A 230,686-nucleotide genomic window follows, 5' to 3' on the forward strand; every position below is an offset into this window, starting at 1 on the left:
CAGTCCCAATGTGGCTGATCATCCTCTCAGACCAGCTATGGATCGTCGCCTTGGTAGGCCTTTACCCCACCAACTAGCTAATCCAACGCGGGCTCATCCATCCCCGATAAATCTTTCCCCCGTAGGGCGTATGCGGTATTAATTCCAGTTTCCCGGAGCTATTCCGCAGAGATGGGTAGATTCCCACGCGTTACTCACCCGTCTGCCACTCCCCTCCATCAAGAAAGCTTCTTAAAGAAGCATTCTTAGATCTTCTTCCTTTCAAGGAAAATTCCTTCAAGCTTGCTTGAAGGAGGGGCGTTCGACTTGCATGTGTTAAGCCTGCCGCCAGCGTTCGTTCTGAGCCAGGATCAAACTCTCAAGTTGAGAATTCAATCTTGAACAAAATCACGTCATTCTGAATCGACGAGAACTTCACACCAATCTCAAGACCATCAACACGCTTCACAGCGCGCAAAATGGACAGCTTCGGTCCCGCCATTGCAAAGCAATGGCGAAAGGTATCGAAGCCAATCAAGATCAGGTGTATTCTCATTAAAACGTGACCGTCAAAGTCTATTCCAGAAACCAGTATCTCTACCAGTCCCGCAAGCCTCGCCGCCCACGTTTCTCTTTCTTCTCATATTCAATTGTCAAAAAACTGACACATCTAAGCGTCACAAAATCAACCTCACCAAGCCTAAACCCGGCAAAACAACAAGCAACCCGCTCATCATATCGTGATTTCTTTAGAACGAGGAACTTCGTCGCCAGCAGCGCCGCCGCCCTCGTCAGTGAGCGGACTTATAAGGGAAGGCCTTGGACATAGTCAACAGCGCTTTTTCATAAAAATGAGAAAAACAAATATCCATATGTTTTTGCTAGGCTATTTCAAATTTTACCACCAACTCACCTAACGAAAGCACCTCAAACACCTCTTCTGGCCCTTCAAACGGAAACAGCATAGAGACACGCCACTTTTTCGCCGCGAGTTGCCCATATCTGCATCTCTTAACGAATGGTTACATGAAAGCAGGGGACGCAGCCTCATCGAACCCTGCAATGTTTGACTCGCGACTTCGAAAGTTGCACACCTTCCTTAGACGGGTTCAGGAGATCAAATGCAAAACGGGTCGCTAAAGGCATGACGTCGGATCGGGATATGATCCGTTCGCTCGGCACCGAGCCGCCCATATTGGCGGAAGGGCGACGAGCCCCTGATCGTCGAGAAATCTCCCTTCGCTGGCTCAGCGGCACCTTCCTGACAGGCATCACCTCTTCCATTTTGATGGGCGTCGCGTTGTTCGCAGCCCTCGACGGGCGTCAGCAGCTCGCTATTCCAGCTGAGGCCTTTGCCCGTAGCGATATGGAGCAATCCGCTTCCGAGACCGTTCGTCGCGGCATACGCCTTGTGGCTCCCAATATCGCTGCACGGCCTTCCGACCGATCCGTGTTGGAGGTTTCTACTGTCATTCACGATGGTGACAAGGAAGTGGTACGCAAGGTGCCCTTCGCTCATGTGAAGATCGCGCTCGCTGCCAACTACAATTCTCAGGAAGAATACCCACCCTTCGATCCGCTCAATATCTTTGCAACGGATGAAGAGAATGAACCGTCTGCCGCCAGCAGAACCGGCACCATCTACGGCTCCGAAGTGGAATCGGAAGTCAGCCTGAAGACGGTGGCGTTTCCGACGCGAAGCAGCAAATTCGCCTATGCAAGTTCGATGAGTTTCGATGAGGTCGAGGAAGCAGTTCGTTCCAACGGCTCCATATTGACGGATGGTAACGAACAGCTTGCGGCCCTTTATTATATCGATCCGCGTCGCTTCGAGGCCGATGAAGACGTCGATATCACTGCCGGACTGTCCGCACGCGTGGTCGAGCAGAACATGTCCGTTTCCACGCCCCAGGCTGCGACCGTTCAACTACCGGAATATGCAGATGATGTGATTCCCGTGCGCCAGGCAGAAAAGATCGAGGAAGCTCTCTTCGGGGCGGGCTACTCCAAAGAACAGGCAAAGCAGACATCGAAGGCGCTGGCTGCGGAGTACGGATCGTCCGACGCGGAGGCGGGTGACGTCCTGCGGGTGGGCATCATCCAGAACGATGAACAGGCCGACATCGTACGCATCAGCCTTTACCGCAAGTCACGGCACGTCATGACGGTGGCTACGAATGACGACAAGGTTTTCGTGCGCGCAAGTGAACCGCCGCAACTCGATGCAGTTGCAAGCGCTTTTGAGGGCGGCAACACTATACTCAATACGAACCGCGATCTCCCGCGGGTTTATGACGGCGTCTACAAGGCAGCGCTTGCATACGGGATGAACCAGACGATGGTTTCCCAGCTGATCAAGCTTCTGGCAAGCAGCGTCGATTTTCAGGCTCAGCTGAAGCCGACGGATGCACTTGAAGCTTTCTTCTCCGTTGAAGGACCGGACGGCAAGGCGACACCGCAATCCGAGTTGCTCTATGTCAACGCGAAGTTCGGTGACAATGAAACCCGCTTTTATCGCTTCCAGAATTCCGACGATGGAAGCGTCGATTATTTCGATGGTGAAGGCAAGAGTATCCGCCAGTTCCTGATCCGTAACCCGGTTCCGAATGGCCGCATGACATCTGGCTTCGGCATGCGCCGTCACCCTATTTTGCGGTATAGCCGGATGCATACCGGTACCGACTGGGCGGCTCCCCGCGGCACGCCGATCATCGCAACCGGTAACGGGGTCGTGGAAAAGGCTGGCTGGGCTTCCGGCTACGGAAACCAGACGTTGATCCGCCATGCGAATGGCTATGTATCATCTTATAATCACCAGAACGCCATCGCCAAGGGTGTCGTCGATGGCGCGCGTGTCACACAGGGTCAGGTCATTGGTTATGTAGGATCGACAGGTCTATCGACCGGCGCGCATCTTCATTACGAGCTGATCGTCAACGGCACGAAAGTCGACGCAATGAAGGTACGTCTTCCCGGTGGAAAATCACTTTCTGGGGAAGCGCTCGCCCGATTCTCTGATGAGAAGCGGCGAATCGACGCCTTGCTCAACACCGATGGCAAGTCCGATCAGGTCGCGAGCAGATAATAAAAAAGGGCCCTTAACCAGGCCCTTTCCTTTTTGATTTTACGCTGCGCTGGCGGTTTCCACATTCACGTGGGACGGCTTGACCTTGAACAGCAGTCTATCGGTTCCAGACGTTACTTTTACGTGCGCGCCGTCCGGGATTTCCCCGCCCAGAATCATCTCCGCAAGACGATCCTGCACCGACTTCTGAATGACGCGCTTTAGCGGACGAGCGCCATAGGCCGGGTCGTAACCCTTATTCGCCAACCAGATACGAGCGTCCTCATCCAGATCGAGCGTGATCTTACGATCGCTGAGCAGCGTGAGGAGGCGTTGCAACTGGATATCGACGATAGCGCCCATCTCATTCCTATGCAGGCGGTGAAACAGGATGATGTCGTCGACGCGGTTCAGGAACTCGGGGCGGAAATGCGACCGTACCCGTTCCATCACCAACTCACGCACAGAATCCACATCGTCATTATCGCTCATCTGCGTCAGGAATTCCGAACCCAGATTCGATGTCATGATGATGATGGTATTCTTGAAGTCGACGGTGCGACCTTGACCGTCCGTGAGACGTCCGTCATCCAGAACCTGAAGCAGAACGTTGAACACGTCAGGATGCGCCTTCTCGATCTCATCGAACAGCACGACCTGATACGGACGGCGACGAACCGCTTCGGTCAAAGCTCCACCTTCCTCATAGCCGACATAGCCTGGAGGCGCACCGATCAACCGGGCAACGGAGTGTTTCTCCATATATTCCGACATGTCGAGGCGAACCATCGCAGTTTCGTCATCGAACAGGAAGCGTGCCAGCGCCTTCGTCAACTCGGTTTTGCCGACACCGGTCGGGCCGAGGAAGATGAAAGAGCCAATCGGGCGGTTCGGATCCTGCAGGCCCGCACGCGAACGGCGAACCGCTCTTGAGACAGCCTGCACAGCTTCGCCCTGACCGACCACGGACTTGCCGAGCTCGTCTTCCATACGAAGCAGCTTTTCACGCTGACCTTCCAGCATTTTGTCCACTGGGATACCGGTCCAGCGGGAAACGACGTGTGCGATATTATCCGCCGTCACCACTTCCTGGACCATCGACCCGGAACCGCTGCTATCGCGCTCTTCTGCGGCAGCAAGTTCTTTTTCAAGGCCTGGTATGATGCCGTAGGTAAGCTCGCCCGCACGCTGGAACTGGCCGCTGCGCTGAGCCGTCGCCAGCTCGGTGCGTGCCTCGTCCAGTTGCTTTTTCAGGTCTGCGGCATGACCGAGCTTCTGTTTTTCCGCCTGCCAGCGGGCCGTCAGGGCGTCTGCTTTCTCTTCCGTATCGGCCAGCTCATCCTCGAGCTTCTTCAAGCGGTCGGCGGAAGACGAATCCGTTTCCTGCTTGAGAGCTTCCCGCTCGATTTTCAGCTGAATGATACGGCGATCCAGTTCGTCCAGCTCTTCAGGCTTGGAATCCACCTGCATGCGGAGGCGCGAAGCGGCCTCGTCCATCAGGTCGATTGCCTTATCCGGCAGGAAACGGTCGGTTATATAACGGTTCGACAAGGTAGCAGCCGCAACCAGGGCCGAATCCGAAATTCGAACCTTGTGGTGCTGCTCGTACTTTTCCTTCAAGCCACGAAGAATGGAGATCGTATCCTCGACCGTAGGCTCGTCAACCACGACGGGCTGGAAACGACGCGCAAGAGCCGGGTCCTTTTCGACATGCTTGCGATATTCGTCCAGCGTGGTCGCGCCGACGCAGTGGAGTTCGCCACGCGCCAGAGCGGGTTTCAGCAGGTTGGAAGCGTCCATGGCGCCGTCCGCCTTGCCAGCGCCAACAAGCGTGTGCATCTCATCGATAAAGAGAATGATGCCGCCACTTTCTGCCTGAACTTCGTTCAGAACAGCCTTCAGGCGCTCCTCGAACTCTCCACGATATTTCGCGCCAGCAATCAGCGCACCCATATCGAGCGCCATCAGCTTCTTGTCTTTCAGGCTTTCTGGCACATCGCCATTTATGATGCGCAGCGCAAGGCCTTCGGCAATCGCCGTTTTACCGACGCCGGGCTCACCGATCAGAACCGGATTGTTCTTCGTGCGGCGCGACAACACCTGGATCGTGCGGCGAATCTCATCGTCGCGACCAATCACGGGATCGAGCTTGCCGTCTCGCGCCTCGGCCGTCAGATCGCGCGCGAATTTCTTCAGGGCATCGAAGCCCTGTTCGGCATTGGCACTATCGGCCGTGCGGCCTTTGCGAATGTCATTGATAACCTGATTGAGGGCCTGCGCAGTGACGCCAGCCTTCTTCAACGAAGATGAAGTGGAGGCAGAGCTTTCGATGGCAAGCGCCTGCAAAAGCCGCTCGACCGTTACGAAGCTATCGCCAGCTTTTTTGGACAGGTCTTCAGCGGTCGAAAAGACCTTCGCCAACGGTCCGGTGAGTGAAAGCCCACCATTACCGCCGGAAACTTTCGGAAGTTTCGCCAAAGCTGCATCGTTTGCCAGCCGCGCTTCCTTCGCGTTACCGCCAGCGCGCTCGACCAAGGATGCAGCCATGCCCTGGTCATCGTCCAGCAGGACTTTCAATACATGCTCGGCAGCGAATTGCTGGTGGTTTTCCGCAAGCGCATAGGTCTGCGCCGACTGAAGAAATCCACGTACACGCTCGGAATATTTTTCAATATTCATATCATCATCTCCTCTTACCGCCCTGCCCGCTTTCGGCACAGACCGGATTGTTTGGAATGAGGCCCCCTTGAGCGGCAGGCCTTTTCGGAAACTGGAACCATCGTTCGAAGCTCCGGAAGCAGCAGGTTCTTTTCAACCCGCTTCTATCGTCGATGATATGGTATGGAGATTGCGCGCTTTAAAGAGCATGAGATCGTCACGTTGCAAAATTTCGACAGTCCCAAGGTCTTGAGAGAATGCAGGGGTTTCGTCCGTTTCAAGCCTGCTGCATGACCTTCATCAACATATCGGCCTGCAAGCGCGACGATATGGCTTCAAAGCCGCGATTGGCGATGATTGACCGGCCCTCAGCGTCAGCTATCAGTGCCTTGCATCGTTCCACAAGACCATCGTAACGCTCGATGGCGACACCCTCCTTGAAGGATGAAAGGTCTGGATCATGAATATTTCCTTCGCTGAGAACGCAAACCCCGTTGGCCAGCAGATAGGAAATCCTGACGATCTCGAAAACCGCGCTTTCATAATGGTGGATGTTTATGACGACTTTCGCTCTCGCAATCGCCTCGTCTCGCTCTTGTCCGTACACGTTGAATAGCGGCTTTACGTTCAGGCCTTCATCGCGTAGCGCCACCAGAATGTCGCGCCTGCGGTCATTCATCGAACCATAGAACAGGACATCGATGTCTTTTTCGTGATTTTGCGGGATACGTGTCAGACGCTTGCTGTAACCCACCTCCAGCACGCGGGCGTGCGTAATGCCTTTGCCCGCCAGATTTTCCCTGTTGCGCTGGCTGTAATCCAGCACCGGGAGAGTTTTCAGCACGGCTGTATAACGTTCGTTTATCCAGGTACTGTCTGCCGAGACCTGCTCCAGATTCATGATCACGCTGCCTTTCGGCATGCGAGACGCCACCTCGCTCGTGAGCAGATTAGCGCCGTAGATGATCGGCGAACGACCAGCAAACTCACCAACCTGACGAATGATGGGCGCGGAACCGCCAAGTTCTTCGAAGGCTCCCTGAAGCCCCTGCGCGACCTCGTCGAAAGCTTGACTATGCGTGTAACCCGGGGGGGTGACGATCCAGATGCAATGCCGGTTCTTATGCGCCTCCCACCCACCTACAAACGGGATCAAACGGGGATCGACGGGAGCAGGTATGGCGGGAGCGGCAGGCACCGGTGCAACAGGCTGCTTCATTGCCGTCAATGCCGCAGCATAGGGTGGAGGCAAAGATTTGTCTCCACGGCTGCACGCACTGCCGATGCCCTGCGGCGACGCTTCCCGGTGCATACGCGGCATCCAGGTCGGGGGATCATCGCCATGCCATATAAGCTGCGGCTGCTTGACGATCGGCATGCGCGTTTCCTGCCATGCTTCCAGATAGGCCTTGTCCTTGCTTTGCAGAAACTCTTCCTTGCACTCGAAAAGGCTGTGCAGATAACGACCGACGCGTCCGCCGAACCTCCATTCGAAATCTTCCGCAGATGGGACGAACGCGGATACGGTCATTCCGCTTGCCACTGCATGGGGAATGTAAAGGCCCAGAAGACGTTCGATAACGAAGGGCCGCATCGCGGCATCCGCGTCACGGCTGTAGTTTGCGTTTCCGCTATAGGCCTTACCCACCGGTGTTCCCAGTTCCGCTTCCCGTTCAAGCGAATCCAATACGTGTTCACAGAAGGCAAAATAGCCCTGCCAGAATCTTCGGTTTGCAACGAAGTAGTTGCAGAAGAAAAAGGACGTTCGACCCTGCGGAGCAGCAATCGGATAACCCTTGTTTTGCAAATACTGAAAAATGGGATTCATGCCGGGATGACCGCCCATCATCGCATGTTCCCAGACATTGCTGTAAATCGCGGCGTGGCCGATCAGCGGATTGTAGAGATAGGCATCTGCACCGCTCTTTAGCGCGAGCTCCGCTTCCGAAATGAACGACGTCAGCGTCGAAACGGACTTTAGTTCGAACTTGCTGGAGACCAGCCCCCAGAACATGTTTTCAGGCAAATCGACAGCCGCATGGTGCTGGTCGAGAATACGGAAAAGTTCATATTCGCGGGTGCCGGACTGCGTATTGAACGAGATGTCGAAGGCAAGCGCGAGAGGATCAATGCCCTGAAGCTGGCCCGCATCGAGATACGGCTGGTAAACGAGAACTCCACCCGTCTGCTCGGCCCTTTCGTTCAACTGCTGGAGATCCGGCAGGCCGACGGGCATTATCGGGGGGGAAGGCTGGTTTATCGTCAACTTACGTTTCCTCGGCTGTTTTCGAGCAAGGCTCGAGCGCGCTCAATTCCATGGTGCTCTCCCGGCATTATCTCCCCTCAATCTTGCGCCACCCTGTTTGCTGCGGTCTGCACAAACCCGTTCAAACAAGGTAAGGCCCGCTAAAGCTTGATCTGCAAAAACACCGCGTATGTCTAAAGACCGTGGGAGCCAAGACTTTGATCCTGCGACAAACGAGCAGGATTCATCTTCCCATGCGCACAGAACTCCAGAAGCATTATCGTTATGATGAGGCGGCGAACATATGGGCTCGCCCGAATGGCGGTGAAAGCTTCAAGTATTCTGACGGCGACGAAGTTGAAAACCGGGTTTATCGCATCATAAAATCTGCGTCGGACAAGTCTGTGCTATCTGTACCCTTGAAATCCGCGATCACCGACTGGCCATCCCTGTACCACCTCAGCCCATTGAGAGCGAACTTGATGCGCCCCATCGTCAAATCGCTTGAGGGACCAGTTTTGGAAATCGGCTGTGGTTGCGGTGCAATTACACGTTTTCTCGGTGAGGAAGGACTGGAAGTCGTCGCTCTTGAGGGCAGCACACGCCGCGCAATGATCACTGCTGAACGCTGCCGCGATCTTAAGACCGTCGAAGTTCTGGCGGAACCCTTCCAGAATTTCATGACCGATCGGAAATTCAAGACGGTCACCCTGATTGGCGTCCTTGAATATGCCCGCGTTTTCTTTCCGAGCGCCGATGGACGTGATCCCGTGGATCTCATGCTGGAGAGAGCGGCCGAACTCCTTGAGCCAGATGGAGTTTTGATCGTAGCGATCGAAAACCAGCTTGGGCTCAAATACTTTGCTGGTTACAATGAAGATCACCTTGCAAAGCCTATGGTGGGGATCGAAGGCAACTACAATTCATCGACTGTCGTCACATTCGGCAAGAAGGAGCTGGATCAGCGTCTTCGTACTGCTGGATTAGGGGAACAGGAATGGTGGTTCCCCTTCCCGGATTATAAGCTCCCGATAACGGTCATCTCTGAAGATGCTCTCGTGTCCAACGACATGCCGGTGGATATCGCGGCAATGATTGGCGAAGCTTGCCGTGCCGACCGTCAGGCGCCTGAAATCACCACGTTTTCCCTGGATCTCGCCTGGAGTGCCATCACCAGAAACGGTCTTGCCGCAGATCTGGCCAATTCATTCCTCATCGTTGCCGGGCGGCAAAAGCGAAACGCGGGAGATGTCTTCGCATATCACTACGGACATACCCGGTTGCCGCAATATGCCAAAGTCGTTGAATTTAGACATGAAGAAGGCTCCTTCGCCGCTGTGCGAAAGGCGCTGTCGAAGACCCCTGCCTCACCAGTCCCCGGCGCTCCTCAACTCAAGGAAACACATGAGCCGCTCGTTGGTGGCGAAATTTGGCGAGACCGTCTGCGCCTGTTGATGCAACGCCAAGGGTGGAGTCAGAACGATATCGCTCTATGGGCAAAAGTCTGGTGGCTCACGGTCACCGATATCTACAAACAAGACCTGGAAAGCGTTCCCTATAACAAGCACACTCTTCTCCCGCCGAGCGCTATCGATGCTATCCCTCGCAACCTCATTGTTCAGGATAACGTCCATATCACCTTCATCGACCAGGAATGGAGTGCTCCGGGGCCGATAGAATTGGGCTATCTTTTTTACCGCGGCGCGGTGGAAGCCTTGAGCGGCGTAGACTTCTGCGTCAAACCAGCCTCGGAGTTGTCAACGCGCGTGCTTGACCTCCTGATCGTAATGGCCAGAGCGATCGAGATCGAACTCAACGCTGACGACCTCTTGCGCTATGCGAATGACGAATTTGCCCTGCAGGAAAGTGTCAGCGGAAATCCCACTGTCACGAATGCTCAACAGGTCCTCACGCGCGTTATCGCTGAGCGAAAACCCTATTATGACATCATCAAGCGACAACATGCTGCAATCCTACAGCAACAAAAGCAGATCAAAGATCTAACCGCGCATTCTGAATATCTCAAAGCCAGCTCCGGCGCGGTTAAGGGTGCGCTTCAAAGCGGGGAAAACGATGAGTGGAACGCTTTTCTACGCACGCGTTCAGACTCATAAAAAATAGAAGAGACCAATATGTGGACAATACCCAACTGGCTCTTCGACGGTGACTGGTATCAGGGTCGCTATGCGGATGCCATTCCTTCGAACATTACGCCAAAGGATCATTACGACCAGCTTGGAGCACGGTCGGGCTATTCTCCACATCCGCTTTTTGACGCGGCATGGTACTGCAAGAAGCACCCCTGGGCGCTCACCAATGGTATGACCGCCGCCGAGCATTATGTAACGATCGGCAGCGCAAAAGGATATTGGCCGCATCCTCTGTTCGACACCGGTTTCTATAAGAAAAATCATAGAAATGATCTGATCGGAGACACCGATCCGCTCGAACACTTCCTGACCCTCGGTGAAGCGCTAGGCTATGCTCCTCACGAGTTATTCGACACGTCCTACTACCGGCGTAAACATGCCGCCGATCCGGTAGCTTCCGCGAGACCTTTCAGGCATTACCTTGCGCATGGTCATCTGGAGGGGTTCGATCCCAACCCCTATTTTGACACCGGTTGGTACGCCAGAGAGCACGCTATTGGAGAGCGAAATGCGCTGGAGCATTACGTCGACATTGGAGAACGGCTGCGCCTCTCCCCGCATCCACTTTGGGATGAAAAACTTCATCTGGACAGAAACGAAAAGCTCCGCAAGGTCGTTGCCTCCAACCTTGTGGCGAGCGGATATCGTCACTTCGTAATCGAGGGCGCTGCTCTGGCAGAGGCCGATAAGGCCCCCTTCTTATTCACGATGGACGAGCATCTTTACGGCTACAACGCCAAGGCCTACCTTGAGGACAATCCAGAAGCCGCAATCGCTGTCCGCAGCGGGCAGTACCGTACCGGGCTGGCGCATCTTTTTAACGAGGGATTGTCCGCCTTTCGAAAGGAAGGGAAGCCGTTTTACGGCGAAAAGCGTGATGTGACGCTTGTCGATCAACTGGCTGGAAATACTCATGCCAAAGGCAAATATCTCTGCTTGTTCGCCCATTTCGACCGTCACGACATCATCGACCCCTATGTCATCACCTATCTAAAGGCGCTTCAGGACGCCGGAACCGATATCGTTTTCGTCACACCAACCCGAAATGAAGCTGAGCTGAAGAAGGTTCTCCCCTACGTCAGACATGTCTTCGTCAAACTCAACAATGGTCACGACTTCGGATCGTGGTGGCTGGCGTTATCACAACTCGGCGCGGATTGTGGAGAGCACTACGAGCGCGTCTTCTTTGCCAATGACAGCATCTACTTTCCGGTTCGGCCGATGCAGCCATTCTTCGACGCTGTGGAGCGGCAAACAAGCAACATTTACGGGCTGAGCGATAACCACGAGATTGCCCATCACGTTCAGAGCTATTTCCTGTCATTCGACAGCGAAGCACAGAAAAAATTGTTTCCGGTTTTCATGGAGAGCTTCGCCAAAGCGCATATGCTTCCCAAAAGCGAAATCATTCAGCGTTATGAAATCGGCCTATCGCTGATGGCACAGGATCTAGGGCTGACAATCGACGCATATTATTCCTGCCGCGTCGGGTTTTCCCGCAGCATGAACGACCCCAAGCTGGCACGCTGGAAAGACTTTTTGACCGAGCGGGCCGGGGTGTGCAACTCAAGCATCATCCTTTGGGATATGCTCATCGAACATTTTGACTGGCCAGCGCTCAAGGTAGCGTTCCTGACAACCGGCATCCCACTCAGCCGCGAACGATCACGAGAATTGCCTCGACTTATCGCCGATGGCGAACAGAAAATACACGATCTCGTCAACCATCAGCGCCGTATCGCGTCATGAGACATTGGTCGATTTCTTGTCGGTTGGGATATATTGGACGGCTGAAAATATAGGCCGTTCTTGCTAACGCTCTTAGCAGCTGAAAAGAAACCATAAAAAGACTTCGCGTTCAGTGGGAATCGCGATTTTTGGTGCCCCTTGCCGGAATCGAACCAGCACTCCTCTCGGAACCTGATTTTGAGTCAGGCGCGTCTACCAATTCCGCCAAAGGGGCAACTCCGAACCATGTCCGGGTGGTATGCGGCGGACTATACGAACCGCGGGCTTAAGGTCAACCTGATTTTTGCGGAAATCGCGATTTCACGAAACTTTGCTGACGGGCGACGTCCCTCGGAATTGCCAGCCTGCGCAGAGTGGATTAGACCCATGAGGCAACCAATGTCCCGCCTTATTTTGCACCTGTTCGGGTGATTTGAAATTTCCCCCAAGACACGAAGGGCCATCATGGCATACGCAGCCTCTACAGAAAAAAGCCGCACGCTTCCTGCGGTCTTCGTTACAGCCGGAATGGTGGTGACCATAGGCACCGCCCTCGGATTTCAGCATATTGGCGGGTATACGCCTTGTGCCCTTTGCCTTTTGCAACGAGACCCGTATTATTTCGCAATTCCCGTAGGCCTTATTGCCATCGCCACCAGCATTTTCAGGTTGCCGACTTGGCTGACGAGAGCGGCGCTGGTCATCATTGGCATAGCCATGCTGATCGGTGCCGGGATGGGCGTTTATCATTCGGGCGTCGAGTGGGGCTTCTGGCCGGGGCCAACGACTTGCGCCACTGGCGCGCCTTCAATCACCACCAATGCCGGTAATCTCCTGAGCGATCTCAATGCCATCAAGGCACCATCCTGCAACGACGCTGCGTTGCGCGTGCTGGGACTTTCCTTTGCCGGATGGAATGTGATTGCCAGCATCGCACTGGCCGCAATCGCGTTTTGGGGCGCGGCGCGCAAGAGCGCCTGAAGCCATGAGAGCGTTTCCTTGTTAAATGGAAACGCTCTAGCAGCAACCCAGAGAAATCAGGGCTGCAGCTCGGTATCCCAGTAAAGATAGTCCATCCAGCTCTCATGCAGGTAATTGGGCGGGAACGACCGCCCATTATTGTGCAAATCCTGCACCGTCGGCTGGTAAGGCTTCTGATGCGGGAACATGCCCGCCTGCTTCGGCAGCTTGCTTCCCTTTTTCAGATTACAGGGTGAGCAAGCGGCGACGACATTGTGCCAGGTCGTTTCGCCGCCATGGGCGCGGGGGATGACGTGATCGAACGTCAGGTCATCGTCAGCACCACAATACTGGCATTCGAACTTGTCCCGCAAGAACACGTTAAAGCGCGTAAACGCAGGATTCCGCGTCGGCTGGATATAGGTCTTCAAGCTGACGACACTTGGCAGCCGCATGGAAAAGCTGGGGGAACATACCGCCTGATCATATTCAGCGATAATGTTCACACGGTCGAGGAAAACTGCCTTGATCGCGTCCTGCCAGGACCATAACGACAAGGGATAATAACTCAGTGGCCTATAGTCCGCGTTCAGAACGAGCGCCGGCAGGGCCTGTGGTGAAACTGCAATCGTCAAGGGCTTCTCCTGATCGATTCGGCATCTGCACCTGTATATTAGGTCTGTTGTTACAGGATTGTGAAGCAAATAAATGAAGCGCTGAAAGAAAGGCGGATTTCAGGCGATGGGCAAGGCGTCCCGCCTGTTGATTGCCGCATAATAGGCCCAGAAAATGCGCGCAGCGACCGATCTCCAGGGCGACCATGAAAGTGCCAATTCGCCGAGTTGTCTGGCTGTGGGTCTGGCTCCCATTTCCAGCGCGTGCGCCACCGCCGCCTGCAAGGCTACATCGCCTGCCGGAAAGATATCGACATGGCCACCGCAAAACATCAGATAGACTTCCGCGGTCCAAGGCCCTACTCCGCTCAGCGCCGTCAACTCCCGCAATGCCAGTTCACCGTCCATACGGCTCAATTCAACGAGATCGAGGCCACCATTGACGACCGCTTCGGCCACCCCCTGAAGCGTTCTGGTTTTCGCTCTTGAAAGGCCAAACCCGGCAAGCGTCTCGGTATCGACAGCGAGAAAATTCCGCGCCGTCACTTCACCCGTTCCAGCCAGCATTCGGCGCCATATGGCATCTGCGCTGGCACGCGACACCATCTGCGAAACGATGGTGCGCGCAAGCCCGGCAAAACCAGGCTCGCTCAAGCGAAGCGGCACCGGGCCAGCCTTACTTACGATGGTTTCGAGACGCGGGTCGATCAGGCAGAGTGCGGCCACACCTGCCTCGATATCCGCTATGTTGGTGATGATGTTCAAACGGGCCTCACACGCGAGATGGCAAGTCATAACGAAGCATGGCAAAAGAAACCATGGCTTTATCCTTTCGTCAAAAACCGGTTTTCCGTTTCGCCCCCAGCCCCAATGGCCCGTTGCATCTGGGGCATGCGCTTTCGGCTTTCATAAACCACGATATGGCGACGGAAAAAGACGGGCAATTCCTGTTGCGGATCGAAGACATTGATCAGGCGCGCTGCACGCCGGCACTGGAATCGGCGATATACGATGATCTCCATTGGCTTGGAATGACATGGGAAGAGCCCGTTCGTAGACAATCGGAACACTTTGTGGAGTATCGCTCCGCATTGGACAAACTCATTGCCATGGGTCTTGCTTACCCGTCATTTATGAGCCGCGGTGAGATCAAGTCTTTCGTAGCAGGACAGGAGATGACGGCTGGTAATTGGCCGCGAGACCCGGATGGCGCGCCGCTTTATCCGGCGGTCGACAAGGAGCGCTCCCCACAGGATGTCGCAGACCTTCTGGCTTCCGGGATCAAGCACGCCTGGCGGCTGGACATGGACAAAGCCCTTTCTCTCGTCTCCACTCCGTTGACGTGGAAAGAGAACCGTGGAGACGGAGAGGAGATTTTGTCGGCGGATCCCGCCGCTTGGGGCGATGTCGTCCTTTCGCGCTCCGACGCGCCGTCCAGCTATCATCTGTCCGTCGTGCTGGATGATGCTCTTCAGGGCGTTACCCATGTGGTCCGCGGACTGGACCTGTTTCACGCGACCTCCGTCCACCGGCTGTTGCAGCATTTGCTGGGCCTGCCGGTGCCGGATTATTATCATCACCGTCTGATAACAGGACCGGATGGCCGCAAGCTTTCAAAAAGCGAGGGCAGCACTGGTCTCTCTTTGCTTCGAGCACAAGGCCGCAGCCCTTCAGATATCCGCAGCCTCGTCGGCCTCTAGGGCCTGCTTCAGACTGCCATTATGGATACCTGCCTTGACGATGTGGCGAACCCGGTACTTCATCAGCGCCGCATTGACCTCCGCTCCCAGCATGAAGATGACGCCGACCATGTAAAGGAAGACCAGCACGATCATGACCGAGGCGAGACCGGCATAGGTCGCCGAGTAGTTGGCGAAAGTGGCGAGGTAGTAAGCGAAAATCCCGGCACCGATCACCCAGAAAATCAGCGTCAGCACAATGCCAGGAAGAACGTCCCACACTTTGCGACGACCTGCTGGCAGCCACAGATGGGCCGCAACCAGACCTGCGGCAAGCACGATAATGGTGCCGTAAAGGCCGAGGTTCGAGATCGTCTTCAAAACATCCGTGAGCAACGGAAACCGCGTTTCGGCGAAAGACAGCGCGACCGGCACCGCGACCAGAACGATGCTGATTCCGGTAAAGATGACAACGGCGATGATGACGTAAAACAGGCTGAGCAGGCGTGTGACGTACCACCAGCGCGTTTCGCTGACACGATAGGCGCGGTTCAGTGAAATGCGGATCGCTTCTACGCCATTGGAGGCAAAGTATGCCGCCGCCAGAACCGAGATCGTCAGCAATCCGCCGCGCGGTATCGTCAGAACCTGCTGCACCTGAGCCGCGAGTGGCCCTGCGATCGCTTCCGGCCATGTATCGAAGATCAGATGGACCGCCGTTTCTGAAAACTGGTCGGCACCCAGAAAGCTTGCGAGAGCAGTACCGAAGATCAGGAACGGAAACAGCGCAAGCAGAATGGACAGTGCCACATGACTTGCCATCGCCCAACCATCGTCATCGGCAAAATGGAAATATGCATCGAAGGCAACTTTCTGGGCGAGGCGTAGAGCGGCGACCATGTCACCTCCTTGATCGGCATTTCATTTGTAACGCAAGACGAAATATGGGAAATCGATCCTCGCTTGTACAGCGCTTAAGCCTTCTGATCGGTTCCATCCCTTCGGGAAGAATTGCGCGCTATTGAAATAGTGCAGGCGCTGTTTTCGCCTGTCAAAGCCAAGAAAGTCCCTGCATGTCCGAAAAGCCGGTCGTAATCATCACGGGGTGTTCCACCGGCATCGGCGCTTATTGCGCAAACGCCCTGCACGCGGATGGTTGGCGTGTTTTCGCGACGGTTCGCCGGACAGAGGACATGGCGGAGCTGGAAGCTCATGGCATCGAAACCCTGATCATGGATTACACCAAACCCCAAACAATCGCTGCTCTGGTTGATGATGTTGCGGCGAGAACCGGCGGCCGCATCGATGCGCTGTTCAACAACGGCGCTTACGGTCAGCCCGGCGCGGTCGAAGATTTATCGGTCGATGTGCTGCGTCAGCAATTCGAAACCAATGTTTTCGGCTGGCACGATCTCACCTGCCGCGTCATTCCCTTCATGCGCAGGCGCGGTCAAGGCCGCATCGTCCATTGCTCATCCATTCTCGGGCTGGTTCCCTATCGATATCGCGGTGCCTATACGGCCTCAAAATTCGCAATCGAGGGCTTGGGAGTGACGCTGCGCATGGAGCTGCAGGGCAGCGGAATTCATGTCAGCCTCATCGAACCCGGCCCGATTGTCTCGAACTTCACGGCAACTGCCCTGAAGCATATCAAGGGCAATATCGATCTCGAAAATTCGGCCCATGCGCATGAATATCGACGCCAGCTTGCGAGGCTGGACGGCACCGGCCCGGTCAACAAACACAAGCTCGGCCCGGAGGCGGTCTATAAGCAGCTGAAACATGCGCTGACTGCGGTTAATCCGAAGCCCCATTACGTCATCACGACGCCTGCAAAGCAGGGCGTTCTTTTGAAGCGCCTGCTGCCTTCCGCATTGTTCTACCGGCTTCTTCGCAAGTTCGACTAGCCTAATCTCATCGTCATCAGTTAGAACGTTTTCAAACAGCCGAATTATTCAGGGAGGATCATGATGTCCAGCTTCACCACCGTTCTTGCGGTCATCGTCATGGGGCTGGTCGTTCTGGTGCTGATACGAGGGCTGTTCAACATGCTCAAAGGCACCGATGCCAACCGCTCCAACAAGCTTATGCAGCTCCGCCTGCTGCTACAGGCCATCGCCATCATCCTCATCATGTTCACGCTGTGGCTGACGGGCGGAGGGCGCTGAACATGGTGAAACTCAACAAGATTTACACCCGCACGGGCGATGACGGCACGACAGCGCTGGTTTCAGGACCGCGCCGCAACAAGCACGATCTTCGCATTGAAAGCTATGGTGATATCGACGAAACAAATTCGGTTATCGGGATTGCTCGTCTTCATACGACAGAGCTGTCGGAACTGGACGCCATGTTGTTCCGCATCCAGAACGATCTCTTCGATTTAGGGGCTGACCTCGCCACTCCCGATGACGGCAAGCCTCTCTCATACGAACCGCTCAGGATCATCGGCTCACAGGTGACGCGTCTGGAAAGCGAGATCGACGCGCTCAATGAGAACCTCTCTCCATTGAAGTCTTTCGTACTGCCGGGTGGCTCCGCCGCAGCAGCCTATTTGCACCTTGCGCGTACCGTCGCGCGGCGTGCGGAGCGCAGAATGGTCGAGCTTGCACATATGGAAGGCGAAACCGTCAGCGAAGCGGCACTTCAATACGTCAACAGACTGTCGGATTTTCTTTTCGTTGCGGCGCGTTTCGCCAATCATGCCGGGCAATCCGGCATGTCCGACGTATTATGGGTACCGGGCCAAAATCGCTGAAAAGATACGAGGTCGCCATCCATGTTCATCCCGTTGCATGATGCGAACTCGCTCAAGCACATCAAGCTGCAATATGTCACGCTGTCGCTGATCGGCGTCAATGTTCTCGTCTGGCTGCTGGCTGGCGCATTTTCCAGCGAAGAACAGGCCAGCGCCGCCGTTCTGGGTCTGGGCTTCATTCCCGCGGTCGTCTTCGACTATGCGGTGCTGGATGAAGCTTTCCGGATCGTACCGACAGACAGCACCATTTTCACATATGCCTTTCTCCACCTCAGCTTCTGGCACCTGGCTTCGAACATGGTGTTTCTGTGGGTGTTTGGAGACAATGTGGAGGATGCCTTGGGCCATCTGCGTTTCCTGATCTTCTATCTTGCCTGCGCCGCCGCCGGAGCGCTTTTCCACGGTCTGATCGCGCCATCATCCGAAGGGCCGCTGATCGGTGCGTCCGGGGCCGTGTCCGGCATCGTCGCCGCCTACCTGTTGCTGCACCCGAAAGTTCGCGTGTGGGTTCTCGTTTTCATGCGTATTCCGATTCCCCTTCCCGCGTTCATTCCACTGGCGTTGTGGGTCGGTCAGCAGTTTTTCATGCTGCTCTTCTCGGCGGAAGAAAGCGTTTCCTGGGCCGCCCATGTCGGCGGCATATTTGCTGGGGTATTGCTCGTGCTTTTCTTCCGCAGACCCGGCGTCCCGCTGTTTGACCGGTAGATCGTGACGCCGAGGGCGGTTGAGCATAAAAATCAAGGGCCACAGAGCACTCTCGTGTCGCAAACGGAACGACCTTACGACCGCATTCAGTGAAAATTACTCGAAGGGTCAGTATTTACGTTCACGTCCACGTAAGATATCCCCGCCGTGCATGGCATTATGAACATTGCTCCGTTGAAATCGGGGTAAAAATGCGTATCCATGTCGCAACTTGATTTATCAGGAGGACCGTTCGGCGTTCCGCTTACGGTCAGGAGTTGAAAGAAGGCTGTCGATGAAAATTCTCGTGCCCGTTAAGCGTGTGGTGGACTACAACGTGAAGATCCGCGTAAAGGCGGATGGTTCCGGCGTTGAGCTTGCCAACGTCAAGATGTCGATGAACCCGTTCGATGAGATTTCGGTCGAGGAAGCCCTTCGCCTGAAAGAAGCGGGCAAGGCGGAAGAGGTGGTCGTCGTTTCCATCGGCCCTGCCAAGGCGGAAGAAACGCTGCGCACAGCCCTTGCCATGGGTGCCGACCGCGCCATCCTCATCGAAACCGATGAGGCGGTCGAACCGCTCGCCGTTGCCAAGCTGCTGAAGGGCGTCGTCGAGACGGAAGCCCCGGGTCTCGTCATCGTCGGTAAGCAGGCAATCGATGACGATTCGAACCAGACGGGACAGATGCTCGCCGCACTTCTTGGCTGGGGCCAGGGCACATTTGCGTCGAAGGTCGAACCATCCGATAGCAAGGTTGCCGTGACCCGCGAAGTCGATGGCGGTTTGCAGACGGTCGAGCTGAAACTTCCTGCGGTCGTCACCACCGACCTGCGCCTCAACGAGCCGCGCTACGCGTCCTTGCCAAACATCATGAAGGCGAAGAAGAAGCCGCTCGACAAGAAGTCGCCTGCCGACTTCGGCGTCGATATCGCACCACGCCTCAAGGTTCTGAAGACCGAAGAGCCCGCTGGCCGCAAGGCTGGCGTCAAGGTTGGTTCCGTTGCCGAGCTGGTATCGAAGCTCAAGGCCGACGGCATCCTCTAAGGAAAGCGAAAGGGAGATTTCAACATGGCCATTCTTCTTCTGGCAGAACACGACAACGCAACCCTTTCCGACCAGACGGCAAAGACGCTTACTGCGGCCAGCCAAATTGGCGGCGATGTGACTGTTCTGGTCGCAGGCTCCGGTGCCAAGGCTGCTGCGGATGAGGCCGCAAAGCTCTCCGGCGTTTCCAAGGTACTTCTGGCTGACGATGCATCCTACGCCAACCAGCTGGCAGAGCCACTGGCTGCACTTCTGGTTTCGCTTGCGGCATCGCATGACGTCATCATCGCGCCTGCGACCGCATCGGCCAAGAACGTTCTGCCCCGCGTCGCAGCCCTGCTCGATGTCGCGCAGGTTTCGGAAATCACCGAAGTCGTCTCTGCCGACACGTTCAAGCGTCCGATTTACGCCGGCAACGCCATTCAGACCGTTCAGGCAACCGATGCCAAGAAAGTCATTACGGTTCGGACCGCTTCCTTCGCACCGGCCCCGGCTGGCGGTTCTGCTTCTGTCGAAACCGTTTCGGCAGCTGAAAACCCCGGCGTGTCGTCCTTCGTTTCGGATGCGCTGGCTTCGTCCGACCGTCCTGAGCTGACCTCCGCCAAGATCATCATTTCCGGCGGTCGCGCACTCGGCTCTTCCGACAAGTTCAAGGAAGTCATCCTGCCGGTGGCAGACAAGCTCGGTGCTGCCGTTGGCGCATCCCGCGCTGCCGTCGATGCCGGTTACGCTCCGAATGACTGGCAGGTTGGTCAGACCGGTAAGGTCGTTGCGCCGCAGCTTTATATCGCCGCAGGTATTTCCGGCGCTATCCAGCACCTTGCAGGCATGAAAGACTCGAAGGTCATCGTCGCCATCAACAAGGACGAGGAAGCGCCGATTTTCCAGGTTGCCGATTACGGGCTCGTCGCAGACCTTTTCGAAGCCCTGCCGGAACTCGAAAAAGCAATCTGATAACCTCAAACATCAAAGCGGCGCGTTTTTCCAAATGCGCCGCTTTCGTTTTTCGACAATATGCGTAACATCGTGTTCCCGATGCGGCGCGCATCGATAGAGACTTGACAGGAGAACTACGCATGACCGCCCCAATCAAAACAATCGGTGTTATCGGAGCCGGTCAGATGGGCTGCGGCATCGCGCATGTTTCGGCCTTGGCTGGATACAAGGTTCATATTTACGATCTCTCGAAGGATCGGATCGAGGCCGGACTTGCAACCATCAACGGCAATCTTGCGCGTCAGGTCAGCAACGGCAAGCTTGAGGATGACGCCCGCAAGTCAGCGCTTGGTCTCATTGCCGGTTCCTCCGACCTGAACGATCTGGCCGCGATGGACCTCGTGATCGAGGCGGCAACCGAGCACGAAGAAACCAAGCGCAAGATTTACGCGCAGGTCTGCCCCGTCTTAAAGCCGGAAGCCCTGCTTGCAACGAATACGTCCTCACTCTCCATAACCCGCCTTGCCTCGGCAACCGACCGCCCAGAACAGTTCATGGGTATTCACTTCATGAACCCGGTTCCGGTGATGAAGCTTGTCGAATTGGTTCGCGGCATCGCGACAGGCGAAAAAACTTTCGAAGCCGCCAAGGATTATGTCCGCTCGCTCGACAAGGCGATCACGGTTGCGGAAGATTTCCCGGCCTTCATCGTCAACCGCATCCTGCTGCCGATGATCAACGAGGCGATCTACACGCTGTATGAGGGTGTCGGCACCGTCGAAGCCATCGACACCGCCATGAAGCTCGGCGCAAACCACCCGATGGGCCCGCTGCAACTGGCGGACTTCATCGGTCTCGACACCTGTTTGTCGATCATGCAGGTGCTGCATGACGGTCTGGCCGACAGCAAGTACCGCCCCTGCCCACTTCTCGTCAAATATGTCGAAGCCGGATGGCTGGGCCGCAAGTCCGGTCGCGGCTTCTACGATTATCGCGGCGAAGTGCCGGTTCCGACGCGCTGAATTTACTTGGCGGGGGCGGCCGCAGCCACGAGCGCCTTCGCGTCTTCGCTATCCCATGCCGCAGGGCCGTTCATGGAGGCCAGCAGGCAGCCCTTGTCATCGATGAGCAGAGTTGCCGGAAGGCCGAAGGCGAGGCCTTCCTTTTTCAGCGCATTGAATACGCCCATCGAGCTATCGCGATAAAGCTTGAGCGAGTCGATCTTGTACTCGCTCATGAAAGCCTTCGGCTTTTCATCTGCACCCGTATCGATGTTGACGGTGACGACCTCAAAATTGCCGCCGCCCTTTTCCTTTTCAAGCGCGTTCAAGGCGGGCATTTCTTCGCGACAGGGTACGCACCATGTCGCCCACAGGTTCAGAAGCACCGTCTTGCCTTTGAGATCGGCTTGCGTCATCGCCATGCCGTCCGGTCCCTTGAAAGAGAGAGAAATGACGCGCGGCGTGTCGGCAGCGGACATGGCAGCGACCTGCCCTTTCAGGAAGGGCTTGAGCGACGCGATCCGCTCGCCTGCACCTTCACATAAAGCCGCATCGGCCACCGCTACCCCTTGAACCTGACCTTCAGACCCAATATGCCTGAGCAACACCACTCCCCCACCGCTGAAGATGCCGGCGATGGCGGCAATTGCAACAAGTCTGGCGGACGGAAGCCTGAATGGCCTTTTTTCTGTCATCGAATACTCCAGGGCACGCATATTATGGCTGACGGCACCGAACAGAAATCCTCCAACCAGATGTGGGGCGGACGTTTCGCTTCCGGTCCTTCTGCCATCATGGAAGAGATAAATGCCTCCATCGGCTTCGACAAGAAGCTTTACGCTCAGGATATCCGCGGCTCAGTGGCGCATGCGACGATGCTTGCCGCAAAAGGCATTATTTCCGCAGAAGATAAAGACAAAATCATCGAAGGCCTGAACACGATCCTGTCAGAGATCGAGGCTGGCACCTTCGAGTTTTCCCGCAAGCTCGAAGACATTCACATGAATATCGAGGCGCGCCTCGCAAACCTCATCGGACCTGCCGCCGGTCGCCTGCATACGGCCCGCTCGCGCAACGATCAGGTGGCGCTCGATTTCCGTCTCTGGGTGAAGGAAGAGCTTCAGAAGACCGAAGCCATGCTGAGCGCGCTGATCACGGCCTTTCTGGACCGCGCCGAGCAGCATGCCGATACGGTCATGCCTGGTTTCACCCATTTGCAGACGGCCCAGCCCGTCACTTTCGGTCATCACTGCATGGCCTATGTCGAAATGTTCGGTCGTGACCGCGCCCGCGTTCGCCACGCCATCGAGCATCTGGATGAGAGCCCGATCGGTGCTGCTGCACTTGCGGGTACCGGTTACCCGATCGATCGCCACATGACGGCAAGCGCTCTGGGCTTCCGCGAACCGACCCGCAACTCCATCGATACGGTTTCGGATCGCGATTTTGCGCTGGAATTCCTCTCCATCGCCTCTATCTGCGCCACGCATCTGTCGCGTCTGGCGGAAGAAATCGTCATCTGGTCGACACCGCAATTCGGCTTCATCCGCCTGTCGGACGCTTTCTCCACCGGCTCGTCCATCATGCCGCAGAAGAAAAACCCTGATGCCGCCGAACTGGTTCGCGCCAAGACCGGTCGTATCAACGGTTCGCTGATCGCGCTTCTGACGGTGATGAAAGGCCTGCCGCTTGCCTATTCCAAGGATATGCAGGAAGACAAGGAACAGGTCTTCGATGCAGCAGAAAGCCTAGAACTCGCAATCGCCGCGATGACCGGCATGATCAGCGATCTGGAAGTCCGTGTCGACAGGATGCGCGCCGCTGCCGGTTCAGGCTATTCCACCGCAACCGATCTCGCTGACTGGCTTGTGCGTGAAGCAGGTTTGCCCTTCCGCGATGCCCACCACGCCACCGGCCACGCGGTCGCACTTGCGGAGAAAAAGGGCTGCGATCTTGCCGATCTTTCGCTTGAAGAATTGCAGGGCATCAACTCCGCTATCACCGCAGGCGTTTTCGATGTGCTGTCGGTCGAAGCCTCGGTTGCCAGCCGCACCAGTTTCGGTGGCACCGCGCCGTCAGAAGTGCGCAAGCAGATCGCCTGGTGGCGGGCGAAGAACTGATCAATCTCACGATAGATCAGCATCACAAGAAACAGGGTGCACAAGCGCCCTGTTTTTCGTTATCAGAGATGCAAAGAATTCCTTTGGACGGGTCCATGCTTTTGAAAACCTCTCGCAGTTTCATTCTTCCTGTCAGCGTGGCGCTTGCCGCTGGCCTTGCTCTTTCCAGCTGTGGCCGCAAAGGGGATCTCGATCCACCAGGCACTCCGACAGAGCAGCGCAACATCCGCTCGTCGGATGGTAAGGTTGAAAAAACGCCCGAACGCCCTTTCATCCTCGATAAGCTTTTGTAACGGACTGTTGCCGTGAACCATTTTCATTACATCGACAGCGTTCTCCACGCTGAAAACGTCTCCGTGCCTGAAATCGCTAAAGCTGTTGGAACGCCTTTCTATATCTATTCCACCGCCACGCTGGAGCGACATTATCAGGTCTTCTCGCAGGCCTTCAGTGATGTCGACGCCATGATCTGCTACGCCATGAAGGCGAACTCCAACCAGGCCGTTTTGAAGACGCTGGCCAAGCTCGGCGCAGGGATCGACGTGGTGTCCGGCGGCGAGTTGCGCCGTGCGCTCGCGGCAGGCGTACCTGCCAGCCGCATCATGTTCTCGGGTGTCGGCAAAACCGTTGCGGAAATGGATTTCGCGCTGGAGGCAGGCATTTACTGCTTCAACATCGAATCCGAACCGGAACTCGAAGTTCTGAACCTTCGCGCCGTAAAGGCGGACAAAAAAGCCCATGTCTCCTTCCGCATCAACCCGGATGTGGACGCCAAGACCCATGCCAAGATTTCCACGGGCAAGAAGGAAAACAAGTTCGGCATTTCCTATCAGCGTGCCCGCGCCGTCTATGCCCATGCCGCGACCCTGCCCGGCATCGAAGTGTCCGGCATCGACATGCACATCGGCAGCCAGATTACCGAATTGCAGCCCTTCGAGGATGCTTTCCGGCTGCTGCGCGAACTGGTGGAATCCTTGCGTAGTGATGGACACGCCATCAGCCATGTCGATATCGGCGGTGGACTCGGCATTCCCTACAAGGACGACAACAACCCGCCGCCCTTGCCGGATGCCTATGCGCACATCGTCAAGAACGAGCTGAAAAGCCTCAACTGCAAGATCGTCACCGAGCCGGGCCGCCTGATCGTCGGCAATGCCGGAATTCTGGTGACAGAGGTCATCTACGTGAAGGATGGCGGTGAAAAGACGTTCGTGATCGTTGACGGCGCTATGAACGATCTCATTCGCCCGACGCTCTACGAAGCTTACCACGGCATTCGGCCGGTGGTGCTACCTGCCGCCGATGCCCCACGCATCAAGGCCGATGTCGTCGGTCCCGTCTGTGAAACGGGTGACTATCTGGCGCTCGATCGGGAAATGGCAACACCTGAGCCCGGTGATCTGATCGCCGTCAGCTCCGCCGGTGCCTATGGTGCCGTACAGGCCGGAACCTACAATTCCCGCCTGCTGGTGCCGGAAGTGCTGGTCAATGGCGACCAGTTCCACGTCATCCGCCCGCGCGGGACCTATGAGGAATTGATTGCCCTCGATTCCGTCCCTGCCTGGCTGGATTGAACCACTGAGCGATCACAATTAGGCGAAGATGCCTAAAAAATGAGGGCGAGCAGAGGCTTGCCCTCGTCTTCGCCATAAACAATGTTATCGTGCCCATTGCGGCACTGAACGTTTCCGGTTGCGGGAGCTATAAAAACGTGTGGCCAGACCGGGAGAACGGATTGATGACCACATCCAGGCAGGGCGGAAAAGGCGCTTTCGAACAGAAAAACGAGTTGGCACGATGCGTCGCGACCAAGCGCTTTTTTGCGAAGCTTGTTCTGTTTATCGAACGTCTTGCGCCCAAAACGCTGCTGCCGCTTTCCATTGCCGCGCTTTTCGTTTCGATCGGATGGTTTGGCCTCTTCCGGCAGATGCCGGATATTCTCCGCTGGGCAATCGTCTTCGTCCTGATCTTCGGTTTCATCAGCGCCCTTCTGCCCATCGCCCGCCTGAAATGGCCGACGAAGGGTGAGGCGTCCCGCCTGCTGGAAGAACGTAACGGCCTTCCCCACCAGCCCGTTGGCGTTCAGGAAGACGAACCCGCTTTCGAAACACCGATTGCCCGCGCACTCTGGAAAGAACACCAGATCCGGATGGCTGAGCGCATCGCGGTCCTTGATGCTGGCCTGCCGAAGCCGGATATCGCACGCCATGACCAACTGGCGTTGCGTGCCGTTCCAGCACTTCTGATCGTCGCGGCCTTCGGCTTTTCCTTCTCGAATGGCGCTGGCGGCATTGCCGATGCATTTCGCAACCAGCCAACGGGTGGCCCAACCAATCCCGATATCCGCCTCGATGCCTGGGTAACGCCGCCGTCTTACACCGGACGCGCGCCTATCTTTCTGACCGGGCAAAACGGCGAGCCTGCAGAAGCCGTCTCAGTGCCGCAGTCCTCCAAGTTGACCATCCGCATGACGGGTGGTGCCGGCAATGAAGAAGTGACCTTTGAGCCGGATGAAGCCGGGCAGTTGCAGAAACTTGCGCCCGAAGGCGCGGAAAAGGCTGCCGAGCGACAAACCGCCGCTGCGCAACCTGCCACTAAAACCCAAGGCGCGCCGCTGGCACCCCGCACCTTCACCATGGATTTCAAGGAAAGCGGCACGATCGAAGCCAACGGCCAGCAATGGATGTTCAATATCATCCCCGATCAGCCCCCGGTCATCGCCTTCGATAACCTGCCGCGCCGCGCAGTCAATGGTGCATTGGAGATCGGCTTCACGGCAAAGGATGATTACGGCGTGCGTGAAGCCCATGCGGTCATAGAGCCCGTTGGCGTGGCCGAAGGCGCAACTCCGCTCTATCCCAAACCAGAATACAAGCTGGACCTGCCCCGCCAGAACCCGCGCGACATGAAGGGCGTGACAAGCCGCAATCTCACCGAACATCCAATGGCTGGAAAACGCGTTCGCATAACGCTGGTGGCGACGGATGGCGCGGGCCAAACCGGACGGAGCCCCTCTCAGGAAATGATCCTGCCGGGTCGTAATTTCTCGGAGCCGCTTGCCGCCTCCATCGTGGAACAGCGCCAGATTTTCTCGCTCGACACGCGCCAGATGCCGAAGGCTATCGCCTATAACGAAGCCGTGGGCATGCGCCCGGAAGAAACAATCCCGAACACGACGCACTATTTGCTTTTGCAATCCGCGCAGGCGCGCATGAAGCTCGCCTATAACGAGGAGATGCTGAAGGATACTGCTGACTACCTCTGGGAAATCGCTCTCGGCATCGAAGATGGCGATCTTTCGCAGGCAGAGCAAAGGCTGCGTGATGCGCAGAATGCTTTGTCGGACGCGATGGAACGCAAGGCTCCTGACGAGGAAATCGCCAAGCTGATGCAGGAACTTCGTGAAGCGATGAACGAGTTCATGCAGGAACTTGCCCAGCGCATGCAGAACGCGCCGCAGGCAAACATGAACCAACAGGCCCAGAATGTGCTGCGCCAGCGCGATCTGGAAAACATGATGAACCAGATCGAAAACCTGGCTCGCTCCGGCAACCGCGAAGCGGCGCAGGAAATGCTCCAGCAGTTGCAGCGCATGATGAATAATTTGCAGGCTGGCAGGCCACAGCGCGGCCAGCAAGGCCAACAGCAGCAGGAAAACAGCCTGCTTCGTCAGCAGATCGACAAGCTGGGTGAAATCATGCAGCAACAACAGAAACTGATGGATGAAACCTTCAAGCTGGATCAGGCGCTTCGCGACCGGATGCAGCGCGGTGATCCGCAGCAGGGCCAGGATGGCGAACAGCAGATGGGCGAAAACGGCCAGCAGCAGCAGCAAGACCAGAACGGTCAGCAGCAAAATGGCCAGGGCCAGAACCCGGATCAGATGACGGCAGAGCAGCTTCGCGAAGCCTTGAAGAATCTGCGCCAGCAGCAGGAAGGTCTGGGCAAGCAGCTCGGTGAGTTACAGCAGGGTCTACGTGAACTCGGCATGGAGCCCGGCCAGAATTTCGGCAAGGCGGAACAGGAAATGAAGGGTGCCGGACAGGCGCTTGGCCAGGGGCAGGGTGAGCGCGCTGTCGAAGGTCAGGGCAACGCCCTTAACGCTTTGAGACAGGGCGCGCAGGATATGATGGGCCAGATCATGCAGGCCATGCGCCAGCAGGGCCAGCAACCGGGACAGGGACAGCAGGGCATGATGGGCCAAGGCAACCAGAACGGTCGTGACCCGCTCGGACGGCCCCGAGCCAATTCCGGTCCCGATTTCGGAGATTCTCAGGTTCGCGTGCCTGATGAAATCGACGTGCAGCGCGCTCGTGAAATTCTCGATGCGATCCGCGAGAAGCTCGGAAACAATCCGCCCGGCGAAATCGAGCGCCGTTATCTGGAGCGCCTGCTCGATATTCAGTGAGGCAGATCGAAGGCCTATCGCAAAAATATAGGGCGGTAACCGCCCTGATATTTAACTTGCACTTCGCCAGCTGTCTTATGCTGGAACGGATGCCAGCGCACGCGCGACGGCCAGACGGATGTCTGGCAAAGCAAAAGGCTTTGGTACGACATCGATGATCTTTGCCACCAGATCGTCTGCCCGCTCGCGCTGTTCCGCATAGCCGGTCATCAGCAGGATTTTGAGACCGGGAAACTGTGTGGAGGCGCGGTGCGCCAGTTCGATACCATCCATCACGGGCATGCGAATGTCCGATAATAGGAGGTCGAATTCCTGCTCGTTGAGCTTTTCGAAGCCCTGCTCGCCATCGGCGGCTTCGTGTGTTTCGTGCCCATCTAGGCGCAGGGCGCGCGCGACGAAGGTGCGCAATGCGTCTTCGTCTTCGGTAATCAGAATTTTTGCCATCTTCCATTGCTCCTGGTAGTCATTCCAGCGAGCAACAAACTCGGTCATTTCTCTTTGCAAGAGGTAAATAGACCCGGCTGTCCGGCTGGCATGGTTAACAATCCATGCCGATTCCGTTCGGTTCCCGTTTTATAAAGGAACACTGAAAATTTACTCGGCGTCACCCGTGACAACGCCCACGAACGGCAGTTCGCGGAAAGCATAGGCCACGTCCATGCCGTAACCGACAACGAAATAATCGGGGCATTCGAAGCCGACATAATCCGCCTCAAGCTGTTCCTTGCGCTTTACTTTCTTGTCGAGCAACACGGCGATCGTCACGTTGCGCGCACCACGCTCGTAAAGCAGCTCCTTCGCAAACAGCAACGTACGACCGGATTCGAGAATGTCGTCGATCAACAGGACATCGCGATCTTTTACGTCGCTGTCGATATCCTTGACGATGCGAACACCTTGAGAAACGGTACCAGCGCCATAGCTGGAAAGCGTGATGAACTCCACTTCCGGCGCAAGTCCACTATCATGCAGAGCGCGGATAAGGTCTGCAGCGAAGATAAACGAACCTTTTAGGACGGCGATGACCAGCAAATCCTTCGTGGGACCGCCCGCAATATGCTTCGCCATATCACGGTTGCGTTCCGCGATCTGCTCGGCTGTGTAGAGCGGTTCAATGTTTTTTCCACGAACGACTGGCATAAGTTCTCCTGCGTTTTCTGTACTCACAAACCTTATCGAACGGAAATGTGAGTTAAACGAAGGGGCTCCGGTAGCACAGTCAGCGCTCAGAAACACCCGTTTCCGTAAAGGAAAGCTTGATTTCAGGCGTTTTTCCACCAGGATGGCGCAGTTTTGCCGAGAAGCCATGGCTGAGACCGGGCGCGATCTCCGTCACCGGAGGCTCGATCAGCATGCTCGCGACCTTTTCGCCCTTGGCCGCAAAAAGGTCTGCGCGGATCGTCGGGATGGACTGGATACCCGGACCGTTGTTCTCGACGATACCGTTGATGATCAACACTTCCATGCCGCCTGCGTCCTGCGGGGTGATGCTGATGTGAGTAATCGCCAGCGGATCGACCGGTGCCGCCGTCGCAGCGTTATGATCCGGAAGAACCGTAAAACCGCCCGACAGAAAGAAAACGCCCACCACCGCTGCGGCAACGATAGCCGAGTAACCGTCGACGGAAAGACCAGAGAGTTTCCTGTCGATGCGATTGATCATGGAATGGGCCACATCGATAGCCGTCACGGCCCTCGACTTGCGCTGTTGATAAGCCGCACGCCGGTTGTCGTTGCCGTAGTCACGATGAGGCGTTTCCTTTATCGTGACAAACTCGGCATCTACAATATCCCCTTTGTCGCTGTTACGGGTTCGCCATGTCTGGCGAAGTGGCGTCTCCGGCATCAAAAGGTCCAAGTCGAGTGCCGCTTGCCGGCGAGATGAACGGAACATACCCATGAAGTTCCCTCGGTCAGTTTTTCGGCCCGATAAAAGCTGGGCATTGAATGAAATCCTGCATAGTCGTAAATTTAATTGGTTAATGCTTCGCAAACAACACGAGATTCGCCGCCACCCGGTGTTGGCAGAGGCCTGAAACGATGAAGCCAAGTGCACGCCACGAAAGAATGAGACTGGAAGTTCGTTGATCCATTTCGAAAATGTCGGGTTACGATATGGCATGGGCCCGGAAATCCTACGGGACATGACCTTCGATATTCCCAAGGGGTCGTTCCAGTTTCTGACCGGCCCGTCCGGTGCCGGGAAGACGACGCTTCTGCGCCTGTTGCTGATGTCGCTGCAACCAACCCGCGGCAATATCCGAATGTTCAATCGTGATGTGTCGCGCATTCCACGCAGTGAATTGCCAATGCTGCGCCGCCGCGTCGGCATCGTATTCCAGGATTTTCGCCTGCTGGATCACCTGACGACCTATGAGAACGTCGCCCTGCCTTTGCGTGTGCGTGGCAAGGAAGAAAGCGCCTATAGAAGCGACGTCATCGAACTCTTGAAATGGGTGGGTCTCGGTGAACGGGTGAACGTATTGCCCGCCATTCTTTCCGGTGGCGAGAAGCAACGCGCCGCAATCGCCCGTGCACTGATGGACCAGCCGGAAATTCTGCTGGCCGACGAACCGACGGGCAATGTCGACCCGCCAATGGCCAAGCGCCTGCTCAATTTGTTTCTGGAACTCAACAGGCTCGGGACCGCAGTCGTCATCGCCACGCATGATTTCGGTCTCATGGATCAGGTGGATGCACGCCGAATGATCCTGACGGAAGGGCGGCTCGACATCTATGAATGAGATGAACAGCAAGAACCTCAAGCCGCAGCAGGGCGCACAGGCGAAACTTCCGCAGATGCGGATACGACCGATGGCACCCATCCTGCCGCCCTCGAATATTCAGGGCAATGCGCTGATCGTCGTCATCGCCATCATGGCGTTTCTCGCCTGTCTCACGCTGGGAGCCGTCAGTATGGTACGCGCTACGGCAGGCAGCTGGCAGAGCCAGATCTCCCGCGAGATCACCATTCAGATCAAGCCCGAGGAAGGGCTGGACATGAATGGTGCGCTGAACAAGGCGCGCAATCTGGCACTCGACTTCGTTGGCACCCGCGAAGGCACCATCATGGATGACGCAGCGACGAGCCGCCTTCTCGAGCCCTGGCTCGGCTCCGGGCTTGACCTTTCGGAACTCCCTGTGCCGCGTCTCGTCATCATCACCATCGACGAAAATAATCCGCCCGATTTCGAAGCCATGCGCGCCATGCTGAAAACGGAAATCCCGCAGGCCTTTCTGGACGACCACCGCACATGGGTCGACCGGCTGGTGTCCATGGCACATACCACAGTGATGATTGGTCTCGGCGTCTTGATCCTCGTCTTCACCGCCATGGTTCTGACCGTCATCTTCGCAACCCGTGGCGCGCTTTCCGGCAATCGCCATATCGTCGAGGTGTTGCATTTCGTTGGCGCGGAAAGCGGTTTCGTCGCAAGGGAATTCCAGAAGCATTTCCTGAAAATAAGCCTCAAGGGGTCGGGGGCAGGCAGCGCCGCTGCCGCTGCGGTATTTCTCGCCGCCGGATTCTGGCAGTCCCGTTCCCTCGCCACCCCGCAAAGCGATCAGGCCAGCGCGCTGTTCGGCTCATTTTCGGTGGGTATGGACGGCTATGTCGGTATTCTGGCGACCATGATCATCATCGCTCTGCTGACGACGATTACCGCCCGTATGACCGTCATTCGTACCATAGACGAGATCGACCGCGTGCGGTCCGATCCCTCCAAAAGCGAGGGGCTGTAGGACGGTGCGATAGCATTCTGGAACAGCACAACTGCCTGTTCCTTGCCTTAACGAACGCTTATGGGTAACTCATGGCAATGAGTCGAACAGAGCGGCACGATCAGATGACTGATTCGGCGCGAACCCGCTGGTTTTCACGCCACGGTCGCCTGCGCCGTTTCGTGCGAACAACCCTTCTGTTCTGCCTGGTTGTCGCAGGCGCATTTTTTGGCGGTTTCCTGTGGTTTGCCGACTCCGTCGCCAGCATGCGCCCGCCTCGCATCGCCAAGGCTGATGCCATCATCGTTCTGACGGGAGGCTACCAGCGGATCGATCAGGCCGTAGGCTTGCTGAGAGACGGTGTGGGCAAACGTCTTCTCATCTCGGGCGTCAACCCTGCCACCACCCGCGCCCAAATCAGGAAGATGACGCAAAGCTCTTCCGATCTCTTCACCTGCTGCGTGGACATGGGCTATCAGGCCATCGACACCATTGGCAACGCCAACGAGGCTGCGCAATGGATTCGCGACAAGGGCTATGCCTCGGTCGTGGTGGTAACAAACAATTACCATATGCATCGCAGCCTGCATGAATTGCGCAGCGCCAGCCCCGATACCCAATTCATCGCCTATCCCGTTATCAATTCGGACCTGAGCCGCACCAACTGGTTCTCCAACCCGGATGTGCTTCGCACCATGCTCTCCGAGTATGCCAAGTTCGTCGGCGCCGCCGCACGTGATCTTAGCGGCATCGGCAAGGGAAATGGCCTGCGTGACGAAAGCTCCCTCTAAATTCGCCGGCACCACGTTTTCGCCGATAGTTCTTGCCGCATAAGCACGTTTTCGTGTAGGCGTTGGCCATCTGCGCTGGCTCGAAGAAGCACCTTTTTCTCCGGCAATAGCGCCCGGAGAAGCCAGATTTATGCTCAGACTACGTTCCGTTCTCTTCAACACGCTCTTCTATCTCAATCTCATTGTGCGGATGATCGTGCTGACGCCGATCTATTTCATCGTGCCGCGCAAGCTTGCCTTCGAAATTCCGAAGAACTGGGCGCGCTCCAACCACTGGCTGATGGAAAAGATCGTCGGAACCACGTTCGAGATAGAGGGACTGGAAAACATCCCGGAAACGGGCTGCATATTTGCGCCAAAGCATCAATCCTTCTGGGATACCTATGCCCTGCTGCCGAACCTGAAAGATCCGGTCTATATCCTCAAGCGTGAGTTGATGTGGATACCGCTGTTCGGTTGGTATGTCGCCAAGCAACGGATGATCCCGGTCAACCGAGCTGCACGCGGCAAGGTCATGCTGAAGGTTATGGAGCGCGCCCGCGAGGAGATGGCGAAGGGTCGCGAACTCATCATCTATCCCGAAGGCACACGCCGTCCACCGGGAGCAGAGCCGGAATATCGCTACGGCATCGCGCGTCTTTACCGCGATCTCCAGGTGCCGGTCGTGCCCGTCGCGATGCATCCTGGCCTGTTTTGGCCGCGCCGTTCCACCATGCGTTATCCCGGCCATTTCAAGGTGCGCATATTGCCGCCGATCCAGCCGGGGCTCGATCCTGACACGTTTTTCAAGACACTGATCGAGGTTACGGAAAAGGCGAGCGACGAACTGCTCATCGAAGCAGCGCGGGACAATCCAAACCTGCCTTTGCCACCCACTGCTTTGAAGCGTCTGGCTGAACTCAAGGCTGAAGCCAATCCAACCTGAGACGACCTTCAAGTCCTCGAGATTTACTCGAGGATTTTGAATTCCAGCATGATGCTTCGCTGCAGGAACGAATGATTATCGTCAGAGACGACAATGAGATGGGTCGAGCCATCCGGCTGCGGCACGACGTCGATAGCTTCCATATTGTCGATCTGGTTCGATAATCCGGCTTCGACAAGAACGTCACCATCGACAAGAGATCCGGGCTTGATCGCATCTGCATGGATACGGCGAATGCGCATGCCGACCCCTTCGGCAAAATTGAAACGCCGCTCCAGCAGGAGAAGGTCGCCACTGGGCAAGAACGCGCCATCGGTTACAGCAAACGAGCCTTCTCGCTTGACTTCGAAAAGACCCTTGCGAGGCCCTTCGAGGATCGCAGCAAACAGGTTTCCGTTGGCATCCACACTGTCTTCCGCAACGACGACCATAGCCCCGGCGAGTGGCGATTTTGAAGGTGCGGCGACCAGCGTTTCGATTCCACCATTGCGGCGCAGTTCGCGGTTGGGAATGAGATAAGGAAGTAGCGCCTTCGGCTTCGCCGTATCGAAGCCGGTATCTGGAAACACTTCGATGCGGTGGAATTGCTCATAGCTGACATAGGCTTTGCCATCGCGCAGCGCCAGTCCTTCCGCATCCATATCGACCTTACGCTTCGCGCTGTTTCCATCGCGGTCGAGCATCGCGTCGATATGGACGTTCGAAAGTCCGGACAATGCACCAACCCGATCTCGCGCGATTTCACCTGTCATCCAGTGACCGGTATCCAAAACCGCCACGAAGTTGCGTCCATCCAGCCTAAAGCGGATGCTGGAGATAGCACCGAAAAGCGGCTCCGGTGATTTCATGACAAGGCCGCCGACGAACTCCAGCTTGCCGAAGCGTTTTTGCGATGAACCCGCTAGAAAATCTTTGATGGGCAAAGAGGCTACGGGAACATCGACGCTGGAAGCACCGATCCCTATCGGGCTTAAAATGCCGATTAGGAGCGCAACGAGCCGAACCCCGTTTGGCACGGATAAGAAACCACACCCCGCGCGGTGACGAGAATGCCTATCCGGCACGGCGCATCCTGCGGGAACGGCCCGAACCGGCACTCGCGCTCGTGTCTTCAAACAGCGCCGCCAGTTGTTCTGTCATCGCACCGGCCAGTTCATCAGCATCCACAATCGTCACGGCGCGGCGGTAGTAACGCGTAACATCGTGACCGATGCCGATAGCCAGAAGCTCGACTGGGGAACGGGTTTCGATCTGTTCGATGACAGCGCGCAGGTGCCTTTCCAGGTAATTGCCCGGATTGACCGATAGCGTGGAATCGTCCACCGGCGCACCGTCCGAGATCATCATCATGATCTTGCGCTGTTCAGGCCGGTTGATCAGGCGATTATGCGCCCACATCAACGCTTCGCCATCGATGTTTTCCTTCAGCAGACCTTCGCGCATCATCAGGCCGAGATTGCGTCGCGCACGACGCCACGGCGCATCCGCGCTCTTGTAGATGATGTGGCGCAAATCGTTCAAACGGCCTGGCGATGGCGGCTTGCCGCCTGCCAGCCACTGTTCACGCGATTGCCCGCCCTTCCACGCCTTGGTGGTAAAGCCGAGAATTTCCACCTTCACGCCCGAACGCTCCAGCGTTCGAGCCAGAATGTCGGCACAGGTGGCAGCAACGGTAATAGGCCGGCCGCGCATCGAACCGGAGTTGTCGATGACGAGCGAAACCACGGTATCGCGGAATTTCGTATCGTGTTCTTTCTTGAAGGAGAGCGGCTGCATGGGGTCGATGATGAGACGCACCAGACGCGCCGGATCGAGATAGCCCTCTTCCAGATCGAAATCCCAAGAGCGGTTCTGCTGCGCCATCAGGCGGCGTTGAAGCCGGTTGGCAAGCCGTCCGACAGCGCCTTGCAGATGCGCCAGTTGCTTGTCGAGGAACGCGCGCAGGCGGTCCAGTTCGGCCTCGTCGCAGAGTTCTTCCGCGTGGATTTCCTCGTCAAACTCCTCGCTGAAAACGCGGTAATCGACTTTTTCATTAAAATCATCGAACGGGCTATTGGGGCGACGGGTCTCGCCCGGCGTTTCAGAGTCGTCGTCGAGATCGTCGGACATTTCGTCCTCCGACATCTCCGCGCCATCCATCTCGCCGTCTTCCATTTCCTCCTGGGAAGCCTCGCTCTCTTCGGCAGGCGCCGCATCGGCACCGGCTTCTTCTTCGACCTGCTCTTCCTGTTGCTCGTTGCTGCGTGGCTGATCTTCTTCGGATTCCGCTTCCTGAGATTCCGGCTCGTCGTTCTCGTCGCCAAAATCCTCCGCCATCTGCATGGAGGTCAGCATTTTTCGAACGAGCCTCGAAAAGGCTTTCTGATCCGCGATGACGTCAGAAAGATCATTCAGATCGGAGGCTGCCTTGTCTTCGATGAAGGAACGCCAGACGTCCAGCGTCTTTCCCGCACTTTCAGGAGGCTTTTCTCCCGTCAGCTTTTCACGCACCATCAACGCCATCGCTTCGGCAATAGGCGCATCTTCCTGTGTGTTGATGTTACCGAAATTCGCCTTGGCATATTTCTCGGTGTTCATGGCGCGGATATTGGACGCCATGCCCGGCATCCGCAGAGCGCCGATAGATTCGACGCGGGCCTGTTCGACAGCATCGAAGATCGATCGCGCGTCGGCACCTTGCGGGGCCATCGTCGCGTGCATGTCGCTGTCGTGGCAGGCAAGGCGCAATGCCATGGAATCGCCTAACCCACGGGTGACGGCGATTTCATTGGTCGTGGGTTTCTTGGAGATCTCCGGCAGCCGCATACGCTCGCCCGCAAGGCCGGGGCGTTCATTGGCGAAAACCACTTCGACTTCAGACTTGCCAGCAACGGAGCGGACGCAGCCGGTGATTGCCTGACGCAAAGGTTCGGTATCGATGACCGTACCGGATTTGGGTCTCACATTGTCGCCGCGCGCTGCCATTGTCTTTCCTGTCGATTCTGCACGCCCCGCGCTGACTTGATGCCATGCGCGAAAGCGTCTTCGTCTTCAATGCATCGGATGATATCTCCGGCTTTCGCCGGAAAAATCAGGCGCTGAGAACGATGTTCGCAGCACTTTCCTTAAGCTCGACGCCAAATGCCCGCTGGTACTGCTCGGCCACCAGCGTGCGCTCCAGCTCGTCACACTTGTTGAGGAAGGTGACGCGGAAGGCGAAGGCAAGGTCGCCGAAGATTTCCGCATTTTCCGCCCAGGTGATGACGGTGCGCGGGCTCATGACTGTGGACAGGTCACCATTGATGAAGGCGGAGCGGGTAAGGTCGGCAACACGCACCATCTTGGAAGCGGTTTCGCGACCCTTCTCGGTGTCGAGGCTCTTCACCTTGGCAACGATGATGTTCACTTCCTGCTCATGCGGCAGGTAGTTCAGCGTGGTCACGATGGACCAGCGGTCCATCTGCGCCTGGTTGATCTGCTGCGTGCCGTGGTAAAGACCGGTCGTATCGCCAAGACCAACGGTGTTTGCCGTTGCGAAAATGCGGAAAGCCGGGTGAGGACGGATGACACGGCTCTGGTCGAGCAACGTCAGGCGGCCAGACGATTCAAGCACGCGCTGAATAACGAACATCACGTCCGGGCGACCGGCATCGTATTCGTCGAAGACGAGCGCGACATTGTGCTGGTAGGCCCAGGGCAGAATGCCGTCCTTGAATTCGGTAACCTGCTTGCCGTCTTTCAGGACGATGGCGTCCTTGCCGACCAGATCGATACGGCTGACATGGCTGTCGAGGTTGACGCGAACGCAAGGCCAGTTCAGGCGCGCCGCGACCTGTTCGATGTGGGTGGATTTGCCGGTACCGTGGAAGCCGGACACCATGACGCGCCGGTTGTGAGCAAAGCCTGCGAGGATCGCGAGCGTCGTGTCGCGGTCGAACAGATAATCCGGGTCCAGATCCGGCACATAGGCATCACCCTGGCTATAGGCGGGTACGCGCAGATCCGTATCGATACCAAAGACCTCGCGGACAGAAACGGTCGTATCCGGCAGGTTGGTAATATCAAGGTCAATTTTGCTCATCACGTCTCCAAGGCGGGCAGCAACCACCCGGCCGCATTTTCATAAGGCAATTACACCAAAAGGGCTTAGCAGAAACCCGATTGCTTTAACAATTGGTAGGCTTGAATTACAGCACGAAAACGTTCTTCCGAACCGCGATCGCCACCATTAGCATCAGGATGGTGCTTTTTGACAAGCTCCTTGTAGCGTCGTTTGATGTCTTCCTGCGTCGCATTTGCGGCAAGGCCCATCGTATCGAAGGCTTTCGCTTCCAGCGTCTTGAGCTTGCGATCCTGCTGTACCCGTTGGCCGCCGGCCTTGCCTTCCCCGAAACCATTGGTGAAGCCGAATGGATCCCGAATGCGCGCATTTGTAGCACCCGCCGATCCGGAACGCAGCGTGGAATGCAGGGGTGCATCGCGCGCAGTCTTGTTGACTCCGACCGTCCAGGTCGGGCGATGACCGGTGATCGCTTCCTTCTGGTAGCGCGCAATTTCGCTGTCCGAGAGGCCGGAAAAATAATTGTAGCCTTTGTTGTAGTCCTTCACGTGCTCAAAACAGAACATGAAGAATTGCCCCTCGGCATTGCGTCCGACGGGTGCGCGGTGAGCGCCAGGCTTTTCGCATCCATCCCACTGGCAAACCGGGGTCTGAGCCTCCTGAGGCTGCTCCCGTTTACGGCGCGTGCGGATGCGGTCGAAGTATTTCGAATCCAGTTTCATGATATCCTGATTATGGTGCGCAAAACGGTGCACAACAAGAATTGACAAAGCGGAATGTTACAGGCTTTTAGATGGCCCCTTTTTACGACCGCCATTAATGTGGAGACCGACATATGTCCTTGCGCGAACGCATGGAAGACAAGCTCAAAACGGCGTTTGCGCCAGTCCACCTGAATGTGATCGATGAAAGCCACATGCATGCGGGCCATCAGCCGGATATGACCGGCACGGGCGAGACGCATATGCGTGTTCAGATAGTGTCGGAGCAGTTTTCCGGCAAGTCCCGCGTGGACCGGCACCGTGCCATCAACGGCCTGCTGAAGCCCGAACTGGACGCCGGACTTCACGCTCTGGCAATCGAGGCAGCCGCACCCGGCGAGCCGACGCGCTTCTGAATGAAGCTTTGGGAAGCAGCCGGTCAGCCCGGATGCTTTTCCGAAAGGAACGACTGCACTTCGGATGCCGCCACATCATCCGCCACGAAGGACTGGCCGATGCCGTGGGTGAGGATGAAGGTGAGCTTGCCGCCCTTGACCTTCTTGTCCTGCGAAATAGCGGTCATCAGCACGTCGACCGGAGGCAATTCGCCCGGAATGTCCTTCATCGATGTTGGCAGACCAACAGCCTTCAGGTGCGCTTCCACACGCGCCGCATCATCCGGACTTGCAAGGTTCATGCGGGCAGAGAACTGGTGGGCCAGCACCATGCCGATTGCAACACCTTCTCCATGGACGAGACGTGCGCTGTCATACTGCGTCGCCGCTTCCAGAGCGTGACCGAAGGTATGGCCAAGATTGAGCAGAGCGCGAACGCCGTTTTCCTTCTCATCCGCCACAACGACATCGGCCTTCGCCTGGCAGCTGGTTGCGATGGCCTGAATGCGGGCGGGGCCGCCCTTCAGGACTTCAGCCCAGTTCTTTTCCAGCCAAACGAAAAAATCCGGCTTGTCGATCAGGCCGTATTTGACGACTTCGGCATAACCGGCGCGGAATTCACGCGGGCTGAGTGTATCGAGAACGGCGGTATCGGCCAGAACCAGATCGGGCTGGTGGAAGACGCCGAGAAGGTTTTTGCCATGGCGACTATTGATGCCGGTCTTGCCGCCGACCGACGAATCGACCTGTGAAAGCAGCGACGTCGGTATCTGCACGAAGCGAACGCCGCGCCGGACGATGCCCGCGGCAAAACCTGCAAGGTCGCCAATAACCCCACCGCCGAGAGCGATCACGGCATCGTTACGCTCTACGCGGGCTGCAAGCACGGTGTCGCAAACCGTTACCAGATGATCGAAGCTCTTGGTTTTTTCACCAGCCGGAAGCGTCAGCGAAACAGCCTCGATGCCATCGGTCTGCAGACCATCCATCAATGTTTCGAGGTAAAGCGGGGCTACATGCTCATCGGTGATGATCGCAGCGCGCCTGCCCTTCAGCCGCGAGGAAATCTCTCCGCCTGCGCGGCCGATCAGGCCAGGGCCGATCAGGATATCGTAGGCACGTTCGCCAAGCGGAACATGGACAAGGCGTTCATCGGATTGGATGTCGGACGTCGTCATATGCAATCAGGCTCTCTTTTGCGCACCGGCAATGGCTTCCAGCACTTCGGTCACGATAATGTCTTTGCGCACATCACGCGAAGCGATGGTGATGTCGGCTTCCTCGTAGATCGGGTAACGTTTTTCCATCAGCGCAGCCAGTGTCGCCTTGGGATTTTCCGTTTTGAGCAACGGCCGGTGATCGCGCTTGTTGACGCGTTCCCACAACACGTCGAGATCGGCCTTCAGCCATACGGAAAGACCGCCGCGCTTGATGTGTCTGCGTGTATTCTCGTTGATGAAGGCACCGCCGCCGGTAGAGACGACCTTCGGCCCACCTCTTAAGAGCCGCTTGATGACCCGGGTTTCCAATGCCCGAAACTCCGTTTCGCCATAGCTGGCGAAAAGCTCGGTAATCGTCATGCGCGAAACACGCTCGATCTCGTCATCCGTATCGATGAATGGCAGCTTCAATTGTTGCGCGATGGTTCTGCCGATCGCCGATTTTCCCGCGCCCATCAGGCCGACGAAAATGATATTGCGTCTACCGAGCTTCGCCCGCGCTTTGTCACCCAGAGTTTGGGCAATGGTGATGTTGGTTTCGCTCATGAATATGGCCCGTTTGGCATCGGTATCTGCAAATGTTTACCAAGCGTCAAGCTGAATCACGCCTTATAGGACGCAGAATCGACCACGACAGGCATTGCAAATGCTTCATGTTGCGGCGGTTCCGCCTTGTCCCTGCCCAGATGTTTCTACAGGCAGGGCTTGAGAAGCGCACCGGAGTATCCATGCCCACCCTGTTTCGATTCATTTTCATTCTGGCAGCAATTGCGGCCATCATCTATGGAAGCATGGTAACGCTTGTGGCGCTTGTGCAGCCAAGAGAGCGGGAAGTCACGGTGCGCATTCCCTCAGAGCGGCTGAACCCGCCCACTCCGTAAGCAGCGACAATGGCCGGTCAGGACGCCGCAAGGCTTGAAAGTTTTCTGGAAATGATGAGCGCGGAACGCGGTGCCGCTGGCAATACGCTTGAGGCTTACGAGCGCGATCTCAATGATTTGCAGGAATTCATGCAAGGCAGAGGCACGCCCGTTTCAGAAGCGGCGACCGCCGATCTTTCCGCTTATCTTAATCATCTCTCAACACTGGGTTTTGCGACCACCTCGCAGGCACGGCGGCTGTCCACCATGCGGCAGTTTTACAAGTTCCTCTATGCCGAAGGCCTGCGCACCGATGACCCGACCGGCATTCTCGACGCGCCGAAGAGAGGCCGCGCCTTACCGAAAACAATGAGCGTGGCTGAGGTTACCAAGCTTCTGGCGCTGGCTGCGAGTGAGGCACAGAGAGAAGGACCGGGGCAGCTTGCCCGCATCCGCATGCATCTTCTTTTGGAACTCCTCTACGCAACCGGAATGCGCGTCAGCGAACTGGTGTCGCTTCCGGCAAAGGTTTTGCGCCACGAAGGCCGCTTCCTGATGATCCGGGGCAAGGGCAATAAGGACCGCATGGTGCTGCTTTCCCGCGCCGCCATGGAGGCGATGGATATGTATGACCGGGCGCGAAAGGCGCTCACGCCGGAAAAGAAGGCGATAGTCGAGAGCCCGTGGCTCTTCCCCTCCATCAGCAAGGAAGGCCATTTGCCGCGGCAGGTTTTTGCCCGCGACCTGAAAGACATTGCCATTCGCGCCAACATAAGCCCGCCCGCAATATCCCCACACGTCATGCGGCACGCCTTTGCCAGCCATCTTTTACAGAACGGCGCAGACCTGCGTGCGGTGCAGGAACTGCTCGGCCATTCGGACATTTCCACGACACAAATCTATACACATGTGCTGGAAGAACGCCTTCAAGAGCTGGTACAAACGCACCACCCCCTTGCCAAAAGCGGCAAAAAGCTTGATTAGAGCGACCGGAACCGCCGGGAACACCCGGTCAAACCTTGCGCAAAACGATCGGAAACGGATCTCATGCACAACTATCTCGACTTCGAAAAACCGATCTCGGACCTTGAAGGCAAGATTCTCGAGCTGAAGAAGCTTGCTGCCGAAGACGAGAGCATTGACACTTCGGAGGAGATTTCGCGCCTTGAATCCCGCGTCAACGATGCGATGCAGGACATCTATTCGAAGCTGAACGCCTGGCAGAAAACGCAGGTTGCGCGTCATCCGCAGCGCCCGCATTTCATCGACTACGCCAGCGCGTTGTTTACGGATTTCACACCGCTTGCCGGTGACCGCAAGTTTGCCGAAGACGCTGCCATTCAGGCTGGCCTCGGTCGCTTCAACGGTCAGCCTGTCGCCATCATCGGCCAGGAAAAAGGCAACGACACCAAGTCGCGCCTCAAGCACAATTTCGGCAGTCCGCGCCCGGAAGGCTATCGTAAGGCGATCCGCGTTCTGGAACTGGCCGACCGCTTCTCCCTTCCGGTCATTACGCTGATCGATACGGCAGGCGCCTATCCAGGCGTCGGCGCGGAAGAACGTGGGCAGGCGGAAGCCATCGCTCGTTCGACTGAAATGTGCCTCAACGTGAAGGTGCCGATCGTCTCCGTCGTTATCGGTGAAGGCGGCTCCGGCGGGGCAATCGCTATCGCGACTGGCAACCGCGTCTACATGCTGGAACATGCCATCTACTCGGTGATCTCGCCTGAAGGTGCAGCCTCCATCCTCTGGCGCGACTCCACCCGCGCCAAGGAAGCGGCGACCAACATGAAGATCACTTCCGACGACCTGAAGGGTCTCGGCGTCATCGACGGCATCATTGCCGAACCAATGGGTGGCGCGCACCGCGATCCGGCAACCGTTATTGCTGCAACCGGCAAGACGATTGAGGATGCACTGAAGGATCTCGTTCCGCAATCGGGAAGCCAGCTACGCGCCGAGCGTCGCCAGAAATTCCTCGATATCGGCCGCAGCCTTTAAAAGCTGAACGCCTGTTTCGATGATGAAAGCGAGGGTCACCCCCTCGCTTTTTTGTTTTCAAGCCCGCCTTCCGGCAAACGCCATTAATCTATCGACACCATATAGGCCGGTACCTGTTCTTCGAAAAATTTCGAGAAGGTCGCGATGCGTGGCGGAAGGGCTTGATAGGGCGGATAATACAGCGTCAGCCATAGTTCGGGCGGTGCCCAGCCCTTGAAGACATGGACCAAACGTCCCGTCCTTATATGCTCGGCAATGTTGAAGCCGGGAAGCATGGCAACGCCCGCACCATCCGAGGCCATATCCGCCAGCACCTCACCGCTATTGGCACTGAAGGCACGTCCAGCCGTTATCGCTATGCTCGAACCACCATCGGATAGCAGCCAGTTTTCTCGGCGACTTTCGCCGCTATAGGCCAGGCAATCATCCGGCGTCAGCTCGCTAGGGTGCTTCATCTCCGTAAACCGGCTTCCGGGAGCCGCAACGAGAATACGCGGCACCGCCCGGATTTTGCGCCAGATCGTAAACTTGTCCGACGGTGCGGACGAAATGCGGATTGCAAGATCGTAGTCGTCATCGACGATATTGACCAACCCATCGGAGACGGAAATCTCGAAAGCCATTTTGGGGTAGAGATCGCGGAAGGCGGATAGGATAGGCGGAAGCACCGTCTTTCCGAGCCATGTCGGAGCGCTGATCCGCAACCGGCCCTGATCCGCCTTATGCGCGTTTTTCACGTCGCGCCGCGCATCTTCCAGCGCATCCACGGCTGGCTTGATCTGGGCCGCGAAGACGGCCCCGTCCGTGGTCAGTGACACCTGGCGGGTAGTGCGCACGAAGAGCTGAACGCCGAGATCGTCTTCGAGTGCCGCGATGGCGCGGGTTACGGCAGCGGGCGTCATATCGAGTTCACGCGCCACCTGCGCGAAATTGCGCTTCTCGGCCGCCAGCAGGAATGTCTTCAGTGCCTTGTAATCATTCATCTCGATTATTTCAAAATTGATAATTCATTCGACAAAAATATTGCAATTCCGTGCAGCAATCAAGTCGGCTAAAACTCATTTCATCGAAACGAACACAGCCAAACACGAAAGGCACCGACCATGATAAAGGATATCAAGGGACTGCACCACGTCACCTCGATGGCGTCGGATGCGCAAAGCAACAACCGGTTCTTCACGGACACTCTCGGCCTTCGCCGCGTCAAGAAGACCGTCAACTTCGATGAGCCCTCCGTCTACCACCTCTACTACGGTGATGAGCAGGGCACACCCGGCACCGTCATGACCTACTTCCCCTTCGATAACATGGCAACTGGCCGTGCCGGAGTAGGCGAAGTCGGAGAAACCCAGTTCTCGGTGCCGAAAAGCTCGCTGTCCTTCTGGAAGGACCGCCTCATCGCAAAGGGCGTCAACGGCATCGAAAGCGACACCGTGTTCGGCGCAAGCCGCCTCCGCTTCACCGGTCCTGATGGTGATGGGCTGGCCATGATCGAAACGGCAGATGACAGCCGCTCACCCTGGGCGAATGCCGGTATCGACGACGATCATGCGATCCGCGGCTTTGCAGGCGCTCGCTTCAATCTTCACGATACGGCAGCGACCGCCGAACTGCTGGAATTCATGGGATATCAGCGCGCAGACACAGAAGGCGACGTCACCCGCTTCGTCATCCCCGGCGGCAACGGAGCAGACAGTATCGATCTCGCCGCCCTGCCGCAGACGCCCTTCGCCCGCCAAGGCGCAGGCTCCGTCCACCACCTCGCCTTTGCGGTCGAAAACCGTGAAAAGCAGCTCGAAGTTCGCAAGGCGCTGATGGACACGGGATACCAGGTAACGCCGGTCATCGACCGGGATTATTTCTGGGCGATCTATTTCAGGACGCCGGGCGGCATCCTTTTCGAAATCGCCACCAACGAACCCGGCTTCAACCGGGACGAGGATACGGCCCATCTCGGCGAAGCGCTCAAGCTGCCAAGCCGTTATGAACCCTTCCGCAACAGGATCGAAGCGGGACTTGTCCCGCTCGCAGCATAAACCAACTTAACCGCACCTTCACCAACCGCCTTCAAGCGGCTGCCTCTTCCGGGCAGCCGGCCACCGAAGGCTTGTCAATTTCAAACGCCGCACAGCGGCACATCATTCAACGGAGTAATATCATGTCCAAGCTCGAAGTTCTGACCCCTTCCAACAGCCAGCTCATCTTCATCGACCAGCAGCCGCAGATGGCTTTCGGTGTGCAGTCCATCGACCGTCAGGTGCTCAAGAACAACGTCGTCGGTCTTGCCAAGGCCGCCAAAATCTTCAACGTCCCGACCACGATCACCACCGTCGAAACCCAGTCCTTCTCCGGCAACACCTTCCCGGAACTGCTGGCCGTCTATCCGGAGAACGATATCCTAGAGCGCACCTCCATGAACTCCTGGGATGACCAGAATGTCCGCGATGCACTGGCAAAGAATGCCGCCAATGGCCGCAAGAAGATCGTCGTCTCCGGCCTTTGGACGGAAGTCTGCAACACGACCTTCGCCCTATCAGCCCTACACGATGTGCCGGATTATGAAATCTACATGGTTGCCGATGCTTCCGGCGGCACCTCTTCGGATGCGCATAAATACGCGATGGACCGCATGGTTCAGGCTGGCGTCATCCCTGTTACATGGCAGCAGGTTCTTCTGGAATGGCAGCGTGACTGGGCTCGCAAGGAAACCTACGATGCCGTGACCACACTCGTGAAGGAACACTCCGGTGCGTACGGCATGGGCATTGATTACGCCTACACCATGGTTCACGGCGTTGAAGAGCGCGTCAAGCACGGCAAGCGCATCGGCCCTAACCCAGCCAAGTAAGCATATTGTCCAACGCCGCTCTGCAAACGGTGCAGAGCGGCTTCCCAATCACACGGAGGTTCCCATGAAAGTCTATCTTTTCTCACTCGGTGCCGGTTTGCTGGTCGGTATCATTTACAGCCTTCTCAACGTTCGCTCTCCGGCTCCCCCGGTCATTGCCCTCGTAGGTCTTCTCGGCATCCTTGTGGGCGAACAGGTCGTTCCCTTTGCAAAAACGCTCTGGAGCAAGGAGCCCGCTGCAATCTCCTGGATCAACCAGATCAAGCCACACATGTTCGGCCATCTGCCGAAAGGTGAGCGCAGCGCCGATGTCGCAAGCCTGCGCGATAGGCAAGCGAAATCCGATAGTTGATGAGCGATAATGGCTGGTTTCCCGACCGGCCATATATCGCTAAATGCAAAAGAGATTTATTTTCACTTCCTTACAAAGCCCGGAGCAGCCAATGCACGCCGACCTCATTCTTCATCACGGCCTGTTCACCACGCTTGATCGTGCCAATCCCACCGCCAGCGCCGTCGCCATCAAGGACGGAAAGTTCCTTGCTGTGGGCGAGGACAGCGAAATCATGGCGCATGCCGGTCCAGAGACCAAGATCGTCGATCTCAAGGGCAAGCGCGTTCTCCCCGGCCTGATCGACAACCACACTCACGTCGTGCGCGGCGGTCTGAACTTCAACATGGAACTGCGCTGGGATGGCGTTCGCTCGCTGGCCGATGCCATGGACATGCTCAAGCGTCAGGTGGCTATCACGCCTGCCCCGCAATGGGTGCGCGTGGTTGGCGGCTTTACCGAACATCAATTCGTGGAAAAGCGCCTACCGACCATCGAAGAGATCAATGCTATCGCGCCGGACACGCCGGTCTTCCTGCTGCATCTTTACGATCGCGCGCTCTTGAACGGCGCTGCCCTGCGCGCTGTCGGTTACACCCGCGACACGCCGAACCCGCCTGGCGGCGAAATAACCCGGGATGCCAATGGAAACCCCACCGGCATGCTTCTGGCCAAGCCGAATGCGGGCATTCTTTATTCAACGCTGGCCAAGGGACCGAAGCTGCCCTTTGAATATCAGGTCAACTCCACGCGTCACTTCATGCGGGAGCTCAACCGGCTGGGCGTAACCGGCGTCATCGATGCGGGCGGCGGATTCCAGAACTACCCTGACGATTATGAGGTCATCCAGAAGCTGTCGGACGAAAACCAGTTGACGGTGCGCCTTGCCTATAACCTCTTCACCCAGAAGCCGAAGCAGGAAAAGGAAGACTTCCTGAACTGGACGGCCAACGTCAAATATAAGCAGGGCAACGACTATTTCCGCCACAACGGCGCAGGCGAAATGCTGGTCTTCTCGGCAGCGGATTTCGAAGATTTCCGCCAGCCGCGTCCCGAAATGGGGCCAGAAATGGAAGGCGAGCTTGAAGAGGTCGTGCGGGTGCTGGCGGAAAATCGCTGGCCATGGCGCATGCACGCGACTTACGACGAAACGATCAGCCGCTCGCTTGACGTGTTTGAGAAGGTCAACAGAGACATTCCGCTGGAAGGCCTCAACTGGTTCTTCGACCATGCCGAGACCATTTCCGAGCGCTCCATCGATCGCATCGCAGCTCTCGGCGGCGGCATCGCGACACAGCATCGTATGGCCTATCAGGGCGAATATTTCGTCGAGCGATACGGCCACGGCGTCGCCGAAGCCACGCCGCCCATCCGCCGTATGCTGGACAAGGGCGTCAACGTCTCGGCAGGAACGGACGCGACCCGCGTCGCCTCTTACAACCCGTGGGTTTCGCTTTACTGGATGATAACCGGCAAGACCGTGGGCGGCATGCAGCTTTACCCGCGCGCCAATTGCCTGGACCGCGAAACGGCACTTCGCATGTGGACCGAAAAGGTGACATGGTTCTCCAACGAAGAGGGCAAGAAGGGCCGCATCGAGAAAGGCCAGTTTGCAGACCTTCTCATCCCCAGCAAGGACTTCTTCTCCTGCCCGGAGGACGAGATTTCCTTCCTCACATCAGACCTCACCATGGTCGGCGGCAAGATCGTCTATGGCGCGGGAGACTTCAAAACGCTGGACGAGAACGACGTTCCTCCAGCAATGCCGGACTGGTCGCCCGTTCGCAAGTTCGGCGGATATGCGGCATGGGGAGAGCCGGAAGGTGCGGGCGCACGCTCGCTTCGCCGCACGGCGATCACTTCCTGCGGCTGCGCAAGCGATTGCGGTGTCCACGGCCACGACCACGCGGGTGCGTGGACCTCGAAACTGCCGATTGCGGACCTGAAAGGCTTCTTCGGTGCGCTTGGTTGCTCCTGCTGGGCGGTGTGACGAAGATATGGATGGCGGTGGGCCTCAACCCGCCGCCATTCTTTGCCGCGAACAACTATTGCGAAATACGCAATTAAATATCAAAAATTGATACAATTCACTCAATTCAAAGTTTCGCGCATTCTCCTCCCATCGGATCAATAGACGCCGCTTTCGAAGTCGGCGCTGAAAACGGAGCTGACGTGATGAGTGTAGACACCTATGAAAACCAGAACATATTTAGCCGGATAATCGCTTCGCCTGCCACCCATTCGGCAGCGCTTCTGGCGCTATGCGCCGCCTATATTCAAGGCCCGGCCACGAAGATTTACGATTTCAACGGCGCGATTGCCGAGATGAACCATTTCGGGCTGCACCCGGCAGCGGGCCTTGCCGTTATCGTCATTGCCTTTGAACTCGTCACCTCCGCGATGGTCGTTTCCGGCTTCAAACGCTGGTTGGGCGCACTTGCCCTCGCAGGCTTCACGGTTGCAGCAACTTTCATTGCCTTGCGCTTCTGGGAGCTTCCTTCCGGCATGGAGCGCAACATGGCGACCAACGCCTTCTTCGAACATATCGGCCTTGCGGGCGCGTTTGTTTTTGTCGCCGCAATCGATCTAGCAAAAGGAACACGCGCATGACCTCCGCAAACAATTCCGGGGGTAGCTTCGCGCCGCTTCGTCAACCCGTTTTCGCCGTCCTTTGGGCCGCTACCGTTCTTGGCAACACCGGCAGTTTCATGCGCGATGTGGCGAGTTCCTGGTTGATGACCGACCTTTCGGCATCGCCTGCAGCCGTTGCGATGGTTCAGGCTGCGGCCACTCTACCGATCTTTCTGCTCGCCATCCCCGCAGGTGTCCTCACCGATATTCTGGATAGACGCCGTTTTCTCATCGCGATCCAGCTGTTGCTGGCCTCAGTCAGCATCACCTTGATGACGCTTTCCTACACAGGCATGCTGTCCGTCAGCGCGCTGATCGGCCTCACCTTCCTTGGCGGTATTGGTGCAGCCCTGATGGGTCCGACATGGCAAGCCATCGTGCCTGAACTCGTTCCCCGGCAGGATGTCAAAAGTGCTGTGGCGCTGAACTCCCTCGGCATCAATATTGCCCGTTCCATCGGGCCTGCGGTGGGCGGACTTCTGCTTGCTGCCTTGGGCGCAGCCGTTACCTATGGCGCAGATGTGGCAAGCTATATCGTCGTCATCGCCGCCCTGATCTGGTGGCCTCGCGCAAAGAACGCCAACGACGCTCTCCAGGAAAACTTCTTCGGCGCATTCCGTGCCGGTCTGCGTTACACGAAATCGAGCCGCCCGCTACATGTAGTTCTGGTCCGGGCAGCGATCTTCTTTGCCTTTGCAAGTGCGGTATGGGCTTTGCTGCCACTCGTCGCACGCCAGCTGCTTGGTGGAGATGCGAGCTTCTACGGTATACTGCTCGGTGCCGTTGGTGCCGGTGCCATCGGCGGCGCCCTCATCATGCCTAAGCTGCGCGAACATCTCAGTTCCGATGGCCTTCTGCTCGGCTCTGCAATCGTCACCGCTCTCGTCATGACGGCACTTTCCTTCGCACCGCCGCAATGGCTCGCCATCGTCGTGCTTCTGTTCCTTGGCGCTGCCTGGATCACCGCTCTCACCACACTGAACGGAACTGCGCAGGCCGTGTTGCCGAACTGGGTGCGGGGTCGTGGTCTGGCCGTTTATCTGACCGTCTTCAACGGTGCGATGACCGCCGGTAGCCTCGGCTGGGGTGCGATTGGATCGGCAGTTGGCATTCCGGCGACCCTTCTTATCGGCGCGGTCAGCCTTTTGATTGCTGGCTTCATCATGCATCGCCTGAAACTACCCACTGGCGAGGCCGATCTCATTCCCTCCAACCATTGGCCCGAACCGCTCGTCGAAGAACCCGTTGCCCATGATCGCGGTCCTGTGCTGATCCTCATCGAATACCAGGTCGAGAAGCAAAACCGCGCCGAATTCCTGAAGGCAATCAACGATCTGGCCCATGAACGCCGCCGCGATGGTGCCTATGGCTGGGGCGTGACAGAGGATGCAGCAGACGGACAGAAGATCGTGGAATGGTTCATGGTGGAATCCTGGGCCGAGCACCTTCGCCAACACAAACGGGTGTCCAATGCGGATGCCGATCTGCAAGGCAAGGTTCTGGCTTACCACAGCGGCATCGAAAAGCCGGTTGTTCGCCACTTCCTGACGATACACGCTCCTCGTCTCGACTGAGCCAACGATCACGATACAACGCCGCCCGCAGGGGCGGCGTTTTGCTTTAGAGCCCGCCTGTTGGAGAGTTTTGAGGCTGCGCAATATCAGAACTTGTTAAAGTGGCATGATAGCCGTAGACCCATCTTCAACCGTCGTGAGAGGCGGGATTCCAGTGGACGCGGAAATGACAGGCACCAAGGCGATGACATCTGCATCGGTCGAAGCAAGACCACTTTACGGCATTGCGCTCGCCGCCATGGGATATTCCTGTTTCGCCTTGCAGGATGCGCTGGTCAAATGGCTGGTCGCAACATACCAAGTACCTCAAATTCTGTTTATGCGAAGCCTAGTTATCGTCGTGATCACAGGCACGCTCGCCTTCCATTACCGCCATCCTTCGATCCTGAAAAGTCGCTATCGGGGAACTGTCGTGCTGCGCGCCGCACTTATGCTTTGGCGTGGCTGCTCTTCTACAACTCCGCCCGCTATCTCGGCCTTGCCGAATTGACGACGCTATACTTTTCCGCACCGATCATGGTGATGCTGCTGTCCATTGTCGTCCTCAAGGAGGCGATCGGGCTCGGCAGATGGCTTGCCTGTTTCATCGGGTTCGTCGGTGTCGTGGTTGCGGCCAATCCCGCCGGTTCGCCAAACTGGGTGCCAGCGGCACTGTGTATCGTGGCAGGCTTCTGCTGGGCATGGTCCACTATCCTCATCCGTCTCGTCAGCCGCAGCGAAACAACACTGACGCAGATGTATGCGACAAGCCTGTTGTTCGCGCTTGCATGCGCCGCATCGTTTCCCTGGATATGGAAGAGCCCGGATCTTCAGGGGTGGGCCTTGATGATCGGTCTGGGGTTGGTAGCGACGCTCGGTCAGTACCTTTTATACGAGGGATTTCGGCACGCTCCCGCATCTGCACTCGCTCCCGTCGAATACACCGGGCTGATCTGGGCCTTTGCCTACGGCTATGCTATCTGGGCTGAAATTCCTGCCCATAATGTATTTATCGGTGCAGCTCTTATCGTCACCGCCAGCCTGGTTCTGGTAGCTTTCGAGCGTCGCTCCCTCAAATCCACCCCGAAACGGATGCTCTGAGCGTTCCCGCGGTGTTGAGAGCTTAAGGCTCGGATCAGGAAATTTCCCAAGCGGAATGGAACCAAAACTCAAGGCCTGTGTTTTATCATCCCCGCATTCAATGGATCCTTGGTTAGACTACATGACGGCAATAAACCCTGATTGCGGAAAACTCTTCTGCGATACCGACTGGGCAACAACGCCGCTTGGCCCTCGGGAAGACTGGAGCGTGGAACTCAAGACGCTGACGGACGTGATGTTGAACTCCCTCCAGCCCATGCTTATGGTGTGGGGACCATCGCAGACGACGCTCTATAATGACGGCTATGCCCAGATGTGCGGCAAGAGGCATCCACAGGCCTTCGCGAAACCCTTTCGTGACCTTTGGCACGATATCTGGGACCAGGTCGATCCCATCATCAGTGCTGCCTATGCCGGACAGGGCACGGCGATGGACGACATCCAGTTCACCATGCACCGAAACGGCTATCCGGAAGAAACGCACTTCGCGTTTTCCTATACCCCGGTGCGAGACCCGTGGGGCACCGTCCTTGGTATGTTCTGTGCGTGCAATGAAATAACCAATCAAGTGGCGATTTCGCGTCAGGAAAGAACGCAGCGCGAGCGCTTCATGCAGGTGTTCGAACTCAGTCCGGGCGGCATCGCCATGCTGGTCGGCCCCGATCATGTCTTCGATTATGCCAATGAAGAATATTATTCGATGATTGGCGTAGGACGCGAGATCATCGGCAAGACTGTGGCGGAGGCGGTTTCAGAAGTCGTTCGGCAGGGCTTCATAGGATTGCTCGACAATGTTTATCGAACCGGTGAGCCCTTTATCGCGAAAAATATGTCCATCGAGCTCAATCGCGGCCCCGATGGCGAAAAGCAGACACGTCTGATCGATCTCGTCTATCAGCCGATGCGCGGCAAGGATGATGCGGTAACAGGGATTCTGGTTCAGGCACGAGATGTCACGCAACTGCGCGCAGATGAAGAACGTCAGGAGCTGCTTTCCCACGAGCTTGGGCATCGCCTCAAGAACCAGCTGGCGATGGTTCAGGCCATAGCATCGCAAACACTCCGAAATGCACCCGATCTTCCGACCGCCAGAAAACAGCTTTCGGAACGGATCGGCGTTCTCAGCAATGCTCATGACACCATACTCGAAGGCGGGAGAGGCGCGTCAACCGTGCGGCAACTGGTCGATCTGATGACGGATCTTCATGACGACCCGGTGACACCGCGCTTCACGATTTCCGGGCCTAACCTGAAGATCGGCTCCAGACCCTCACTGTCGCTGTCGCTCATTCTCCATGAGCTTGCCACGAATGCGATCAAGCATGGTGCGCTTTCATCGCAGACGGGAATGATCGATCTGAGATGGAAGGTCGGAGGGGAGGCCCGAGACCGCTTCGAAATGATCTGGACGGAGCAAGGAGGCCCGGCAGTGGTTCACCCGGAGACCAACGGCTCTGGAATGCGCCTCATCTCGGCCGGTCTAAACGGCACGCTCGACAGCGATGTCGCCATCGATTTCGCGCGAGACGGTTTCCGCTGCGTCATAACCGCTGACCTTGAAAGCTTTCAGAAGGAACACTGATCGATGCCGAAGTCGCTACTTCTCATCGTCGAAGATGATGGCCTGATCAGAATGGACCTCGTCGACATGCTGACAGATGCCGGTTTTCGGGTGCTGGACGCCGGAAACGCTGATCAGGCACTTGCCATCCTTGAACGTGAACCAGCGATTGCGGCCCTGATGACGGATATCGACATGCCCGGCTCGATGAACGGGCTGCGCCTTGCCCAACACACGGCCAAACATTGGCCTGACTGCAAGATCATCGTCATTTCGGGACGCTACAGTCCAATGCAGGGCAGTATGCCGGAAGGCGCGCTGTTTCTGTCGAAACCAATTTCGGAAATCGATCTGGAGAAAGCGCTGAACAGAATGGAAATCGCTCCATGAATCATGAGAACCCATCGGGTTTTGATCTGGTATAGGTGGGCGATGGATTATTTCAGTGAATTCGACTGGGCGACGACACCCCTGGGCGGAATAGAGACATGGCCACCTACGCTCAAGACCACCTATGACATCATGATGTCGTCTGGCTTTGCCATGTGCGCCATGTGGGGGCCGGAAAAGACATTTCTATACAACCGAGCCTACGCACCCTTTCTCGGAAAGCGTCATCCGGCGGCGTTGGGAATGCCGATGCCGGAGGTCTGGCATGAGATATGGGACGAAATCACGCCCATCATCGAGCGCGCCATGTCCGGTGAAGCTGTCTACATGGAGGGGCTGCACCTTGTCATGACACGCAACGGCTATGAGGAGGATACCTACTGGACCTTCTCATACAGTCCGCTGCGCGACGATGATGGCAGCATCGTCGGCTTTCTGCATGTAGCCCACGACGTGACCGAGACGATCATGCTTCGCGAAGCCATGGAAAAACGTGCGGAAAGCCTGATCGAAAGCGAGGCAAGGCTTTTAAAGCTGGTGACGGCGGGCGCCTATTCCATCTATCGCATGAGCCCGGACTGGACCGAATTGCGGCAGCTCGACGGAAATGGCATCCTTGAAGACACATTGCAGCCAAGCGTGAAATGGCTGGATGCATACATAGACGAAGCGGACAAGCCCCAGATCCTGGAGGCGATCAACGATGCTATCGTGACCAAGTCGACATTCGAACTCGAACATCGGGTGAAACTACAGGATGGCGGTATGGGGTGGGTGTTTTCGCGTGCCGTCCCCATTATCGACGCCCACGGCGATATCGTCGAATGGTTCGGCGCTGCCTCGGATATTACCCCGCGCAAACACGCCGAAGAGCAGCAGAACCTGCTCAATCAGGAGGTTGGACACAGGCTTAAGAACATTCTGTCCATCGTCCAGTCTATCGTATCACAGACATTGCGGAACGCAGTGGATACATCGACGGCCAATCAGGCCTTGACCGAACGGATCGGGGCGCTGGCGCGCGCGCAAAACGCCCTCCTGTCGGGAGAGAGGACAACAAGCGATATCGCGACCATCGTTCAGACCGCGATCTCTCCTGCGAACGCGGAAGAAAGAATTAGCATCGAGGGCCCCTTCGTCAAAATCGGACCCGCTTGTGCGCTCAATCTCACGCTGACGGTCAATGAACTCGTCACCAATGCAATCAAGTACGGCGCGCTTTTTAAAGCGGATGGAAGAGTCTCGGTTCGTTGGGGGATTGACGGGCACGCGTTCTGGCTCAGCTGGGAAGAGGCAGGCGGTCCACCGGTGACCGCTCCGGCACGAAAGGGTTTCGGCTCACGCCTGCTGGAAAACAGCCTCCTCGGGGGCTCAGCCAACCTTCGGTATGAGCCGTCAGGAGTGGTCTACACGCTTGAAGTATCGCTCGTCGATCTACGGATGACATGACCTCTTCCTGAACAAGCCTTCCCGTCATCAAGTCCCTGCAATGCTGGCCCGGTCAGTGGAATGAGCGCGCTGTTGCAGTTGCCACGGGACATGTTTCCGCTGGTCCCTGGGCTCGATGGCAACAACCAATGCTCAGTTAGTGAAACACGACGCCTGCTCCGAGCGCCTAAGAAGCTCTCGGAACACCGGCGTTACCGATGCAGCTTGACTCCACTATAGGAGAAATACATTATCAAATAATGGAATCAGACGCGACCAACATAGAACACGCCATCGCTGAAAAAATAAGCGGGCTTCGGACCTCACGAGGAATGACGCTTGATCAGCTGGCGCAGGCATCCAGTGTCAGTCGCGCCATGATTTCCCGTATCGAAAGGGGAGAAGCCACACCGACTGCGGCGCTCCTTGCACGCATCTGCTCAGCATTTGGCATGACGCTATCACGCTTCTTCACCGATGATGACGAGCAGGCGAAGCCGCTCCTCCGCTACACCGAACAACCCACCTGGAAAGATCCCGAAACCGGTTATGTTCGCCGCGCCGTTTCGCCTCCCGGTGCTGGTTCCCCCGTCGATATCGTCGATGTGATGCTTCCTACTGGCGCACGTGTAAGCTTTCCACCCCACGCGGCCAGTCGCGGCATGAACCAGTATGTCTGGCTGCTGGAAGGTGTCCTCGACATGACGACCGGCGGCGAAACCCACCGACTGGAGGCTGGAGACTGCCTGTTCATGCCTGTTGGCGAAGGACACTCATTTCACAATCCATCCAGCAAAACGGCGCGTTACGCCGTGGTGCTCGATCAACGTACCTCTTGAAACACCGGAGTCTGAATTGACGATTATCCGTCTGCTCAATCAGCAGGAGACACAGGCATCAATGCCGGATCTCTGCGAAGTGCTGTCCGACTGCGTCAATGGCGGCGCGTCGGTCGGGTTCATGCTGCCTTTCACGCCCGCAGATGCGCGTGAATTCTGGGAAGGAGTGGCGATCTCCATAGGCCAGGGACACACCATCCACGCCGTTGCAGAGATGGATGGCAGGATCGTCGGCACAGTCCAGATTGGATTGGCAACGAAGCCGAACCAGCCCCACCGTGCTGATCTGATGAAACTGCTGGTTCATCGTTCGGTGCGTGGAAAGGATATCTCCCGTCAACTCATGACGATGGTGGAGGAAGAGGCTGCCCGTCTCGGGCGCACGCTTCTCGTTCTCGACACGGCGACCGGCAGCGAAGCCGAGGCGATCTATCCACGCTTCGGATGGGAACGTGTCGGTGTCATTCCCGATTATGCGCTTTTCCCGGATGGCAGCTACTGCGGCACGACGCTGTTCTACAAAAGAATCGGCCCCACTGCTTAGCGGAACCGATTCTTGTCTTTATGATCAGGCAGCTACGCGTCTGACACCATGATCGCCGTAAGACGCCGACAGCTTGAACTGCTCCAGCAGTTGTAGCAGCTGATCCGTCTCGTCATTCAACTGCTGGCTGGCGGCGCTCGTTTCTTCCACCATCGCCGCATTTTGCTGCGTCAGCAAATCAACTTCACCGACAGAACTGTTGATCTGCTGCATTGCCACCGACTGGTCCTGCGATGCCTGTGTGATCTGCTGCACATGTTCGCTGACGTGCGAAATCTTCGTGCCGATCTGTTCCAGCGCCTGGCCGGTCTGGTTGACGAGGCTTGATCCGGCAGACACTTCGCTTGTGGAGACAGCAATCAGTTCGCGGATTTCCTTTGCAGCGGAAGCAGAACGCTGGGCAAGCTCACGAACCTCATGCGCCACGACCGCAAAGCCCTTACCCGCCTCGCCCGCACGCGCGGCCTCGACACCGGCGTTCAGTGCCAGAAGATTGGTCTGGAACGAGATGGAATCGATGACCTCAGTAATATTGCCGATGGTCTGCGAGGCATGTTCGATGCGCTGCATGGCGGCAATCGCATTGCGGACGATGACGAGCGAATCTTCGGTATTGCGCCGCGTATCGTCAACGATGCCGTTTGCGGCCCGCGCCCGATCCACGGCGTTGCGCATATTGTTGTTGACGTCGTCCACGGCGGCAGCCGTTTCTTCCAGAGATGCAGCCTGACGTTCCGTGCGACGGGCGAGATCGTTGGCGGATGCCGACATTTGCCTAACGTTTCCGCGAATGGCCCCGACATTCTCCTGAATGCCGCCGATGGTCTGGCGCAGGCGCAGCATCGACTGGTTGAAGTCCACGCGCAACTGTTCCAGCTGCCCATTGAACGGCGTGTCGATGGTGGTCGATATATCGCCAGCCGACAGACGTTCCAGGCCGCCCGCCAGTGCATTGACCGCAAACTGTATCTGGCGATCCAGTTCCTTGCGCTCGGCTTCATTGAGCTGGCGCTGCTCTTCGGCCGCGGCCCGCTGCTCCTGTGTCGCCGCTTCCAGGCGGACGCGCTGCTCGGCATTTTCCTTGAACACTTCAAGCGCACGGGCCATGTCGCCGATTTCATCGTGGCGGCTCTTCGCGTCGAGCGGAATGTCGATATCGCCCTTGGCCAGCCGCTTCATCGCATTGACGATGCCAAGGATCGGACCCTTGAAGGTCATGACGAGACCGATACCAGCGAAGATGGCGATGAGGACGCCGACGATCATAGCCGACAGCGAAATACCATCCGCCTTGCCCCGTTCGCTGTCCGCAGCCGCGCGTTGCGTTTCCGCAAAGGCCGTCAGATCGCTCCAGACGCGACCGATTTCGTCTTCTGCCGATTTGAAGGCAACCGTGCGCTGTTGCGACATTGCCAGAAGCTCGGTCGCGGACTTGTCCAGCGCAGTGGCCAATCCATCGATGACACCAGCACTTGTGCGAGCACTATCCGACACCGTTTTATCTTCGATCATCGCGCCCGCGGACACATTTAGCCGGAAGGCCGCATCGCGGAATTTTTCAAGTGCCTGTTTCGTGGGCGCGGCAACGTAGCCTGCCATTTCCAGCTGAAGATTTTTTGCATCATCGCCGATCTGACGCGCATTCGCGAGGAATGTGGTCGCACTTTCGATCGGCTGATCCAGCTGGCCAAAAACTTCCGTCGCCTGGCGCGATTTGACCGTTGCAAAACCCTGAAGTCGAATGGTGGCGGGACGCATGACATTGACTGCCCGGTCGATGGCGCCCACGGTCGCGTCGTTGACGACGCCAATGTCGAGTTGCTCGCGAATCTGCCGGACACTGTCGGTTATCTGGTCGATCACGACCTTCTGGTCGATTGTGGCCAGCGCAGCAAGGTCCTTGCCGGTCGTCTCCAGATCTGCAATCGCCATCTTCACGACGTTGACCTTCTCATCCGGCGCGGTGACACGGTTGAAATCGGTCACCACCGTGGCAATGAGAGTTGCTCCCCGGTTCAGCTTGTCTGCCTCTCGAAGCATGGCTTTCGCCTTGGTCTCGCCGGTTTGCAGCGTATTCCTGATATTCGTCGCATTGGCGAGAAGACCGGTCAGCTCCGTGTTGATGGTGGCAAGATCGGCAGTCATGCTGCTGCGCAGCGCCTGCTCTTTCTGGTGGCTGGACCACAACTCATCAACCTGTGTCCCGATGACGTCCGTGCCCTGGACAGCATCGCGTATCTGACCCGAGTTATCGCCTCCAATCGATTTCAGAACCGTAACCTGTTCGTCCAGCTGCTTGTGAAGCTCGGTTCTACTTTCCTCATTCGTATTGGCGAGAAAAGACGTCATGCTGGCATAGACGCCCTTGAATCCAGTCAGGGATTGCAGCACGCCATTTGAAATATCCATACGGCTTTGCAAGATATTCGACGTGTACAGCCCTGAAAGCCCAACTGCCAGAATACTTGCGACGAATGGCGCGATGAAGATGATGACTTTCGTCTGTATCTTAAAGCGCGCGAGTAGATTATCGATCATCATTAGTTCCCCAAGGCCCGATTTTCATTCTTATCGTTGACTGTCTAAATGATTGTCTTGACCAAACTTTTTGCAATCGAGGTTTGAAAAAACTGTTAAGAAACCTGACATCGACCGTCATAATCTGAAAAGCTGTCGGACCGGAGGACGCAGCCCCGGTCCACATCTTCGAGATCGCGATTTGAAATGTTAATGCGTCGCTTTCAGACTGCGCTGAAATGCATTGACGATGGTATGGGTAAGTTCGGCATGAATATCCGACCGTTCCCGACCGGTGGGCTCGCAGATTGGATCGATCTCCCCAACCGATTTCAGGAATGCCGAAGCACCTTCCTTGCACACCGGTAGAAAGCTGAAGTGATCGGAGTCATCGACCTGTACATAGGTTGCGCCCGGCACCCTTTTCGACAATTCATCAGAAAGCACCGATACCGGTATCTTGCCGACACTGCCGAGATTGATGAAGCTTAGCGGTATATCGATCCCTGCAAGACTTTCGCCGGTGAAAGCAACCTCCAGACCCGGATCGACCAATACGGCGGTGCGAATGCGCGGATCATGATTGGATTGCTCGAAACGAGGCCTATCGACCGTGCGCAAATCCAGCTTGGGCACATCGACGGGCTTACCATCCTTGTACCCGCGCTCGCCCGCGAACCATCGGCAATCCATCGAGTTTGCATAGTCTATGCAATATTGCACATAGGCGTCGAGGCTGGCGCGCGCGCCAGCAAGCTCCATGGCTGTCGTACCGCCGAGCGAGAAGCCGAGCACGCCGATGCGGCTCTCATCGATGGAACCGCTCCACTCCGCATTCGTGGTCAGCGAGGTAACGATAGTCGAAATGTCATCGGTCCGCTCCCAGATCTTCGGCGTGTCCTGCGGCGTGGAATCGCCGCTGGTGGTGCCGGGATGGTTGGGGGCGATGACCAGAAATCCATTCTCGGCAAGTGCCGTTGCGATCCATGCCATGCTGTTTCCACGCGCACCGGAACCGTGGGAAAGAAGTACCACCGGCAGCGGACCTGGTTCGATGGCGGCGTCTTTGCCGGCACTCGTGCCTTCGAAAATTCTGTTTTCCCCGACCATAATGTCATCTCCACCACCGGAGGATGGATACCACATCGTCACGTCAAGGTTCGCGCCTCGGGCAGTGGACGCTATGGAGATTTCGCGGGTGCCGACACTCTGGCTGGCAAAAGCCGCCTGCGCCGTCAGTAGAAATGCAGTGGTGAAAAGGATGTTACGCATGAAAGCCTCGTTGTGTTGGAGAAAACGAGGTTGAAAGTTGCTCTGGCGATCTTTTTTCTCGTCCTGAAACGCATTTGAGGTCGTCGCGGATAGCGATCCGGTCCAAGAACGCTCATAGCTGTCGCGGTCTCTCGGGTTGAGTGACATGAGAATGCGCATGCCCCAGGCATTTCATCGGGATTGATTTCGTGCTGTTTGTACCCCTGCCCTTCGTCGCCGCGCTACTTCTGTTAATGATGCTCGCATCCATCATCCGGGCCAATGGGCAAGGTAGGGCAAATCGCCCGTTTCTGGCACTGCTTGCGCTGAGCAGCCTGCAATCGACAATCGTTGGCCTGCGGTGGGGTTACGGCATCGACTGGCTGCGATTTGCGCTGCCGGTGATGGCGTCTTTCCTGCCACCACTTACATATTCCAGCTTCCGAAGCCTGATGGGCAATTCGGCGCAGCACGCAACTCTTCGCGTTGTGGCCATCATCGCACCACCGTTCCTGATCTTGGCGCTGCTGGTCACCTATCCCTTCGCCATCGACTTTGCGCTGGTGCTGCTTTTCATCGGCTATGCCATCGCCATCCTGATGCTGGGCCGCCGTGGGCCCGATAGCCTGGAAGACGCGCAGTTTGCCAGCGTCGCCTCCGTTCATCGTGCGCTTTATCTGGCTGCGGCAGCACTTTGCCTCTCGGCCTGTTTCGATGTCCTGGTCCTGCTCGATTTCGAATGGGCGCAGGGCGAAAATGCGGGTGTCATCATCAGCAATGGCAATCTCCTCGGGCTACTGCTGATCGGGCTGACAGCATGGGTCGCGGGCGACAGCAAGCCGGAGATCACGTCCAACGATGCCAGCGACGAACCTGCGGCGGCAACCGCCACCACGGAGGATCGCGAAATCCTTCTCCGCCTGGACGAGATGATGACGACAAAGAAAATCTTCCGCGAGAAGAACCTGAACCTGACACGGCTTGCTCGCAGAATGGGTCTCCCAAGCAGGCAGATTTCCAACGCCATCAATCGGGCGACGGGCGGGAACGTCTCGCAATATGTCAATCAGTTGCGTGTGCGGGAAGCCTGCCGCCTGTTGGACGAGACGGATCAGTCCGTAACCGCAATCATGCTGGAAAGCGGCTTTCAAACGAAGTCGAATTTCAACCGCGAATTTCGCCGCGTTACCGGCATGACTCCGATGGCGTGGCGGGAGCGGGAAGTCTGGAAACTCGTTGCCGCAAACAAGGACGGCCACCCGCAGAACCGGATGGCCGCTGAAGTCCTGCCAAACAGTTGATTACAGCGTGCCGTTTCGCTGCTGGATCATCATGTAGGTGTCATAGGTATATTCGGCGATTTGCGCCCAGAGATAGGCGTCTTTCTTGAATGCCTGCTGGCTTTCGTAAATCTTCTTGAAGTTCTCGTTCACGGAGGAAATTTCCGCATAGGTCTCGACCGCCGCCTTGTGGCAGACGTCGAGAATTTCCTGGCTGAACGGACGAAGGATCGCGCCCTGTGCAACAAGTTCCTTCAGCGCCTTCGGGTTCTGGGCATCGTAACGCTCGAGCATGGAGGCGCTTCCCACCGCGCAGGCGTCTTTCAGAATGCGCTTGTAGTTTTCCGGCAGGCTGTTGAACTTTTCGAGGTTGACGAATGCATGGCAGGCTGGACCGCCTTCCCACCATGCCGGATAGTAGTAATATTTCGCGACTTTGTAGAAGCCGAGCTTCTGGTCGTCATAAGGACCGACGAATTCAGTGGCGTCGATCGTTCCCTTCTCCAGCGCCGCGTAGACATCGCCGCCCGCGATCTGCTGCGGCGTGACGCCCACCTTCTGCATGACCTGTCCGGTCAGGCCCGCGATGCGCATCTTCAGGCCCTTCAGGTCGTCGATGGTGTTGATTTCCTTGCGGAACCAGCCGCCCATCTGGGCACCCGTATTGCCGAGCAGGATGGAGTAGATGTTGTGTTTGGCAAGAAACTCGTTCAGCAAATCGTTGCCGCCAGCCTGATTGAACCATGCGTTGGTCTGGCGCGCGTTGAGACCAAATGGAACGGATGTGCCAAGCGCAAATGTCGGGTCCTTGCCCACATAATAATAGGAGCATGTATGCGCCATCTCGACCGTACCGGCCGTAACGGCATCGGCAGCCTGAAGGGCAGGCACGATCTCGCCGCCAGCGAAATGCTGGATCGTGAAGTTACCGCCGGACGCTTCCTTGACGTGATCCGCGACGATCTGACCGGCACCGAAAAGGATATCGAGACCCTTGGTGAAGGATGAGGTCATGCGCCAGGTGATTTTCGGATTTTCCTGCGCGATGGCGGGTGCAGCCAGCACGGTTGCGGTGACGCCCGCGCCTGCAGCGCCAGCCTTGCGAATAAACGATCTGCGATCCATTTCGATTTGCCTTGAATGTAAGAATCCTAAGGCGAACCGCTTGGTACGCCTCCCCGAGAATTACTAACCACGTCTGATTTCAGCCTTCAAGACAATGTTGGTTATATTTCGTCGACGCTGTTTATTTTCGAAGCCATATACTTAAACGCCGAAGCTATGTCCGTGCAGGACACGGCACAACTCTTCAACGCCCACGGATGTTTCCCGAAAAATCAGTTCGAACTATCAAGCCTTTGCGCCACCCTTGGGTCGTCCAACGCAGGATTATAAAAAAGGGCCAATGTCAGGCTTCTGGCTATTCGTTGCGCTGTTGCCATGAACCAGTCGTACGCTTGCCTGCTCGGCGCAATATCGTCCAGCGTAGCCGAAAACAGTTCGAGCCACTGCGGAAAGAGGTCGTCAGTCATCCCCTGCACACCGACATGGGCCTGAACCGGTTTGCCGCCATAGGCCCCTGTCTTGAAGGCGACGGCAGACCAGAAGCTCTTCATCTTTGTCATATGCTCTGGCCAGCGCACTGAAAGGCGGCTTTCGAACACCGGCCCAAGTGTTCGATGATCGCGAATGCGCTCGTAAAATGTCTCTACCAACAGATCGATGAAAGGCGCATCGATGCCGATAGTCTCCATGTCTGCCAAGGCACGTCGCTGGATATCGGCATTATGGGCAGCTCTGGCCTGAATGTCTTCGGTCACGTTTTTCTCATGCTTAATGCTTCAAGGAGAAAGACACCTGCTGCAACCGGAGCATCCAGGCATCTCCTTCAGGGCTATATCTATGCCTGTTCGGCGACATTGCAGAGCGGCGATGTTGGCGGGTCAGGCAACAGCGAGCAGGATTAGAGCGTTTTCGCGCTGATTGGAACCGCGCAAACCGCGCCATGCCTGCGTCATCATCGCGCCACTCCGGGTATCTCACCTTATCCCGAATGCCTTGGCTTCAAGCTGCTGAAGACAGGCGATCTCCGGCTATGCGATAGGAGATCGCTTCGGCAAGATGAATCCGGCCGACGGTGGACTTCTCCTCAAGATCGGCCAAAGTCCGTGCCACCTTCAGAATGCGATGATAGCCGCGCGCCGAGAACTTCAATTTTTCCGCGGCGTCGCGCAGCAATTGCAAACCGCTTGCATCCGGCTCAGCGAATTTTTCGATCAACGCTGTCGAACAGCGGGCATTGGTGCGAATGGTGTTGAAACCGGCAGCGGCATAACGCTCTTCCTGCCGTGCCCTTGCCAGGGCCACGCGTCTTGCAACATCGGCGCTTGCCTCCGATGCCGAGGGACGAATGAGGTCTGCTGCGGACACCGCCGGAACTTCGATGCGGATGTCGATGCGATCCATCAACGGGCCGGAAATGCGCGCCTGATAATCCGAAACGCAACGCGGGCCTCTGGCACAGGTAAAGCCAGGTTCGCCCGCCATTCCGCATTTGCAGGGGTTCATCGCCGCCACGAGCTGGATTTCGGCGGGATAGCTGACGCGATGATTGGCCCGTGCAATCACGCATTCGCCGGTCTCCAGCGGCTGGCGCAATGCGTCCAGTACCTGGGGCGTAAACTCGGGGAACTCGTCGAGAAACAGGATGCCATGGTGCGCAAGAGATGCCTCGCCGGGTTTTGCACGTAACCCGCCACCGACCAGAGCCGCCATCGTCGCGGAATGATGCGGCGTGCGGAAAGGTCTGCGATCAGAAAGCTTGCCGCCAGAAAGCTGCCCGGCGATGGAATGAACCATGGAAACTTCCAGCAGCTCGGCTGCTGACAGCGGCGGCAGAATGGATGGAAGACGGGAGGCCAGCATCGATTTTCCCGATCCGGGCGGGCCGACCATGATCAGGTTATGCCCTCCTGCTGCGGCAACCTCGAGCGCCCGCTTTGCACTTTCCTGACCCTTGATATCCGCAAGATCGGGAAGGTTGACAGGGTTGGCCCGGATGGCTGGAACCGGACGAGCGAGACGTTGCGTACCACGGAAGTGGTTTGCGAGTGCAATCAGGCTGCGTGGCGCCAGTATGTCTATCTCGGAGCCTGCCCAGGCCGCCTCTGCGCCGCTGTCGAAGGGGCATATCAACCCCTTCTCCTGCGTGTTCGCACTTATGGCCGCGGGAAGCGCGCCGGCAACCGGCCCAATCGTGCCATCCAGATTGAGCTCGCCAAGCACCACATAATTGTCCAGTGCGCCCGCTGGAATGGCACCAAGCGCTGCCATCAGGCCAAGGGCAATCGGAAGATCGAAGTGCGATCCCTCTTTGGGGAGATCGGCAGGCGCGAGATTGACGGTGACCCTTTTTGCAGGAAGCGCAAGACCGGATGCGTGCAACGCCGCCTGCACCCGCTCACGGCTTTCCGCCACCGCCTTGTCCGGCAGGCCGACGATCTGGATACCGACCTTGCCAGGAGCGACCATGACCTGAACTTCGACAGGAACGCCCTCTATGCCCTGAAACGCTATCGTCCTGACGCGCGCCACCATCTCATGCCCTCAATCATCCCATCGCCCAAAGCCGGACTGCTGGTACAACCTTTCATACCGGGCGGAATAAAACAAGAACATTCGGTGTGAAACCGCATCTTATAGCTGTAAAAATATACACCAAGCAAACACTACACACCCAAGACGCAGCGCGAAGCCAGTCCGTGAGCAGAAATTATAGTCTAGTTTAAATATTAAATTTCAATTTAAGCTTAAAAACTAATTAATATCGCAGAAAAAAAGTTCAATTGCGATACAATCCAACATCAATTAGCATGACATCGAGATATTCATTCGAATACCCTTATAAAGTATTGATTGAAGCATGATTTATTCTAATCAGGGATCGATTGCATGGCCGAGCTTTCAAAAACAAATTTTACAACTTCAAATACGATCGACGTTGCGAGCATTCTGGACCAGCGCTCTGGCAAAAACGATGCCAACCCTCAAAAAGGCGGGCAAGAGACTGGCGTAATGGGTCGCCGAGCCATCTCGCCATTTTCAGCAGACGTCGTTGTCGATGGCGCCAAAGGCGAAGAAAAAGCGCCATCCGGCATACTGCTCAGCCTTACGGCAGAACCGGCATCGGATGCGCTTATCGCCAAAATCTCTGCCCCGGACCCTTCCCAGCGAACCACGGGCGAAGTCGAGGGACGTATCATCGGTTATGACGACAAGTTCAATCCGATCACAGAGGATCAGTACAAGGCTTCAATCCCACCAAACAAGCTTCAGCAGCAGCCAGTCGACAATACGGAGGGCTTTGCTGACGTCAGCGATCTGATCAATAAATTCACCAGCGACGCGCGGCTGAGTAATGAGTTCTACCATTACCTTGTCGACAAATATGAAGGTGCTGCACGCCCCTCCGAAGGCACGGACGTCTATGTCAATCCGCAGAACTACACGCCCGAACAGAAGATGGCGCGCTACACCGATCTCCTGAAGCTTCAGGGGCAGTGGGCGCAATACAAGCAATATCGTTCCACGGAAAACTCCTCCGAATATCTTATGATCAGGAACGAGCGGGAGGTGGACAAGGATGTAGACGAGGCCATCACCACACTTCTCGAAGATCCGGAAGTCGCCGCCGCGCTGACCAGCGAATATCTGCGAGGATTCAACGAAATCCTTTCGGGCAAGAGATTTCAGGAGGACGGGGATAAATACGATGCAGCCTACGACTCCTCGCTCAGCGCGATGCGGAGCACGCTCGAGGGCGAATTCGACGCCAAGATCGCCAATGGTGGAATATTTGCCGATGGTCAGAGCAGAGGCCTCAACGAAAACACGATACTGACAAAGTACAACACAGCTCTCAAAGCCTATGCGGCTGTGCTGTCTTCGGACTTTATCGAAAGCCGTCAGGACGCTACCCAGAAAGCCTATGACGAATTCTACAGCGCCAAGGTGTCCCCGCTTCTGCCGGACACCGGTGACGCCTTGAAAGAGCTGACCTATCTCACCAACCGCTCAGCGCTCTCGCCAGAGCAGCTCGACACCATAGGTCTTGTAACGCCAACGGTGGATGGCAAAACCTTTGTCGACCTCGGCTTAGGTCTCAAGGCGGAAAGGTTCGACGAACATCTGGCCATGACGGACGTCGATGACAAGACCCGGGCGGAAATCAAAAGCCTTGGTCTCGAGGGGCGCATCAAAAGCGATACGCTGGATGCCGTATACCTGCCGACCGCCGTTACCATTGCCAATCAGGTCATCGGCACCTCGCCTTCGAAAAAAGCAGAACGTGCGGAATTCATCGAAAAGCTCCTCACGGAAATGCGGGGTTTGTCGGGCAAGCTCGAGGGCGGCTTCGACGAGAACTCCCTTTCAGCGGCGGTCGACAAGATCGGAAGCGACCTGACCGCCGGGAAAGGCCCACTGGCCAAATACGCCGACGAGATCGTCACTGCGCTGGGCGGCATGGTTCGAGGCACAGTCATCGCGGACAATCTTTTGCTGAACGGCCTTGGAAGGGCTGCGGTCGGCGGCGCCCGTTTCGAACTTCAGGATATGCAGGCGATGATTGCCTTGGGAACCGGTTATGCCGGCAAGGGAATGGCCGAAAATTCGCCTGCGGTTTCCACAGCAGGCGGTACGGCCACCGATCAGGCGGGCATTGCGAAGAAGGTTTTCGGTACGGAAAGCCGGATGTGGGATTCCAGCCTGTTACAGCGGTACGGCGCTGAGGGATTGAAAAAATACTCCGACAAGATGGTCGGCGACTTCCAAGAAAAATTGCCGGATAACAACGTTTCGGGCGTCGTGTACGATCTTTTCCAGCTCACGAGCGTGGTCGAGGAACAGCTCATAAAGCCACTGGCAAGATCGATTTCCGAAGGGCTTTTCGCTGGCAATCCAGAAGAGCTGGCGCGCTCCGAAACCAACGTCTTCAATCTGATGCACAATGTCTGGTCCAGCATAAAGCCGGGTGGCAGCGTAGAACGCATTTTCAAACAGGTGCAGGATCTGGTGAGTGCCTCCGGCGGCGCGTTCAATGAAGGAACGGTCAGTATCGATGCACAGCGAAAGGCATTCTCGAAGTGGAGCGCCGCATTCCTGGTGGGTACGCGAACAATCGCCGGGGGCTTCCTGAACGCCGATAACCTCAATCCTTCCACCATCGCCGGGATCACCCTTCATGCAACTCAAGGCGCTGCATACGCACTCGATCTGACGCAGATGACCATCAAGGATCCGGTCGTCGACGCCCGAACGCTATTCAAAATAGGTGAATATGCCGATGCGGCAAAAAAGGTCGGACGGGATGTCGCTGGAACTTTGGGGGGATCTTTAAGCGCGCTTGTCGACATCGCATGGCTGCCGGTCGACATCTACTCCTTCATCCGCGGACTGAGGAGCGGAAGTTTCGATACCACCGAGAAAGTTCTTCAGGGCGTAATGCTGGCATCGGACGTGGGCGTTGCCGTCGATGCCACCTTGTCTCTCGCAAGAACGCTGGTGCCAGCCACGACGCTTCAACTCAGTCGTTTTGCGACACTCTTCACCGGTACAGGCGGCGCACTGATGTCGGCCCTTGGCGGCGCATTCAATCTTCTGAACGCCGGTATTCTTATTGGAATGGGCATCTATCAGAACATTAAGGAAGGCGAACGCGCCGAGAGGCTGACGAGAAGCATGGACGACAACCTGTGGGCACTCACGAGAAACAGCGTCAGCCAGCATCTTGACTACTATCCCGACCCCGGCTTTCCCGAAGCAAACTGGACGACGAGTTCGCGTTTCAAAAAGCTGCTCGAGGAACGGTATTACAAGGAAGACATCACGCCGATGGACTGGGCAGCAGTGCGCGAGGCAAACCGCCAGCGCCACACGCAAGCCGCCTGATCGAAAGCCTCCTTCGTGACATAAGCCAGGCCCACCGTCGGTCCGTTCCAGAAATCGCCATCCGTAGGCCGGGATATTCGCGCCACGGATGGCCGCGCGTTCTTCGTGAGTTCACGGCTCTTTATCTTCGCTCGTCCCTGTGGGAACAGATGGAGTATCGCTGGCGTTGAGCGGCCATGACCAGCGACCAACCGAACCTGATCTTCATTCTTGGAGATCAATTATCACATTCGATATCGAGCCTGGACGGCGCAGTGCCCGGTCGCGACGTCGTGCTGATGTGTGAAGTGGCGGAAGAAACCACCTATGTCCGGCATCATTGCAAGAAGATCATTCTCATCCTTTCTGCCATGCGCCATTTCGCTGACGAACTGCGCGGGCGCGGCTACAAGGTGCGTTACATAAAGCTCGATGCCCCGGAGAATAGCGGTTCTTTCACAGGCGAATTGCAGCGAGCGGTCGCAGAGATAGAGCCTCTGCGTATCCTCGTCACCGAACCTGGCGAATGGCGTGTTCTTCAATCCATCAATCAATGGGCGCGCATTACTCAAACACCCGTCGAGGTCAGAACTGACCATCGTTTCATTTGCGCAAAGGACGAGTTCGAAAGGTGGGCTTCGGGGCGGCAGCAATTGACGATGGAGTTCTTCTATCGGGAAATGCGCCGAAAGACCTTGCTCTTGATGGAAGGCGACAAACCGGTCGGCGGCAAATGGAACTTCGACGCCGAAAACAGGAAGCCCGCCAAACCGGACCTTTTCCGCCCTGCCCATCCCCGCTTCAAGCCGGATGCAGTGACCAAGGACGTCATCGAACTTGTAGACCGCCGATTTCACGATCACATGGGAAGCGGTGCTGGCTTCGGTTTCGCGGTTACGCGGAATGATGCGGAAAAGGCGGCCGATGCATTTCTGACCGATTTTCTTCCAGGTTTCGGCGAAACGCAGGACGCCATGCTGCAAGGCGATCCCTTCCTCAACCACTCGCTGCTATCTTTCTACATCAATCTCGGCCTTCTCGATCCGCTTGATCTGTGCCGTGCGGCGGAACGCGCGTTTCTGGAAGGGCGTGCTCCGCTCAATGCGGTAGAAGGTTTCATCCGCCAGATCATCGGGTGGCGGGAATATATGCGCGGCATCTACTGGCTGTTCATGCCGGATTATGGAGACCGCAATTTCTTTGAGGCTTCACGCCCACTGCCCGACTTCTTTTGGAGTGGAAAAACCCGGATGAACTGTCTCGCCACCGTCATCGGTGAGACTATAGAACACGCCTATGCCCATCATATCCAGCGTCTGATGGTCACCGGTAACTTCGCCCTTCTGGCCGGGCTTGATCCGCGCGCCGTGCATGAATGGTATCTGGAAGTTTATGCGGATGCGTTCGAATGGGTGGAAATGCCGAATGTAATCGGTATGAGCCAGTTTGCCGACGGTGGTCTTCTTGGCTCCAAACCTTATGCCGCAAGCGGCGCCTATATTTCCAGAATGTCGGACTATTGCACCGGTTGCCATTACGACGTGCGAAAGAAGACCGGTGAAGGTGCCTGCCCTTTCAATTCGCTTTACTGGGATTTCCTCGCCCGGCACCAGAAGAAGCTTGGCGGAAACCGACGGCTGGCGCAGGTATATGCCTCATGGCAGCGAATGGACACCGCGCAAAAGCAGGATTACCGCCAAACCGCAAAGACGTTTCTCCAAAAGCTGGATGAAGGAGCGCCTGTCTGATGCCGGATGAAGCCGTTTTCACCATGACTTCTCTGCCTATAGGCTACCGCGCCTTGGTTATCGGTGCCAGCGGCGGCATAGGATCTAGCGTCGCGGATATGATTGGACAAGATCCGCGATGCGGCTCGCTCCAGCGTCTTTCGAGACTAGCAGATGGTCTGGATGTGACCGACGAACAGAGCGTTTCCGATGCAGCTCACAAGATCGAAGGCGATCTGCATCTGATCTTCTGCGCAACGGGAGCCCTCACCATCGACGGTGTCGGACCGGAAAAATCTCTCAAGCAGATTTCCCCGGAAGCAATGATGAAGCAGTTCGCCCTCAATGCGGTTGGCACTGCACTCCTGCTCAAGCATTTTTCTTCGAAACTGTGCCGTCGAGAGCGCAGCCTTCTTGCTGTTCTTTCGGCCCGCGTCGGCTCGATTGGCGATAACCGGCTTGGCGGATGGATGTCCTATCGGGCATCGAAAGCAGCACTGAACCAGATCGTTCGTACGGCTTCCGTGGAAATCGCCCGGACTCACCCCGCCTCTGTTGTAGTATCACTGCATCCCGGCACCGTCGCAACGCCGTTAACACAGGATTATGCGTCCGGGCGGGAGCGCATGCAGCCGGTTGAAAGCACCCGCAGGATGTTATCGGTTCTGAACGCGTTGGAAGCGGCACAAACGGGCCATTTCTTTGCTTACGACGGCACCCCGATCGAGTGGTAGATCGCCGTCTTCACCGCCATGCAATGGTTTCATGTCAGCCCTTACTTGTCCATTTCGGGTACCGTCCCCATCTCCAATGCAACCACATCAACGACAACGTAGCCTTTCACCGTCGCGCGAGCGCGGGATGGGCGCTTGCGGAGGATAAAATGCAGTCAGAGGCAAAATCTCTTTATGACATGGACTTCAATGAGCGGACCGCGATGTTCGACACGGTTTCCGAGGCATTGGACAATGCGGCCGACCATGCCTTCGAACTGGGCGAATTCCGCCTCGTGGATAATTTCAGGTCCGTTTCCAGCATGTTGCAGGGTGAAGCCGGCAAGCTTGCCACGCAGGATCTGCGGTCCATGGAAATGCTTCTGAGACAAGCGGTGACACTGCTGCAGCTTTATATGGAACGACCGGAGCAGCGCCCACTCCTGCACTGAGGCCGTGCGAGCGCATTGTCCGCTCCGCTCAGCCTTGGGCCTCGCGCTTGCGCTCAATGGCATCCCAAAGAAGGCTTGCCACATCGGCACCGCCGAATTTCTTGACTTCGCGAATGCCTGTGGGAGACGTGACGTTGATTTCCGTCATATAGTCGCCGATAACATCTATACCCACGAAGAGGAAGCCACGTTCTCGCAGTGCTGGTCCGATACGGCCGCAAATCTCTCTTTCACGCGCGGTTAGTTCCGTGGGCTCCGGGCGCCCTCCCGCATGCATGTTGGATCGGGCATCGTTTTCAGCCGGGACACGGTTGATTGCGCCCACCGGCTCGCCATCGACCAGCAGAATGCGCTTGTCACCCTTGCGGACATCCGGCAGGTATTGCTGGGCGATATAGGGTTCACGGAACATCTGGCCGAACATTTCGAGAAGCGACGAGAAATTGCGGTCATCGCGCGTCGAATGGAACACACCTGCCCCGCCGTTGCCATAGAGCGGCTTCAGGATGATATCGCCCATTTCCTGCCGGAAACGCGCAATTTCGGACCCATCCTTGGTAATCAGGGTTGCGGGCATCAAATCCGCAAACTCCGTGACGAAGATTTTCTCCGGCGAGTTACGCACCCAGGCCGGGTCGTTCACCACCAGCGTCTTTGGGTGAATACGTTCCAGAAGATGCGTCGAGGTGATGTAGGCCATGTCGAATGGCGGATCCTGGCGCAGATGGATAACGTCCATGGTCGAGAGGTCGACCCGCTCCGGTGCGGACAGGGAATAGTGGTCGCCCTTGATATCGCGCAGCTCCATCTGTTCGACGGTCGCGTAAATCTTTCCATCGCGCATGGAAAGCCGGTCGGGCGTGTAGTGGAACAGGCGGTAACCCCGCGCCTGCGCTTCAAGACTGATCGCAAAGGTGGAGTCCCCGGCAATATTGATGCTGGAGACATGATCCATCTGGATCGCGACATTCTTGATTTTCGCCATGCGAAGTCCCTTTTTAAAAACCTGAATGATGTAGGACAGGCAAACTTCAATGGCAACTGTAGTGAAGTGGCGAACCTATGAGTTTTATTGAACTATTCGATGCCAGAGGCATCCAGCCCGCCACGTCGTCATGTTTCAGGTGGAAAAGTTCAGGCCATCAAGCGCTTGGCATAGTCATGCACGGCGTTGAAGGCGGCTTCTGCTCCAGCGATGACGCGCCCTTCTTCATCGGGCGTGAGTTCGATCTCATCCATCGCAGCGGTGAAGGTTCTCCAGTGCAAACCGCGACCTTCCGGCGCCCCTGCCAGGTGCCGTGCACCGAATGTTTCGCCAAGGCCGAGCTTTGCGGCATCTTTCAGAAGAAACGCGGCTCCAAGGTTTGAGCCTTCAACGACATAGAGCCAGCCCAACGCCTCTGGAAGATCAAAATCAACATTGTTTGCGCTGAAATGTGCGTCAGATACAGCGGGCGTTTCAAGCGAAAGATCCGCAAGATCCTGTTCGATGAAGCCCAGACGGCGGCGGCCCTTCAAATCCGGTAGCAGCTTGTCCAGCGTGTCATTGGAGAAGAAAGCGTCCAAGTCCCTATGAAACAGATACTGTGTCTGTACGAACTTCCCGAAATTTTCCCGGCTTTCGAAAGGCTTCAACGACATGATGAACCCATCGAGCAGCTTATGCGCCTGGCTTGTTGCAGCCCTCAGTCGCTTGGTGCGACTCGGTTCGACTGTGTTGCTGTCGACGGTCAAATTTGCTGTACCCATAAATTATGCCCCTTCAGATATAGTCGCCTGCACATAGAAATCTTTCCTTTCTTAGTCAAATTTAATCGCTCTACGTACGCGTCTATTTCTCGGGGATTGCATAGTCTCAGCTCACGCCCGGGAGATGCCTCGCAGCCATTTTCGATCTCAGAAGCGCCATGAGCATGGGCCGCATCGAAAACTCATTGGTTTTCTGCCGCTGTGTAAGGCTTCTGAGGTATCCGCCAGCCGATTTTATGTCGATGGATCGTTCCAGTATGCAAGCTATGGTTGTTAATGTTCCTTTTGTACCCATTACCTTTTCAGCTTCGTCATAAGCAGACTGGCTGATGGAAAGCATGGTTTTGACCACATTCACCGCAACTTTCATGTCCTGCCAGCTGCGAATAGCGCATTTTGGGCCATAGGCTTCGATTTCAGGGCATGCCTGGAGAACCGTCTGAAGATCATAACCTTCTTCGCTGATGGGTGTAACAGGTGTCTGTGGAGATATTTTCTGCTTTAACCGGTCGTTTACACCTTCTTGAGCATGGTCGTCTTCGGCGGATGCAGAGGTAAAAGTTGTTTCTGCAACATGAGCCGCTTCAAGAATGGATTCGGATTCTGAATTCTGTATAAGCCGCTCATTTTGATAGGCATTGGCGCTTAATTTTTGGATTTCTGCGTGATTTTGCAACTGGTTAGCCAGGGCAGAGCGAATCTCGTCCAATTCTTCCAGAATAAGAGCCAGATGCGGAGCCTTTGTTTTACGATCAAGATGTGAAATGACGGTTCGATATCTACTTTCATGAGTTTGGCAGGATTGTTCGCCATGCTCTGATTGGAGCAGTTCGATGAATTTGAAGATGTCGCGTCGGCAAATGGTGATCTTCTCTCTTAGCCGCTGCAAACGAAGCCGCTCCTCTACAATCACCGCTGCCATTTCCTGAAGTTCTTCGGTGCGGGCAATGAGGGGAGCCAGCGAAAAACCATAGGCGTCGCTGATTCCGCCTGCCCTGTCCTTGCGGGCATAACGCTTACCGTTTGGGCTGTCTTTCCGGATGATCAAACCGGCGTCGACCAAGGCGCAGAGGTGCCGTCTAAGTGTCTGCTCCGCCATGCCATGGGCTCGAAGGGAAAGCTGCTGATTGGACGGAAACACGACAAGCCCGTTTTCTTCCGACAGCTCCGACTTTGGGTAGAAGCTGATCAGTGCGTTGAGAACTGCCAGAGAACGGTCTGATATACCGAGCGATGGCCGTGCTTCGCAGACGGTGCGAAATAGCTTCCACTTGTCGATAGATCGCGCAGGATCGATGGTCTTCGACGCGAACTGACGGGCAAGAAGGCCAAAAGAAACCCCTCGCCGCCCGAAAGGCGTCGTTACAATATCGCTATTCATGTCTCTCACCTTCAAAAAGGCAAAAGAAAATCGCTCACCGAAAAGAATTCGATGCCAAGACTCTTGACTATGATTCGCGGAAATGAGATTCTTCGGGTGCTTAAATCAAAGAAAGGCTTCCGCGCGGCAACGTTCGGGGGCTTTTTTCTTTTGGGCTTCGTGCTCCTGTATTGTTTACATCAAGGGTTCAAACAAAAATCACTGCTTGGAGCGATGCTCTTCGAACAGTGACTGTAGATGTTCCAGAACGAATTCTGCGAATTCCGGTGCTTCCTTACGGTCGATGGAAATATCCACCTTGCGGTCCGACTCCACGATTTTCGCCAGCTTCTGACCACTGGGCGAAGACCAGACGCCGGTACGCTTCGGTTGCGCCTTCGGCTTGAGGAAATCGAGAAGGGCCTTGAAACGCTCTTCAGAAGGAAGGTTGACGACGCTCTGATCGGCCAGATAAGCACGAGCGGCTTCGTTGACCTTGGAGGAGGACAATTGCTCGGCAAGGTCCATCCAGTTGCGACGGCCGACGCCAGGTGCTGGTCCAACCATATCAACGATATCGTCAGGGATGCGTCCGACGACCGAAAGCATGTTCGACAAGTCGCTCTTGTAGAGAGACATGGCAGCCATGATCGTGTCTCGTGAGAACCGCAGCTGAAGCTTCTGGGCAAAGCGTGCTTTCTCGATGTAGCTCAGGTCGCGGCGTTCATTGTTTTCCTGCCCCTGCGCAACGACCAACTGCTCGTCAGTGAGTTCACGAACGACAGCGCGAACAGGGATACCAATTTCCGCGACAGCGCGCAGACGGCGATGACCGAAAGCCACCTGGTAACGGCCTGGATAATCCGGATGGGGGCGAACAAGAATTGGCACCTGCTGGCCCTGCTCGCGGATGGCCTCAACCAGGCCGGTATCGTCCTCTTTGGACGCAGGCATGCGGTCTGGAATGAAGGAAGGATCGATGTCCGACGGGTCGAGGGAGACGATGGACAGGCCTTCCGCCAGCTTCTTTTCGATTTCTTCTGCGCGCTTGCTGCGTTCGGAAACTTCGTTCAGCGACTGGCCAATCATCCCGACGGGAGAATTGACGATATCCGTGACTAACTCTGGTGAGCCGAGAATCGGGCGAATACGCGGACGGGAGCGCTCAACCGGAGCAGCCGCCGGGTCATTCTTGACGTTTTCAGAGTTGCCGCTGCCGAGATTGGCGAAGATCTGTTTCCTGCTCATGCGGTTCTACCCCAAGCTTTTCTGATTAGGCTTTCTATTTCGGCATTGACGTTCGTCATGGATTCCAGCGCCCGGTCATAAGTCGAGCGCGTAAACTGGGTGCGCTCCACTTCGAACAGTGTCTGGTTCGTCAGACCGGCATCGGAGACGGCGGTGCTTTTCAGCATCGGATGAATGAGTACGTTTTCTCCGAAGATGGAACGCAGGAATGCGACCATCTGGTTTTGCGGTCCATCGCTCGGTTCGAAGCGGGTCACGAGATAGCGCATCCAGTGATAATCGGAGCGAGCCCCTGCCCTGCCGATTTCGGCCAGCAGATCGCCGGTCATTGCCAGAAACTGGTTCATCGACATTACATCCAGCATTTGCGGATGGACGGTAACGAGAACGGACGTGGCTGACGTTAGGGCAGACAGCGTCAGATAACCGAGCTGCGGTGGGCAATCGATGACAACGACGTCGTAGAAATTCTGCACTTGGGCAATGGCCTGGCCGATGCGGGCAAAGAACAGAGTGTCGCCCGGCGCACGACGCATCAATGCGCGCGGCGTATCGTGCTCGAACTCCATCAGCTCGAGATTGCCGGGAATGATGTGCAGATCGGGAATATAAGTTCCGCGGACGATTTCGGCGACGGGACGCTGTTCTTCATCGTAGCGGATTGCGCCATATAAAGTCTCGTTTGGCCCAACGTCCAGTTCCGGCTGGTGACCGAACAGGGCAGAGAGACTTGCCTGCGGATCAAGATCGATAGCGAGTACGCGGTAGCCGCGTAGCGCCAGATATTGCGCGAGGTGAGCGGACGTTGTGGTTTTGCCGGAGCCACCCTTGAAGTTCATAACCGCGATGACTTGCAGGTCTTCGCCTTCTCGACGGTGGGGAAGATACCGCCTTCCACCGCGCGCGCCTTGATCAAGGAATTTGCGGATGGCGTGGATGTCCTCGACAGAATAGCTGCGACGCCCGCCGCTTTGAGACGCATTGAGGTCAGGCAGCTCCGATGCGATCTGGCGGAGATAGGCTTCTCCAATCCCGATCAGCTTTGCGGTTTCAGACGGAGAGAAATGACGCATGGTCTTTTCGGCAAGCGGCGCAAAAGTATTCGCGTTATGCGCCTGCAACTGTGCAGACAGCGCGGCTGAATGCTGTAGAATGAGCCCTGTCAAATCAGGTGCTCTTTCAGCAGGGTTTGTCTCGCCGCTTTGTGTCATCTCACTCGTTTCCGTTCGTTTTGTCAGTTGCGTTTTTTACCGTTAAAAACGGTTTTTACCGCAACTGGAATATAAGCGCCGATTCTCTTTTGGGCGCAATAGCCATTCTTCAGACTCAAACATGAATCTTTTCAGCAATCTAAGCCGGCTAATTCGTCGTTAGCCGCGGCTAACCGCCCTATGAAGATGGCAAGTTCGGCTGTCGATTGCGACTCGCATCGGATACCTTGCTATCAATCTCCCGTTTCAAGCTCGAGTGCGAAGCGCAAGCGGAGTGCGACGGTAGTAATCATGGTAACACCCGTCCTACATAGTCGATGAGTATCATTTGATTTTCTGTCCCGCTTGCGCTCTTCTGGGTCGAGGTGAATGAGGAGATAGATCATGTTTTACGACGTGGCCGTCATCGGCTCGGGGTTCTCGGCGATTAGTGCCGCCATCAATCTTCTTCGCCTCCTACCGGAGCAAGCATCAATCGCCATCGTGGGAGATGAATCCGGGTTCGGCAGAGGGACAGCCTATCGGACGGAACTGCATCTGCATCGCCTCAACGTGCCAGCGGCCCGCATGAGCGCATTTGCGGATAGACCGAGCGATTTCCTGGAATGGCTGGAGAAGCGTCAGTCTTCGGTAGACGCAGGTGGGTTTGCGTCTCGGCATGACTATGGGCTTTATCTCAGAGACACGCTCGCTTCACTTATGCGGGCGCAATCGCAACGGGGGAGGGTGGACTTCATCAAGGCCAAAGCCGTGACCTGCAACTCTGTTGGGGAAGAGCTCTCGATATTCTGCCTGAATGATGGTCGCACGCTTGAGGCGTCTAATGTTGTTCTCTGCCTCGGTGTCGGAACTGCAAGTTTGCCGCGGCTAACTTCTGAACCGGATATTGCGCTGCTGCGTCGTGTCGTGCGAAATCCCTGGCGGCTGGGGTGGCTTTCGAAAGTGCGCCCGGACGATACGGTCTGTATTTTGGGGTCCGGACTGACAATGATCGATCAGGTGCTTTCGCTTCGAAATATGGGGCATACCGGGAAGATACATGTACTCTCCCGCAGGGGGCTTGCACCTCACGGCCACAGTCGCACTCCCGTTCATACCGTTGAGCCTGCGTTGGATATAAAGAAGCCGGAGATCAGCCAGATACTGGCCGCCTTGCGAAGGCAGGTGAGGGAAGGGGCTGACTGGCGCGCCGTTATGGATGGTTTGCGGCCAAGAACGCAGAAGCTATGGCAGCAGCTTGGCCCAGAGCAGCGGGGACGGTTTCTTCGACATGCCCTGGCTTGGTGGAACATTCACCGGCACCGCGTGGCTCCACAGGTGCATGATGTGTTCAGTAAACTCCTAGATGATGGCACAGTGACTATTCATGCGGGTTTCGTACATAAGATCGCTCGTGCGACCGATGGCAACGAGTTGACCTACAGAGTGCGCGGTTCGCAGAAGGAGGAAACTCTTTCATTCGATTGGCTGGTAAACTGCACGGGCATGGAGCGAGCTGGCATTGGTCACTCGCCGCTGCTGCAGGATATGAACGCCAAGGGTCTGGTGGAAATGGATCCCCTCGGCCTTGGCATTCAGGTCGATGGGCATTCGGCTATCGTCAACAGCCACGTATCTCGCTGTAACGTGTTTGCGGTTGGCGCCTTGACAGCAGGGCAGTTTTGGGAAATTACTGCTGTACCGGACATAAGAGTACAGACTCTTCAAGTCGCTGAGCGAGTCGCTGAAAATCTCGCTCCAAAAGCTGCCGATAGCGATCCATCCGACCTAAAATTTCTTCATACAAGGTGATGAAAGAGAAGCTTGATTTAGCTTTCTGCGGTTGTGATTTTTATTGTGAAATCAAAGCCGTAGCAACGACGGCAGTTTGAATAAAATACACTGTTTCAAATATGGAGCGGCAAGGTTTGCCGCTCCAGACTTTTGCGAATAGTCTTCATGCCACGCGCTTGAGAGCGTCTGAAATGATGGAAACGATAGTGCCGATCTGCGCTTCTTCCACGATCAGAGGCGGAGAAAGCGCAATGATGTCGCCAGTCACGCGGACGAGCAAACCCTTATTGAAGCAGTCGACGAAGGCGTCGTAGGCGCGGGTTCCCGGCGCTCCCTCTCTCGGTGCAAGTTCTATGGCACCGACCAGGCCGAGATTACGGACATCGACCACATGCGGAGCATCCTTCAGAGAGTGAAGGGCGTTTTGCCACGTCTCTGCAAGATCGGTGGCCCGCGTCAGCAGTCCTTCTTCCTCATAAATCTCCAGTGTGGCGATGCCAGCGGCGCAGGCAACCGGATGGCCGGAATAGGTGTAGCCGTGGAAAAGTTCGATCTGGTTTTCAGGCCCCTGCATCAGCGCGTCGTAGATAAATCGCTTCGCGTAGACCGCACCCATCGGAATGGTTCCGTTGGTGATGCCTTTGGCCGTGGTGACGAGATCCGGCACGACGCCAAAATAATCCGTGCCGAAAGGTTTGCCGAGGCGTCCGAAGCCGGTGATGACCTCATCGAAAATCAGGAGAATGCCGTACTTGTCGGCAATGGCGCGCAGCCGCTCCAGATATCTCTTGGGTGGAAGCACGACCCCTGCCGAGCCCGACATCGGCTCAACGATGACGGCGGCAATGGTTTCAGCGCCGTGCAGCGCGACGAGCCGCTCCAGATCCTCTGCCAGTTCGACGCCATGTTGCGGCAGGCCTTTGCTGAAAGCATTGCGCTCGACATCCAGCGTATGGCGCATGTGGTCTGCCGGGATTTGCGGGAAGACGCGGCGATTATTGACGAGACCGCCGACCGAGATGCCACCGAAGCCGACACCGTGATAACCTTTTTCACGACCGATGATGCGGGTACGGGTGCCCTGACCAATAGCGCGCTGATAGGCGATTGCTATCTTAAGCGCAGTATCGACGGATTCGGAGCCGGAGCCCGTGAAGAAAATGCGATCGAGCTGAGCCGCTGCGCCACCCGGGGCGTTAGCCGCGAGCTTCTCGGCAAACTCGAATGCGATCGGGTGACCCATCTGGAAGGTAGGGGCGAAGTCCATGGTGGAGAGCTGTCGCTCGACGGCCTGTGCAATGCGCTTGCGACCATGACCGGCGTTGACGCACCATAGTCCAGCAGTGCCGTCCAAAACCTTGTTGCCATCGACGTCGGTGTAATACATCCCGTCCGCACTGGCCAATAAACGCGGCGACGCCTTGAACTGCCTGTTTGCCGTGAAGGGCATCCAGAAGTTCCCAAGGTTGGGCATGTTGGTTTTGCTCTGGTGGTCCATGGTATTCCCCTGCTGAAGATTGGGCATCATTCCGCGACTTGTACGTCGAAACAAGCCTTTTTTCGTATGCCTAAGCCCTTGTCTTCATGTGTCGCCCAGCCGTGTCTGCGGCATAGCGAACACCCTGAAAGCAAAATGTGTCACTGACTGCGGTTATCGGTAGCAGGTTGCGTCAATTCCACTCCATTCACAAGCTGTCGCGGCGCGAGCTTGGCGAAAGGGTAGGGGAGACATCTAACTCAATGATTTTATGTCTAATTTGCATCGACAACCTGTCGGTTGGTGCGCTGAGGCGATTTTCGGAGGCTATACCGTTTTGACTGGCAGAGTCTTTCGCGTCTGCACTTCAACAATCGGAAGTGATCACTCCCTACCGACGAAGGTAGGTATCGACACGATCAAATCGGCTTGGCGGCAGCATAACGGTCAGTGGTCAATCTCTGTCCAGCGACAAGACACTGAACCTATCACTGAATTTCGTTGACGTACCGGTGATGGGCTGTCGTTGCCCTGTGTTCGGAATAGAGAACGGGAACGGCGACCTGATCATATGCAATTTCCTCAATCGTCAGGACCGCTGCCGGCCGCTTGAGATTGAGCCATTTCTCGTCCTCCTCGTTTGCGAGGTCGGCTGCTACTTGTTCCCTGATTGCTGAGATCCTGATCCCGTACTTCTCCAGAAGATGCAAATAGAAGAGTGGGGGCATGTCTTCCGGCGTGTCCGGCAAATCGGGCACCCGTTCACGAGGAAGCGTAAGCGTCTCATGCATGATCGGGGAGTCATCCAAATAACGGATGCGATGAAAATAGATCACCGGTGTACCCACAGAAATCTGGAGCTTTTGAGCGTCTGACCTCGATGCGCTCGCATTCGTAATCGATGTCACTTTCGTAACCGATTTGCCGAGCGAACCGTCAATCCCGTGCAGGCGAAAGTACTGGAAAAAAAGGCGCAGGCTGTGCTGGGGTTTTCGCCCTGTGACAACAGTTCCCGTCTTGCGACGCCTGCTCAAGAGACCGTCATTCGTTAAATCCATCAAAGCTCTTCGCACGGTACCCACGGCCACACCGTACATCTGCGACAGAGCAATCTCGCTCGGCAAAACGGCGCCGGGGCCGAACTTACCAATCATGATGGCCTCGGTGATTTCTCGCTTCACAACTTCGTAAAGCGGAAGCGTGATTTCCGAGAGCTTCATGGAGGGTGATGAATTATTGTGCATTTCGTCCACGCGATTGCCTTTTCTTTGGAGTTGACTCTTCGCCACTCTCTGCGCAGTATTACTATATAGTTTATATTAAAGAGCAACCTTCCTGCTCTTCCGCTGTCGTCTTGAAGAGGACTGGATGAAAGTGAAACACGCCGCGTCAAAAAGCGAGACCTTCGCTTCTGCATTAGCGCTTATCGAAAGCGACATTGAAACGGCGGTTTCCAATCTGTCCAGAATGGTTTCAATCGACACCTCTTTCCCTCCGGGGCGCGGCTATGCTGCTTTCGCCGATTTGATGGCTGAACTTCTCAAGCCATTGGGGTTCGATGTTGAACGCATCGAAGTTCCCCGTGAATTGTGGTTTGTGGAAAACGGACCAGCCTATGGCGATCGCGTCAACGTCGTCGCGCGCAAACGAAGCGGACGACCGGTTTGTGGACTTTACTACCATGTCGACACCGTGCCGGTAGCGCCAGGCTGGAAGCGTGATCCCCTGTCACTGACAATCGAAGCCGACAAGCTATTCGGTCTTGGTGCTGCCGACATGAAAGGTACGATCGCTGCGACGCTTCTCGCACTAAGCGCTGCAGAAAAATCCGGATTGCCACTCTTCTACGACCCGATGATGCTTCTGTGCACGGATGAGGAAGGCGGCCTTTATCCTGGAATCCGGTATCTTGCAGAGCAAAAAATGCTGGAAGGGCATATTCTGAACTTTAACGGTTCAGCTGCGCCTCGCATTTGGGCCGGTTGTTTTGGAGTTTTCAATCTTCAGATCACAGTCAGCGGGCATGCCGTCCACGCTGGTGAAGGCAATCGCACCGGAAACGGTGTGAATGCGATTGATGGTTCTCTGCCCATCCTGAACGCGCTGTCAGCCATGAAGGCACAAGTCGCGACGAAGGCTTCAAGCCTTGCGCCGCCGCCGCATGCGACTGGACCGCTGCGGCCATCATTGAATATCGCTGCCATAAACGGCGGCACGGCCGGAGGTCAGGTCCCAGCCGAGGTGAAAATACTCGTGTCTCGCCGTTACGCGCCAGAAGAGTCCTTCGATGAGTTGCGCTCCGAGCTGGAACAACAGGTGCTGGAGTGCGTCGCCGGATCTGATCTGAACGTAGACTTCGACCTCGTCGGCCACCTCATTCCGACCGAAGATCCCGATGGACCTCACTGGCCACGCTGGCAAAAGGCATTGAGCGTCGGGTTCGGGTACAGCCAGGACGACTTCAGCAAGTGGGGAGCGGCCAGTTGTTCCGACTTCGGATATGTCCAGAAGGCGGGCTTTGGACCCGAGGTGCTGCTTGGAGGCCTAGGGCGTCCGGAAAGCTGCATCCATAGCCCCGAAGAACACACCACCCGTCAAGACATCGTGGCACTCGCCAAGAGTATCCTTGCCTATCTTGCGGCGGATTTCGCCGCTGAAGACATTCCAGAAAACGCAACACAATCATAAGGGAACAATGAAATGCTGGAAATTAAACGTCGTGCCTTTCTCGCAGGAACCGCTGCCATTTTTGCAGCTCCCGCGCTCGGATTCGCTCAGTCCGCAGCCCCGCTCAAGGGTGGCATTCTCAGAGTGTCGGTCGATCAGGCGGTCAGCGTAATCCACCCTTTGCTGACCCGTGTTACGCCTGAGTACCTCGTCACCGAACTCCTCTACAGCAACCTTACCCGGCTCAAGGTGGACATGTCCGTAGAAGCGGATCTGGCTGAAAGCTGGAGCCCGAATGAAGGCCTGACCGAGTGGACATTCAAGCTGCGCGAGGGCGTCAGTTTCCATGACGGTTCGCCGCTGACATCGAAAGACGTCGTTGCGACCTTCAAGGCAATCCTTGATCCTGCCACCGCTTCGCCCGGTCGCAACAATGTCGGTCCCATTGCCGATGTGATTGCAGCCGATGACCTGACAGTCGTCTTCAAACTCTCCGGCGCCTATGCCGACCTGCCGGTCGCAATGGCCTACACAAATGCCCGGATCATCCCGGCCTCCATCGCGACGGGTGATCTCAAAAGCCTGTCGACGAAGGCCGTGGGAACGGGTCCGTTCAAGCTTGTTTCCTATGAAGCGGACCGCCTGATCGTCGTCGAGCGCAACGAAAAATACTATGATCCAGCGCGTCCTTATCTGGATCGTGTCGAGATAAAGGTCTTCCCCGATACCTCTGCGGAAAGCTCTGCCCTATTGGCAGGCGATATCGATATCGTCTCCACGATTCAGCCGCCCGAATTCATGCGCGTCGACGGCAGCGATGGCGTAGAGACGCTGAGAACGCCTTCCGGCCAGTTCTGCAACATCAATTTCGGTTGCGATACGGCACCGTTCGATGACCCCCGTGTCCGTAAGGCGATCGCGCTGACGGTCGATCGCGAAGCCATGGTCGGATTCGTGACCGAAGGATTTGGCACTGTTGGCAACGACACGCCGCTCAACCCTTCCTATCGCTTCTTCACGCAGGTCGCACAAAGACAGAAGAATATTGAAGAAGCCAAAAAGCTTCTGGCCGAAGCAGGCCACGCAAATGGCCTGGAAGTGACGTTGATTGCTTCCGACCGGCCAGCAGTCAGAACCCAGCTCGCCGTGGCGATGCGTGAAATGGCAAAGGAAGCCGGCATCACGATCAACGTGCAGACCATGCCACATGCCACCTATCTGGAGCAGGTCTGGAAGAAGGGTAGCTTCTACGTCGGCTTCTACAACATGCAGCCGACACCGGACGGCATCTTCAAGCTGCTTTACACCTCCGATGCCGCCTGGAACGAGACACGCTGGAATAACAAGGACTTCGATGCTCTCGTCACGGAAGCGCGCGGAACGGCGGATGAAGGGAAACGTACCGAGCTTTACACGAAGGCTCAGGAGATCATGAACGACAGCGTTCCCTCCATCATTCCCTGCTTCTTCGATGTTCTTGCGGCGAAACGCTCCTGGGTGCAGAACTTCGAAGCGCATCCACGGGCATCCGTTTTCCGGCTCGACCATGCTTCCCTGACCGACAAGGCTCCAAAACGCGGTTGATGACGCCTGCCTGCCGGGCGTGAAAATCACGTCCGGCTGACTTTGATAGGAACACGCTCTTGTCTCCCAGTTACATCTTCAAGCGGCTGGTGATGATCTTGTACACGCTCGTTGTCGTGTCGCTCATCGTCTTCGCGATAACGCAAATACTTCCAGCCGACGCTGCCGTCATGATGCTGGGCGAAAATGCCACCAAAGACGCTCTCGACGCATTGCGGGCGACAATGGGACTGGATCAGCCCATTTGGCAGCAATATCTGACGTGGCTCACGCATGTGGTGCAAGGGGATCTCGGTACATCGCTTCGAACCGGTCAGCCTATTGGTCCCGTCATGTTTGAGGCGCTTGGCCGCTCGCTGCTTCTGGCATTCCTGTCGATCAGTCTCATGCTCATCATCGCAATTCCGCTCGGGATCATCGCGGCGATCCGGCGCGGCAAATTTGCCGACATGCTGGTGAGCCTGATCTCCTACGCAGGCGTCGCCCTGCCGGAATTCGTGACGGCAACGGTTGCCGTTCTCGTGTTCGCAGACTGGATGAAGTGGTTGCCGCCAACGGGCTATGTTCCACTGACGGAAAATTTCGCCGATGGTATCGCGCATCTGGTGCTGCCGGTCTGCGTCATCTCGATCATTCTGATCGCGCACGTATCGCGCATGGTTCGCTCCGAACTCGTGGACGTGCTGCACACCGACTACATCCGTGCCGCCCGGCTGAAGGGAATGTCGCGGGGCCATGTTCTGCGCCGACACGCGTTGCGCAACGCACTTTTGCCGACCATCACCATCGTTGCGCTTGATGTCGGCTATCTTCTCGGCGGCGTGATCGTCGTGGAAGAGATATTCGCAATTCCCGGCATCGGTCGCCAGTTGATCGTTGCCATTCAGGCGCGCGATCTGCCTGCCATTCAGGCAGGCGTACTGATCATGGCCGCCACCTACTCCATCGTCAACTTTATCGCCGACATCCTCTATGCCTGGCTCGACAAGAGGATCCAGTATGACTGAGTTCTTGAAACGACTGCTCAAGACACCCCAGGGCGCCATTGGCATTACCCTCGTCGTTCTGGTTTTAATCGTCGTCGTGTTCGGGCCGACACTGGCACCCTACGACCCTGAAAAGCTCGCGCCGCTTGCCCGCTACAAAGGGCCGAGCATGGCCTACTGGCTGGGAACCGACCAATATGGCCGCGATATTTTCAGCCGTCTGCTGATCGGAGCGCGTGCAACCGTGGTGATGGCCGTGCTGGCAACCATCGTTGGCACGTTGATCGGAGCACTCATCGGAACGGCGTCCGCTTTTCTTGGCGGTAGAGCCGATGAACTGATCATGCGCACCATAGATGCCGTCATGTCCATACCCAGCCTGCTGTTTGCGCTACTGGTCGTCAATTTGCTCGGCTCCAGCACCATCAATGCGTTGATCGCCGTTGCCATTGCTTTTGCACCCGGCATGGCGCGCATTACCCGCAGTGTGGCGCTCACGGTTCGCAGGCAGGACTATGTCAATGCCGCCGTAGCGCGCGGCGAAAGCTCAGGCTACATCATCGGTCGCGAGATGTTACCCAACGTCATTGCGCCGATCATTGTCGAAATGACGATACGCGTTTCCTTCGCCGTGATGCTGTTTGCAACGCTCAGCTTCCTCGGTCTCGGGGCTCAGCCGCCTGCTGCCGAATGGGGCCTGATGGTCTCCGAAGCGCGCAGGTACATGCACATGTCAGCTGGCATCCTGATCTGGCCAAGTGCGGCGATCGCGATCGTCGCTGTCGGTTTCAACCTTCTGGGCGACGGTCTTCGCGACGCTCTCAATCCGCGAACCTGAGGTGGAACAATGGCTAATGTCGAGAACAAACCGGTCATCTCAATCGAGAACTACTCGCTTGATTACGATACGCCGAATGGTCCTTACCATGCGCTGAAAGATATCAATCTTGCGATCCACCGTGGAGAAATCCTGGGGCTTGTCGGTGAGAGTGGCTCAGGCAAAACCTCGCTTGCCTGGTCCATCATGCGCTACTTGGCTAAGAACGCGCACGAGCCTTCGGGTCGGATTTTGCTGGGCGGTGAAAACTTGCTCGAAACGTCTGAACGGCAAATGGAAGCCATTCGCGGCAGGCGCATCAGCATGGTCTTCCAGGACCCGAGCACCTCGCTTAACCCTACTCTTCCTCTCGGTACCCAGCTGGCGGAAGTTCTTGTGCGGCACGCCGGACTGACACGGCAGCAGGCCTGGAAGGAAGGGGAGGTGAGGCTGGCCCATGTCGGTCTGAAAACGCCTTCACAGATGATGAACCGCATGCCGCATGAAGTCTCGGGCGGCGAAAAACAGCGCGTCGTCATCGCATCCGCCTTTGCCTGCAATCCGGAATGCATCATATTCGACGAGCCGACGACCGCGCTCGACGTAATCACGTCCCGCCAAATTCTCGATTTGTTCGTAGAGTTGCAGTCACAAACGGGCGTGGCCTCCCTCTATATTTCTCACGATCTGGCACTGGTTGCCCGCACCGCTGGCCGCGTGGCCGTTATCAAGCGCGGAGATATTGTTGAGCAGGGAACAGTTCGAGAGATTTTCAGCAATCCCCAGCAGGCCTATACGCGGGAGTTGATCGCTGCGGTACCAGATCCCGCCAGACGTCTGGTCAAGGATGATATTATCGTCACCGAAAAGCCGTTGGTGAAGGTCGAGAATGTCAGCGTGCACTTCGGCCGCAAACCTTTTTTTACAGCCTTGACCGGTAAGAAGGTCAATCGTGTAACGGGCAACAATGCTGTCAGCCTCAGCGTTAGTCCCGGCGAAATTCTGGGTATCGTCGGAGAATCCGGATCGGGTAAATCCACCCTTGCCAAGGCAATGACGGGGCTCAACCGCTTTGAAGGCAAGATCGTCTTCGATGGGCGCGAGATCAAAAATCTCGGCGATATGGATAATGCCTATCGAAAGGATGTGCAGATCATCTTCCAGCATCCTGACGCTTCCCTCAATCCTCGCCAGAAGATTTCCGAAATTCTCTCCAGACCTCTGAAACTGTTTGGCGATCAGGCAAATCTCGAGCAGCGGATCGGGGATATGCTGGAGCAGGTACGTCTGCCGCGCACCCACGCGAACCGCTATCCGCACCAGCTCTCGGGCGGAGAAAAGCAGCGTGTGGCGATTGCCCGCGCCTTTGCCTCGAAGCCGAAACTCGTTATCTGCGACGAGATCACCTCTGCTCTCGATGTATCCGTGCAGGCGTCGGTGGTGGAACTGCTGCTGGAACTGCAGAAAGCAAGCGGTACGGCTTACCTGTTCATTACCCACGATCTCAACCTCATTCGCCAGATCGCTCACCGTATTGCCGTCATGTATCGCGGGGATCTGGTCGAAGTCGTGAAGGCAGAGGAGATCGATAGCACTGAGCGGGCCGAATATACCCGCAACCTGATCGCAGCCGTGCCTCGCGCCGCCGCACAGTACAATTGATTATATCGCAAGGAGCATGACAATGGACCCGAAATCCCTCGTGGAACGGATCGACGAAAAGGCTTGCCTCGATTTCCTCTCGCAGATGGTTCAACACAAGAGCCACTCGGAAACCGAGGGTGAGAAGGATCTCGCCCGCTGGATGGCCGCGGAGCTGGAAAAAATCGGTGTGGAAGCCGAGCTTCAGCCGTTTGATGAGGGGCGTCGCTTCAACACCATCGGTCGCCTGAAAGGCGAGGGTGGTGGCAAAAGCCTGCTGTTCAACGGCCACCTCGATACCAACCCGGTCACCGAAGGCTGGACGGTCGATCCTTACGCAGGTCTGGTCGACGACACGTTCATTTACGGTATCGGCGTGTCGAACATGAAAGCGGGCGATGCTGCCTATTTCTGCGCCGTCAAGACGCTGCTGGAGGCTGGGATCAAGCTGAAAGGCGATGTGATCCTGACCTTCGTTGTCGGCGAGTTGCAGGGTGGCATCGGGACGCTTGCGGCGATTAAAAACGGCGTCAAGGCGGACTATTTCATCAACAGTGAGCCCAGCGACCTCGTGGCTGTGACGATGCACGCCGCAGCGCTCAGCTACGTCATAGAATTGACCGGCGACACCCGCCACCTTTCAAAGCGCGAGGAATCCGTCGACGCGATTGCCGCCGCATGCGATATCATCCCGCGCATCAACGCCATGACATTCAGCGGAGCAAAGAGCGACGTTCACCGCTCGATCAACCGTGGTCACGTTGGTGTCGTGCATGGCGCACTCGGTCGTGATCTTGAAGAATGGCGGCCACCGCAGGTCGCGGATTTCGTGCGTCTGAAGGGCTCGTGCCGCTATGCGCCCGGCCAGACCCAGGAAGGCGTACTCGAAGACCTTGAACGGGAGTTGCGTGCGCTGGAGGAACGGTTCCCCGGCCTGAAAGCAAAACTCGTCCCCGAGCTCATCGAAGGCCGCCCTCTGATGCCTCCATTCGAGGTCTCGCCTGAATCGCGCATCGTAAAATCGATCAATGCGGCCTATGAGGCCGTTCGCGGCGAAAAGCAGCCGACCGGCGCGATCACGCCGACGCGTTTTTACGGCACAGATGCAGGACATCTGTATCACGAACTTGGTATGGAGGGCATCGTTTGCGGGCCGGGCGGGCGGTACAACACCATGCCGGACGAGCGGGTCGACATTGTCGACTTCCTCGACATGATACGCGTCTACATGCTGACCATTTTGGATATCTGCGAAGTCGCGCGATAATTGCTCAGTGAGCGCAGGCCATTGTTGCCCTCGAAAAGAGCTGAATGATGAGTGTGTCTAAGGGCGGCGAAGTGTCAGCGCCGCCCTACGCAGGCTTTATACGCTCGACGGGCAAGTCACTGGCGTATTAAACTCCTGGCTTCCACGACCGATGCAAGAGTGGCTGCGCCCACTGGAATTATGTCATCGTCGAATTTGTAAGCTGGATTATGCAGCGGAGCGCTATTTTCCTGGCCAATGAAAAAATAGGCGCCCGGAACGATTTTCAACATGTCGGCAAAGTCTTCACTCGCCATGAAGGGCGGGCATTCCGCGTTCACATGACCGCTTCCCAGCAGCGAGCTTGTGATATCAATGACCGCCTGTGTCTGAACAGGGTGATTGTTCAGCACCGAAAAAACGTCGCGGATGTCGACCTCAATCTCGACACCATAAAGTTCTTCGCAGCCTCGTGCAGTTTGAAGCATCCTCTCGCGAGCCAGCAAGCGAGTGTCCTCGTCCAGCGCCCGGATCGTTCCACCCAGTTCCACCACGTCTGGTATGACGTTGTAAGCAGATCCGGCTGATATCTTTGTCACCGAAATGACGGCGGACGAAATGGGCGAGATGTTTCGCGAAACTATCGTCTGAAGCGACTGAATCAGCGTGTTCATGACAATGACGGGGTCAATCGTCGTATCGGGCAAAGCCGCGTGACCTCCCTTGCCCTTGATGCGGATATCGAAGAAGTCGGCCCCTGCCATGGCAGGGCCCCTTGAGATTGCAACCGTTCCCTTGGGATGATGAGGTGCGTTGTGAAGCGCATAGATTTCATCACACGGGAAACGTTCGAACAGACCGTCGGATATCATCGCCCGCGAGCCGCCCAGTCCTTCTTCAGCGGGCTGGAACACGAACATTGCAGTCCCTGCAAAATTCCGGGTTTCCGAAAGGTAGCGGGCAGCTCCGAGAAGCATCGTCATGTGTCCATCGTGCCCGCAACCGTGGAACCGATTGTCGTGGCGAGACCGATAGGGGAGATTGGTCAATTCCTGCATCGGCAAAGCATCCATGTCCGATCGCAGCGCAATCGTTGGGCCTTCACCATTTTTCAACAACCCCACCAGGCCGGTCTTGCCGATGCCCCGATGCACTTCGACGCCCATGGCCTGCAAATGCGTTGCCACGACATCTGACGTTCGCTCTTCTTCAAACCCGATTTCCGGGTTCGCGTGGAGATCATGACGGATGGCGATAAGGTCGGGAAGAAACCCCGTAATGTGATCGATGATTGACATGCACTCCGTTCCTTCAAGCTATCCGCGTCGCTCGTGGCAGGCGACATCTGTTCCGCTGGTCGTCGGCTCAAGTCGAGGCCGATCTGTCCAGCATCGTTCCACTTTGATAGGACAGCGGGTGACAAAAGGACAACCGGACGGCGCGGCAAGCGGGCTTGGAATTTCACCCGACAGAACGATCTTCTTGCGTGCTCTTTGCGCCACCGGGTCCGCCAGCGGAATGGCCGATAGCAGCGCCTCGGTGTAAGGGTGGCGTGGTGCGCCATACACGTCATGCGTCTTGCCGCGTTCAACGATCGTGCCGAGATACATGACCACCACCTCGTCGGCGATATGGCGAACGACCGACAAATCGTGAGAGATGAACAAATAGCTCAGGTTCAGCTCTCGTTGCAGTTTCATCAGGATATTGAGAGCCTGCGACCGGATCGAGACATCGAGGGCCGATACGGGCTCGTCACACACGATGAGCTTGGGCGATAGGGCAAGCGCCCTGGCAATCACCACGCGTTGCCTTTGACCACCCGATATCTCGTTGGGGAAACGGCTGGCCTGCGTGGCTGAAAGACCGACCATCTCCATGAGTTCGGCCACGCGCTTGGCGCGATCCGCACGCGACCAGCCACGGATTTTCAGTGGTTCGCCAATGCTGTCGGCAATCGACATTTTGGGATTGAGTGCGGCACTCGGATCCTGAAAAACGATCTGCATCTCGTTTGAGATGAGGTCGTGTCGCGCTTTGGGATGCAGGGAACCCAGAGGCTTGCCATCGAAATGAATTTCGCCGCTGGTGACGGATGCAAGACCCAGAATTCCGTACCCGGTCGTGGACTTGCCGCACCCGCTCTCGCCAACAAGCGCAAGCGTCTTGCCGCGCTCGATGTCCATCGAGACGCCATCCACGGCCTTGAGGACAGCGCGTCCGCCGGATGCTGCGGGCTGGCTGACATTAAAATGTATCTTGAGGTCTTTTACGGAGAGAAGGGGTGAAGTCATGCCAGTTCCACCGTTCTTTCAGCGTGCCAACATTCACGCAGGTGAGTGTCTGCGCCTATGGCGTAGCCATTCGGCGCAGGTTCTGTGGCTGGCTGTGTTTCGCAGATCGCATCGCTCAAGGGACAGCGATTGCGGAAACGACAGCCAGCAGGCCAGTTGCCAACATCGGGAACGGTGCCTTTTATGGTGTTGAGTTCTGTTTTGCGTGTCCCTGAAAGCTTGGGGATCGTCGTCAGTAGAAGTTTTGTGTAGGGATGCGCTGGCGCGGCAAACACGTCGTCCACCAAACCGGTCTCCACAATTCTGCCCGCATACATGACCGCCACGCGGTCAGCCATCTCGGCGACGACGCCCATGTCGTGGGTAATCAGCAGGATGGACATGCCGGTTTCCTGTCGGAGATTTTTCATGAGATCGAGAATGGACGCCTGGATGGTCACATCGAGCGCCGTCGTCGGCTCGTCGGCAATCAGAAGTTTCGGCTTGGAGATCAGCGCCGCCGCAATCGAGACACGCTGGCACATGCCGCCGGAGAGCTCGAATGCGTACTGGCTGTAGCGTCGTTCAGGGTCGGAGATGCCCACGCGACGCATGATCTCGATGGCAATCTCTTTGGCTTCGGCCTTGCCGGTTCCGCGATTGAGAATGAGCGCTTCCGCGATCTGATCACCGACATGCATCAGCGGATTGAGCGCGGCAATCGGCTCCTGAAAGATGGCGGACATGTTGGCGCTGCGAAAGGCTCGCCGGTCTTTTGAACTTAAGTTGCTGACATCCTTATCGGCAATCCGCAGATTTCCCTGCATCTTGGCCGCGTCTGGTAAAAGCCCCAGAATGGACAGTGCCGTCATGCTCTTGCCACAGCCGCTTTCACCGACGATGGCCAGTATCTCGCCTTGCTGTATCGAAAGGTCGATCCCATCGACAATCGCGGCACCATCGATGCTGACGCGCAGCCCTTCCACATTCAACAGCGGCGCCGATTGTCCAACCATCATGTTGCCTCCCTGCCGGTCTCGCCTTCAGCCGCCACATGTGCCCAGGGGCTGTAGGGGTGCGCCTGGCCGACGCGCATGCCGTCGCTTCTGATCATCACGGCCGACGGGATCGCAAAATTGACCGGGTAGAGCGCGTTGTCGACAATCTCCACCGGGTAGTGTTCGGATACGGCAGCGGCGATGTCGTCGGCATCGCGCTGATCGATCTTGATTGTCGGCGTGCTGCTGTCGATGCGGGGGCGATGAAATGCCTCTTCGAGCGTCAACCCGTAATCGACAACGTAGGAGACAAGCTGCGTCAGCGCCGGGAAAATCTGTCGACCACCCGCCGCACCGATGGCCATGAATGGCTGTTTATCCTTGCGCAGTACGAGCGGGCACATATTGGCAAGCGGCTTCACACCTGCGGCGATGGAGTTCGGGTAGCCCGGACGCGGATCGAACCACATCATGCCGTTGTTCATCAAAAAGCCTGTTTCCGGCAGGGCGACCTTCGATCCGAACCGCGACAGAAGCGTGTTTGTCAGCGAGACCATGTTCCCTTTCGCATCGACCACGCTGATATGGCTCGTGCAATCGCCATCCGGGGTCGCCGCCTGTCCCATTGTGGTCAGCCGTTTCTTATAGGACGTGCGTGCGGCCGTGGCATAGGCAACGGCCGAGGTCGCATCCGGCATCTTCTCGGCCGAAAGAGAAGTTGCAAGCAACTCCATCGCGTCGATAAAGCTGGGTCCGCCGCTCAATCCCGGCATCACATTGATTTCGACCCCACGGTAATCCATCGTCCTGGGTTCGACCCAGCGCGGCTGATAGGAGGCGAGATCTTCCAGATCGATCGGCGAGCCACCCGCGTTCAGGTCACGCACCAGACTTTTGGCGATATCGCCTTCGTAGAAGTCACGCGCACCCACCTCCGCCAGTCGCCTTAGAACCTTGGCCTTGGCGTTCATGGGACGATAGACGTCTGCGGCACGGTCCGAAGTGCGGGGCGGTTTTCCGTTCTCCATGAAGAGATCCGAGGTCGTCGGGAACGTCGACAACGTTGCCCACTCGGTCGCGATACAGAAACACGCATACCAGTCCATCAGCAGACCGCGCTCGGCGTGCTCTATGGCAGGTGCCAGTGCCTCGGCCCAGCTTAATGTTCCAAAGCGCCGGAGTGCCTCGGAAAAGCCTGCGATGGTTCCCGGAACGCAGATGGATGAGTAGCCGATGAGGTTGCGGTCGTCTTTCACGCTCGGCCAATTAAACCAGTCGCCGCCTTGGTCGCCGGTGATCGGATAGCTCTCCGGGTCCAGTCTGCGCGATGATTTCACGCCGAAATCCAGACCATGGACCTCGCCCGTTTTCACGTCCGCATGGAGCAGAAACCCACCGCCGCCAATGCCCGAAAGCCAAGGCTCCACGATGCTCAGGACAAGGCCGGTAACGACTGCGGCATCCATGGCGTTTCCGCCTTCTGCCAGAACATTCGCCCCGGCTTCCGCCGCGAAACGGTTTTGGGCCGAAACGATGCCGGCGCGACTTTCGACGGAAGGCTTCTGTATTGTCCAGGTCTGCATAAGGCTATTCCATGTTCGTGCGGGTTTTGAAACCCACCGGTATTTCGGCATCGACGCGATATCTGTCGTGATTGGGCGAATTCAGATGATGTCTGGCGATGTCGCCGACGGTGGCGACCCACACGTCTTTTTCCTGCGTGACGAGATCGAGCAGCTTTTCAAGGAGATGGATGCGATGCGCCCTTCCGGAGATCCAGTCATGGACGGTCAGCATCAGCATGCCACCGTAACGGTGCAGGTTTTGCCACTCGTCACGCCATATTTCAAAAACGGCCTGTGGCGATGCCGGTGGCCAGTGGTCAGCTCCGCCGCCTAAAAATTTGAAATAGATGGCATCATCGATTGCCCATTGCACCGGAACCTCAGCGACATCGCCAATGGTGTATGGATGATCGAAGCCCGACAGCGATGTATCGTAAAGCCCGTGGCGCTTGATCTCTGCAAGCATGTGTGGCGTCAGTTCCCATGCGGGCGAGCGGAAACCGGCCGGTTTTATCCCGGTTTGGCTGCGGAAAATATCGAGCGATTTTTCAAGCGCCTCGGAGAACTCGTCATCGCTCGTCTGCGAGACGATTTCATGAAAGTAACCATGCAGGCCGATTTCATGGCCGCGCTCGACCATGGCTGGCAATAGCTCAGGATAGAACTCGGCGACAGAACCCGGCACAAAGAAACTGCCCTTGATCGCATACCGATCCAAGAGGTCAAGAATCCGCCAGATGCCGACGCGCGGACCGAAGCGCCGTTGCTCAAGTTGACCCAGAAATCGCGGAGATGCGTCGTCCCGGTTCTGCCAGAGCCATGGGGAATCGGCATCGACATCGACCGAAAATGAGAAGGCACTTTTCTTGCCCTCAGGCCATTGATAATCGGGCCATGGGCCTGAAGTCCTTAAAAGCGGTGTCAAAGCGCGCTCCTCTTGTCCTGAAAGACCGTCATTACCCCTGCGGAATTGCCACCATCGACGGTGAGCGTTGCGCCGGTGACATAACCTGCATTGTCGCCTGCGAGGTAGAACAGGGCATCGGTGACATCCTTTGCGGACGATGCCCTGCCCAGCGGGATGGTGTTCGTAACCGTATTGATGTGGTCATCGGTAAGCTTGCTGACAGCGCTGCCTGCCGCAAAGCCGGGCTCGAGCGCATTGACGCGGATGCCATATTCCGCAAGTTCAAGAGAAAACCCTTTGGTCAAGCGATCGAGCGCCGTTTTCGATACGCAATACGGTACGACGGTGCGTCGCATCTTGCGGGCGGCACCGGAGGAGATGTTGACGATATTGCCGCGCACCTGTTCCTTGATCATCAACAGGGCCATGCCGCGGGTAATGGCAAAGGGAGCGCGCAGATTGATGTCGAAGATCTGGTCCCACGCGTCGACATCGATATCCAGAAGGAAGCCGCTTGGGTAGATGCCGGCGTTGTTCACGACAACATCCGGTGCGCCCCAGTTATTTGCGACAGCGTCCACAAGTCCCTGGATAGACTGCGCATCCGTGAGATCGCAGGTGTGAACGAACGACTGTTCCGACAGGCTCAGCCGCGCCGAAAGCGCATCGAGTTCCGCTGTCCGGGCATCGGTGAGGCACAGATGCGCACCTGCTGAATGGAGCGCCTCGACGATCCATTGACCGATGACGCCACACGCACCCGTTACCACGACGCGTTTACCGGAAAAATCGCTACTCATAGAACTACCTCATTTTGGGGTCGAAGCGATCACGAAGCTGGTCGCCGAGCATGTTGACGGAAAGGACGAGGAGAAACAGGCAGATGCCGGGGAAGGTGGCGATCCACCAGGCGGTGGCCACATAATTGCGCCCGACGCTGAGCATCGCGCCCCAGCTGGCGGTGGGTGGCTGGACACCCAGTCCAAGGAAAGAAAGCCCCGCCTCGAACAGCACCATGAGTCCGAACTCCAGCGTTGCGACAACGATCAGCGCGCCCATGATGTTTGGCAGAACATGGCGCAGAAGAACGTGCATCGTACCGGCACCCATGAAGCGCGATAGCCGAACGTAAGGCATATTAGCGACGGACAGCGTCTGTCCGTAGGCAACGCGGGCGTAGCGTGGCCAGCGTGTCAGCGCCAGGACGATCACGACATTGACGAGGCCGGGACCGAGGACCGCGACGGTGATGATGGCAAGTAGGATGGCTGGGATGGAAAGGAAGATGTCGGTCAGGCGCATGATGACCGTTTCGACAACGCCACGGGCGTAACCAGCGATCATTCCAAGCGCGGTGCCGACGATACCGGAGAGAATGACAGACGAGAACGCAACGAAGAGCGACACGCGTGCGCCATAGATCAGACGGCTCAACAGATCGCGGCCAAGCTCGTCGCTGCCCAGTGCGTAAAATACGTTGCGTGCGGTTGTGCCCGGGACTTTCAGGCGCCCCAGAAGATTTTGCGTGTTGGGATCATAGGGCGCAATGAGGGGTGCGAAGATAGCAGCCAGCACGAAGAGCGCCATGATGATGATGAATGGGAGCGCCTTGAGATTGCGACGCAGACGCCTGGAGTTTGTGCGCGGAGATGCCGCCGATACTGCGCCGCTCATCGCTTGATCTCCAGTCTGATGCGCGGATCGACAACGCTATAGAGAATGTCTGCAAGGATGTTCAGCGCGATGGTCACGAAAGCCCCCATGATGACGACGCCCTGCACGACCAGAAAATCTCGCGAAACGATCGACTGAACCGTCAGCTGTCCAAGACCCGGCCATGCAAAGACCGTTTCCACGATCACGGCACCAGCCAGTAGATTTGAGATTTCGAGTGCTGCGACGGTGATGACGGGTATGGATGCGTTTCTCAGAAGATGCTTGACCACCAGCCGCCCCATCGGCACGCCGCGGGCGCGTGCCGTTCTGACGTAATCCTTGGAAAGCTCATCGATCAGGGCCGTGCGCGTGACACGCGCAAACGTCGCCATACTGATCAGCCCCAAGGCGATGGACGGCAAGATCAGGTGTTCAAAGCCGCCCGCCGATGACGGCGGCAGCCAACCGAGCTTCACGGCAAAAAACATGATGAGCAGAATACCGCTCCAAAATGTCGGCAGGCTTTGCGCCGCCAGCACGAAGCCAGCCAGAAACACGCTGACCGGATTGCGGTGGAACAGCGCCAGAAAGATTCCGACCGGAATACCGATGCCACAGGCGACGAAGAGTGCGCCACCGGCGAGCATCAATGTGTAAGGCAGTCTCGAGGCGATGATATCGACGACCGGCACGTTCTGGATGATCGAGCGCCCGAAATCGAACCGCATCAGATCCAGAAGAAAGGAAGCATATTGAACGAGAAGCGGCCGGTCGAAGCCGAGGGAACGCCGCATCGCTTCGATATCCTGAAGCGATGCCGTTTCGGGCACCAGCAGGAAGGTCGGGTCACCAGTCAGACGCTGCAGAAAGAAGATGAGCGTCGTGACACCGAAAACCACAACCAGAGCTTCGCCCAGCCGTTTGATGAGAAAATGTTTCATGATGCTGCCAACATCAGTCGGTCCACGTCATGCGGTTGAGGAACATGCTTTCATTCGGCGTCGGCTTCCATTGGAGCTTGTTCGAAGCACCGTAGATGATCGCGGCCTGATAGAGCGGGATCAGATAATTCTTGTCCGAGTTGATCTGCTGCACGGTTTTATACAGCTCCAGCCGCTTGGCTTCATCGAGCGTTTGCCGCGCGGCGACCAGCGCGTCGTCAATCGACTTGTCGCCTGCCGTGGCCCAGCCACTGGTGGAATTCAGCGTCGGGAAAAGAATGCCATCGGCATCCTGACAGGCGCAGGACCACCGGCTGAACGCCGTTGCCGGGACGGTCGCAGGCCCGCCCTGCATCTGCTTCAACCATGTGGCCATGTCGGTCATCTGGATTTGTGCATTCAGCCCCACATCGGTCAGCATCTGCTGCAATGCCTGCACGACACGCTGGTCATAGACGGGGGATGTCAAAAGCGGGATCGGCTGAGTTGCTGCGGAACCGGCGGCAGCGATGAGCTCCTTGGCCTTTTCCGGGTCGTAAGGCGTGGCGGCTATGCCTTCGACCCAGCCAAAATGCGCAGGGCTCATGAACTGATCGACGGGCTTGTCGTATCCGCCGAGGATACCCTGGGTGATGCCCTCCTTGTCGATCGCATAGGCAACCGCCTTGCGAAGGTTGGCATTGTCCATCGGGGCCTTCTGGGCATTGAAAGCAAAATAGGCGACCCGTTCGGTCAGCACAGACAGCGCCTTACCACTGGTCGAGCCTTCAAGCTGGGCGGCCAGATCGGAATCGAGCGTGACGACCAGATCGGCAGCGCCGGCCTGAATATTGGCAAGGCGCGTCGCCGCATCCGGGACGGCACGGAATGTCACTTCCTTGAACCGCCCCTTGTCACCCCAGTAGTCTGCATTGGCCTCGACGACGACTGCAACGCCGCGATCCCAGCGCTTGAATTTATAGGGTCCGCTGCCAATTGGATTGAGATTGAAAGCGTCCTTGCCGACTTTTTCGACGGTCTCCTTCGGCAGAACCGAAAGCTTCACCAACTGCGCGAGCAGGGCCGGATAGGCACCGTCTGTCGTCAGCGTGACCTTTGACGGGCCTGTCACCTCCGCATTCACGATCTTGTTGAACTGACTCAGCTGTGGGCTTGCGAATGCAGGATCGATGATCCGCTTCACGCTGAAGGCCACATCTTCCGGGGTCAGCTTCTGACCGTTGTGAAAGGTCACATCGTCGCGAATGGTGAACTCGATCTTGGTATCGGACAGATACGTCCACTCGGTCGCCAGTTGCGGAACGATCTTGCCGTCATCGTCGCGTGTTACGATGTTGTCGAAGATGTTTCGATAGACGAAATAGCTGTCTGGGTTCCATTGCAAATGGGGATCCAGTGACGAAGGCTCGTTCACCAGGTTGACCGTAAACATATCCTTCGCCATCGCAAATTGCGGGGTGGCTGTCGAAAGCAACCAACCTGCGGCCACGGCAAGCAATCCGTTCCTCACGTTTTTCATGTTCGTTCCCTTTATACTCGAAGCTTTCTGCTTCTTTGAGCTGGCGCCAGATACGCTCTGGCAAGCGTTTGATACGATGCCTCAATCACTCCATGTCATGCGGTTCAGAAACAGGCTTTCATTCGGGGTCGGCGTCCATTCGAGGTGCTTGGACGCGCCGTAGATTGCGGCCACCTGGTAGAGCGGGATCACAGGGATATCGCTCGCCACCGTTTCATGGACCTTCTGATAGTTTTCCAGACGCTTGCCCTCATCGAGTGTCGAGCGGGCATCAGCCAGTTGCTTGTCGACCTCGGGATTTCGATATGTGGACCAGATGTTCTTGGAATCCAGAAGCGGGAAGAGAACGCCATCGACATCCTGGCACGCGCATGACCAGCGGCCATAGCCCAGCAAGGATGCGGTCTCCGGACCACCCTGAGAGCGCTTCAGATAGGTCGCCATATCCGTCATTTCGATTTCGACGTTGAAGCCGACATCGGTGAGCATCTGCTGTATGGCCTGTACCACACGCTGATCGAAGACCGGTGCCGTTGCGAAATTGATCTTCGCTTTCGCAGACTCTCCCGCATCAGAGACGATTTTTTTAGCCTGATCAGGATCGAACGCCGGCCCCTTGATGCCATCGACCCAGCCGAAGTGAACCGGCGTTGCAAGCTCGTCCACTGCCTTGTCGTGACCACCGAGAATACCCTCGATCAGCCCTTCCTTATCGATTGCGTGAGCGACTGCCTGACGCAGTTTTACATCGTTAAAAGGAGGTTTTTGCGTATTCAGGCGCAGATAGGCGACACGTTCCGTCAGCGCCGATAATGTTTTGGCGGAAGCGGAGCCTTCCAGCTGCGCTGCCAGATCTCCATCGAGAGTGACGCCGAGATCCGACGTTCCAGCCTGAAGATTGGCAAGCCGGGTGGAGGCGTCCGGCACGGCTCTGAATGTTGCCTTCTCAAACTTCCCTTTTTCGCCCCAGTACGCATCGTTGCGCGCAAGGGTGACGGAGACGCCACTCTGCCAGGCCTCGAACTTGTAAGGTCCACTGCCGATTGGCTGGAGGTTGAACGCATCCTTGCCGACCCGCTCGACAATGGCCTTGGGGACGACGGAAAGCTTGACAAGCTGTGCGAGCAATGCCGGATACGGGCCGTCCGTAGTCAACGTGACGGTATCTTGGCCGGTCACTTTCGCGTCCAGAATTTTGTTGAACTGACCAAGCTGCGGACTGCCGAATTTCGGGTCGGTGATGCGCTTGACGCTGAAGGCCACATCGTCGGCCGTCAGTTTCGAGCCATCGTGAAACGTGATGTCGTTGCGTATCTTGAATTCGATTTCAGTATCGGAAAGATACTTCCACTCCGTGGCAACCTGCGGAATGATGGTGCCTTTGTCGTCGCGCGTGACAAGATTGTCGAAAATATTTCTATAGACGTAATAGCTGTCCGGGTTCCATTGCACATGCGGGTCCAGCGAGGAGGGCTCGTTGACGAGATCAATCGTCAGGGCATCTTTTGCCCAGACCGGGCCAACCATGGGGGCGGTCAAGAGAAAGGCCCCGAAGACCGAAACAAGCATTTTCCTGCCAAGTGAAGTTGTCATTGCTCATTTCCCTTATTTTTGGAATTCGACGGGCCTACCAGGATTTGTGATGCAGTGCTGGGATCGATGGAGGACTGTTCGCTCAGTCGAGTGGCCGCAGCGACCTGTGGAAGCGTTGATGTGAACGTCTTCGATCGCAGCATGCGATCGACAATATATTCGCGGAACCGCCGCACATCGTCCAAGAGCAGGTCCTTTGCAGCAGCCCCATCTTCGTTCTCGAGAAGATCAATCAGGGACGTGCGGGACGAAGGGATGTAGTTGGGATGGCTCCCTTCAAAATAGGACAGGAGCCTTGCTGAGTGATCCAGAGCGCTATTAAGCCATTGGACGACGATTTCGCCGCGCGGTTTTGCCAGAAGAGTGAGGAAGGAGCGATCAAGCGCTCTGGATGCCAGAACGGCCTCTGTTTCCGCTCGGGCGATCAAGGCATCAAGTTGCGAAGCGACGCCTCGCAAATTTGCCAACTCTTCCGGCGTGATAACACCGGTCGCCAACTGCGGCTGGACAACGTTCCGGGCCTCTAAAATGTCACCAATCGCCGCGCCCGTGATGGGTGCAACCTGCCAGCCATTTCTCGGTATGGGAGAGATGAATCCCTCCACTTCCAGCCTTGCAAGCGCATTGCGAACCGCGGCTCTGCCCAGGCCAAAACGCTCGGAAATTTCACCTTCAGACACCGCGTCTGCAGGAGCGAGTTCGCAGGCAATTAGGGCACGCTTCAGGCGTTTGAACGCAAAAGCGTTCTTGCCTTCAGGCTGCAGGGACGGATGGGCGAAGGGTGAGGACTGATCTAACATGGCATGACGATACTAAGGAATTGAGATTTCACAAGACTGAAATTGACATCTCACAAATGAATTCTAGAATATTTCTTCTTGCCTGCCCTTTCGTTCTTGCAACAGTCCTGCTTGAGGAGCGAGAATTCGGCAGTCATGGTTGCGTAAAGATGTGTCTGACTGTCCCTGACGGCTTCGTTCGCAGATGATTGCGAAGCGGGCGGCAAACAGGTGCCGTCGTTCATGTTCATTGAAGTTATATCGGTGAGGAAGGGTGCTAACGTCTGGTCGCCCGCAATGGGGGGGCGCTTAAAAAGCACTTCAGGTTGGAAATGGTATCTGGACAAGGGAAACCATGCGATCCAAGCGCCTGAGGCGTGTATTGCTTTTAAGGATCGTTCGACCAGTTAGGATTAGGAGCTGTACCCGCCGGCGTGGTACGTCATCCAGCCGGACGCAACGCGCTCCGGGTTGTCTTTGCATAATGTCGTGACGTTCGACCGCGTGATCGATCAGAGACCATTCGTCATAAAATCTCAGAAGCAAAAGCTAGGGTCACTCCGCACCCTGAAGCTGCGAGACAGAGGCACTCATTTCGCAAAACAGACCTGCTTTGTCATAGACAACGATGACGCCACCCAGGCCGTTTAGCCCTGCGCTAATCAGTTTGGAGCCGAATCCCTTTGTTGAAGGCTGGATTACCTCCGGGCCCTTTGTTTCCCGCCATAAGAGCCTCAGCAAATCGCCATCGACCGATGTGTCCAGGCGCCAGGTAAAGTCGACATATCCGCCACCAACCGATAGGGAGCCATACTTCAGTGCGTTCGTCGTCAGCTCGTGCAAAACCAGGGCCAAACTAAGCGCGGCTTTCGAACCCAGAAACACTGACGGTCCGTCAATTCGGACGCGCCCGGATACACCCGTCCCATTGATTGCAGCGGTCGCGACATCGGCCAGCTGCGATGACTGCCAGTTGGACTGCAGGAGAATGTCGTGAGCAGAACTCAAGGCAATCAGCCGCTGCTGCAATGTTTGAGTTCGAAGATGTTCACTCGAGCCGCGCAATGTCTGTGAAACGACCGCACTGACCATCGCAAAGAGATTTTTGACGCGGTGACCCAGTTCGTTTGCAAGCAGCTTCTGAAGATCTTGGGCCGCCCGAAGTTCGCTGACCTTGTTCTCCAGCTCTTTCTCACGTTCACGCAGCGCCTTTTCCGCGATGGTACGTTCAAGCAGGTCGGCTGCCTGTCTCGCCAGAATATCGAGCATACGAAGATCGCGCTCGGAAGGTTCGTGCGGCTCCGACCAGTGCGTTGAGATCATGCCGAGAAGTGCACCGCTGCGAGAAAACAAGGGGGTTGTCTGCGCGGCGCGTATTCCGGCTCTTCGAAATGCGAGAAGGTCCTCTGTCCCAGCTATGTCTTCCCAGCTTTCATAATCCGGAATTATCGTTCGACGGCTCGTCTTCAAGGCCAGAGTGCAGCTGCTGTATGCTTTTGGACTTACCCATTCCCAGACTGCCCGGTCTTGGTGACTAAGGCCACGTGATATTAAAAGTTGCAGTCCGGATTCTAATCCGTCATCCGCGAGCCGGAACAGCTGCATTGTACCAAACTGCGATTTCGTAATCGCAATGGCAGCATCGACGATCTTTTCGTAAAGGATTTCCACGTCCTGCTCGACAATCAAGTCCAAGCTTATCGCGTGCAGGAAATCAATATCCGATCGCTCTCGTGAAGCTTCGTCAGTCGGCGATTTCTCGTTGGTCGACACGATCTTGAGAACGGTCATGGACTTGCCTTTTGAACTATGTTGCGCGCCGTACGAGTAAAGATGATACTCAACTAAACTTTGAAAATTTACGTCATGTCACCCGCATCTAAGAGATGGAATACTCAAGACATAGATGTTTTGGATGAAGCATTGGGACACGATACCAAATGTCGATTTTCCGTATCTTGAAGTTGCTTCAAGAGGTCGTCAAATGGCTTGTCGCTCTGAACGAGGAATACCGAGGCATTGCGAGACGTGTGTTTAATTGCGTCATTCGCCAAGTACCTAGCCAGACTATATTGATGCTGCGTCAACGGAATTCCCCTGATTGCCCCACGAAATAACAAACCAAGAGAAAATAGGTTCCATTGATATCGGAGGGCGCTCGAACTGAGTTTTTTGAACGAGCTCAGCGGTGTGAGTTTTTTGGGTTGGAAATGAGTTTCTGCGCATAGACGCGCTCGGCAAGCTTGATCAGGTTTAATCCTCTAAAGGCCTCGCCTCTAAGCTATCCAGTCCGCTACAAGGCGGCCAATAAGTGTTTCGGTCAATACATTCCGTATCAAAGACCTAATTCGAAAAAAGAACGTTCGTATAATAGCGCTTCTGTCGCCGCAGCAATCCATGATTACCATCTGATTGCTGGCAATAATTGTATTAATACAATTAAAATTTTCATCAAAGTAAATACAAGCTTGTGAAATTCGTTATTTCAGCGAGAAAATTGTATTAATTATTAAAATTTTTATTATCAAATAAAGTCGGCAATGATTAATTGATGGTTAATTTTTTAAAATTTACTTAGTCTCTATATCGTTCTCTAGTTCTTAATTATTTTTCGGTAATTATCATAAAATAAAACTAAACATCGGGGTACTTATGAAATTCATTGCACTTGTATCCATGGCGCTAGCGATGTCGATCTCTGTTGCAAATGCTCAGACGATCGGGGTCTCGATGTCCGATTTGGATAAATTCAGAACAGCGCTCTTGAACGGAATAGTCGCGCACGGGCAAACGATATCCGGCTTAAAGGTTGTCGTTGAAAACGCCATGAGCGACAATGAGCAGCAGAAGAAGCAGGTCCAGAAACTGATCGCTGACAAAGTCGACGCGATCATTCTAGCGATCTCCGACGGTGATCTGGGGCCTCAGATGACAAAGATGGCGGCAGATGCTGGCGTCCCGCTTATCTATATCAATAACCTTCCTTCTAACGTGCTCGATCTGCCTGAAAATCAGGTTGTGGTCGCTTCCGATGAGAAAGAGTCGGGAACTTTGCAGACCAAACAGGTCTGCACTCTTCTTAAAGGCAAGGGGCGGATCGTCGTGCTGATGGGCGAGCCTTTCCATGCGGCCGCACGCACGCGGACGAACGATATCTCCGATGTTTTGTCGACTTCGGAATGTAAGGGTCTCGAGATCGTCGAAAGACAGGCCGCTTATTGGTCGAGCGAATATGCCGATCAACAAATGCAAGAATGGATTACGGCCGGCGTGAAGTTTGACGCCGTGATCGCGAATAATGACGAGATGGCCGTCGGCGCGATCCGCGCGATGAAGAGGGCTGGTATCTCGATGAAGAATGTCGTTGTTGCCGGAATTGATGCGACCGATGATGCTCTTGCGGCAATGGTGGCAGGTGACCTTGACGTTACCATTTTGCAAAGTGCGGTGGGGCAGGGCGCAACAGCGGTCGACGCTGCGGTGAAGCTCATAAACAAGCAGAAAGTATCGCGGGAAAACAACGTTCCCTTCGAGCTTGTTACCCCTGAAAATGTCGCCCAATACCTGCCGAAAAGCCAGTGAGCGTGAGAGGCCTGTGATGTTAAACTTCTGGAATAGATTCGGCATTCGAGCACAAATCTCTGCGGGCTTCGTGCTCCTGATATTATTGATGAGCGTGCTCACCATCAGCTCTATCTCGGGCATGCGCGGCATTTCTTCAATCTTTGCGTCTTACCGCGGCACTGCGGGACAAAGCATGGCAATCTCGGATTACAGTGATCGATTGCACTCAATCCAGATGTCCGTCGAAGAGTTTCGGACGACTCCGACAGATGCTGTGGTGAGTAGCTTTCGCGAGGGCGTGAAGGCTTTTCAATCCGATGACCCAAGGCTCACGTCAAATATCGATCTTCAGACTGGGCTGGCGACAATAAGGCAGGATATCGCTGGCTACAGCAAGGCATTCGAGCAGATCGTCTCACTTCAGGCCCGACGTGACATGCTGATGTCGAAAGTGACCGAGTTCGGACCATGGACAAGCATTGCATTGAACGACGTCATGCGTAGCGCCTGGCGCCAGAATGACCTGTCACTTTTGAACAGAACCGCTGCCACTCTCGAGGCGCTCAATCGCAGTCTCTACTTCTCGGAGCGTTTCGTACACTCGAATGACGATGCGGCTTATGCGACTGCACAGGCTGCTCTGGTCGAAGCCGTCGCTCTCAACGATACTGCCGCGACATCCGCCTCCAACGAGCTGCAGAAGAAGCGACTTCTGGGCGCCCGCCAGCTTATGCAAAACTATACAGCCCGCCTCTCCGATATGAAGGAAGTTCTTCAGGCATCGGCAAATGTCAGAGACACACAGCTTGGTGTGCTGGCGCCGAAGATCGCGGACGAGTTCAAAAAACTGCAAGCCATGGTAACCGGTTCGCAGAAGACACTCGATAGCTCAGTGGATGATACCGTTAACTCGACGACCCAAACGACGCTCATCATCAGCGGTCTGCTTATCGTCATCGGTTTGGTACTTTCTTATTTCGTCGGACGACTGATTTCCAAGGCGGTGCGCAGAATGGCACTTTCCATGGAACAGCTCGCGCGCGGTGATGACACGATAGCGATTACCGGTCTTGAAAACCGTCATGAACTCGGCGCTATGGCGCGGTCGCTCAAGGTGTTCCAGGAAACAGGACGTGCCAAGCTGGTGGCAGAAGCCAATGCGGAGCGGGCGCGCCTCGCGGCTGAGGATGAACGCTTGCGCCAGGAAGCCGAACGGCTATCCGACGCACACATCATGGAACATGCATTTCAGCAGATTTCGATTGGTCTGGACGCGCTCTCGAAGGGAGATCTGTCCGTTCGAGTTGGTGAGGTCGATACCCGCTACCTCAAAATTCGTGATCACTTCAACAATTCGGTCGCGAGCCTCGAGCAGGCGATCGGTAGCGTCATTCACGCAGTTACAACGATCCGCTCCGGTCTTGCGGAGATATCAACCGCATCCAACGATCTCGCCCGCCGTACAGAGCAGCAGGCCGCATCACTCGAAGAAACGGTTGCCGCGCTCAGCGATGTTACGCGAGGTGTCAACGGGACCGCGGACGGTGCCAGCCGTGCCCAGGCAGTGGTTCTGACAGCTCGTACCAACGCTGAAAAGGGTGGCGAGATCGTCTCCCGTGCCATTGCTGCGATGACTGAAATACAAAACTCGTCATCGAAGATCGGTAATATCATCAGCGTTATCGATGAGATCGCCTTCCAAACAAACCTTCTTGCACTGAATGCTGGCGTTGAAGCTGCGCGTGCTGGAGAGGCGGGTAAGGGCTTTGCTGTCGTCGCCCAAGAGGTACGTGAGCTCGCCCAGCGGTCGGCTGCAGCCGCTCGGGAAATCAAGGAGCTGATCACGACGTCATCGGCGCAAGTCAAAACCGGTGTTGAACTGGTTGGACAATCGGGCGTCTCTCTCGAGCAGATAGTAGAGCAAGTTGCGGCGATGAACGTTACGGTCGCCGAGATAGCTGTCGCTGCGCGCGAACAAGCCGCAAGCCTTCGCGAGGTCTCCGCAGCGGGTGATCATATGGATAAGGTCACCCAGCAAAACGCAGCGATGGTTGAAGAAACCACGGCTGCTGCCCAAAGTCTCAATCAGGAAACAGATATTCTTGCCGACCTCTTAAGCCGGTTCAAGACGACGGTTGCCAGAGGGGATGAGCGGGCTCGATACTTGATGGCCTCCTGATAGGCTAGCGGCACGGATAGAGTAAGGCTAGGCGCACTTCGGTGAACCTCGGGCTCGTGACAAACCCGTCGATTCTTTCGGCGGGTTTCGTTGCTTTATTTCGATTGAAACGTGTCGCTGCTAACCGGATTCCGGATTTCAGTTTAGCTTGATCTGCGATTTGGTCGGCCCATCGAAGGCGATGCACCATGAGCCTGCTGTCGGTTAACGGTGCCGAGATCCAGCCTATAGTCGATAAGCGCGTTTGACGGCGCTACGGCAGCCGGGCGAAATGTTCCTAGGCACGCGGTATGATGTCCTCATCGACGCCCGCTGCCACGGCGCATTCCCGCCTGAGCGCATCCTCACCAATGGCTGGTGCCACTGTGTTGCAGATGCGCTCGGTCACGTTGTGATTGACGGTTCTGAAGGGGCGGGAGATGGTCAGCGAAGACGCTGCGGAGTGGCATCGGCCGGTATCAGCGGTGTGTAGCTTTCTCCTGCCAGTTGCTCTCGATGTTCGTCCTTCGCCTTCGAAATCAGTTCCGGATCGGTCAGCGCACGCATAGCAGAGGCGGCCAGAACCTTGCCGGCCTGCAACATGCCCTTATGGGCGTAACCCGAAGTTCCTTGCGAAACCATCTGCCAGGTATGCGGCGGCGTACCGTATGCCTCGGTTGCAACATAGACCTGACCCGTGGGAACCAGCCAGCTTACATCACCAACATCTGTTGAGCCGTGCAGGAATGTTGGCACCTCTTCGAAAGGGTTCAGATCCTCCGAAAGGACTTTGCCACGTTTCGCAACACGAGCCTGAACCTCACTGGAGAATGTCTTCTGAATGTTTCCGGCAAAGTCTTTCTCGCTGTTGGAAAAGCCCGCAACGCCAAGCTTCTCGAACTCCTCATGCATCATGCGCGCCAAGGTGACATTTGGCACAAGGTCTGCCGAGGCCGCATCGAACGTGATCTCCAGTTCGGTGCCGGTCATAAGGGCTGCACCGCGAGCGACATCCTTCACCCGTTCAGTGATATCGCGGACCTGATCCATCCGTGGCGCGCGTATCTTGTAAAGAACCTGCGCCTGTGACTGAACAACGTTCGGCGCGCGCCCACCTGTATCTGTGATGGCATAGTGAATGCGGCCATCCTGAATAATGTGTTCGCGCAGATAGTTGCAGCCGACATTGGTAAGTTCGACGGCGTCCAGCGCCGAACGCCCCAGGTGAGGCTCAAAACCGGCATGAGAACTGGTTCCCCGAAAAGAGAAGTAAAGCTGGTTGGTCGCCAGCATCCGCGCGTTATAGGCGAGGTTTTCATCCCAGGGATGCCAGGTGAATGCTGCATCGACGTCGGAAAACAGTCCCTCTCGCGCCATATACGCTTTTCCGCCGCCACCTTCTTCGGCCGGGCAGCCGTAATAACGGATCGTTCCCGCAAGCCCCAGTTCGTCCTTGCAGGCCTTGAGGGCTAAAATGGCGGCGAGCGCTCCGGTTCCCAACAGGTTGTGACCGCAGCCATGGCCATTGCCGCCTGCGATGATGGGATCATGATGGATAACGCCGCTCTTCTGGCTGAGGCCCGTCAACGCATCAAATTCACCCAGTATCGCGATGACCGGATGGCCTTCGCCGTAACTGGCTACAAATGCCGTCTCTATTTTGCCGGCATTGCGCGTGACGTCAAAACCTGCCTTTTCCAGCTCGTCCGCGAGAAGCGTTGCGGAACGCGTTTCTTCATAGCGGATTTCCGCAAAAGACCAGATCGCATCGGACACGGACTTCAGTTTGTCGGCTTGGGTAGCGACGGTTCGTTCGATAATATCGAGATAGGTCATTTTCTTCCTTCAGGCGGCCTGTGCGACAGGCTTTTTGCCGTGGACGGCGGGAAAGGTAGTGGCGATGATGCAGACCACGACTGCACAGGCGACGATCACCGAGAACGCGATCCCATAATTCTGATTGGTGGCGGACAGGACGGCACCGATCAGCATCGGGGATGCAAACGATCCAAGTTGAGCGAGCGAATTGATCAGGCCGGTCGCCGTTCCAACGGTATTTTGCGGGAAGTGCTTCATAATGCTGACGAATACGCTGATCGAGATCGCATTGAGAAAGACGTTGGAAACAGACAGATAGGCAAATGCGAGCGGAATGGATTCCTCGTTGGCCATGAGATAAATGAAGATCGCCGACACGGCCGAGCCGATGCAGATCAGATACTTTTCCTTCTGGTGGAAGAAGCGGTCCAGTAACCAGCCGCAGGTCAGGAACGAGATGAAGCCGAGCGCTGGCGGGATCATCGAGTAGGCGCCCATTTCCACCATGCTCATGCCCTTGACCTTCACCCAGTAGGACGGCAGCCAGGATTGCAGGCCCCAGAACACAATATTGGTGAAGAAATAGACCAGTGCGATTTTCCAGGTCAGCGGGTTTTTCAGCAGTGCGCCGATCCGCTTCTTTTCCGAAGTCTTTTCCACCTTCGCTTTGACGACGGGCGCATCATTAGTCGGCTTCATAACGAAGAAAAGCGCCACCGACAGGAGGAGTCCGACGCCACCGAGGACAAAGAACATCATCTGCCAGCTATGCGCGGCGATCAACGCCGTAATGACGATCGAACCGACTGCGAAGCCAACTGACGCTCCTGATTGGAGTACCGACTTGGCACGCGCCATTTGGGACTTTTCGAAGTGTTCCGTGATCGCAACGGAGCCGCCTGCAGGAAAAACGGCTTCCCCAGCGCCGGTCATGGCGCGGGCCGCAGCAAGACCTACGGCGTTGTGGACTGCACCGGACACGGCCGTACCCAGCGACCAGACTGCGACGGCTGAACTAAGCACGCGCCGCGCTCCGAAACGATCCACCAGGTAGCCGCCGACGAGCTGCGTCATCGAATAGGCCAGAAAAAACGCGCTGATGATCATGCCCTGATGATCCGGAGAAAGGCCGAATTCTTCACTGATGGGGATGATCGCAATATTGATGGCGGTCTTGTCTATGAAGCCCACGACCCAGCATATGAACAGCATTCCTATAATGACGTGGCGGCGCTGAATTTTTGAAAACATATCGAAGGTTCCCTTTTTATTGGCTTTCAGCCTTTGTCGCATTGCAAAAGAAAAAATCGATGTTTATTCCTCTATAAAAATCTAGAATAATATGTGCAATTAAACACGAGGCTGCCTTTGGAACTCGGATTGTTTTCTCATCCCTATTTGAGCAGGATGCGGCAAGAAGGCGTTTTGTGTTTCGAAGACTTTCATGTGGGAACCGAGCAGACGGTTGCTCTCCTGTCCCACACGATCGAGCGGGACGAGAACACGCTCCACCTCGTGGTCGATCATTCGCATTTTACCGCGAAACGCACAGTTTTCCGGGTTTCAGCCAAGTACGGCGAAGAGATCGCCAACCGCGTTGTTGCCGCCGTTCAGGAGGCGGTCATTGGCGTACAGAGCAAAACCGTGGAAATGCTGGCATCTGTCAATGCAGCGGTGATCAACTCTCTGGACGATCAGGAAATCGTTCATAGCGTCCTTGCCGAGGTCATGAATGTATTACCGCATGCGGATGCGGGCGTTTTTCGGCTATTCGCCGAGGAAAGTGGTTATCTTATTCCGGTTTCCCATCAGGGATTACCGGATGACTATACGCATTACCGCTTGCAGCCGAATGAATCCGTGTCTGGCGAGGTCTTCGTAACCGGGGTGCCTGCCATTCACAATGGAAGGCAAAACATTATCGATGCTCACCGCGTGATGAGCCCCGAAAGCCAGTCCTTTATGGAACGGTCGGAGATCGCCAACGCGTTGCTTTGCGTGCCGGTTGCCTCGGAAGGCAAGCGTCTCGGCACGTTGACGATATTATGCTTTTCACCGGGTGGCACATTCTCTCAGTTCGACCGGACGGTTTTGGAGTCACTGGCTGCTCAGGTTGCCGTCGCATACCAGCGTTCGCTTGCGTATAAGAACGCTATCGCGACATCAAGCCGCCTTGAAAAAATGCGGAGCGACCTGGCAAGTAAGAACGCCGAGCTCGACCGCGCCGTGGAGCTGCACGACAAGCTTCTACGTATCTTTTCCACCAGTGGAGGCATGGTGGAGCGTCTGGATCTGGTTGCGGGCCTGTTCGGTGTCGAGTTTCGATTTGAGAATGTCTTGGGCGTAGACTATCGATCACGTGGCTGGACAGATCACAGTGACAGTCTTGAACAAATCGTTGAAGTCGCTGAAGCCCCGGTTGGTTTTTTTTATTTTCGCCCAATTGAGGATGCGCTCTTCCAGCGTGCATTTTTCGGGACGCTTTCCGCGTTCGTGGCATTGGACTTCGTCCGCGATATGTCGAAGCTTGATATCCTGAACGCCAGCAAGAGAGCCTATTTCGACGACCTCCTGCAGGGCGTCGAGAGTTTTGGCCGGCTCGACCATTTCGGGTTTCGGCTGGAGCGGTTCTATCAGATCATGGTCGCAAAGGTTCGCGATCCTTCTACACCCGCTGCCCGGCTGTCTCTTCACCGATCTCAAGCCAATCTTCAGAATGCGATCCGACTGTCGAATGCACTCGTCTTTCATCAGGATGTCGAGATCGTCATCGTCTTTTCCGCCTCCACTGCCGCCGCCCTTGCCAGAAATATCAGCGCGATGGCGGGCAGCGTAATGCATCTCGATATCCGGATAGGGGCAAGCGTCGTTTATGATGAGGCTGGATTCCACTCGACAGCTAAAATTCAGGCTGAACGAGCGGCAGAGTGCCTCGTGCGGCGGGGACAGTCAGGGATTTTGCCGCATCAAAATATGGGAATAGAAGCTTTGCTAAGTGGGCGTGACCGGCACGAAATCATTGATTTTGCTCGCGAGGTTCTTCATCCGCTCTACGATCAAAAACACGAATTTCTCTTCGAGACATTGCGCGCTTACGTGCAAGAAGGAAAATCGGCGGGGCGCACCGCCGACCATTTGAAGATACATAACAATACGCTTTATCAGAGACTTAGTAGAATTGAGGCACTGACAGGGCGGAAGATGTCAAACGTAGACGACTTCACGCTTTTGAGCGTCGCGTGCCACCTTCATTCAACTTACTCCGGCTGATCCTTTCCGCTTTCGAACGCATGTCGCAAACTTTGACATGATATGCGAACTGGAGTTTGACTTCATTCCTGCTCGGCCATTCGATAGCCCACGCCCGGTTCAGTACGCACGATCTGAGGCTGGGTTGGAATGCGTTCGATCTTCTGGCGAAGCTGGCCTATGAAGACGCGAAGATAATGCAGGTCGTCACCGTGGGCCGGTCCCCAGATTGATGTAAGCAAGGTGCGGTGGGTGACGACGCGTCCGGCATGGCGGGTCAGCAGCAGGAGAAGGTCATATTCCTTGGGCGTAAGGTGCACGGTCTCGCCGCCGCGTGAGACGATGCGCTTGATCGGGTCGATCGTCAGGCCGTCTATTTCCGTCACGGTCGGGATCGCATCACGCCGACCGCGATGGCGAAGCGCCGTACGGATGCGGGCGGTCAGCTCACCGATGCCAAAGGGCTTTTCCACGTAATCGTCCGCACCCAGATCAAGGGCTGCGATCTTCTCGCTCTCACGGTCGCGGGCTGAAAGGATAAGGATGGGAATGTCCGACCAGCCTCTGAGGTTTGCGATGACGTCCTTGCCGTCCATGTCGGGCAGGCCGAGATCGAGGATGACGAGATCCGGCGCTTGCGTTGCAACGGCCTTCAGCGCTTCGGCGCCTGTCGCAGCTTCGACCACCCCGTAACCGGCAGCCGAAAGCGAGGGTTTCAGGAACCGCTGGATCTGCGGCTCATCATCGACGACCAGAATCCGGGGCTGGATCATTTCATCTCACCTCTCCTATCATTGCCGGGGAAACGCATGACGATACGCGTCCCTCTTTTTTTGAGTGCTGGACTTTCAGCATGGATTCTGCCGCCCATGGCCTCGATGAAGCCGCGGGCAATGGAAAGCCCGAGCCCTGTTCCCGGCGCGCGCCCGTCCGGCTTTCCCCTGCGATAGAATTTTTCGAAGATCCGGTCCAGATCCTCCGGTGGCACGCCTCTACCGTGGTCGGTGACCGAGATCAGCACATCCTTACCGTCGCGCCGGGCATAAACCTTGATCGGCTCGTCACCGCCATATTTCACTGCATTGTCCAGCAGATTGAACAGCACCTGGCCGATCAGAACGCTATCCCCCCGGATCAGCGGGAGGTCGACGGCAAGACCGGTTTCGATAATGTGTCCCGGTGCGTGCTTGCGGGTGCGCTCGACAGCAGACTGCACGATGTCGGCCAGATCAACCCAGTCCTGTTTCGGCTTCAGCATGCCCGCTTCGATCCGTGTCATGTCCAGCAGATTGGCGACGAAGCGGCTCATGCGGCCACCTTCCTCCTCGATGGACTGGAGAAGGTCATCACGGTTTTCAGGTGTCATACGCTCGCCGAACTGACGTAGACCGGTCACTGCACCGTTAATTGTCGCGAGTGGCGTGCGCAGATCGTGGGAAATGGAAGACAACAGTGCTTCCCGATAACGCTCGCCCTCCAGACGTGCCGCATGCTCGACCGTTTCTTCGGCGAGGCGCGCCCGATCAAGCGCGATCGCCGTCTGGTCGAGGATCGCCGTCAGCGCGCGCTCGGCGTTCAGGTCGAGGCGGTCGCCGCTATGCTCTATGCCGCAGACACCGACAATTCCATGAGGTCCGAGCAGCGGACGGAACTCAAAGCGGCTGTTCGGCAGTGTGCCAGTGCCGGAGCCTGCCGGTTCCCGCTTGTCATGTGTCCAGCGGGCAGCGGTCATATCCGTAACATCAAGTTCGGTGTCTGGCGGCCAGGCGGCGGCCATGCCCAAATCGCCCTTGCTCGGGACAAGCAGCACGACCTTGCGCTTGAGGCTCGCCTGCAGTTGCGAAACGGCGAGCCAGATCGCGTCGTCGCCCTTTGCCGTGCTGGCAAGCTTGCGGGAGAAATCATAGAGGGATTGCAGCGCCGTCGCGCGAATTCGCGCAACGTCCGCCTGTTCGCGTATGCGCGAGGCAAGACCGCCTGCAATCATGGCCACGGCCAGAAATACCAAGAGCGCGAAGACCTCGTGCGGCGCGGCGATGGTGAAGGTGTGGCGCGGATCGATGAAGAAAAAGTTGTAGGAGAGCGCCGACAGGATAGCGGCCAGAAATGCCGAAGCGTAACCGCCGACCACTGAGGCTCCGAGGACGGCGAGTAGAAAGAGCAAGGATATGTTCGGCAGCTCTATGAACCCATCGATCCCTTTGCCCAGAACGGTCGTCAGAGCGACGAAACTGAGAGCCCAGAGGGCCGATTGCCTGAGAGCGGAGGTTCCGGGTAGGTTGAGAGCCTTGCGTGTGGGTTCGGCGGCAGCATTATCCGGTGTGACGATATAGATTCCGAGACCCGATGCCCGGCGTGCCAATGCATCGGGCAGTGAGCGGGTGACGAGGTTCTGCCAGCGGCCACGCTTGCGCGCACCGATGACGATCTGGGTGGCGTGCTCACGGCGTGCGAGCTTCAGGATTTCCTCGACGAAGTCATTGCCGATGACCCGGCGCGTTTCGGCGCCGAGCTGTTCGGCGAGCCGGAAGAGGGTTTCAATTCGTTGCAGGCGTTCCGGTGTCTCGACTTCCCGGTCGGCCCGCTCGATCGAGACAATCAGCCAAGGGGCATTGAGACCAGAGGCCAAACGGCTCGCGACGCGCACGACCTTCTCTGATAGAGGGTCCGAGCCAACGCAGACCAGCAGCCGCTCTCCAGTTGCCCACGGACCATCGATCGCATTCTGCTTGAGATATTCGACCATCTGATCGTCGACACGGTCGGCGGTGCGGCGAAGCGCCAGTTCTCGCAAGGCCGTCAGATTTCCGAGGCGGAAGAAGCGGTCAACGGCGCGGTTGGCGCTTTCGGGCAGATAGACCTTGCCGTCCTTCAGCCGCTCGATGAGTTCGGATGGGGCGAGGTCGACCAGCAGCACTTCATCGGCGCGTTTGAGTACAAGATCGGGCACACGCTCGCGCACTGTAACGCCGGTAATCCTGGCCACGAGATCGGCGAGGCTTTCCAAATGCTGGATGTTGAGCGCCGTCCAGACATCGATCCCGGCTGATATCAGTTCTTCGATGTCCTGGTGGCGCTTCGGATGGCGACTGCCTTCGGCGTTCGAATGGGCCAGCTCGTCGACGATGACGATCCGGGGACGCCGTTCGAGCGCTGCATCCAGGTCGAATTCCTCGAGCATCCGGCCGCAATGGTCAGCACGGCGCCTAGGCAGGACCTCGAGACCGTCGAGCAGGGCCGCGGTCTCGCTGCGCCCATGGGTCTCGACGAGCCCGACGACCAGATCCACGCCGTCTGCTTTCAGGCGTTTGGCGCGCGACAGCATTGCGTAGGTCTTGCCGACACCGGGCGCCGCGCCTAGAAAAACAGTCAGCTTGCCCCGGCGGTCTTTCTCCGCCAAGACAAGCAGGGCATCAGGATCGGGACGTTTCTCGTCCCTGCGGTTCGCATCCGCCATCAAGCTCTCACAAATTACAGGGTATCAAGTGCCAGATTGAGCTTTAGCACATTAACCCTTGCTTCGCCGATAATGCCGAGAGCTGGATTTTCGACCTGCCGCGCAACAAGTGCTGCGACGGTCGCTGGTTCCAGTGCCCGCGCCTGTGCAACCCGCGCTACCTGTGCTTCGGCAAAGGCTGGCGAGACGTGAGGGTCGAGGCCAGAACCGGACGTCGTCACCGCATCCGCCGGGACGGGTCGTGCGATTCCGGTTTCGGTCAAACGTTGAACCTCTGCGGTGACGCGCTCCTTCAACTTGACCGAGGTCGTGCCCAGGTTGGAGCCGGAGGATGCAGCCGCGTTGTAAGGATTTGGGCCTGTTGCCGAGGGGCGCGGCCAAAAGTAGCGGTCCGATGTGAAGGTTTGGCCGATGAGGACCGAGCCGATAACCTTGCCATCGCGCTCGATCAGGCTGCCATTGGCCTTCGCGGGCATGACCGCCTGGGCAATGCCGTTAATCGCCAGCGGATAAGCAAGACCGGTAAGTGCGGTCATTGCAACAATAAGGGTGAGTGCGGGTCTGATATGATTGAGCATGATTAAACCAGATGAAGCGAGCTGACGGCGATATCGATGATCTTGATGCCGGCAAAAGGAAGGATCAGGCCGCCGACGCCGTAGACCAGGAGGTTTCGGCGAAGGAGTGCCGCCGCACCGGTCGGACGGTAGGCCACACCTTTCAATGCAAGAGGAATCAGCGCCACGATAATCAGCGCGTTAAAGATGACAGCCGACAGAATAGCCGACTGCGGTGACGCCAGCCCCATGATGTTGAGGGCTTCGAGTGCAGGATAGGTGGCAACGAACAATGCAGGGATGATGGCGAAATATTTGGCGACGTCATTGGCGATCGAAAACGTCGTGAGCGAGCCGCGTGTCATCAGAAGCTGTTTGCCGATTTCGACGATCTCGATGAGCTTGGTCGGGCTGGAATCGAGGTCCACCATATTGGCGGCTTCGCGGGCGGCCTGGGTGCCGGTCTGCATGGCGACACCGACATCGGCTTGGGCGAGCGCCGGCGCGTCGTTGGTGCCGTCGCCGCACATGGCGATCAGGCGGCCGCCCTGCTGCTCGCGGCGAATATAGGCGAGCTTATCCTCCGGGGTTGCCTGAGCGAGGAAGTCGTCGACGCCGGCTTCCGAGGCAATCGCAGCGGCCGTGACTTGATTGTCCCCTGTGACCATGACGGTGCGGATGCCCATCGCTCGCAACGCCGCAAAGCGTTCCTTGATGCCTGGTTTGACCACGTCCTTGAGGTGGATGACGCCGAGCAGGCGGTCGCCATCCGCAACGCCAAGCGGCGTGCCACCGGTGCGGGCGATCTGATCGACGGCCCGGCTGAACTCCGCTGGCGCATCCTGTTCGGTGAGACCGGTGAATTTCAGCACCGCATCGACGGCACCCTTGCGCAGGCGGCGCTGACCGATGTCGACGCCGGAGAGGCGGGTTTCGGCGGTGAAGCCTATGACCGCATCGAACTCTGCCTTCGGCACCGACACACCGAACTCGCCAGTCGCCAATGCGACCACCGAGCGACCTTCCGGCGTCTCGTCGGCCAAGGAGGCGATAAACGCGGCCTCGGCGAGTTCGGTAGGGGGGACGCCCGGCGCGGCAATGAAGTCGCTGGCCATGCGGTTGCCGAAGGTGATGGTTCCCGTCTTGTCGAGGAGCAACGTGTCTACGTCGCCAGCGGCCTCGACTGCGCGGCCGGAGGTGGCGATGACGTTGAAGCGGACAAGACGGTCCATCCCGGCAATGCCGATCGCGGAGAGCAGGCCGCCGATCGTGGTCGGGATCAACGTAACCAGCAGGGCTGCCAGCACCGTGACAGAGAGCACCGTACCGGAATAGCTGGCCAGGCCCCACATGGCGACGCAGACAAACAGGAAGATCAGCGTCAGGCCAGAAAGCAGGATAGACAGCGCTATCTCGTTCGGCGTCTTCTGGCGCTGGGCACCCTCGATCAGCGCGATCATGCGATCGACAAAGGAAGAGCCGGGCTGGACGGTGATCCTGATTTTGATCTCGTCCGAGAGAACCTGCGTGCCGCCAGTCACAGCCGAGCGGTCGCCGCCGGATTCGCGGATGACGGGGGCAGATTCGCCCGTTATCGCACTTTCGTTGACCGAAGAAACGCCCTCGATGACTTCACCATCGCCGGGGATCAACTCACCGGCTGCGACCAGCACGATGTCGCCGACCTTGATGCTGGAAGCCGGTATCGTTTCCGTTTTGCCGTTGCTGCCGAACCGCCGGGCGACGAGTTCGGAATTGGTCTTCTTAAGGCTGTCAGCCTGGGCGCGGCCACGACCTTCCGCCACGGCTTCGGCAAAGGTGGCGAACAGCACGGTAAACCAGAGCCAGGCGGCGATCTGGCCGGAGAATCCAGCGTCGCCCGTATTCGAGGCGAGGTCGCGGATAAACAGGATCGTCACAACAACAGCGACAATCTCGGTCACGAAGATGACGGGGTTGCGCAACAGCTTGCGCGGATCGAGCTTGGCGACTGCATCGCGCATCGCCGGGAACAGGATCGCGGGGTCGAGAAGGCTGGGAGCCTTGTGGTCTTTGGACATGATGTTTCCTTAGAAGGTCTGGCCTGCGAGCATGGCGAAGTGTTCGACGATCGGTCCGAGCACCAGCGCGGGCAGGAATTGCAGGCCGCCGAGAATGAGGATAATGCCAATCAACAAGCCGACGAAGAGGGGGCCATCGGTCGGGAATGTGCCCGCAGAGGTCGGTGATCTGACCTTGGCGGCGAGCGACCCTGCGATCGCCATGACCGGCACGACATATGCGAAGCGGCCGAGCAGCATGGCGATGCCGAGCGTCGTGTTGTACCAGACAGTGTTGCCGCTAAGACCGCCGAACGCCGAGCCGTTGTTGCCTGTAGCCGAGGTATAGGCGTAGAGGATTTCCGACAGACCGTGCGGACCTGCTGTCCCGACGCTTGCCACCGCGAAAGGCAGCATGGCCGAGACGGCGGTAAACCCGAGAATGACCAGCGGCAGGATCAGCACCGCGAGCATGGCGAACTTCATCTCGCGGCCCTCGATCTTCTTGCCAAGGAATTCCGGCGTGCGGCCGACCATCAGACCCGCGACGAAGACGGAAAGCATCGCAAAGACGAGCATCCCGTAGAGACCGGAGCCGACGCCACCGGGCAGCACCTCGCCAAGTTGGATGAGGAACATCGGTACCAAACCGCCGAGCCCGGTGAACGAGCCGTGCATGCCATTGACGCCGCCGTCCGAGAGACCGGTCGTGACCGCAGCATAAAGCGCCGTCATGGCCTGGCCGAAGCGAACTTCTTTGCCTTCCATGTTGCCGAGCGATGGATCAACACCGATTGCCGTCAAGATGGTGTTGCCCTGGGCTTCAGCCCAATAGGTGACAGCAACGCCTGCGACTAACAGGACAGCCATGGCGGCGATCAGAGCCCAGCCCTGGCGGCGGTTTCCGACCATCTGGCCGAAGGTATAGATCAGGGACGCCGAGATCGACAGCATGGCGAAAATGTTGAGGTAGTTCGACCAGACAGTCGGGTTTTCGAGGGGGTGGGCTGCATTGGCGTTGAAGAAGCCTCCGCCATTGGTGCCGAGCTGTTTGATCGCTTCCTGAGAGGCGACGGGTCCAAGCGAGATCACCTGGTTGGCACCTTCCAGCGTCGTAGCGCTCACCGATGCGTCGAGCGTTTGCGGCAGACCCATGGCGACGAAGACCAACGCAACGATAATGGCAAGCGGCAGCAGAACGTAGAGTGTCGCCCGTGTCAGATCGACCCAGAAATTGCCAAGCGTCGTCACCTTGGATCGGGCGAGCGCCCTTGTTACCGCTATCGCGAGTGCCATGCCGGTGGCGGCCGACAGGAAGTTCTGCGCAGAGAGGCCTGCCATCTGGGAGAAATTGCTGAGCGTTGTTTCTCCGGAATAATTCTGCCAGTTGGTATTGGTGACAAAGGAGACCGCCGTATTGAAGGCGAGATCCGATGGCATTCCGGCAAAACCCTGCGGGTTCAGTGGCAGGTAGGCTTGCAGGCGGAGCATGGCATAGAGTGCGACGAAACCAGCGAGCGAGAAGGCGAGCATGGCGAGCGTATAGCCGAGCCAGCTCTGTTCCTTGTCTGGGGTGATGCCGCTTACCCGATAGAGGTCGCGCTCCACGCGGCTGAGCACGGGTGAAAGAAATGTCCGCTCTCCAGAAAACACCCGCGCCATGTAAAGGCCGAGTGGCTTGATGGCGATGAGAACGGCGAGGAAGAGGAGGCTGATTTGCAGCCATCCGATAATAGTCATCGATCTGCTCCCGATCAGAAACGCTCGGGACGCAACAGCGTCACGATGAGGTAGATGCCAAGGGCGATAGCGACGAAGAGGCCGAAAAGGGGTTCGAGCATTTGCGTGCCTCTCACAGCCGGTCGAGCGCGCGGGCGTAGAGGGCAAGTATGAAAAGCGTCCCCCCGCCGAGCATGATGAAGATGAAGTCGGACATGTCCGTTTCTCCTGTTGATACAAACACAGGATTAAATCCGCTTCGGCTCAGGCTTCGATTGGGAAGAGTGGGTACCGGGATAAAGAGAAGATAAAGATGAGGGTGGACGGCAAACTGTTGCCTTGTGGCAGTAGGGCGAACTGCATTGAGCAGCGTCTTGTCCATCCAAGCCAGATGCCTGGCTATTGGAGCCATATTTTTGCCGGGAATGAGGGCGCAGTGCCGTCGCCCCTCATCTCAAGCCCGATGTCAGGTTCGGGGCAATATCCAACTGCGTTGCGCCAATTCCGGTGATTGACAGGCTGCCGCGCCGGACGATCACCGCTCGAACGGTTCGCCGAGCGATGCCACACCATTGAGCTTCAACAATCTGCGATCTGCCGAGATGATGCCAAGCACGATAATCGTGACGACATAGGGCAGGCTGGCCAGAAGCTGTGAGGGAAGATCGACGCCGACAGCCTGTGCTGCGAGACCCGACAGTGATACCGCGCCGAAAAGGCAGGCACCCAGAAATACCCGTCCCGTCAGCCATGTGCCGAACACGACGAGAGCTATCGCTATCCAGCCTCTGCCTGCAATCATTCCATCGGCCCATAGGGGCGTGTAAACGACAGCCGCATAGGCCCCTGCGAAACCCGCCATCAATCCACCGAACAGGATGGCGTAGATACGCACGCTCATAACAGAATAACCGATGGCGTGGGCCGCTTTCGGGTGTTCGCCCACTGCACGAATAACGAGACCGACCTTCGTTTTCGTCAACAAGATCCACACGCCGAGCGTTGCTATGAGCGCAAACCAGACTGCAATGTCCTGTTTGAACATGCCGCCGATGACGGGAAGGTCGGATAGGCCAGGCACCGCAATTCTCGGCAATCCACGCACCGTCAGGCTTTCATAGGTTTTGCCGAACAAGGCGGACAGGCCCTGTCCGAGAATACCGATGGCCAGGCCCGTCGCGACCTGATTGGCCCGCAGGCCGAGTGCGACGAACGCGAAAACGAGAGACAACGCCGCCGCGCCAAGACCGCCTGCGATGAAGGCAAGGAAGTGGCCGCCGCCGTGATAGACGACGATGAAGGCTATGACTGCGCCTAGTGCCATCAGACCCTCGACGCCGAGATTGAGAACGCCGGTCCGTTCCACCACGAGTTCGCCGAGTGCTGCCAGCAGGAAGGGTGTGGCGGCAGCGAACATGCCTGCCAAAACAAATTCCACGCCGCTCATGATGAAGCTCCCTGCATCGTCTTTCGCCATTCCAGGCGGTAACGGACAAAACAAACGGCGATCAGGTAGGCCAGAAGCAATGAACCCTGAAAGACGCGAACCGCCGCCACCGGGAGATTTGCCGAAACCATGGCGTTATCTCCACCGATATAAAGAGCGGCCATAAGCAGTGAGGAAAAGATGATGCCGATAGGGTGCAAGCCGCCCAGATAGGCAACGATGATTGCTGCATAACCGTAACCGGTAGCAATGGAGCGCTGCAACTGCCCGATGGGGCCTGCGACTTCCGCCGCACCTGCCAAGCCAGCAGCGAACCCGCCGATCAGCAGCGAAATCCAGATCGCCGATTTTTCAGAGAAACCAGCATAGCCAGCCGCGCGTGGGGCCAAACCGCTGACCTGCAATTTATAGCCGATGAAGCTTTTCTGCATGAATATCCACGCAGCGAATGAAAAAACCAGAGCCAACAGAAGCGAAACGTTGACCCTTGTGTCTTCGATCAGTACAGGCACCATCGCGTCATACTGAAACATCACCGACTGCGGGAAATTGAAACCGTTCGGGTCTTTCCACGGCCCCAGCAAAAGGTAGTAAAGCAGTTGCGAGGCGACGAGGCTCAGCATCAGTGAAACGAGAATTTCGCTCGCGTTCAGCCGTGCGCGCCAGAATGCCGTGATCGCCGCCCAGAGCGCGCCGCCAATGGCGCCGCACAGGAGCATCGAGGGCCATATCCAGGCGCCCTCTGCCTGCGGATACCAGATCGGGATCGCCGAAGCGAAGATTGCGCCCAATATGAACTGGCCTTCCGCACCGATGTTGAAAATCTTCGCGCGAAAGCCGATGGCGAGGCCCTGCGCGATGAAGAGCAGCGGTCCGGTTTTCAGCAGGACTTCCGAAAATGACGACCATGAAACGAATGGCTCGATCAGCATGGACTGCATGACGGCCAGGGGATCACGACCCATGATGATGTAAAGAGCGAAGTTGAGGAGGATTGCCACGCATAAGGCGATAACGGGTGCCAGGATCATCGCTTTCAGCGATGCACGCTCACGTCGAACAAGTTTCGGAAGTGCCAATAATGGGTTCATGCTCATGAAGCCTGTTTCTCCAAGGCAACATGTGATCCGATCATGTAGCGACCGATCTCCTCCGCCTTCGTATCGCGCGTGATCAGTGGTTCGCTGAGCGTGCCCTGCCGCAGTACCTGAATATGGTCCGTGATTTCGAACAGCTCTTCAAGCTCCTCTGAAATGACCAGTATCGCCATGCCTTCGTTACGCAGGCGGATCAGCTTCTGACGGATGGCCAGAGCTGCTCCGATGTCTACGCCCCATGTCGGTTGAGCGACGAAAAGCAGCTTCGGTGCAAGCATGATTTCGCGCCCGACGATAAATTTTTGCAGGTTGCCGCCAGACAGCGCGCCCGCTTCTGCCTCGGGGCCGGGCGTTCGCACATCGTAGTCGCGGATGCAATTTTCGGCGAAAGTCTCGGCCCTGCGCTTATCGACCAGACCGTTCCTCAGAAGCTTCAAGGGATGCGCTGTCAAAAGCCCGTTCAACGTCAGGGACATCTCGGGAACTGCGCCGCGACCGAGCCGGTCCTCCGGCACGAATGCAAAACCGAGTCTCCGGCGCGCTGCCGCACTGAGCTGGCCCACATCCCGGCCCATCATGAATATCCGGTCGCGCTCATGTCGGCTCAATCTCGTCTCGCCGGAGATGAACGCTGCAAGCTCACTCTGTCCATTGCCGGAAATACCCGCGATACCAAGAATTTCCCCTGCCTGAAGCGAAAGGCTAACTTTCGAGAGCGGCATCGCGAACGGATCGTCGGGCGTATAATCCAGCCCGATCAACTCCAGTCTGGTCTCGCCAACAGCATTGGCCGCAACCGGCGTGGGTTCCGGCATGTCGCGACCGATCATCATGCGGGCAAGGTCATGGGCGTCGTGCTCGCGTGGGTCGACATTACCTGTCACCATTCCGCCACGCAAAATTGTGGCCCGATCACAAAGCGAGCGTATCTCATCCAGCTTGTGAGAAATGAAAAGGATCGAAACGCCCCTGTCGCGCAGTCGGCGCAATGTCTCGAAAAGCTTCTGAACAGCCTGCGGCGGCAGAACGGAGGTCGGCTCGTCGAGGATCAGAAGCTTGGGATCGGTCATGAGACAGCGAATGATCTCAACCCGCTGCCGTTCGCCGACCGAGAGGGAATGGACGTGGGCGAGCGGATCGACCTCAAGGCCGAATTCCCGGCCAAGCTCACGCATCCGCGTTGCGAGTTCAGCTTTTTTACCGGGCATCACCAGTTGAATGTTTTCGACCACCGTCAGGGTCTCGAAAAGTGAAAAGTGCTGGAAGACCATGCCGATGCCCTGTCGTCGGGCATCGGCGGGCGAGGCAATTTTCATCGCCTCGCCATTCCATGAAAAGCTCCCCTCATCCGGCTGCTCGACGCCATAGATGAGTTTCATGAGTGTCGATTTGCCAGCGCCATTCTCGCCGAGGATGGCGTGGATAGATCGAGGCGCCACGTCAAGATCGATGGCCTTGTTGGCTTTGATCTGGCCGTAGCTTTTCGATATGCCGTGGAGCGACAGGAGGGGAGCGGTCATAGGGATCACTTCGGAAGCGGCGTGGTCACACCCTTGACATGCCAGTCCATGGCGACGATCTCGCTGTCGGACATCGTCGCGCCTGCCTTCACGCCTTCACTTCCATCCGCCTTCGCGATTGGGCCTGTGAAGGGAGAGAAGCTGCCAGCAGCGATCTTCGCTTCGAGGTCCTTGATCTTCGTCATCGTGTCGGCTGGAATATCGGCGTTCCAATCGACAACCTCGACCACCTTGTCCGCCATGCCGAGGAAGGCGTTCGCACCCTTGAATTTACCGGCAAAATGCGCCTCGACAGATGCCTTGAAGAACGGCGACCAGTCTGTCGCAACGCATCCGAGATAGGTCTTTGGCGCGTATTTTTTCATGGAGGAATTGAGGTTGAAGGAGTAGACGCCCGCTTCTTCACATGCAGCAACAACCGAAGGCGTATCCTGCGCATTCGAGAAGATCACGTCGCATTTCTGCGAGATCAGCGCTTTTGCCGCTTCCTGTTCCTTTGCAGGATCGAACCAGGAGTTTACCCAAACGACGGAGACTTCGATGTCGGGTTTGACGGCCTGAGCGCCTAGGGCAAATGCGTTGATCGAGGTGATGAGCTCAGGGATGGCGAAAGCGGAGACGGAACCGATCTTGCCTGTTTTGGAGAGGGCTGCCGCTGCCATGCCCAGCAGATATGTACCCTGGAAATATTTCGCTGCGAAGGGCGAAAAATTCGGCGCGACCTGAAAGCCGGAAGCATGGAGCACGCTGACTTTCTTGTCGCGTCGCGCAACCTGCAAGGCACCGTTTTGATAGCCGAACGAACCGGCAATGAGGAACTTGTTTCCGTCCGCAACGGTCTTCGTCATGATGCGGTCGGCGTCCGGGCCTTCCGCGATGTTTTCAATGATCGTCACCTTCACCTTGTCGCCATATTCGGCCTTGACCGGCTCAAGTCCTGCGGCAAGGGCATGGCCCCAGCCGACATCGCCGATGGGCGAAGGCACGACGAGGGTGATGCCGAGCGGCTGGTCAGCGGCCGATGCTGCGCGACCGCCGAGTGCACCGGCAATACCGGTGGCTGCTGTCGCCTGGAGTAGGGTTCTGCGGGTGAGTTTCGTCATGACTTTCGTTCCCTTTGATCGTTATTAGAATTCTATTGCCGCAAGCGCAGCCTCGGCATCTGCCGCCAGCTTTGCCTCGTCAAGCCCGATGAACTCGCCCTTTTTCCAGACGATCTTGCCGTTGATCATCGTCATGTCGGTGGTGGAGCCGATGCCGACGCGGGGGATGAGGCTGAGTGGATCATGACGCGTGCCGACATAATCCATGCGGCGCGTATCGATGGCGAAAAGGTCCGCCGCCATTCCCGGTGCCAGACGGCCAATATCCTTGCGCCCTAGCAGGCTTGCGCCGCCGGATGTGCCGTAGCGCAGAAAATCGACAGGCGATGGTACCGGATGCTTTCTGCTGGACGAGACCAGACATTGAAGCATGTATGCGGAATGCAGGCAGTGCATCAGGTTCGAATTGTCGTTGGACGCCGCACCGTCGCAGCCGAGCCCGATGCGCAAACCGAGTGCAGCCATGGCTGGAATGTCGGTAACTTCAGCGCCGACGAGATAGACCGGTTCCGGGCAATGCGAAACGCCGGTGCCGCTCGCAGCAATCGTCCGCAGTTCATCATGCGTCAGTTCCCAGCAGTGCGCATAGAAAACGTCCGGTCCGGCAAAGCCTATCTCTTCCAGATAATCGACCGTGCGAAGACCATGACGTGCCTTGATGACATCACTCTCGCCCTCACCGACATGGGTGTGCAGGAAAGCACCCTTGTCGCGGGCAAGCCTCACGGATTCCACGAAGGTCTCGCGGTAGCTATTGACCGGCTGGCACGGCGCCACCACCACCTGACGCATGCTGAACGGGTTGGTGTCGTGGTAGATATCGATCAGCCGCGCACAATCACTGATAAATTCGTCTGTGGTTTCGAGCATCTCATCGGGGATTGTCGACCCCTGAGATTTCGGCAGGCTGTTGCCACCGCGCCCGGCATGAAACCGCATTCCGAGCAGGTCTGCCGCCTCAAACTGACGGTCGATCAGGCGCTTTCCCGCGTGTCGCGGAAAATTATACTGATGATCGAAGGCCGTGGTGCAGCCGTGCTTTATCAACTCTGCCATGGCAGTGACAGAGGAATGATAGAAGCAGTCTTCCGTCAGTCGCGAGAAGACCGGATAGATACGATCCAGCCATTCGATGACCGAGAGCTTCGTCCAGTCGAGATCGGCGCGGTTGCGCACGAAGCACTGGAAGAAATGGTGATGCGTGTTGACGAGACCGGGATAGACGAACCAGCCCTTTGCATCTTCGATGATGGTGTGTGGCGGGAGATCTCGGGATTGCAGGTCGGGGCCGATGGCGTGGATCGCGGGGCCATCGGTCAGAATATCGACGTTGCGCAGAACGGCGGGACCAGTCCCATCGTCGACGCCAACCGCTTCACAGTTTTTAAACAGATAGCCGGGCATCTCAGGCGCTTTCCGCCTGTATCTCCGGCTCCGGCTTCAACTCGTGCAGCCGGTGAATACCGGGCATTTCGATGAAGTTCGGAAGCGAACGAAGCGACCGCGACCAGAGGCGGATCGTCGGGTAGGGATCAAGCGAGACGTTGCCGTCAGGGGCAAGTGCGACATAGGGAAAACAGGCGATGTCCGCAATCGTCGGACGGTCTGCAGCGAGATAGCGCTGCCCGCGTATTGCCTGCTCGGCAAGACCAGCCTCAAGCTCGCGCAGGGCGGCAGTTCCTGCTTTCTGCAATGCATCGATGTCTCCGGGAACGAGCAGCATTCTGTCCAGACGCGCGCCACCGAGGCTGGATGTCAGTCTTCCCGAAAAGGAAAGCCATTGCTGAATTCGGGCCGTCTGTGCCGGGCTCCCATCACCCAGCCATTCGGGCGATGCCGTGGCTGAGATATAGGCGAGCATGGCAGACGATTCCGTCAGCAGCAGATCGTCATGCTCGAGAATGGGAATCGTCCCAGCCGGATTGATCGCAAGCATCTTAGGGCTGCGATGTTCGACGCCCGGATGGAAGTCTACGGGGTGAAGGTCGAGCGTGACACCCGCAAGAGCGGCCATCAGCCGGACTTTGTAGCAGCTGGGTGAAAGGATGTAATCGTAAAGCTTCATTGCGCCACCAGTTGCGCGCCATAGGTATAATTGCGCCGCTTGAGCCAGCGCCTGTAGGCGATTGATGTCAGGTCTGCACGGGTCGGAATTTCCTTGCCGGGATCGAGCGGCAGGCGTGTGGGAATCTGATTTTCGAGGATGGACCGGTCCTGAAGAAAAATCGTCTGCTGGAAATGGATGAGATCAGCCATCGGCGTCTTGTCATCGAATAGAGCCATCCACGGCCAGACATCACAGACATCTTCGCTGAGCGGTTGCACGAAGAGCGTAATGACGTCCCAGTCGCTCGGGCGCGGAGGGCAGGTCTTGTAAAGCACCGAGCAGGTAGGGGCGGGCACGCGGTACATATATTCCGTGGTTATGCCGCCGCTGGCAGATTTGGCCGCCTGTGGCTGGTAGAACTTGACCTGCGTCGCCCATACCTCATCCACATCTTCGCGAATCTCGACCTTGTATTCCTGCACCTCGGTATGGGGCTCGGAGCCGAGAATGTCGGTATGAACGAACGGAAAATGAGCGACATCGAGAAAATTTTCCACCGCACGCAGTGGTGAGCATCGCACACGAACAACGCCGACATCCACCAGTCTGCGACCGGGCTGATCTGCTTCAGGAATAGAGAAAAGCTCGTGCGACGGATTGCCGAGTGAGGTCCAGATATGACCGTAGCGCTCGGTTACCGGTAATGCGCGACCTTTGTCGTCGGTAACGACTATTCCACCCTCAGCACTGCGACCAACCGTGATCGGAGTGCCCATTAACATCGTCTGGCGAGCGACAGATTTGGTCTGGCTTATCAAGCCGACCGGATACCATTCATCGAGCATACCAACCTTGCTCATGCGGCAGCTCCAGATGTAAATGTCTCCGCCGAACGCCGCAATGCTTCGGCTGCACGCGAAGCAGCGATGCGCTGTGCCGTTCCGGCGTCATCAGGCATGAGAACGAGGATCAATGTTTCGTTTGCGGACTGTGCGTGACACAGCAGGGAAAGTCCGCCGATCTCCAGCAGCCCGTTGTCATCCGCCTGCGCCCCAGTCGAAGCTTCCAGCGCCTCAATTCCGATATTTGCTGACATGGATCGAAGTGGGGATAGGCCTTCGAGGCGAGGTGGTTCTGCCGTGAGTGAACCGTCGCTCACCCAGACGACGGCATTCTGCTCGCGAACAGTGTATGTCACCACACGAATTGTCTCTGGTGGCTTTAGAGAAGGATGGGCCGGAATTTTCATGCACTGACCGGACTGCGCATAGCTCCAGCCATGATAAATACAGGAAAGCAGCTCTCCGCGAACGAAGCCGTGCGACAGTCGCATTCCCCGGTGGGGACATCGATCAGCCGATGCCGTCACTCGCCCCGAAGCGCTGCGCCAGAGAGCAATCGTTTCACCGGCAAAACGAACAGGCATTACCGCTAGCGCTGGGATGTCTTGAGATAAAGCGACCGGCACCCATGAACCTGGCGAACGGGCATGCATAGATAAACTTTCTAAAGTAAACAGAGGCTTATAAGTGTCGTCATCTGCGTAGCAGCACTGACAGTAATTATGTTTGCATAAAATTTGCCCAATAGCAATGTCGGTCTAAATAAAGTGCATTGCAGTTGCGAAAATAAAAAGTCACTCGCAATTGTACAGAGTTTTACAGCCGCTCGATGGCATCCACCCAAACATCGATTGGGCCCAAAAAACATCCGACCTCCATCATATCGATCAGATCTTCCTGTCCATGAAAATCGATCTCTATTCGTGTGTCCGAAACATGAATTATCGACTGAGACAAGCCCAGTTTGGCAGCGTGGCGGTCGATCCACGGAAGAAATACGACCGGCTTCAAGTCGCCTAAGATAATGACGCGTTGGATCGTATGCTGGGTCATCTATGGTATCCAATGTCTGGTCTGCTCTACGGTTTCCAACGATTGTTCATTGTTAATGCAGAGACCTGCGAGCCACTTAAATACGCTCGCAGGTCCGTATATTAAACCAGCCATATGATCGCTAAATCAAGCTATTGCCAACGATATTCGCGGTAATCGTAACCCCGGTCCCAATCGCGACGTTCGCGCCATGCTCTCCGTTCCTGGCGCTCGCGCCATTCGCGGCGTGCCTCCCAGCGATCTCGACGATCCCAGCCGTCATAATAGGCCCGGGGAGGGCCATTGGGGCGACAATAACCACGCGGCGAAAGATGAAATCCCCGTCCACAAGCGTAGTCAGCCTGCTGGACGAGAGGTGCCTTTGCGTGTGGTATCGCAGATATCGGTAACGCGTTTGCGGTCGGTGCAACCAGTCCGCTGATGATCATTCCCGCGCCTATAATCAAATTGCGCATCTCAATCACTCCGTTGTGGATGACGCAATTTAGCTTTCGTTTCCGTGAACTGTGGCTGAATGAACAATGACCATTTCAGGGCGAACGGTGCCCGATTTGGTCGAAAAAGCGACTTTAGAGGTGGCCGTTCCAGCTGCACTTTTCGCAAACGAGAGCAACGAGACGGTAGCGCGTCGGCATCACGCAAAGTTGGGTGGTTTTCTAGACTTCAGGACGCCCCTATGCCGTTGTGAACCGCCAGCGCATCGTCATAGAGCGAGCAGAATTGTGCCGACACGTCGGAAGCAATCGTCGCGATCAGGGGTGAAAGCCGTGACGAAGGATTATTCAGATAAACAGCATAGTAATCGGTGGCCGGGGGCGCCACCACAGCTTACCGGCACGTTAAAGCAACCGCCAAGATCGTAGAGCCGGGTGGTTAACCCTTGAGACTTGCTCCGGTATATATAGCATGAGCTTCGTCGCACGCTCTGTTCCGGCCTGATCCAGCAGGACTTACCACACCAGACATGAGCATGCGAAAAGCGGCTACTGCTCCAAGAACTCGATCTTGAAAGCTTCGCCAAATAAGGGAACGAAGGAACCGATACATGACCATCATACCAAATTCGATTGAAGGCCGCGATATTGCCTATCAGATGCATCCGAACGTCAATCTTCGGAAATATGAAAAGACGGGCGGTCTCGTTATCGAGTCGGGGGAGGGCGTCTATGTTTTCGATAGCAGCGGCAAGCGCTACATAGAGGGCCTGGCCGGTCTCTGGTCGGTGGCTGTCGGGTTTGGGGAGAAACGTCTGTCGGAAGTAGCGAAAGCACAGATGGATAAGCTGCCCTATTATCATACCTTCGCTTACAAGACCCATGGCCCATCGATCGAGCTTGCCGAAAAGCTGATCCAGATCGCGCCCGTTCCAATGTCCAAGGTTCACTTTACGTCGTCCGGCTCGGAGGCAAACGATCTCGCCTGCAAGATGGTCTGGTATCGCTCGAACGCCCTTGGAAAGAAGGACAAGAAGAAGATCATCGGGCGGATCAAGGGTTATCACGGCGTGACGATTGCCTCCGGTTCGATCACCGGCCTGCCACGCAACCATGAAAGCTTCGATCTGCCGCTGGACCGAATGATCCATACATCCTGCCCGTCCTTCGTTCATCATGGATCAGCAGGCGAGAGCGAGGAAGAGTTTACCGCCCGCATGTTGAAGGATCTGGAAGACCTGATCCTTAAGGAAGGTCCGGAAACCATCGCTGCATTCTGGGGCGAGCCGGTCATGGGTGCGGGCGGCGTGCTCGTTCCACCAGCAGGATACTGGGAGGGCGTGCAGAAAATCCTGAAGAAACACGACATCCTGCTGGTCGTCGATGAAGTCATCTGCGGCTTTGGCCGCACCGGCAAGATGTTCGCCTGCCAGACCTATGGTATCGAGCCGGATGTTCTGGTTCTCTCCAAGCAGCTTTCCTCGTCTTACATGCCGCTGTCGGCAATTTTGATGAATGACGCGTTCTACCAGCCGATTGCCGACGAGTCGGATCGCATTGGCGTATTCGGTCACGGTTTCACTGCATCCGGCCATCCCGTTGCGACGGCCGTTGGGCTGGAAAACCTGAAAATCATCGAGGAGAGAGATCTGATCGGCAACGCTGCACGGCTGGAGAGCAAATTCCTCTCGCGGCTTGAAGGCCTCTCCCAGCATCCGCTAGCGCATTCTTCCCGTGGTGTCGGCCTGCTTGGCGCACTCGAGATCAAGCCTTGGGCAAACGCGAAAGCTGGAGACGCAGCGGCTGCCGTTGGCGCTGCCTTGGAACATGAAGGCGTTATCGCCCGTGTCGTTGGAGAAGCAATCTGCTTCTGCCCACCTCTCATCATCACGGCGGAACAGATTGATGAGATGTTCGATGCCTTGGCTCGCGCGCTCGATACCGTCGCGGCAACGCGTAGCGCTTAAGAGGGCAGGTGATCCGGCAGCGAAAGCTGCCGGGTTTAACACGACTGATCAGCCGACAGTCGTTTTTCTCACATGCCTGAAAGCAATGGCCAAGGCGCCCGCCAAAAGGGTTGCCGTGATGAACAGGAAGGCAGCGGCGGCAATGGCAGGGCTGATATTCTCGCGGATGCTGGAGAACATTTCACGCGCCAGCGTTCTTTGATTTGGCCCCGCAACGAAGAGCGTCAAGACCACCTCATCCAAAGACGTCGCAAAAGCCAGCACGGCGCCAGAAAGAACGCCGGGCATGGCAAGCGGCAAGGTAACGCGGCGAAAGACGGTGGTGGGTGAAGCACCCAGACTTTCGGCGGCAAGCTCTACGCGTCCATCGATACCGGCCAGCGCCCCGCTGACACTGACGACGACGAAGGGGACGGCCACGACAGTATGGGCGATGATTACGCCTATATAGCTGTTGGTGAGCCCAAAGCGCGAAAGCAGAACCTGCATGCCAACGCCGAGAACAACAGCCGGAACCACCATCGGCAGCAAAAACAGAGTGCGGATCGTTCCCTTGAAAAAGAGGCGGCGGTTGCGCAAGCCGAGCGCCGCCAATGTTCCGAGAATTACCGCGAGCATTGTGGTGCCAGACGCAATGATGAGGCTGTTGATGATCGCCCGACGCCAGGCATCTGCGGTGAACAGTTCCTCCAGCCATCGCAGCGACCAAGAGGGAATGGGGTAGGTGAGGATGACACTCGATGTAAAGGCGAGGGGCAGGATTGCGAGGAGTGGCGCGATCAGAAAAAGAATGGCGGCAACGGCAAAGAGTGGCTTGAGAATTCTGAGCGTCATGGTCAGTACTTCGTCTGCTCTTCCGCCGAAAGCCGGGCGTAAACGCTGTAAAGAACGAGCGTGGCGACGAGCAGCACGACGCCCAGCGCACCTGCCATCCCCCAGTTTGCGGTTCCTGTCGCATAGAATGCGATGACGGAGGAAATCATCTGATCGCCCGGACCACCGATCAAAGCGGGGGTGATGTAATAGCCGATGGCCGAGATGAAGACGAGCAGGCAACCGGAGGCCACGCCGCGCAGGCTGAGTGGCAGTAGCACCTTGATAAAGGCCCAAAGCGGGTGAGCGCCGAGCGAAGCTGCGGCGGGCATGAGGTTGCGCGGTATGGTGATCAGCACCGAATAGATCGGCAAAACCATGAAGGGCAGCAGCACATGCGTCATGGCGATGATCACACCGATCCGGTTGAAGATCAGCGGCAGAGGATCACTGATCAGGCCGATCCATTGCAGCATTTCGTTGATCAGCCCCTGCTCCTGCAGCAGAATGAACCACGCCGCCGTTCGCACCAGAAGCGATGTCCAGAGCGGCAAAAGCACCGCACCCAACATGAGATCGCGCTTCCAGCCTTCGAGGGAGGCTGCAATCAGCGCATAGGGAAAGCCGATGAGGACGCAGGCCGAGGTTACAAGCGCGGCTATCCAGAAGGTACGAGCGAGGATGACGCCGTTGACGGATTGATCGGCGGGTAGATGCTCGATGTCCCCTGCCGAGTTGCGGCCAAGGTCCACCGCCGCGAGCAGGTTGCGATCCGTGATTGGCGAAAGTGCATCCGCAATCGCAATCCAGTAGTCAGGCTGGCCCCATCTCTTGTCTATCGAAACGAGATCGACAGGTGACGCCGCTCCGTCTGCCAAAGCACTCGTTGTTTTCGACATCAGTGTACGAAAGCCGGGGCGGGCGCTGTTGAGACGGCGAACCATGTCACCCAGCGCCTGCGTATCGTCCACCGCCTTCAAATCCGAAATCAGCGCCGCCTGCATCTCGCTCGTAGGGGGCGTCTGCCGATCCCATTCAGCGACGATTTGAGTGCTCTTCGGCAAAAGGCGCAACACCGCCGTATCCGAAACCGATTGCGACACCATGCTGAGAAGCGGCCAGATGAAGAAACCGACGAGAAACAGGAGAAGCGGCGAAAGCAGCAGAAGTGAGCGAGCGGTGGGTTGCGAGAAACCACTCATGGGATGATGACCCGGCAATCGCTGGAGGAGAACCCGGCATAGACTTTCGTGCCCGGCTCGAATTCGCGCAAGCGCCGACCAAGCTTCGCGATGAGAGGCTGGCTATTGTTCTGTAACTGAACCCGGAGATGATCGCCCTGATAAACGCAATCGAGAATTTCCGTTTCGATACAGTTGCGTGACTCGATGCGGGCTTCGCTCAAATCCACACGCTCGGGACGGATGGAAACGAGAACGGGGCGACCTGCCGAAACGCCTTCCGGTACCGCGGAAATGATGTGAGAGCCGGAAGGCATGCGAACCTTTGCTTCCTGCCCATCGAGCGCCTCCACAACACCTTCAATCAGATTGGTTTCACCGATAAATTCGGCAACGAAGCGCGTCGCGGGCTCGTCATAGACCTGCCGGGGCGTTCCGATCTGCTCGATTTTGCCCTTGTTGAACACCGCCACCCGGTCAGACATGGTCAGCGCTTCCGACTGATCATGGGTGACGAAAACGATGGTAAGGCCAAGCCTTCGGTGAAGATCTCGGATATCGAGCTGCATCTGTTCACGCAACTGCTTGTCCAAAGCGCCCAGCGGCTCATCCATCAACACGACCTGCGGCTCGAATACCAGCGCGCGCGCCAGCGCCACGCGCTGCTGCTGCCCGCCGGAAAGCTGGAACGGTCTCCGCTCTATGAAAGCGGAAAGCTGGACCATATCGAGTGCCCGTTTGACACGGTTTGCGATTTCACCTTTGGGGAGGCCACGCATCTGGAGCGGGAAAGCGATGTTCTCGCCAACCGACATGTGCGGGAAAAGCGCGTAGTTCTGAAAGACCACGCCCATGTTTCTCTTGTAGGTCGGGATATTATTGACGGCTGCGCCATCGACAAGAATGTCACCGGACGTCGGCTGCTCAAAACCGGCAAGCATCATAAGAAGTGTCGTCTTGCCGGAGCCGGAGGGACCGAGCAGGCTGACGAACTCTCCCTTATCGATGCTGAGATCGAGGTTCTCGACCACTGTCAGAGGGCCGAAGCATTTGGTGATGCGATCAAAACGAATAAATTCAACCATGGAAACTCCATCGACTGCTCCGGCAATAAAAAGGAGCAGGACGTGTCGTAACTGAAGCAGGACACCGACATGCGGTGCCCTGCGAGGGTACTAAAGCTTACTTGGCCAGCCAGGCGTTGAAGCGCTGGGTGAGGGATTCCGCATTGTCGATCCAGAAATCGACATTGAGCGGGATCGCATCCGTCATATTGGCGGGGTCTGTCGGCAGGTCCTTGGCGTATTCTGCCGGTACCTTGGAAGCGGCTTCCTTGTTCGGCAGGCCGTAGGCCACGAATTCCGGAAGCTTGGACTGGTGTTCCGGCAGGCTTGCGAACGCGATGAAATCCTGCGCCTCGGCCTTGTTTGCCGCATCCTTTAACACCACCCAGCTATCGACAGCATAGATGCTGCCCGGCCAGACAACCTTGAAATTCTTGCTCTCGGTTCGGTTGATACCGGTAATGCGGCCATTATAGGCGGAGGTCATCACCACTTCACCCGATGCCAGAAACTGCAAGGGCTGCGCGCCGGATTCCCACCAAACGATGTTCGGTTTCAACTCATCGAGTTTTTTGAAGGCGCGGTTGACGCCTTCTTCGGTTGCGAGAACATCGTAAAGCTCATCTTTTGAAACGCCATCCGCCAGAAGAGCGAATTCGAGCGTGTATTTCGGGCCTTTGCGCAGCGAGCGCTTGCCCGGAAATTTCTCCACGTTCCAGAAGTCTTGCCAGGATTTCGGGCCTTCCTTCAGCTTTGCGCCGTCATAGGCAATGGCGGTTGACCAGACGATTGCGCCGACGCCACAGTCGTTGACGGCTGTTGGCAGGAACTTGTCCTTGCCGCCCATCTTGTCCCAATCGATCTTTTCATAAAGACCGTCGGCGCAACCAAGGGCCAGTTCTTCTGCCTCGACCTGCACCGCGTCCCAGTTCGGCGCGCCAGCTTTGACCTTGGACTGGATGACGCCGATGCCGCCATCCCAGGCTTCGTCCAGAACCGGCTTGCCGATCTTTTCGGAGAAAGGCTTGAAGTAAATCTTGCGCTGCGCATCCTGATAGGTACCGCCCCAGGAAACCACGGTCAGGTCTCGGCTGAAGGCTGGCAAGCTCTGGGTAAGCGTCAAGGCGATGGCAGCTGCCGCGATAGCGGAAAATTTCTTGAACTCATTCATTATGTTCCCCTTTTCGTCTTGAGAGGACCGGCGTCGTATGCTCGGCCCGGATGGAATTCCTCAAGGTCTCGCAGATGTCGTGCTTGTCTTTTGCAATGTCACGAGGCCTGCATGTCGCCCGCCGGTCTTCCCTTTTCCTCTGGAAGGCGGCGAAGTATCGTATGCATTCTTCTGACCGGCGGCGGATGTTCAGCCCGCCCACAAGTCAAACGTGCTGCCCTCCATTGATGTGGATTTCGGCTCCGGTAATATAGGAGGACTGCTCTGAGCAAAGGAAGTAGATGGTTTCCGCCACTTCTTTCGGTTCCCCGAGCCTACCCATCGGCACCTCTGCGGCAACCAGTTCATCGGTACCCGGCGACAGGATCGAGGTCTCGATTTCCCCCGGCGCAATGGCATTCGCACGCACGCCGAAACGGCCAAACTCGTGCGCCATTTCTCGGGTGAGAGAAGCCAGCGCTGCCTTCGATGCAGCATAGGCAACGCCGGCGAATGGATGCACGCGCGATCCGGCAATAGAGGTGACGTTGACGATCGAACCCTTTGCCGCTTCAAGCTCCGGCAGTAGCGCCCGGGCCAGAAGCGCAGTCGAAATGAGGTTGACGTTCATCACCTGCGTCCAAACGCTGGCCTCTGTTTCTGCAACACCCAGACGGCTCTTGTCCGGTCCCTTCGGAGAGATTCCGGCATTGTTGACGAGGGCTTGCAATCTGCCTTTCGGCAGTCTTTCCCGCACAGTATCGACAAGACGATCAATCTGACTCAGATCGGCCAAGTCTGCCTGAATATGACTTTCGCGAGCAGACGGCCATGCGCATTCTTCGGCAAAGGGTTGACGGGAAACGGTAAGGATACGCCAGCCCTTGGCCTGGAAGAGCTTCACGGTGGCGTGGCCGATACCACGGCTTGCGCCTGTCAGTAGCATGTAAGGTCGATCTTCGCTCATACGCCGCTCCCTGATGTTTGATGCATCATATTACCCCATTCCGGAATTGCAACAGCTCATTTTCGACCGGTCAATTCTCCCGAATTGTGATCCGCTCGAGGATCGGCTTGCCGCCCAGTAGTATGTCATCGATGATCGCCATTGCAGCCCCAGCAGAATCGTGCCGCTTCAAAGCTTCTACGACCGGATAGTGGTGATCGATCATGGCGCGTCCCGCCGGAATGTAAATATCCGATATGTGCGGGCCCATCTGGAGCCAGAGACGTCTTAGTATCCCGTTCAGCACGGGAAGCCCAGCAATCTGAGGCAGCATGAAGTGAAATGCTTGGTTGAGCGCAGCGCCCCGTCGACCATCTCCATCGGCAATTGCCTGTTCGTTTTCCCGCAAAACCTGCTCCAAAGCAGCAATATCCTGTCCTGTCGCGGTCTGTGCCGCCGTCTCTGCCGCCAGCCCTTCCAGCTTCACGCGAATAGTCCTGATCTCCCGGTACCGCGCCTGTTTCATGTCTGGAATTCGAATATCTCGCGGCGAGCGGAAGATAAGGGCCTCGTCATTGGCGAGACGCAGGATAGCATCACGGATGGGGGTGACACTTGTGCCGAACTGTTCGGCGAGATCGCGGATTTTCAGGCGCTCGCCGGGCTGGAACCGTCCCTGCATGAGGGCATCGCACATCGCGGAATAGACCGTGTTGCTCAAGCTTTCATAGCCCAGCGGAGAAAATTCCGACATAAAACCTCCCGACCCAATTTGATGTTTGATGCATCATAATTTTGTGTTACACCACTCATATCAGTTTAGTCTTGATTGGCAATGGGGGGAGACAGGTGGAAGCAGTCGCGACGTCCAAGGCGGACGCCATCTCTGCGTCGCTGACCGTGACGCCGCTCTCGACGGTGTGCGAGCATGCGTTCGAAATCTATGGGTTTATCGGCTCTACCAAGCGATTGTCGAGCGAGCGCGACGAGACGTTCCTGTTCACGCGGAGCGACGGCGCTGAGTTCACGTTGAAGATCGCCAATGCCGCAGAAGATCCAGCGGCGCTTGAATTTCAGGATGGTGCTCTGCTGCATCTGGCCAAGGTTGCTCCCCATGTTCCGGTGCCTCGTCTTGTGCCGACACGCGACGGCAGGGAGAGCCAAACACTCCAGACGGTGGATGGGCCTCGCATCATGCGCCTGCTCACATATCTTGGCGGCGACTTGCAGTATCGCACGCCCACAACAGCCGAGCAGAGCCGAAATATCGGCATGGCGCTGGCTCAACTGGGGCTAGGACTGAAGGATTACGGCGGACGACCGCCCAGCGGAAAACTAATGTGGGACATCTCTCATACCCTGGATTTGCAGGGTTTCACCGATTTCGTGGGGGAGGAGCGCCGAGAAGCCGTTGAGGTGGTGCTTGTCGATTTCGAGGCTGCCTTGCCGGCGATCAGGGCGTTGAAGCGCCGCCAGATCATTCATAACGACTTCAACCCGCACAATATCCTCATGCAGCCGTATGCTCCTTGCGAGGTCTCCGGTATCATCGACTTCGGTGATATGGTTGAAGCACCGCTCATCAACGATGTGGCAGTCGCGCTCTCTTACCATCTCGCAACCGACAACTGGCAGGAGAGGACACAGGCCTTTCTGGAAGGTTTCATTGCTGTGCGTCCGTTGGAAGCCGACGAAATAGAGCTTCTGCCGCTTCTTGCCCGCTGCCGTCTGGCCATGTCCATTATCATCGCGGAATGGCGCTCGGCGCTTTTTCCCGACAACCGCGATTATATCATGAGAAACCATGCGTACGCATGGCGTTCGCTGCAACACATTCCGCAACTCACATCCGCCGGGTTGAAAAGCCTTGCGCCAAATCTTTCGAGGGCTTGAAACATGTCTATGGTCAACGCTTTTTCGCGCGATGATTTCGAACGTCTGGATGAAGCCGAGAAGGCATTGATCGCCAGGCGCAACAAGGTTCTTGGCCCGGCATATCGACTTTTCTACGAAAAGCCCCTCCACCTTGTGCGCGGAGAAGGCGTCTTTCTCTATGATACGGCAGGCAAGCAATATCTGGATGCCTATAACAACGTCGCGTCTCTCGGTCACTGCCATCCGCGTGTCGTAGAGGCCATTACGCGGCAGACTGGGGTTCTCAACACCCACACGCGCTATCTGCATGAAGGCATTATAGAATATGCCGAAGAGCTGACCGCAACTTTTCCCGATGAACTGAGCCAGGCGATGTTCACCTGCACGGGCAGCGAAGCAAACGATCTCGCCTTCCGCATCGCCCGCTTTGTCACCGGCGGCACGGGCGTCATTGCAACCGAACTTGCCTATCATGGGCTGACGAGCGCTGTTGCAGAATTCTCTCCTTCGCTAGGCGAATCCGTAACGCTTGGTGCACATGTCCGCACCATTCCATCACCCGATAGTTACCGTCATTCCCCGGAAGAAATCGCACAGAAATTCGGTGCGGACGTGAAGCAGGCCATTGCCGACCTTAAACGTCACGGCATTAAGCCAGCGCTTTTGATCGTAGACACGATCTTTTCCAGCGACGGCATCTTCGCCGGTCCGAAGGGTTTCCTGAAGCCCGCTGTCGATGCGATCCACGAGGCTGGCGGTCTGTTCATCGCCGATGAAGTTCAGCCGGGCTTCGGCAGAACTGGCGAAGCGATGTGGGGTTTCCAGCGCCACGGCGTGATGCCGGATATGGTGACGCTCGGCAAGCCTATGGGCAATGGCTATCCCATGGCGGGCATCGTGATGCAGCCGGAAGTGATTGCGCAATTCGGACCACAGGCACGATATTTCAACACCTTCGGCGGCAACCCGATTGCGGCGGCAGCGGGTAAAGCCGTTCTGGATACGATCAGAGACGAGGGCTTGCAGCAAAATGCGCTGGAAGTTGGCCGTTATCTTATGGACGGACTTTCAAACCTCAGTGGACCGCATTCGGTTATCGGCGATGTCCGTGGCTCCGGCCTCTTCATCGGCGTGGAGATCGTGTCCGACCCTGCAACGAAAAAGCCCGATGCGGCTCTCACCTCCCGGATAGTTAACGGCTTGCGTGAACGTTACGTTCTGATCAGCGCTTCGGGGCCGAATGCCAACGTACTCAAAATCCGCCCCCCGCTCGTCTTTGCGAAAGAACACGCCGATCTTCTCCTCGAGAAATTGAAGCTTGTCCTTGATCAGTGTGTTCCCGCCCTTTAGTTCACCAACATTGCCTATGGCGGTTGTTCCGGTGCGACGACCTCGAACCAGACGATCACATTTAAAGCAACACTGTCAGGTGGGATATCGCCGTCGAGAACAGTGACATTTAGAGACCTCGAGACGGCGCTTGGCATAGGAACGATTGCCGGTACGGTGGCATTATGCGATATCCGGAGGCAGAAGACGATTTCGTCCAGAAAATTGCCGCCGGGAAAACTCTACGAAATCCAGAACGGCCTTTGATTTTTCATTAGCCTGCCATCCCACAACAAGTTCCACCTCGTCCGGTATCTCGATAAGCGCGCGGTATATGAGATGTGGGCTGATATTATGGGCGAGCCATGATGGCGCGATTGCAATGCCCACACCCGCCGCAACAAGTGTGGCTATCGCAAGTGTGTGCGACACTTCCTGAACCACCATGGGGTAGATCCCCGCGAGCCGGAAAGCATCCATGATGACGTGGTGATAACTTGCGCCAACCGTTGGCGCGTAGGTGATGATAGGTTCACCGGCAAAGTCCTTGACGCTGATCACCTCCTGCCTGGCTAGGCGGTGGTCCTTGTGTAGCACCGCTACGAACCCTTCTTTCAGCAAATGCTCGGTTTTTAAGAAGCCCGCAGGATTGGTGGGGCGGATGAAGGCGACTTGCACCTTGCCGTTCTGCAGCATCTCCAGTTGGCTGGCGGTGCCAAGCAGCTGCACATCGACCTGGATATTCGGATACTTCTTGTGGAACTCGGCAATGACGCCGGGCAGCACGTGCGACAGGGCAACGTGAACGCCGCTCACGTAAATCTTTCCACTATCATCGCCAGAAATAGAACGGGTGTGCGTGACCGCTCTGTCGATGCCACCTAGTATTTCCATGGCATGACGTAGGAAAATCTCTCCCGCCGGTGTCAGTTTCACGCTGCGTGTGGTGCGCGATAGAAGACGCGTTCCGATACGTTCCTCAAGTTGACGAATCTGCTGGCTGAGAGGCGCCTGCGCCATGCCAAGCCTGTCTGCCGCGCGGCTGAAATGCAGCTCCTCCGCAACGCAGGCAAAATAGTGAAGGTGACGAAACTCTATGCCGTATTTCATATTCTATAGATATCAATGCCCGGCTTATTTTGTAATAGATAATGATTTATTTCCATGATTATCTGAAAAAACAAATGAAATAACGGGAATAGCTGAAACATCAATTCCAGAAAACGGAGCCCCATGACGCGCTTCTGGTTGCTGAAAATACTGCGCACAGCTTTGACGCTGTGGTTCGTCGTGACCTTTACATTCGTTGTTTTGAGAACGTCCGGAGATCCGGTCGTGGCCCTAGTCGGAGCCGATGCAACGCCTGATGAAATCGAACAGTTTCGCGCGCTCTGGCGGCTCGATGATTCGCTCTGGGTCCAATATTTTCGCTACATCGGACAGATGGCGACGGGCCAGTTCGGCATTTCCTACCGCGACGGTCGGGAGGTTATCGACATCATTGCGGAGCGTGTGCCATCGACGATCATGCTTGGGCTGTTTGCCTATGCTGGCGCCATCCTCATCGGCATTCCGGCAGGTATCATCGCTGCCATCAAGCGTGGCTCGCCCTTCGATAATCTGATCATGGCCACTGCCGTATTCGGTTTTGCCATACCAAACTTCTTCCTCGGCATCCTTCTCATTCTGTTGTTTTCGCTTGGTCTGCAATGGCTTCCCAGTTCGGGGACAGGGACGATATGGCATGTTCTCATGCCAGCACTGACGCTTGCGACATTTACGGCCGGAACGCTTGCCCGCTTTACGCGCTCGGCCATGCTGGAAGTGCTGGACAAGCTCTATATCCGCGCCGCAGCCGCGAAAGGCGTCAGTTACTGGAAACGTATCGTGTTCCATGCGCTTCCCAATGCGGGCATCCCGATCATTACCATCATCGGCCTTAACCTGGGCGAACTCATTGGCGGTGCGATTGTGGTGGAGACCGTGTTTGCCTGGCCCGGTGTTGGCAGATTGCTCGTGACAGCCGTGTCGTCTCGCGACCTTGCGGTCGTGCAAGCGCTGGTTCTCATCATGGCGGTTACCATGGTCATGGCCAACCTCATCGTGGACCTGCTTTATGGTTTGCTTGACCCGCGCATCCGCGTCTCGAACTAGGACGATCACGATGAAGCGCCGCTCTCCTATTCTCATTTTCGCTGTAATCGTGCTCGCACTGGCGGTGTTTATCGCGGTCGTCGGAAATATCTTCACGTCCCATGGCGTCACGCAACAAAACCTGCTTGCGCGCCTGAAGCCTCCGGCCTTCCTCGGCGGCAACCCGGATTTCCCGCTCGGAACAGATCGCATCGGTCGCGATATGGTCGCACGCGTCATCGCCGGTTTGCAGATGTCGCTTTCGGTCGCCATAGCGGGCACTATTATCGGCGCCGTTTTCGGCTCTCTCATCGGCTTCATTGCCGCACATTTCCGCGGATGGGTGGATGAGGTGCTGATGATGCTGGTGGATTTCCAGGCATCGCTACCGTTCATCCTGATTACGCTGACGCTTCTGGCATTCTTCGGCAATAGCCTCACTTTGTTCATTCTGCTGATGGGTCTGTTCGGATGGGAAAAATATGCCCGTCTTTCCAGAGGTGTCGTGCTCTCGGCGGTCAACCAGCCCTATGCTAAGGCCATCGTCGCACTGGGCGCTGGCAATAGCAGGCTCTATGTGCGGCATGTGCTGCCCAATGTCGCGAGTGCCTTGATCGTTCAGGTAACGCTGACATTTCCGCAAATCATTCTGCTTGAGACGTCGCTGAGCTTTCTCGGCCTCGGCATCCAGGCTCCGCAGACGAGCCTCGGCCAGATCCTTGGCGATGGTCGCGACTATCTCTCGACGGCATGGTGGATTTCCGTTGTGCCGGGCACGGTGATTTTCCTCGTAACACTCTCGATGAGCATCGTCGGCGACTGGCTGCGTGACCGGCTGGACCCGATGCTGCAGGGACGAAACGCATAAATAAATAAAACAGGATCAAGGAAGGTGGAACATGTTTACCAGGCGTGAAGTTGGAAGTCTCCTGCTCGCAGCAGGCGCAGTCACATTGGCAGGCCGGGTGCCGTTGGCGCAGGCCCAGCAAAGGCCTACACTCAACATCGCCGTCGATAATCTGTGGGCGACGATGGCCCCGATCAACGGCATCTCCACTACATCCCGCCGTATTTTCCCGAATTTCTACGACACGCTGGTCGAGCGGGATTATATCAATGACGAGAATGGTTTGATCTTTGCGCCCAAGCTGGCAACCAAGTGGGAGCAGAAGGGCAATATCTGGACGTTCACCCTTCGCGAGGGCGTGAAATTCCACGATGGCAGCGAAATGACCGCTGAAGATGCGGTCTTCACCTTGTCGCCAGAGCGTCTATGGGGCGAGAAGCCGTTCGAACCGCGCGGCAAGACATTTACGGCGGGTTTCAAGCGGGTCGAAGCAACTGGAAAATATACTTTCGAGATCGAGACCGCCGCACCCGACCCGAATATTCCAGCCAAGTTGACCGGCTATATCGGCTTCGTCGTGCCGAAGAAATACTATCTGGAAGTGGGCGTCGATGCCTTCGGCCAGAAGCCCGTCGGTACAGGGCCTTACAAGGTCACAACCTTCCGCTCGGGCGAAATCATGGTTCTCGATGCGTTCGATGAATATTGGGCGGGGCCTCCTCCGGCCCAGAAGGTCAACTGGAAGATCATTCCAGAATTTGCGGCACGCATGGCCGGTCTGGTTTCGAAGGAGTTTGACTTCATCGTCAATATTCCGACCGATCAGGAAGCATCGCTGGAAAGCTATGATGGTGTGACGCTGAAGCGTGTGCTGGCGGATAATTACCCTGCGATTGCGTTCAACACGCGGCCAGACCCTGTCGATAATCCGCTGGTCGATCCGAACCTGCGTTATGCGATGGTTCAGGCAATCGATATGAACGCCATCGTTCAGGCGCTGTTCAACGGGACCACCGAACATCCAGCCGTGCCATTCAACTTCAAGGAATATGGCAAGTTCTACGATCCGAATCTGCCGGTCAAGCTTCCCTATGATGTCGAAGCCGCCAAGGCGCTGGTTGCTAAGACGAAATACAAGGGTGAGACGCTGATCTGGCACATTACACGCCAGTTCTATCCGAACTACGAGGCCGCTGCCGAAATCATGATCGAGCAATGGCGCGAAATCGGCGTCAATGTACAGGCGCAGGTGCTGGATAACTTCGAGCTGGTCTATCGTCGGCCATACCACATGATGAACATGTCCATGAGCTCGGACTTCATTCCGGGCGACCCCTATCAGCCGCTCTGGCTGGATTGGGGTCCGACGGCGTCGCGTTCGACGGCAAGCTGGAAGACCTGGGATCCAACGCCCGAATTCCTTGATCTTGGCAAGAAGTTCGATGCCGCGACGAATTTCGAAGAGCGCAAAGCTGCGTATCTCGCTCTTTCCGATGAGTGGCAGCGCGTCACGCCGGGCTATTACATGTGGAAGAGCGTCTATAACTGTGCCCATCGCTCCGGTATCGAGTTCCGTCTCAAGCCGAACGGCGAAATGCGCATCTACGGCGACTACTTCAAGCTGGTGTGATGAGCAACATGCGCAAGAACGCCCTGAAAGACATGACGTTCGCGGAGTTTCGCGAACGTCTCCCGGAAAAACCCGTGATCCTTCTGCCATTCGGCAGCCAGGAGGAGCAAGGGCCTCACGCCCCCATGGGTGATTTCATGCTGACGGAGGCCATCGCGCTCAAGGTGGCCGAGGCCTCCGGCGCCATCGTGGCACCGACGGTGCCGTTCGGTTATGCGGATTTCTTCAAAACCATTCCCGGCGGCATCCAGTTGCGGCCCGCAACCTTTATGGCTCTTGTGGAGGATATGGTTGCAGCCTTTCTGGATCACGGCATCGATCATATCCTCATCCTCAATGGCCATACGACCAATGCGTCGCTGATTGATCAGGTTGTTCGGCGTGTTCGTGCAGAACGCGGCGTGTCGGTGGCATCGATCAATCTGTGGCAATCGATACCGGACGCCCTGTGGCAGGAACTGCATGGTCCGGCCGTTGCTGCGGCACGCGGACATGGCGGCGAACCGATCACCTCCGTCTATATGCATCTGTTTCCAGAGTTGTTGCGCATGGACCTTGCAAGACCAGCCGGTCGCGCCAAGGCATTCGGGCTTGCCACGGGTGGTGTCAACACCATCCAGTTCGAAGGCATGCCGGTGAATGTGCCGCTCAACTGCCATGAAGTGAATGCCGATGGCATGCTGGGTGGCGATCCTTTGCTCGCAACGGCTGAAAAAGGCGAGCGGATCGTTCAGCATCTCGTCGGCTTTTGCAGCCGGTTCGTGGACCACATGCGCGCCTTCGACATGCGCTCACCGTCTCACCAAACACATAAGGCGATTTGACCATGAGTGACGTAAGGCTGTCGATCGATCACTTGAGCGTTCCCCTGCCGCAGGGTGCAGAGCGCGGCTTTGCAGTCGAGGACCTGTCCCTGACTGTCGCCAAAGGTGAAATCCTCTGTATCGTGGGCGAATCCGGTTCCGGCAAATCCCTGACGGCGCTTGCCACCATGGGACTGCTGCCCAGCAATCTCGGCAAACCAAGCGGACAGGTGATATTCGAGGACAAGAACCTCCTGACGATTGATAACGCGACAAGGCGCAGCATCACCGGGCGCAGTATCGCAATGATTTTTCAAGAGCCGACCGCCGCGCTCAATCCCATCTTCCGCATCGGTGAACAGGTGTCCGAGGCGTTTCGGGTCCATACGTCCCTGTCGAATGCAGAGATCAAGGAACGGGTCATCAAGCTGTTCCAGGAAGTGCAACTGCCCAACCCTGAACAGATATTCCACTCCTATCCCCATCAATTATCCGGTGGCCAGTGCCAACGCGTCATGATTGCCACGGCGCTCGCGCTCGAACCATCCGTGCTGATTGCGGATGAACCCACGACGGCGCTGGATGTGACGACGCAGGCGCAAATCCTCAAGCTGATGCTCGAACTGAGAGAGCGGCACGAAACAGGCATTATTTTCATCACCCACGATTTCGGCGTAGTGGCTGAAATCGCCGACTGCGTGGCGGTGATGCAGAAGGGCAAACTCATCGAGATCGGCTCGCGCGACGAGGTTCTCAATCATCCGCAGCAGGATTACACGAAAAGATTGCTGGCAGCGGTACCGACGCTCACACCTCGCAAGGAACGGGAAGGGCTTGGGACACCCGTCCTCATCGCGAAAAACATCATCAAGACGTTTTCCATATCAGGCGTTTTTGGGTCTGGACGTGTCGTCAAGGCCGTAGACGATGTCGATATCACCATCCGTCGCGGTGAAACGCTGGGGCTTGTCGGGGAATCCGGATCGGGAAAATCTACGCTGGCGCAATGCGTCATTCGGCTTGTCCAGCCTGAAAGCGGCGATATAGTCATTTCGGATGGCGACTTTTCGGGCCTGCGCGGCAAAGCTTTGCGTGAAGCCCGGCGCAAGGTCCAGATCGTCTTTCAAGACCCCTATACGGCGCTCGATCCGCGTCAGCGTATCGGGGATGCCATTGCTGAGGGGCCTATCGTCCATGGTCTGGACAGAAAGGCCGCCATGCAGCGTGCGCTCGATCTGCTTGAGGCATGCGGTCTGGATCGCGCTTCGGCAACCCGCTTTCCCCATGAATTTTCCGGCGGGCAGAGACAACGTATCTGCATTGCCCGCGCGCTTGCCGTCGAGCCGGAACTGCTGATTGCCGACGAGTCCGTTTCCGCTCTCGATGTCTCGGTGCAGGCACAGGTGCTGGAACTTCTGGCAAAAATGCAGGCGCGGCTTGGTTTCGGCATCCTATTCATCACGCATGATCTGCGGGTTGCGAGCCAGATTTGCGACAACGTCGCCGTCATGCGTCACGGTCGCATCGTTGAGCGGGGTGATCCGGCAACGCTGTTCGTCGCGCCAAAGGATCCCTACACGAGAGAATTGCTTGCCGCGGTTCCGGGCAAGGGCTGGCAACACAAGCCGGAAACCGCCAAAATCGCAGAGGACTTGTCATGAAAAAATACCATATCGGCGCCCAGCCCAAGCAGATCGACCCCGAGCTGATCGCCAAGTTCGAAAGCGTCGAGGTTGCTACCATCGGGCATTTTCGCCACCGTGGTTTCGTCCATCATTCCATCACACCCGTTGTCGATGCGAGGCGCACATTGGTTGGCACCGCCGTGACCGTCGCCATTCCCGCCACGGATTCCACCTTGCTCCACCATGCGGTTTCCGTCATCCGCCCGGGCGACTTTCTCTTCGTAGATCGCCTCGGCGATGACCGGCACGCCTGCATCGGCGGGGGCGTGGCATTTGCCATCAAAACCGCTGGAGCCATCGGTGTCGTCATAGACGGGCCGTGTACGGATGTTGAGGAAATCATCGAGCTGGACATGCCTTTGTGGTCGCGCGGCGTGTCCGGCATCACCACGCGGCTAAATGATCTTGGTGGCTCACTCAATCTTCCCGTTTCCTGCGGCAATGTGCCTGTCATGCCGGGAGATGTGGTGATTGCAGATGCTAGCGGCATCCTCGTCATTCCTGTCGATGAGGCAGAGGAGGTCGTGGAAGAAGCCATGATCCGGCAGGCGCGGGCAGGGCGCAACAAGGGCAAGATCGAGGCTGGCGAGAAGCTTGGCGATCTCTCTGGCGCAAGCCGCATGGTGGCAGCGGCGCTGGAGGCGAAGTGATGGAAAATCCGCAGTTCGATCATCTGCGTGTCGAGCGTAGCACAACGCGAAAGACACCGGGTGTCAGCACAAAAGGGGTCGTCACGTCGCAGCATTTCGTAGCGGCGGAAGCCGGTGCGTCCGTGCTGCGCGCCGGAGGAAATGCCGTCGATGCGGCTGTGACCGCAGCCTTCACCTTGCAGACGGTCGAACCGTGGATGACCAGCCTTGCCGCATGCGGTTACATGCTGGTGGCGCAGCCCGATGGGACGGTCGATACGATCGAATTTACCGGGAGGGTGCCATCCTCTTTCGATGCTGATTTTTACCGGCCTGACCCCACCATCAAGACATTCATCGGCCATCCCGCCTCGGTGGAAAACCGCAATGTGGATGGGTTCACGGCTGCGGTCGTGCCCGGCTGCGTGCGTGGTTTTGCAGAGGCGCTGAAGCGCTATGGCACGATCGGTTTCGATGCGGCACTCGCACCGGCCATCGAACGTGCCCGAAAAGGTCTCGTCGTTGACTGGCACACAACACTCGCCATCGCCATTGCAGCATCCGGTCTTGCCAAGGATGAAGGCGCGCGCAGCGTGTTCATGCCGGACGGTTATCCGCCGGAACCTGGCACCGTTCTGTCGTTGACGGCACTGGCCGAAACATTGGAGCAACTGGCGAAGGATGGTCCGGACGCGCTTTATGGCGGCGCCATCGGCCAGAAGCTGATTGCAGATTTGCAAGCGGGCGGCAGCTTCATGACGCTTGACGATCTCGCGGCTTACGAAGCGCGGCTTTACCCGGCAAGAAGCATGACCTTGCAAGACAAGACGATCCATGTTGCAGGAGAGACGAGTGCCGGGCAACGCCTGTTCGATGCTCTGGCCTTCTTCGACAAGACCCGTGGTATTGGCCCGGTGGATGCCGGGTTCTTTACCGCCATGTCTCAGGCGCTTTGGGAATCCTTTGGCGCTCACCGTCGCAGGCTCAACCCGGCAGAAACCACCAACAAGACTAGCACGACGCAGGTCAATGCCGTGGATAGCGAGGGGCGGATGGTAGCTATTACCTTCACCTTGCTGAACCGGTTCGGTGCACGGGCTTTGTCCTCCTCAACCGGCATTCTGCTGAACAACGGCATGTCCTGGTTCGATCCGACCCCCGGTCGCGCCAACTCCCTGACGCCCAATGCCTACGCGCCGAGCAATATGTGCCCCGTTGTTCTCACCGATTCCGGCGGCACATTCGCGGCCTATGGAGCCGCCGGCGGCAACCAGATCGTGCCATCGCTTGCGCAACTGACAGGTATGGTCGTGCATGCCGAAATGGACATCGAAGATGCGATGAATACCCCGCGCATGACGACGGGTCCCCACGCCGATATCATCGTCAATGTCGATATGCCTGCTGACTACATCGCCGCGCTATCGCAGATCGCCAAGGTCAAAGCCGCAGCACAGGTGGTTTTCCCACGACCTTTCGCGGCACCGGGCATGGTTGGCCGTCGTGGCGAAAGCTTTATCGGCATGGCGGACACCACCTATCCTGCGGCTTACGCTGCCCCTGCATGAATGGAATATGCATGAATGATTTTTCGATCTCGCCTCTCGATATCGAGGGTGTTCTGTCCATCCTGCCGCCAAGCGCGCCGTCCATTCCCATGGTGTTCGACTCGCCCCATAGTGGCCTGATGATTCCAACGGATTTCGAGCGGGTCGTTTCCGACGAACTGGTTCTGGTGGCGTCCGATACCTATGTCGATGATCTGTTCGGCTTTGCCCCTGCCATCGGCGCCCCCATGCTTCTGGCTCACTTCCCGCGAAGCTTTCTCGATCTCAACCGCTCACTGCAAGACGTCGATCTGGAGCTTGTCGAGGGACGATGGCCGCATGCGTTGCGAGACAGCGCCTCGGCGCGTCGCGGCATGGGCCTTACCTGGCGTTTCGCCTGGGGAGACCAGCCCATGTATGGCCGGAAATTGACCGTCAGCGAACTTGAAAAGCGCATCGACACCTACTGGCGTCCCTATCATCATCACTTGGTCCAGTTGCTGGATGAGACTTATGATGCTTTCGGGCGCGTCTATCATGTCAACTGCCACTCCATGCCAGCCATAGGCCACGCCCTGTCGCCCGACCCGGCAGGAACCGTGCGAAAAGACATCGTTGTCGGGGATTATGACGGGATGAGCAGCGAACCGGAATTCGTGCATCTGGTCATCAGGACGCTGGAAAGTTTCGGCTATTCCGTGTCTCTCAACGTGCCGTTTCGCGGTGCCGAACTCGTTTCCGCATATAACGCACCAGAGAAAAACCGTCACAGCATCCAGATTGAGCTTAACCGCAACCTTTATATGGATGAGGTGACCCGAGAGAAGACCGCCGGTTATGAAGAGCTGAAAGGAAACCTCTCCAAACTTGGGACAGTCCTTCGAGCTTATGTAGCAACTTGAGCGTTTGTCTCGAATCGATCTGGTTTGAACGACGTGTTCAATGTTCGTGTTTTTGTGCCAACTGATGCACTTGCGTGGGCGTCGGCGGTTCGCCTCCTATCAAGGTGAGGGCGACCGCAAAATTCGTTCTCGAACCAAGCCATCTTGTTTCTTCTGAGTAAATTTTTCCAAACGGCGTCATCCGGGACGGGGAAGAACAGATAGGGGGCAAGCTTATGGCTCAGTTCAGGCTCGCCGTTACCCGTCGCGACACGTTTTGTCGAAGACAGAACGACCGAGCGTTCTTTAGGTTTGCAACACCCGTTGGCGTCAAGCGGGAAGATCGCAGCCTCCCCATTCCGTATCATTTAAGTTCTGGCGGATGATGGAATGAATTGCTGCACTTTTGCCGATGCGGTGCGGGGAGCTTTCGAGGCCGTGTTCGGCATTCCTTTCTTCGCCGCCTTTAATACGCGTTTGGACGCCAGAAACACACGCAGCCAGAGGTGACTTCACGTTTTGAAATGAACGGTCACCGAAAATGAGTTCCCATTCTGTGCAAATGCGGTCATGTCTCTCTGAAAGTTCGTATGAGCCGCCGCTTTACGAAACACGAATCAAGAGCTGAGCATGGAAAATCTGGTTTCATTAAATCGTCTCTCTCAGAATACGGTTTTCCGTAAAGGCGATGTTTTTGTCCTTTTCGGCGAACTGTTCGGTCGCGGATACGCGACCGGCTTGCTCGATGAGGCGAAGCGCGCCGGGATGGAGATTGTTGGGATCACGGTCGGCAGGCGCGATGAGAATAACGCACTGCGCCCCCTCAATGCAGAGGAACTGTCTGCGGCGGAGGCCCAATTGGGCGGCAGGATCATCAACATACCTCTTATGGCGGGCTTCGATCTCGATGCGCCCGTCGACGGCCCGACTCCAACCGATCTCCTGGCCAAGATGACACTTGAGAGCTGGGAAGAAGACAAGCTGGATTGGGGCTATATCGAGCAATGCCGTGAGGTAGCCACTGCGCGTTTCACCGACTCGCTTTCAAAGGTCATGACCGTTCTGGATGGAATGATCGCTGAAGGACGCAACGTTTTCTTCGCACACACGATGGCTGGAGGCATACCGAAAGCGAAGGTGTTCCTCGTCGTTGCCAATCGAATCTATAAGGGTACCGGGACCCGTCACATGTCATCGCAGAGGCTGGTAGACAGCGACCTGGGAAAACTCATTCTTGCGAATTTCGACGAGGTCTCTGCAAACACTTTTCGCCATCTCATCGATTTCAGCGCGGCTATCCGCGATCGCGTGGAAGCTTCGGGCGGCCAGGTGCGATATACTGCATATGGTTACCATGGATCAGCGGTTCTCATCGACGGACGCTATCGTTGGCAGACCTACACCAATTACACCCAGGGTTACGCGAAGATGCGGCTCGAAGGCATTGCGCAGGAAGCTTGGGCGAAAGGCATCAAGGCTACTGTCTATAATTGTCCTGAAATTCGGACCAATTCCTCAGATGTGTTCACGGGTATCGAACTGCCCTTGATACCGCTACTGCTTGCGTTGAAGAAAGAAAACGGCGGGCAATGGGCCGACAAGCAGTGGCAGGCCTGCGAGCAGCTTCTGGCCGACGGCTTAACCATGGATGATGTTCTCAAGAAGATCACCGAGATGCAGGCAAGCGAGGTCATGCGTCCGTTTTACGACTTTTCGGCATGGCCCATGGCAAACAGTCAAGCACAGGCAGATTTGACCATCGGCACGTCCAATGAAATCACTCGGATGCATCGGGACAGCAAGGTGATGATCAGCGACGTCCTGAGCGGTCTCATTGTGAAGGCAACCGGTCAACTGATTTTCGGCGAATCGTCCGAACCCTCCGGTCCAGTGCTCTGGCTCAACCACGACATCGTGGCTCAGCGACTTAACGCTTCCCACTCATGTTCTACTGCGCCAGCGCCAGTTATGGCGCATGGATCAGATCCCTCACACCTTGCGGTGGCGTGAAGGCTATGAGTGAAATTGGACGGCGGGAGTTTCATCTCTGAAGCGATAATTTCCCGACAGGGATGCGTCCTGATGACAGCCCTCCCGCTGGGTCAATTCTGTTCAGCAGTCGTGAAAATACTTTAAGTTTTGATCGGCTTGGAATGTTGGCCCCTACCGCGTACGCGCACCTGATCGACTTTTTGATTGTTTCGACACAGGCTCAAGCCGACGAGCGTTCGCTGCCATTGGCGCAACCTCTATCTGTCCCGTTCAAGGCTGCAAATATTCGAAGCGGTGGATGGGCTAGCCCGTTGCCTGGCGTCAGCTCAATGCTTCCGAACGCTGCTTCGTAAGCGATGATCGTTGGCGCGGCAGATAGTTTCCATGTGGGGTCGGCCCAGCAAAATCTCCGTCCTCCACGATGGTCTTGCCGCGCAGTAACAGGCGCACAGGCCAGCCCCTGATGTCGAGACCTTCATACGGTGTGTAATCAGCACCATGGTGCAGCATGTCGTTCGTGAGAGTGACGCTCTTGGTCGGGTCCCACAATGCAATATCGGCATCCGCGCCGACGGCGATTGTGCCCTTGCGAGGGTACAGCCCATAGAGCTTGGCGTGGTTGGTCGAGGTGACAGCAACGAACTGGTTGATATCGATCCTGCCCTTCATCACGCCCTCCGAAAACAGGATCGGCAGGCGCGTGGCGACACCGGGAATGCCGTTCGGAATCCAGCGGAAATGTCGCTTGCCTTTCTCGTTCAGTTTTCCTTCCGGATCGTCGAAGCGGAAGGGGCAGTGGTCGGACGAAAACAGATCGAAAACGCCCTGTTCCAGACCTTCCCAGCAGGCACCCTGACTGGCCTTGTCGCGTGGTGGCGGTGAGCAGACATATTTGGCGCCTTCCATCTCGCTCTGATCGAGATCGTCGGCGGTCAGCATCAGATATTGCGGGCAGGTTTCACCCGCGATCTTCTGGCCACGCTGTCGGGCTCTGCGAATTTCCTCCATCGCCTCGCGGTTGGAGACATGGACGATGACGATAGGGACGTCCACGATTTCGGCCAGCGATAACGCCCGGTGCGTTGCCTCGCGCTCAGCCGCGATCGGTCGCGTCGTGGCGTGGAATTTCGGCTCGAATTTGCCATCTTCCTCATGGCGACCGATGAGATAGCGAATGGCGTCCTCGTTTTCGCAGTGGACCATAACGAGTGCTCCGGTGCGCCGAGCCGTATCGAGGGTGGCAAGGATTTCGTCGTCGCGCAGCCGCAGACCCTCATAGGTCATGAAGACCTTCAGCGAGGTGTAGCCGTCCTCGACCAGCGCCGGCAGTTCCTGCCCGAGCACTTCCGCCGTCGGGTCCGTAATGACGAGGTGAAAGGACACGTCTACATGGCATTTGCCTTCCGCCTTGGCGTGATACACCTTCAGCGCTTCACGCAGAGACTGACCTTTTTCCTGCATGCAGAATGCCAGAACGGTGCTGTTGCCACCGATGGCGGCCGAGCGGGTGCCGCTGTCGAAATCATCGGCCATGACGATGCCATCCCCGGATGGCTGGTCGAGATGGACGTGGCTGTCGATGCCGCCGGGCAGGACGAACAGGCCGGTGGCATCAATGATCTCGTCCGCATCTGTCAGTTCCGCTGCCAGCGCCGCGATACGACCATCCTTGATCCCGACATCGCTGACAAAGGTATCGCTTGCCGTTACCACGGTTCCGTGCCGGATCACTGTGTCAAAACGCATCTTTCCATGTCCTTCTCATCGTTCATGAGGTCAGCTCGCCTTCGCAAACCCGGCATCGCCTGAGAGGATGCGATCAAGTGCGGCGGTGAAACGGTCAACCTCTTCCAGCGTGTTGTAATGCACCATCGAGACACGCAGCATGCCGCCATGGTCGGTCAGACCAAGATATTCGGCAAGCCGTCTCGAGTGGAAATCACCGAAGCGCATGGCGACATGTTCGCCATCCATCGCCTTGCAAAGATCGCCAGCATCGCGGCCATCGAAGCGGAAGGCGATTGTCGGTACGCGCGTCTCGCCGTGATTGGAGGACTGTCCGACGATCCGGCAATCGTTGCGGGAGCGCAGGTAGCTCAAGAGCCGCTCTGTCAGCAGGTTTTCCTGCGCGGTGATGGCCGAAAACGCTGCTTCTATCTTCTGGCGGACAGTGCCTGTTTCGCCCGACTGCTCGCCGAGTGCCACCAGGTAATCGACGATGCCGCAGGTGGAATAGGCCAGTTCATAGTTCGGGTTGCCGGGCTCCAGCTTACCCGGCACTTTGTCCTTGCCGTAGAAGTAGTGGTAGAGCGTGTCGAGCTCGAGCAGCAGATCGTATTTGCCATACATCAGGGCGTAATGCGGGCCATAGGTCTTGTAGAGGCTGAAGACGTAATAATCGACATCCAATGCCTGCACGTCGACGGCGCGGTGCGGGGCGTAGGCCACGGCATCGACGCAGATCTTTGCCCCGCGCGCATGGACAAAATCGGCGATCTCGCGGATCGGATTGATCGATCCTAGAATGTTGGAGACGTGGGTGACGCAGACCATTTTCGTGCGCTCACTCATCAAGGGTTCAAGATCGGAGAGGTCGAGCTGCAACGTTTCCTTGTTCAATGGCCAGAATTTGAGCGTGATACCTGCATCCTGCAACCGGTCCCAAGGCCCGATATTGGATTCGTGATCGCTGACCGTGACGATGATCTCGTCGCCTGACGACAGTTGGCTCTGCATCGCGCGGGCAAGGTTTTGCAACAATGCCGTTGTGGAGTTGCCGAACACGATTTCTTCCGGTCTCGACGCATTGACCAGATGCATGGCCGCTGTGCGCGCTTCGTAAAGTGCCTTCGCGGCGCTTTGTGAGACCTCATAGGAGCCTCCGATCTGCACGTTTTTCTCGATCAGAAACGTATTGATCCGCTCCAGCGCGCCCTTGAGGATCTGAGATCCGCCCGCATTGTCGAAGAATGTCCAGCCGCGCGACAGCCCTGGAAACTGGCTGCGCACATAATCGAGGTCGAGTTTTGAAGTGGTGGTCATTCCTGGTGTCTCCCGACTGGTATTTTTATTCAATGGTTGAGGACAGCGCGAAGGAAGCCGCGCGTTCTTGGCTCTTTTGGAGTGTCGAAAATCTCTGCCGGTGTGCCGGATTCAACGAGGCGTCCGCCATCCATGAAGATGACGCGATCCGCTACCTGCCGGGCAAAACCCATCTCGTGCGTGACGATGACCATTGTGACGCCGGTGCCCGCCAGTTTGCGCATGACATCAAGCACTTCGCCCACCATCTCAGGATCGAGCGCCGATGTCGGTTCATCGAACAGCAGAACGCGGGGTTCCATCGCCAATGCCCGCGCAATGGCGACGCGCTGCTGCTGACCGCCGGAAAGCTGTCCGGGAAATTTCTCCGCCTGCTCGGAAATGCCGACACGGGCCAAGAGTTCGCGTGCCTTGCGTTCCGCCTCTGCTTCTGGTGTTTTTCGCACCCGCATGGGTGCAATCATCACGTTTCTCAGAACGGTCATATGCGGAAAAAGATTGAAAGATTGAAACACCATACCGACTTCGGCCCGCACTTTGGCAAGCGCTGGGCCGGGTGCAACACGAGTACCATCAACCGTGATGGTGCTGTCAGGCGAAAAGGCTTCTAAATGGTTGATGCAGCGAATGAGCGTCGATTTGCCGGACCCTGATGGGCCGATAACGCAGACGACTTCACCTTCGGCAACATCAAGATCGATACCGTGCAGCACGGTGAAGGTTCCGTAGGCCTTGGTCAGTCTACGTATGGAAATGAGAGGGGCGCTGGTCTCGTCCATTATCGTTTCCCCCGGCTGAAGTGCTTTTCAAGACGCGCGACCACGGCAACCATCGGCCAGAGCAGGGCGATGTAGATGAGTGCTGCACCAATGAGGGGTGTCGGGTTTGCATTGAGGGCCTGTGCTTGCGTTGCCTGTTTCAACAAGTCCGGCATGGCAACCACCGAGGCAAGGGCGGTATCTTTCATGACGTTGATACAATTGTTGGTCAGCGGTGGAATAACGATGCGAATGGCCTGCGGCAGAATGATATCGACCATGGTGTTGCGGTTGGAGAGGCCAAGGGCAGCAGATGCCTCGAACTGCCCATGCGGAACCGCTTCGATGCCTGCACGGAAGATTTCGGCGGTATAGGCGGCAGAGACCAGCGACAGCGCAGTGACCGCAGACAGGAATGGCGACAAGCGGATCCCGACAAACGGCAGCGCGTAGTAAACGACGATCAACAGCACGAGCAGCGGTATCGACCGGAAGATATCGATGTAACCGCGGATCAACAGTTTGAAGAATGCCGGTGCATACAGGCGCGCCACCGCCAGAAACAAGCCACCAATCAGGCCGCAAAGGATGCTGGTGATGCCGATCTGGATGGTGACGGCGAGACCCCACAGCAGCTGAGGAAGGCTGTTGAGGAACACTGAAACATTGAAGAAGGTATTGATGAGGTTCATGCCTAAGTGGCTCCCTTGGCAATCCGGCGGGGCACGAGCGGCCCCGCCGGATGCTGTTTAAGCCTTACTTGGCCTCCGGCATGTCGAGAACGGCGACCGTCGATGTCGTGTCCTCGGCCTTTGCGCCGAACCATGTCTCGTGCAGCTTGGCTATGAAACCTTCGCCCTTCAGCGTGGTGATGATTTTGTTGACGTCTTCCGCCAGCGGATCGCCCTTGTTGAACATGATCGAATATTTCTCACCAGTCGGGATACGCTCGACTACCTTCAGTTCCGGCTTGTCCTTGGCGTAATAGAGCAGAGCTGGAATGTCGGAGATATATCCATCGATGCGACCAGCGACGAGGTCGAGCATGGCTGGCTGCAGACCTTCGAATTTGCGGATTTCGCCAAGCTTGTACTCGGCCTTATGGGCTTCCGCCCACATGTCACCTGTCGAGCCGGTATCGACGCCGACGACCTTGCCGCTCATGTCCTTGAGGCCGGTGATGCCGGAGGCGGCTGTCACCGTCAAAGACTGGTCGCTATCGTAATAGGGCTGTGCGAAGGTCACGGATGCCAGACGCTTTTCCGTGATGGTAATCGAGGAAATCGCCATGTTGATGCGACCGGATTGCACGGCCGGAAACAGGCCGTTGAACGGCGTATTGACGAATTCCACCGACTTGCCAAGACGCTTGGCAATTTCGTTGACGAGATCGACTTCGAAACCCGTCACCTTGCCGCTGGCATCTTCGAATTCCCATGGGACGTTGCCGATATTGGCGCCGACCGTCAGATCGGCAGCCTGAACGTTGAATACGCCAAGCGCTGAGACCAGCCCGGCTAGAAGTGTGCTTTTGATGCGCGAAACGTGAAGCATTCGAGAACCCCTTGTTTTATATTTTAAGCCAATCTACGTTGGCCTAACTGGTCAGACCAGTCCGACCAAACAAGCACGCGCTTTTCTGCTTTGCAAGATGTTACTTAAAAAATATATCGGAAGAGCCGGGGGCGGCTATTAGGGACAGGGATCGAATGCTCAACAAAACGCTTGTGCCACAATCGATTGCCCGCGAAATCCAGGCTATGATTCAGGCCGGGCAATTGAAAGCAGGCGAAAAAATTCCGTCGCAGCGCGAGTTCTCCCAAAAGTTGGGCATCAGCCGGGCATCCCTGCGCGAGGCTTTGCTGACGCTTGAGACATTGGGTTTGTTGAAAACGGAAGCCGGGCGCGGAACGTTCGTGGCCGCTGGTGATGGAGCGGCTGGCCAGTCAGGAATGGCGCCTTGGCGTTATTCCGAAAGCTATTCCGTCTTTGACGTCTTCCAGACCCGCATCCTTCTCGAAGGTGAGATCGCCCGCCTTTCCGCTGGGCGGCTGTCGCAGACACAGCTGGAAAAGATGGAAAAGGCGACCAAGACCATGGAGGATTGTTGGGCCAATCAGGATTTGCTTGCCAATGTCGATGCCGATCTGGAATTTCATGGCATAATCGTATCGGCCTGCTCCAACACCATGCTCAAAGCGCTTTACCAGACAGTGCGGGATCAGGTTACTGAAACCCAGCGCCAGCCCATTCCGATCACGGATCCGGAACGAATGCGGCAATCCATTGCAGAACATCGCCGCATTATCGTCGCGCTGAGAGCAAACGATGGCATCTTGGCCCGCAGCGAGATGGAAGCGCATATCCGCAATACGGCGCGATGCGCGGGTTTGCAGCCCTAAGATTAAGTTCCCTAAGGTTGGGGCAAAAGCAGTTGATGGGGCCGGGTCCATAGTCACGAGAGTTGTTGAAGCGAAACCAGTAATAGCGGGTCATCCTGCAAGGATGATCAAGGAACACCTCGTTTGGGCACCATATAGTGGCAGCATCGCCTCGAATGGCTGACGGATGCTGGCGTCGCAGCGTTGAGCCCCAACCAATCTTGAGAGTGCGTCGTCTAAAAAATAAAGCCGCGTTAGAACGCTGGCCTATCATGGTTCGCCATATATTGCAGGAGGTGGTCCAACAGTTTCGCTGCTTAGCGGGGCAGGTGCGACTTGTTTCGAACGCACAGATACAGCTCTCTTTCGGCCCACGGTTCGTCGATTTGAACGATGCGGAAATTCATTGTGCGACCGTATCGCAAGGCCGCCGTCTGCGGGACGATGCCAACGCCGACGCCGCTTTCGACCATTCGGCTGAGAGATTCGAAATTCTCGCATCGCAGGCGGATGTTAGCCCGACGACCTAACTCGTTGGCCAAGCGACGGAGGAATTGCGACAATGCCACTTTTTCCGGTAGTCCGACTATGGACGCATTCAGAATTGTCGAGAAGCCTACCGAGCCGACCAGAGGCGAAGTGGCCGGTACGATCAATACGAGCTTGTCGCGCACGAATCTCCATCTTTCCAGCGCCGTCATATCGGCAGATGCGGCGGCCACCCCAATGTCTGCCTCGCCGTTGCGCAGCAGATTAACGACCTCGTGGCTGGGTTTGTCTTTCATCGACACGAATATGTCGGGGTTGTCTCTCAGAAAAGGCGCTAGCGCCTGCGGCATATGCTCCGAGAGCATGTTCGTGTTGGACAACAGGCGAACTTTGCCACTCCGTCCTTCGGCAAATGCCTCAAGATCCACCTCGAGTTTGCGTGCATCGTCGAGTATCGTTCTGGCGTGGCGGGCAAACATGTGCCCGGCCAAAGTCGGCCTGATCCCACGTCCCGTTCGCTCGAAAAGCTCGAGATTGAACGCGCCTTCCAGACGCTTCAGGCGATTGCTCAGCGCCGCAACGACGAGATTGCTTTCCTCTGCCGCCGCCGAGAGGCTGCCGCGATCAACCGCTGCCACAAAAATCTTGAGATCGGTGAAATCGAACTTCTGCATGCTTTCATCCAAGGTGAAAGCTGCTTCTATGACATATTGATTTTCAAAGCCACCACCCCGGCGATATGTCCGGGATCAAATTGTCTCCGCGACACATCGACACGTCCGCTAGCTACCAATGCCCCACTCGAAATAAGCATTTTACCCAAATGTTTCGAGGAGAGTGATGGTTTTTCGATGCAATCGCGTGGACACCTGCCACATGGACCAGCCTTGCTCTCGGGAGGAGAAGTCTGGTCCGGCAATGATTGTTCATGCTTGATGAAAGCGCACTGCCTATGCCTAAGCTTCCTCCCCCTTTGCGCCCCTTTCTCCTCTGTCTGACCGCGCTTGCAGCCGTTTCGGGCGCAGCGCAGGCGCAGGACATGACGATAGCCAATCCGGACCTTGTGGCCCGCGGGCGTTATCTCGCTACAGCGGCAGACTGTGCTGCCTGTCATACCGCCCCTCACGGTGGCGCGCCTTTCGCCGGTGGTTATGCGATCGATACGCCGCTCGGCCAGATCTTCTCGACCAACATCACCCCATCGAAGACCGCTGGTATTGGCAATTACAGCGAAGCGGATTTTGCCCGGGCCGTGCGCGATGGTGTGGCCAAGGATGGAAGCCATCTCTATCCGGCCATGCCCTATACGGCTTATGCCAAAATCACGGATGCCGACATGAAGGCGCTCTACGCGTATTTTATGAGCGATGTGAAGCCGGACGACCACAAACCTCAAAAAACAGACCTGCCATTCCCGTTCTCCATCCGCACATCCATGACGGTGTGGAACCTGCTTTTCCTTGATAAAAACCGCTTCCAGCCAAACCCCGCCAAGTCAGCGGAGTGGAGCCACGGCGCCTATCTTGCCGAAGCACTGACGCATTGCGCGACCTGCCACACGCCGCGCAATGGCCTGATGGCAGAAGACGGCAGCCAGCCGCTTGCAGGTGGTGCTGTCGGCCCATGGTTCGCACCCAACATCACGTCTGACAAGATCGCAGGAATTGGTGACTGGTCGGATGCCGATCTCACGCAGTACCTCAAGACGGGCAATGTGGCGGGCAAGGCGCAGGCGGCAGGACCGATGGCCGAAGCTATAGAGCAGAGCTTCCAGCATTTGCCCGACGACGACATCAAGGCTATTGTAACATATCTCCGCGATGTCCCGGCAATTGCTTCTGCCGACTTGAAGGCCCGGGACGACTTCGGAAAGCCATCCACCGAGATCGAGGCCTCATTGCGCGGTCTGCCAGGGCAGGCTCCGAATGAAAACGGGTTTCATATTTTCAGCGGCAGTTGCGCTTCCTGTCACCAGCCGGAAGGGCAAGGTAATCTCCATTATCCGTCGCTGTTAAAAAATACCGCGACTGGAGCGTCTCGTCCCGACAACTTGATTGCCACCATCCTGTACGGGCTGCATCGAACGGTTGGTGAAAACGTCGCCTTCATGCCGGCCTTCGGGCCAGGTGCCTCCTATACGGACAGACTGTCCGACAAGGATATCGCAGATGTCAGCAATTATGTTCTGGCCAGTTACGGCAATCCAGCTGTCAAAGTCAGCGAGGCCGATGTCGCAGTCATTCGCGAAGGTGGTGAAAAGCCGTTGATCGTCCGACTGGCACCACTCGCAGCCCCTGCGGCAATCGCGGCTGTAATCATCGTCTTGGCATTGGCCGCATGGCTATTGTTGGGGCGTCGTCGTTCACACTCAGCCCGCGCCTGAAGCGCGCCCTCATTTCAGCATTAAACGCTCCTCAGGAGGTCCTGATGCCTACCGATAATTCCCTCCACGCCAGTTTCGGCCATCACGTCTCGCGCCGCGGCCTCCTGCGCACAACGGTTTCTGTGGCGGGGCTGGCGCTGCTGGCCGATTTGGCCGGTCCCCTTTCTGCCGCTGCAGGTGATGACGCCGTCGCATCCTTCACTCAGCTGTCGGAATTCCTGACTGGATACACGCTCGATCCGGTACTCGGCGCGCGCTTTCTGGCGGCACTGAGAAAACGCGATGCCGACCTAGATGCCAGCATGGCGGCGCTTTTTGCCCTGATCAAAAAGTCAGGCGTGCCGAACATGGACGGTTTTCTCGCTCTTTCGGGCACCGATCCGGCTTTGATGAAGACCGCCACCAAGATTGTTTCTGCCTGGTATCTCGGCGTTGTTGGCGAGCCGGAAGACGCCGAACTCATCACCTATGCCGATTCGCTGATGTATCGCCCGACCAGAGGCCTTCTGACCATTCCCTCCTATGGTCCCGGCCCAAATGCCTGGGGACCCAAGCCCGGCAGCAAAATCTGACAGGAACGAAAAATGGCTAACACATCTTATGATGCCGATCTGATCGTCATCGGCTCCGGCGTCATGGGCGGCATCGTCGCCGCCAATCTCGCGAAGGCCGGTAAAAAGGTCATCGTGCTGGAAGCCGGTCCGCGCGTTAATCGCCGCGAGATCGTCGAGACTTATCGTAACGCTCCGGTCAAACTCTCGCTTGCCAATGCCAAGCTGCAAGGTGCTGGTTCGCCCTTTCCCAGCCTGCCGCATGCGCCATCCACTTATGGCGATTATCTGCAATACGAAGGCCCGGTGAAGTACAACACTTCGTATTTGCGCGTTGTCGGTGGAACGACCTGGCACTTCGGCTCGGCGCTGTGGCGCATGATCCCGAACGATTTCAAGATTCAGACGCTCTACGGGCGCGGCCGTGACTGGCCAATCGGCTACGACGATCTCGAACAGTATTACAACAAGGCCGAACTCGAACTTGGTGTTACGGGAACGGATGGCCAGGACGAAAGCGGGCAGGGTGGCGGCCCCATGCCGCCACGTTCCATGCCATTCCCGATGAAGCAGCTGAACTCGACATACATGTTCGACACACTGGCCGAAAAGCTACTGGTTGGTGGCTTCAATCCGGTTCTGGAGCCGCATGGCCGTGCTTCGCGTCCCTACGGCAACCGGCCCATCTGTGCAGGTAACAACAACTGTAATCCCGTCTGTCCCATCGGTGCAAAATACGACGGTTCGATGCATATCGATGAGGCGGAACGCCACGGCGCCAAGTTGCTCGACAATTCGCCTGTCTACAAGATCGAAGCTGGTGATGACGGCAAGATCACAGCCATCTGGTACAAGAAGCCGGACAATTCCGAACACCGGCTGACCGCGAAATATTTCGTTCTTGCCGCCTATGGCATCGAATCCGCGAAGCTGCTGCTGATCTCCACCTCGGAGAAATATCCAAACGGCATTGCCAATTCCTCCGACCAGGTGGGCCGTAACCTGATGGACCATACCGGCATCAGCATGAACATGCTGACCAAAGAGGACATGTGGCCGGGCGAAGGCCCTACCGAACTTCTGGTCTATCTCAACCAACGCGATGGCGAATTCCGCAGGGACTATCCAAGCTACAAGATCAAGGTTCGCAACACGGTGCCGACTGCACAAATGACCGAGGGTTTCATTAAAAAGGGCATTCTCGGCTCCAAGCTCGACGAACAGATCCGCAAATATTCGGCACGCTCGCTGAACTGGGCAATCGATTTCGAGCCACTTCCACTTGCGGAAAATCGCGTGACCCCCTCGAAGACCAAGTTCGACGCGCTCGGCATCCCCGTTCCAGTGCTCTATTACAGCGTGACCGACTACTGGAATGCCGGTCGCGACAGGGGCTTGCAGGACCTGAACAAGATCGCCGAACTGCTCGACGCTGAAGTCCTGTCCACCGATGTCAAATGGCAGAACCGCCAACACGTTATGGGAACGACCCGCATGGGAGACGATCCGACGGACTCGGTGGTCGATCGCGACTGCCGCACACATGATCATCCCAACATGTTCATCGCCGGGACGAGCGTTATGCCGTCGGCGTCGTGTATGAACCCGACATTGACGGGAGCTGCGCTAAGCGTGCGCATCGCCGAGCAGTTGATCAAGGAGCTTTGACGCTGACAAGCTCATAACCGAGCCTCAGTCGCGCCCTGGCATTTCGATGGATGCTAACCGGGCTGCTTGGGCGCCTGGTTGGTCTGCTGCCGTTTTCCGTAGTGGCATGATCCATTCATGTCTAGGATACATTGCCTCAAGCCAACCGCTCAGGTGAGATTTTTCCTGATCGCCAAGCTTGCGTAACGCGGCTTGGAAGTCTTGCGCATCCTTGGCTCGAACGTGTTTTGCCTTAAACAGCAGGGCAAGCGCAGGAGCGAGATAAGGAATCCCGTTGGGGGTCTCACGGATTGCGGTCGATCTGGGTAAGCGGAACGATGGATCTCGCTTGTAAATCCAGTCTTCCACAGTGCCATGCTCTATCATCATATCCACGCGCCAGCGACCGTTGGCAGTGTCGGCTCCCCACAATTGTGTAGTGTCTGACCGAGGCCTCATTTCTGGAGCCAAATAGGCAAACGTGCCATCCCGGACTTCAAAGAAATCCAACTCGCATAACTGTGCGCGAAAGAGATCCACATCTTCTGAGAGTACACAGAACTCCAAATCCTCGTGATCGCGTGTCGGGTAGCCGTGCCACAGGTCGAGTGCCCAGCCACCGACAACGTACCAAGATACACTCTGATTGCGGAGGCGTTCAAAGAGCAATTCCGGTGCCCAAGCATCCCACGCATCATCTGGAATATGCTGCATCTCTGTCACTTGCCTTTCGAAGAAGGGTAGCCGTAGCGTTTCCTGATATGTCGAGAGACGCTCTTCATGCCTCGTCAGCGATTGCACCCTTACATGAAACAAGCGTCCCAAATAGCTCAGACTAGCGATGTACGCAAAGGGTTCAGAAGCGGTCGTTGCGGCCGATCAATTGCGTAAGCACAGAGCTATGAGCCCTATATTTGAGCTGATAATAAGGGTCGAGAGTTCGGATTCCGATTTCAGGCCTATCCCTTCGCTGCGCTGAGGCCGGGCGTTTCAATCCGGATAAGCCGTGTTCCAATCTCCGCGCTTGTGGCCCTATCGATTGTGACGGGATCGATCTCGGTGCCCGCTTCAGCATCGAAAAAGCGCGTAAATTCGCCGCCGCCTCTGTGCTTCCCGCCCCATGCGGCTAGTGCGAAGAGGACTGGCAGCAAGTCACAGCCTGCCTCCGTCAACAGATATTCGTCCCGTGGCGGCCGTTCGCAGTAGCGACGCCTCTCCAAGAGCCCCTCTTCAGTCAGGGATGCCAGCCTGCTCGTCAGCATCGTCGGCGCTATGCCGAGATTTTTCCTGAACTCGTCGAAACGGGTAAAGCCAGCATGGGCATCACGCATAATTAACATGCTCCACGCATCGCCGACCAGAGCTAGGCTTCTGGCGATCAGGCAGGGAAGCGTTTCCAGATTCTTCACGTCGATATCATTTTAATAGTGAAAAGGTATGAATTTGATAGTAACCAATGGCTCGTCAACGGTCCAGCGAATATTCATCGCGGCCATTGGTCCCACGACATAAAGCCGGAGCGACAGCGATGAAATTCTACCTCTGCAAGTTTATTCCCCCGCGTGAGGATTTTCTGGCGACGATGAGCGCCGACGAGAAGAGATGGATGGGCGGGCACGGCGCGTTTCTTGATGATCTGCTCGAACAGGGGGTCATCGTCGCCCATGGTCCTGTCATGGATCCAGCTGGCGGCTATGGCGTCTCGATCTACCGGATCGCCGATGACCAGGACATCGCATCCTTCACCTCTCGCGACCCAATCGTGGCGAATGGTGTGGGTCATTATGAGCATCACCCGATGCTGAGCCTGAAGGCCAAGGGCTGACTACCTCACGGCATCGTCTACGCACACCGCCTGCGGCCTTGATCTCGTCTTGGTCGCGCGCGACGCTGTCACAGGGTCTTTATGCCGGAGTCGGCTCAAAAGGCGTGGACGTACAAGCCGTGCTTCCAGCTGAGACCCGCACTGAAATCTACGATCACATGGTGGTGATATCAGCAAGGTGCCGGATGTGATGGAGGTCGACGATCTTGTCGATGCAGCACTCATCGGTCTCGACCGCCAGGAGATCCGCGCCATCACCCCGGCTCCGGATGTTGCTGACTGGGAGGCTTTTAAGCAGGCGCGTACGGTTTTGGCGCATAGCATTCAGCAATGCACAGCCGGCTGCGCTAATACCGGAAGTAACGGAACCATTGATCTGCCGCGTATCTGTCCGACGTACTTTTCTGACTTACAGAGCAGAAGACGTAGGCCAAGCTTAAGGTTGGCGCTTTATGTCCCGTCGATTAAAGGCGGGATGGTCAGGGCGCTTTTCAACCAACGAACAGCCCTACCTCCTTCATAACCATCAGCCGCCTATGGCTTGCGCGCAAACCCATGCTCGTGGAAGCTCGAAATACTACCATGGTACAACGCCAAAAACTTCGCAATTGTCCGTTTCCGTTTAGTCCTCCACAAGGTCGCGCCGCTGTTCGCTAAGAGTACGCGCCGTATGTAGCACTTCCCGTAAATGCGCCGCCATTTGGCTTCCAGCCTTGTGCACATCACCAGCCTCGATGGCATCGACAATCGATCTGTGCTGCATAAGGAGTACGCGCAGATGTCCGAGATCCGGAAGGCTGAGGTAACGAACCCGGTCCATCTGCAGCTTGACGGCCTGGATCACGCGCCAACTCTTGGAAAGCCCTGCTTCCTCGCAAAAACTTCTGTGAAAAGCCTCGTCAAGCTCCAGGAACAGGTCCAGCGCCTCGATATTGACGGCCTTCTCCTGGTCATAGAGATTGCTCTTGATCTCCGTCAAGAAACGCTTCGAACAGCCTTCGGCGAGCCTCTTGCTGACCGCAACTTCAAGGGATTCCCGAATGAATTGAGCCTCTTCAACGTCACGCAGGCGGATGGGGGCAACGAAGCTTCCCCGCTGTGGCAGGATGTCGATCAGCCCCTCGTCCGCCAGCCGAATGAGCGCTTCGCGTACAGGCGTGCGGCTGACGCCCAGTTGCAGAGAGAGCTCCTTTTCACTCAGCGCTTCTGAAGGAAGCATTGACAGAGTCGTGATTGCTCGCCTCAGCCGCTCATAAATCTGGCCAGCAATCGGTTGGCGCGGATTGATCGGCTGCAAGGCAGGCGATGTTGGTGTGCCTAGATCCGCGTCTTCCGCAATTGCCCTCGTCTTTCTTTTTGCCGTCATACGCCGCCCCTTTCTCTCTGCTGCCACGGCATCGCACAAATCAAAGCGATAATCCATCAGCCGGATTGACACACTACCATGGTAGTATGTATTTTTGAAAGGTGCGCGGTGGAGGAGCTATCAGGTTAGACTGGTAGTATTCGCGCAGGAACAGAACCGCGAGCGCTGTCAGCGGTTTGGCCAAACCCGGGAGGATGCATCATGAAAATCGGAATAATCAGCACCGTTACGGCCTCGCTTCTTGCTGGAGCAATGTTTGCCTACCCAGCGATGGCCCAGGAAGGTGTCGCAAGGGGTGACACGAGCGGCAAAAAGATCGCATTCAGCAATTCCTATGCCGGCAACTCGTTCCGGCAGGTGATGATAAAGAGTTTCGAGCAGACGGGCGCCAAGGCGAAGGCCGATGGCAAGATTGCCGAAACCTCCGTCGTCAGCGCGAATAATTCCGTCACCGAGCAGGCTTCGCAGATTCAGAACCTCATTCTTCAGGGCTATAATGCAATTATCGTTCTTGCCGGTTCCGATACGGCTCTGAACGGCGCGATCAAAGACGCCTGTGATGCTGGCATCGTGGTCGTCGCCTTTGCTAGTGGCGTCACCGAGCCCTGCGCCTATGTGGTCGACTACAATCTCGATTCCTACGCCAAAGCAGAACTTGATTACATTTCCGGAAAGCTCGGCGATAAGCCGGCCAATATCCTGGAAATTCGCGGCATGGCTGGCGATGGTTTCGATAAGCGCCTGAATGAAGGCGTAAAGAAAGCCCTCGCTGCGCATTCCAATTATAAGAAGGTCGGCGAAGTCTACGGTCAGTGGACTGCAACAGTCGCGCAGAAGGAAGTTTCCGGCATCCTGCCCTCTTTGCCGCAGATCGATGGCGTGCTGACCCAGGGCGGCGACGGTTACGGAGCAGCCCAGGCTTTTAAAGCGGCCGGCCGCAAGCTGCCAATCATCATCATGGGCAATCGCCAGGATGAGCTCGCCCTGTGGAAACAAGAGCATGACGCGACCGGCTACGAAACCTTCTCGCTCGGCGCGACGCCTTCCGTTTCTCAGGTTGCCTTCTGGGTAGCGCAGCAAATCCTTGCCGGGAAGAAAGTACCGAAATTCGTCGAAGTGCCGCTCCTGCAGATCCAGCAGCCGGATCTCGACGCATGGCTGAAGATTGTTCCGGAAGGCGGCGTCGTGAATGCCGAATACCCACAGGATCTCGTCGCCAAGATCATCGATGCTAACGTCAAGAAGGAGCCGCTCCCCATGGTTCCGGCTCCGAAATAAGGCACTGGTTATGCTGTCCTCCCAAGCTGACGCGGGCACTGCCGCGGGTCTCCTCATCGAGGCCCGCGGAGTACGCAAGAGCTTTGGCGCCGTCCACGCTCTGGTCGGTGTCGATTTTACCCTTGCTCCGGGCGAGGTTGTTGGACTTGTCGGCCATAACGGCGCTGGCAAGTCGACCTTGATGAACGTCCTCTCCGGCGCTATCCAGCGGACCGAGGGTCAGTTCATCTACGACGGCCAGTCCGTCAACCGCTGGGGGACTGCTGAAGCGCAGTCCAACGGCTTGCGTTGCATTTTTCAGGAGCTTTCGCTCTGCGCCAATCTTTCGGCGGCCGAAAACACACGCATCATCCACCGCAGCCTGCGCGGCTTTGGCTGGCGGCGCAGGGCACGGTCACTGATCTCGGCCGCTTTGGATGGTATCTTTCCCGGCCACGGCATCGATCCGGACGCCAGGATTGCCGCTCTATCCATCGGCGAGCGGCAGATGGTCGAGATCGCGCGTGCCTTTACCGAGACGGAAACCAGGGTGCGATGTGTCATTCTCGACGAACCGACCTCGGCTCTGGGTCACAAGCCTGCAGAACAGCTTCTGGCCTATATCAAAACGGCGTCTGCACGTGGTGTCGCCTGTATCCTGATCACCCACCGCCTCAACGAGATTCTCGCCGTCTGCAACCGCGTCGTCGTGATGATGGATGGTGCGATCGTCGGTGATCGGCCGACGGCTGGCCTGACACGCAGCGATCTAGTCGGGATGATGGGCAATATTGAAGCGTCGCACGAACGGAGCCCAGCGTTGCGGCAGAAGAGCGCTCGAGCCCTCGTCGTTGATCATGCAGGTATCGATGACGCGGATCTGCCAATCAGGGCGGCGCCAGGCGAAATCATCGGCTTTGCAGGCCTCGACGGACACGGCCAGCGGGAACGGCTGCGGGCGATCTACGGCGCCACCCGAAGGGTTCCTGTCGCGTTCGTCGCCGGTGACCGTGGCGTTGAGGGCGTCATGCCGCTTTGGTCGATCGCCGACAACCTGACGATCCGCAGCCTCAATGCGCTGCAGAAGGGCGGTTTCGTATCGCCGTCTGCAGCATATAAACTCGCAGAGACATGGTCGCAGCGCCTCAAAGTCAAGGCGCCATCAATCGATACGCCTATCCTCTCACTCAGCGGTGGCAATCAGCAGAAGGTTCTTTTCGCCCGTGCGCTTGCTTCGGATGGTGAGGTTATACTGCTCGACGATCCGATGCGCGGCGTCGATGTCGGCACCAAGCAGGAAGTCTATCAACTGATTCGCGACGAAGCGGATCGTGGCCGCATCTTCATCTGGTATACGACAGAATTCGAGGAGCTGAAGAACTGCGACCGGCTCTACGTCTTCCGCGAAAATCGCGCTGTCGCCGAGGTGTCCGGCGATGAGATCGACCATAACCGGATCCTCGAAGCATCCTTCGGAGGCGCTCATGGCTGATGCCACCATTTCCCGGCAGAAGAGCGACCCGCATAAGAAGCGTGAACTCGGCAATCGTCTCGCGCCTGCCCTTGAGGTTGGGCTACCGGCCATCGCGCTTGTCGTCATGCTTGCGTTGATCTTCTGGATCCGCCCCGCAGCGATGAGCTATTTCGGCTTTACGTTGCTGTTCAAGCTCGCCGTGCCACTGATGTTCGCATCGATGGCACAGATGCTCGTCATCATGCTCGGTGACATAGATCTGTCGATTGGTTCCTTCGTCGGTTTCGTCACCTGCGTCACGGCGCTTTATCTCGATAGTGCGCCGGCTGTCGCAATCGCCATCTATATCGGAAGCATCGTCGTTTATGCCGGCGTCGGTCTCATCATCCACATCCGCCAGCTGCCGTCGATCATCGTGACGCTCGGCATGTCCTTCATCTGGCTCGGCGTGGCGATCATCATCCTCCCGGCGCCGGGCGGCGCGGCCCCGGCCTGGCTTTCGGGTTTCATGAGCTGGCGTCCGCCGTTCGTACCGCTGCCGGTGCTGCTTGCCATCCTTGCGGCGCTGATAGGCCACCTGGTTGTCAGCCGATCTTCCTACGGCGTGATATTGCGAGGCGCAGGCGGCAATCCGCGTTCTATCCAGCGCGCCGGCTGGTCGATCACCGGCATCCGCGCTGCGGTGTACGCGGCCGTCGGACTACTCGGCATCATTGCTGGCATCACCCTGACTGGCCTGACGACATCGGGCGATCCGAATGTCGCACCGGCTTACACACTTCTCGGTGTCGGCGCGGTTATTCTCGGCGGTGGTTCCTTCATTGGCGGTATCGTCTCTCCAGTCGGAACGGTGATCGGCGCGCTGACGCTTGCGCTTGCAGGCTCGCTGCTGAGTTTCCTGCAGGTCCCACCAACCTGGCAAATCGGCGCGCAGGGGGGCATTCTTTTCCTCGTGCTCGCCGGACGCATCCTGCTTTCGGAGCAAAAGTCATGATTGGTCTTTCTCCCAAGCCATGGACATACGGTTTCATCGTCGCGCTTGCCATGTGGATCGCGACAATCGCCTATTCCGGCTTTGCAAGCGCAGTACCGACCCTCTCCTCAGCCATTGCTTTCGCCGCCTTCAGCGTTGTGGTGGGGACGGGTCAGATGATGGTGATCGCGTCCGGCCCCGGTAATATAGACCTGTCCATGCCGTCCGTGCTGACCCTTGCTGCCTACCTGTCCATGTCGGTCATGAGCGGCAGTAATGACATGGTCCTGCCGGGCTTCATCGTTGCGCTTCTGGTCGGTGCTCTGGCCGGTGCGGCAAACTTTCTGGCGATCACCTTGCTGCGTCTGCCGCCGATCATCGCGACGTTAGCCTGGAGCTTCGTTTTCCAGTCTCTGGCTTTCAATCTTGGCGGCGAGGCAACCGTGAAGCCGCCGGCAGCGCTTTCGGGCTTCACACTTTGGTCGGTCGGCGGTTTCAGGGTCATGCCTGTCGCAGTCATCCTCTTGACGGTTGTCGCCGCGATCGTTCTTGCCCGCAGCGTCTGGGGCCGCCAGTTGCTCGCGGTCGGCCAGAGCGAGCGGGCCGCACGCCTTGCCGGTGTCCCGGTCATGCGGGTCCGGCTGATCGCCTATGTCTTCTGCGGCGTCGCGGCAGCACTGACCGGCTTTCTGCTTGCCGGATTCTCAGGTGGTGCGGCGCTCAACATGGGCGACAACTACTTGCTGGAGGCCATCGCGGTCGTGGTTCTTGGCGGTACCAGTGTTGCCGGCGGGCAGGCCAATGCGATTGGCATCTGGGGCGCGGCACTGTTCTTCAATCTCATGGCGACCATGCTGAACACATTCCAGATGCAGGCCGGCGTGCGCTTCGTGCTGACCGGCGCGCTGATCGTCCTGATCGTCGCGCTGGTGCCGAAACCGAAGGCAGCCTGAGATGGATATCGCCTCTCTAACGAAAACCTTCAGCAACGACATGACTCTTGTGGACCTCACCCACGCGCTGACGCCGCAGGTGCCAGTATGGCCGACGCATCCGTTCTTCTGTAAGGAAGTGATCGAAAGTTATGATCGCGGAGATTTTGCCTGCAATCACTCGCTCAGCATGAGCGAACATACAGGAACGCATTTTGATGCGCCGCTTCATTTTATCAAGGGTGCCGCAGGGATCGATGCCATTCGCCTGCAGACCTTCTTCGGCCGAATGGCCAAGATCGACGCCCGCGATTGCGCTCCGCGCGAAGCGGTCAATGTCAACAGGATCAAGCGCTTTGAAGCGGAACATGGCGAAATCCGCGCCGGAGACGCCGTCTTCTTCCATTTCGGCTGGGATCGCTTCTGGCATGACCCAGCAGACCATCAGCATTTCCTCAGCGACTGGCCTGGCCTGTCAGTCGAGGCCACTGAATACTTGCTGAACCGCGGCATCCGCATCGCCGGTTCGGATTGCCTGTCCCTCGACTGCTTCGGCAGCACAAATTTTCCGGCCCATAACCTTTTGCTCGACGCGAACGTCCTGATCGGCGAAAACTTCGCCAATCTCGGCGATGTACCGGCGTTTTCGTTTCTGATCACCTTGCCGCTGCCGATTGCTGGCGGATCAGGCTCTCCCCTTCGCGCCGTGGCGGCGTTTGTCGCAGATGGCCAGTCGCACATCGTAACGGCCAAGGCCTGAGCCTGGTCCTCTTCGCGCCCACCCGGACAGCGACCTGCTGGCCATGGTCAATCGGCTTCCACGACGCTTTCATTTCGCTCATCTGTACACGTCCGCCGCGAGACCGACGGTTCCCTCCTTCTTCGAGGACCAGCATATCGACAGCACTACCGACATGATCGCCGTAACGGCCGCCGTGGTCATCTGGGAACTGATCCTCGTCAGTTGGTGCCTCAGCCGCGCTTCGAAGTTTTGGGCCGGTTCGGAAGCGACGCATCAGGCCAGCTGCGACAGGATCTGGCAAGAATTCGACAAAAACGGGCTAAAATAGACTTTTAGCGCTTTCCAAATGACTCCCGACAACCTGTTGCAGGGCGCGGCCAAATTGCTGGCACGTCCGTTCGGCGGAACCCAACGTCATTAACCCTTATCGGGAGGAAACGTCGTGAAAGCATCAATCTGCAAGGGGCCGGGCCTCGGCTTCACCGTCATGGACATCGAGATAGATCAGCCACAAGCTCGCGAGGTTCTGGTTGAGGTCAAGGCGTCGGGGCTTTGCCATACGGACCTCACCGTGTCGGAGGCGGATTTTGGATTGCCTTTCCCGGCAATCCTTGGTCACGAAGTGGCGGGTGTCGTCCTTCAGGTCGGCTCCCAGGTGACGGATATCGCCGTTGGCGACCATGTCGTGGCCTGCCTGATCCAGTTCCGCGGCCGGTGCGTCGCCTGCCTTGGCGGGCGGACGTTCGAATGCACCGATCCAGGCGCCACGTTGCGCGCGCCTGACGCATCGCCCCGGTTGTCCGGGCCAGATGGCCCCATTTTATGTTTTGATTTGCTCAGGAAATTTTACTGTATGAACCGATAGGAAATGCCATGTCTGTCAGCCGGGTTGTCTTTGCCTCTGCATTGTTGTCTCTGCTTTCACCGCTTGCAGCTGTTCAGGCACAAGGGTTGTCCGGTGCGCCTGCACCTTTCGATAAGGGCGATGTGAAAATCGCTTTGGTGGGCTATATTTCAGCCGGGGATTTCTTTCAGGCCTATCAGGCAGGTGCAGTTGCACAGGCAAAAGCTCTAGGCATCGATCTGCGGGTCTTTCAGGGGCGACAGGATGCCGCACAGCAGCGTGAGCAAATCCTGCAGGCCATCAATCTCGGCGTTCATGCCATTATCGTTGATCACGGGCAGCCGGAATCACTGAACGATGTGGTGCAGCAGGCGCTGGACAAGGGTATCAAGGTCGTGGCCTTCGATGTTAACCTGAACAATCCGAAAATCCCGCAGATCGAGCAGTCCGACCATCGGCTGGCGGAACTGGCGCTTGAGCAAGCCTTGAAGGACAATGGCCCAAGCTTTAATGCCGGTTATGCCTATGTCGCCGGCTTTGCGCCGCTCGATCGCCGCAACGAAATCTGGGAGAAGGTCAAGGGAGAGAACAAAGGCATTGTCGAGAAGGCTCGCTTCGGAACCGTCAGCGACACAACTGCGACGGCAACCGCCGATCAGGCGAAGGCGATCTTCCGAGCCAATCCGGATATCTCGGTGGTGTTTGCCCCCTATGATGAATTTGCGCGTGGCGTGAAACTCGCAGCAGCGGACCTTGGCATATCCGACAAGGTCAAGATTTATTCGGCGGATATTTCCACAGCCGACATTCAAGAAATCGTAGAGCCTGGCAGTCCATGGGTCGCGACAGCCGCGACCAATCCAGCCGTCGTGGGAGCGGTCTCGGTTCGCGCTGTGGCTCTTCAGATCGCGGGGCAGCAAGTGCCAGCCAAGGTAGTTGTGGACCCGGTTCTCGTGACGCAAAAACAATTGCGCGATGCCGAAGTCAATACGATTGAGGATTTGGCCAAGAAGGTCCCCGCTTTCTCTACAAGCGGGGTTGCGACGGCGAGCTGGATCCCGGCGGCAGCGTTTTAGCCACGTCAGCCATGGTATCGGCAGATCGCACGTATCCGTGCGATCTGCGCTGCATGACCAAATTTACATCCGTCATGACATGATCAGGCCGCCATCGACGTTGATGGTCTGGCCGGTGATGTATGCTGCGTCTTCAGACGCGAGGAAGGCGACGAGGGCGGCGACTTCCGCAGGGGTGCCCGCGCGGCGCATGGGAATGTTGCGCACCCACTCGGCCATCAGTTCGCCGGGTTTATAATCACCCAGCATCTTTCCCCAGACGCGGTCGTTGTAATCCCACATTTCTGTATGGATGATGCCGGGGCAGATGGCGTTAACGGTGATGCCTTCCGGTGCGAGTTCCTTGGCAAGGCTCTGGGTCAGGCCGATGACGCCGAATTTCGAGGCGGCATAGTGTGGCGTGTAGACGAAGCCCTGACGTGCCTGGCCGGAAGCGGTGTTGATGAGACGGCCCTTAGTTCCGCTCTGGCGGAAACGGCGAATGGCCTCTTGGCAGCAAAGGAAAGCGCCCTTGGTGTTGACCTCCATGTTGAGGTCCCACTGGTCTTCGCTCAACTCCTCGACCTTGGAGATGGTGATAACGCCTGCATTCTGGACGGAGATGGAGAGCGCTCCGATTGCAGCTTCCGTGGCGTCATAAGCCTCCCGCACCGCTGCTGCATCACGCACATCAAGCTTTACGCCGAAAGTTTGAGCGCCGGTTTCCTCGGCAAGCTTGGCCGCGATATCCGCTGTGTCCTTCTCGACGGCCGCGATTGCGACACTTGCACCTTCTTCGGCAAAGCGGCGGGCAATGCCGTAACCGATGCCCTTATTGCCGCCGCTGACGAATACGGACTGACCTTCGAAACGTTTCATGTCTCCTCCTCGGGGAATTCTGGAATCTTCTATGAGCCGACCAGACGTTCGGCGGTGAATTTATCGGTGACGAGAACGTCGATCACTCCGGTTCTCAGAGCCCCCGCGATTGCCTCCGTCTTTTTCGCCCCACCCGCCAACGCGATCACGCGGTCAACATTGGAGAGGTTTTCAAGCGGCAGGCCGATGACCCGGTCATCAAGCGGGGTTTTGACTGGTCGCCCTTCCTTGTCGAAGAAGCGCAGCGAAATGTCTCCAACCGCGCCTGCATGCGCAAGATCGGTGAGCTCCTTGGCGGAAAAGATGTTGCCGGATCGTGCGAGAAGTTCAGACGGCTCGACAGCGCCGATGCCGACGATTGCCAGTGTGATGGACCCGAAGAGATCGATGGTTTCGCGGATGTAGGGGTCGGCCAGCATCAGCAGTTTGGCCTCGCGCGAGGTGGAGACGCCGGGAACGGGGAGCAACTTGGGGTCTGCTTCCGTAAGGCGCGCCAAACGCGTTGTGATCTGTGTGGCATGAGTTTGTACTGAAGGATCGCCCATGCCGCCAAGCGTTTGAACGATGTATTTCGCTTTCGCGCCTTTTAGCGGATGGATGTTTTCAACCATCTTGAAGATGGTCTGGCTCCAGCTGGATACGCCGATGATTTCGTTCTGCGACAGCGTGACTTCGAGAAAATGGGCCGCAGCCTCGCCAATGCGGGCCATGATCGCGCCATCGCGATCCTCGCTGCAATCTACCACGATGGCTTCGGGAAGATCGAAGCGCTCTCGTAGCTGGGTTTCCAGATCGTTGAAGGTCCCGACGGGAGGAATGATGCTGGTTCGAACGATGCCTTCCGCTTCCGCACGCTTCAACATGCGCGACACGGTTGCCTGCGACAGATGCAGGTGTTCGGCAATTTCGGCCTGCCGCTTGTGCTCGCTGTAGTACATCTGCGCAACACGCGATATAAGACGAAGTTCGTTGATCCTACCCATAAGCCCTCCAGTGAATTTTTATTCACTATTAGCGGACGCAATTCTCAAGGTCGAGCGTGCAATTGCATCCTTCCATGTCGCGAGCTTCTCGTTCCTTGCTGAGGTGACGGAAGCGATTTCGGTTCCGCTTGCGTTGAGGCTGGCGACGGTCTGGATATCCGGCCACATGCCGAGCGCAAGCCCGGCAAGGTAGGCAGCACCGAGAGCAGAAGCTTCAGGCGCGTCTCGCTGAATGATGGGATGATCCAGCATGTCCGCTACGCATTGCATCAGGAACCGGCTCTGGCTCGGGCCGCCGTCCACGAAGAGACGTCCAAAGCCTGTCGGTGATTGAGTTCCCATGGCGGCAAAGACGTCATGCACTTGAAACGCAATGGAATCGGTTACCGCACGGGCCATTTGGGCGCGGGTGGTCGAGAAATTGATCTGGGAGAACAGCGCGCGGCTGTCTGAATCCCAGTATGGCGCACCGAGGCCAACGAAGGCAGGCACAAAGCCAGGCGCTCCTGGGGCGGCAGTTGACGCGAGCTCCACCAGCGCTGCGACATCAGGCAATCCCAAAATCTCGACCATCCACGGTAGCGAAGAGGCAGAAACCAGAATATTGCCTTCAAAGGCGAAGGTCGGCTTGCCGCCAAGCCGCCAAGCGACCGTGGTGGTGATGCCCTGTTGAGGGGCGATGAAGTGGGGCAGCGTGGTCATGACCGATGAGCCGGTGCCGAAGGTTACCTTGCCATCGCCGGGGTTGAACGCTCCGTGACCAAAGAGTGCCGCGTGGCTATCGCCGATGGCTGCAAGGATTGGCGTGCCGTCCTTGATGCCGGGAACATTTTTCGTGACGCCGAAATCGCCGCTGCTGTCGCGAACCTGCGGCAGGGCATTGATGTCGATCCCGAAAAGTGCGCAAAGCTCTTCGCTCCAGACCTGTCGATTGAGATCGAGCGCCTGGCTGCGTGCTGCATTGGATGCATCGCAGGCGTGGACCTGACCGCCGGTGAAGCAGTGGATCAACCAGCTATCGATGGTGCCGAGCCTGACCTTGCGGCCTTCCGGAGCCCGGTCCAGCAGCCAGCGCATTTTGGCACCGGGGAACATGGGATCGATGGGCAGGCCCGTCAGCGCCATGACGCGTTCGGAATGGCCCTTTTCGATGAGATCGGCGCATTCGCTCGCGGTACGACGGCACTGCCAGCTCAAGACTGGGCCAAGCGGCTCGCCGGTCTGCGCATCCCAGATTGTCACGGATTCGCGCTGGTTGGATATGGCTATGGCTTCCACAGACACGTCGCCGGGCGCTGCCTTCAGGCAAGCGTCGATGGCTTCGCAGACAGACGCCCATATGCGCGTCGGTTCCTGTTCTACCCAGCCAGATTGAGGGTAGGTAATTCCGACCGGCGAAGAGCCTCTGGCGAGGATTGCACCCGCTTCCGAAACCAGAATGGCCTTCGAATTTGTCGTACCCTGATCGACGGACAGAATGGCGCGCATCGCTATGCTCTCTTCCCGGCAGACATTGATGATGCGCGATCCTAGCCGGGATTTTCAGGCAAATCGAAGTGCCACGCATAATATAATGAAGAGGGTGCCGCCCAAATCTCCCAGGGGAAACATGGACGGCTAGGGAGGAGACTTATTTTCTCTTAATCAGCGCCTGCGCAGCATCGGCGATGGCGTTGGGTGCCATGCCGAATTCATCCAGCAGCCACTCGGCAGAGCCGGTATGGGCAAAGACGCCGGGAACGCCGAGGCGTTTCATCGGAACCGGTGCCTGCTCGACAACCACTTCGGCAATGGCGGAACCGAGGCCGCCATAGATCGAATGCTCTTCCGCCGTCAGGATCGCACCGGTTTCAGTGGCGGCAGCAACGATGGCGGCTTCATCTATGGGGCGAACGGTTGCCATGTTCAGGACGCGGGCCTTGATGCCGCGCGTTGCCAGAATATCGGCGGCCTTGACCATGCGGTGGGTCAACGTACCGTTGGCGATCAGCGTCAGGTCGGAGCCTTCACGCAGCAGGTTAGCCTTGCCGACTTCGAAGACGTGACCTTCCGGCAGAAGATCCGGTACGCCGACGCGCGAGAGGCGCAGGAAGCAGGGACCGGCATATTCCGCCGCCCATTTTACCGCAGCCGCTGTTTCGATGCGGTCGCAAGGGGCGATGACTGGAAGGTTGGGCAGAACGCGCGTCCAGGCAAAATCCTCGATGGAATGGTGTGTTGGGCCGAGTTCGCCGTAAGCCATGCCGGACGAAATGCCGACGAGTTTCACATTTGCGTTAGAATAAGCGAGATCGGCCTTGATCTGCTCCAGCGCACGACCCGTTAAAAAGCATGAGGCGCCACAGACGAAGGGCAGTTGCCCGCCATTGGCAAGACCGGCGCCAACGCCCACCATGTTCTGTTCGGCGATGCCGACATTGACGAGGCGTTCCGGGAATTTCGACTTGAAACCACCGAGTTTGGAGGAGCCGACCGAGTCGTTACAGACGGCGACGACGCGCTGGTCGTTTGCGGCCAGTGCCTCGATGGTTTCCGCGAAGGCATCACGGCAGTCATAGAGTTTAGGAGCGGATACGGGCGCGTTCATTACAATGCCTCCGAAAGTTCTTTGACTGCGATGTCGTATTGTTCCTTGCTCGGAACCTTGTGGTGCCAATCCACCTTGTCCTGCATGAAGGAAATTCCGTGGCCCTTGTTGGTATGCGCCACGATGCAGTGCGGACGGCCACTGGCGCGATGTTCCAGCGCAGGGACCACCTCGGACATCTCATTGCCGTTGATCTCGGTGACCTCCCAGCCGAAAGCCTCCAGTTTCGGGCGAAGCGGTGCGATGTCGTTCGTGTCGGACAGGGCCGCACCCTGCTGAAAGCGATTGTGGTCGATGATGAGCGTCAGATTATCGAGGCCGAACTGCGCAGCCGCCATGATGGCTTCCCAGTTGGAACCTTCCTGCATCTCACCGTCGCCGGTCATGACATAGGTATGGTAATCTGCGCCCGAAAGCTTTGCGGCTTTCGCCATTCCAACGGCTACCGGGAGGCCATGGCCGAGAGGGCCGGTATTGGTCTCGACGCCGGGAACCTTGTTGCAGTTCGGGTGGCCATTGAGGCGGGAGTTGGGCTGCAGGAAGGTAGAAATTTCTTCTTCCGGAATGAAACCGCGCTTGGCGAGCGTCACATAAAGCGCGCAGGCGGTGTGCCCCTTGGAAAGAACGAAGCGGTCACGAGCAGGGTTTTTCGGATCGTCCGGCCAGATGCGCAAGACGCGGAAATACAGTGCTGTCATCACGTCGATAGCAGACATTTCTCCGCCGACATGACCGGCTCCGGCTTCGAAAACGGCTTGCACGTCGCGCAGGCGGATCTGGCGCGCAACGCGCTCTAGTTCTTTCGGCTCCATGAAATCCTCATCAAGATGCAAGTGTGAATATTTATACAGATAGCTATATAATTGCAGATATCGCCATCCTGTCAAGTCGCAAACCGATATTCGCCATATTTTTGGACGACATCAACCGCCATTGGTGACGCTATTGACAAGCATCGCAAATCTGACTTATGAATTTTACACCGAGTATGAATATTTATTCTAATCGGTTTAAAAGTTCTGATGTTTAGATGAATAGGGAGGAGCCATGACTGTGTTGGAGCGCAAGGACGCGATCGTCCAAAACAGAAGTCCGCTCGCCTGGCTGAGCGGCGCAACCGGGCCTCTCGTGGGTCTGTTGCTGCTGTGTGTGTTTCTTTCTTTCGCCAGTGAAAATTTCCTTTCGCTTCGCAACGGCCTTAATATTCTCGACCAGATCACCGTTTTGGGCATCATGGCCGTGGGCATGACATTCGTCATTCTGCTTGGCGGTATCGATCTTTCGGTTGGGTCCGTGCTGGCGCTATCCATGATGATCATGGGCTGGACGGCGAATGTCGCCGGGATGCCGATGGGTGCTGCGATCGTTCTTGCGCTTTTGGCGTCCGGTGTCTGTGGTCTCGTCGTCGGCATCCTCGTCACCGCGTTCCGCGTCCCTGCCTTTATCGCCACGCTTGCGATGATGTCGGTCGCGCGCGGTCTTGCCAACATGATCACGGATGGCCAGCAGATCGTCGGTTTTCCGGACTGGTTCATGATGCTGGCGATTGACCGTCATTTTGGCGTGATGACGGCAACCGTTCTTCTGATGCTGGTCGTCGTCGCTGTATCCTGGGCATTTCTGCGTTACAGGTCCGAAGGACGTACCGTCTATGCAGTGGGTGGAAACGCGGAAGTGGCGCGCCTCGCAGGCATCAATGTTCCGCTTGTCACGATCGGCGTTTATGTGATCTGCGCGGTTCTGGCCGGTCTTGCTGGTATCGTGCTCGCCGCTCGTCTCGACTCTGTTCAGCCATCCAGCGGCTTCGGTTATGAGCTCGATACCATTGCAGCGGTCGTCATCGGCGGCACATCCCTTTCCGGTGGCGCTGGCGGCATCGGCGGCACGCTGATCGGCGTGCTCATCATCGGCGTGCTTCGCAACGGCCTCAATCTTCTCAATGTTTCACCGTTCCTTCAGCAGGTCATCATCGGCGTCGTCATCGTGCTGGCCGTCGGTGCGGAGACCCTGCGCCGCAGGAAAGGCTAAGTTTCGCTTTCAGGCGGGGAGTTCCGCCTCAAACAGACCATCTCCCTCCAACGAGGGATGGGATAAACGGCCCGAGGGGAGGAGGCTCTGTCTCCCGAAGGCCATAACCAAAACCGGAGGAAAAGAAATGAAATTGTCTCGCATTCTGCTCGCATCCGCAGCACTCGCTCTCTCCCTCGGCTCGGCCAATGCCGCCGAAGTCAAGAAGATCGGTCTTGCCGTCGCCAACCTTCAGGCAAACTTCTTCAATCAGATCAAGCAGTCCGTCGAAGCCGAAGCCAAGACGCGCGGGATCACGGTCGTCACCGTCGATGCCAAGGGTGATGGCCCGACGCAGGTCAACCAGATCCAGGATCTTCTGACCCAGAACATCGACGCGCTAATCTACATTCCCGCAGGTGCGGCTGCCGCGACCGTTCCGGTGAAGCTTGCCAAAGCAGCTGGCGTTCCCGTCATCAACATCGACCGTAACGCCGATGGCGCACCTGGCGATACGTTCCTTGCGACGGATTCCGTTGCTTCTGCCAAGTCCGTTTGCGATTACATCATCAAGGAAGCTGGCGGTAAGGGCAAAATGGTCATGATCCATGGCCAGAAGGGTACGACGCCGGAAGTGGACCGCACAAAGGGCTGCATGGAATCCGTAAAGGCCAATCCTGACGTGAAGATTGTTGCCGAGCAATGGTCGAACATGTGGAGCCAGGACGAAGGTTTCCAGATCATGCAGAACATGCTGCAGGCAAACCCTGACGTTTCCATCGTGTTTGCGCAGGCTGACGGTCTCGCACTCGGTGCGGCACAGGCCATCAAGGTTGCAAATCCGTCGCAGAAGATTGTTGTCGGCGGTTTCGATGGCGATACGGCTGCACTCGAAGCGCTGAAAAACGGCGTATTCGACGTGACCGCAACCCAGCAGACCCAGAAGATGGGCCGCACGGCCGTCGAAATGGCCGTCAAGATCGTCGGAGGTGAAAAGGTTGAGCCAGTTCAGCTGCTTGATGCAACGCTGACGACGAAAGAAAACGTGGCTGGCTTCATCTCCAACCATCCTTGATGACTATCCGGGTGCCGTCTTCGTGGCGGCACCCGTTATTTTCGAACCGACGCTCTCCCGCAGAGACGATCCGGTTCTCTTACATGAAATATTGGGAGGTTCCCCGACATGCGTGAGCCGGTTCTTTCGCTCCGTGGCATCAGCAAACGTTATGGTCCACTCGAGGTCTTGAAGAATGTCGATCTCGACGTCTATGCGGGCGAGGTCGTGGCGCTACTGGGTGAGAATGGCGCTGGCAAATCCACCCTGTCCGGCATCATTGCCGGATCGCGCGAGCCCTCGCAGGGAACGATGACGTGGCTTGGCCAACCCTATGCCCCTGCATCTCCGCGCGAAGCCATCGACAAAGGCGTGGTGCTGATCCATCAGGAACTGAAGCTTCTGCCGGAATTGTCGATTGCCGAAAACGTCTTCATCGGTCGCTGGTTGATGAAAAACGGCAAGATCGACCGCACTGAGATGGTGCGGCGTGCGCAAGAGCAATTGTCGCGGCTCAACCTTCATATTCCCGCGAGCCGCAAAGTGGCTGGGCTGTCTACGGCCAACCAGCAGCTTATCGAGATTGCCAAGGCACTGACGCTGAATGCCAAGCTGCTTATTCTGGACGAGCCAACAGCAGCACTGGGCGGCGCGGAAACGCAGGCATTGTTCGAACAGGTACGCAAGCTGCGCGCCGAGGGCGTCGGCATCATCTACATTTCTCACCGCATGGAAGAAATCCGACAGATTACGGATCGCATCGTGGTCCTGCGTGATGGCGTGCGCGTCAACGAGTTTGCCGATAGCGCAACGCCCGTCCGAACCGTCGTCGAAAGCATGGTAGGGCGTTCGCTTGAGCGCATGTTCCCCACCTTGCCGGAAGCGCAGGACAAGGTCGTACTCGAGGTCAAGGGGCTGACAGGAGCGAACAACGCATTCCGCAATGTCAGCTTCGACGTTCGTGCAGGCGAAATCCTCGGTATTGCCGGCTTGATTGGCGCAGGCCGAACCGAACTGGTGCGCGCAATTGCCGGTGCCGATGCGATCTCCGAAGGAGAAATTCTGCTCGACGGCAAGCCGCTTAACCTGAAGGCACCATCGGACGCCATCGATAGAGGCATCGTCATGGTGCCGGAGGACCGCAAGCTTCAGGGCCTTGTGGTGGAGCATGAAATTGGCGAGAACATCATCTACGCCAATCTCGACCTACTCGGCACGGGCTGGGTCACGTCTGGCGTCAAGCGCCGTTTCGCCAATGCTGCCATTTCGAAATTCGGAGTGAAGGGCAGGGGCGAACAATCCGCATCCGATCTTTCCGGCGGTAACCAGCAGAAAGTGGTCATCGCCAAATGGCTTGCGCGCAACCCGCGCGTCGTCGTGCTGGACGAGCCGACGCGCGGCATCGATGTCGGCGCGCGCGCGGGCATTTACGACATCATCGTCGATCTGGCGAAACAGGGCGTGGCGGTCATCGTCGTCAGTTCCGATCTAGAAGAGGTGCTGGGCGTTTCCAGCCGCATCCTCGTTCTCGCCCAGGGAAATCAGGCCGGTATTCTCAACCGTGACGAGGCAAATGATGTTTCCGTCATGGAACTGGCGACAATCTGAAGAAGGAAATTTTCATGTCCACCATCACGCTCAACGCGCCGAAGCTTTTCGATCTTTCCGGCCAGGTAGCACTCGTTACGGGTGCCGGTTCCGGCATTGGCCAGCGCATCGCCATGGGCTTGGCGCAGGCCGGTGCCGATGTCGCGCTGCTCGACCGCCGCACCGATGACGGTCTGGCCCAGACGGCGGATTTCATCGCAAAGGCTGGCCGCAAGTCCGTGCAGATCGCAGCCGATGTGACGAGCAAGCAGGCGCTTGCCGATGCCGTAGCGAAGACCGAAGCGGATCTCGGCGCGCTGTCGCTCGCGGTGAATGCTGCCGGTATCGCCAATGCCAATCCGGCGGAGGAAATGGAGGAAAGCCAGTTCCAGACGATGATGGACATCAACCTGAAGGGCGTGTTTCTGTCCTGCCAGGCGGAAGCGCAGGCCATGCTGAAGCATGGTCGCGGCTCCATCGTCAACATTGCCTCCATGTCCGGCGTCATCGTCAATCGCGGGCTGATGCAGTGCCACTATAATGCGTCAAAGGCTGGCGTCATTCACATGTCGAAATCCATGGCGATGGAATGGGTCGGCAAGGGCCTGCGCGTCAACACCATCTCTCCCGGCTATACCGCAACACCCATGAATACTCGCCCGGAAATGGTGCACCAGACCAAGTTGTTCGAAGAACAGACGCCGATGCAGCGTATGGCCAATGTCGACGAAATGGTCGGCCCCGCGATCTTCCTGCTGTCGGATGCCGCAAGCTTCGTGACCGGCGTTGATCTCTTGGTCGATGGTGGTTTCTGCTGCTGGTAATTGAAGACCACAAGCCAGGTTTTTGGTCCGACGCTTGATGAATTGAACCGGCGTATATCAGCTAATTTAATCGCCAGATGCGCAGTAGCATCAAATACGGTCTCGAAGATGTTGGTAGGCAGTTGGCCTACCAACACATCCGACAGGTCAATGGGCCTTATTGCGGTAGAGAAGCGTTGTCAGTGCAAGAGCGCAACCGACAGCGCCAACCACGGCAAATATGTAGAAATTCCATTGCGGCGCCAGACCCGCACCGAGTACCGCGCCGCCGATTGCCGGCCCGATCATGCCGCCAATACGGCCTATCCCGAGCGAGAAGCCGAGGCCGGTTCCACGAATTTCTACCGGGTAGAGATTACCCACAAGAACATTCGCCAGGATTTGAGTACCGATTGTGCCGGTGCCAGCCAATCCGACCAGGCCGTAGACGAGCAGCCCCTGATCGACCTGGGTCAGTAGCCAGATAGACATGGCGCCGATCAGGAACATGGCCGATACCACGACTTTGACATTCCCGCGATCGGCAATCTTCGCTCCGATTAAAAGGCCGATCGCCGCGCCTGCGTTGAGTGTTACCGAAAACATCAGGGCGGAGCCTATATCGTAGCCCATTTTGTTCATGATCGTCGGCAGCCAATTGACCATGCCGAACGTCAATAACAGCGAACAGAAGTGGATGCCCCAAGCGTTTAATGTCGGCAGGAGGCGGCCTTGCGAAAACAGCGATCGAACGCCGTTTTGACGATCCACGGCAGGTCTCGGAATGGGGTTAGGAAGGCCAAACTCGCTTGCAATCAGATTGGCCTCCGCCTGTCTGTTTTTGGTCGCGAGCCATTCAGGAGATTCCGGGATCAGCTTCATAATGAAAGGCAGTAGCAGGATCGGCAGTCCTCCGATCATCATCAGAGGCCGCCAGCCATATTCCCGCACCAGCAGCAGACCGAGAAGACCGGAAATGATGCCCCCAAAAAGATAACCGAGAAGTGCCAGCGAATAGGCCATCGCTTTACGTTTCGGTGGTGAGAATTCGATGATGAGCGCGGTCACGGTTGGAAACAGCGCCCCGAGGCCAAGACCTGCCAGAAAGCGTGTGCCTTCGAAAATCAAAAAGTTCGGGGCGAGGCTGCTGCCAATCATCATGAGGGAAAAGCTGAGTAAGCTGCCAATGATGACTTTGCGCCGACCGACCCGGTCTGCGAGTGTGCCGGCGATCAAAGCGCCCAGCAGCATGCCGAAAAGGGTCAGCGAAGCGGCCCGCCCAGCCATGCCGGGTGTCAGGCCCCAGCTTTGTTCGGCAAGCAGGGCAGGGACGACGGCGCCATAGACGATCAGATCGTAGCCGTCGAACAGAATGAGCAGGCCGCATAGTGCGATGATGATATTCGGGCTTCTGACCCGCTCTTTGGTGATAGCGATATTTTGTATGGCCATGTTGCCTCCCCATACATTGCGCACAGCGAGCCGATCCCGAATGAGTCGGGTCAGAATAGCCTTTTGTGCAAGTCCTCCAGAATCGCTGTCGTCAAGTTTCCTCCAAAACCGAACTGCGCCAAATATAAACGCATTATGACAACAACGTTGCTAATAGATAATTGCATCCAAAATATTTGCAACTGCAAACTTATCGATTGCCGATTTTTCCTTTGCCGCCTGCCGAGAGCAGGTTGGCGCGCATTTGGCGAAGTGCATTCTTGAATGCATCCACTTCACTATCTGTCATGCCCGCGATAGCGATATTTTCGACCTCTACGGCAATCGGCATAAGCCGCTCGGTCAAAGCTTCGCCTTGTTGCGTGAGCCTGACGATGACAATCCGGCCATTGTCCTCGGGTCTGGTTCGACTGACGAGCTTGCGTTTGGAAAGAGTCCCGATCAGCCTCGACAGCGTGGATACTTCTACCGAAACGACATCAGCCAATTCACCCAGCGTACTTTCGCCGCGCTCTTTCAGCATTGCCAGGACGCGGTACATGGGAACGGTGAGACCGTCTTCTGCTATTTTCTGAGAAAACACTTCCGCAATACCGACGCCGGAGCGATTGAGAAGATAGGGAACGGAATCGGTCAGTTTGTACATGCTCTTCGTCTTTTTAGGGTGTGGCCGGGGCCGCCTCGAACAAGATGATATGGTGTACAGCCATGCACGTATCGAGCTGGAATGACAATGTAAAAGCCTTTCTTTCCGGCCATTTTTCGCTTCGTCACATCCCGCGCTAAAAATTGCATTGACAATATTTGCAAACGCAATAGTCTTGATTGCAAGGAGACACGGGAGGAAACTATGTCTGCCAATGCTGCCGTCGGAGAATCTCCGGCACTCATTTCGACCAACAATACGTCGATCGGCGCGCAACCCATCGAACCTATGGCAATAGGCGAAGCCTTTCGTGCCACGATGCGACGCTTTCCAGCAACCGTCACGGTTATCTCGGCCTGTCGTCACGGAACTGACCACGGGATGACGGCGACTGCTGTCACATCATTGTCGATGGACCCGCCGTCTCTCGTGATCTGCCTGAACAATCGAACGTTTCTTCACGACATGCTTCTGGAAGTACCGGAATTCGCGGTCAACGTTCTGACCGATCGCCAGATCGCGATCTCCGAAGGTTTCAGCGGGAAAGTCGCCCCGGAAAAACGCTTCGATTCCGAACGTTGGACCCGCCATCCAAGCGGCATGCTGGTACTAGATACCGCCCACGCCTCCGTCGTTTGTCGACGCATGGGAGCAGTCCCTTATGGAACGCACACAATATTCATCGGCCAGGTCGTTGATAGCCGCCTGTCCGAAGCGACCGTTCCTTTGATGTACGAGAATGCCAGCTATTGCGCGCCTCAGCAGGCGCAATCTTTCTCCCGAAACTAAAAAGGGTAGGCCCATGTTAAACACGGCAACCAAGATCGCTTCTTTACCGCGGTCAGGAACTGCTCGTCTTGCGGAGCGCATCGTTCCTGTTCTCGAAAAGATCAGGCAAAGCGCCCGCGACACCGAGAAATCAGGACGCGTTCCCAGCGCTCACATCGATCTCCTTCGTTCTGTCGGCTACTTCGATATCGTGAAACCCGCGCGTTTCGGCGGCGAGCAAGGTGCGTTTGCGGATCTTGTAGAGGCCAACATCGAAATTTCGGCAGCCTGCGCTTCCACCGGTTGGGTCGCCGGGCTCCTGTCTGCGCACCAGTGGCTTCTAGCCATGTTCGATGAGCGGGTGCAAAAGGAGGTCTGGGGCAGCAATCCCGATGCACTGCTTTGCGGTTCCTATGCGCCTGTTCGTATGGCCGAACGTGTCCCGGGTGGTTTCAAGCTTTCCGGAGACTGGGCTTTCGCAAGCGGATGCGAAAATGCTCAATGGGCACTTTGTGCGGCGATCATTCCTCCAGACACCGAGGGCGACCGAGCTGTGCCAGCGTTCTTGCTGGTTCCCGCGAGCGACTACAGCATTTCTGAGACCTGGGACGTGGTTGGTCTCGCGGGCACGGGATCGAAAAGCCTCGTCCTGCAAGACGTGTTCGTTCCGGAATACCGGATACTGACTTTCCCGGATGCGACTGCCGGTCGAACACCGGGTGGACGTGGATATAGCGGCGTCGGTCTCTACAATATACCGCTTCTGATGGGTGTACCGTTCTGTCTGGGAAGCGCTGCGGTCGGTGCGGCGAAGGGCGCATTGGAGAGCTATATTGATCTTATGAGCAACCGCGTCACGCGCGGCGCGGTTGCCGGTGGCAACAACAAGATCGCCGAGTTTCCGACGATCCAGCTTCGCGTCGCCGAAGCGGCCGCGTCCGTGGATGCAGCCCGGGAGATCATGCTGCGCGACATCACCAAGGCACAGGAACTCGCACAGGCACGGGAAGATGGTTTGGTAGAAATCACCGAGGAAGACCGGATTCTCGCCCGTCGCAGCCAGTCATTCTCGGTCAGTCTCGCGCTTCGGGCCGTGGAAGCGCTCAACGCATCGACGGGTGGGCTAGGTCTACAGATGTCCAACCCCGTACAGCGTGCGTGGCGCGATGCCAATGCGGTCGGACGACATATTTCCATGAACTGGGATGCCGTAGGCACCATGGCCGGACAGCAACTGCTCGGACTTCCACCCAAGGGTCAATACTGATCCGGCATCCTTTCATTTTCGATTGAAGACAAGAAAGAGAGAGTATCGTGCAAGGCAAGATCGCGCTCGAAGAACACTTCGCTATCCCAGACACGCTTCAGGACTCCGCAGGCTTCGTGCCGGGCGACTACTGGACTGAACTGTCCGCTCGGCTGCTGGATATTCAGGACAAGCGCCTGCGTTTGATGGATGCCTATGGCATTGAAAAAATGATTCTTTCACTCAACGCGCCAGCCGTCCAGGCGATACCGGATAAAGCGAAGGCGCTGGAAATTTCGCAGCGTGCGAACGATTTTCTGGCTGAGCAGTGCGTCAAGAACCCGAACCGTTTTCTGGGATTTGCAGCTCTGCCTCTACAAGATCCGGATGCGGCTGCGCAGGAGCTGCAGCGTTGTGTCACCACGCTCGGCTTCGTTGGCGCGTTGGTTAATGGCTTTTCTCAGGAAGGAGATGGCGCAACACCGCTCTATTACGATCTCCCGCAGTATCGGCCCTTCTGGGCCGAGGTCGAGAAGCTCAATGTTCCCTTTTATCTGCATCCGCGCAATCCCCTGCCGCAGGACGGCCGAATCTATGCCGGTCATTCCTGGCTGATGGGGCCTACCTGGGCGTTTGCACAGGAGACCGCCGTCCATGCACTTCGCCTGATGGGATCGGGCCTGTTCGACGAACATCCGGGACTGCGGATAATCGTCGGTCACATGGGGGAGGGGCTTCCCTACATGATGTGGCGCATCGACAATCGTAATGCGTGGGTCAAGGTCGAGAAAAGCTACCCGGCCAAGCGTCCGATAGCCGATTATTTCAATGAGAATTTCTACATCACCACATCCGGGAACTTCCGTACGCAATCGCTGATCGATGCGATGCTGGAAATCGGGGCGGACCGTATTCTGTTTTCCGCCGACTGGCCGTTCGAGAATATCGATCACGCGGCAGACTGGTTTGATAATGCCACCATCTCTGAGGCCGACCGTTTGAAGATCGGCCGCACCAACGCTGCTTCACTGTTCAAGCTCGACAGATAGAATGGTCAGGCCTTTCAGCTACAGCGTCAGTCCGGCGCAGATTATCTTTGGCAGCGGCTCGCTCAGCCGCCTGCCGGATGTCATCAAGGCGCAGGGCGGCACTCGCGCCCTGATCCTTTCCACCGTTCATCAGAAGGAAGAGGCGCAACAGATCGCCTCTTCCCTTGGCTCACTTACGGCGGGCCTGTTTACCGATGCGACGATGCATACACCCGTCGACGTCACCGAGCGGGCCGTTGCGGTATACAATGAGGTGAAGGCAGATTGCGTCGTTGCGATCGGTGGCGGCTCTACCATCGGTCTCGGTAAGGCCATCGCCTATCGAAACGACGCTCCACAGATCGTTGTCGCGACCACCTATGCAGGCTCCGAGGTAACCCCGATCCTTGGGCAGACGGAAAACGAGCGCAAGACAACGGTGCGCGGGACAAGCATTCTGCCTGAAGCGGTTATCTATGATCCTGACCTGACCCTGGGTTTGCCGGTCGCGATGAGCGTAAGCAGTGGCCTCAATGCCATGGCACACGCGGTTGAGGGGCTTTACGCGCAAGATCGTAATCCGATTTCGTCGATGATGGCCCTTGAAGGTCTGTGTGCGCTGAAGAAGGCCTTGCCGGAAATCGTAAGAACTCCATCTGACCTTGAAGCCCGAGGCGAGGCACTTTACGGCTCCTGGCTTTGCGGGACCGTTCTCGGTGCGGTGGGAATGGCCCTGCATCACAAACTCTGCCACACGCTTGGCGGCAGCTTTGATCTACCGCATGCGCAGACCCACGCGGTCGTGCTGCCGCATTCAGTGGCTTACAATGCGGTGGCTGCCGCTGATGCGCTTCAACCGGCTTGTGAACTTTTCGGCGGGTCCCTCGGTGGTGGGCTTTATGATTTCGCGGCCTCGATCGGCGCTCCCTTAGCCTTAAGGGACTTGGGAATGGTGGAAGCCGATCTCGATAAGGCGGCAGAGATTGCCGTGAGCAATCCCTACTGGAACCCGCGCCCGGTTGAAAAGAATGCAATCAGGGAATTGCTCCAGCGCGCCTGGGAGGGCACGCGGCCGCAACAGTGATTTTGGCAGGAGAGACGCAATGGCTGAATACTTCAGCGAAGAACGATCTGTAGAAGCAGTCAATTCCCGGATGGCGGAAGATATAAATCCCCGGCTGGCGCAGGTGATGGCTTCGTTGGTGCAGCATTTGCATGCTTTCGCCAAGGATGTGAAACTGACCCAGGCAGAATGGGATTTTGCCATTGGCTTCCTGACACGAACTGGGCATCTTTGTCACGACGAAAGGCAGGAGTTCATCCTCCTCAGTGATGTGTTGGGCTTTTCCATGCTTGTCGATGCGATCAATAACCGCCGTCCCAAGGGCGCGACGGAAAATACGGTTTTTGGCCCATTCCATGTGGAGGGCGCACCTGTCAGAGAAATGGGCGAAAACATTTCGCTCGATGGCAAGGGAGAAAGCTGTCTTTTCATAGGCCGCGTGCTTGATCTCGACGGCAAACCGATCAAGGGCGCACGGATCGACGTCTGGTCGGACAATTCGGATGGTTTCTACGATGTTCAGCAGCCCGGTATCCAACCGAAGTGGAACAACAGAGGTATTTTTATCACCGGCGCAGATGGCTGCTATAAATTTACTGGCATCAAGCCGGTGTCCTATCCCATACCCGACGACGGCCCTGTTGGTCAGTTGCTGACTTCACTCGGTCGCCATCCCTACCGCCCGGCACACACGCACTATCTGATAACGGCTGAGGGCTATCAGAAGCTGGTGACACACACATTTGTTGGCGATGACCCATACCTGGACTCCGACGCGGTCTTTGGCGTTAAAAACACCCTTATTGCGCCCTTCGAGCGGATCGAGGGACCCACTCTTTGGAGGTCGGATTTCGATTTCATTCTTACACCGACGAAGAGCGCTCGATGATCGTCGTCCGCTACGCGAAATCCGATCCCGGTCGAGGCGCGGATCGCTCCCGGTTGATAGAGCAGCACAAAGCTCATATTCGTAACACGAAGCTTCGAATTCTGCTGTCTGGACCTTCGGCATCGCAGCCGGATGGCGGAGCCAACGCCGCCATCCTCATCGCCGAAGTCGATACACTCGAACAGTTCGAGGAGTTCAGCGCATCCGATCCCTTTGTTGCCGCTGGGGTTTACGAAAGCGTCGAAATCGTTGAGTGGCGCCCCAGTTTCGGAAATCTATTGGATGCTCTGCATTCGAGATAACCAATAACGCTACCCGACTGATCAAGCCACAGCTGATTTTCGCGGTTCGTTTTATCGGATGACTGGCTCCCCGTGAAACCGACGTTTCGAGGGCTTGGAAACGCCGAATCCGACTTCCATCATCAGGCGAGGATTTTTCTTGGCCAGAGTGCCCATATGGAAACCAAATGGGTCTTCGACAAACCCCGTTCCGGCCTTGCCCGTGATCGTTACAGCCCTATCGCCTCCGTAATACTCGGTGACCTCCTCTGAAGGGTGGCCGACGACCATTGTAAGCTGGTGCTTCAAACGTCTCCTGTTATGGCTGCCACGTACGAAGACATGGGGACCAGCATTCTCATCCACGTCGGTAAGGTAAAAGAAAAACTTGAGCATCCGCCAGTCGTCGAGATCGAAATGGTATTTGAATGATGCCCTGCTCAGATCGAGGTCCGTGGCCGATTTGGTCGGGAAACTCCACCACGTTCTGGTGGTGATTAATTGTGCTTCTCCGCCCAGGTAATTCATCGCGATGCTCTTGAGCAACGGATCCTGTTGGACAGTGATCGCGGCGTCACACTCTGAAACTCGTTCGAAGTGATGCCCGCTCAGGATGGACGTGCCAAAGTCACGCTCAGCGCGCTCATGCTCACCAGCCAGAAACTCCTTGTTACGATCAAAATTCCCAAAGCACGGAGTTTCCCGACCAAAGCGCGAGATTTCCTGGTGGATAGCGTCTGGCAGTGTGAGGCCGGTAAAGATACCGGAACTTTTTAGCTCAGTGGCGACAGCTTTGGCATCAAGATTTCCAAAAATCGAGCGTCCAGCTACGTTAATTCGCGGCGCGGGCTTTGCAAAAAGCCAGTGCGCCCGTCTGAAGGGCATGGTTCGTGCAAGAACAAACATTGGCAGCCAGAATGGGTTCTCGCGCAGATCGGTCATATACGTCGGCAGGCGCGCTTTCATCCGCTGCAACGTGCCTCCGGAACGGGCGATCGTTTCCAGGTCTTGCGGAGTTCTTTTCGAAGGAGAGGGCATGTGGCGACATCCTATACGGTTCTCCCCCAGCAGCTCAATGTTGATGTTCGCGCCTGATCGCACTACATCAATGGCTTCATTATTGCGATGCAGCATTTATTTGATAGTACAAATAGTTGCCAATAATTTCAGTATGTTAACATGTTGTGAAGTGAAGCATAAGATGCCATCGCATCCTAATCAAGCAGACGCTATCGGTCTAATCATCGCAAAACTGTGCAACAGTCTTGCGACAAAGACATGCAAAACGAAACCCAAATCATGCCGCGTAAATCCTCTTTCACGCACCATGCTTTAGGGGGTCCACTTCATATTTTCTTTGACTACCCTCGCAGGGTTTCCTGCAACAACAGAGCCGGCAGGGACGTCCCTGGTGACAACGGCTCCCGCTGCAACAACTGCGCCATCACCGATTGTCACACCTTTCAGGATGATGGCACGCATTCCAATCCATACATTATTGCCGATTGATATGGGTGCTTTGTTGGCGCGGCCGACAATTGTATGGCCATCCCAGTCCCGTATGATGACCTGATCCGCGATGAAGACCTGCTCGCCGATCGTAATCTCAAGGCCACATGAGATCCAGGTATGTCGGTTTGCGAACCCACTGCCGAGTGTAAGCTTCGCTTCGCTCTGGATGCCGATGGTGCTGCCGCCGAAAACATCGAAGCGGCCATTGAGCCTTAGCTGGCCACCCGGCTGGATAATGAGCTGGATTGGCTCCGGGACAAGTCCCTTCCATGCCTGTCCTAAAAATAACTGCCCCTTGCCAGAAATGGACCCTTTGACATGCGCTTTGCCTCCCTGAAGAAGTCTGATCGACTTATTTATTCTGGGCCTCAACAAACCTTGAAGCAGACTTTTAACCATGCATGGAACCCGTTCGGTCAGTGTTGAAAAATGTCATGCACTCTCAGCCACCACTGGCGTCGCCAAAGCCTCCTGTCTTCACCTGCAAGTCCAAAAAATAAAATTGCCCGGCAAAGAGTTTGCGCGGGTATCGGCAGTCAAATCCGCATGGTTTGCGAGTAAATACTGATGTCACACCAAGCGTTGTGTTCTCACCACTCGTCACAAATCCAATCGGCTGTTTAGCACATTTGGATATCAATGTTGCACTGCAAAAAATTGGGTATTTTCTACGGGGGACGATTGGAGCAAGACTTTTGCGGGTATTCTGGCTCAGCAAAGGATAGGGCCAGTTTGGGGTGCATCGGAGAATAAACTCGGATCGACCGCCTTCTCGTTAGCAGGGCCAGTCTTTCCCAAAGTGAGTTGACACGATGGTCTCCAATATCAATCGACGCCACTTCATCGTTGGCGCAGCACTTTTGGTAAGCTCAAGGATTGCTTTTGCCACGGATAGGCAATCGGACATCGTCATCTACGGAATGACAAGTGGGGCGGTCACGGCAGCCATTCAGGCGCGTGAGATGGGCTTGTCTCCGGTCATCGTCGGCGGCTGGCGTGACCGGCATATCGGCGGAATGATGACGGGGGGACTTGGCGGCACAGATATCGCGTCCGGACAAGCTTATGGTGGTCTCGCACGTCATGTCATCAGCCTCATCAATAAAGCCGCAGGGCGGCCCGACGATCAATTTTCTTTTGAGCCGCGCTACGCGGAAGATGTCTTCAAGACGCTGCTGAAAACCTATGACATTCCTGTCATCCAGACAGCCGGGGTCCATCGCGTCAGAAAAGACGGTTCAGTTCTGCAGGCCCTTGAAACGATGGACGGGCAGATCTTCAAGGGGCGGGTATTCATCGACGCCAGTTACGAGGGAGATCTCATCGCCGCCGCAGGCGTCACCACCATAGTCGGCCGTGAAGCTCGCAACGGGGACAACATATTGAACGGGTTTCGCGGCACCGACCACGCTGCGCTCGGCACGAACCATAATTTCTACAGCTGGCGCCGGTTCGAGAAGGTTCTGGGTCCGATTTGTATCGACCCGTATTCCGTGCGGGGAACTCCGGGCAGCGGGCTCTTGCCTGGTATTCGATCCTATCCACAGCCTGAAGAGGGGGCGGCAGACCGAGCAGTACAGGCCTATAATTTTCGCATGACCATGACCAAAGACGAAAGTCGGCGGGTGGATTTGCCCGATCAAGCTCCTCAAGGCTTTGATCCTGCCCGATATGAGTTGCTCTACCGATGGATAGAGATTCAGAACAGTCGAGGTCTTCTGGACAATCCTGCAGAGGCGGTGAAGGGATTTCTGCTTCATAACGATATTGGTCGCGACGTCTTTGACATCAATAATTCTGGTCCGGTATCCACGGATTTTATCGGCGCATCCTGGAGCTATCCTCAAGCCGACTATCCTACCCGTGAGAGGATATGGAAGGCGCATGAAATGTGGATCCGCGGACTATTCTACGCGCTCCAGCACAATCCAGATCCTCGCATGCCCGGAGCACTTCGGGATGCCTTCAGGCAGTACGGTCTCGACGAGGCTCACTATCCCATGCCCCACGAGAATGACGACCGACATTGGCCTTATCAGCTATACGTCCGCGAGGCGCGCCGTATGGTGTCGGATTACCAGATGAACGGGCGAGAAGTCGCTGCGAATGATGACATGGATCCGCTGGATTCCCGAACGATCGGGAGCGGTTCCTACAATCGCGATAGCCATCATACCCAGCGCATTTTGCGTGCTCATTCCACCGTACTCAATCTTTCGTCGGTGTCGGTGTGGAATGAAGGCAACTTCGAAGCTCCTTCCGGTGGGGCAGACAAGATTTTTCCCATACCCTACGGCGCTATTCTTCCACGCAGGTCGGAATGCTCTAATCTGCTTTCTATCTTCGCAATCAGCGCGACACACGAAGCTTTCGGGGCAACGCGTATGGAAATGTCACTCATGCAGCTTGGACAATCCGCAGGGGCGGCGGCGGGATTGACCGTCAAAAGCCAAGCCGACGTACAGGACATTCCTCACGATGAGCTGGTCTCCGCGTTTTTTCTACCAGACACCAAAACCCCTCCGGTATTGCCCCGGAAAGCCGTTCCTAAGAACCTCGTGGACGCCAACTCACCATCGAACTAGATTTGAAAATATGTTGCATCAACCACGCTGATCCTTTCGGCGACGGTGCGCTTGTCACTGTCGCCGAGGCTTCCAAAAAAGGTGTTACACGCTCTGCCCACTGATTGAGTGTTCGCGCCGCAGACTCGGTGCGGCTAAATATGTGGTCTGGCGGCGGAGATGCCTCCATTCACTTGCGACTGGACCATCACCGATCACGGACGGCAGACCCCTTAAATGGTCGTTTTCATTGGTGCGACTGAAGTTGTATTCAGGTCCATCCAATCCGCTGCTGCCTTTATTCCACCGAGCGGGAAGACGTGAAGCTGAGCGATCAGGCTGTCTGGATTACGGGCGACATAATCGCTGAGTCCAGCAACCATTTCGACCGGCTCGTAAGGGGAAAGCAGTCGGGTGACGTCAAGCGCACGTTTTTGCAGAACTTTGAGAGAAGGCCCCACGCCGCAAGAGATGGCAAACTGTATAAGGGTTTGTAATTTGGCTGGACCTGCAATTCCGACATGCACAGGCAGCGTAATGCCGGATGCGGCCATCCGCTCTACCCAATCGGTAATAACTTTGGGATCAAAGCCGAATTGGGTAACGATAGCCATGTCCGCATCGGTGCGTTCAGAAAATCCGTTCTTCCATTGTAGAGCGTTGTCGACATTGCTGGTGGAGCCGTCCCTGTCTATGTCTTTATTGCCTTCAGGATGGCCGGCCACATGCAGGCGCTTGAAGCCATGCCGGTCGAAAAAGCCGCTTTCAATCAGATCCATAGAGCTGTTGAGATTGCCGGCGGGGCTCTTGTCTCCGCCTCCAATTAAAAGCGCCTCCGTGACGTCGGCTTCGTTCCGGTAGCGATTGATCCAGTCTTCCAATGTGGCAAGGTCAGGAATGCTTCGGGCTGGAAAATGCGGCATGACGGCAAAGCCATCCCGGCGAATGCGACTTGCAGTGGCCACCATGTCCTCAATGGGTGTGCCCGCGATGTGCGCAATATAAACACGCGTTCTGGCGGGCAGCAGTGTTTTGAAATCCTCGATTTTAGCGGCAGTGCGCGGCATGACCTCGATGGACCATGTGTGCAGGAGGGTACTGTCGTTGATCGTTGTGCTCGCCTGCGCCTTTGAACGGGTGATAAAATTCAACAACGTCATCCGTCTCTCCTCTTCATGTAAAAATGTATACAACGACTCTGACGTCATCAAGCATATTTTATTTCATCCGCCCGTTTTCGCAGATTATTACGTTGATTTGCGATTTGAGTTGGCTCATAAAGAATACATTCTGTGGTTGGCGAGGGAGGAGGTCTTTCGTCAGGCGCGGCGAATACGACCGATTACCGATTGCGGCACATTGGCTGTTTTCCGGTTGTTTAAAAGAGGAGGGTACTACCGTGAATATTATGTCGAAGCATATTTCCGAGCTGCGTGCGCCTGAAAAGTTTTTTATCGATGGCGCATGGGTTGCTCCGCGCTCATCTGCGACACTTGACGTCATTTCTCCTGTCACTGAAGAAATTTTGATCCAGTATCCGGAAGCCTCTCGCGAAGATGTGGACGCTGCGGTGGAGGCGGCGCGTGAGGCTTTCGACAATGGCGCGTGGCCGCGAATGTCCCCTGCCGAGCGCGTACCCTATCTACGAAAGATTGCGGAGCATATCCGGTCGCGCCTGGATGAGATTGCCAATGCCTGGACCTTACAGGTCGGTGCCCCGATCATGCTGACAAGCAAGGTTGCGGGACAAAACGCGCAACTGTTCGAATTTTATGCCGATCTGATCGAAAGCGGTAACTTCACTTTCGTCGATGAGCGCAAACGCCCTGAAGGAGGACAAAGCCGTATCGTGAAGGAGCCGGTGGGTGTGTGCGCGGCAATTTCGCCGTGGAATGCGCCGATGGTGCTGTTGACCTACAAGATTGCCGCCGGTCTTGCAGCTGGCTGTACATTCGTCGCCAAACCTTCGCCGGAAACGCCTCTGGAAGCCTACATCCTGGCGGAGGCGATTGAAGCTGCTGGCTTGCCGAAAGGGGTTTTCAACCTTGTCCCCGCGGGCCGTGAGGTTGGAGACTATCTGGTGCGGCACAAAGGTATCGACAAGGTTGCCTTCACCGGTTCGACTGCAGCTGGAAAGCATATTGCGGCCGCATGCGCGGAGCGCCTTGCACGGGTAACATTGGAGCTTGGCGGCAAATCCGCCGCGATCCTGCTGGAAGATGCTGATTTCAAGGCAGCTTTGCCCAGCCTGATGGTCTACACCATGCCAATTACCGGCCAGGTCTGCTTCTCGCTGACCCGTATTCTGGTGCCAGAAAGCCGCAAACAGGAATTTCTCGACCTCTATCTTGCCGGCGTTGCCAATCTCAAGGTCGGCGACCCTTCCGACGCATCGGTGCATATGGGGCCGCTGGCGATGAAGCGGCAATTGGATCGCGTGCTGGATTATATTGAAGCCGGTAAATCGGATGGCGCGACACTGGCCATTGGTGGCGGTCGCCTGGAAGGGTTGGACAAGGGGTATTTCGTTCAGCCAACGGTCTTCACAGATGTCACGCCTGACATGAGGATTGCGCAGGAAGAAATCTTCGGTCCTGTCGTTTCGGTCATTACCTATAGCGACGAAGAGGATGCCATCGCCAAGGCGAACGACAGTATCTATGGCTTGAACGGTGCGATCTATTCCACAGACCCGGAACACGCCTATCGTGTCGCACTGCGGGTTCGATCCGGCCATCTTTCGATCAACGGTAATATTGTCGATGTGACCATGCCGTTCGGTGGTGTGAAGCAATCCGGTGTCGGTCGCGAAGGCGGTATTGAAGGGCTGGAAAATTACCTTGAAACCAAGACGGTAAATTTCGCCTGATCCGATAGTCTGCTGACCCGCCTGTAAAGAATACAGGCGGGTCATCCTGGATTTCAGAAGAACGGGCGATTGCTACACGCATGCAAGCGGCGTGGACGATCTGCTGACCTTGTTCGAAAATTGCATATCGCAGGGAGGAGAAGACACGATGGCAGAGCCGTGTTTCGACGTGGCGCATCTGGGTCATGTCGAGCTTTATACGAACAGGTTCGAGGAAAGCCTTGATTTCTTCACCCGTGTCTATGGTCTGACGCCGAGCCGCATTGAAGGCGATAGCGCTTATCTGCGTGCCTTTGACGACTATGAATTCCATACGCTGAGGCTCACCCGGCATCACACGACGGGTATCGGTCATGTCGCCTATCGCACTTCGTCACCAGAGGCGCTGGAGCGGCGGGTCAAGGTGATCGAGGATATGGGATGTGCGCTCGGATGGGTGGAGGGAGACGCTGGTCATGGCCCCGCGTTTCGGTTTTCCGATCCTGACGGACATGTTTTTGAGCTTTATTATGACACGAATATCTATGAGGCACCGCCGGAAGAGCGGCCTGCCTTGAAGAACATCGCCCAGCGATATCACGGGCGAGGGGTCTGCCCGCGCAGGCTGGATCATCTGAACCTGCTGGCAACCGACGTGGAAGCCATCCGTGATTTCATGACCAAGGCGCTCGGCAGCCGGGTGACGGAGCAGATTCAACTGGACAGCGGAAGGCTTGGGGGATGCTGGTTCACCGTCAACAACAAGAGCTATGACATTGCCTATTCACAAGACCATACCGGCACGAGGGGCCGCTTTCATCATCTGACCTACGCCGTCGATCAGCGCGAGGATATTTTGCGCGCGGCCGATATCTTCCTCGAAAACGGCGTTCACATCGAAACGGGCCCGCACAAGCACGCCATTCAAGGCACCTTCTTTCTCTACGTCTGGGAACCTGCCGGCAACCGCGTGGAACTTGCCAATGCCGGAGCACGGCTGATCCTGCGACCCGACTGGCCGACCGTGACCTGGACGGAAACGGAGCGCAAGAAGGGTCAGGCGTGGGGCCTCAAAACAATCGAGACTTTTCACACACATGGCACGCCACCTGCGGATGCAGCGTTGGCGGCCCCACATTCACACGGCAGGAAGGATTGAACCATGGCAAAGACAGCACTTGTGATTTCCGCGCATTCGGCGGATTTCGTCTGGCGATGTGGGGGCGCAATCGCGCTTCATGCCGAAAAAGGATACGATGTGACCGTGCTCTGCCTGTCTTACGGCGAGCGCGGCGAGAGCGCCAAGCTGTGGAAACAGCCTAAGATGACGCTGGAAAAGGTCAAGGCCGGACGCCGAACCGAGGCGGAGAACGCAGCCAAGGCACTCAATGTCCATGATATCCAGTTTTTCGACCTGGGCGATTACCCGCTGGAAGTGGACCGGGATGCCAAATACCGCATCGTCGATGTGATCCGAAAAGTTCAGCCGGAATTCATGCTCAGCCATTCCAAATGGGACCCCTACAACACCGACCACATGTATGCGACCCAGATCGCCATCGAAGCGCGGATGATCGCGCAGGCATGGGGTCATAATCCGGGCGAAAAGGTACTTGGGGCGCCACAGCTTTATCTGTTCGAACCGCACCAGACCGAGCAGATGGAATGGAAGCCGGATGTCTTTCTCGACATATCGCCGGTCTGGGAAAAGAAGTGGGCCGCAATCCAGTGCATGGAGGGGCAGGAGCACCTTTGGCACTATTACAGGAATGTTGCGGAAAATCGGGGGAACCATTTCATGCGTAATTCGGGTGGCCAGTCCGGCGGGCGCAAGTCCACCCATGCCGAGGGTTTTCAATCCGTCTTTCCTCGCACCGTGGATGAACTGTGATGGGTGTGGTCGTACAGAATATCAACCGCGCCGATGCGTCCGTTGTAGAGCGGCTTGCCGCCTGCGGCGTCGCTACCGTGCATGAGGCGCAGGGACGAAAGGGCCTGCTCGCCAGTTACATGAGGCCGATCTATTCCGGTGCGCGGTTGGCGGCCAGCGCCGTGACGATTTCCTCTCCGCCAGGTGATAACTGGATGGTGCATGTGGCCATCGAACAATTGCAGGCAGGCGATATTCTGGTGCTGGCACCGACCAGTCCCTGCGAAGATGGCTACTTCGGCGATTTACTGGCAACGTCTGCACAGGCACGCGGCTGCAAGGGTCTCATCATTGACGCGGGCGTCCGCGATGTCGCGGATTTGACGGATATGGAATTTCCCGTCTGGTCCAAGGCCGTTTTTGCTCAGGGCACGGTCAAGGAAACGCTGGGCTCTATCAATGTGCCGGTGGTTTGCGCAGGCGCTTTGATCAATCCGGGCGATGTGATCGTTGCCGATGACGACGGCGTTTGCGTTGTGCGCCGCGAGGAAGCGGAAGAGGTTGCGGCAAAGGCGCAGGCGCGTGTCGCCGCGGAAGACGCGAAACGCAAAAGGCTGGCTGCGGGTGAATTAGGCCTTGATATTTATGACATGCGCAAGCGGCTGGCCGAGAGAGGACTGAAATATGTCTGACACCACCGGAAGGTCTGCCAGAGATGGTGTGCGGTGCATGTGGATGCGCGGCGGCACGTCCAAGGGAGGGTATTTTCTGGCCAGCGATCTGCCACCGGATCGGGACGACTTTCTATTGCGCATGATGGGCTCTCCGGACGCGCGCCAGATAGACGGTATGGGAGGTGCCAACCCGCTCACCTCCAAAGTGGCGGTCGTCAAAGCGTCAGACAGAACGGAGGCCGATGTAGATTACCTGTTTCTTCAGGTCTTCGTCGATCAGGCCACCGTCAGCGACGGACAAAACTGCGGCAATATCCTTGCAGGTGTCGGGCCCTTTGCAATCGAGCGAGGGTTGGCGAAAGCCAATGAGGGTGAAACTGAAGTCAGTATATTCATGGAAAATACCGGCCAGATTGCCATCGCCAAGGTTAAAACCCCCGGTGGGCAGGTCACCTATTCCGGCGATGCACGCATAGACGGCGTACCGGGAACCGCAGCGCCGGTGCCGATTACCTTTGCCGATACGGCGGGTTCCAGTTGCGGAGCGTTGCTGCCGACAGGCAACGAAGTCGACATTATCGACGGCGTTGAATGCACGCTGATCGATAACGGTATGCCCTGTGTCGTGATGAAGGCATCCGACATGGGCATTCTTGGTACGGAAACACCGGAGGCGCTTGAAGCAGACGAAAGGCTGCGGGCAAGGCTGGAGGTCATTCGGCTGAAGGCGGGGCCGCTGATGAACCTCGGTGATGTCACGGCCAAGTCTGTTCCCAAGATGACGATGGTTTCGCCTGCTGCAAACGGAGGCGCAATTTCCACCCGGACCTTCATTCCGCATCGTTGCCACGATGCGATCGGTGTCCTTGGCGCGGTCAGTGTCGCCACCGCCTGCCTGTTGAAAACCGGACCGGCAGCGGATCTGGCAAAGGTAGATGAAGGCGACGAGGTTCTTATTTCGGTCGAGCATCCGACCGGGGAAATGAGTGTGATCGTGACCGTGCGGGAGGGGGCAGTCACGAACGCGGCTGTATTACGCACGGCACGTAAACTTTTCGATGGCGAGATATTTGCATAAGTCGAGTGCAACAGGGCCCGCAATGGAGGAATTTCATGACGGATTATATTCTGACGCTGCGTTGTAATAACCGCAGCGGCATCGTGTCGGCCATTGCCACGCGGATCGCAGAGCATGGCGGCGACATTTTCGAGGCGCATCAGTTCGACGACCCGGAAACGGGTATGTTTTTCATGCGTGTTGCCTTCAGCATGGAGGCTCCCCTTGAGACAATTCGCGTTGCGCTGAAACGGGATGAGCAAGCCTATGATCTCGATTTGAAGCTTCGGCCCGCCGGACAGAAACGCAAGGTTCTATTGCTCGTTTCCAAGTTCGATCATTGTCTTGGGGATTTGCTTTACCGAATGCGCATCGGTGAATTAAACATCGAAGCTGTCGGTATCGTCAGCAACCATCCCAAGGAGGCGCTGACGCTGACATTGATGGAAGGCATTCCCTACCACCATCTGCCTATCACGAAGGACGAAAAGTCCGAGCAGGAGGCAAAGATCAAGGCAATCATCGAAGAGACCGGCGCTGAGTTGATCGTGCTGGCGCGGTATATGCAAATCCTTTCGGATGATTTTTCCGAATACCTGTCCGGGCGCTGCATTAACATTCACCACTCGTTCCTGCCGGGATTCAAGGGCGCAAAACCCTACCATCAGGCGCATAAGCGCGGGGTGAAGATGATTGGCGCGACCGCCCACTACGTCACCGGCGATCTGGATGAGGGGCCGATCATCTGCCAGGATGTGGAGCCGGTCAGCCATGCCGATACGCCGGAAGAGCTTGTCGGCAAGGGCCGCGATATCGAGCGGCGCGTTCTGGCGCGTGCCGTAACCTGGCATCTGGAAGATCGTGTCCTGATCAACAAGCAGAAGACGGTGGTGTTTGCCAAGTAGCGGAGACTGTCATGAAAATCGGTTTTCTTGGATATGGTGAAGCGGCGCAGGCTTTTCACGAAGGTCTGGCCCCGCAAGGGGTGTCCGTCATCGCCTATGACGTGTTGCTTGACAGGGATGATGGGGCGATACGTATCGCCATGGCACAACGTGGCGCAATGCCTGTCGACATATCTGGACTGGCTGATGCGGATTGGGTGTTCAGTGCCGTTACCGCAGACCAGAGCCTTGTGGCTGTTCTGCCGCTTCTTGGGCATTTGCGGCAGGGGCAGGTCCTCATCGACATCAATTCCGTTTCGCCCGACCGGAAGCGGGAAACCGCCGCTGCCGTTGAAGCAGCGGGCGCGCGTTATCTCGATATGGCCGTGATGGCGCCGGTATATCCGAAAAAACATCAGACGCCGGTGCTGATCGCTGGCGACCATGCGGCGCTTTTCTTACCGGAACTGGCAGAGCTCGGTTTTGCAGCCTCCATTGCGGGTTCGCAAGTGGGTGCCGCGACAGCAATCAAAATGGTGCGTTCGCTTTTTGTCAAAGGACTGGAAGCGATCACGGTTGAGACGTTGCTGGCGGCAAAGGCTTCCGGTTGCTTTGACGATATAGTCTCGTCGCTATCGGCATCTTTTCCCGGTCTTGGCTGGCCGACATTTGCCGAGTATCAGATGGAACGAACGACACGTCATGGCAAACGGCGCGCGGCGGAAATGCGCGAAAGCGCCGCCACGCTGAACGCACTGGGGTTGCGCGGCGCGCTTGCCTATGAAATTGCCGAGGTGCAGGACCGTATGGGTGCTTGCGATGTTTCCGCCGGAAACGACCTCGACGAAATCGTCTCCGATATTCTCCGCAAAAGGCTAAATGCGAGCTAGGCCTTCACTGAAGGCATTCTCGATACAGCGTCCTGCCATGTCGCGACCATGCTACTCTTATTTTGAAGGCGTCATCGGCTCACTGATGCGGTGAGCCTGAAATGTGTCAGGCAGCGAGGTCATTTCGATATGCTTCACGATGCCAGCTGCATTAAAAGGATCGCCTTCGGCAAAGGCATTTGCGCGCTCAAGGCTTTCGGCCTGCAAAATGCCGAAGTTGCCTATGCCATTACCAGACTCATCGAGCATGGCTGAGCCGATCAGCACGATTGCCAGCCCGCCCCCGCCGGATTGAACCCAGGCGCGATGGGCGGGACGATGTTCGTCCCGCGCCGTATCCTGTCCTTGGTGATGAAGGCACCGCATAAGGAAATACATGGCCATTAGACTGCGTTTTCCAGCACGACCATGCCCGCTCCGGTCATGGAAGCGGGGGCATGGTAGTGCTTGTGGATGAGATTGACGTCCGGATTCATTGCCGCCCGCATGACCAGCCACATGATGAGTTCTGCGCCTTCCGAACCGAACTGTTCCACATAATCCTCACGGGTCATGGACCGGTATTTCTCCGGGTCGTTGGCAATGCCCTCCAACCATGCGCGGTCGGCGTCCTGATTGATGAAGCCAGCGCGCGCACCTTGCAACTGGTGCGAAAGGCCACCGGTGCCGAGAATGACGACGCGTTCGTCACCCGGCCAGGATTCGATGGCGTTGCGCAGGACCTTCCCCATTTCCCAGCAGCGTTGCGGTGTGGGAATGGGATACTGGATCGTGTTGACCCAGATCGGCAGCACCTTCACCGGCCAATTCTCTGGCCTGCCGAAAAAGAGTTCCATAGGAACCTGAAGGCCGTGATCGACTTCGATTTCCCGGCAGACCAGTGGGTCGAAATGGTTCTCAACCAGCGTGTCGACAAAATGCCATGAGAAATCCACCGCTCCCCCGAAAGCAGGAATGGCGCGTGGCCCCCAGCCTTCATCCACGGGATTATAGGTCTCCGCGACGCCAACGGCGAAGGTTGGTACGCGGTCGAGGAAAAATGTGTTGCCATGATCGTTGAAGATGACCACCGCAATATCCGGGCGCGCATCGCGCATCCATTCCTTGCCCACTTCATATCCGTCGAAAAAGGGCTTCCAGTCAGCTGTGTCGCGCAATCCCTTGTCCAGAGCAGCCCCAATCGAGGGAACGTGGCTCGTTCCCAATCCGCCGATGATCTTAGCCATTGCGCTTTTTCCCCAGTCGTTCGTAGATGAAATCCTCATGGCTCATGCCCGCTTGCGCCGCGCCGATCTGCGTGATCGGAACGGGGTCTACAGCGGCTATTTTGAGGATAAAAAACAGATTTCCGCCAAGGCGGACCATCTCGTGCCAGTCACGTGACATGATGGCCGCCTTCTCCTCTGCCGTCAGCTTGTAGCGGTCGAGAAAGGCTTCCTCGTTGGCCTTGAATGCTTCCCGATTATCCGCAATGCCGAGCGCCATCGCCATCTTGTTGATGCGGTAGCCGCGGATCGATCCAGCCCTGTCAAACAACGGGGTATCCGGGATTGTGTTTGTTTCAGCCATGGTCTCCTCCAAATTTGCGATCCAGCCAGCCAAGAATGGCGGACGAAACTTCTTGCGGTCGCTCGACAGGTGCGAAATGGCCGGCGTTTTCGATGACAACCATTTCAGCGTCACCAACCGCATCTGCTATCTGCTGGTGTTGTTCTATTGGGCTCCAGTTATCCTGCCGGGCAGCAATCAACAGCACAGGGCAGGTGATCATGCCCAGATACGACGTAGCGTCGGGACGATCGATCAGGGCTCGGATCTGGCGCTCATGCACTCTCGCGCCAGCACGCAAGACCATGGATTTGAGGTGTTCGATCAGCGCTTTATCTCCGGTACGTGCAGGGTCGAGCATGGGTGGCAACCACTGACGTGCCAGCTCATTCATATTCTTGTACCCGAGGTCGATCATCTGCTGCCGCTTGATTTCTTCTCCCTCGCGTTTGGGGCTGTGCCCCGTATTTGCAAGGACAAGGGCCTTGATGCGCGATGGCATCAATCGGGCCATTTCCAGCGCCACGCGCCCACCCATCGAGTGACCGACCACAATCAAGTCGTGATTCGTTTCTTCCAGTAGCCGCTGACCCATATCTGTAATGGAACGGTCCCGCGTGACATCGGCATGCAATGTCGGCATCCGCGCGTCATCGGCCAGTTGTTGCCAGATGCGCGAATCGGAAACGAGACCGGGAATAAGCAATAAAACAGTCACGATTTTCTCCTCCCGCGCCAATCAAGCGCGTAGGGATCGCTTTTGTCAATCGAAATGGATACATAAAATGGCAATTCTGAGGAATTTTAGCTGATTTTGGCTGTATTTGACGTATTAATGAATACATGCTATCCTGTGTGATGCTGGGACGGTTGCTTCTTCGCGAAATTCGACGGGAATGCTATAGCGTGACGAGTATGGGTGCTGCGCGAGGTCAGAAAGGCATGAAAACAAGCGATGCCGCAACGCATGGCCGCAGGGCGGTCATCGAGCTTCGGGAAAAGATTGTTAGCGGAGAACTACCGGGCGGCATGAGGCTGTTCGAGGTGTCGTTGGCGGAAGAGCTGGACATCTCCCGCACACCCGTGCGTGAAGCCCTGTCACGCCTGGCTGAAGAGGGGCTTTTGGACAGGCTTCCGAATGGTGGCTTCGTCGTGCGCCGTTTCGGCTATTCCGATGTTGTCGATTCCATCGAATTGCGTGGTGTTATGGAAGGCACGGCTGCGCGTCTGGCAGCGGAGCGGGGCGTTTCGCCAGAGGCTCTAGCTGCGATTGTCAATACGGTCGACAGGCTGGATGCTTGTTTCGGCGTGGAAGCGGATGATGTCGATTTTGACGCCTATTCCGAGTTGAACGAACTTTTCCACCATCAACTGGCCGCGCTCTCTGGCAGCGATATCGTTCGCCGTGAAGTCAACCGGGCGAGCTCTCTGCCCTTTGCATCGCCGTCTGCTTTTCTTCCCGACAAAACTGAAATTGCGGCGTTTCGCCGTTCGTTACGTTCTGCGCAGGCGCAGCATCGTGCACTGGTCGAGGCTATTGCTGCTCGCGAAGGCTCGCGTGCCGAATGGATCGCGCGCGAGCACGCTCGGACGGCTCGGCATAATCTGGAATACATTTTTGGCGAGGAGCCAGAGCTCCTGGCAAAAATACCAGGCCTCGCGATCATTCATCGCTAAGAACCCTGACAGTACATCACGTAAGCATGTTAGGCGTCGCTTGATTGTCGCAGGCGCGCAGTATCATTGCTACGCAGAATTTCTGGAAATGATTTCTCTCGATCGCTGCCGCTTTTCTGGCTCGTTGTGAATGATGACCCCCAAATTTTCTCTCAGATATGGACTTGCTTTCTTTCTTTTGATGCGCCTAAATGTATACATTATAACTTGCACTTAGGGAGGAGTGACCATGGCCCATAGCAGTCTGAATGATATTTTGACGGAAAACCCTGATATTGTAGGGCGTCTGCGGAATTCCCCTGTGGGAATGTATGTATACCCTGTTGTCGCCCCGGAATTCAGCAACTGGCGCACGGAACAGGCTGCGTGGCGTCACTCCGCCGTGTTGTTCGACCAGTCGCATCACATGGATGAGTTGATCGTAGAAGGGCCTGACGCGGAGAAATTCCTCGCCTATCACGGCATCAACTCGTTCTCGAATTTCGATCTCAATCGTGCGAAGCATTTTGTGCCGGTCACGCCAAACGGCCATGTTATTGGTGACCACATCATTTTTCGGGAACGTCAGGACAAGTTCATCCTCGTCGGCCGCGCACCGACATCGAACTGGCTGATGTTCTGCGCGGCATACGGAAAGTGGAATGTCCGCATCAAGCACGACCCGCGTTCGCCGTCTCGGCCGGAAGGCGAGCGTGTGCTACGTACTCACTATCGTTACCAGATACAGGGACCGGAAGCGCCGAAGATTTTCGAGAAGCTGAACCGCGGTCCCGTACCGGAAATCAAGTTCTTCCATGTGGACTGGATCAATATCGGCTCCAAGAAGGTGCAGGCGTTGCGCCACGGTATGTCCGGCGCGCCGGGACTGGAAATCTGGGGGCCTTACGAAGACAAGAGCTACATCCTCTCGTGCATACTGGAAGCAGCCAAGGAGGCGGGCGTCGACCTCGTGCGTTGCGGCAGTCGCGCCTACTCCACCAACACACTCGAGTCCGGCTGGATTCCGTCACCACTGCCCGGCATTTACACGGGCGATGGCATGATGAAGGCCTACAGAGAGTGGTTGGGCGCGGATTCCTATGAAGCAACCGGTGCCATCGGTGGCAGCTACGTTTCCGATAACATCGAGGATTACTATGTCACGCCGTTTGAGTTGGGATACGACTTCTACATTGGCTGGAAGAAAGATGACTTCATCGGTAAGGCGGCACTTGAAAAGCTGAAGGGTACGACGAACCGCAAGAAAGTGACATTCGAATGGAACGCCGAAGATGTTCTTGAGGTCATCGCTTCTGCTTTCCGTCCGGGTGAGGACCACTACAAATGGATTGACTTCCCACAGCCAAACTATGCCTCAACCAGCGCGGATCTCATTTTGAATGATCAGGGCAAGCGCGTGGGTATGTCCATGTTCAATGGTTATTCTTACAATGAACGCTGCATGCTTTCGCTCGGTATCGTCGACGCCGATGTCGAGGTGGGTGACGTCCTGACACTCGTTTGGGGCGAGCCGGATGGCGGCTCCAAGAAAGCCTCTGCGGAAACTCCGCACAAACAGGCAAAAATTCGCGTTCGTGTGTCTCCAACGCCTTACGCACGCGAAGCCCGAGAGAACTATGCAGACAGCTGGCGCTCCAACAAGAGCTGATCGATTCAAGGCGTTTCCAGTGGAGCCGTTGCGCACCGCTGGAAACGATCCCGCCATGAAAAGCCCCGCCAGACGACCAGCTGGCGGGGCTTTTCATGAGCTGTACTGGCTGGAAGGAATGGAAAAGAAATAGACTGCGTCAGGCGACGCTCAAGTGTGAATCGAGTTCCTCCGGCGAGTTCAGGAGGGCATCGGCGCTACCCCTGTAGCTGACTGCGCCGCGCTCCAGCACGATGACATCATCCGTCAATGGCAGAACCTTGCGTGCCTTCTGCTCTACGATGATGGCGGACATGCCTTCATCCGTCACGATGCGTCGGAGCGCAGCCAGCAATTCATCGACGATAATGGGGGCCAGTCCCTCAAGTGGCTCATCCAGAAGAAGCAGCCGGGGATTGAGCATCAGCGCGCGCGCCACAGCCAACATTTGCTGCTCGCCACCGGAAAGCTGATTTCCGAAATTGCGGCGACGCTCATGGAGCCGAGGAAACATGTGATAGACGCGCTTTAGCGTCCACGGACCGGGACGGGATGTCGCGTTAAGGTTTTCCTCCACGCTCAACGACGGGAAGATATTACGCTCCTGCGGAACCCATCCAATGCCAAGGGCGGCACGTTGCTCCGGCCGGTGGCGGCTGATGTCCTTTCCCGCCAACTCTATCCTTCCACCATGGTGGGTGGTCACGCCGACGATGGTGTCCAGCAAGGTGGTCTTGCCCGCGCCATTTCGACCGAGCAGGGCGAGAGAACGACCTTCCTCCAGCTCGAGATCGACCTTGGCGAGGACGCGGGCGGCGCCATAACCGGAGACGAGCTGTTCTATCCTGAGCAGCTTTGTCATTACGCGTCCTCCCCGAGGTAAATTGCCTTGACCTGGGGATCTTTTGAAATTTCCGCGACCGTTCCCTCCGCAAACAATGCGCCTGCCGCCAGAACCGAAATCCGGTCTGCGAAGGAAAAGACCAGATCCATATCGTGCTCTATCAGCACCACGGTCACATCGGGCGGAAGCTCGCGAACGATGGACAGAACCTCGTGCCGCTCTTCTTCCGGCACTCCCGCTGCCGGTTCGTCCAGCAATAGCACGCGGGGTTGAAGTGCAATCGCAAGGGCAATTTCAAGCAGTCTCTGCTTGCCGTAAGGAAGGAGCGTCGTGGGGTGGTCCATGACATCGGCAAGCTTGAAACGTTCCAGCAGATTTGTCGCTTCTTCGGCCACCTCTCTGTCACGCGAAAGCGGCCGCCATATAACGCGGCCTTGACCCTTACGCTCACCTACCGCCAACATCATCGACTCCAGCGGTGTGAAATCGCCGAAGAGTTGGTTGATCTGGAAGGTACGGGCCAGCCCTTTAGCAACGCGCAAATGTGCCGAGACGCCGGTAATCTCTTCACCGGACAGGAAAATCTGCCCGCCGTCGGTCGCAAGTGCCCCGGTCAACAGATTGATCAGTGTTGTCTTGCCCGCACCATTCGGGCCGATGAGTGCGTGTCGAGCGCCGTGGCTGACTTGAAGCGAGACATTGTTGGTAGCGACAAAAGCACCGAAACGCTTGCCGAGGTTGCGTGTTTCAAGAGCGAAACTCATCGCGGCTCCTCCATGACGGACGGTGTCATTGCCTTTTGTCGCTGACCAGCCACAGGTAGCCAGCGCCGCCAGGCCGCGATCCTGTCTCGACCGATCATGACGATGGCTACCAGGATCAGCCCGATCCAGAACATCCAGTATTGCGGTGTTATGACCGACAGCCAGTCCCGCAACAGCGTGAAGACGATGGCACCGAAGATACCGCCATAGAGATAGCCCGTTCCGCCGATCACCAGAACAAGCAGGACATCGGCTGAGCGATGAAAGGCGAGAACATCCGGTGAAACGAAGCTGGATGTCTGGGTCAACAGTGCCCCCGCCATACCGGCATAGACAGCTGCAATCGTGTAGATAACGACTATTCTGCGCGTTGGCGAAATACCCAGCATGGCGGCACGGCGGCTGTTGCGCTTGATCGCTTTCAAGGACAGACCGTAAGGCGAATGCACGATGCGTCGCGCAATCAAAGTCAGAACCATCAGCACGATCAATGCATATATGTAGCCGGTGCGGCCCCACAGATCGAACTCGAACAGACCTAGAATAGGGGATATCGTGACACCGGAAAGGCCGTCCGCACCGCCGGTTAGCCAGGCGGCCTGATTGGCTATTTCCGCAAGCAGCATGGCAAATCCGAACGTCGTCATCAGACGGGTCAGATCCGAGCCGCGTAGAACCAGAAAACTGGAAAGCAAGCCGAACAGGCCACTGACGGCACCTGCTATCACCAAACCTGTTACCGGTTCACCGGTATAGTCGCGTGCCAGAATGCCGGCGACATAGGCACCAAGTCCGAAAAATGCGGTGTGACCGAGCGAGACAATGCCAGCATAACCGAGGATCAGGTCCAGAGAGATGGCAAAGAGTGCCAGAACAGCAATCTCTGTAAGAATGAGCATGTGGGATGGCAAGACAAAGATCATCGCGAACGCCGCGATCCAGATACCGATTTCCCAGATGCGCCAGCGATCACCACGCTCTAGCAAGGTGGCGGCTGTTTGTAGATTTCGTTGCTGAGCGTCGTTCACCTGCCACCTTCCCGTCCGAAAATTCCGTGGGGCCGAAGGATCAGAACAAGGATCATGACGGCATAGATAACGAATGCGCCAAGTTGCGGCACATAATATTTGCCTGCAACATCGGCAATACCGAGAAGCATGGCGGCGATGAAGGGGCCGGTTATGGAGGAGGTTCCGCCGACTGTGACGACAATCATGAAATAGATCAGGAATTTCAGCGGGAAATTCGGATCCAGGCCCAGCATGTCTGCTCCAAGCGCGCCGCCGAGCCCGGCGAGGCCGGAGCCAAGCGCGAACGTCAGAGCGAAAATTACGGGAACGTTGATGCCGAGGCCACGCGCGACACGGCCATCATCGACAGCGGCACGCAACTGGCTGCCGAAGCGTGTTCTTGTGAGTGCCAGTTGCAACGCGACCGCAAGAATTGCACAGATCACGATGATGAAAAGACGATAGCGTCCGATGTCGATACCGATAAAGTCGAAGCGTCCCCGCAATTCGGCGGGCAGGTTGATCAGCTGCTGTTGACCGCCCATGAAGTAATCGATGGCGGCAATCGACATGAAGACAAGTCCGATTGAGAATAGCACCTGATCCAGATGCGGAGACTTGTAGAAGTGCCGATACAGGGTGCGCTCCAGCACCACTCCGATGAGGCCGCAAACAAGGAAAGCCGCCGGTAGGCACCAGTAAAATGAAAGACCGTAGCCATTCATCATGATGACGGTGATGTAACCGCCCGCCATCGCGAAAGCGCCGTGAGCAAGATTGACGAAATTCATCAGCCCCAGCGTAATCGACAGGCCGCACGCCAGTATGAAAAGCAGCATGCCATAGGCAATGCCATCGAACAGAATGGTCAGCATGGATACTCGCAAGTTTTTGGCGCAACGGAGAGAGCCCCGCTGCGCGTTGCGTGTGCTTACTGTGCGGTGTTAGGGTCGCGAACCTTCGGGAAGGTCGCAAATTCCACGTTATAAAGCTCACCGTCGGCCTTCTTGACCTGACGGATGTAGATATCCTGAACGATGTCGCGGGTTTGTGGATCGATGCTTATCGGGCCACGCGGGCTTGTCCACTCCGCACCCTTCATGGCGTCGATCAGCTTTGCTCCATCCGCATCGCCGCCGGTTTTTTCAAGCGCTGCATAGGCGAGATGCATTGCGTCATATCCGCCAACGCTCATGAAGTTTGGCCGCATGTTGTTGTTCGACTTGCGGACTTCGGCCACAAAAGCCTTGTTTTCGGGGCTGTCGTGATAAGCTGAGTAGAAGTGCCCAGTGATCACGCCGAGCGCAGGGTCTCCGATATTGTTCAGCAGATCATCATCGGTCACGTCGCCGGTCGCGATCAACTTGATACCGGCATCGGCAAGGCCACGATCGACAAACTGTTTCATGAACAGCGAGCCGACGCCTGAAGGCACGAACACGAAAATAGCGTCCGGCTTGGCATCACGCACGCGCTGAAGAAACGGAGCAAAATCCGGGTTTTGAAGCGGCACGCGCACTGCCTCAACGATTTCACCGCCTTCCTTCTTATATTGGTCGGTAAATCCCTTCTCGATGTCATGACCGGGACCGTAGTCGGAAACCAGTGTGACCACGCGTTTTATGCCGTTCTGAAACGCCCAGGTCGCAACAGGAACGGCGGATTGCGGACCAGCCATGGAGGTGCGGGCGAAATAAGGCGATTGCTTTACGATGGCCGAGGTTGTCGCCGACGTGATGATTGCCGGAATCTTTGCCTGGTTGAGAACGGGTGCAACAGCCATGGCCAGCGGCGTCAGCCCGAAGCCCATTAGCATTTTCACACCATCGTTGACGACAAGCTCCTGTGCGATACGTCTGGTCTGGTCGGCAGTACCCGCATCATCACGCACGACGAGTTCGATTTTTTTGTCCGCCGCGGTGTCGCCATTGAGAGCAATGTATGCACGTACGCCAGCTTGGACCTGTCTGCCTGTGGACGCGAATGGGCCAGTTATCGGCAGGATGAGGCCGATTTTCACGACCTCCTGTGCATAAGCGCGCGAAAGATTACTGACCGTCAATGCGGATAAGGCTGTTCCTGCGATGAAAAACCGTCTGCTGATCATGCTGTTCCTCCCGTTATATCTCTTCCCGGGACCGAGGATGCTTTTGCGTCTCCTCAGGGCAAAAGCGGAACGGGAAAGAAATTGATAGTTTATAATGTATACATAAATCAAAAGGCGAGACAAGTAGCCGTTTTGGTCGAGCGGATTTTGTTGCCGCGTTTGAGCTTGTCCATCACTGATTTGATGGATTGTATATTCGTTTGAGGCCGTTGATAAATGTCTCCAATTCGGATGGCGTAAATCTTGATTTGAATCGCTCCTCATGTCCCGCCCGACGCTTGCGGGCATCCTGAAGCATCTCAGTACCTTCGGAGGTTATCGTCAATTCACGTCTGCGACGATCTGTCGTGGAAAGCCCCCGTTTACAGAGATTGCGCTCTTCAAGCCGGTTGATAAGGGCCATCATCGTCGCCTTGTCCATCCGCAGGCTCGTGGCCAGTTCCATCTGGCTGACGCCCTCATTGGCCCCGATCAATTCCAGAACAGCAAATTGTTTGGGGGTAAGCGACATGCCGCTCATGGCGAGCTGGTAGTCTTGAAAGATTGCCACATTCGCCATCCTCAGGTGAAAGCCGAGGATGCCGTCCAGTTCCCCGAACTCCAGCTCCCCGGCATCATCCTTTGCCTGAAGGCTCTGTTTCGGCTCGTTCTTCATCTTCACGTCTTGCCCCTCTGCGACTTTACGTACTTGTAGCACCACATTCCGCTTGTAGGCGACAAATCAATGTAGTATGTACTGCATACTAAATGACGTTGGGAGAACGTCGGGAGGATAAGTTGATGCAGTATGCATTCATGCATGATCGCGCGGTCCATCAGGCGGGCAAAGCGGTCAGTGAAGATCCCTTGAGATATCGCGCCACTGTTGCGCCCGGGCGCGCAGCCGTCTTAGAGATCGCCAGTGGTTTGTCGCTTACCTTCGAGCAGTTCGATCATTACGTCGCGCGTACTGCGGCTGTTATCAGTCGATTAAATCGTGGCGATGATGATCTGCCGCGAATTGCTTTTCTTGGGCGTAATTCAATCGCTCAACTGGGCCTTTGCTTCGCCTGCCAGCGGATCGGTGCCGTATTCGTGCCGTTGAACTGGCGGTTGAGCGCGGCTGAGTTGATCGACATTATTGAGGATTGTGCCCCGGCGCTGTTGGTTTATGCGGCCGAATTCGAATCCGTCATACCCGCATCCAAAGACGGGACGCACTTCATGCCGTTGGACGGCGATTCCGGGTTGGAAGCGGCTATAGAAACGGCCTCGCCGATTGCTCCGGTCTATCGTGGTGCGGATACGCCTTGCATCATGCTTTACACCTCTGGAACGACCGGCACTCCGAAAGGCGTGGTGCTGTCATCAGCCAACGTATTCTTTTCATCGCTGAACTTCTCGTTCGTTGGCGAGGTTGGCCCGCAGTCGGTCATCTTATGTGATCTGCCATTCTTTCATATCATCGGCTTGGTGGCGCTGGCCCGCACGGCGATGTTGATGGGGGCGCGGCTGATTATCTCGGATCGTTTTCAGGCGGATCGAACCTTGGCAACGCTGGCCGATACAGCGCTAGGTGTGACCCATTATTGCGGCGTCCCGCAGGTAGCACAGGCGTTGCGGAATGCTCCCGGCTGGGATGCAAAGGCGCTGCGCGGCTTAAAGGCGATGTTCATCGGAGGAGCACCTTCGCCCCCGGTCCTCATTGAGGCTTACCTCAACGATGGCATACCCCTCGTCAATGGCTATGGCATGAGCGAAGCGGGAACCGTGTGCCACATGCCACTCGATCCTACTGTCATCGCGGCTCATCAGGGCAGTATTGGTTTTCCGGTACCTCTGATGGAATTAAAAATTGCAAACCCGGAGGGAGACGAGGTCGCTGACGGGGCAACAGGTGAAATATGGCTACGCGGCCCTTCGGTTATGTCAGGATATTGGAACAAGCCGGTAGAAACAGCAGCCGTGCTCGTGGACGGCTGGTACAGGACGGGCGACCTCGCCTATCGAAAGGCCGGCGTCATTTATCTCGCGGATCGACTGAAGGATATGTACATCAGCGGTGGCGAAAACGTCTATCCGGCTGAAGTCGAGGCGGCGATTGCGACCCATCCCGGCGTGCGTGATGTGGCTGTGATCGGCATTCCAGATGCTGTCTGGGGTGATGCGGGTCTTGCGGTTATCGTTCCTGCAGACCCTGCTCCTGATGCCAGCGAGATCATAGCCCACTGTGCGACGCGTCTGGCCCGTTACAAGCGACCCGGAAGAATTCTTTTCGTCGACAATATTCCAAGAACCGCATCGGGAAAGGCTCAGAAACACATTCTGCGCCAGACCCTCGGCAGCCATTCGGAGTGATAATCCTTCGCGGTAGCCGCAACAGCAGACAAGGAGACTGAGATGACACAAACAGATATAGCCGGGCAAAATCCGGTGCTGGTCGATTTTGATGGACGCATCGCTTTCGTCACTTTCAACAGGCCTGAAAAACGTAATGCGATGAACCCCGAACTCAACCGTCGGATGATGGACGTTCTTGATGAACTGGAAGGGGATGATCGTTGTGGTGTCCTGGTATTACGTGGGGCAGGCGCCTCATGGTCCGCAGGTATGGATCTCAAGGAATATTTCCGGGACAATGATGACAAGCCGCGTGCGTCGACGCTCAAAAGCCGCCGCCAGTCAGCGGGTTGGTGGGGTAGATTGATGTATTTCGAAAAGCCAACGATCGCCATGGTCAATGGCTGGTGCTTCGGAGGAGCGTTCAACCCGCTCATCGCCTGTGATTTGGCGATTGCGGCCGACGAGGCAAATTTCGGCCTGTCGGAAATAAACTGGGGCATTTTGCCCGGCGGCAACGTAACGCGCGCCGTCGCGGAAGTCATGAACCACCGCGACTCTCTTTATTACATCATGACAGGCGAGCCCTTTGGTGGCCAAAAGGCCCGCGACATGGGCCTCGTCAATGAATCCGTACCATTGGACCAGCTGGAAACCCGCGTGAGGCAAATCTGCGAAAGTCTGCTGGAAAAGAATCCAGTGACTTTGAAAGCGGCGAAAGACACGTTCAAGCGTGTCAGAAACATGCCGTGGGAGATGGCGGACGATTATATCTATGCAAAGTTCGAGCAGATGTTGCTTCTCGACAAGTCGGGCGGTCGAGATGAAGGGCTAAAACAGTTTCTTGATGACAAAACTTACAAGCCCGGTCTCGGTGCATACCGGCGCTGAGCGGTCTTCCATGCGCATAACAGGCAAGCCAGCGTCGGGCGTTCAAGCTTGCTTTCGATGGGATCGGTCGGGCTGCGCTGTTACAGCCCGCGGCCCGCCGATCCCGCGCCATTTGGAAGGCGAAGAAGAGCATCGCATCCAAGCGCCCACGTTTCGGTTATCGCTGCATACATCGGATGGTGGGCGAGTATGGGACCGAAAGCGTGGGCACGTAAACTCCCGCCTTGTGTAAACGGTCGGGCCGCTACATGACATGAGCGAGGGCGATTGCGTCCGCGACTTTCTCGTAGTCGTCACAGAGCATCGATGTCGCGACCCGGATGTTGCCGGTATCCGTGACGTGGAATTTCTTTCCCGAGACAACAGCAATGTTTCGGGCTGCAAGCGTGACCATCGCAAACGATTCCGAGACGACAGGAACCCACAGGCATAATCCTTCGCCATCAGGAGTGGGAAGACCCCGATCTCGCAACGCGCTGGCAAGGCTGTCACGTCGCGTCTTGTAGTTAGCGCGCGCATTTGCCACGCACACTTCGGTTTCAGGTTGGCGCAGCAACCAAGAGCCTGCAGCCTGCAGCACACGGCTCGTCCAGGCGGCGCTGAAACTGCGATAGGATTGCACCTGCTCGATAAGCGGCTTGGTGCTGGACATCACGGCAAGACGTAGATCAGGGCCAAGCGTCTTTGAGAAAGACAGCACATGGATCACCCGGTCGGGAAAAGCCGTGCCGAGTGAAAGGCGTGGGGTGGACGCAATATCGGCAATGCCGTCGTCCTCTATGATGATTGCGTCGCTGTCGCGCAAGACATCGGCCAGTTCGTCCATGCGCTCTGGTGTGACCGTGTGTCCGGTTACCGAGTGCAATCTTGGTTGAAATAGGAAAACGACGGGTTTGTAACGCATTGCGGCCTGTAAAGACGATGGAACGGGGCCGTTTTCATCACATTTGACCGGTAGGATGCGGGCACCCTGATGCTCGAGGATGTCAAGGAGGCGCATAGCCGTGGGCTCTTCGATTGCGACCGGCGCACCCGGCGTCACCAACGCATGGATGGCAGTATAAACGGCATTATAACCACCATTCATCGCCAGAAATGCCTCTGCGTCATAAGGCCATGTCTTGCGGACTTCGGCCTCCAGTTCGGGCAGGATGCGGCTTCTCTCATAGCTGTTCAGCCCCTCGGCGGAGGCGCCATATGCCATTGCCTTTTCCAGTGGCGGCAGCAAAGTTGGATCGGGGACCGCCATGGTCAGATCCAGCACATTCGTGCCGTAATGACCGGCACTTGCCAGCCGCTCCGGCTTGGCGATGAAGCGATCACCACTGACCCAGGTCCCGTTTCGGCCCCGTCCTGTGATGATTTTCTGCCTTCGAAGCTCGCTCCAGGCCTCCGAAATCGTCGCGGGGCTTACGTTAAGCGAATAAGCGAGATCCCGGATAGGAGGCAGCTTCGCGCCTACCGGAAGCGCGCCCGCCCTAATTAAGGCGCTGGTTTCCAACGCAATTCCGCGAATTGTGCGGTCGCTTAATTTTTTAGCAAACCAGCTTGAGTCGTAGACGTCGCTCATTTTGTCACCAGATTTAATGTTCAATAACGTAATAACATTTGATCATTTGCAAATGAACATTTTAATCTTTGTCTATCAGCAAATTCTGACATGAGTAGCTTAAATGACACTGCGCCTTCGCATTGCACTTCGTGACTGGGACTACATCACACCTCTCGTCCTTGGTGATGTCGCGTCCGACAAGCTCGATCTTCAGGTAGATCGTATCGGCACGCTTGTTTCGCATCTCGGCAACGACCCGAAGTACGATTCTGCCGAAATCTCGTTCAGCCGCTATACGCAGCTCCGCCATGATGGCGATGACAGCGTTGTCGGCATTCCCAACTTCATCATGCGCGGTTTTCGCCATCGGTGCATCATGACCACCCGCGACAGCGACATCCACACGCTTGCTCAGCTCGCCGGAAAGCGCATCGGCGTGACTGGATGGCGCGACAGCGGCAACACGTGGACACGCGCCGCCGTGCGCCGAGAAGGTGTCGAGGTCGAAGATGCAATGTGGTATGCTGGACGTCTGACAGCGGCCCATCCGATTACCGACCGCCTCGATGGCTTTGGCCAACCCGGTTTGATCGAAGCCTGCCCCGGCGAGCGTCCGATGGTCGACCTGCTGCGCGAAGGCGCACTGGATGCGATCTTCACTCCGTTCATGCCAGATGGCTACTTCGAAAAGGAGTCGCCCTTCCGTCAGGTTCTCGCCGATTTCCGTGGTGAAGAAAGGCGGTATTTCGACGATGTAGGATACGTACCGGGCATGCATCTGATCGGAATCAAGGCCGAGATCGTTGCAGAGAACCCATGGGTCATTGCGGAAGTCAGCAGGCTGATCGACGAATCTCAACGCATGTGGACCGCCAAGCGCCGGAAATATGCCGAAACCACGCCGTGGATGTTCGAAGAAGTTTTGAAAACCGCACGCGATCTGCCGGATGGCTGGGATGCCAGCGGCTTTGCTGTGAACCGCAAGATGATCGACGATTTCGCAAGCGAACTGCATGCGCAAGGCATCCTGAAGCGTCACATGACGCCAGAAGAGCTTTTTGAATACGACACAGACGGCAGCCGGATCTGATCCAGCACCGCCGTAACTCCAGCACTTCAAGAAACGTAGTTCTGTAAAAAAGGGGAATGAACATGTTGAACAAGAAACTTATCGCTCTCGCGCTCGCTGGCATATCATTGGCAGGCGTCGCCAGTGCTCAGAACGCCGCACCGAAGCTGGCAATCAACAAGGAACTGCACGACCGTCTTCCCGAGGACATCAAGTCCGCTGGCAAGATGGTCTCCGTCAACAACGGCTCGTTCCCGCCCTACGAAATCGTGACGGGTACCGAAATGAGTGGTGCCAGCGCCGATCTCACCGATGCACTTGCTCAGGTTCTCGGCGTGAAGATCGAACATGCTACCGTCGGCGGCTTGCCCGCACTTCTGTCGGGTGTAAATTCCGGTCGATATCAATTTGCTTTCGGTCCTATTGGCGATTTCAAGAGCCGCGAAGAAGCGAGCGATTTTGTCAACTGGGTTCAGGAATTCGTCGTATTTGCAGTACAGAAAGGCAATCCGAAGGGCATTGTTTCTCTCGAAACAGCGTGCGGTCAACGCATTGCCGTTATGGCTGGCGGCAGCGCAGAGCGCGTGATCCAGGCACAGGTCGAAAAGTGCAAGGCCGATGGCAAAGCTGCCGTCGAGGTCCAGTCCTACACAGACCAGCCCGCCTCGATCCTCGCGGTTCGTTCCAAGCGTGCAGACGCGTTTTTCTCTTCACAGGCACCGCTCACCTATTTCGTGACGCAGGCCAACGGCCAGTTGGAACTGACCGGGATCGGCCAGAAGAATGGTTTTGACAGCCTGTTTCAGGGCGCCGTCGTACCGAAGGGATCGCCGCTCGGTCCAGTCCTTCATGATGCAGTCAAGGTGTTGATGGACAACGGCACATACGCAGCGATCATGACCAAGTGGGGGCTTGAAAATAATATGCTCGAGCAACCTGGCATTAATCTTGGCGGGAAGCTTTCGAAATGAGTTCGAAAACACAAAAGAATGCAGCGCCTACGGGCGCTGCGGTTTTCCGCGATGTTGCGACTGCCCAAAAACCGTTTCCGATTGGCACATTCCTCCTGCGGATCGCGGTTGCGCTTCTCGCAATTTATTTCGCCTGGATCGTTGCCAATAACGAGAATTTCGGCTGGCCGGTCGTCGCCGCGTATTTTTTTGATCCAACGGTGATCGCTGGTCTATATGTCAGCCTCGGCCTTACGCTGGTCGCGATGGTGTTCGGTGTCGTTCTCGGTCTTTTGATTGCCATTGCCCGCATGTCAAACGACCGGTTGGCCAGCGGTTTTGCCTCCTTGTTCATATGGTTTTTCCGAGGCACGCCGCTGCTGGTTCAGCTGATTTTCTGGTACAACATGTCGACGCTGTTTCCCAACTTGTCGATTACAATTCCTTTCGGTCCCACACTGGCGAGTTGGGACACGAATTCGGTTATTACGCCAGTGACGGCTGCAATTGTCGGCCTCACACTCAATGAAGCGGCATATATGGCCGAAATCATCCGAGCCGGTCTTTTATCGGTCGATCGCGGACAGGCCGAAACCGCCGAGGCATTCGGTATGACCAAAGCGCGAGCTCTTTGGCGGATCATCATTCCGCAAGCGATGCGCTCGATCGTGCCGCCCACGGGCAATCAGTTGATCAGCATGATCAAGGCGACCTCCATTGTCAGCGTCATCGCCATGGCGGATCTGCTCTATTCAGTGCAGTCGATCTACAACCGTACCTTCGAAATCATCCCCATGCTGATGGTGGCCGTGATCTGGTATCTGTTGATCACCTCTGTGCTGAACGTGGGCCAAAGCTATATCGAAGCGTATTATGGGCGAAGCGACCGTCGTACTGGAGCAGCTGCCAAACCGGCCGTGGTGACAGAGGAGGCAAGCCATTGACTCTCATAGAGAATGCGAAGCCTCTGGTTCGGGCCGTAAACGTGCACAAGTCCTTTGACCAGCTCGACGTTCTGAAGGGTATCGACCTCGAGGTGAAGCCCGGTGAAGTGGTGGTCATTCTTGGCCCGTCCGGTTCAGGCAAGTCCACATTCCTACGCTGCATCAACCATCTGGAGCCCATCCAGAAAGGCTTTGTCGAGGTGGACGATGAGCAGATTGGTTATCGGGTCAGGAAAGACCGTCTCGAAAAACTTTCCGACAACGGCATTGCCAAACAGCGCCGAAAAATCGGCATGGTGTTCCAGCAGTTCAACCTCTACCCGCACATGACGGTCCTGCAGAATATCATCGAAGCCCCGGTTGGCGTTCATGGTGAGAAGCGGCAGGATGCCATCGCAAATGCCCGGCAACTTCTCAAGCGCGTGGGTCTGTCGGAAAAGGCGGATGCTTATCCCCGCCAGCTTTCCGGCGGCCAACAGCAGCGTGTGGCGATCGCCCGCGCTCTGGCGATCAAGCCGAAGCTGATGCTGTTCGATGAGCCGACCTCCGCGCTCGATCCGGAACTCGTCGGCGAAGTGCTGGCGACAATGCGGGATCTGGCAAAGCAGGGTCTGACCATGATCGTCGTGACCCACGAGATTGGTTTTGCCCGTGAGGCTGCCGACCGCGTTGTGTTCATGGATGGCGGAGTCATTGTCGAACAGGGCAAGCCGGAGGACGTGATCGGCAATCCCCAGCATCCGCGTACACAGGCCTTCCTGTCGCGCTTTCTTTAAGTCCTCCCCAACTAGCCCCGGTCGAAAGGCCGGGGTCTTTTTGTTCAAACTCTGAAAAGTCTGGATATCTCATGCCTAGCCAAGACAATCTCTACGCCCGCACTGCCGATTTCGACGCCATGGAGGCCGAGCTGAAGGCGACCCGTCAGCATCTTCACGCTCATCCGGAACTTTCGTTCGAAGAAGCCGAAACTGCCCGTTACGTCGCCGAAAAGCTCGAGAGCTGGGGTTACGTCGTAACACGCAATGTTGGCGGTCACGGCGTGGTGGCGACGCTGAAGAACGGCACCGGCACCAAAAGCATCGGCATTCGCGCCGACATGGATGCGTTGCCGATTGAAGAAGAGACAGGCGCGGTTTATGCGAGCACCTTCCCCGGCAAAATGCATGCTTGTGGCCACGACGGCCACACGACCATGCTTCTGGGCGCAGCCGAGTATTTAGCGCGCACCCGCCGGTTTGATGGCACCGTGACCCTGATTTTTCAGCCCGCTGAAGAGGCCGGTCAGAACAGCGGCGCGCAGCGGATGATTGCCGACGGCCTGTTCGAGCGTTTTCCCATCGACGCCATATTCGGGCTGCACAACCATCCGGGCATGCCTGCCGGTGCAATTCTGACCCGCCCTGGCGCCATCATGGCGGGCGGCAATACGGTGCGCATTACCATTACCGGCAAGGGCGGCCACGCCTCTCGTCCGCATTTGACAGTCGATCCCGTTCTCGTTGCCTGCAACCTTGTCGTGACGCTGCAATCCATCGTTTCACGAAATGTCGACCCAACCCAGACGGCAGTCGTGACGGTTAGCACTATTCATGCAGGCGAAGCCTCGAACGTCATTCCCAATACGGCAAAAATCTCGATGAGCGTGCGCTTCTTCGATCCCGCCATCGCAGAGCTGCTGGAGGAACGCATCCGCAAGCTGACAGCCACCGTCGCAGAGGGCCATGGAGCCACGGCTGAAATCCAGTATGAATACGGCTATCCGGTCGTGGTCAACTCGGAGGCGGAAACGGCATTTGCCCGCGAGGTGGCAGAGGAGCTGGTTGGCGTCGGCAGCGTCTCCACCTGCCCACCGTTGCCCGGCAGCGAAGACTTTGCCTATTTCCTCCACCACCGCCCCGGCAGCTTCCTGCGCCTTGGCAACGGTAAAGACTCACCGATCCTGCACTCATCGAAATACGACTTCAACGACGACAGCTTGGTCGTCGGCTCCGCATTGTGGGCGCGTCTTGCCGAGCGCTATCTGTCAGCGTAAAAACGGTGTCTATCTCAAAATCGGAGCCGCTGGGGCGTCGGGGAGCTAACAATTTCAAATCGGCGGCAGTTGGAAGGACAACATCGTCCAATCTCAGCCGCTGACTTGAGAAGAACCCATAGCCGGGAAGCGAAGCATCTTTGCTTGAAAAGACTGAACCTATTGCGCTCCAGTCTTATTGGGGCACAGCAGCGCAGCCAAACTTCCTAGGCCATGTAAACTGATTAGTTTACGTTGCAGGTCTCTTCATGTATATTTTGTGCCTTGGCAGTTTGGGAGCATGTAGTGCAACAGGACAAAGGCACAGCAGGCAAGCGGCTTGAAATAGTGGAGCAGGCCTTTGAACGATTTTACGATGGCGGTTTCCATGCGACCGGCGTCGATACGGTCATGGCGGAAACAGGCATTTCAAAGCGAACCCTTTATAAATACTTTCCCTCAAAAGAAGCGCTGATTGCCGCCGTTCTCGAGCATTACGGAGAAAAGATAGGCGAAGTCCTGTTCAAGCCCGTCACGGAGCGCACGTCAGATCCAATAAAGCAGATATCAGAGTGTTTTGACGCTCGCCAAGACATGCTTGAAAGCTACCCAATTCGAGGGTGTCTTGGGTTAAAAGCCGCTCAAGAGTATATCGGCAAGAATGATGAAATTTCCGATCAGGGTAGGATTTTTGCGATCTTCGTAGAGAACTGGTTCATCGACAACTGCCGCAGGGCTGACGTTCAGTTGCCTGAAATTCTTGGTCGGCAGATCAGCATGCTTTTCCAAGGCGCAGTCCTCTTGTCACAAATCTATGGTAACACATCGCCGTTCGCTCCAGCAAAGCTGGCAGTCGAAAGACTGGTGGAAGCCGCGATGAATACGTCCCTGCCAGCATAAGTCGCTTAAGCCGCTCAAGAACAAGCGCGGTAGATTGATCGTGCGATCTGTGTGTGTAACTTCTGAAAACTTGCGTCGAGTTCGTTCCGCTTTACGATTACTTGTCCTTACCTTTGTGCGAAACGCGAAGGATATTTGAGCCTCGTCGTCAATTCAGTTGCAGCCGTGCCAATGCCAAGCGCTTATTTGCTCGCTCAAATTACGAGCGAGATCGCCGACCAGTCAAAGATCAAAGCGCAGGAGTTCACAACAGAGAGCTTTTCCATCTTGATGATGTAAACAGATCTGTTTACCTGTTTGATGTGCCTGACATTGCTAGCTCGCTGTCGGCCTAGCAGGTTCTGACACCCCCAATAATTCAAGGGAAAAAATCATGTCATTGGAAAACAAAGTCATCCTCATCACAGGCGCCTCGCGCGGCATAGGTGCTGCAACAGTAAAAGCAGCGCTCGCGGCTGGAGCGGCCAAGGTCTATGCAAGCGCGAGAAATCTTGCCTCACTGCCGGATTTTGGCGATGCGCGCGTTGTACCGCTTCAGCTTGATGTCACGGATGAAACGTCTGTTTCTAATGCTGCCGTTGCGGCAAAGGACGTCGATGTCTTGATCAACAATGCTGGTACGATGACGGCCAGCAATTTCCTGAACACGCCCGTAGATGCCGTCGAGGCAGATATGAACACCAATTATTACGGGACCTTGCGCGTAATCAGAGCCTTTTTCCCGCAGTTTAAAGCGAAAGGGAACGGCGTCGTCGTCAATGTGGCGAGCATCGTCGGTCTGGCACCTATTCCACCGGCCGGTTCGTATTCCGCGTCTAAGGCAGCCCTACACTCTCTTACGCAGAGCCTTCGTACAAGCCTGAGCCAAAGCGGGATCAAGGTCCTCGGCGTCTATCCCGGTCCGATAGACACCGATCTTGCGAAAGATCTCCAAATGCAAAAGGCAAGCCCGGAGGAAGCGGCTGCCAATATCATCAACGGAATCGTTGAAGAACAGTCATACATTTTCCCGGACCCTGTGTCCTCGCAACTTGGCGGGCTCTGGGCTTCTAATCCAAAGGCCGCTGAAGCAGCTATCCTCAGCGGCGGCTAAACTTATAGGACAGTTCAGAAAATCAAAGCCTGCAATCATGCGGGCTTTGAGCTATGTAATTGTTGTCCGAAAAGATCACGGTCGAGCTTGAGCATCAGTTCTTGAGTGACGATTGTGCGGAAGGGGAGGTCGGCCGATTATGGATCAATCACCCGTTTCGATAGCGCACGATTGCCCGATCGCGCGAAGCACACTGCCCTAACCAATTTTTGCTTCGGCTATCACACGCTCAGCATCTCAGCTGAGTGGCCGATGATATGGACCACGCTCAGTTACTGACAAGGTCAGCGGGAGGTGGCACCCGCTGACCTTTTGCGGCGTATTGTGGTTTTATCCGACGTTCAACATTTCAATTCGATCACTGCGATCATTCAAACCAATGAGTTCTTTTGCTTTTGTCAGGCTCTGCGGCTGCTCAGCGCGATAACGACGACCGATTTCCATCATCAGCACGGTATCGGGCAGGAAGGTGAGTTCGGAAAAAATCAGCTCCCAATCGATGTCGCCCCAGCCAAGCGGCATGTGCAGATCGCCGATGCCAAGGGCTGTGTTTTCCTGAAGGTGGTGTGGTTTGTAGAAGGCCTGCGGGCGTCCAAAGCTATCATGCACGTGCAGGTGCCCGGCTACAGGGGCCATGGCGCGCAGTTCCTCAAAGAAATCCAGCCCGCGATAAGTGGATTCGATATAGGCGTGACTGAAATCAATGAGCGCGACGAGATTGGGATGGCCGACCGACTTTACTGTCTGTGCAAGCTCGGTCGGTGTCTGCCGATATTGGCCGGGTTCGGTTGTGAAGATGTTTTCGAATGCGATACGCACGCCGTACGGTTTACAGAATTCAGCCAGTTCATGAAGCGCGTCGCGCTCTCGGCTCTCGGCATCGGCGCGTTCGACCAACTGGTCGGCGCGCAGGCATCCGCCGTGTTGAACCAGAATTCGCGCACCGATCCGGTCGCAGATGACGGCAAGCGCCTTGGCAGCATCGAGCTGGTAACGACAGGTTTCCGGGTCCATGAAGTTCGATGAAACGAGACCGTGCACGGTGTAGCGGAAATCGAACTGCTTGGTAAGGGCAACGAGCCGCTCAACCCGCTCCTCGATGATCCGCCCACCGGCGATGAGGTCGAGACTGGTGAGGCCCAGCTCGACGGTATCGACGCCGATATCGGCAAGAGCGCGCAAGTCTTCTTCCAGGCTCGCAAGCTCCCCGTCTGTGGAGCCCGCATTAAAGCCGGTACCTATGATATTTCCCATGTTCGTTTTCCTTCTTCAGGCCGGTTGCGTTTGGGATTGGATTTCTTGGTGAAGTCGCACGGCGAGATCCGGGCTATCGGATGTCAGATGGCCTATTCCCCGTTCAAGCCAGAGCCTGATCAAGGGCTCGTCGTTCAGCGTCCAGACGCAGAGACGATGAAGTGGCAGCTTTTCCGTAATAAGCGCCCATTCTGCCGCCATCAGCTCGTGTTGAATGGCGATGATATCGACCAGCCCTTCGACCCTGTTCAGGAAACACTCGATGCCACCCTTCTTGGCCGCCCATTCGGCGTTGACCGAAACCAGCCGCGCGATCTGCGGGGCGACCTGGCGGCACTCTTCCAGAACTGAAACGTCGAAGGATGTCAGGTGGCAGCGGTCTGCGAGCCCGAAGCGCTCGATCTCCGCGACCACTTTTTCCGTGATGCCGGGATAGGGCGTTTTTGCTTCGTCGGATTTGATTTCGACATGGATCTGCTTGCCGTGGGCCTGCGCCAGAATATCCAGCACGTCTGCAAGCGTCGGGACGATATCCGCCGATCCTTCCAGACGTGCCGTGGCACGGTCTTGCGGTGTCAGCGCGCGGACAGATCCCGTCTTATCCGTGGTGCGGTCGAGCGTAGCGTCGTGGATGACCACCAGCTCGCCAGCATCGGTCAGGTGGACGTCGAATTCGATGGCATCGACGTCCAGAGCCAGCACGTTGCGGAAACCGGTGAGAGAATTTTCAGGCCAGATATTGCGGGCGCCGCGATGGCCGACGATCTTTGTCATGGTTGATATCCTTCATTATCGCAGGGTCGGGTCGAGCTTGTCGCGCAGCCAGTCTCCAACCAGCGAGATGGAGAGTGTCGTCATCATGATCACGAAGGCCGGGGCCAGCATGATCCAGGGTGCGCGCGTGAGATATTCACGGCCGAAACCCACCATATTGCCAAGGCTGGTTTCCGGCGGCTGGACGCCAAGGCCCAGAAACGACAGCCCGCTTTCCATCAGGATGATTTCCGGGAAGGTCAGCGTCATGGAAACGATGAGGGTCGCGGCGACATTGGGCAGAATGTGACGCAGGTAAACGCGTGCCGGCGTGGCACCCAGCTGGACGACAGCCGAGGCATAGCCCTGAGCGCTGGCTGAAATTGCCAGACCGCGCGCGATACGGGCATAGCGCTCCCACCCGTAAAACCCCATGAGGCCGATCAGAAGCGGCATGGACGAGCCAAAGAAGGCCAAAACGGCCAGCGACATGACAAGAAACGGAAGCGCTGCCTGAAAGTCGGCCAGCATGAGAACGAACTGCTCGACCACACCCCGGAACTTGGCGGCGGCAAACCCTAGCGCGGTGCCGAAAACAGCCGAAATGATCGTCGCGCCAAATGCGATGGTGAAGGACACCCTGATCGATTGGATGAGGCGTGACAGCACGTCGCGGCCGAGCTCATCTGTGCCAAGGAAATGTGCAGGGTTCCCCGGCAGTGACAGGCGGGCTCGCAAATCCATGGCGGTGATACCATAGGGACGAAGTGTGTCTGCAAAAAAGGCGATCAAGATCATCGCCGCAAGCCAGACCATGCCGAAGGCGACGGAGAACGGGACCTTTCGCACCTGCCGGATAAAGCGGACGGAGAGTGAGGTGTCGCGTACCGATGGACGAGTGGTGTCTGCGATGGTCATCACGAATATCCTCAGTGAGCGGCCTGGCTGCGCAGCCGCGGATCGAGCCAGCCGTAGAGCAGGTCCACAATCAGGTTCGAGACGACCATGGCGGCGGCGATGAGCAGCAGAATGCATTGCACGACGGCAAGGTCCCGGTTGGTCACCGACACCACCAGCAGGCGGCCGATGCCGGGCCAGGAAAAGATCGATTCCACCACGACAGCACCGGCGATCAGCGTGCCGACCATGAAGCCGACGATGGTGACGATGGGCACGGCGGCATTGGGCAAAGCATGTCGCCAGACCACATCCTGCCATCTCATGCCCTTGGCGGATGCCACGCGAATATAGGGCTGGCCCATGACCTCGATCATGGCACTGCGCGAAAAGCGGGCCAGAATGCCGATGCCGCCGATGCTCATAGTGAGCGTCGGGAGAATACCGTGCTGCCATGTGTCGTGGCCGCCCGATGGGAGAAGTCCAAGTGTGATCGAGAAGATCAGCACCAAGAGCAGCCCCATGACGAAGGATGGAATGGTGAAGCCGAAGATCGCCGCCAGAATGACGCCGCGATCAACCGCGCTCTGGCGATGAAGGGCGGCATAGACGCCTGCGGGAATGCCGATCAAAACCTTCAGAAAAAGCGCGGGGATCGTCAGTTGCAGGGTGGCGGGAATGCGCTCGATGACGAGCTGCATGGCAGACGCCTTGTCGCGCATGGAAACGCCGAAATCGCCTGTCAGGATCGACTTCATATAGGCAAAATACTGGATCCATAGCGGTTGATCCAAACCCCATGCCTTGCGGAAAGCGTCGACCGCCTCTCGCGGCACATCGGGGCCGAGCATGATCTGCGCCGGATCTCCCGACATGCGCAAGACGACGAAGGCAAAGGTCATCACCGCTATGATGGTGATGAAGGCGCGAAAGAAACGGACGGAAACGTAACGCAGCATCGGAAATTCCTTAGGCCGCAACCGGTTGATCTGCACCGGCCAGCAGATGGCAGGCAGCGCTACGGCCCGCCGAGATCGGCGTCAGTGGCGGGACGCTCGTGCGGCACAGATCGACGGCAACCGGGCAGCGGGGGTGGAAGGCACAGCCGGATGGACGGTTTGCGGGATTTGGCGGCTCCCCTTGCAGGATCGTGCGCCCGTGAAGAGGTTTGCCCGGGACCGGCACACTGGAGACCAGCGCCTTGGTGTAGGGATGCAATGGCGTTGCGAAAATGACATCGGACGATCCCTCTTCGACGATACGCCCCAGATACATGACTGCCACGCGGTCTGCGATATTGCGTATGACCTTCAGGTCATGGCTGATGAAGACCATGGCGATACCGTTCTTCTCCTGCAGGTCGCGCAGCATGTTGACCACCTGCGCCTGGATCGACACATCGAGCGCCGACACCGGTTCGTCGCAGACCAGAAGCTTGGGGCGAGATGCGAGAGCCCGGGCAATGACGACACGCTGACGCTGCCCGCCGGAAAGCTCGTGCGGGTACGATCCGGCCTGATCCGGCCGCAGGCCGACCGCAGCCATCAGTTCGGCAATACGGGTCTGCCGATGCTCTTTCGGGATCAGATTATGGATGGCGAGCGGCTCGCCGATCTGCTCGGCAATGGTCAGGCGCCGGTCGAGAGCCGCCAGCGGGTCCTGATAGACAAGCTGCATCTTTGCCCGCAGCGCACGCCACGCGGATGTGCCAAGCTTCGGCATCGGCTGTCCCTCGAACAGCGTTTGGCCCCATTGTGGCGGATCGATACCCAAAAGCATGCGGCCGAGCGTCGACTTGCCAGAACCGGATTCGCCGACGATGCCCAGCGTCTCCTCCGGCATGACGTTCAGGTCGATCCCGTCGACAGCCCGAACGGCTGCCGCCTTGCCGAACAAGCCCTGGCGAACCTCATAGGTCCTGACGAGATCTTTCGCCTGAAGGAGCGGAGCTGTCACGACACGACCTCCAGAATACGGGTTTCCGATGGAGACCGGACGCCAACCGGGTGATGGCAGGAGAGAAGACGGCGATCGTCCAGTGCGGTGAGCTCAGGTTGACGAATGCGACAATCCAGCGCCACATGCGAACAGCGCGGTGAAAACGCACAGCCATGCGGCAGATCGCGCGGGTGCGGCACCGTCCCAGGAATAGGGATGAGCCTTGAGCGTGGACCATCAAGCCTCGGAATGGCGTCGAACAGGCCGCGCGTGTAGGGATGCCGGGGATTTTCGAACAATGTCGCGATCGGCCCCTGCTCCACGATGCGACCGGCATACATGACGCAGGCGCGCTCGCAGACCTGGCTGACGGCACCCAGATCATGGCTGATGAAGATGGTCGCCATGCCGGTCTCATGCCGCAGCGCGATCAGAAGATCGAGGATCTGCGCCTGGATGGTCGCGTCCAACGCAGTTGTCGGCTCGTCGGCAACCAGAAGGTCCGGCTCTCCCGCCAATGCCATGGCAATCATCAGACGCTGGCATTGGCCGCCGGAAAACTCGTGCGGGAAGAGATCGAAGCGATTGCGGGCGTCGGGAATGCCGACCATATCGAGAAGGCGCAACGCTTCCGTCTTGGCAGCCTCACCCATCAGGCCGCGATGAATGGCGAGCGTTTCGGTGATTTGCCTGCCAATCCGCAAAACGGGGTTGAGCGAGCTGGACGGGTCCTGAAAGATCATGGCGATGCGTTTGCCACGGACACCTTCCAGAACGGGACGCGGCGCGCCCAGAATCTCCTTTCCATCGATTTTAACCGATCCGGAAACCGTGGCCTTGCCCGGAAGCAACCCCAGCGCCGCAAGCCATGTGACGGACTTGCCGCAACCGGATTCTCCGACGAGGCCGATCGCCTCGCCTTGGGCGACATCGAGATCGATACCGTGCAGCACCTGTACGCCATCGAAAGCGACTTTTAGGCCGCGCAGTTCCACAAGATTGGAAGCCATAGGAGATCATCTCCAGTTTTATAAAAGAAGCAGCCGGTCGCAGTCAGGCGACCGGCATGGAAGATCGACAGGATCAGGAATTCCAGTTTGACGTGCGGAAATCCATGGCGAAGGCGGGGGCGGCCTTCCATTTCAGTGAGGACTTCATGCCCGTGAAGACGGCATTCTGGTGCAGGACCTGATAGGCCGGGTCTTCGCGCTCGCAAATTTCCAGCATGCGTGCGATGGCCTTCTTGCGCAGTGCGTGGTCGGTGGATGTTTCCATGACGACGGAGAGCGTATTGACCTCCTCGTTGGTCCAGTCCTTTTTCTGCTGGGCTTCGCCATTGGGACCGAACTGCACCACAAGGGGCGTGATCGGGTCGTTGATCGAATTGCCGGCCGACCAGTCGCGAACGCCTTTCAGACCTTCAGGATCGTGGATCTGTGCCCAGTTTTCCTTCATCTGTATCTCGACGTTGAGACCGACCTGCTTCCACATCTCGACCATGATCTGCGCGGTGGCCGTCTGGTTGGTGTAGTAATTGTTGAGCAGGCGATAAGGGATCGGATCGCCTTTGTACCCGGCTTCTTTCAGCAGTTTCTGGGCAAGTTCCGGGTTGAACTCCGGTGTCGTCCAGCCATCGACGAACATGTCGGTGGTCTTGAAGGATTCAAATTGCAGACCGGCCGGAACGACCGTCTGGCCAGCCCAGAGAGCGTCCACGATGGCCTGCCGGTCGATCGAATGCGTCATGGCGCGGCGCACGAGCGGGCTTTTAAGAATAGGGTTTTGCGTGTTGAAGGTGGAGATGCGGTGGTTCCAGATGGTCGAATTTTGGACTTCCAGACCTGGCGCGGCCTGTATGGCTGCAATCTGGTCCGGCGGCAGGTCGCAGGCAAAATCATATTCACCCGAAA

The 230,686-nt window shown here is 56.7% G+C and carries 208 protein-coding genes, 1 tRNA gene, 1 rRNA gene and 2 pseudogenes (1 of these 212 cut by a window edge); 106 read left to right on the forward strand and 106 right to left on the reverse strand.

From position 1 onward, the window contains the following. Window positions 1–366, reverse strand: a 16S ribosomal RNA gene (locus G6L28_RS13385); the annotation flags it as partial. 757 nt (window positions 367–1,123) lie between these two features. On the opposite strand from G6L28_RS13385, the gene G6L28_RS13390 reads away from it, so the two are divergent. Then, entirely contained in the window at window positions 1,124–3,064 is a 1,941-nt protein-coding gene (locus G6L28_RS13390) for a M23 family metallopeptidase (RefSeq protein WP_174064328.1), read from the forward strand. A gap of 39 nt (window positions 3,065–3,103) precedes the next feature. Here G6L28_RS13390 and clpB read toward each other — a convergent pair whose 3' ends face one another. Both clpB and G6L28_RS13400 read right to left on the reverse strand, forming a co-directional pair. Beyond that, window positions 3,104–5,722, reverse strand: coding sequence for an ATP-dependent chaperone ClpB (gene clpB, locus G6L28_RS13395; RefSeq protein WP_174064329.1), 2,619 nt, complete (start codon window positions 5,720–5,722; stop codon window positions 3,104–3,106). A 256-nt stretch (window positions 5,723–5,978) separates the two neighbouring features. Further along, on the reverse strand, window positions 5,979–7,967 hold the full coding sequence (locus G6L28_RS13400; RefSeq protein ID WP_174064330.1) for a glycosyltransferase family 1 protein: 1,989 nt from the start codon (window positions 7,965–7,967) through the stop codon (window positions 5,979–5,981). Window positions 7,968–8,200: 233 nt separating this feature from the next. On the opposite strand from G6L28_RS13400, the gene G6L28_RS13405 reads away from it, so the two are divergent. Continuing rightward, on the forward strand, window positions 8,201–10,060 hold the full coding sequence (locus G6L28_RS13405) for a class I SAM-dependent methyltransferase (RefSeq protein WP_174064331.1): 1,860 nt from the start codon (window positions 8,201–8,203) through the stop codon (window positions 10,058–10,060). An 18-nt stretch (window positions 10,061–10,078) separates the two neighbouring features. Further along, entirely contained in the window at window positions 10,079–11,845 is a 1,767-nt protein-coding gene (locus G6L28_RS13410; RefSeq protein ID WP_174064332.1) for a rhamnan synthesis F family protein, read from the forward strand. A 129-nt stretch (window positions 11,846–11,974) separates the two neighbouring features. Here the strand turns inward: G6L28_RS13410 and G6L28_RS13415 are convergent. Then, window positions 11,975–12,059 (reverse strand) — tRNA-Leu (locus G6L28_RS13415). 230 nt (window positions 12,060–12,289) lie between these two features. On the opposite strand from G6L28_RS13415, the gene G6L28_RS13420 reads away from it, so the two are divergent. Then, window positions 12,290–12,805, forward strand: a complete 516-nt coding sequence (locus G6L28_RS13420; protein WP_174064333.1) for a disulfide bond formation protein B — start codon at window positions 12,290–12,292, stop codon at window positions 12,803–12,805. Window positions 12,806–12,861: 56 nt separating this feature from the next. On the opposite strand, the gene G6L28_RS13425 is transcribed toward G6L28_RS13420, so the two are convergent. Both G6L28_RS13425 and G6L28_RS13430 read right to left on the reverse strand, forming a co-directional pair. Continuing rightward, window positions 12,862–13,419 (reverse strand): HNH endonuclease, encoded by a 558-nt coding sequence (locus G6L28_RS13425; RefSeq protein ID WP_174064334.1) that lies wholly within the window; start codon window positions 13,417–13,419, stop codon window positions 12,862–12,864. A gap of 99 nt (window positions 13,420–13,518) precedes the next feature. Next, the gene (locus tag G6L28_RS13430; protein WP_234902570.1) at window positions 13,519–14,163 is read right to left on the reverse strand and encodes a DNA-3-methyladenine glycosylase family protein; all 645 of its coding nucleotides are present in this window, start codon (window positions 14,161–14,163) and stop codon (window positions 13,519–13,521) included. Between the two features lie 38 nt (window positions 14,164–14,201). Here G6L28_RS13430 and gluQRS point away from each other — a divergent pair, with 38 nt between their 5' ends. Beyond that, complete coding sequence (gene gluQRS, locus G6L28_RS13435) at window positions 14,202–15,098, forward strand: tRNA glutamyl-Q(34) synthetase GluQRS (protein WP_174064336.1); 897 nt, start codon at window positions 14,202–14,204, stop codon at window positions 15,096–15,098. Here gluQRS and G6L28_RS13440 read toward each other — a convergent pair. Continuing rightward, the gene (locus G6L28_RS13440; RefSeq protein WP_174064337.1) at window positions 15,069–15,977 is read right to left on the reverse strand and encodes a YihY/virulence factor BrkB family protein; all 909 of its coding nucleotides are present in this window, start codon (window positions 15,975–15,977) and stop codon (window positions 15,069–15,071) included. The genes gluQRS and G6L28_RS13440 overlap by 30 nt on opposite strands. 173 nt (window positions 15,978–16,150) lie before the next feature. On the opposite strand from G6L28_RS13440, the gene G6L28_RS13445 reads away from it, so the two are divergent. The 7 genes and pseudogenes from G6L28_RS13445 to G6L28_RS13475 all read left to right on the forward strand — a co-directional run bounded on the left by G6L28_RS13445 (window position 16,151) and on the right by G6L28_RS13475 (window position 21,519). Beyond that, on the forward strand, window positions 16,151–16,984 hold the full coding sequence (locus tag G6L28_RS13445; protein WP_174064338.1) for an SDR family oxidoreductase: 834 nt from the start codon (window positions 16,151–16,153) through the stop codon (window positions 16,982–16,984). A 63-nt stretch (window positions 16,985–17,047) separates the two neighbouring features. Further along, window positions 17,048–17,245: a twin transmembrane helix small protein gene (locus tag G6L28_RS13450; protein ID WP_174064339.1), complete on the forward strand. Its 198-nt coding sequence runs from the start codon at window positions 17,048–17,050 to the stop codon at window positions 17,243–17,245. A 2-nt stretch (window positions 17,246–17,247) separates the two neighbouring features. Further along, window positions 17,248–17,835, forward strand: coding sequence for a cob(I)yrinic acid a,c-diamide adenosyltransferase (locus G6L28_RS13455; RefSeq protein WP_174064340.1), 588 nt, complete (start codon window positions 17,248–17,250; stop codon window positions 17,833–17,835). Between the two features lie 21 nt (window positions 17,836–17,856). Further along, window positions 17,857–18,537, forward strand: a pseudogene (locus tag G6L28_RS13460) (rhomboid family intramembrane serine protease); the annotation flags it as partial. Window positions 18,538–18,814: 277 nt separating this feature from the next. Further along, a complete protein-coding gene (locus G6L28_RS13465) occupies window positions 18,815–19,561 on the forward strand; it encodes an electron transfer flavoprotein subunit beta/FixA family protein (protein WP_174064342.1) in 747 nt (248 codons plus the stop codon). Window positions 19,562–19,585: 24 nt separating this feature from the next. Further along, entirely contained in the window at window positions 19,586–20,515 is a 930-nt protein-coding gene (locus G6L28_RS13470) for an electron transfer flavoprotein subunit alpha/FixB family protein (protein WP_174064343.1), read from the forward strand. Window positions 20,516–20,637: 122 nt separating this feature from the next. Then, on the forward strand, window positions 20,638–21,519 hold the full coding sequence (locus G6L28_RS13475) for a 3-hydroxybutyryl-CoA dehydrogenase (protein WP_174064344.1): 882 nt from the start codon (window positions 20,638–20,640) through the stop codon (window positions 21,517–21,519). A 2-nt stretch (window positions 21,520–21,521) separates the two neighbouring features. Here the strand turns inward: G6L28_RS13475 and tlpA are convergent, their stop codons facing one another. Continuing rightward, a complete protein-coding gene (tlpA, locus tag G6L28_RS13480) occupies window positions 21,522–22,193 on the reverse strand; it encodes a thiol:disulfide interchange protein TlpA (RefSeq protein ID WP_174064345.1) in 672 nt (223 codons plus the stop codon). Window positions 22,194–22,217: 24 nt separating this feature from the next. On the opposite strand from tlpA, the gene argH reads away from it, so the two are divergent. From argH to G6L28_RS13500, 4 genes are all read left to right on the forward strand, one after another. Further along, window positions 22,218–23,618, forward strand: a complete 1,401-nt coding sequence (gene argH, locus G6L28_RS13485; protein ID WP_174064346.1) for an argininosuccinate lyase — start codon at window positions 22,218–22,220, stop codon at window positions 23,616–23,618. 95 nt (window positions 23,619–23,713) lie between these two features. Then, a complete protein-coding gene (lptM, locus tag G6L28_RS13490) occupies window positions 23,714–23,911 on the forward strand; it encodes an LPS translocon maturation chaperone LptM (protein WP_174064347.1) in 198 nt (65 codons plus the stop codon). 12 nt (window positions 23,912–23,923) lie between these two features. Further along, a complete protein-coding gene (gene lysA, locus G6L28_RS13495) occupies window positions 23,924–25,192 on the forward strand; it encodes a diaminopimelate decarboxylase (protein WP_174064348.1) in 1,269 nt (422 codons plus the stop codon). 164 nt (window positions 25,193–25,356) lie between these two features. Continuing rightward, a complete protein-coding gene (locus G6L28_RS13500; protein WP_174064349.1) occupies window positions 25,357–28,026 on the forward strand; it encodes a TIGR02302 family protein in 2,670 nt (889 codons plus the stop codon). Window positions 28,027–28,101: 75 nt separating this feature from the next. Here the strand turns inward: G6L28_RS13500 and G6L28_RS13505 are convergent, their stop codons facing one another. From G6L28_RS13505 to G6L28_RS13515, 3 genes are all read right to left on the reverse strand, one after another. Next, window positions 28,102–28,470 carry a response regulator gene (locus G6L28_RS13505; protein WP_174064350.1) on the reverse strand — a complete coding sequence of 123 codons (369 nt, stop codon included), beginning with the start codon at window positions 28,468–28,470 and terminating at the stop codon, window positions 28,102–28,104. Window positions 28,471–28,620: 150 nt separating this feature from the next. Next, window positions 28,621–29,166, reverse strand: coding sequence for a hypoxanthine phosphoribosyltransferase (gene hpt, locus G6L28_RS13510; protein WP_174064351.1), 546 nt, complete (start codon window positions 29,164–29,166; stop codon window positions 28,621–28,623). Window positions 29,167–29,245: 79 nt separating this feature from the next. Beyond that, entirely contained in the window at window positions 29,246–29,920 is a 675-nt protein-coding gene (locus tag G6L28_RS13515) for a hypothetical protein (protein ID WP_174064352.1), read from the reverse strand. Window positions 29,921–30,110: 190 nt separating this feature from the next. Here G6L28_RS13515 and ftsE point away from each other — a divergent pair, with 190 nt between their 5' ends. The 4 genes from ftsE to G6L28_RS13535 all read left to right on the forward strand — a co-directional run bounded on the left by ftsE (window position 30,111) and on the right by G6L28_RS13535 (window position 33,462). Then, window positions 30,111–30,770 (forward strand): cell division ATP-binding protein FtsE, encoded by a 660-nt coding sequence (gene ftsE / locus G6L28_RS13520; protein ID WP_174064353.1) that lies wholly within the window; start codon window positions 30,111–30,113, stop codon window positions 30,768–30,770. Beyond that, the gene (locus tag G6L28_RS13525; RefSeq protein WP_174064354.1) at window positions 30,763–31,767 is read left to right on the forward strand and encodes a cell division protein FtsX; all 1,005 of its coding nucleotides are present in this window, start codon (window positions 30,763–30,765) and stop codon (window positions 31,765–31,767) included. The genes ftsE and G6L28_RS13525 overlap by 8 nt, the downstream gene beginning before the upstream one ends. A 77-nt stretch (window positions 31,768–31,844) precedes the next feature. After that, the gene (locus tag G6L28_RS13530; RefSeq protein WP_174064355.1) at window positions 31,845–32,537 is read left to right on the forward strand and encodes a YdcF family protein; all 693 of its coding nucleotides are present in this window, start codon (window positions 31,845–31,847) and stop codon (window positions 32,535–32,537) included. A gap of 130 nt (window positions 32,538–32,667) precedes the next feature. Then, on the forward strand, window positions 32,668–33,462 hold the full coding sequence (locus G6L28_RS13535) for a lysophospholipid acyltransferase family protein (protein WP_174064356.1): 795 nt from the start codon (window positions 32,668–32,670) through the stop codon (window positions 33,460–33,462). Between the two features lie 23 nt (window positions 33,463–33,485). Here the strand turns inward: G6L28_RS13535 and G6L28_RS13540 are convergent, their stop codons facing one another. The 4 genes from G6L28_RS13540 to G6L28_RS13555 all read right to left on the reverse strand — a co-directional run bounded on the left by G6L28_RS13540 (window position 33,486) and on the right by G6L28_RS13555 (window position 38,223). Beyond that, window positions 33,486–34,478, reverse strand: a complete 993-nt coding sequence (locus G6L28_RS13540; RefSeq protein WP_174064357.1) for an esterase-like activity of phytase family protein — start codon at window positions 34,476–34,478, stop codon at window positions 33,486–33,488. A 37-nt stretch (window positions 34,479–34,515) separates the two neighbouring features. Then, a complete protein-coding gene (gene cobT, locus G6L28_RS13545) occupies window positions 34,516–36,426 on the reverse strand; it encodes a cobaltochelatase subunit CobT (protein WP_174064358.1) in 1,911 nt (636 codons plus the stop codon). 106 nt (window positions 36,427–36,532) lie between these two features. Then, window positions 36,533–37,522: a cobaltochelatase subunit CobS gene (gene cobS, locus G6L28_RS13550; RefSeq protein ID WP_174064359.1), complete on the reverse strand. Its 990-nt coding sequence runs from the start codon at window positions 37,520–37,522 to the stop codon at window positions 36,533–36,535. Window positions 37,523–37,587: 65 nt separating this feature from the next. After that, complete coding sequence (locus tag G6L28_RS13555) at window positions 37,588–38,223, reverse strand: J domain-containing protein (RefSeq protein ID WP_174064360.1); 636 nt, start codon at window positions 38,221–38,223, stop codon at window positions 37,588–37,590. A gap of 113 nt (window positions 38,224–38,336) precedes the next feature. On the opposite strand from G6L28_RS13555, the gene G6L28_RS13560 reads away from it, so the two are divergent. Then, the gene (locus tag G6L28_RS13560; protein WP_174064361.1) at window positions 38,337–38,618 is read left to right on the forward strand and encodes a BolA family protein; all 282 of its coding nucleotides are present in this window, start codon (window positions 38,337–38,339) and stop codon (window positions 38,616–38,618) included. Window positions 38,619–38,641: 23 nt separating this feature from the next. Here the strand turns inward: G6L28_RS13560 and aroB are convergent, their stop codons facing one another. Both aroB and G6L28_RS13570 read right to left on the reverse strand, forming a co-directional pair. Further along, window positions 38,642–39,775: a 3-dehydroquinate synthase gene (gene aroB, locus G6L28_RS13565; RefSeq protein ID WP_174064362.1), complete on the reverse strand. Its 1,134-nt coding sequence runs from the start codon at window positions 39,773–39,775 to the stop codon at window positions 38,642–38,644. A 6-nt stretch (window positions 39,776–39,781) separates the two neighbouring features. After that, window positions 39,782–40,363, reverse strand: a complete 582-nt coding sequence (locus G6L28_RS13570) for a shikimate kinase (RefSeq protein ID WP_174064363.1) — start codon at window positions 40,361–40,363, stop codon at window positions 39,782–39,784. Between the two features lie 107 nt (window positions 40,364–40,470). On the opposite strand from G6L28_RS13570, the gene G6L28_RS13575 reads away from it, so the two are divergent. From G6L28_RS13575 to G6L28_RS13585, 3 genes are all read left to right on the forward strand, one after another. Continuing rightward, the gene (locus G6L28_RS13575; RefSeq protein WP_174064327.1) at window positions 40,471–40,698 is read left to right on the forward strand and encodes a hypothetical protein; all 228 of its coding nucleotides are present in this window, start codon (window positions 40,471–40,473) and stop codon (window positions 40,696–40,698) included. Between the two features lie 9 nt (window positions 40,699–40,707). Further along, entirely contained in the window at window positions 40,708–41,661 is a 954-nt protein-coding gene (gene xerD / locus G6L28_RS13580; RefSeq protein ID WP_174064364.1) for a site-specific tyrosine recombinase XerD, read from the forward strand. Between the two features lie 63 nt (window positions 41,662–41,724). Further along, a complete protein-coding gene (locus tag G6L28_RS13585) occupies window positions 41,725–42,678 on the forward strand; it encodes an acetyl-CoA carboxylase carboxyltransferase subunit alpha (RefSeq protein ID WP_174064365.1) in 954 nt (317 codons plus the stop codon). A gap of 83 nt (window positions 42,679–42,761) precedes the next feature. Here the strand turns inward: G6L28_RS13585 and G6L28_RS13590 are convergent, their stop codons facing one another. Continuing rightward, window positions 42,762–43,661 (reverse strand): LysR family transcriptional regulator, encoded by a 900-nt coding sequence (locus G6L28_RS13590; protein WP_174064366.1) that lies wholly within the window; start codon window positions 43,659–43,661, stop codon window positions 42,762–42,764. Between the two features lie 120 nt (window positions 43,662–43,781). Between G6L28_RS13590 and G6L28_RS13595 the strand changes: the two genes are divergently transcribed. The 12 genes and pseudogenes from G6L28_RS13595 to G6L28_RS13650 all read left to right on the forward strand — a co-directional run bounded on the left by G6L28_RS13595 (window position 43,782) and on the right by G6L28_RS13650 (window position 55,904). Next, the gene (locus G6L28_RS13595) at window positions 43,782–44,714 is read left to right on the forward strand and encodes a VOC family protein (RefSeq protein ID WP_174064367.1); all 933 of its coding nucleotides are present in this window, start codon (window positions 43,782–43,784) and stop codon (window positions 44,712–44,714) included. Between the two features lie 122 nt (window positions 44,715–44,836). Then, the gene (locus G6L28_RS13600) at window positions 44,837–45,526 is read left to right on the forward strand and encodes a hydrolase (RefSeq protein ID WP_174064368.1); all 690 of its coding nucleotides are present in this window, start codon (window positions 44,837–44,839) and stop codon (window positions 45,524–45,526) included. A 64-nt stretch (window positions 45,527–45,590) separates the two neighbouring features. Continuing rightward, window positions 45,591–45,878: a XapX domain-containing protein gene (locus tag G6L28_RS13605; protein WP_174064369.1), complete on the forward strand. Its 288-nt coding sequence runs from the start codon at window positions 45,591–45,593 to the stop codon at window positions 45,876–45,878. A 91-nt stretch (window positions 45,879–45,969) separates the two neighbouring features. Continuing rightward, a complete protein-coding gene (locus G6L28_RS13610) occupies window positions 45,970–47,847 on the forward strand; it encodes an amidohydrolase (RefSeq protein ID WP_174064370.1) in 1,878 nt (625 codons plus the stop codon). A 185-nt stretch (window positions 47,848–48,032) separates the two neighbouring features. Further along, complete coding sequence (locus G6L28_RS13615; protein ID WP_174064371.1) at window positions 48,033–48,467, forward strand: DoxX family protein; 435 nt, start codon at window positions 48,033–48,035, stop codon at window positions 48,465–48,467. Continuing rightward, the gene (locus G6L28_RS13620; protein ID WP_174064372.1) at window positions 48,464–50,062 is read left to right on the forward strand and encodes an MFS transporter; all 1,599 of its coding nucleotides are present in this window, start codon (window positions 48,464–48,466) and stop codon (window positions 50,060–50,062) included. The genes G6L28_RS13615 and G6L28_RS13620 overlap by 4 nt, the downstream gene beginning before the upstream one ends. A 184-nt stretch (window positions 50,063–50,246) precedes the next feature. Continuing rightward, window positions 50,247–51,142 (forward strand): annotated as a pseudogene (locus G6L28_RS13625) (DMT family transporter). Between the two features lie 121 nt (window positions 51,143–51,263). Continuing rightward, window positions 51,264–52,724, forward strand: coding sequence for a PAS domain-containing sensor histidine kinase (locus G6L28_RS13630; RefSeq protein ID WP_174064373.1), 1,461 nt, complete (start codon window positions 51,264–51,266; stop codon window positions 52,722–52,724). A 3-nt stretch (window positions 52,725–52,727) separates the two neighbouring features. Continuing rightward, window positions 52,728–53,093, forward strand: coding sequence for a response regulator (locus G6L28_RS13635; protein ID WP_174064374.1), 366 nt, complete (start codon window positions 52,728–52,730; stop codon window positions 53,091–53,093). Between the two features lie 42 nt (window positions 53,094–53,135). Then, window positions 53,136–54,542 (forward strand): sensor histidine kinase, encoded by a 1,407-nt coding sequence (locus tag G6L28_RS13640; protein WP_174064375.1) that lies wholly within the window; start codon window positions 53,136–53,138, stop codon window positions 54,540–54,542. 236 nt (window positions 54,543–54,778) lie between these two features. After that, window positions 54,779–55,360 carry a helix-turn-helix domain-containing protein gene (locus G6L28_RS13645; protein WP_425292681.1) on the forward strand — a complete coding sequence of 194 codons (582 nt, stop codon included), beginning with the start codon at window positions 54,779–54,781 and terminating at the stop codon, window positions 55,358–55,360. A 16-nt stretch (window positions 55,361–55,376) separates the two neighbouring features. Further along, window positions 55,377–55,904, forward strand: a complete 528-nt coding sequence (locus tag G6L28_RS13650) for a GNAT family N-acetyltransferase (protein WP_174064377.1) — start codon at window positions 55,377–55,379, stop codon at window positions 55,902–55,904. A 24-nt stretch (window positions 55,905–55,928) separates the two neighbouring features. Here G6L28_RS13650 and G6L28_RS13655 read toward each other — a convergent pair whose 3' ends face one another. Together G6L28_RS13655 and G6L28_RS13660 are read right to left on the reverse strand one after the other, a co-directional pair. Continuing rightward, window positions 55,929–58,442, reverse strand: coding sequence for a methyl-accepting chemotaxis protein (locus G6L28_RS13655; protein WP_174064378.1), 2,514 nt, complete (start codon window positions 58,440–58,442; stop codon window positions 55,929–55,931). A 189-nt stretch (window positions 58,443–58,631) separates the two neighbouring features. Continuing rightward, on the reverse strand, window positions 58,632–59,693 hold the full coding sequence (locus G6L28_RS13660) for an alpha/beta hydrolase family protein (protein WP_174064379.1): 1,062 nt from the start codon (window positions 59,691–59,693) through the stop codon (window positions 58,632–58,634). 188 nt (window positions 59,694–59,881) lie between these two features. Between G6L28_RS13660 and G6L28_RS13665 the strand changes: the two genes are divergently transcribed. Then, window positions 59,882–60,973: a helix-turn-helix domain-containing protein gene (locus G6L28_RS13665; RefSeq protein ID WP_174064380.1), complete on the forward strand. Its 1,092-nt coding sequence runs from the start codon at window positions 59,882–59,884 to the stop codon at window positions 60,971–60,973. Here G6L28_RS13665 and G6L28_RS13670 read toward each other — a convergent pair whose 3' ends face one another. The 3 genes from G6L28_RS13670 to G6L28_RS13680 all read right to left on the reverse strand — a co-directional run bounded on the left by G6L28_RS13670 (window position 60,974) and on the right by G6L28_RS13680 (window position 64,549). Beyond that, window positions 60,974–62,077 (reverse strand): TRAP transporter substrate-binding protein, encoded by a 1,104-nt coding sequence (locus G6L28_RS13670; RefSeq protein ID WP_174064381.1) that lies wholly within the window; start codon window positions 62,075–62,077, stop codon window positions 60,974–60,976. Window positions 62,078–62,289: 212 nt separating this feature from the next. Beyond that, window positions 62,290–62,772, reverse strand: a complete 483-nt coding sequence (locus tag G6L28_RS13675) for a truncated hemoglobin (protein ID WP_174064382.1) — start codon at window positions 62,770–62,772, stop codon at window positions 62,290–62,292. A 244-nt stretch (window positions 62,773–63,016) separates the two neighbouring features. After that, on the reverse strand, window positions 63,017–64,549 hold the full coding sequence (locus G6L28_RS13680; RefSeq protein WP_174064383.1) for a YifB family Mg chelatase-like AAA ATPase: 1,533 nt from the start codon (window positions 64,547–64,549) through the stop codon (window positions 63,017–63,019). Window positions 64,550–64,903: 354 nt separating this feature from the next. Between G6L28_RS13680 and G6L28_RS13685 the strand changes: the two genes are divergently transcribed. The 4 genes from G6L28_RS13685 to G6L28_RS13700 all read left to right on the forward strand — a co-directional run bounded on the left by G6L28_RS13685 (window position 64,904) and on the right by G6L28_RS13700 (window position 70,771). Further along, on the forward strand, window positions 64,904–67,900 hold the full coding sequence (locus G6L28_RS13685) for a hypothetical protein (protein ID WP_174064384.1): 2,997 nt from the start codon (window positions 64,904–64,906) through the stop codon (window positions 67,898–67,900). Window positions 67,901–68,076: 176 nt separating this feature from the next. Further along, window positions 68,077–69,627 (forward strand): cryptochrome/photolyase family protein, encoded by a 1,551-nt coding sequence (locus tag G6L28_RS13690; protein ID WP_174064385.1) that lies wholly within the window; start codon window positions 68,077–68,079, stop codon window positions 69,625–69,627. Beyond that, window positions 69,627–70,340, forward strand: coding sequence for an SDR family NAD(P)-dependent oxidoreductase (locus G6L28_RS13695; protein WP_234902571.1), 714 nt, complete (start codon window positions 69,627–69,629; stop codon window positions 70,338–70,340). The genes G6L28_RS13690 and G6L28_RS13695 overlap by 1 nt, the downstream gene beginning before the upstream one ends. Before the next feature lie 149 nt (window positions 70,341–70,489). Further along, window positions 70,490–70,771: a hypothetical protein gene (locus G6L28_RS13700; RefSeq protein WP_174064386.1), complete on the forward strand. Its 282-nt coding sequence runs from the start codon at window positions 70,490–70,492 to the stop codon at window positions 70,769–70,771. 28 nt (window positions 70,772–70,799) lie between these two features. Here G6L28_RS13700 and gshB read toward each other — a convergent pair whose 3' ends face one another. The 5 genes from gshB to repA all read right to left on the reverse strand — a co-directional run bounded on the left by gshB (window position 70,800) and on the right by repA (window position 76,339). Then, the gene (gene gshB / locus G6L28_RS13705; RefSeq protein ID WP_174064387.1) at window positions 70,800–71,756 is read right to left on the reverse strand and encodes a glutathione synthase; all 957 of its coding nucleotides are present in this window, start codon (window positions 71,754–71,756) and stop codon (window positions 70,800–70,802) included. Between the two features lie 149 nt (window positions 71,757–71,905). Further along, a complete protein-coding gene (locus tag G6L28_RS13710; protein WP_174064388.1) occupies window positions 71,906–72,520 on the reverse strand; it encodes a biliverdin-producing heme oxygenase in 615 nt (204 codons plus the stop codon). 106 nt (window positions 72,521–72,626) lie between these two features. After that, window positions 72,627–73,901 carry a plasmid replication protein RepC gene (repC, locus tag G6L28_RS13715; RefSeq protein ID WP_174064389.1) on the reverse strand — a complete coding sequence of 425 codons (1,275 nt, stop codon included), beginning with the start codon at window positions 73,899–73,901 and terminating at the stop codon, window positions 72,627–72,629. 198 nt (window positions 73,902–74,099) lie between these two features. Next, the gene (gene repB, locus G6L28_RS13720; RefSeq protein ID WP_174064390.1) at window positions 74,100–75,128 is read right to left on the reverse strand and encodes a plasmid partitioning protein RepB; all 1,029 of its coding nucleotides are present in this window, start codon (window positions 75,126–75,128) and stop codon (window positions 74,100–74,102) included. Next, window positions 75,125–76,339 carry a plasmid partitioning protein RepA gene (gene repA, locus G6L28_RS13725; protein ID WP_174064391.1) on the reverse strand — a complete coding sequence of 405 codons (1,215 nt, stop codon included), beginning with the start codon at window positions 76,337–76,339 and terminating at the stop codon, window positions 75,125–75,127. Before repA ends, repB begins: the two co-directional genes overlap by 4 nt. 384 nt (window positions 76,340–76,723) lie before the next feature. Here repA and G6L28_RS13730 point away from each other — a divergent pair, with 384 nt between their 5' ends. Further along, window positions 76,724–78,130 carry an FAD/NAD(P)-binding protein gene (locus tag G6L28_RS13730; protein WP_174064392.1) on the forward strand — a complete coding sequence of 469 codons (1,407 nt, stop codon included), beginning with the start codon at window positions 76,724–76,726 and terminating at the stop codon, window positions 78,128–78,130. 145 nt (window positions 78,131–78,275) lie between these two features. Here G6L28_RS13730 and G6L28_RS13735 read toward each other — a convergent pair whose 3' ends face one another. Beyond that, window positions 78,276–79,610, reverse strand: coding sequence for an aspartate aminotransferase family protein (locus tag G6L28_RS13735; RefSeq protein ID WP_174064393.1), 1,335 nt, complete (start codon window positions 79,608–79,610; stop codon window positions 78,276–78,278). A 467-nt stretch (window positions 79,611–80,077) separates the two neighbouring features. Beyond that, window positions 80,078–80,833, reverse strand: a complete 756-nt coding sequence (locus G6L28_RS13740; protein WP_174064394.1) for a GntR family transcriptional regulator — start codon at window positions 80,831–80,833, stop codon at window positions 80,078–80,080. Window positions 80,834–80,957: 124 nt separating this feature from the next. On the opposite strand from G6L28_RS13740, the gene G6L28_RS13745 reads away from it, so the two are divergent. Genes G6L28_RS13745 through G6L28_RS13770 form a run of 6 tightly spaced genes read left to right on the forward strand, consistent with a single transcriptional unit; the run spans window position 80,958 to window position 88,551 of the window. Further along, on the forward strand, window positions 80,958–82,277 hold the full coding sequence (locus tag G6L28_RS13745) for a M20 family metallopeptidase (protein WP_234902572.1): 1,320 nt from the start codon (window positions 80,958–80,960) through the stop codon (window positions 82,275–82,277). A gap of 12 nt (window positions 82,278–82,289) precedes the next feature. Beyond that, window positions 82,290–83,840 carry an ABC transporter substrate-binding protein gene (locus tag G6L28_RS13750; RefSeq protein ID WP_174064395.1) on the forward strand — a complete coding sequence of 517 codons (1,551 nt, stop codon included), beginning with the start codon at window positions 82,290–82,292 and terminating at the stop codon, window positions 83,838–83,840. A gap of 59 nt (window positions 83,841–83,899) precedes the next feature. Further along, on the forward strand, window positions 83,900–84,847 hold the full coding sequence (locus G6L28_RS13755) for an ABC transporter permease (RefSeq protein WP_174064396.1): 948 nt from the start codon (window positions 83,900–83,902) through the stop codon (window positions 84,845–84,847). Beyond that, a complete protein-coding gene (locus tag G6L28_RS13760) occupies window positions 84,840–85,664 on the forward strand; it encodes an ABC transporter permease (protein WP_174064397.1) in 825 nt (274 codons plus the stop codon). Before G6L28_RS13755 ends, G6L28_RS13760 begins: the two co-directional genes overlap by 8 nt. A 9-nt stretch (window positions 85,665–85,673) precedes the next feature. Next, window positions 85,674–87,305 carry a dipeptide ABC transporter ATP-binding protein gene (locus G6L28_RS13765; RefSeq protein ID WP_174064398.1) on the forward strand — a complete coding sequence of 544 codons (1,632 nt, stop codon included), beginning with the start codon at window positions 85,674–85,676 and terminating at the stop codon, window positions 87,303–87,305. Window positions 87,306–87,327: 22 nt separating this feature from the next. Then, window positions 87,328–88,551, forward strand: a complete 1,224-nt coding sequence (locus G6L28_RS13770) for a M20 family metallopeptidase (protein ID WP_174064399.1) — start codon at window positions 87,328–87,330, stop codon at window positions 88,549–88,551. Window positions 88,552–88,667: 116 nt separating this feature from the next. On the opposite strand, the gene G6L28_RS13775 is transcribed toward G6L28_RS13770, so the two are convergent. The 12 genes from G6L28_RS13775 to G6L28_RS13830 all read right to left on the reverse strand — a co-directional run bounded on the left by G6L28_RS13775 (window position 88,668) and on the right by G6L28_RS13830 (window position 102,552). Next, window positions 88,668–89,828 carry a M20 aminoacylase family protein gene (locus tag G6L28_RS13775; RefSeq protein ID WP_174064400.1) on the reverse strand — a complete coding sequence of 387 codons (1,161 nt, stop codon included), beginning with the start codon at window positions 89,826–89,828 and terminating at the stop codon, window positions 88,668–88,670. An 18-nt stretch (window positions 89,829–89,846) separates the two neighbouring features. After that, complete coding sequence (locus G6L28_RS13780; protein ID WP_174064401.1) at window positions 89,847–90,824, reverse strand: ABC transporter ATP-binding protein; 978 nt, start codon at window positions 90,822–90,824, stop codon at window positions 89,847–89,849. After that, window positions 90,821–91,822, reverse strand: coding sequence for an ABC transporter ATP-binding protein (locus G6L28_RS13785; protein ID WP_425292678.1), 1,002 nt, complete (start codon window positions 91,820–91,822; stop codon window positions 90,821–90,823). The genes G6L28_RS13780 and G6L28_RS13785 overlap by 4 nt, the downstream gene beginning before the upstream one ends. Continuing rightward, window positions 91,819–93,384, reverse strand: coding sequence for a gamma-glutamyltransferase family protein (locus tag G6L28_RS13790; RefSeq protein WP_174064403.1), 1,566 nt, complete (start codon window positions 93,382–93,384; stop codon window positions 91,819–91,821). Before G6L28_RS13790 ends, G6L28_RS13785 begins: the two co-directional genes overlap by 4 nt. A 4-nt stretch (window positions 93,385–93,388) precedes the next feature. After that, window positions 93,389–94,291 (reverse strand): polysaccharide deacetylase family protein, encoded by a 903-nt coding sequence (locus G6L28_RS13795; protein ID WP_174064404.1) that lies wholly within the window; start codon window positions 94,289–94,291, stop codon window positions 93,389–93,391. Further along, window positions 94,288–95,073, reverse strand: a complete 786-nt coding sequence (locus tag G6L28_RS13800) for an SDR family NAD(P)-dependent oxidoreductase (protein WP_174064405.1) — start codon at window positions 95,071–95,073, stop codon at window positions 94,288–94,290. The genes G6L28_RS13795 and G6L28_RS13800 overlap by 4 nt, the downstream gene beginning before the upstream one ends. 4 nt (window positions 95,074–95,077) lie before the next feature. Then, complete coding sequence (locus G6L28_RS13805; protein WP_174064406.1) at window positions 95,078–95,947, reverse strand: ABC transporter permease; 870 nt, start codon at window positions 95,945–95,947, stop codon at window positions 95,078–95,080. Next, a complete protein-coding gene (locus G6L28_RS13810) occupies window positions 95,944–96,870 on the reverse strand; it encodes an ABC transporter permease (RefSeq protein WP_174064407.1) in 927 nt (308 codons plus the stop codon). The genes G6L28_RS13805 and G6L28_RS13810 overlap by 4 nt, the downstream gene beginning before the upstream one ends. Before the next feature lie 13 nt (window positions 96,871–96,883). After that, window positions 96,884–98,389 carry an ABC transporter substrate-binding protein gene (locus tag G6L28_RS13815; protein WP_174064408.1) on the reverse strand — a complete coding sequence of 502 codons (1,506 nt, stop codon included), beginning with the start codon at window positions 98,387–98,389 and terminating at the stop codon, window positions 96,884–96,886. 81 nt (window positions 98,390–98,470) lie between these two features. Next, window positions 98,471–99,982, reverse strand: coding sequence for an ABC transporter substrate-binding protein (locus tag G6L28_RS13820; protein WP_234902573.1), 1,512 nt, complete (start codon window positions 99,980–99,982; stop codon window positions 98,471–98,473). Further along, window positions 99,979–100,782 carry a GntR family transcriptional regulator gene (locus tag G6L28_RS13825; RefSeq protein ID WP_174064409.1) on the reverse strand — a complete coding sequence of 268 codons (804 nt, stop codon included), beginning with the start codon at window positions 100,780–100,782 and terminating at the stop codon, window positions 99,979–99,981. Before G6L28_RS13825 ends, G6L28_RS13820 begins: the two co-directional genes overlap by 4 nt. Before the next feature lie 534 nt (window positions 100,783–101,316). Beyond that, window positions 101,317–102,552 carry a sensor histidine kinase gene (locus tag G6L28_RS13830; RefSeq protein ID WP_174064410.1) on the reverse strand — a complete coding sequence of 412 codons (1,236 nt, stop codon included), beginning with the start codon at window positions 102,550–102,552 and terminating at the stop codon, window positions 101,317–101,319. Between the two features lie 861 nt (window positions 102,553–103,413). Between G6L28_RS13830 and G6L28_RS13835 the strand changes: the two genes are divergently transcribed. Together G6L28_RS13835 and G6L28_RS13840 are read left to right on the forward strand one after the other, a co-directional pair. Further along, on the forward strand, window positions 103,414–104,343 hold the full coding sequence (locus G6L28_RS13835; protein WP_174064411.1) for a substrate-binding domain-containing protein: 930 nt from the start codon (window positions 103,414–103,416) through the stop codon (window positions 104,341–104,343). Between the two features lie 16 nt (window positions 104,344–104,359). After that, window positions 104,360–106,504, forward strand: a complete 2,145-nt coding sequence (locus tag G6L28_RS13840) for a methyl-accepting chemotaxis protein (protein ID WP_174064412.1) — start codon at window positions 104,360–104,362, stop codon at window positions 106,502–106,504. A gap of 423 nt (window positions 106,505–106,927) precedes the next feature. Here the strand turns inward: G6L28_RS13840 and G6L28_RS13845 are convergent, their stop codons facing one another. Both G6L28_RS13845 and G6L28_RS13850 read right to left on the reverse strand, forming a co-directional pair. Beyond that, complete coding sequence (locus G6L28_RS13845; protein WP_174064413.1) at window positions 106,928–108,319, reverse strand: amidohydrolase; 1,392 nt, start codon at window positions 108,317–108,319, stop codon at window positions 106,928–106,930. Window positions 108,320–108,328: 9 nt separating this feature from the next. Beyond that, a complete protein-coding gene (locus tag G6L28_RS13850) occupies window positions 108,329–109,552 on the reverse strand; it encodes an MFS transporter (RefSeq protein ID WP_174064414.1) in 1,224 nt (407 codons plus the stop codon). A 195-nt stretch (window positions 109,553–109,747) separates the two neighbouring features. Between G6L28_RS13850 and G6L28_RS13855 the strand changes: the two genes are divergently transcribed. Next, window positions 109,748–111,571, forward strand: a complete 1,824-nt coding sequence (locus G6L28_RS13855; RefSeq protein ID WP_174064415.1) for a helix-turn-helix domain-containing protein — start codon at window positions 109,748–109,750, stop codon at window positions 111,569–111,571. A 62-nt stretch (window positions 111,572–111,633) separates the two neighbouring features. Here the strand turns inward: G6L28_RS13855 and G6L28_RS13860 are convergent, their stop codons facing one another. From G6L28_RS13860 to G6L28_RS13945, 18 genes are all read right to left on the reverse strand, one after another. Beyond that, window positions 111,634–112,323, reverse strand: coding sequence for a response regulator (locus G6L28_RS13860; protein ID WP_174064416.1), 690 nt, complete (start codon window positions 112,321–112,323; stop codon window positions 111,634–111,636). Beyond that, complete coding sequence (locus G6L28_RS13865) at window positions 112,320–115,007, reverse strand: sensor histidine kinase (RefSeq protein WP_174064417.1); 2,688 nt, start codon at window positions 115,005–115,007, stop codon at window positions 112,320–112,322. Before G6L28_RS13865 ends, G6L28_RS13860 begins: the two co-directional genes overlap by 4 nt. Before the next feature lie 14 nt (window positions 115,008–115,021). Then, window positions 115,022–115,585: a potassium-transporting ATPase subunit KdpC gene (gene kdpC, locus G6L28_RS13870; RefSeq protein ID WP_174064418.1), complete on the reverse strand. Its 564-nt coding sequence runs from the start codon at window positions 115,583–115,585 to the stop codon at window positions 115,022–115,024. Between the two features lie 2 nt (window positions 115,586–115,587). After that, window positions 115,588–117,624, reverse strand: coding sequence for a potassium-transporting ATPase subunit KdpB (gene kdpB / locus G6L28_RS13875; RefSeq protein WP_174064419.1), 2,037 nt, complete (start codon window positions 117,622–117,624; stop codon window positions 115,588–115,590). Window positions 117,625–117,633: 9 nt separating this feature from the next. Beyond that, a complete protein-coding gene (gene kdpA, locus G6L28_RS13880; RefSeq protein ID WP_174064420.1) occupies window positions 117,634–119,343 on the reverse strand; it encodes a potassium-transporting ATPase subunit KdpA in 1,710 nt (569 codons plus the stop codon). A 14-nt stretch (window positions 119,344–119,357) separates the two neighbouring features. Next, entirely contained in the window at window positions 119,358–119,444 is an 87-nt protein-coding gene (gene kdpF / locus G6L28_RS23210; RefSeq protein WP_174064579.1) for a K(+)-transporting ATPase subunit F, read from the reverse strand. 11 nt (window positions 119,445–119,455) lie between these two features. Next, window positions 119,456–119,704: a hypothetical protein gene (locus G6L28_RS13890; protein WP_174064421.1), complete on the reverse strand. Its 249-nt coding sequence runs from the start codon at window positions 119,702–119,704 to the stop codon at window positions 119,456–119,458. 153 nt (window positions 119,705–119,857) lie between these two features. Continuing rightward, the gene (locus G6L28_RS13895) at window positions 119,858–120,769 is read right to left on the reverse strand and encodes an ABC transporter permease (protein WP_174064422.1); all 912 of its coding nucleotides are present in this window, start codon (window positions 120,767–120,769) and stop codon (window positions 119,858–119,860) included. Then, on the reverse strand, window positions 120,766–121,860 hold the full coding sequence (locus G6L28_RS13900; RefSeq protein WP_425292682.1) for an ABC transporter permease: 1,095 nt from the start codon (window positions 121,858–121,860) through the stop codon (window positions 120,766–120,768). Before G6L28_RS13900 ends, G6L28_RS13895 begins: the two co-directional genes overlap by 4 nt. Before the next feature lie 2 nt (window positions 121,861–121,862). After that, window positions 121,863–123,386 carry an ABC transporter ATP-binding protein gene (locus G6L28_RS13905; protein WP_174064424.1) on the reverse strand — a complete coding sequence of 508 codons (1,524 nt, stop codon included), beginning with the start codon at window positions 123,384–123,386 and terminating at the stop codon, window positions 121,863–121,865. Window positions 123,387–123,391: 5 nt separating this feature from the next. After that, on the reverse strand, window positions 123,392–124,489 hold the full coding sequence (locus G6L28_RS13910; protein ID WP_174064425.1) for a BMP family ABC transporter substrate-binding protein: 1,098 nt from the start codon (window positions 124,487–124,489) through the stop codon (window positions 123,392–123,394). Window positions 124,490–124,513: 24 nt separating this feature from the next. Next, on the reverse strand, window positions 124,514–125,893 hold the full coding sequence (locus G6L28_RS13915) for an amidohydrolase (RefSeq protein WP_174064426.1): 1,380 nt from the start codon (window positions 125,891–125,893) through the stop codon (window positions 124,514–124,516). A gap of 1 nt (window position 125,894) precedes the next feature. Continuing rightward, complete coding sequence (locus G6L28_RS13920) at window positions 125,895–126,554, reverse strand: glutathione S-transferase family protein (RefSeq protein ID WP_174064427.1); 660 nt, start codon at window positions 126,552–126,554, stop codon at window positions 125,895–125,897. Next, on the reverse strand, window positions 126,551–127,396 hold the full coding sequence (locus G6L28_RS13925; RefSeq protein ID WP_174064428.1) for an aromatic ring-hydroxylating oxygenase subunit alpha: 846 nt from the start codon (window positions 127,394–127,396) through the stop codon (window positions 126,551–126,553). Before G6L28_RS13925 ends, G6L28_RS13920 begins: the two co-directional genes overlap by 4 nt. Next, on the reverse strand, window positions 127,393–128,031 hold the full coding sequence (locus G6L28_RS13930) for a Rieske (2Fe-2S) protein (RefSeq protein ID WP_174064429.1): 639 nt from the start codon (window positions 128,029–128,031) through the stop codon (window positions 127,393–127,395). Before G6L28_RS13930 ends, G6L28_RS13925 begins: the two co-directional genes overlap by 4 nt. A 163-nt stretch (window positions 128,032–128,194) precedes the next feature. Further along, window positions 128,195–128,431: an acylphosphatase gene (locus G6L28_RS13935; protein WP_174064430.1), complete on the reverse strand. Its 237-nt coding sequence runs from the start codon at window positions 128,429–128,431 to the stop codon at window positions 128,195–128,197. A gap of 131 nt (window positions 128,432–128,562) precedes the next feature. Next, a complete protein-coding gene (locus G6L28_RS13940; protein WP_174064431.1) occupies window positions 128,563–128,886 on the reverse strand; it encodes a GCG_CRPN prefix-to-repeats domain-containing protein in 324 nt (107 codons plus the stop codon). 208 nt (window positions 128,887–129,094) lie between these two features. Further along, window positions 129,095–129,253, reverse strand: coding sequence for a hypothetical protein (locus G6L28_RS13945; RefSeq protein ID WP_174064432.1), 159 nt, complete (start codon window positions 129,251–129,253; stop codon window positions 129,095–129,097). Between the two features lie 223 nt (window positions 129,254–129,476). Between G6L28_RS13945 and G6L28_RS13950 the strand changes: the two genes are divergently transcribed. Beyond that, window positions 129,477–130,832 (forward strand): aspartate aminotransferase family protein, encoded by a 1,356-nt coding sequence (locus G6L28_RS13950; protein ID WP_174064433.1) that lies wholly within the window; start codon window positions 129,477–129,479, stop codon window positions 130,830–130,832. A gap of 48 nt (window positions 130,833–130,880) precedes the next feature. Here the strand turns inward: G6L28_RS13950 and G6L28_RS13955 are convergent, their stop codons facing one another. From G6L28_RS13955 to G6L28_RS13980, 6 genes are all read right to left on the reverse strand, one after another. Further along, the gene (locus G6L28_RS13955; RefSeq protein WP_174064434.1) at window positions 130,881–131,666 is read right to left on the reverse strand and encodes an ABC transporter permease; all 786 of its coding nucleotides are present in this window, start codon (window positions 131,664–131,666) and stop codon (window positions 130,881–130,883) included. Window positions 131,667–131,668: 2 nt separating this feature from the next. Further along, window positions 131,669–132,847: an ABC transporter permease gene (locus tag G6L28_RS13960; protein WP_174064435.1), complete on the reverse strand. Its 1,179-nt coding sequence runs from the start codon at window positions 132,845–132,847 to the stop codon at window positions 131,669–131,671. Then, window positions 132,844–133,911 carry an ABC transporter ATP-binding protein gene (locus G6L28_RS13965; protein ID WP_174064436.1) on the reverse strand — a complete coding sequence of 356 codons (1,068 nt, stop codon included), beginning with the start codon at window positions 133,909–133,911 and terminating at the stop codon, window positions 132,844–132,846. Before G6L28_RS13965 ends, G6L28_RS13960 begins: the two co-directional genes overlap by 4 nt. Window positions 133,912–134,008: 97 nt before the next feature. Further along, window positions 134,009–135,034 (reverse strand): ABC transporter substrate-binding protein, encoded by a 1,026-nt coding sequence (locus G6L28_RS13970; protein WP_337795768.1) that lies wholly within the window; start codon window positions 135,032–135,034, stop codon window positions 134,009–134,011. Window positions 135,035–135,266: 232 nt separating this feature from the next. Continuing rightward, complete coding sequence (locus G6L28_RS13975; RefSeq protein ID WP_174064438.1) at window positions 135,267–136,007, reverse strand: SDR family NAD(P)-dependent oxidoreductase; 741 nt, start codon at window positions 136,005–136,007, stop codon at window positions 135,267–135,269. A 70-nt stretch (window positions 136,008–136,077) separates the two neighbouring features. Then, the gene (locus tag G6L28_RS13980; RefSeq protein WP_174064439.1) at window positions 136,078–136,740 is read right to left on the reverse strand and encodes a GntR family transcriptional regulator; all 663 of its coding nucleotides are present in this window, start codon (window positions 136,738–136,740) and stop codon (window positions 136,078–136,080) included. 74 nt (window positions 136,741–136,814) lie between these two features. Between G6L28_RS13980 and G6L28_RS13985 the strand changes: the two genes are divergently transcribed. Further along, window positions 136,815–137,879: a phosphotransferase gene (locus G6L28_RS13985; RefSeq protein WP_425292683.1), complete on the forward strand. Its 1,065-nt coding sequence runs from the start codon at window positions 136,815–136,817 to the stop codon at window positions 137,877–137,879. A gap of 3 nt (window positions 137,880–137,882) precedes the next feature. Continuing rightward, window positions 137,883–139,211, forward strand: a complete 1,329-nt coding sequence (locus tag G6L28_RS13990; RefSeq protein WP_174064441.1) for an aspartate aminotransferase family protein — start codon at window positions 137,883–137,885, stop codon at window positions 139,209–139,211. Window positions 139,212–139,373: 162 nt separating this feature from the next. On the opposite strand, the gene G6L28_RS13995 is transcribed toward G6L28_RS13990, so the two are convergent. Continuing rightward, a complete protein-coding gene (locus G6L28_RS13995) occupies window positions 139,374–140,300 on the reverse strand; it encodes a LysR family transcriptional regulator (RefSeq protein WP_174064442.1) in 927 nt (308 codons plus the stop codon). Window positions 140,301–140,423: 123 nt separating this feature from the next. Between G6L28_RS13995 and G6L28_RS14000 the strand changes: the two genes are divergently transcribed. From G6L28_RS14000 to G6L28_RS14040, 9 genes are all read left to right on the forward strand, one after another. Beyond that, on the forward strand, window positions 140,424–141,344 hold the full coding sequence (locus tag G6L28_RS14000) for an ABC transporter permease (protein ID WP_174064443.1): 921 nt from the start codon (window positions 140,424–140,426) through the stop codon (window positions 141,342–141,344). 10 nt (window positions 141,345–141,354) lie between these two features. Continuing rightward, entirely contained in the window at window positions 141,355–142,191 is an 837-nt protein-coding gene (locus G6L28_RS14005; RefSeq protein ID WP_174064444.1) for an ABC transporter permease, read from the forward strand. Window positions 142,192–142,222: 31 nt separating this feature from the next. Then, window positions 142,223–143,800: an ABC transporter substrate-binding protein gene (locus tag G6L28_RS14010; RefSeq protein WP_174064445.1), complete on the forward strand. Its 1,578-nt coding sequence runs from the start codon at window positions 142,223–142,225 to the stop codon at window positions 143,798–143,800. Window positions 143,801–143,808: 8 nt separating this feature from the next. Next, entirely contained in the window at window positions 143,809–144,624 is an 816-nt protein-coding gene (locus G6L28_RS14015) for a creatininase family protein (protein WP_234902574.1), read from the forward strand. Window positions 144,625–144,626: 2 nt separating this feature from the next. Next, window positions 144,627–146,264 carry an ABC transporter ATP-binding protein gene (locus G6L28_RS14020; protein ID WP_174064446.1) on the forward strand — a complete coding sequence of 546 codons (1,638 nt, stop codon included), beginning with the start codon at window positions 144,627–144,629 and terminating at the stop codon, window positions 146,262–146,264. Further along, window positions 146,261–146,938, forward strand: coding sequence for an RraA family protein (locus tag G6L28_RS14025; RefSeq protein ID WP_174064447.1), 678 nt, complete (start codon window positions 146,261–146,263; stop codon window positions 146,936–146,938). Before G6L28_RS14020 ends, G6L28_RS14025 begins: the two co-directional genes overlap by 4 nt. Then, window positions 146,938–148,485 carry a gamma-glutamyltransferase gene (locus G6L28_RS14030; protein ID WP_174064448.1) on the forward strand — a complete coding sequence of 516 codons (1,548 nt, stop codon included), beginning with the start codon at window positions 146,938–146,940 and terminating at the stop codon, window positions 148,483–148,485. The genes G6L28_RS14025 and G6L28_RS14030 overlap by 1 nt, the downstream gene beginning before the upstream one ends. Window positions 148,486–148,496: 11 nt before the next feature. Then, window positions 148,497–149,366 carry an N-formylglutamate amidohydrolase gene (locus tag G6L28_RS14035; protein WP_174064449.1) on the forward strand — a complete coding sequence of 290 codons (870 nt, stop codon included), beginning with the start codon at window positions 148,497–148,499 and terminating at the stop codon, window positions 149,364–149,366. Between the two features lie 609 nt (window positions 149,367–149,975). Next, complete coding sequence (locus G6L28_RS14040; protein ID WP_174064450.1) at window positions 149,976–151,355, forward strand: enoyl ACP reductase FabMG family protein; 1,380 nt, start codon at window positions 149,976–149,978, stop codon at window positions 151,353–151,355. A 303-nt stretch (window positions 151,356–151,658) separates the two neighbouring features. On the opposite strand, the gene hydA is transcribed toward G6L28_RS14040, so the two are convergent. The 5 genes from hydA to G6L28_RS14065 all read right to left on the reverse strand — a co-directional run bounded on the left by hydA (window position 151,659) and on the right by G6L28_RS14065 (window position 156,691). After that, window positions 151,659–153,083 (reverse strand): dihydropyrimidinase, encoded by a 1,425-nt coding sequence (gene hydA / locus G6L28_RS14045; RefSeq protein WP_174064451.1) that lies wholly within the window; start codon window positions 153,081–153,083, stop codon window positions 151,659–151,661. A 30-nt stretch (window positions 153,084–153,113) separates the two neighbouring features. Beyond that, window positions 153,114–154,379 carry a cysteine desulfurase-like protein gene (locus G6L28_RS14050; RefSeq protein WP_174064452.1) on the reverse strand — a complete coding sequence of 422 codons (1,266 nt, stop codon included), beginning with the start codon at window positions 154,377–154,379 and terminating at the stop codon, window positions 153,114–153,116. A gap of 29 nt (window positions 154,380–154,408) precedes the next feature. Further along, window positions 154,409–155,158, reverse strand: a complete 750-nt coding sequence (locus tag G6L28_RS14055) for an amino acid ABC transporter ATP-binding protein (RefSeq protein WP_174064453.1) — start codon at window positions 155,156–155,158, stop codon at window positions 154,409–154,411. Beyond that, the gene (locus G6L28_RS14060; protein WP_174064454.1) at window positions 155,158–155,829 is read right to left on the reverse strand and encodes an amino acid ABC transporter permease; all 672 of its coding nucleotides are present in this window, start codon (window positions 155,827–155,829) and stop codon (window positions 155,158–155,160) included. Before G6L28_RS14060 ends, G6L28_RS14055 begins: the two co-directional genes overlap by 1 nt. A gap of 64 nt (window positions 155,830–155,893) precedes the next feature. Then, window positions 155,894–156,691 carry an ABC transporter substrate-binding protein gene (locus G6L28_RS14065; protein ID WP_174064455.1) on the reverse strand — a complete coding sequence of 266 codons (798 nt, stop codon included), beginning with the start codon at window positions 156,689–156,691 and terminating at the stop codon, window positions 155,894–155,896. A 155-nt stretch (window positions 156,692–156,846) separates the two neighbouring features. Between G6L28_RS14065 and G6L28_RS14070 the strand changes: the two genes are divergently transcribed. Further along, on the forward strand, window positions 156,847–157,539 hold the full coding sequence (locus G6L28_RS14070; protein WP_174064456.1) for a FadR/GntR family transcriptional regulator: 693 nt from the start codon (window positions 156,847–156,849) through the stop codon (window positions 157,537–157,539). A 296-nt stretch (window positions 157,540–157,835) separates the two neighbouring features. Here the strand turns inward: G6L28_RS14070 and G6L28_RS14075 are convergent, their stop codons facing one another. Beyond that, entirely contained in the window at window positions 157,836–158,681 is an 846-nt protein-coding gene (locus G6L28_RS14075; RefSeq protein WP_174064457.1) for a LysR family transcriptional regulator, read from the reverse strand. A gap of 254 nt (window positions 158,682–158,935) precedes the next feature. Here G6L28_RS14075 and G6L28_RS14080 point away from each other — a divergent pair, with 254 nt between their 5' ends. From G6L28_RS14080 to G6L28_RS14090, 3 genes are read left to right on the forward strand one after another with little or no spacing between them, the layout of a single operon-like run. Next, window positions 158,936–160,390, forward strand: a complete 1,455-nt coding sequence (locus G6L28_RS14080) for a c-type cytochrome (protein ID WP_234902575.1) — start codon at window positions 158,936–158,938, stop codon at window positions 160,388–160,390. 44 nt (window positions 160,391–160,434) lie between these two features. Then, on the forward strand, window positions 160,435–160,962 hold the full coding sequence (locus G6L28_RS14085; RefSeq protein WP_174064458.1) for a sugar dehydrogenase complex small subunit: 528 nt from the start codon (window positions 160,435–160,437) through the stop codon (window positions 160,960–160,962). A gap of 12 nt (window positions 160,963–160,974) precedes the next feature. After that, window positions 160,975–162,609: a GMC family oxidoreductase gene (locus G6L28_RS14090; protein WP_174064459.1), complete on the forward strand. Its 1,635-nt coding sequence runs from the start codon at window positions 160,975–160,977 to the stop codon at window positions 162,607–162,609. A 24-nt stretch (window positions 162,610–162,633) separates the two neighbouring features. Here G6L28_RS14090 and G6L28_RS14095 read toward each other — a convergent pair whose 3' ends face one another. Next, a complete protein-coding gene (locus tag G6L28_RS14095; RefSeq protein WP_202033624.1) occupies window positions 162,634–163,302 on the reverse strand; it encodes a nucleotidyltransferase domain-containing protein in 669 nt (222 codons plus the stop codon). A gap of 245 nt (window positions 163,303–163,547) precedes the next feature. Then, window positions 163,548–163,997, reverse strand: coding sequence for a winged helix-turn-helix transcriptional regulator (locus G6L28_RS14100; RefSeq protein ID WP_174064460.1), 450 nt, complete (start codon window positions 163,995–163,997; stop codon window positions 163,548–163,550). A gap of 119 nt (window positions 163,998–164,116) precedes the next feature. Here G6L28_RS14100 and G6L28_RS14105 point away from each other — a divergent pair, with 119 nt between their 5' ends. Together G6L28_RS14105 and G6L28_RS23130 are read left to right on the forward strand one after the other, a co-directional pair. Continuing rightward, window positions 164,117–164,413 carry a YciI family protein gene (locus tag G6L28_RS14105; RefSeq protein WP_174064461.1) on the forward strand — a complete coding sequence of 99 codons (297 nt, stop codon included), beginning with the start codon at window positions 164,117–164,119 and terminating at the stop codon, window positions 164,411–164,413. Between the two features lie 190 nt (window positions 164,414–164,603). Then, window positions 164,604–164,936: a hypothetical protein gene (locus tag G6L28_RS23130; RefSeq protein ID WP_202033626.1), complete on the forward strand. Its 333-nt coding sequence runs from the start codon at window positions 164,604–164,606 to the stop codon at window positions 164,934–164,936. 99 nt (window positions 164,937–165,035) lie between these two features. Here the strand turns inward: G6L28_RS23130 and G6L28_RS14115 are convergent, their stop codons facing one another. Next, window positions 165,036–165,779 (reverse strand): GntR family transcriptional regulator, encoded by a 744-nt coding sequence (locus G6L28_RS14115; RefSeq protein ID WP_174064462.1) that lies wholly within the window; start codon window positions 165,777–165,779, stop codon window positions 165,036–165,038. 201 nt (window positions 165,780–165,980) lie between these two features. On the opposite strand from G6L28_RS14115, the gene G6L28_RS14120 reads away from it, so the two are divergent. From G6L28_RS14120 to G6L28_RS14155, 8 genes are all read left to right on the forward strand, one after another. Beyond that, a complete protein-coding gene (locus tag G6L28_RS14120; protein WP_174064463.1) occupies window positions 165,981–167,057 on the forward strand; it encodes an ABC transporter substrate-binding protein in 1,077 nt (358 codons plus the stop codon). 10 nt (window positions 167,058–167,067) lie between these two features. Beyond that, entirely contained in the window at window positions 167,068–168,528 is a 1,461-nt protein-coding gene (locus G6L28_RS14125; protein ID WP_174064464.1) for a sugar ABC transporter ATP-binding protein, read from the forward strand. 106 nt (window positions 168,529–168,634) lie between these two features. Then, complete coding sequence (locus G6L28_RS14130) at window positions 168,635–169,504, forward strand: ABC transporter permease (RefSeq protein WP_234902581.1); 870 nt, start codon at window positions 168,635–168,637, stop codon at window positions 169,502–169,504. Further along, the gene (locus G6L28_RS14135) at window positions 169,501–170,436 is read left to right on the forward strand and encodes an ABC transporter permease (RefSeq protein WP_174064466.1); all 936 of its coding nucleotides are present in this window, start codon (window positions 169,501–169,503) and stop codon (window positions 170,434–170,436) included. Before G6L28_RS14130 ends, G6L28_RS14135 begins: the two co-directional genes overlap by 4 nt. Before the next feature lies 1 nt (window position 170,437). After that, on the forward strand, window positions 170,438–171,175 hold the full coding sequence (locus tag G6L28_RS14140) for a cyclase family protein (protein ID WP_174064467.1): 738 nt from the start codon (window positions 170,438–170,440) through the stop codon (window positions 171,173–171,175). 43 nt (window positions 171,176–171,218) lie between these two features. Next, window positions 171,219–171,485, forward strand: a complete 267-nt coding sequence (locus G6L28_RS14145; RefSeq protein WP_174064468.1) for a hypothetical protein — start codon at window positions 171,219–171,221, stop codon at window positions 171,483–171,485. Window positions 171,486–171,599: 114 nt separating this feature from the next. After that, window positions 171,600–172,022 (forward strand): alcohol dehydrogenase catalytic domain-containing protein, encoded by a 423-nt coding sequence (locus G6L28_RS23065; protein WP_337795766.1) that lies wholly within the window; start codon window positions 171,600–171,602, stop codon window positions 172,020–172,022. Between the two features lie 8 nt (window positions 172,023–172,030). Continuing rightward, the gene (locus G6L28_RS14155; RefSeq protein WP_174064469.1) at window positions 172,031–173,077 is read left to right on the forward strand and encodes a substrate-binding domain-containing protein; all 1,047 of its coding nucleotides are present in this window, start codon (window positions 172,031–172,033) and stop codon (window positions 173,075–173,077) included. Window positions 173,078–173,149: 72 nt separating this feature from the next. On the opposite strand, the gene G6L28_RS14160 is transcribed toward G6L28_RS14155, so the two are convergent. The 5 genes from G6L28_RS14160 to G6L28_RS14180 form a co-directional block, all read right to left on the reverse strand. Further along, window positions 173,150–173,935: an SDR family oxidoreductase gene (locus tag G6L28_RS14160; protein WP_174064470.1), complete on the reverse strand. Its 786-nt coding sequence runs from the start codon at window positions 173,933–173,935 to the stop codon at window positions 173,150–173,152. A gap of 29 nt (window positions 173,936–173,964) precedes the next feature. Next, window positions 173,965–174,918 (reverse strand): sugar-binding transcriptional regulator, encoded by a 954-nt coding sequence (locus tag G6L28_RS14165; RefSeq protein ID WP_174064471.1) that lies wholly within the window; start codon window positions 174,916–174,918, stop codon window positions 173,965–173,967. Window positions 174,919–174,936: 18 nt separating this feature from the next. After that, a complete protein-coding gene (locus tag G6L28_RS14170; RefSeq protein ID WP_174064472.1) occupies window positions 174,937–176,406 on the reverse strand; it encodes an FGGY family carbohydrate kinase in 1,470 nt (489 codons plus the stop codon). 142 nt (window positions 176,407–176,548) lie between these two features. Beyond that, a complete protein-coding gene (locus tag G6L28_RS14175; RefSeq protein ID WP_174064473.1) occupies window positions 176,549–177,505 on the reverse strand; it encodes a transketolase family protein in 957 nt (318 codons plus the stop codon). Then, window positions 177,505–178,317, reverse strand: coding sequence for a transketolase (locus G6L28_RS14180; RefSeq protein WP_174064474.1), 813 nt, complete (start codon window positions 178,315–178,317; stop codon window positions 177,505–177,507). The genes G6L28_RS14175 and G6L28_RS14180 overlap by 1 nt, the downstream gene beginning before the upstream one ends. Window positions 178,318–178,552: 235 nt before the next feature. Here G6L28_RS14180 and G6L28_RS14185 point away from each other — a divergent pair, with 235 nt between their 5' ends. From G6L28_RS14185 to G6L28_RS14200, 4 genes are all read left to right on the forward strand, one after another. Further along, on the forward strand, window positions 178,553–179,533 hold the full coding sequence (locus G6L28_RS14185) for an ABC transporter permease (RefSeq protein WP_174064475.1): 981 nt from the start codon (window positions 178,553–178,555) through the stop codon (window positions 179,531–179,533). Between the two features lie 127 nt (window positions 179,534–179,660). After that, complete coding sequence (locus tag G6L28_RS14190) at window positions 179,661–180,587, forward strand: sugar ABC transporter substrate-binding protein (RefSeq protein ID WP_174064476.1); 927 nt, start codon at window positions 179,661–179,663, stop codon at window positions 180,585–180,587. A 108-nt stretch (window positions 180,588–180,695) separates the two neighbouring features. Further along, the gene (locus G6L28_RS14195) at window positions 180,696–182,174 is read left to right on the forward strand and encodes a sugar ABC transporter ATP-binding protein (protein ID WP_174064477.1); all 1,479 of its coding nucleotides are present in this window, start codon (window positions 180,696–180,698) and stop codon (window positions 182,172–182,174) included. 14 nt (window positions 182,175–182,188) lie between these two features. Next, the gene (locus G6L28_RS14200; RefSeq protein ID WP_174064478.1) at window positions 182,189–182,977 is read left to right on the forward strand and encodes an SDR family oxidoreductase; all 789 of its coding nucleotides are present in this window, start codon (window positions 182,189–182,191) and stop codon (window positions 182,975–182,977) included. Between the two features lie 147 nt (window positions 182,978–183,124). On the opposite strand, the gene G6L28_RS14205 is transcribed toward G6L28_RS14200, so the two are convergent. Then, entirely contained in the window at window positions 183,125–184,408 is a 1,284-nt protein-coding gene (locus G6L28_RS14205) for an MFS transporter (protein WP_174064479.1), read from the reverse strand. Window positions 184,409–184,598: 190 nt separating this feature from the next. Further along, window positions 184,599–185,054 (reverse strand): MarR family winged helix-turn-helix transcriptional regulator, encoded by a 456-nt coding sequence (locus G6L28_RS14210; protein ID WP_174064480.1) that lies wholly within the window; start codon window positions 185,052–185,054, stop codon window positions 184,599–184,601. 204 nt (window positions 185,055–185,258) lie between these two features. On the opposite strand from G6L28_RS14210, the gene G6L28_RS14215 reads away from it, so the two are divergent. The 6 genes from G6L28_RS14215 to G6L28_RS14240 are packed head-to-tail and all read left to right on the forward strand — an operon-like array spanning window position 185,259 to window position 190,350. Further along, window positions 185,259–185,843, forward strand: a complete 585-nt coding sequence (locus G6L28_RS14215; RefSeq protein WP_174064481.1) for a flavin reductase family protein — start codon at window positions 185,259–185,261, stop codon at window positions 185,841–185,843. 13 nt (window positions 185,844–185,856) lie between these two features. Further along, window positions 185,857–187,089, forward strand: a complete 1,233-nt coding sequence (locus tag G6L28_RS14220; protein ID WP_174064482.1) for an acyl-CoA dehydrogenase family protein — start codon at window positions 185,857–185,859, stop codon at window positions 187,087–187,089. 47 nt (window positions 187,090–187,136) lie between these two features. Then, window positions 187,137–188,117: a gamma-resorcylate decarboxylase gene (gene tsdA / locus G6L28_RS14225; RefSeq protein ID WP_174064483.1), complete on the forward strand. Its 981-nt coding sequence runs from the start codon at window positions 187,137–187,139 to the stop codon at window positions 188,115–188,117. A gap of 1 nt (window position 188,118) precedes the next feature. Continuing rightward, window positions 188,119–189,180: a maleylacetate reductase gene (locus tag G6L28_RS14230; protein ID WP_174064484.1), complete on the forward strand. Its 1,062-nt coding sequence runs from the start codon at window positions 188,119–188,121 to the stop codon at window positions 189,178–189,180. 19 nt (window positions 189,181–189,199) lie between these two features. Then, entirely contained in the window at window positions 189,200–190,048 is an 849-nt protein-coding gene (locus G6L28_RS14235; protein ID WP_174064485.1) for an intradiol ring-cleavage dioxygenase, read from the forward strand. Further along, window positions 190,045–190,350 (forward strand): YciI family protein, encoded by a 306-nt coding sequence (locus G6L28_RS14240; RefSeq protein WP_174064486.1) that lies wholly within the window; start codon window positions 190,045–190,047, stop codon window positions 190,348–190,350. The genes G6L28_RS14235 and G6L28_RS14240 overlap by 4 nt, the downstream gene beginning before the upstream one ends. A gap of 51 nt (window positions 190,351–190,401) precedes the next feature. Here G6L28_RS14240 and G6L28_RS14245 read toward each other — a convergent pair whose 3' ends face one another. Further along, a complete protein-coding gene (locus tag G6L28_RS14245; RefSeq protein ID WP_234902582.1) occupies window positions 190,402–191,367 on the reverse strand; it encodes a phytanoyl-CoA dioxygenase family protein in 966 nt (321 codons plus the stop codon). A gap of 294 nt (window positions 191,368–191,661) precedes the next feature. Continuing rightward, a complete protein-coding gene (locus tag G6L28_RS23070; protein WP_174064487.1) occupies window positions 191,662–192,240 on the reverse strand; it encodes an acyltransferase in 579 nt (192 codons plus the stop codon). Window positions 192,241–192,653: 413 nt separating this feature from the next. Here G6L28_RS23070 and G6L28_RS14255 point away from each other — a divergent pair, with 413 nt between their 5' ends. Next, the gene (locus tag G6L28_RS14255; protein WP_174064488.1) at window positions 192,654–194,426 is read left to right on the forward strand and encodes an FAD-dependent oxidoreductase; all 1,773 of its coding nucleotides are present in this window, start codon (window positions 192,654–192,656) and stop codon (window positions 194,424–194,426) included. Between the two features lie 212 nt (window positions 194,427–194,638). Here G6L28_RS14255 and G6L28_RS14260 read toward each other — a convergent pair whose 3' ends face one another. Further along, on the reverse strand, window positions 194,639–195,613 hold the full coding sequence (locus tag G6L28_RS14260; protein WP_234902576.1) for a methylenetetrahydrofolate reductase: 975 nt from the start codon (window positions 195,611–195,613) through the stop codon (window positions 194,639–194,641). A 200-nt stretch (window positions 195,614–195,813) separates the two neighbouring features. Between G6L28_RS14260 and G6L28_RS14265 the strand changes: the two genes are divergently transcribed. From G6L28_RS14265 to G6L28_RS14295, 7 genes are all read left to right on the forward strand, one after another. Further along, window positions 195,814–197,274 carry an aldehyde dehydrogenase gene (locus tag G6L28_RS14265; protein ID WP_174064585.1) on the forward strand — a complete coding sequence of 487 codons (1,461 nt, stop codon included), beginning with the start codon at window positions 195,814–195,816 and terminating at the stop codon, window positions 197,272–197,274. 148 nt (window positions 197,275–197,422) lie between these two features. Next, the gene (locus G6L28_RS14270) at window positions 197,423–198,412 is read left to right on the forward strand and encodes a VOC family protein (RefSeq protein ID WP_174064489.1); all 990 of its coding nucleotides are present in this window, start codon (window positions 197,423–197,425) and stop codon (window positions 198,410–198,412) included. Window positions 198,413–198,415: 3 nt separating this feature from the next. Next, the gene (locus G6L28_RS14275) at window positions 198,416–199,144 is read left to right on the forward strand and encodes a PIG-L deacetylase family protein (protein ID WP_174064490.1); all 729 of its coding nucleotides are present in this window, start codon (window positions 198,416–198,418) and stop codon (window positions 199,142–199,144) included. Then, window positions 199,144–199,815: a 4-carboxy-4-hydroxy-2-oxoadipate aldolase/oxaloacetate decarboxylase gene (locus tag G6L28_RS14280; RefSeq protein WP_174064491.1), complete on the forward strand. Its 672-nt coding sequence runs from the start codon at window positions 199,144–199,146 to the stop codon at window positions 199,813–199,815. The genes G6L28_RS14275 and G6L28_RS14280 overlap by 1 nt, the downstream gene beginning before the upstream one ends. Further along, a complete protein-coding gene (locus tag G6L28_RS14285) occupies window positions 199,808–200,875 on the forward strand; it encodes a 4-oxalomesaconate tautomerase (protein WP_202033633.1) in 1,068 nt (355 codons plus the stop codon). Before G6L28_RS14280 ends, G6L28_RS14285 begins: the two co-directional genes overlap by 8 nt. Window positions 200,876–200,910: 35 nt before the next feature. Then, window positions 200,911–201,759, forward strand: a complete 849-nt coding sequence (gene purU / locus G6L28_RS14290; RefSeq protein ID WP_174064492.1) for a formyltetrahydrofolate deformylase — start codon at window positions 200,911–200,913, stop codon at window positions 201,757–201,759. An 11-nt stretch (window positions 201,760–201,770) separates the two neighbouring features. After that, a complete protein-coding gene (locus tag G6L28_RS14295; protein WP_174064493.1) occupies window positions 201,771–202,628 on the forward strand; it encodes an NAD(P)-dependent oxidoreductase in 858 nt (285 codons plus the stop codon). Between the two features lie 57 nt (window positions 202,629–202,685). On the opposite strand, the gene G6L28_RS14300 is transcribed toward G6L28_RS14295, so the two are convergent. Genes G6L28_RS14300 through G6L28_RS14315 form a run of 4 tightly spaced genes read right to left on the reverse strand, consistent with a single transcriptional unit; the run spans window position 202,686 to window position 204,894 of the window. Beyond that, complete coding sequence (locus tag G6L28_RS14300) at window positions 202,686–203,012, reverse strand: YciI family protein (protein WP_234902577.1); 327 nt, start codon at window positions 203,010–203,012, stop codon at window positions 202,686–202,688. Continuing rightward, a complete protein-coding gene (locus tag G6L28_RS14305; RefSeq protein ID WP_174064494.1) occupies window positions 203,012–203,854 on the reverse strand; it encodes a class III extradiol dioxygenase family protein in 843 nt (280 codons plus the stop codon). Before G6L28_RS14305 ends, G6L28_RS14300 begins: the two co-directional genes overlap by 1 nt. Beyond that, on the reverse strand, window positions 203,847–204,197 hold the full coding sequence (locus G6L28_RS14310; RefSeq protein ID WP_174064495.1) for an extradiol ring-cleavage dioxygenase: 351 nt from the start codon (window positions 204,195–204,197) through the stop codon (window positions 203,847–203,849). Before G6L28_RS14310 ends, G6L28_RS14305 begins: the two co-directional genes overlap by 8 nt. Further along, the gene (locus tag G6L28_RS14315; RefSeq protein ID WP_174064496.1) at window positions 204,190–204,894 is read right to left on the reverse strand and encodes an alpha/beta fold hydrolase; all 705 of its coding nucleotides are present in this window, start codon (window positions 204,892–204,894) and stop codon (window positions 204,190–204,192) included. Before G6L28_RS14315 ends, G6L28_RS14310 begins: the two co-directional genes overlap by 8 nt. Before the next feature lie 224 nt (window positions 204,895–205,118). On the opposite strand from G6L28_RS14315, the gene G6L28_RS14320 reads away from it, so the two are divergent. Both G6L28_RS14320 and ligM read left to right on the forward strand, forming a co-directional pair. Then, entirely contained in the window at window positions 205,119–205,853 is a 735-nt protein-coding gene (locus G6L28_RS14320) for a GntR family transcriptional regulator (protein WP_174064497.1), read from the forward strand. 229 nt (window positions 205,854–206,082) lie between these two features. Beyond that, entirely contained in the window at window positions 206,083–207,501 is a 1,419-nt protein-coding gene (gene ligM, locus G6L28_RS14325; RefSeq protein ID WP_174064498.1) for a vanillate/3-O-methylgallate O-demethylase, read from the forward strand. A gap of 139 nt (window positions 207,502–207,640) precedes the next feature. On the opposite strand, the gene G6L28_RS14330 is transcribed toward ligM, so the two are convergent. The 6 genes from G6L28_RS14330 to G6L28_RS14355 form a co-directional block, all read right to left on the reverse strand. Continuing rightward, window positions 207,641–208,342 carry an ABC transporter ATP-binding protein gene (locus G6L28_RS14330; protein WP_174064499.1) on the reverse strand — a complete coding sequence of 234 codons (702 nt, stop codon included), beginning with the start codon at window positions 208,340–208,342 and terminating at the stop codon, window positions 207,641–207,643. Then, on the reverse strand, window positions 208,342–209,088 hold the full coding sequence (locus tag G6L28_RS14335; RefSeq protein ID WP_174064500.1) for an ABC transporter ATP-binding protein: 747 nt from the start codon (window positions 209,086–209,088) through the stop codon (window positions 208,342–208,344). The genes G6L28_RS14330 and G6L28_RS14335 overlap by 1 nt, the downstream gene beginning before the upstream one ends. Continuing rightward, window positions 209,085–210,116, reverse strand: coding sequence for a branched-chain amino acid ABC transporter permease (locus G6L28_RS14340; RefSeq protein ID WP_337795767.1), 1,032 nt, complete (start codon window positions 210,114–210,116; stop codon window positions 209,085–209,087). The genes G6L28_RS14335 and G6L28_RS14340 overlap by 4 nt, the downstream gene beginning before the upstream one ends. Next, window positions 210,113–210,973: a branched-chain amino acid ABC transporter permease gene (locus G6L28_RS14345; protein ID WP_174064501.1), complete on the reverse strand. Its 861-nt coding sequence runs from the start codon at window positions 210,971–210,973 to the stop codon at window positions 210,113–210,115. Before G6L28_RS14345 ends, G6L28_RS14340 begins: the two co-directional genes overlap by 4 nt. 56 nt (window positions 210,974–211,029) lie before the next feature. Then, a complete protein-coding gene (locus G6L28_RS14350) occupies window positions 211,030–212,205 on the reverse strand; it encodes an ABC transporter substrate-binding protein (RefSeq protein ID WP_174064502.1) in 1,176 nt (391 codons plus the stop codon). 172 nt (window positions 212,206–212,377) lie between these two features. Then, window positions 212,378–212,860: a MarR family winged helix-turn-helix transcriptional regulator gene (locus G6L28_RS14355; RefSeq protein ID WP_174064589.1), complete on the reverse strand. Its 483-nt coding sequence runs from the start codon at window positions 212,858–212,860 to the stop codon at window positions 212,378–212,380. A 125-nt stretch (window positions 212,861–212,985) separates the two neighbouring features. Between G6L28_RS14355 and G6L28_RS14360 the strand changes: the two genes are divergently transcribed. Together G6L28_RS14360 and G6L28_RS14365 are read left to right on the forward strand one after the other, a co-directional pair. Continuing rightward, window positions 212,986–214,542, forward strand: coding sequence for an AMP-binding protein (locus G6L28_RS14360; RefSeq protein ID WP_234902578.1), 1,557 nt, complete (start codon window positions 212,986–212,988; stop codon window positions 214,540–214,542). 42 nt (window positions 214,543–214,584) lie between these two features. Then, window positions 214,585–215,415 (forward strand): p-hydroxycinnamoyl CoA hydratase/lyase, encoded by an 831-nt coding sequence (locus G6L28_RS14365; RefSeq protein ID WP_174064503.1) that lies wholly within the window; start codon window positions 214,585–214,587, stop codon window positions 215,413–215,415. A gap of 244 nt (window positions 215,416–215,659) precedes the next feature. Here G6L28_RS14365 and G6L28_RS14370 read toward each other — a convergent pair whose 3' ends face one another. Continuing rightward, the gene (locus G6L28_RS14370) at window positions 215,660–216,985 is read right to left on the reverse strand and encodes a PLP-dependent aminotransferase family protein (protein WP_174064504.1); all 1,326 of its coding nucleotides are present in this window, start codon (window positions 216,983–216,985) and stop codon (window positions 215,660–215,662) included. A gap of 103 nt (window positions 216,986–217,088) precedes the next feature. Between G6L28_RS14370 and G6L28_RS14375 the strand changes: the two genes are divergently transcribed. From G6L28_RS14375 to G6L28_RS14405, 7 genes are all read left to right on the forward strand, one after another. Then, a complete protein-coding gene (locus G6L28_RS14375; RefSeq protein ID WP_174064505.1) occupies window positions 217,089–218,057 on the forward strand; it encodes a nitrate ABC transporter substrate-binding protein in 969 nt (322 codons plus the stop codon). A gap of 56 nt (window positions 218,058–218,113) precedes the next feature. Further along, window positions 218,114–219,007, forward strand: a complete 894-nt coding sequence (locus G6L28_RS14380; protein ID WP_425292679.1) for an ABC transporter substrate-binding protein — start codon at window positions 218,114–218,116, stop codon at window positions 219,005–219,007. Further along, window positions 219,004–219,930 carry an amino acid ABC transporter permease gene (locus tag G6L28_RS14385; RefSeq protein WP_174064507.1) on the forward strand — a complete coding sequence of 309 codons (927 nt, stop codon included), beginning with the start codon at window positions 219,004–219,006 and terminating at the stop codon, window positions 219,928–219,930. The genes G6L28_RS14380 and G6L28_RS14385 overlap by 4 nt, the downstream gene beginning before the upstream one ends. Next, the gene (locus tag G6L28_RS14390; RefSeq protein ID WP_272955848.1) at window positions 219,927–220,706 is read left to right on the forward strand and encodes an amino acid ABC transporter ATP-binding protein; all 780 of its coding nucleotides are present in this window, start codon (window positions 219,927–219,929) and stop codon (window positions 220,704–220,706) included. Before G6L28_RS14385 ends, G6L28_RS14390 begins: the two co-directional genes overlap by 4 nt. Window positions 220,707–220,777: 71 nt before the next feature. After that, window positions 220,778–221,962 (forward strand): M20 aminoacylase family protein, encoded by a 1,185-nt coding sequence (locus tag G6L28_RS14395; RefSeq protein ID WP_174064508.1) that lies wholly within the window; start codon window positions 220,778–220,780, stop codon window positions 221,960–221,962. Between the two features lie 234 nt (window positions 221,963–222,196). Continuing rightward, window positions 222,197–222,841: a TetR/AcrR family transcriptional regulator gene (locus G6L28_RS14400; RefSeq protein WP_202033635.1), complete on the forward strand. Its 645-nt coding sequence runs from the start codon at window positions 222,197–222,199 to the stop codon at window positions 222,839–222,841. Window positions 222,842–223,214: 373 nt separating this feature from the next. Further along, window positions 223,215–223,934: an SDR family oxidoreductase gene (locus G6L28_RS14405; protein ID WP_174064509.1), complete on the forward strand. Its 720-nt coding sequence runs from the start codon at window positions 223,215–223,217 to the stop codon at window positions 223,932–223,934. A 330-nt stretch (window positions 223,935–224,264) separates the two neighbouring features. On the opposite strand, the gene G6L28_RS14410 is transcribed toward G6L28_RS14405, so the two are convergent. The 7 genes from G6L28_RS14410 to G6L28_RS14440 form a co-directional block, all read right to left on the reverse strand. Further along, a complete protein-coding gene (locus tag G6L28_RS14410) occupies window positions 224,265–225,188 on the reverse strand; it encodes a TIM barrel protein (protein WP_174064510.1) in 924 nt (307 codons plus the stop codon). A 15-nt stretch (window positions 225,189–225,203) separates the two neighbouring features. After that, on the reverse strand, window positions 225,204–225,962 hold the full coding sequence (locus G6L28_RS14415) for a glycerophosphodiester phosphodiesterase family protein (protein ID WP_174064511.1): 759 nt from the start codon (window positions 225,960–225,962) through the stop codon (window positions 225,204–225,206). 15 nt (window positions 225,963–225,977) lie between these two features. Beyond that, the gene (locus G6L28_RS14420; RefSeq protein ID WP_174064512.1) at window positions 225,978–226,859 is read right to left on the reverse strand and encodes an ABC transporter permease; all 882 of its coding nucleotides are present in this window, start codon (window positions 226,857–226,859) and stop codon (window positions 225,978–225,980) included. Between the two features lie 11 nt (window positions 226,860–226,870). Continuing rightward, complete coding sequence (locus tag G6L28_RS14425; protein WP_174064513.1) at window positions 226,871–227,797, reverse strand: ABC transporter permease; 927 nt, start codon at window positions 227,795–227,797, stop codon at window positions 226,871–226,873. A gap of 10 nt (window positions 227,798–227,807) precedes the next feature. Continuing rightward, complete coding sequence (locus G6L28_RS14430) at window positions 227,808–228,794, reverse strand: oligopeptide/dipeptide ABC transporter ATP-binding protein (protein WP_174064514.1); 987 nt, start codon at window positions 228,792–228,794, stop codon at window positions 227,808–227,810. Beyond that, window positions 228,791–229,786, reverse strand: a complete 996-nt coding sequence (locus G6L28_RS14435; protein WP_174064515.1) for an ABC transporter ATP-binding protein — start codon at window positions 229,784–229,786, stop codon at window positions 228,791–228,793. The genes G6L28_RS14430 and G6L28_RS14435 overlap by 4 nt, the downstream gene beginning before the upstream one ends. A gap of 73 nt (window positions 229,787–229,859) precedes the next feature. Further along, window positions 229,860–230,686: the 3' portion of an ABC transporter substrate-binding protein gene (locus G6L28_RS14440; RefSeq protein ID WP_174064516.1), read on the reverse strand. The gene runs 808 nt beyond the window's last position; the window shows 827 of its 1,635 coding nt (coding positions 809–1,635); the start codon falls outside the window, past its right edge; the stop codon is at window positions 229,860–229,862.

Source organism: Agrobacterium larrymoorei (assembly GCF_013322225.1).
In the GTDB taxonomy this organism is placed as follows: domain Bacteria; phylum Pseudomonadota; class Alphaproteobacteria; order Rhizobiales; family Rhizobiaceae; genus Agrobacterium; species Agrobacterium larrymoorei_A.

Excerpts from the sequence above, each read along its gene's own strand:
- G6L28_RS13390 (WP_174064328.1), top strand. The coding sequence starts at position 1,124 with ATGACGTCGGATCGGGATATGATCCGTTCGCTCGGCACCGAGCCGCCC.
- clpB (WP_174064329.1), bottom strand. The coding sequence starts at position 5,722 with ATGAATATTGAAAAATATTCCGAGCGTGTACGTGGATTTCTTCAGTCG.
- G6L28_RS13405 (WP_174064331.1), top strand. The coding sequence starts at position 8,201 with ATGCGCACAGAACTCCAGAAGCATTATCGTTATGATGAGGCGGCGAAC.
- G6L28_RS13410 (WP_174064332.1), top strand. The coding sequence starts at position 10,079 with ATGTGGACAATACCCAACTGGCTCTTCGACGGTGACTGGTATCAGGGT.
- G6L28_RS13420 (WP_174064333.1), top strand. The coding sequence starts at position 12,290 with ATGGCATACGCAGCCTCTACAGAAAAAAGCCGCACGCTTCCTGCGGTC.
- gluQRS (WP_174064336.1), top strand. The coding sequence starts at position 14,202 with ATGGCAAAAGAAACCATGGCTTTATCCTTTCGTCAAAAACCGGTTTTC.
- G6L28_RS13440 (WP_174064337.1), bottom strand. The coding sequence starts at position 15,977 with ATGGTCGCCGCTCTACGCCTCGCCCAGAAAGTTGCCTTCGATGCATAT.
- G6L28_RS13445 (WP_174064338.1), top strand. The coding sequence starts at position 16,151 with ATGTCCGAAAAGCCGGTCGTAATCATCACGGGGTGTTCCACCGGCATC.
- G6L28_RS13450 (WP_174064339.1), top strand. The coding sequence starts at position 17,048 with ATGTCCAGCTTCACCACCGTTCTTGCGGTCATCGTCATGGGGCTGGTC.
- G6L28_RS13455 (WP_174064340.1), top strand. The coding sequence starts at position 17,248 with ATGGTGAAACTCAACAAGATTTACACCCGCACGGGCGATGACGGCACG.
- G6L28_RS13465 (WP_174064342.1), top strand. The coding sequence starts at position 18,815 with ATGAAAATTCTCGTGCCCGTTAAGCGTGTGGTGGACTACAACGTGAAG.
- G6L28_RS13470 (WP_174064343.1), top strand. The coding sequence starts at position 19,586 with ATGGCCATTCTTCTTCTGGCAGAACACGACAACGCAACCCTTTCCGAC.
- G6L28_RS13475 (WP_174064344.1), top strand. The coding sequence starts at position 20,638 with ATGACCGCCCCAATCAAAACAATCGGTGTTATCGGAGCCGGTCAGATG.
- tlpA (WP_174064345.1), bottom strand. The coding sequence starts at position 22,193 with ATGACAGAAAAAAGGCCATTCAGGCTTCCGTCCGCCAGACTTGTTGCA.
- argH (WP_174064346.1), top strand. The coding sequence starts at position 22,218 with ATGGCTGACGGCACCGAACAGAAATCCTCCAACCAGATGTGGGGCGGA.
- lptM (WP_174064347.1), top strand. The coding sequence starts at position 23,714 with ATGCTTTTGAAAACCTCTCGCAGTTTCATTCTTCCTGTCAGCGTGGCG.
- G6L28_RS13500 (WP_174064349.1), top strand. The coding sequence starts at position 25,357 with ATGACCACATCCAGGCAGGGCGGAAAAGGCGCTTTCGAACAGAAAAAC.
- G6L28_RS13505 (WP_174064350.1), bottom strand. The coding sequence starts at position 28,470 with ATGGCAAAAATTCTGATTACCGAAGACGAAGACGCATTGCGCACCTTC.
- hpt (WP_174064351.1), bottom strand. The coding sequence starts at position 29,166 with ATGCCAGTCGTTCGTGGAAAAAACATTGAACCGCTCTACACAGCCGAG.
- G6L28_RS13515 (WP_174064352.1), bottom strand. The coding sequence starts at position 29,920 with ATGTTCCGTTCATCTCGCCGGCAAGCGGCACTCGACTTGGACCTTTTG.
- G6L28_RS13525 (WP_174064354.1), top strand. The coding sequence starts at position 30,763 with ATGAATGAGATGAACAGCAAGAACCTCAAGCCGCAGCAGGGCGCACAG.
- G6L28_RS13530 (WP_174064355.1), top strand. The coding sequence starts at position 31,845 with ATGAGTCGAACAGAGCGGCACGATCAGATGACTGATTCGGCGCGAACC.
- G6L28_RS13535 (WP_174064356.1), top strand. The coding sequence starts at position 32,668 with ATGCTCAGACTACGTTCCGTTCTCTTCAACACGCTCTTCTATCTCAAT.
- cobT (WP_174064358.1), bottom strand. The coding sequence starts at position 36,426 with ATGGCAGCGCGCGGCGACAATGTGAGACCCAAATCCGGTACGGTCATC.
- cobS (WP_174064359.1), bottom strand. The coding sequence starts at position 37,522 with ATGAGCAAAATTGACCTTGATATTACCAACCTGCCGGATACGACCGTT.
- G6L28_RS13555 (WP_174064360.1), bottom strand. The coding sequence starts at position 38,223 with ATGAAACTGGATTCGAAATACTTCGACCGCATCCGCACGCGCCGTAAA.
- G6L28_RS13560 (WP_174064361.1), top strand. The coding sequence starts at position 38,337 with ATGTCCTTGCGCGAACGCATGGAAGACAAGCTCAAAACGGCGTTTGCG.
- aroB (WP_174064362.1), bottom strand. The coding sequence starts at position 39,775 with ATGACGACGTCCGACATCCAATCCGATGAACGCCTTGTCCATGTTCCG.
- G6L28_RS13570 (WP_174064363.1), bottom strand. The coding sequence starts at position 40,363 with ATGAGCGAAACCAACATCACCATTGCCCAAACTCTGGGTGACAAAGCG.
- G6L28_RS13575 (WP_174064327.1), top strand. The coding sequence starts at position 40,471 with ATGTTGCGGCGGTTCCGCCTTGTCCCTGCCCAGATGTTTCTACAGGCA.
- xerD (WP_174064364.1), top strand. The coding sequence starts at position 40,708 with ATGGCCGGTCAGGACGCCGCAAGGCTTGAAAGTTTTCTGGAAATGATG.
- G6L28_RS13585 (WP_174064365.1), top strand. The coding sequence starts at position 41,725 with ATGCACAACTATCTCGACTTCGAAAAACCGATCTCGGACCTTGAAGGC.
- G6L28_RS13590 (WP_174064366.1), bottom strand. The coding sequence starts at position 43,661 with ATGAATGATTACAAGGCACTGAAGACATTCCTGCTGGCGGCCGAGAAG.
- G6L28_RS13595 (WP_174064367.1), top strand. The coding sequence starts at position 43,782 with ATGATAAAGGATATCAAGGGACTGCACCACGTCACCTCGATGGCGTCG.
- G6L28_RS13600 (WP_174064368.1), top strand. The coding sequence starts at position 44,837 with ATGTCCAAGCTCGAAGTTCTGACCCCTTCCAACAGCCAGCTCATCTTC.
- G6L28_RS13605 (WP_174064369.1), top strand. The coding sequence starts at position 45,591 with ATGAAAGTCTATCTTTTCTCACTCGGTGCCGGTTTGCTGGTCGGTATC.
- G6L28_RS13610 (WP_174064370.1), top strand. The coding sequence starts at position 45,970 with ATGCACGCCGACCTCATTCTTCATCACGGCCTGTTCACCACGCTTGAT.
- G6L28_RS13615 (WP_174064371.1), top strand. The coding sequence starts at position 48,033 with ATGAGTGTAGACACCTATGAAAACCAGAACATATTTAGCCGGATAATC.
- G6L28_RS13620 (WP_174064372.1), top strand. The coding sequence starts at position 48,464 with ATGACCTCCGCAAACAATTCCGGGGGTAGCTTCGCGCCGCTTCGTCAA.
- G6L28_RS13630 (WP_174064373.1), top strand. The coding sequence starts at position 51,264 with ATGACGGCAATAAACCCTGATTGCGGAAAACTCTTCTGCGATACCGAC.
- G6L28_RS13635 (WP_174064374.1), top strand. The coding sequence starts at position 52,728 with ATGCCGAAGTCGCTACTTCTCATCGTCGAAGATGATGGCCTGATCAGA.
- G6L28_RS13640 (WP_174064375.1), top strand. The coding sequence starts at position 53,136 with ATGGATTATTTCAGTGAATTCGACTGGGCGACGACACCCCTGGGCGGA.
- G6L28_RS13655 (WP_174064378.1), bottom strand. The coding sequence starts at position 58,442 with ATGATCGATAATCTACTCGCGCGCTTTAAGATACAGACGAAAGTCATC.
- G6L28_RS13660 (WP_174064379.1), bottom strand. The coding sequence starts at position 59,693 with ATGCGTAACATCCTTTTCACCACTGCATTTCTACTGACGGCGCAGGCG.
- G6L28_RS13670 (WP_174064381.1), bottom strand. The coding sequence starts at position 62,077 with ATGGATCGCAGATCGTTTATTCGCAAGGCTGGCGCTGCAGGCGCGGGC.
- G6L28_RS13680 (WP_174064383.1), bottom strand. The coding sequence starts at position 64,549 with ATGGTGGCGCGCGTCAGGACGATAGCGTTTCAGGGCATAGAGGGCGTT.
- G6L28_RS13685 (WP_174064384.1), top strand. The coding sequence starts at position 64,904 with ATGGCCGAGCTTTCAAAAACAAATTTTACAACTTCAAATACGATCGAC.
- G6L28_RS13690 (WP_174064385.1), top strand. The coding sequence starts at position 68,077 with ATGACCAGCGACCAACCGAACCTGATCTTCATTCTTGGAGATCAATTA.
- G6L28_RS13695 (WP_234902571.1), top strand. The coding sequence starts at position 69,627 with ATGCCGGATGAAGCCGTTTTCACCATGACTTCTCTGCCTATAGGCTAC.
- G6L28_RS13700 (WP_174064386.1), top strand. The coding sequence starts at position 70,490 with ATGCAGTCAGAGGCAAAATCTCTTTATGACATGGACTTCAATGAGCGG.
- gshB (WP_174064387.1), bottom strand. The coding sequence starts at position 71,756 with ATGGCGAAAATCAAGAATGTCGCGATCCAGATGGATCATGTCTCCAGC.
- G6L28_RS13710 (WP_174064388.1), bottom strand. The coding sequence starts at position 72,520 with ATGGGTACAGCAAATTTGACCGTCGACAGCAACACAGTCGAACCGAGT.
- repC (WP_174064389.1), bottom strand. The coding sequence starts at position 73,901 with ATGAATAGCGATATTGTAACGACGCCTTTCGGGCGGCGAGGGGTTTCT.
- repB (WP_174064390.1), bottom strand. The coding sequence starts at position 75,128 with ATGAGCAGGAAACAGATCTTCGCCAATCTCGGCAGCGGCAACTCTGAA.
- repA (WP_174064391.1), bottom strand. The coding sequence starts at position 76,339 with ATGACACAAAGCGGCGAGACAAACCCTGCTGAAAGAGCACCTGATTTG.
- G6L28_RS13730 (WP_174064392.1), top strand. The coding sequence starts at position 76,724 with ATGTTTTACGACGTGGCCGTCATCGGCTCGGGGTTCTCGGCGATTAGT.
- G6L28_RS13735 (WP_174064393.1), bottom strand. The coding sequence starts at position 79,610 with ATGGACCACCAGAGCAAAACCAACATGCCCAACCTTGGGAACTTCTGG.
- G6L28_RS13740 (WP_174064394.1), bottom strand. The coding sequence starts at position 80,833 with ATGCACAATAATTCATCACCCTCCATGAAGCTCTCGGAAATCACGCTT.
- G6L28_RS13745 (WP_234902572.1), top strand. The coding sequence starts at position 80,958 with ATGAAAGTGAAACACGCCGCGTCAAAAAGCGAGACCTTCGCTTCTGCA.
- G6L28_RS13750 (WP_174064395.1), top strand. The coding sequence starts at position 82,290 with ATGCTGGAAATTAAACGTCGTGCCTTTCTCGCAGGAACCGCTGCCATT.
- G6L28_RS13760 (WP_174064397.1), top strand. The coding sequence starts at position 84,840 with ATGACTGAGTTCTTGAAACGACTGCTCAAGACACCCCAGGGCGCCATT.
- G6L28_RS13765 (WP_174064398.1), top strand. The coding sequence starts at position 85,674 with ATGGCTAATGTCGAGAACAAACCGGTCATCTCAATCGAGAACTACTCG.
- G6L28_RS13770 (WP_174064399.1), top strand. The coding sequence starts at position 87,328 with ATGGACCCGAAATCCCTCGTGGAACGGATCGACGAAAAGGCTTGCCTC.
- G6L28_RS13775 (WP_174064400.1), bottom strand. The coding sequence starts at position 89,828 with ATGTCAATCATCGATCACATTACGGGGTTTCTTCCCGACCTTATCGCC.
- G6L28_RS13780 (WP_174064401.1), bottom strand. The coding sequence starts at position 90,824 with ATGACTTCACCCCTTCTCTCCGTAAAAGACCTCAAGATACATTTTAAT.
- G6L28_RS13785 (WP_425292678.1), bottom strand. The coding sequence starts at position 91,822 with ATGATGGTTGGACAATCGGCGCCGCTGTTGAATGTGGAAGGGCTGCGC.
- G6L28_RS13790 (WP_174064403.1), bottom strand. The coding sequence starts at position 93,384 with ATGCAGACCTGGACAATACAGAAGCCTTCCGTCGAAAGTCGCGCCGGC.
- G6L28_RS13800 (WP_174064405.1), bottom strand. The coding sequence starts at position 95,073 with ATGAGTAGCGATTTTTCCGGTAAACGCGTCGTGGTAACGGGTGCGTGT.
- G6L28_RS13805 (WP_174064406.1), bottom strand. The coding sequence starts at position 95,947 with ATGAGCGGCGCAGTATCGGCGGCATCTCCGCGCACAAACTCCAGGCGT.
- G6L28_RS13810 (WP_174064407.1), bottom strand. The coding sequence starts at position 96,870 with ATGAAACATTTTCTCATCAAACGGCTGGGCGAAGCTCTGGTTGTGGTT.
- G6L28_RS13815 (WP_174064408.1), bottom strand. The coding sequence starts at position 98,389 with ATGAAAAACGTGAGGAACGGATTGCTTGCCGTGGCCGCAGGTTGGTTG.
- G6L28_RS13820 (WP_234902573.1), bottom strand. The coding sequence starts at position 99,982 with ATGACAACTTCACTTGGCAGGAAAATGCTTGTTTCGGTCTTCGGGGCC.
- G6L28_RS13825 (WP_174064409.1), bottom strand. The coding sequence starts at position 100,782 with ATGTTAGATCAGTCCTCACCCTTCGCCCATCCGTCCCTGCAGCCTGAA.
- G6L28_RS13830 (WP_174064410.1), bottom strand. The coding sequence starts at position 102,552 with ATGACCGTTCTCAAGATCGTGTCGACCAACGAGAAATCGCCGACTGAC.
- G6L28_RS13835 (WP_174064411.1), top strand. The coding sequence starts at position 103,414 with ATGAAATTCATTGCACTTGTATCCATGGCGCTAGCGATGTCGATCTCT.
- G6L28_RS13840 (WP_174064412.1), top strand. The coding sequence starts at position 104,360 with ATGTTAAACTTCTGGAATAGATTCGGCATTCGAGCACAAATCTCTGCG.
- G6L28_RS13845 (WP_174064413.1), bottom strand. The coding sequence starts at position 108,319 with ATGACCTATCTCGATATTATCGAACGAACCGTCGCTACCCAAGCCGAC.
- G6L28_RS13850 (WP_174064414.1), bottom strand. The coding sequence starts at position 109,552 with ATGTTTTCAAAAATTCAGCGCCGCCACGTCATTATAGGAATGCTGTTC.
- G6L28_RS13860 (WP_174064416.1), bottom strand. The coding sequence starts at position 112,323 with ATGATCCAGCCCCGGATTCTGGTCGTCGATGATGAGCCGCAGATCCAG.
- G6L28_RS13865 (WP_174064417.1), bottom strand. The coding sequence starts at position 115,007 with ATGGCGGATGCGAACCGCAGGGACGAGAAACGTCCCGATCCTGATGCC.
- kdpC (WP_174064418.1), bottom strand. The coding sequence starts at position 115,585 with ATGCTCAATCATATCAGACCCGCACTCACCCTTATTGTTGCAATGACC.
- kdpB (WP_174064419.1), bottom strand. The coding sequence starts at position 117,624 with ATGTCCAAAGACCACAAGGCTCCCAGCCTTCTCGACCCCGCGATCCTG.
- kdpA (WP_174064420.1), bottom strand. The coding sequence starts at position 119,343 with ATGACTATTATCGGATGGCTGCAAATCAGCCTCCTCTTCCTCGCCGTT.
- kdpF (WP_174064579.1), bottom strand. The coding sequence starts at position 119,444 with ATGCTCGAACCCCTTTTCGGCCTCTTCGTCGCTATCGCCCTTGGCATC.
- G6L28_RS13890 (WP_174064421.1), bottom strand. The coding sequence starts at position 119,704 with ATGGACAAGACGCTGCTCAATGCAGTTCGCCCTACTGCCACAAGGCAA.
- G6L28_RS13895 (WP_174064422.1), bottom strand. The coding sequence starts at position 120,769 with ATGAGCGGCGTGGAATTTGTTTTGGCAGGCATGTTCGCTGCCGCCACA.
- G6L28_RS13900 (WP_425292682.1), bottom strand. The coding sequence starts at position 121,860 with ATGAACCCATTATTGGCACTTCCGAAACTTGTTCGACGTGAGCGTGCA.
- G6L28_RS13905 (WP_174064424.1), bottom strand. The coding sequence starts at position 123,386 with ATGACCGCTCCCCTCCTGTCGCTCCACGGCATATCGAAAAGCTACGGC.
- G6L28_RS13910 (WP_174064425.1), bottom strand. The coding sequence starts at position 124,489 with ATGACGAAACTCACCCGCAGAACCCTACTCCAGGCGACAGCAGCCACC.
- G6L28_RS13915 (WP_174064426.1), bottom strand. The coding sequence starts at position 125,893 with ATGCCCGGCTATCTGTTTAAAAACTGTGAAGCGGTTGGCGTCGACGAT.
- G6L28_RS13920 (WP_174064427.1), bottom strand. The coding sequence starts at position 126,554 with ATGAAGCTTTACGATTACATCCTTTCACCCAGCTGCTACAAAGTCCGG.
- G6L28_RS13925 (WP_174064428.1), bottom strand. The coding sequence starts at position 127,396 with ATGAGCAAGGTTGGTATGCTCGATGAATGGTATCCGGTCGGCTTGATA.
- G6L28_RS13930 (WP_174064429.1), bottom strand. The coding sequence starts at position 128,031 with ATGCATGCCCGTTCGCCAGGTTCATGGGTGCCGGTCGCTTTATCTCAA.
- G6L28_RS13935 (WP_174064430.1), bottom strand. The coding sequence starts at position 128,431 with ATGACCCAGCATACGATCCAACGCGTCATTATCTTAGGCGACTTGAAG.
- G6L28_RS13940 (WP_174064431.1), bottom strand. The coding sequence starts at position 128,886 with ATGCGCAATTTGATTATAGGCGCGGGAATGATCATCAGCGGACTGGTT.
- G6L28_RS13950 (WP_174064433.1), top strand. The coding sequence starts at position 129,477 with ATGACCATCATACCAAATTCGATTGAAGGCCGCGATATTGCCTATCAG.
- G6L28_RS13955 (WP_174064434.1), bottom strand. The coding sequence starts at position 131,666 with ATGACGCTCAGAATTCTCAAGCCACTCTTTGCCGTTGCCGCCATTCTT.
- G6L28_RS13960 (WP_174064435.1), bottom strand. The coding sequence starts at position 132,847 with ATGAGTGGTTTCTCGCAACCCACCGCTCGCTCACTTCTGCTGCTTTCG.
- G6L28_RS13965 (WP_174064436.1), bottom strand. The coding sequence starts at position 133,911 with ATGGTTGAATTTATTCGTTTTGATCGCATCACCAAATGCTTCGGCCCT.
- G6L28_RS13975 (WP_174064438.1), bottom strand. The coding sequence starts at position 136,007 with ATGAGCGAAGATCGACCTTACATGCTACTGACAGGCGCAAGCCGTGGT.
- G6L28_RS13980 (WP_174064439.1), bottom strand. The coding sequence starts at position 136,740 with ATGTCGGAATTTTCTCCGCTGGGCTATGAAAGCTTGAGCAACACGGTC.
- G6L28_RS13990 (WP_174064441.1), top strand. The coding sequence starts at position 137,883 with ATGTCTATGGTCAACGCTTTTTCGCGCGATGATTTCGAACGTCTGGAT.
- G6L28_RS13995 (WP_174064442.1), bottom strand. The coding sequence starts at position 140,300 with ATGAAATACGGCATAGAGTTTCGTCACCTTCACTATTTTGCCTGCGTT.
- G6L28_RS14000 (WP_174064443.1), top strand. The coding sequence starts at position 140,424 with ATGACGCGCTTCTGGTTGCTGAAAATACTGCGCACAGCTTTGACGCTG.
- G6L28_RS14005 (WP_174064444.1), top strand. The coding sequence starts at position 141,355 with ATGAAGCGCCGCTCTCCTATTCTCATTTTCGCTGTAATCGTGCTCGCA.
- G6L28_RS14010 (WP_174064445.1), top strand. The coding sequence starts at position 142,223 with ATGTTTACCAGGCGTGAAGTTGGAAGTCTCCTGCTCGCAGCAGGCGCA.
- G6L28_RS14015 (WP_234902574.1), top strand. The coding sequence starts at position 143,809 with ATGCGCAAGAACGCCCTGAAAGACATGACGTTCGCGGAGTTTCGCGAA.
- G6L28_RS14020 (WP_174064446.1), top strand. The coding sequence starts at position 144,627 with ATGAGTGACGTAAGGCTGTCGATCGATCACTTGAGCGTTCCCCTGCCG.
- G6L28_RS14025 (WP_174064447.1), top strand. The coding sequence starts at position 146,261 with ATGAAAAAATACCATATCGGCGCCCAGCCCAAGCAGATCGACCCCGAG.
- G6L28_RS14030 (WP_174064448.1), top strand. The coding sequence starts at position 146,938 with ATGGAAAATCCGCAGTTCGATCATCTGCGTGTCGAGCGTAGCACAACG.
- G6L28_RS14035 (WP_174064449.1), top strand. The coding sequence starts at position 148,497 with ATGAATGATTTTTCGATCTCGCCTCTCGATATCGAGGGTGTTCTGTCC.
- G6L28_RS14040 (WP_174064450.1), top strand. The coding sequence starts at position 149,976 with ATGGAAAATCTGGTTTCATTAAATCGTCTCTCTCAGAATACGGTTTTC.
- hydA (WP_174064451.1), bottom strand. The coding sequence starts at position 153,083 with ATGCGTTTTGACACAGTGATCCGGCACGGAACCGTGGTAACGGCAAGC.
- G6L28_RS14050 (WP_174064452.1), bottom strand. The coding sequence starts at position 154,379 with ATGACCACCACTTCAAAACTCGACCTCGATTATGTGCGCAGCCAGTTT.
- G6L28_RS14055 (WP_174064453.1), bottom strand. The coding sequence starts at position 155,158 with ATGGACGAGACCAGCGCCCCTCTCATTTCCATACGTAGACTGACCAAG.
- G6L28_RS14060 (WP_174064454.1), bottom strand. The coding sequence starts at position 155,829 with ATGAACCTCATCAATACCTTCTTCAATGTTTCAGTGTTCCTCAACAGC.
- G6L28_RS14065 (WP_174064455.1), bottom strand. The coding sequence starts at position 156,691 with ATGCTTCACGTTTCGCGCATCAAAAGCACACTTCTAGCCGGGCTGGTC.
- G6L28_RS14070 (WP_174064456.1), top strand. The coding sequence starts at position 156,847 with ATGCTCAACAAAACGCTTGTGCCACAATCGATTGCCCGCGAAATCCAG.
- G6L28_RS14075 (WP_174064457.1), bottom strand. The coding sequence starts at position 158,681 with ATGCAGAAGTTCGATTTCACCGATCTCAAGATTTTTGTGGCAGCGGTT.
- G6L28_RS14080 (WP_234902575.1), top strand. The coding sequence starts at position 158,936 with ATGCTTGATGAAAGCGCACTGCCTATGCCTAAGCTTCCTCCCCCTTTG.
- G6L28_RS14085 (WP_174064458.1), top strand. The coding sequence starts at position 160,435 with ATGCCTACCGATAATTCCCTCCACGCCAGTTTCGGCCATCACGTCTCG.
- G6L28_RS14090 (WP_174064459.1), top strand. The coding sequence starts at position 160,975 with ATGGCTAACACATCTTATGATGCCGATCTGATCGTCATCGGCTCCGGC.
- G6L28_RS14095 (WP_202033624.1), bottom strand. The coding sequence starts at position 163,302 with ATGCAGCATATTCCAGATGATGCGTGGGATGCTTGGGCACCGGAATTG.
- G6L28_RS14105 (WP_174064461.1), top strand. The coding sequence starts at position 164,117 with ATGAAATTCTACCTCTGCAAGTTTATTCCCCCGCGTGAGGATTTTCTG.
- G6L28_RS23130 (WP_202033626.1), top strand. The coding sequence starts at position 164,604 with ATGGAGGTCGACGATCTTGTCGATGCAGCACTCATCGGTCTCGACCGC.
- G6L28_RS14115 (WP_174064462.1), bottom strand. The coding sequence starts at position 165,779 with ATGACGGCAAAAAGAAAGACGAGGGCAATTGCGGAAGACGCGGATCTA.
- G6L28_RS14120 (WP_174064463.1), top strand. The coding sequence starts at position 165,981 with ATGAAAATCGGAATAATCAGCACCGTTACGGCCTCGCTTCTTGCTGGA.
- G6L28_RS14125 (WP_174064464.1), top strand. The coding sequence starts at position 167,068 with ATGCTGTCCTCCCAAGCTGACGCGGGCACTGCCGCGGGTCTCCTCATC.
- G6L28_RS14130 (WP_234902581.1), top strand. The coding sequence starts at position 168,635 with ATGCTTGCGTTGATCTTCTGGATCCGCCCCGCAGCGATGAGCTATTTC.
- G6L28_RS14135 (WP_174064466.1), top strand. The coding sequence starts at position 169,501 with ATGATTGGTCTTTCTCCCAAGCCATGGACATACGGTTTCATCGTCGCG.
- G6L28_RS14140 (WP_174064467.1), top strand. The coding sequence starts at position 170,438 with ATGGATATCGCCTCTCTAACGAAAACCTTCAGCAACGACATGACTCTT.
- G6L28_RS14145 (WP_174064468.1), top strand. The coding sequence starts at position 171,219 with ATGGTCAATCGGCTTCCACGACGCTTTCATTTCGCTCATCTGTACACG.
- G6L28_RS14155 (WP_174064469.1), top strand. The coding sequence starts at position 172,031 with ATGTCTGTCAGCCGGGTTGTCTTTGCCTCTGCATTGTTGTCTCTGCTT.
- G6L28_RS14160 (WP_174064470.1), bottom strand. The coding sequence starts at position 173,935 with ATGAAACGTTTCGAAGGTCAGTCCGTATTCGTCAGCGGCGGCAATAAG.
- G6L28_RS14165 (WP_174064471.1), bottom strand. The coding sequence starts at position 174,918 with ATGGGTAGGATCAACGAACTTCGTCTTATATCGCGTGTTGCGCAGATG.
- G6L28_RS14170 (WP_174064472.1), bottom strand. The coding sequence starts at position 176,406 with ATGCGCGCCATTCTGTCCGTCGATCAGGGTACGACAAATTCGAAGGCC.
- G6L28_RS14175 (WP_174064473.1), bottom strand. The coding sequence starts at position 177,505 with ATGAACGCGCCCGTATCCGCTCCTAAACTCTATGACTGCCGTGATGCC.
- G6L28_RS14180 (WP_174064474.1), bottom strand. The coding sequence starts at position 178,317 with ATGGAGCCGAAAGAACTAGAGCGCGTTGCGCGCCAGATCCGCCTGCGC.
- G6L28_RS14185 (WP_174064475.1), top strand. The coding sequence starts at position 178,553 with ATGACTGTGTTGGAGCGCAAGGACGCGATCGTCCAAAACAGAAGTCCG.
- G6L28_RS14190 (WP_174064476.1), top strand. The coding sequence starts at position 179,661 with ATGAAATTGTCTCGCATTCTGCTCGCATCCGCAGCACTCGCTCTCTCC.
- G6L28_RS14195 (WP_174064477.1), top strand. The coding sequence starts at position 180,696 with ATGCGTGAGCCGGTTCTTTCGCTCCGTGGCATCAGCAAACGTTATGGT.
- G6L28_RS14200 (WP_174064478.1), top strand. The coding sequence starts at position 182,189 with ATGTCCACCATCACGCTCAACGCGCCGAAGCTTTTCGATCTTTCCGGC.
- G6L28_RS14205 (WP_174064479.1), bottom strand. The coding sequence starts at position 184,408 with ATGGCCATACAAAATATCGCTATCACCAAAGAGCGGGTCAGAAGCCCG.
- G6L28_RS14210 (WP_174064480.1), bottom strand. The coding sequence starts at position 185,054 with ATGTACAAACTGACCGATTCCGTTCCCTATCTTCTCAATCGCTCCGGC.
- G6L28_RS14215 (WP_174064481.1), top strand. The coding sequence starts at position 185,259 with ATGTCTGCCAATGCTGCCGTCGGAGAATCTCCGGCACTCATTTCGACC.
- G6L28_RS14220 (WP_174064482.1), top strand. The coding sequence starts at position 185,857 with ATGTTAAACACGGCAACCAAGATCGCTTCTTTACCGCGGTCAGGAACT.
- G6L28_RS14230 (WP_174064484.1), top strand. The coding sequence starts at position 188,119 with ATGGTCAGGCCTTTCAGCTACAGCGTCAGTCCGGCGCAGATTATCTTT.
- G6L28_RS14235 (WP_174064485.1), top strand. The coding sequence starts at position 189,200 with ATGGCTGAATACTTCAGCGAAGAACGATCTGTAGAAGCAGTCAATTCC.
- G6L28_RS14240 (WP_174064486.1), top strand. The coding sequence starts at position 190,045 with ATGATCGTCGTCCGCTACGCGAAATCCGATCCCGGTCGAGGCGCGGAT.
- G6L28_RS14245 (WP_234902582.1), bottom strand. The coding sequence starts at position 191,367 with ATGCCCTCTCCTTCGAAAAGAACTCCGCAAGACCTGGAAACGATCGCC.
- G6L28_RS23070 (WP_174064487.1), bottom strand. The coding sequence starts at position 192,240 with ATGGTTAAAAGTCTGCTTCAAGGTTTGTTGAGGCCCAGAATAAATAAG.
- G6L28_RS14255 (WP_174064488.1), top strand. The coding sequence starts at position 192,654 with ATGGTCTCCAATATCAATCGACGCCACTTCATCGTTGGCGCAGCACTT.
- G6L28_RS14260 (WP_234902576.1), bottom strand. The coding sequence starts at position 195,613 with ATGACGTCAGAGTCGTTGTATACATTTTTACATGAAGAGGAGAGACGG.
- G6L28_RS14265 (WP_174064585.1), top strand. The coding sequence starts at position 195,814 with ATGTCGAAGCATATTTCCGAGCTGCGTGCGCCTGAAAAGTTTTTTATC.
- G6L28_RS14270 (WP_174064489.1), top strand. The coding sequence starts at position 197,423 with ATGGCAGAGCCGTGTTTCGACGTGGCGCATCTGGGTCATGTCGAGCTT.
- G6L28_RS14275 (WP_174064490.1), top strand. The coding sequence starts at position 198,416 with ATGGCAAAGACAGCACTTGTGATTTCCGCGCATTCGGCGGATTTCGTC.
- G6L28_RS14280 (WP_174064491.1), top strand. The coding sequence starts at position 199,144 with ATGGGTGTGGTCGTACAGAATATCAACCGCGCCGATGCGTCCGTTGTA.
- G6L28_RS14285 (WP_202033633.1), top strand. The coding sequence starts at position 199,808 with ATGTCTGACACCACCGGAAGGTCTGCCAGAGATGGTGTGCGGTGCATG.
- purU (WP_174064492.1), top strand. The coding sequence starts at position 200,911 with ATGACGGATTATATTCTGACGCTGCGTTGTAATAACCGCAGCGGCATC.
- G6L28_RS14295 (WP_174064493.1), top strand. The coding sequence starts at position 201,771 with ATGAAAATCGGTTTTCTTGGATATGGTGAAGCGGCGCAGGCTTTTCAC.
- G6L28_RS14300 (WP_234902577.1), bottom strand. The coding sequence starts at position 203,012 with ATGGCCATGTATTTCCTTATGCGGTGCCTTCATCACCAAGGACAGGAT.
- G6L28_RS14305 (WP_174064494.1), bottom strand. The coding sequence starts at position 203,854 with ATGGCTAAGATCATCGGCGGATTGGGAACGAGCCACGTTCCCTCGATT.
- G6L28_RS14310 (WP_174064495.1), bottom strand. The coding sequence starts at position 204,197 with ATGGCTGAAACAAACACAATCCCGGATACCCCGTTGTTTGACAGGGCT.
- G6L28_RS14320 (WP_174064497.1), top strand. The coding sequence starts at position 205,119 with ATGAAAACAAGCGATGCCGCAACGCATGGCCGCAGGGCGGTCATCGAG.
- ligM (WP_174064498.1), top strand. The coding sequence starts at position 206,083 with ATGGCCCATAGCAGTCTGAATGATATTTTGACGGAAAACCCTGATATT.
- G6L28_RS14330 (WP_174064499.1), bottom strand. The coding sequence starts at position 208,342 with ATGACAAAGCTGCTCAGGATAGAACAGCTCGTCTCCGGTTATGGCGCC.
- G6L28_RS14335 (WP_174064500.1), bottom strand. The coding sequence starts at position 209,088 with ATGAGTTTCGCTCTTGAAACACGCAACCTCGGCAAGCGTTTCGGTGCT.
- G6L28_RS14345 (WP_174064501.1), bottom strand. The coding sequence starts at position 210,973 with ATGCTGACCATTCTGTTCGATGGCATTGCCTATGGCATGCTGCTTTTC.
- G6L28_RS14350 (WP_174064502.1), bottom strand. The coding sequence starts at position 212,205 with ATGATCAGCAGACGGTTTTTCATCGCAGGAACAGCCTTATCCGCATTG.
- G6L28_RS14355 (WP_174064589.1), bottom strand. The coding sequence starts at position 212,860 with ATGAAGAACGAGCCGAAACAGAGCCTTCAGGCAAAGGATGATGCCGGG.
- G6L28_RS14360 (WP_234902578.1), top strand. The coding sequence starts at position 212,986 with ATGCAGTATGCATTCATGCATGATCGCGCGGTCCATCAGGCGGGCAAA.
- G6L28_RS14365 (WP_174064503.1), top strand. The coding sequence starts at position 214,585 with ATGACACAAACAGATATAGCCGGGCAAAATCCGGTGCTGGTCGATTTT.
- G6L28_RS14370 (WP_174064504.1), bottom strand. The coding sequence starts at position 216,985 with ATGAGCGACGTCTACGACTCAAGCTGGTTTGCTAAAAAATTAAGCGAC.
- G6L28_RS14375 (WP_174064505.1), top strand. The coding sequence starts at position 217,089 with ATGACACTGCGCCTTCGCATTGCACTTCGTGACTGGGACTACATCACA.
- G6L28_RS14380 (WP_425292679.1), top strand. The coding sequence starts at position 218,114 with ATGAACATGTTGAACAAGAAACTTATCGCTCTCGCGCTCGCTGGCATA.
- G6L28_RS14385 (WP_174064507.1), top strand. The coding sequence starts at position 219,004 with ATGAGTTCGAAAACACAAAAGAATGCAGCGCCTACGGGCGCTGCGGTT.
- G6L28_RS14395 (WP_174064508.1), top strand. The coding sequence starts at position 220,778 with ATGCCTAGCCAAGACAATCTCTACGCCCGCACTGCCGATTTCGACGCC.
- G6L28_RS14405 (WP_174064509.1), top strand. The coding sequence starts at position 223,215 with ATGTCATTGGAAAACAAAGTCATCCTCATCACAGGCGCCTCGCGCGGC.
- G6L28_RS14410 (WP_174064510.1), bottom strand. The coding sequence starts at position 225,188 with ATGGGAAATATCATAGGTACCGGCTTTAATGCGGGCTCCACAGACGGG.
- G6L28_RS14415 (WP_174064511.1), bottom strand. The coding sequence starts at position 225,962 with ATGACAAAGATCGTCGGCCATCGCGGCGCCCGCAATATCTGGCCTGAA.
- G6L28_RS14420 (WP_174064512.1), bottom strand. The coding sequence starts at position 226,859 with ATGACCATCGCAGACACCACTCGTCCATCGGTACGCGACACCTCACTC.
- G6L28_RS14425 (WP_174064513.1), bottom strand. The coding sequence starts at position 227,797 with ATGCTGCGTTACGTTTCCGTCCGTTTCTTTCGCGCCTTCATCACCATC.
- G6L28_RS14435 (WP_174064515.1), bottom strand. The coding sequence starts at position 229,786 with ATGGCTTCCAATCTTGTGGAACTGCGCGGCCTAAAAGTCGCTTTCGAT.